221 protein-coding genes, 4 tRNA genes and 1 other RNA gene (2 of these 226 only partly in view) are annotated in these 230686 nt (G+C 57.2%); 73 read left to right on the top strand and 153 right to left on the bottom strand.

Annotated elements, in window-relative coordinates; genetic code table 11:
• From EDC23_RS05015 to mtnA, 4 genes are all read right to left on the bottom strand, one after another.
• On the bottom strand, positions 1 to 1044 hold the 5' portion of the coding sequence (locus EDC23_RS05015; protein WP_134081797.1) for a phosphoglycerate dehydrogenase. Its footprint begins 123 nt before the window's first position; 1044 of the gene's 1167 nt are visible here — the first part of the coding sequence; the start codon lies at positions 1042 to 1044; its stop codon lies beyond the left edge, outside the window.
• Between the two features lie 551 nt (positions 1045 to 1595).
• On the bottom strand, positions 1596 to 2678 hold the full coding sequence (gene serC, locus EDC23_RS05010) for a 3-phosphoserine/phosphohydroxythreonine transaminase (RefSeq protein ID WP_134081795.1): 1083 nt from the start codon (positions 2676 to 2678) through the stop codon (positions 1596 to 1598).
• A 166-nt stretch (positions 2679 to 2844) separates the two neighbouring features.
• Positions 2845 to 5394: a DNA gyrase subunit A gene (gene gyrA, locus EDC23_RS05005; RefSeq protein WP_134081793.1), complete on the bottom strand. Its 2550-nt coding sequence runs from the start codon at positions 5392 to 5394 to the stop codon at positions 2845 to 2847.
• A 186-nt stretch (positions 5395 to 5580) separates the two neighbouring features.
• Positions 5581 to 6630 carry an S-methyl-5-thioribose-1-phosphate isomerase gene (gene mtnA, locus EDC23_RS05000; RefSeq protein WP_134082526.1) on the bottom strand — a complete coding sequence of 350 codons (1050 nt, stop codon included), beginning with the start codon at positions 6628 to 6630 and terminating at the stop codon, positions 5581 to 5583.
• A gap of 608 nt (positions 6631 to 7238) precedes the next feature.
• Between mtnA and EDC23_RS04995 the strand changes: the two genes are divergently transcribed.
• The 4 genes from EDC23_RS04995 (at position 7239) to rmuC (ending at position 11818) form a co-directional block, all read left to right on the top strand.
• Positions 7239 to 8555, top strand: a complete 1317-nt coding sequence (locus EDC23_RS04995) for a TRZ/ATZ family hydrolase (RefSeq protein WP_134081791.1) — start codon at positions 7239 to 7241, stop codon at positions 8553 to 8555.
• 224 nt (positions 8556 to 8779) lie between these two features.
• Positions 8780 to 9487, top strand: coding sequence for a bifunctional 2-polyprenyl-6-hydroxyphenol methylase/3-demethylubiquinol 3-O-methyltransferase UbiG (gene ubiG / locus EDC23_RS04990; protein ID WP_134081789.1), 708 nt, complete (start codon positions 8780 to 8782; stop codon positions 9485 to 9487).
• Positions 9484 to 10134 carry an HAD family hydrolase gene (locus EDC23_RS04985; protein ID WP_208321284.1) on the top strand — a complete coding sequence of 217 codons (651 nt, stop codon included), beginning with the start codon at positions 9484 to 9486 and terminating at the stop codon, positions 10132 to 10134. Before ubiG ends, EDC23_RS04985 begins: the two co-directional genes overlap by 4 nt.
• A gap of 415 nt (positions 10135 to 10549) precedes the next feature.
• The gene (rmuC, locus tag EDC23_RS04980; RefSeq protein ID WP_134081787.1) at positions 10550 to 11818 is read left to right on the top strand and encodes a DNA recombination protein RmuC; all 1269 of its coding nucleotides are present in this window, start codon (positions 10550 to 10552) and stop codon (positions 11816 to 11818) included.
• On the opposite strand, the gene EDC23_RS04975 is transcribed toward rmuC, so the two are convergent.
• Positions 11815 to 12039, bottom strand: coding sequence for a hypothetical protein (locus EDC23_RS04975; protein ID WP_134081785.1), 225 nt, complete (start codon positions 12037 to 12039; stop codon positions 11815 to 11817). The two genes, rmuC and EDC23_RS04975, sit on opposite strands and share 4 nt — an antisense overlap.
• A gap of 50 nt (positions 12040 to 12089) precedes the next feature.
• Here EDC23_RS04975 and hpnC point away from each other — a divergent pair, with 50 nt between their 5' ends.
• The 5 genes from hpnC (at position 12090) to EDC23_RS14085 (ending at position 16488) form a co-directional block, all read left to right on the top strand.
• Positions 12090 to 12989 carry a squalene synthase HpnC gene (hpnC, locus tag EDC23_RS04970; protein WP_134081783.1) on the top strand — a complete coding sequence of 300 codons (900 nt, stop codon included), beginning with the start codon at positions 12090 to 12092 and terminating at the stop codon, positions 12987 to 12989.
• Positions 12990 to 13004: 15 nt separating this feature from the next.
• On the top strand, positions 13005 to 13877 hold the full coding sequence (gene hpnD, locus EDC23_RS04965; RefSeq protein WP_134081781.1) for a presqualene diphosphate synthase HpnD: 873 nt from the start codon (positions 13005 to 13007) through the stop codon (positions 13875 to 13877).
• Positions 13877 to 15217 (top strand): hydroxysqualene dehydroxylase HpnE, encoded by a 1341-nt coding sequence (hpnE, locus tag EDC23_RS04960; RefSeq protein WP_166668772.1) that lies wholly within the window; start codon positions 13877 to 13879, stop codon positions 15215 to 15217. The genes hpnD and hpnE overlap by 1 nt, the downstream gene beginning before the upstream one ends.
• On the top strand, positions 15214 to 15981 hold the full coding sequence (locus EDC23_RS04955) for a YciK family oxidoreductase (RefSeq protein WP_134081777.1): 768 nt from the start codon (positions 15214 to 15216) through the stop codon (positions 15979 to 15981). Before hpnE ends, EDC23_RS04955 begins: the two co-directional genes overlap by 4 nt.
• Positions 15982 to 16341: 360 nt before the next feature.
• Positions 16342 to 16488, top strand: coding sequence for a hypothetical protein (locus tag EDC23_RS14085; RefSeq protein WP_166668771.1), 147 nt, complete (start codon positions 16342 to 16344; stop codon positions 16486 to 16488).
• Between the two features lie 174 nt (positions 16489 to 16662).
• On the opposite strand, the gene EDC23_RS04950 is transcribed toward EDC23_RS14085, so the two are convergent.
• Positions 16663 to 17709, bottom strand: coding sequence for a thioredoxin family protein (locus EDC23_RS04950; protein ID WP_134081775.1), 1047 nt, complete (start codon positions 17707 to 17709; stop codon positions 16663 to 16665).
• A gap of 362 nt (positions 17710 to 18071) precedes the next feature.
• Between EDC23_RS04950 and EDC23_RS04945 the strand changes: the two genes are divergently transcribed.
• Positions 18072 to 18500, top strand: coding sequence for a hypothetical protein (locus tag EDC23_RS04945; RefSeq protein WP_134081773.1), 429 nt, complete (start codon positions 18072 to 18074; stop codon positions 18498 to 18500).
• 345 nt (positions 18501 to 18845) lie between these two features.
• Here the strand turns inward: EDC23_RS04945 and rluB are convergent, their stop codons facing one another.
• The 6 genes from rluB to EDC23_RS04915 form a co-directional block, all read right to left on the bottom strand.
• Complete coding sequence (rluB, locus tag EDC23_RS04940) at positions 18846 to 19682, bottom strand: 23S rRNA pseudouridine(2605) synthase RluB (RefSeq protein ID WP_134081771.1); 837 nt, start codon at positions 19680 to 19682, stop codon at positions 18846 to 18848.
• A 6-nt stretch (positions 19683 to 19688) separates the two neighbouring features.
• A complete protein-coding gene (gene scpB, locus EDC23_RS14360; RefSeq protein ID WP_134081769.1) occupies positions 19689 to 20528 on the bottom strand; it encodes an SMC-Scp complex subunit ScpB in 840 nt (279 codons plus the stop codon).
• Positions 20529 to 20546: 18 nt separating this feature from the next.
• On the bottom strand, positions 20547 to 21389 hold the full coding sequence (locus tag EDC23_RS04930) for a segregation and condensation protein A (protein ID WP_134081767.1): 843 nt from the start codon (positions 21387 to 21389) through the stop codon (positions 20547 to 20549).
• A gap of 3 nt (positions 21390 to 21392) precedes the next feature.
• Positions 21393 to 22610, bottom strand: a complete 1218-nt coding sequence (locus EDC23_RS04925; protein WP_208321283.1) for a tryptophan--tRNA ligase — start codon at positions 22608 to 22610, stop codon at positions 21393 to 21395.
• Positions 22611 to 22789: 179 nt separating this feature from the next.
• Positions 22790 to 23419 (bottom strand): L-threonylcarbamoyladenylate synthase, encoded by a 630-nt coding sequence (locus EDC23_RS04920; RefSeq protein WP_134081765.1) that lies wholly within the window; start codon positions 23417 to 23419, stop codon positions 22790 to 22792.
• Positions 23416 to 24276 carry a PHP domain-containing protein gene (locus EDC23_RS04915; RefSeq protein WP_134081763.1) on the bottom strand — a complete coding sequence of 287 codons (861 nt, stop codon included), beginning with the start codon at positions 24274 to 24276 and terminating at the stop codon, positions 23416 to 23418. The genes EDC23_RS04920 and EDC23_RS04915 overlap by 4 nt, the downstream gene beginning before the upstream one ends.
• A gap of 194 nt (positions 24277 to 24470) precedes the next feature.
• On the opposite strand from EDC23_RS04915, the gene EDC23_RS04910 reads away from it, so the two are divergent.
• The 5 genes from EDC23_RS04910 (at position 24471) to EDC23_RS04890 (ending at position 27642) form a co-directional block, all read left to right on the top strand.
• The gene (locus EDC23_RS04910; protein ID WP_134081761.1) at positions 24471 to 25232 is read left to right on the top strand and encodes a hypothetical protein; all 762 of its coding nucleotides are present in this window, start codon (positions 24471 to 24473) and stop codon (positions 25230 to 25232) included.
• 36 nt (positions 25233 to 25268) lie between these two features.
• On the top strand, positions 25269 to 25952 hold the full coding sequence (locus EDC23_RS04905; protein ID WP_134081759.1) for an inner membrane-spanning protein YciB: 684 nt from the start codon (positions 25269 to 25271) through the stop codon (positions 25950 to 25952).
• A complete protein-coding gene (locus EDC23_RS04900; protein ID WP_134081757.1) occupies positions 25953 to 26252 on the top strand; it encodes a YciI family protein in 300 nt (99 codons plus the stop codon).
• Between the two features lie 32 nt (positions 26253 to 26284).
• The gene (locus tag EDC23_RS04895; protein ID WP_134081755.1) at positions 26285 to 27085 is read left to right on the top strand and encodes a peptidylprolyl isomerase; all 801 of its coding nucleotides are present in this window, start codon (positions 26285 to 26287) and stop codon (positions 27083 to 27085) included.
• Positions 27086 to 27258: 173 nt separating this feature from the next.
• A complete protein-coding gene (locus EDC23_RS04890) occupies positions 27259 to 27642 on the top strand; it encodes a DUF6746 family protein (RefSeq protein WP_208321282.1) in 384 nt (127 codons plus the stop codon).
• A 188-nt stretch (positions 27643 to 27830) separates the two neighbouring features.
• Here the strand turns inward: EDC23_RS04890 and EDC23_RS04885 are convergent, their stop codons facing one another.
• From EDC23_RS04885 to smc, 5 genes are all read right to left on the bottom strand, one after another.
• Positions 27831 to 28382, bottom strand: a complete 552-nt coding sequence (locus EDC23_RS04885) for a c-type cytochrome (RefSeq protein ID WP_134081753.1) — start codon at positions 28380 to 28382, stop codon at positions 27831 to 27833.
• Between the two features lie 103 nt (positions 28383 to 28485).
• Positions 28486 to 28980 (bottom strand): hypothetical protein, encoded by a 495-nt coding sequence (locus EDC23_RS04880; protein ID WP_134081751.1) that lies wholly within the window; start codon positions 28978 to 28980, stop codon positions 28486 to 28488.
• 1554 nt (positions 28981 to 30534) lie between these two features.
• Positions 30535 to 32550, bottom strand: a complete 2016-nt coding sequence (gene ligA, locus EDC23_RS04875; RefSeq protein ID WP_399359076.1) for an NAD-dependent DNA ligase LigA — start codon at positions 32548 to 32550, stop codon at positions 30535 to 30537.
• 120 nt (positions 32551 to 32670) lie between these two features.
• The gene (gene zipA, locus EDC23_RS04870) at positions 32671 to 33480 is read right to left on the bottom strand and encodes a cell division protein ZipA (protein ID WP_134081747.1); all 810 of its coding nucleotides are present in this window, start codon (positions 33478 to 33480) and stop codon (positions 32671 to 32673) included.
• Between the two features lie 203 nt (positions 33481 to 33683).
• Positions 33684 to 37199: a chromosome segregation protein SMC gene (gene smc / locus EDC23_RS04865; RefSeq protein WP_134081745.1), complete on the bottom strand. Its 3516-nt coding sequence runs from the start codon at positions 37197 to 37199 to the stop codon at positions 33684 to 33686.
• Between the two features lie 324 nt (positions 37200 to 37523).
• Between smc and queF the strand changes: the two genes are divergently transcribed.
• The 3 genes from queF (at position 37524) to cysZ (ending at position 40294) form a co-directional block, all read left to right on the top strand.
• Positions 37524 to 37913 carry a preQ(1) synthase gene (queF, locus tag EDC23_RS04860; protein ID WP_134081743.1) on the top strand — a complete coding sequence of 130 codons (390 nt, stop codon included), beginning with the start codon at positions 37524 to 37526 and terminating at the stop codon, positions 37911 to 37913.
• 130 nt (positions 37914 to 38043) lie between these two features.
• Positions 38044 to 39333 (top strand): FGGY-family carbohydrate kinase, encoded by a 1290-nt coding sequence (locus tag EDC23_RS04855; protein WP_134081741.1) that lies wholly within the window; start codon positions 38044 to 38046, stop codon positions 39331 to 39333.
• 226 nt (positions 39334 to 39559) lie between these two features.
• The gene (gene cysZ, locus EDC23_RS04850) at positions 39560 to 40294 is read left to right on the top strand and encodes a sulfate transporter CysZ (protein WP_134081739.1); all 735 of its coding nucleotides are present in this window, start codon (positions 39560 to 39562) and stop codon (positions 40292 to 40294) included.
• Positions 40295 to 40412: 118 nt separating this feature from the next.
• Here the strand turns inward: cysZ and EDC23_RS04845 are convergent, their stop codons facing one another.
• Together EDC23_RS04845 and EDC23_RS04840 are read right to left on the bottom strand one after the other, a co-directional pair.
• Positions 40413 to 40733, bottom strand: a complete 321-nt coding sequence (locus EDC23_RS04845; protein ID WP_134081737.1) for a hypothetical protein — start codon at positions 40731 to 40733, stop codon at positions 40413 to 40415.
• A 255-nt stretch (positions 40734 to 40988) separates the two neighbouring features.
• Complete coding sequence (locus EDC23_RS04840; RefSeq protein WP_134081735.1) at positions 40989 to 41360, bottom strand: hypothetical protein; 372 nt, start codon at positions 41358 to 41360, stop codon at positions 40989 to 40991.
• Positions 41361 to 41657: 297 nt separating this feature from the next.
• Here EDC23_RS04840 and EDC23_RS04835 point away from each other — a divergent pair, with 297 nt between their 5' ends.
• The 3 genes from EDC23_RS04835 to EDC23_RS04825 all read left to right on the top strand — a co-directional run bounded on the left by EDC23_RS04835 (position 41658) and on the right by EDC23_RS04825 (position 45169).
• Positions 41658 to 43124, top strand: a complete 1467-nt coding sequence (locus EDC23_RS04835) for a sensor histidine kinase (RefSeq protein WP_134081733.1) — start codon at positions 41658 to 41660, stop codon at positions 43122 to 43124.
• Positions 43117 to 44502 carry a sigma-54-dependent transcriptional regulator gene (locus EDC23_RS04830; protein WP_134081731.1) on the top strand — a complete coding sequence of 462 codons (1386 nt, stop codon included), beginning with the start codon at positions 43117 to 43119 and terminating at the stop codon, positions 44500 to 44502. The genes EDC23_RS04835 and EDC23_RS04830 overlap by 8 nt, the downstream gene beginning before the upstream one ends.
• A 277-nt stretch (positions 44503 to 44779) precedes the next feature.
• The gene (locus tag EDC23_RS04825; RefSeq protein WP_134081729.1) at positions 44780 to 45169 is read left to right on the top strand and encodes a DUF4168 domain-containing protein; all 390 of its coding nucleotides are present in this window, start codon (positions 44780 to 44782) and stop codon (positions 45167 to 45169) included.
• A gap of 54 nt (positions 45170 to 45223) precedes the next feature.
• Here the strand turns inward: EDC23_RS04825 and EDC23_RS04820 are convergent, their stop codons facing one another.
• From EDC23_RS04820 to EDC23_RS04765, 12 genes are all read right to left on the bottom strand, one after another.
• Entirely contained in the window at positions 45224 to 46855 is a 1632-nt protein-coding gene (locus EDC23_RS04820; protein WP_134081727.1) for a hypothetical protein, read from the bottom strand.
• A 2-nt stretch (positions 46856 to 46857) separates the two neighbouring features.
• Positions 46858 to 48360, bottom strand: coding sequence for a complex I subunit 5 family protein (locus EDC23_RS04815; protein ID WP_134081725.1), 1503 nt, complete (start codon positions 48358 to 48360; stop codon positions 46858 to 46860).
• Positions 48357 to 49811, bottom strand: coding sequence for a complex I subunit 5 family protein (locus EDC23_RS04810; protein ID WP_134081723.1), 1455 nt, complete (start codon positions 49809 to 49811; stop codon positions 48357 to 48359). The genes EDC23_RS04815 and EDC23_RS04810 overlap by 4 nt, the downstream gene beginning before the upstream one ends.
• A gap of 6 nt (positions 49812 to 49817) precedes the next feature.
• Entirely contained in the window at positions 49818 to 50126 is a 309-nt protein-coding gene (locus EDC23_RS04805) for an NADH-quinone oxidoreductase subunit K (RefSeq protein WP_134081721.1), read from the bottom strand.
• Positions 50123 to 50797, bottom strand: coding sequence for an MnhB domain-containing protein (locus tag EDC23_RS04800; protein WP_166668770.1), 675 nt, complete (start codon positions 50795 to 50797; stop codon positions 50123 to 50125). The genes EDC23_RS04805 and EDC23_RS04800 overlap by 4 nt, the downstream gene beginning before the upstream one ends.
• Complete coding sequence (locus EDC23_RS04795; RefSeq protein WP_243830717.1) at positions 50794 to 51078, bottom strand: Na(+)/H(+) antiporter subunit B; 285 nt, start codon at positions 51076 to 51078, stop codon at positions 50794 to 50796. The genes EDC23_RS04800 and EDC23_RS04795 overlap by 4 nt, the downstream gene beginning before the upstream one ends.
• Positions 51069 to 51362, bottom strand: coding sequence for a monovalent cation/H(+) antiporter subunit G (gene mnhG / locus EDC23_RS04790; RefSeq protein WP_208321281.1), 294 nt, complete (start codon positions 51360 to 51362; stop codon positions 51069 to 51071). Before mnhG ends, EDC23_RS04795 begins: the two co-directional genes overlap by 10 nt.
• Positions 51352 to 51630, bottom strand: a complete 279-nt coding sequence (locus tag EDC23_RS04785; RefSeq protein WP_134081717.1) for a monovalent cation/H+ antiporter complex subunit F — start codon at positions 51628 to 51630, stop codon at positions 51352 to 51354. The genes mnhG and EDC23_RS04785 overlap by 11 nt, the downstream gene beginning before the upstream one ends.
• Before the next feature lie 3 nt (positions 51631 to 51633).
• Positions 51634 to 52149, bottom strand: a complete 516-nt coding sequence (locus EDC23_RS04780) for a Na+/H+ antiporter subunit E (protein WP_134081715.1) — start codon at positions 52147 to 52149, stop codon at positions 51634 to 51636.
• An 84-nt stretch (positions 52150 to 52233) separates the two neighbouring features.
• Positions 52234 to 52938, bottom strand: coding sequence for a hypothetical protein (locus EDC23_RS04775; protein ID WP_134081713.1), 705 nt, complete (start codon positions 52936 to 52938; stop codon positions 52234 to 52236).
• Positions 52931 to 54100, bottom strand: a complete 1170-nt coding sequence (locus tag EDC23_RS04770; protein ID WP_134081711.1) for a pyridoxal phosphate-dependent aminotransferase — start codon at positions 54098 to 54100, stop codon at positions 52931 to 52933. The genes EDC23_RS04775 and EDC23_RS04770 overlap by 8 nt, the downstream gene beginning before the upstream one ends.
• Positions 54101 to 54270: 170 nt before the next feature.
• Positions 54271 to 55041: an HAD family hydrolase gene (locus EDC23_RS04765; protein WP_134081709.1), complete on the bottom strand. Its 771-nt coding sequence runs from the start codon at positions 55039 to 55041 to the stop codon at positions 54271 to 54273.
• Between the two features lie 234 nt (positions 55042 to 55275).
• Between EDC23_RS04765 and dksA the strand changes: the two genes are divergently transcribed.
• The 6 genes from dksA to EDC23_RS04730 all read left to right on the top strand — a co-directional run bounded on the left by dksA (position 55276) and on the right by EDC23_RS04730 (position 60902).
• Complete coding sequence (gene dksA, locus EDC23_RS14355) at positions 55276 to 55941, top strand: RNA polymerase-binding protein DksA (RefSeq protein WP_317622974.1); 666 nt, start codon at positions 55276 to 55278, stop codon at positions 55939 to 55941.
• A gap of 261 nt (positions 55942 to 56202) precedes the next feature.
• Positions 56203 to 56874 (top strand): nitroreductase, encoded by a 672-nt coding sequence (locus EDC23_RS04750; RefSeq protein ID WP_208321280.1) that lies wholly within the window; start codon positions 56203 to 56205, stop codon positions 56872 to 56874.
• A gap of 127 nt (positions 56875 to 57001) precedes the next feature.
• Positions 57002 to 57457, top strand: coding sequence for a hypothetical protein (locus tag EDC23_RS04745; protein WP_208321308.1), 456 nt, complete (start codon positions 57002 to 57004; stop codon positions 57455 to 57457).
• Positions 57458 to 58137: 680 nt separating this feature from the next.
• On the top strand, positions 58138 to 60012 hold the full coding sequence (locus EDC23_RS04740; RefSeq protein WP_243830716.1) for a sodium:solute symporter family protein: 1875 nt from the start codon (positions 58138 to 58140) through the stop codon (positions 60010 to 60012).
• Positions 60013 to 60097: 85 nt separating this feature from the next.
• A complete protein-coding gene (locus tag EDC23_RS04735; RefSeq protein WP_134081699.1) occupies positions 60098 to 60331 on the top strand; it encodes a hypothetical protein in 234 nt (77 codons plus the stop codon).
• Entirely contained in the window at positions 60324 to 60902 is a 579-nt protein-coding gene (locus EDC23_RS04730; protein ID WP_134081697.1) for a tetratricopeptide repeat protein, read from the top strand. Before EDC23_RS04735 ends, EDC23_RS04730 begins: the two co-directional genes overlap by 8 nt.
• A gap of 3 nt (positions 60903 to 60905) precedes the next feature.
• On the opposite strand, the gene EDC23_RS14080 is transcribed toward EDC23_RS04730, so the two are convergent.
• Together EDC23_RS14080 and EDC23_RS04725 are read right to left on the bottom strand one after the other, a co-directional pair.
• Positions 60906 to 61070: a hypothetical protein gene (locus EDC23_RS14080; RefSeq protein ID WP_166668769.1), complete on the bottom strand. Its 165-nt coding sequence runs from the start codon at positions 61068 to 61070 to the stop codon at positions 60906 to 60908.
• Positions 61071 to 61322: 252 nt separating this feature from the next.
• A complete protein-coding gene (locus EDC23_RS04725) occupies positions 61323 to 61739 on the bottom strand; it encodes a hypothetical protein (RefSeq protein WP_134081695.1) in 417 nt (138 codons plus the stop codon).
• A gap of 68 nt (positions 61740 to 61807) precedes the next feature.
• Here EDC23_RS04725 and EDC23_RS04720 point away from each other — a divergent pair, with 68 nt between their 5' ends.
• The 6 genes from EDC23_RS04720 to EDC23_RS04695 all read left to right on the top strand — a co-directional run bounded on the left by EDC23_RS04720 (position 61808) and on the right by EDC23_RS04695 (position 69219).
• Complete coding sequence (locus EDC23_RS04720; RefSeq protein WP_134081693.1) at positions 61808 to 63682, top strand: DUF294 nucleotidyltransferase-like domain-containing protein; 1875 nt, start codon at positions 61808 to 61810, stop codon at positions 63680 to 63682.
• Between the two features lie 2 nt (positions 63683 to 63684).
• Positions 63685 to 64389 carry a 3'-5' exonuclease gene (locus tag EDC23_RS04715; protein WP_134081691.1) on the top strand — a complete coding sequence of 235 codons (705 nt, stop codon included), beginning with the start codon at positions 63685 to 63687 and terminating at the stop codon, positions 64387 to 64389.
• 60 nt (positions 64390 to 64449) lie between these two features.
• Positions 64450 to 64746, top strand: coding sequence for a hypothetical protein (locus EDC23_RS04710; RefSeq protein WP_134081689.1), 297 nt, complete (start codon positions 64450 to 64452; stop codon positions 64744 to 64746).
• Between the two features lie 44 nt (positions 64747 to 64790).
• Entirely contained in the window at positions 64791 to 66743 is a 1953-nt protein-coding gene (acs, locus tag EDC23_RS04705) for an acetate--CoA ligase (RefSeq protein ID WP_134081687.1), read from the top strand.
• Between the two features lie 116 nt (positions 66744 to 66859).
• The gene (locus EDC23_RS04700) at positions 66860 to 67876 is read left to right on the top strand and encodes a Vgb family protein (RefSeq protein WP_134081685.1); all 1017 of its coding nucleotides are present in this window, start codon (positions 66860 to 66862) and stop codon (positions 67874 to 67876) included.
• On the top strand, positions 67873 to 69219 hold the full coding sequence (locus EDC23_RS04695; RefSeq protein ID WP_134081683.1) for a YihY/virulence factor BrkB family protein: 1347 nt from the start codon (positions 67873 to 67875) through the stop codon (positions 69217 to 69219). Before EDC23_RS04700 ends, EDC23_RS04695 begins: the two co-directional genes overlap by 4 nt.
• A 194-nt stretch (positions 69220 to 69413) precedes the next feature.
• Here EDC23_RS04695 and pnp read toward each other — a convergent pair whose 3' ends face one another.
• The 8 genes from pnp to EDC23_RS04655 form a co-directional block, all read right to left on the bottom strand.
• Positions 69414 to 71498: a polyribonucleotide nucleotidyltransferase gene (pnp, locus tag EDC23_RS04690; RefSeq protein WP_134081681.1), complete on the bottom strand. Its 2085-nt coding sequence runs from the start codon at positions 71496 to 71498 to the stop codon at positions 69414 to 69416.
• A gap of 23 nt (positions 71499 to 71521) precedes the next feature.
• Entirely contained in the window at positions 71522 to 71791 is a 270-nt protein-coding gene (rpsO, locus tag EDC23_RS04685; protein WP_134081679.1) for a 30S ribosomal protein S15, read from the bottom strand.
• 144 nt (positions 71792 to 71935) lie between these two features.
• Positions 71936 to 72859, bottom strand: a complete 924-nt coding sequence (gene truB, locus EDC23_RS04680) for a tRNA pseudouridine(55) synthase TruB (protein ID WP_134081677.1) — start codon at positions 72857 to 72859, stop codon at positions 71936 to 71938.
• A gap of 8 nt (positions 72860 to 72867) precedes the next feature.
• A complete protein-coding gene (gene rbfA / locus EDC23_RS04675; protein ID WP_134081675.1) occupies positions 72868 to 73233 on the bottom strand; it encodes a 30S ribosome-binding factor RbfA in 366 nt (121 codons plus the stop codon).
• Between the two features lie 36 nt (positions 73234 to 73269).
• Complete coding sequence (gene infB / locus EDC23_RS04670) at positions 73270 to 75792, bottom strand: translation initiation factor IF-2 (protein ID WP_134081673.1); 2523 nt, start codon at positions 75790 to 75792, stop codon at positions 73270 to 73272.
• A 37-nt stretch (positions 75793 to 75829) separates the two neighbouring features.
• Positions 75830 to 77326, bottom strand: coding sequence for a transcription termination factor NusA (gene nusA, locus EDC23_RS04665; protein ID WP_134081671.1), 1497 nt, complete (start codon positions 77324 to 77326; stop codon positions 75830 to 75832).
• A gap of 75 nt (positions 77327 to 77401) precedes the next feature.
• Positions 77402 to 77881, bottom strand: a complete 480-nt coding sequence (rimP, locus tag EDC23_RS04660) for a ribosome maturation factor RimP (protein ID WP_134081669.1) — start codon at positions 77879 to 77881, stop codon at positions 77402 to 77404.
• Positions 77882 to 78106: 225 nt separating this feature from the next.
• Positions 78107 to 78619: a DUF1269 domain-containing protein gene (locus tag EDC23_RS04655; RefSeq protein ID WP_134081667.1), complete on the bottom strand. Its 513-nt coding sequence runs from the start codon at positions 78617 to 78619 to the stop codon at positions 78107 to 78109.
• 169 nt (positions 78620 to 78788) lie between these two features.
• Here EDC23_RS04655 and EDC23_RS04650 point away from each other — a divergent pair, with 169 nt between their 5' ends.
• The 3 genes from EDC23_RS04650 to zwf all read left to right on the top strand — a co-directional run bounded on the left by EDC23_RS04650 (position 78789) and on the right by zwf (position 82980).
• A complete protein-coding gene (locus EDC23_RS04650) occupies positions 78789 to 80186 on the top strand; it encodes an MBL fold metallo-hydrolase RNA specificity domain-containing protein (protein ID WP_134081665.1) in 1398 nt (465 codons plus the stop codon).
• A 404-nt stretch (positions 80187 to 80590) separates the two neighbouring features.
• Positions 80591 to 81499 (top strand): phosphogluconate dehydrogenase (NAD(+)-dependent, decarboxylating), encoded by a 909-nt coding sequence (gene gnd, locus EDC23_RS04645; protein ID WP_134081663.1) that lies wholly within the window; start codon positions 80591 to 80593, stop codon positions 81497 to 81499.
• Positions 81496 to 82980, top strand: coding sequence for a glucose-6-phosphate dehydrogenase (gene zwf / locus EDC23_RS04640; RefSeq protein ID WP_134081661.1), 1485 nt, complete (start codon positions 81496 to 81498; stop codon positions 82978 to 82980). Before gnd ends, zwf begins: the two co-directional genes overlap by 4 nt.
• 336 nt (positions 82981 to 83316) lie before the next feature.
• Here the strand turns inward: zwf and glk are convergent, their stop codons facing one another.
• Positions 83317 to 84288, bottom strand: coding sequence for a glucokinase (glk, locus tag EDC23_RS04635; protein WP_134081659.1), 972 nt, complete (start codon positions 84286 to 84288; stop codon positions 83317 to 83319).
• Complete coding sequence (pgl, locus tag EDC23_RS04630; RefSeq protein ID WP_208321279.1) at positions 84285 to 85016, bottom strand: 6-phosphogluconolactonase; 732 nt, start codon at positions 85014 to 85016, stop codon at positions 84285 to 84287. Before pgl ends, glk begins: the two co-directional genes overlap by 4 nt.
• A gap of 90 nt (positions 85017 to 85106) precedes the next feature.
• Here pgl and EDC23_RS04625 point away from each other — a divergent pair, with 90 nt between their 5' ends.
• Positions 85107 to 86369, top strand: a complete 1263-nt coding sequence (locus EDC23_RS04625; RefSeq protein ID WP_134081657.1) for an amylo-alpha-1,6-glucosidase — start codon at positions 85107 to 85109, stop codon at positions 86367 to 86369.
• The gene (locus EDC23_RS04620; protein ID WP_134081655.1) at positions 86362 to 87228 is read left to right on the top strand and encodes an HAD-IIB family hydrolase; all 867 of its coding nucleotides are present in this window, start codon (positions 86362 to 86364) and stop codon (positions 87226 to 87228) included. Before EDC23_RS04625 ends, EDC23_RS04620 begins: the two co-directional genes overlap by 8 nt.
• Before the next feature lie 175 nt (positions 87229 to 87403).
• Here the strand turns inward: EDC23_RS04620 and EDC23_RS04615 are convergent, their stop codons facing one another.
• Both EDC23_RS04615 and EDC23_RS04610 read right to left on the bottom strand, forming a co-directional pair.
• Entirely contained in the window at positions 87404 to 89569 is a 2166-nt protein-coding gene (locus EDC23_RS04615) for an HAD-IIB family hydrolase (RefSeq protein ID WP_134081653.1), read from the bottom strand.
• A complete protein-coding gene (locus EDC23_RS04610) occupies positions 89566 to 90456 on the bottom strand; it encodes a carbohydrate kinase family protein (protein WP_243830715.1) in 891 nt (296 codons plus the stop codon). Before EDC23_RS04610 ends, EDC23_RS04615 begins: the two co-directional genes overlap by 4 nt.
• Before the next feature lie 202 nt (positions 90457 to 90658).
• Here EDC23_RS04610 and EDC23_RS04605 point away from each other — a divergent pair, with 202 nt between their 5' ends.
• Together EDC23_RS04605 and EDC23_RS04600 are read left to right on the top strand one after the other, a co-directional pair.
• Positions 90659 to 92026, top strand: a complete 1368-nt coding sequence (locus EDC23_RS04605) for a glycoside hydrolase 100 family protein (protein ID WP_134081649.1) — start codon at positions 90659 to 90661, stop codon at positions 92024 to 92026.
• Between the two features lie 133 nt (positions 92027 to 92159).
• A complete protein-coding gene (locus tag EDC23_RS04600) occupies positions 92160 to 92480 on the top strand; it encodes a DUF2288 domain-containing protein (protein ID WP_134081648.1) in 321 nt (106 codons plus the stop codon).
• 22 nt (positions 92481 to 92502) lie between these two features.
• On the opposite strand, the gene EDC23_RS04595 is transcribed toward EDC23_RS04600, so the two are convergent.
• From EDC23_RS04595 to EDC23_RS04565, 7 genes are all read right to left on the bottom strand, one after another.
• Positions 92503 to 92925, bottom strand: a complete 423-nt coding sequence (locus EDC23_RS04595) for an HIT domain-containing protein (protein WP_134081645.1) — start codon at positions 92923 to 92925, stop codon at positions 92503 to 92505.
• On the bottom strand, positions 92918 to 93229 hold the full coding sequence (locus EDC23_RS04590) for a GIY-YIG nuclease family protein (RefSeq protein ID WP_134081643.1): 312 nt from the start codon (positions 93227 to 93229) through the stop codon (positions 92918 to 92920). Before EDC23_RS04590 ends, EDC23_RS04595 begins: the two co-directional genes overlap by 8 nt.
• A gap of 110 nt (positions 93230 to 93339) precedes the next feature.
• Positions 93340 to 93993 carry a hypothetical protein gene (locus tag EDC23_RS04585; RefSeq protein ID WP_134081641.1) on the bottom strand — a complete coding sequence of 218 codons (654 nt, stop codon included), beginning with the start codon at positions 93991 to 93993 and terminating at the stop codon, positions 93340 to 93342.
• A 354-nt stretch (positions 93994 to 94347) separates the two neighbouring features.
• Positions 94348 to 95532 (bottom strand): DesA family fatty acid desaturase, encoded by a 1185-nt coding sequence (locus tag EDC23_RS04580; protein ID WP_134081639.1) that lies wholly within the window; start codon positions 95530 to 95532, stop codon positions 94348 to 94350.
• Between the two features lie 287 nt (positions 95533 to 95819).
• Positions 95820 to 97409 carry a bifunctional GNAT family N-acetyltransferase/carbon-nitrogen hydrolase family protein gene (locus EDC23_RS04575; protein ID WP_134081637.1) on the bottom strand — a complete coding sequence of 530 codons (1590 nt, stop codon included), beginning with the start codon at positions 97407 to 97409 and terminating at the stop codon, positions 95820 to 95822.
• A gap of 59 nt (positions 97410 to 97468) precedes the next feature.
• Positions 97469 to 97942, bottom strand: coding sequence for a DsrE family protein (locus EDC23_RS04570; RefSeq protein ID WP_134081635.1), 474 nt, complete (start codon positions 97940 to 97942; stop codon positions 97469 to 97471).
• 173 nt (positions 97943 to 98115) lie between these two features.
• Positions 98116 to 98547, bottom strand: a complete 432-nt coding sequence (locus EDC23_RS04565; RefSeq protein WP_208321278.1) for a hypothetical protein — start codon at positions 98545 to 98547, stop codon at positions 98116 to 98118.
• A gap of 229 nt (positions 98548 to 98776) precedes the next feature.
• On the opposite strand from EDC23_RS04565, the gene rlmKL reads away from it, so the two are divergent.
• On the top strand, positions 98777 to 100975 hold the full coding sequence (gene rlmKL / locus EDC23_RS04560; protein ID WP_134081633.1) for a bifunctional 23S rRNA (guanine(2069)-N(7))-methyltransferase RlmK/23S rRNA (guanine(2445)-N(2))-methyltransferase RlmL: 2199 nt from the start codon (positions 98777 to 98779) through the stop codon (positions 100973 to 100975).
• A gap of 87 nt (positions 100976 to 101062) precedes the next feature.
• On the opposite strand, the gene EDC23_RS04555 is transcribed toward rlmKL, so the two are convergent.
• The gene (locus EDC23_RS04555) at positions 101063 to 101629 is read right to left on the bottom strand and encodes a hypothetical protein (RefSeq protein ID WP_134081631.1); all 567 of its coding nucleotides are present in this window, start codon (positions 101627 to 101629) and stop codon (positions 101063 to 101065) included.
• 92 nt (positions 101630 to 101721) lie between these two features.
• On the opposite strand from EDC23_RS04555, the gene EDC23_RS04550 reads away from it, so the two are divergent.
• Positions 101722 to 103083 carry an NfeD family protein gene (locus EDC23_RS04550; RefSeq protein WP_134081629.1) on the top strand — a complete coding sequence of 454 codons (1362 nt, stop codon included), beginning with the start codon at positions 101722 to 101724 and terminating at the stop codon, positions 103081 to 103083.
• Between the two features lie 10 nt (positions 103084 to 103093).
• Complete coding sequence (locus tag EDC23_RS04545) at positions 103094 to 103846, top strand: slipin family protein (protein ID WP_134081628.1); 753 nt, start codon at positions 103094 to 103096, stop codon at positions 103844 to 103846.
• A 225-nt stretch (positions 103847 to 104071) separates the two neighbouring features.
• On the opposite strand, the gene EDC23_RS04540 is transcribed toward EDC23_RS04545, so the two are convergent.
• The 6 genes from EDC23_RS04540 to EDC23_RS04515 form a co-directional block, all read right to left on the bottom strand.
• Positions 104072 to 104674 (bottom strand): DNA-J related domain-containing protein, encoded by a 603-nt coding sequence (locus tag EDC23_RS04540; protein WP_134081627.1) that lies wholly within the window; start codon positions 104672 to 104674, stop codon positions 104072 to 104074.
• A gap of 15 nt (positions 104675 to 104689) precedes the next feature.
• Positions 104690 to 105028 carry a hypothetical protein gene (locus tag EDC23_RS04535; protein ID WP_134081626.1) on the bottom strand — a complete coding sequence of 113 codons (339 nt, stop codon included), beginning with the start codon at positions 105026 to 105028 and terminating at the stop codon, positions 104690 to 104692.
• 59 nt (positions 105029 to 105087) lie between these two features.
• On the bottom strand, positions 105088 to 106050 hold the full coding sequence (locus EDC23_RS04530) for a PDC sensor domain-containing protein (protein ID WP_243830714.1): 963 nt from the start codon (positions 106048 to 106050) through the stop codon (positions 105088 to 105090).
• A gap of 20 nt (positions 106051 to 106070) precedes the next feature.
• Positions 106071 to 106388 carry a chaperone modulator CbpM gene (locus EDC23_RS04525; RefSeq protein ID WP_134081624.1) on the bottom strand — a complete coding sequence of 106 codons (318 nt, stop codon included), beginning with the start codon at positions 106386 to 106388 and terminating at the stop codon, positions 106071 to 106073.
• A gap of 3 nt (positions 106389 to 106391) precedes the next feature.
• Positions 106392 to 107336 (bottom strand): DnaJ C-terminal domain-containing protein, encoded by a 945-nt coding sequence (locus tag EDC23_RS04520; RefSeq protein ID WP_134081622.1) that lies wholly within the window; start codon positions 107334 to 107336, stop codon positions 106392 to 106394.
• Positions 107337 to 107603: 267 nt separating this feature from the next.
• Complete coding sequence (locus EDC23_RS04515; RefSeq protein ID WP_134081620.1) at positions 107604 to 109931, bottom strand: Tex family protein; 2328 nt, start codon at positions 109929 to 109931, stop codon at positions 107604 to 107606.
• A gap of 263 nt (positions 109932 to 110194) precedes the next feature.
• Here EDC23_RS04515 and EDC23_RS04510 point away from each other — a divergent pair, with 263 nt between their 5' ends.
• The gene (locus EDC23_RS04510) at positions 110195 to 110404 is read left to right on the top strand and encodes a hypothetical protein (RefSeq protein WP_134081618.1); all 210 of its coding nucleotides are present in this window, start codon (positions 110195 to 110197) and stop codon (positions 110402 to 110404) included.
• A 45-nt stretch (positions 110405 to 110449) separates the two neighbouring features.
• Here EDC23_RS04510 and EDC23_RS04505 read toward each other — a convergent pair whose 3' ends face one another.
• From EDC23_RS04505 to EDC23_RS04490, 4 genes are all read right to left on the bottom strand, one after another.
• Complete coding sequence (locus EDC23_RS04505; RefSeq protein WP_134082500.1) at positions 110450 to 111385, bottom strand: aldo/keto reductase; 936 nt, start codon at positions 111383 to 111385, stop codon at positions 110450 to 110452.
• A 118-nt stretch (positions 111386 to 111503) separates the two neighbouring features.
• Entirely contained in the window at positions 111504 to 112709 is a 1206-nt protein-coding gene (locus EDC23_RS04500; RefSeq protein ID WP_134081616.1) for a methionine adenosyltransferase, read from the bottom strand.
• 61 nt (positions 112710 to 112770) lie between these two features.
• Positions 112771 to 113724 carry a DHH family phosphoesterase gene (locus EDC23_RS04495; protein ID WP_134081614.1) on the bottom strand — a complete coding sequence of 318 codons (954 nt, stop codon included), beginning with the start codon at positions 113722 to 113724 and terminating at the stop codon, positions 112771 to 112773.
• Between the two features lie 46 nt (positions 113725 to 113770).
• The gene (locus tag EDC23_RS04490) at positions 113771 to 114865 is read right to left on the bottom strand and encodes an MBL fold metallo-hydrolase (RefSeq protein ID WP_134081612.1); all 1095 of its coding nucleotides are present in this window, start codon (positions 114863 to 114865) and stop codon (positions 113771 to 113773) included.
• A gap of 200 nt (positions 114866 to 115065) precedes the next feature.
• Here EDC23_RS04490 and EDC23_RS04485 point away from each other — a divergent pair, with 200 nt between their 5' ends.
• The 5 genes from EDC23_RS04485 (at position 115066) to EDC23_RS04465 (ending at position 117669) form a co-directional block, all read left to right on the top strand.
• Entirely contained in the window at positions 115066 to 115416 is a 351-nt protein-coding gene (locus EDC23_RS04485; RefSeq protein ID WP_134081610.1) for a hypothetical protein, read from the top strand.
• A 151-nt stretch (positions 115417 to 115567) separates the two neighbouring features.
• Positions 115568 to 116227, top strand: coding sequence for a site-2 protease family protein (locus EDC23_RS04480; protein WP_134081608.1), 660 nt, complete (start codon positions 115568 to 115570; stop codon positions 116225 to 116227).
• A gap of 106 nt (positions 116228 to 116333) precedes the next feature.
• Positions 116334 to 116648, top strand: a complete 315-nt coding sequence (hspQ, locus tag EDC23_RS04475) for a heat shock protein HspQ (protein ID WP_134081606.1) — start codon at positions 116334 to 116336, stop codon at positions 116646 to 116648.
• 19 nt (positions 116649 to 116667) lie between these two features.
• Positions 116668 to 117159 carry a GNAT family N-acetyltransferase gene (locus EDC23_RS04470; RefSeq protein WP_243830713.1) on the top strand — a complete coding sequence of 164 codons (492 nt, stop codon included), beginning with the start codon at positions 116668 to 116670 and terminating at the stop codon, positions 117157 to 117159.
• A 120-nt stretch (positions 117160 to 117279) separates the two neighbouring features.
• Positions 117280 to 117669, top strand: a complete 390-nt coding sequence (locus EDC23_RS04465; protein ID WP_134081604.1) for a glutaredoxin family protein — start codon at positions 117280 to 117282, stop codon at positions 117667 to 117669.
• A 17-nt stretch (positions 117670 to 117686) separates the two neighbouring features.
• Here EDC23_RS04465 and EDC23_RS04460 read toward each other — a convergent pair whose 3' ends face one another.
• On the bottom strand, positions 117687 to 118379 hold the full coding sequence (locus EDC23_RS04460) for a protein-L-isoaspartate(D-aspartate) O-methyltransferase (RefSeq protein ID WP_134081602.1): 693 nt from the start codon (positions 118377 to 118379) through the stop codon (positions 117687 to 117689).
• 11 nt (positions 118380 to 118390) lie between these two features.
• Entirely contained in the window at positions 118391 to 119644 is a 1254-nt protein-coding gene (locus EDC23_RS04455; protein ID WP_134081600.1) for an adenosylhomocysteinase, read from the bottom strand.
• Between the two features lie 301 nt (positions 119645 to 119945).
• Between EDC23_RS04455 and relA the strand changes: the two genes are divergently transcribed.
• Positions 119946 to 122159, top strand: a complete 2214-nt coding sequence (relA, locus tag EDC23_RS04450) for a GTP diphosphokinase (protein WP_134081598.1) — start codon at positions 119946 to 119948, stop codon at positions 122157 to 122159.
• A 190-nt stretch (positions 122160 to 122349) separates the two neighbouring features.
• Here the strand turns inward: relA and EDC23_RS04445 are convergent, their stop codons facing one another.
• From EDC23_RS04445 to EDC23_RS04435, 3 genes are read right to left on the bottom strand one after another with little or no spacing between them, the layout of a single operon-like run.
• Complete coding sequence (locus EDC23_RS04445) at positions 122350 to 123420, bottom strand: PA0069 family radical SAM protein (protein ID WP_134081596.1); 1071 nt, start codon at positions 123418 to 123420, stop codon at positions 122350 to 122352.
• A 36-nt stretch (positions 123421 to 123456) separates the two neighbouring features.
• Positions 123457 to 123957 (bottom strand): GNAT family N-acetyltransferase, encoded by a 501-nt coding sequence (locus tag EDC23_RS04440; RefSeq protein ID WP_134081594.1) that lies wholly within the window; start codon positions 123955 to 123957, stop codon positions 123457 to 123459.
• Between the two features lie 37 nt (positions 123958 to 123994).
• The gene (locus EDC23_RS04435; protein WP_134081592.1) at positions 123995 to 124450 is read right to left on the bottom strand and encodes a tellurite resistance TerB family protein; all 456 of its coding nucleotides are present in this window, start codon (positions 124448 to 124450) and stop codon (positions 123995 to 123997) included.
• A gap of 178 nt (positions 124451 to 124628) precedes the next feature.
• Here EDC23_RS04435 and EDC23_RS04430 point away from each other — a divergent pair, with 178 nt between their 5' ends.
• Positions 124629 to 125090, top strand: a complete 462-nt coding sequence (locus EDC23_RS04430) for an aminoacyl-tRNA deacylase (protein ID WP_134081590.1) — start codon at positions 124629 to 124631, stop codon at positions 125088 to 125090.
• Between the two features lie 430 nt (positions 125091 to 125520).
• On the top strand, positions 125521 to 125724 hold the full coding sequence (locus EDC23_RS04425; protein ID WP_134081588.1) for a YgaP family membrane protein: 204 nt from the start codon (positions 125521 to 125523) through the stop codon (positions 125722 to 125724).
• A gap of 73 nt (positions 125725 to 125797) precedes the next feature.
• On the opposite strand, the gene EDC23_RS04420 is transcribed toward EDC23_RS04425, so the two are convergent.
• Positions 125798 to 126499: an SIMPL domain-containing protein gene (locus tag EDC23_RS04420; RefSeq protein WP_134081586.1), complete on the bottom strand. Its 702-nt coding sequence runs from the start codon at positions 126497 to 126499 to the stop codon at positions 125798 to 125800.
• Positions 126500 to 126604: 105 nt separating this feature from the next.
• Here EDC23_RS04420 and EDC23_RS04415 point away from each other — a divergent pair, with 105 nt between their 5' ends.
• The gene (locus tag EDC23_RS04415; RefSeq protein WP_243830712.1) at positions 126605 to 127183 is read left to right on the top strand and encodes an NAD(P)H-dependent oxidoreductase; all 579 of its coding nucleotides are present in this window, start codon (positions 126605 to 126607) and stop codon (positions 127181 to 127183) included.
• A 181-nt stretch (positions 127184 to 127364) separates the two neighbouring features.
• Positions 127365 to 128987 (top strand): ABC-F family ATPase, encoded by a 1623-nt coding sequence (locus tag EDC23_RS04410; protein ID WP_134081582.1) that lies wholly within the window; start codon positions 127365 to 127367, stop codon positions 128985 to 128987.
• 73 nt (positions 128988 to 129060) lie between these two features.
• Here the strand turns inward: EDC23_RS04410 and EDC23_RS04405 are convergent, their stop codons facing one another.
• The 8 genes from EDC23_RS04405 to EDC23_RS04370 form a co-directional block, all read right to left on the bottom strand.
• Positions 129061 to 129372, bottom strand: coding sequence for a hypothetical protein (locus tag EDC23_RS04405; RefSeq protein WP_134081580.1), 312 nt, complete (start codon positions 129370 to 129372; stop codon positions 129061 to 129063).
• A gap of 100 nt (positions 129373 to 129472) precedes the next feature.
• Positions 129473 to 129847, bottom strand: a complete 375-nt coding sequence (locus tag EDC23_RS04400) for a hypothetical protein (RefSeq protein ID WP_134081578.1) — start codon at positions 129845 to 129847, stop codon at positions 129473 to 129475.
• A gap of 899 nt (positions 129848 to 130746) precedes the next feature.
• Positions 130747 to 131088: a hypothetical protein gene (locus EDC23_RS04395; protein WP_134081577.1), complete on the bottom strand. Its 342-nt coding sequence runs from the start codon at positions 131086 to 131088 to the stop codon at positions 130747 to 130749.
• Between the two features lie 43 nt (positions 131089 to 131131).
• Entirely contained in the window at positions 131132 to 131524 is a 393-nt protein-coding gene (locus EDC23_RS04390) for a hypothetical protein (RefSeq protein ID WP_134081575.1), read from the bottom strand.
• A 966-nt stretch (positions 131525 to 132490) separates the two neighbouring features.
• Positions 132491 to 133159 (bottom strand): spermine/spermidine synthase domain-containing protein, encoded by a 669-nt coding sequence (locus EDC23_RS04385; protein WP_134081573.1) that lies wholly within the window; start codon positions 133157 to 133159, stop codon positions 132491 to 132493.
• 43 nt (positions 133160 to 133202) lie between these two features.
• Entirely contained in the window at positions 133203 to 133571 is a 369-nt protein-coding gene (locus tag EDC23_RS04380) for a YajD family HNH nuclease (RefSeq protein ID WP_134081571.1), read from the bottom strand.
• Positions 133572 to 133614: 43 nt separating this feature from the next.
• Positions 133615 to 134664 carry a mechanosensitive ion channel family protein gene (locus tag EDC23_RS04375; protein WP_134081569.1) on the bottom strand — a complete coding sequence of 350 codons (1050 nt, stop codon included), beginning with the start codon at positions 134662 to 134664 and terminating at the stop codon, positions 133615 to 133617.
• 90 nt (positions 134665 to 134754) lie between these two features.
• A complete protein-coding gene (locus EDC23_RS04370) occupies positions 134755 to 135789 on the bottom strand; it encodes a metal-dependent hydrolase (RefSeq protein WP_134081567.1) in 1035 nt (344 codons plus the stop codon).
• Positions 135790 to 135946: 157 nt separating this feature from the next.
• Here EDC23_RS04370 and EDC23_RS04365 point away from each other — a divergent pair, with 157 nt between their 5' ends.
• The gene (locus tag EDC23_RS04365; RefSeq protein WP_134081565.1) at positions 135947 to 136921 is read left to right on the top strand and encodes a calcium/sodium antiporter; all 975 of its coding nucleotides are present in this window, start codon (positions 135947 to 135949) and stop codon (positions 136919 to 136921) included.
• Positions 136922 to 136936: 15 nt separating this feature from the next.
• Here EDC23_RS04365 and EDC23_RS04360 read toward each other — a convergent pair whose 3' ends face one another.
• From EDC23_RS04360 to glgB, 3 genes are all read right to left on the bottom strand, one after another.
• Positions 136937 to 138082, bottom strand: a complete 1146-nt coding sequence (locus tag EDC23_RS04360; RefSeq protein WP_134081563.1) for a GGDEF domain-containing protein — start codon at positions 138080 to 138082, stop codon at positions 136937 to 136939.
• A 1286-nt stretch (positions 138083 to 139368) separates the two neighbouring features.
• Positions 139369 to 140835, bottom strand: a complete 1467-nt coding sequence (gene glgA, locus EDC23_RS04350) for a glycogen synthase GlgA (RefSeq protein ID WP_134081561.1) — start codon at positions 140833 to 140835, stop codon at positions 139369 to 139371.
• Positions 140835 to 143021, bottom strand: coding sequence for a 1,4-alpha-glucan branching protein GlgB (glgB, locus tag EDC23_RS04345; protein ID WP_134081559.1), 2187 nt, complete (start codon positions 143019 to 143021; stop codon positions 140835 to 140837). Before glgB ends, glgA begins: the two co-directional genes overlap by 1 nt.
• Positions 143022 to 143448: 427 nt before the next feature.
• Here glgB and glgC point away from each other — a divergent pair, with 427 nt between their 5' ends.
• The 3 genes from glgC to malQ are packed head-to-tail and all read left to right on the top strand — an operon-like array spanning position 143449 to position 147871.
• Positions 143449 to 144717 (top strand): glucose-1-phosphate adenylyltransferase, encoded by a 1269-nt coding sequence (gene glgC, locus EDC23_RS04340; protein WP_134081557.1) that lies wholly within the window; start codon positions 143449 to 143451, stop codon positions 144715 to 144717.
• Positions 144707 to 146407, top strand: coding sequence for a glycoside hydrolase family 57 protein (locus EDC23_RS04335; RefSeq protein ID WP_134081555.1), 1701 nt, complete (start codon positions 144707 to 144709; stop codon positions 146405 to 146407). The genes glgC and EDC23_RS04335 overlap by 11 nt, the downstream gene beginning before the upstream one ends.
• The gene (malQ, locus tag EDC23_RS04330) at positions 146408 to 147871 is read left to right on the top strand and encodes a 4-alpha-glucanotransferase (protein WP_134081553.1); all 1464 of its coding nucleotides are present in this window, start codon (positions 146408 to 146410) and stop codon (positions 147869 to 147871) included. It abuts the gene before it with no gap.
• 294 nt (positions 147872 to 148165) lie between these two features.
• Here the strand turns inward: malQ and glgP are convergent, their stop codons facing one another.
• A complete protein-coding gene (gene glgP / locus EDC23_RS04325) occupies positions 148166 to 150718 on the bottom strand; it encodes an alpha-glucan family phosphorylase (protein ID WP_134081551.1) in 2553 nt (850 codons plus the stop codon).
• Positions 150719 to 150772: 54 nt separating this feature from the next.
• Positions 150773 to 152410, bottom strand: coding sequence for an alpha-D-glucose phosphate-specific phosphoglucomutase (locus EDC23_RS04320; RefSeq protein ID WP_134081549.1), 1638 nt, complete (start codon positions 152408 to 152410; stop codon positions 150773 to 150775).
• A 345-nt stretch (positions 152411 to 152755) separates the two neighbouring features.
• Between EDC23_RS04320 and EDC23_RS04315 the strand changes: the two genes are divergently transcribed.
• Entirely contained in the window at positions 152756 to 153241 is a 486-nt protein-coding gene (locus EDC23_RS04315; RefSeq protein ID WP_134081547.1) for an FKBP-type peptidyl-prolyl cis-trans isomerase, read from the top strand.
• Positions 153242 to 153352: 111 nt separating this feature from the next.
• On the opposite strand, the gene EDC23_RS04310 is transcribed toward EDC23_RS04315, so the two are convergent.
• The 7 genes from EDC23_RS04310 to EDC23_RS04280 all read right to left on the bottom strand — a co-directional run bounded on the left by EDC23_RS04310 (position 153353) and on the right by EDC23_RS04280 (position 158958).
• Positions 153353 to 153787, bottom strand: coding sequence for a SufE family protein (locus EDC23_RS04310; protein WP_134081545.1), 435 nt, complete (start codon positions 153785 to 153787; stop codon positions 153353 to 153355).
• A gap of 21 nt (positions 153788 to 153808) precedes the next feature.
• Positions 153809 to 154135: a HesB/IscA family protein gene (locus tag EDC23_RS04305; protein WP_134081543.1), complete on the bottom strand. Its 327-nt coding sequence runs from the start codon at positions 154133 to 154135 to the stop codon at positions 153809 to 153811.
• Positions 154136 to 154148: 13 nt separating this feature from the next.
• Positions 154149 to 154529: an SUF system Fe-S cluster assembly protein gene (locus EDC23_RS04300; protein ID WP_134081541.1), complete on the bottom strand. Its 381-nt coding sequence runs from the start codon at positions 154527 to 154529 to the stop codon at positions 154149 to 154151.
• Complete coding sequence (gene sufD / locus EDC23_RS04295) at positions 154529 to 155887, bottom strand: Fe-S cluster assembly protein SufD (RefSeq protein WP_134081539.1); 1359 nt, start codon at positions 155885 to 155887, stop codon at positions 154529 to 154531. The genes EDC23_RS04300 and sufD overlap by 1 nt, the downstream gene beginning before the upstream one ends.
• Positions 155884 to 156636, bottom strand: coding sequence for a Fe-S cluster assembly ATPase SufC (gene sufC / locus EDC23_RS04290; protein ID WP_134081537.1), 753 nt, complete (start codon positions 156634 to 156636; stop codon positions 155884 to 155886). The genes sufD and sufC overlap by 4 nt, the downstream gene beginning before the upstream one ends.
• Positions 156637 to 156663: 27 nt before the next feature.
• Positions 156664 to 158112 (bottom strand): Fe-S cluster assembly protein SufB, encoded by a 1449-nt coding sequence (gene sufB / locus EDC23_RS04285; RefSeq protein ID WP_134081535.1) that lies wholly within the window; start codon positions 158110 to 158112, stop codon positions 156664 to 156666.
• A gap of 769 nt (positions 158113 to 158881) precedes the next feature.
• A tRNA-Met gene (locus EDC23_RS04280) sits at positions 158882 to 158958 on the bottom strand.
• 48 nt (positions 158959 to 159006) lie between these two features.
• Here EDC23_RS04280 and EDC23_RS04275 point away from each other — a divergent pair.
• The 3 genes from EDC23_RS04275 to soxZ are packed head-to-tail and all read left to right on the top strand — an operon-like array spanning position 159007 to position 160110.
• Complete coding sequence (locus tag EDC23_RS04275) at positions 159007 to 159243, top strand: hypothetical protein (protein ID WP_134081533.1); 237 nt, start codon at positions 159007 to 159009, stop codon at positions 159241 to 159243.
• A gap of 40 nt (positions 159244 to 159283) precedes the next feature.
• The gene (gene soxY, locus EDC23_RS04270; RefSeq protein WP_134081531.1) at positions 159284 to 159754 is read left to right on the top strand and encodes a thiosulfate oxidation carrier protein SoxY; all 471 of its coding nucleotides are present in this window, start codon (positions 159284 to 159286) and stop codon (positions 159752 to 159754) included.
• A 41-nt stretch (positions 159755 to 159795) separates the two neighbouring features.
• A complete protein-coding gene (soxZ, locus tag EDC23_RS04265; RefSeq protein ID WP_134081529.1) occupies positions 159796 to 160110 on the top strand; it encodes a thiosulfate oxidation carrier complex protein SoxZ in 315 nt (104 codons plus the stop codon).
• 288 nt (positions 160111 to 160398) lie between these two features.
• On the opposite strand, the gene EDC23_RS04260 is transcribed toward soxZ, so the two are convergent.
• The 25 genes from EDC23_RS04260 to rlmE form a co-directional block, all read right to left on the bottom strand.
• Complete coding sequence (locus EDC23_RS04260; protein ID WP_166668768.1) at positions 160399 to 160866, bottom strand: DsrE family protein; 468 nt, start codon at positions 160864 to 160866, stop codon at positions 160399 to 160401.
• Between the two features lie 193 nt (positions 160867 to 161059).
• Complete coding sequence (locus EDC23_RS04255; RefSeq protein WP_166668767.1) at positions 161060 to 162427, bottom strand: sigma-54-dependent transcriptional regulator; 1368 nt, start codon at positions 162425 to 162427, stop codon at positions 161060 to 161062.
• A complete protein-coding gene (locus EDC23_RS04250) occupies positions 162417 to 164381 on the bottom strand; it encodes a sensor histidine kinase (RefSeq protein ID WP_134081523.1) in 1965 nt (654 codons plus the stop codon). The genes EDC23_RS04255 and EDC23_RS04250 overlap by 11 nt, the downstream gene beginning before the upstream one ends.
• A gap of 142 nt (positions 164382 to 164523) precedes the next feature.
• The gene (locus EDC23_RS04245) at positions 164524 to 164847 is read right to left on the bottom strand and encodes a DUF2818 family protein (RefSeq protein WP_134081521.1); all 324 of its coding nucleotides are present in this window, start codon (positions 164845 to 164847) and stop codon (positions 164524 to 164526) included.
• A 27-nt stretch (positions 164848 to 164874) separates the two neighbouring features.
• Positions 164875 to 166314: an NADH-quinone oxidoreductase subunit NuoN gene (gene nuoN / locus EDC23_RS04240; RefSeq protein ID WP_134082494.1), complete on the bottom strand. Its 1440-nt coding sequence runs from the start codon at positions 166312 to 166314 to the stop codon at positions 164875 to 164877.
• Between the two features lie 17 nt (positions 166315 to 166331).
• Positions 166332 to 167855: an NADH-quinone oxidoreductase subunit M gene (locus EDC23_RS04235; protein ID WP_134081519.1), complete on the bottom strand. Its 1524-nt coding sequence runs from the start codon at positions 167853 to 167855 to the stop codon at positions 166332 to 166334.
• 25 nt (positions 167856 to 167880) lie between these two features.
• Positions 167881 to 169848, bottom strand: coding sequence for an NADH-quinone oxidoreductase subunit L (gene nuoL / locus EDC23_RS04230; protein ID WP_134081517.1), 1968 nt, complete (start codon positions 169846 to 169848; stop codon positions 167881 to 167883).
• A 4-nt stretch (positions 169849 to 169852) separates the two neighbouring features.
• Positions 169853 to 170158 carry an NADH-quinone oxidoreductase subunit NuoK gene (gene nuoK, locus EDC23_RS04225; RefSeq protein WP_134081515.1) on the bottom strand — a complete coding sequence of 102 codons (306 nt, stop codon included), beginning with the start codon at positions 170156 to 170158 and terminating at the stop codon, positions 169853 to 169855.
• A gap of 11 nt (positions 170159 to 170169) precedes the next feature.
• The gene (locus EDC23_RS04220) at positions 170170 to 170772 is read right to left on the bottom strand and encodes an NADH-quinone oxidoreductase subunit J (RefSeq protein ID WP_208321277.1); all 603 of its coding nucleotides are present in this window, start codon (positions 170770 to 170772) and stop codon (positions 170170 to 170172) included.
• Positions 170773 to 170813: 41 nt separating this feature from the next.
• Complete coding sequence (nuoI, locus tag EDC23_RS04215) at positions 170814 to 171302, bottom strand: NADH-quinone oxidoreductase subunit NuoI (protein WP_134082488.1); 489 nt, start codon at positions 171300 to 171302, stop codon at positions 170814 to 170816.
• Between the two features lie 17 nt (positions 171303 to 171319).
• A complete protein-coding gene (gene nuoH, locus EDC23_RS04210) occupies positions 171320 to 172408 on the bottom strand; it encodes an NADH-quinone oxidoreductase subunit NuoH (protein ID WP_134081513.1) in 1089 nt (362 codons plus the stop codon).
• A 10-nt stretch (positions 172409 to 172418) separates the two neighbouring features.
• The gene (gene nuoG, locus EDC23_RS04205; protein WP_134081511.1) at positions 172419 to 174794 is read right to left on the bottom strand and encodes an NADH-quinone oxidoreductase subunit NuoG; all 2376 of its coding nucleotides are present in this window, start codon (positions 174792 to 174794) and stop codon (positions 172419 to 172421) included.
• Between the two features lie 20 nt (positions 174795 to 174814).
• The gene (nuoF, locus tag EDC23_RS04200) at positions 174815 to 176092 is read right to left on the bottom strand and encodes an NADH-quinone oxidoreductase subunit NuoF (RefSeq protein ID WP_134081509.1); all 1278 of its coding nucleotides are present in this window, start codon (positions 176090 to 176092) and stop codon (positions 174815 to 174817) included.
• Between the two features lie 51 nt (positions 176093 to 176143).
• Positions 176144 to 176674, bottom strand: a complete 531-nt coding sequence (locus EDC23_RS04195; RefSeq protein WP_166668794.1) for an NADH-quinone oxidoreductase subunit NuoE family protein — start codon at positions 176672 to 176674, stop codon at positions 176144 to 176146.
• Positions 176653 to 177906 carry an NADH-quinone oxidoreductase subunit D gene (locus EDC23_RS04190; protein WP_134081507.1) on the bottom strand — a complete coding sequence of 418 codons (1254 nt, stop codon included), beginning with the start codon at positions 177904 to 177906 and terminating at the stop codon, positions 176653 to 176655. Before EDC23_RS04190 ends, EDC23_RS04195 begins: the two co-directional genes overlap by 22 nt.
• 3 nt (positions 177907 to 177909) lie before the next feature.
• Positions 177910 to 178530, bottom strand: coding sequence for an NADH-quinone oxidoreductase subunit C (locus tag EDC23_RS04185; RefSeq protein WP_134081505.1), 621 nt, complete (start codon positions 178528 to 178530; stop codon positions 177910 to 177912).
• A 10-nt stretch (positions 178531 to 178540) separates the two neighbouring features.
• The gene (locus EDC23_RS04180) at positions 178541 to 179017 is read right to left on the bottom strand and encodes a NuoB/complex I 20 kDa subunit family protein (protein ID WP_134081503.1); all 477 of its coding nucleotides are present in this window, start codon (positions 179015 to 179017) and stop codon (positions 178541 to 178543) included.
• A complete protein-coding gene (locus EDC23_RS04175; protein WP_134081501.1) occupies positions 179008 to 179364 on the bottom strand; it encodes an NADH-quinone oxidoreductase subunit A in 357 nt (118 codons plus the stop codon). Before EDC23_RS04175 ends, EDC23_RS04180 begins: the two co-directional genes overlap by 10 nt.
• A gap of 390 nt (positions 179365 to 179754) precedes the next feature.
• A tRNA-Leu gene (locus EDC23_RS04170) sits at positions 179755 to 179839 on the bottom strand.
• A gap of 14 nt (positions 179840 to 179853) precedes the next feature.
• Positions 179854 to 180222, bottom strand: a complete 369-nt coding sequence (gene secG, locus EDC23_RS04165; protein WP_134081498.1) for a preprotein translocase subunit SecG — start codon at positions 180220 to 180222, stop codon at positions 179854 to 179856.
• 24 nt (positions 180223 to 180246) lie between these two features.
• Positions 180247 to 180999: a triose-phosphate isomerase gene (gene tpiA, locus EDC23_RS04160; protein ID WP_134081496.1), complete on the bottom strand. Its 753-nt coding sequence runs from the start codon at positions 180997 to 180999 to the stop codon at positions 180247 to 180249.
• A gap of 157 nt (positions 181000 to 181156) precedes the next feature.
• Entirely contained in the window at positions 181157 to 182497 is a 1341-nt protein-coding gene (glmM, locus tag EDC23_RS04155; protein WP_134081494.1) for a phosphoglucosamine mutase, read from the bottom strand.
• Between the two features lie 79 nt (positions 182498 to 182576).
• Positions 182577 to 183395, bottom strand: a complete 819-nt coding sequence (gene folP / locus EDC23_RS04150) for a dihydropteroate synthase (protein WP_243830711.1) — start codon at positions 183393 to 183395, stop codon at positions 182577 to 182579.
• A 162-nt stretch (positions 183396 to 183557) separates the two neighbouring features.
• Positions 183558 to 185486: an ATP-dependent zinc metalloprotease FtsH gene (gene ftsH / locus EDC23_RS04145; protein WP_134081492.1), complete on the bottom strand. Its 1929-nt coding sequence runs from the start codon at positions 185484 to 185486 to the stop codon at positions 183558 to 183560.
• Between the two features lie 55 nt (positions 185487 to 185541).
• Entirely contained in the window at positions 185542 to 186162 is a 621-nt protein-coding gene (rlmE, locus tag EDC23_RS04140) for a 23S rRNA (uridine(2552)-2'-O)-methyltransferase RlmE (protein ID WP_134081490.1), read from the bottom strand.
• A gap of 94 nt (positions 186163 to 186256) precedes the next feature.
• Here rlmE and yhbY point away from each other — a divergent pair, with 94 nt between their 5' ends.
• Positions 186257 to 186550, top strand: a complete 294-nt coding sequence (yhbY, locus tag EDC23_RS04135) for a ribosome assembly RNA-binding protein YhbY (RefSeq protein WP_134081488.1) — start codon at positions 186257 to 186259, stop codon at positions 186548 to 186550.
• On the opposite strand, the gene EDC23_RS04130 is transcribed toward yhbY, so the two are convergent.
• The 10 genes from EDC23_RS04130 to hrcA all read right to left on the bottom strand — a co-directional run bounded on the left by EDC23_RS04130 (position 186535) and on the right by hrcA (position 199389).
• Positions 186535 to 186993: a DUF4149 domain-containing protein gene (locus tag EDC23_RS04130; protein ID WP_208321275.1), complete on the bottom strand. Its 459-nt coding sequence runs from the start codon at positions 186991 to 186993 to the stop codon at positions 186535 to 186537. The two genes, yhbY and EDC23_RS04130, sit on opposite strands and share 16 nt — an antisense overlap.
• 203 nt (positions 186994 to 187196) lie before the next feature.
• Complete coding sequence (greA, locus tag EDC23_RS04125) at positions 187197 to 187679, bottom strand: transcription elongation factor GreA (protein WP_134081486.1); 483 nt, start codon at positions 187677 to 187679, stop codon at positions 187197 to 187199.
• On the bottom strand, positions 187676 to 190897 hold the full coding sequence (gene carB / locus EDC23_RS04120; RefSeq protein WP_134081484.1) for a carbamoyl-phosphate synthase large subunit: 3222 nt from the start codon (positions 190895 to 190897) through the stop codon (positions 187676 to 187678). The genes greA and carB overlap by 4 nt, the downstream gene beginning before the upstream one ends.
• A 109-nt stretch (positions 190898 to 191006) precedes the next feature.
• Positions 191007 to 192158, bottom strand: coding sequence for a glutamine-hydrolyzing carbamoyl-phosphate synthase small subunit (gene carA / locus EDC23_RS04115; protein WP_134081482.1), 1152 nt, complete (start codon positions 192156 to 192158; stop codon positions 191007 to 191009).
• A 290-nt stretch (positions 192159 to 192448) separates the two neighbouring features.
• Positions 192449 to 193261, bottom strand: a complete 813-nt coding sequence (dapB, locus tag EDC23_RS04110) for a 4-hydroxy-tetrahydrodipicolinate reductase (RefSeq protein ID WP_134081480.1) — start codon at positions 193259 to 193261, stop codon at positions 192449 to 192451.
• A gap of 79 nt (positions 193262 to 193340) precedes the next feature.
• Positions 193341 to 194138 (bottom strand): hypothetical protein, encoded by a 798-nt coding sequence (locus EDC23_RS04105; protein WP_134081478.1) that lies wholly within the window; start codon positions 194136 to 194138, stop codon positions 193341 to 193343.
• Between the two features lie 71 nt (positions 194139 to 194209).
• Positions 194210 to 195355, bottom strand: coding sequence for a molecular chaperone DnaJ (gene dnaJ, locus EDC23_RS04100; protein ID WP_279585916.1), 1146 nt, complete (start codon positions 195353 to 195355; stop codon positions 194210 to 194212).
• Positions 195356 to 195649: 294 nt separating this feature from the next.
• Positions 195650 to 197581: a molecular chaperone DnaK gene (gene dnaK / locus EDC23_RS04095; RefSeq protein WP_134081473.1), complete on the bottom strand. Its 1932-nt coding sequence runs from the start codon at positions 197579 to 197581 to the stop codon at positions 195650 to 195652.
• Between the two features lie 110 nt (positions 197582 to 197691).
• On the bottom strand, positions 197692 to 198276 hold the full coding sequence (gene grpE / locus EDC23_RS04090; RefSeq protein WP_134081471.1) for a nucleotide exchange factor GrpE: 585 nt from the start codon (positions 198274 to 198276) through the stop codon (positions 197692 to 197694).
• A 75-nt stretch (positions 198277 to 198351) separates the two neighbouring features.
• Positions 198352 to 199389 carry a heat-inducible transcriptional repressor HrcA gene (gene hrcA / locus EDC23_RS04085; RefSeq protein WP_134081469.1) on the bottom strand — a complete coding sequence of 346 codons (1038 nt, stop codon included), beginning with the start codon at positions 199387 to 199389 and terminating at the stop codon, positions 198352 to 198354.
• Positions 199390 to 199517: 128 nt separating this feature from the next.
• Here hrcA and EDC23_RS04080 point away from each other — a divergent pair, with 128 nt between their 5' ends.
• Together EDC23_RS04080 and recN are read left to right on the top strand one after the other, a co-directional pair.
• Entirely contained in the window at positions 199518 to 200396 is an 879-nt protein-coding gene (locus EDC23_RS04080; RefSeq protein ID WP_134081467.1) for an NAD(+) kinase, read from the top strand.
• 219 nt (positions 200397 to 200615) lie between these two features.
• Positions 200616 to 202289, top strand: coding sequence for a DNA repair protein RecN (gene recN / locus EDC23_RS04075; protein WP_134081465.1), 1674 nt, complete (start codon positions 200616 to 200618; stop codon positions 202287 to 202289).
• A 173-nt stretch (positions 202290 to 202462) separates the two neighbouring features.
• Here the strand turns inward: recN and fur are convergent, their stop codons facing one another.
• Positions 202463 to 202882 (bottom strand): ferric iron uptake transcriptional regulator, encoded by a 420-nt coding sequence (gene fur, locus EDC23_RS04070; RefSeq protein ID WP_134082476.1) that lies wholly within the window; start codon positions 202880 to 202882, stop codon positions 202463 to 202465.
• 72 nt (positions 202883 to 202954) lie between these two features.
• Between fur and EDC23_RS04065 the strand changes: the two genes are divergently transcribed.
• A complete protein-coding gene (locus EDC23_RS04065; RefSeq protein WP_134081463.1) occupies positions 202955 to 203389 on the top strand; it encodes an outer membrane protein assembly factor BamE in 435 nt (144 codons plus the stop codon).
• A gap of 21 nt (positions 203390 to 203410) precedes the next feature.
• On the opposite strand, the gene EDC23_RS04060 is transcribed toward EDC23_RS04065, so the two are convergent.
• Genes EDC23_RS04060 through EDC23_RS04050 form a run of 3 tightly spaced genes read right to left on the bottom strand, consistent with a single transcriptional unit; the run spans position 203411 to position 205576 of the window.
• Positions 203411 to 203740 carry an RnfH family protein gene (locus EDC23_RS04060; RefSeq protein ID WP_134081461.1) on the bottom strand — a complete coding sequence of 110 codons (330 nt, stop codon included), beginning with the start codon at positions 203738 to 203740 and terminating at the stop codon, positions 203411 to 203413.
• Entirely contained in the window at positions 203733 to 204164 is a 432-nt protein-coding gene (locus EDC23_RS04055) for a type II toxin-antitoxin system RatA family toxin (protein ID WP_134081459.1), read from the bottom strand. Before EDC23_RS04055 ends, EDC23_RS04060 begins: the two co-directional genes overlap by 8 nt.
• A 35-nt stretch (positions 204165 to 204199) precedes the next feature.
• Positions 204200 to 205576, bottom strand: coding sequence for a sodium-dependent transporter (locus EDC23_RS04050; RefSeq protein ID WP_134081457.1), 1377 nt, complete (start codon positions 205574 to 205576; stop codon positions 204200 to 204202).
• A 131-nt stretch (positions 205577 to 205707) separates the two neighbouring features.
• Here EDC23_RS04050 and smpB point away from each other — a divergent pair, with 131 nt between their 5' ends.
• Both smpB and ssrA read left to right on the top strand, forming a co-directional pair.
• The gene (gene smpB, locus EDC23_RS04045) at positions 205708 to 206193 is read left to right on the top strand and encodes an SsrA-binding protein SmpB (protein ID WP_134081455.1); all 486 of its coding nucleotides are present in this window, start codon (positions 205708 to 205710) and stop codon (positions 206191 to 206193) included.
• 126 nt (positions 206194 to 206319) lie between these two features.
• Positions 206320 to 206683: a transfer-messenger RNA gene (gene ssrA, locus EDC23_RS04040) on the top strand.
• A gap of 317 nt (positions 206684 to 207000) precedes the next feature.
• On the opposite strand, the gene EDC23_RS04035 is transcribed toward ssrA, so the two are convergent.
• The 8 genes from EDC23_RS04035 to EDC23_RS04000 form a co-directional block, all read right to left on the bottom strand.
• Positions 207001 to 208725 (bottom strand): putative bifunctional diguanylate cyclase/phosphodiesterase, encoded by a 1725-nt coding sequence (locus EDC23_RS04035; protein WP_134081453.1) that lies wholly within the window; start codon positions 208723 to 208725, stop codon positions 207001 to 207003.
• Between the two features lie 10 nt (positions 208726 to 208735).
• Complete coding sequence (locus EDC23_RS04030; RefSeq protein WP_134081451.1) at positions 208736 to 209227, bottom strand: PAS domain-containing protein; 492 nt, start codon at positions 209225 to 209227, stop codon at positions 208736 to 208738.
• A 290-nt stretch (positions 209228 to 209517) separates the two neighbouring features.
• Positions 209518 to 209946, bottom strand: coding sequence for a YeeE/YedE thiosulfate transporter family protein (locus tag EDC23_RS04025; RefSeq protein WP_134081449.1), 429 nt, complete (start codon positions 209944 to 209946; stop codon positions 209518 to 209520).
• Positions 209943 to 210575 carry a YeeE/YedE family protein gene (locus tag EDC23_RS04020; RefSeq protein ID WP_134081447.1) on the bottom strand — a complete coding sequence of 211 codons (633 nt, stop codon included), beginning with the start codon at positions 210573 to 210575 and terminating at the stop codon, positions 209943 to 209945. Before EDC23_RS04020 ends, EDC23_RS04025 begins: the two co-directional genes overlap by 4 nt.
• A gap of 3 nt (positions 210576 to 210578) precedes the next feature.
• Complete coding sequence (locus EDC23_RS04015; RefSeq protein WP_166668766.1) at positions 210579 to 211181, bottom strand: ankyrin repeat domain-containing protein; 603 nt, start codon at positions 211179 to 211181, stop codon at positions 210579 to 210581.
• Between the two features lie 398 nt (positions 211182 to 211579).
• Entirely contained in the window at positions 211580 to 212023 is a 444-nt protein-coding gene (locus EDC23_RS04010; protein ID WP_134081445.1) for a DUF1249 domain-containing protein, read from the bottom strand.
• A 233-nt stretch (positions 212024 to 212256) separates the two neighbouring features.
• Positions 212257 to 212919 carry a VWA domain-containing protein gene (locus EDC23_RS04005; protein ID WP_166668765.1) on the bottom strand — a complete coding sequence of 221 codons (663 nt, stop codon included), beginning with the start codon at positions 212917 to 212919 and terminating at the stop codon, positions 212257 to 212259.
• 11 nt (positions 212920 to 212930) lie between these two features.
• Positions 212931 to 214367, bottom strand: coding sequence for a hypothetical protein (locus tag EDC23_RS04000; RefSeq protein WP_208321274.1), 1437 nt, complete (start codon positions 214365 to 214367; stop codon positions 212931 to 212933).
• A gap of 439 nt (positions 214368 to 214806) precedes the next feature.
• Here EDC23_RS04000 and EDC23_RS03995 point away from each other — a divergent pair.
• A tRNA-Arg gene (locus tag EDC23_RS03995) sits at positions 214807 to 214883 on the top strand.
• Between the two features lie 132 nt (positions 214884 to 215015).
• On the opposite strand, the gene EDC23_RS03990 is transcribed toward EDC23_RS03995, so the two are convergent.
• A complete protein-coding gene (locus tag EDC23_RS03990) occupies positions 215016 to 215348 on the bottom strand; it encodes a TusE/DsrC/DsvC family sulfur relay protein (RefSeq protein ID WP_134081443.1) in 333 nt (110 codons plus the stop codon).
• A 123-nt stretch (positions 215349 to 215471) separates the two neighbouring features.
• Between EDC23_RS03990 and EDC23_RS03985 the strand changes: the two genes are divergently transcribed.
• Entirely contained in the window at positions 215472 to 216326 is an 855-nt protein-coding gene (locus EDC23_RS03985) for a LysR family transcriptional regulator (RefSeq protein WP_134081441.1), read from the top strand.
• Between the two features lie 267 nt (positions 216327 to 216593).
• Positions 216594 to 217772: a cation:proton antiporter gene (locus EDC23_RS03980; RefSeq protein WP_134081439.1), complete on the top strand. Its 1179-nt coding sequence runs from the start codon at positions 216594 to 216596 to the stop codon at positions 217770 to 217772.
• A gap of 89 nt (positions 217773 to 217861) precedes the next feature.
• Here EDC23_RS03980 and EDC23_RS03975 read toward each other — a convergent pair whose 3' ends face one another.
• From EDC23_RS03975 to EDC23_RS03915, 13 genes are all read right to left on the bottom strand, one after another.
• Positions 217862 to 218284: a MerR family transcriptional regulator gene (locus EDC23_RS03975; protein ID WP_134081437.1), complete on the bottom strand. Its 423-nt coding sequence runs from the start codon at positions 218282 to 218284 to the stop codon at positions 217862 to 217864.
• Positions 218285 to 218442: 158 nt separating this feature from the next.
• Positions 218443 to 218889 carry a hypothetical protein gene (locus EDC23_RS03970; protein ID WP_134081435.1) on the bottom strand — a complete coding sequence of 149 codons (447 nt, stop codon included), beginning with the start codon at positions 218887 to 218889 and terminating at the stop codon, positions 218443 to 218445.
• A 127-nt stretch (positions 218890 to 219016) separates the two neighbouring features.
• A complete protein-coding gene (locus EDC23_RS03965) occupies positions 219017 to 221026 on the bottom strand; it encodes a copper-translocating P-type ATPase (RefSeq protein WP_208321273.1) in 2010 nt (669 codons plus the stop codon).
• Between the two features lie 2 nt (positions 221027 to 221028).
• Complete coding sequence (locus EDC23_RS03960; RefSeq protein ID WP_134081433.1) at positions 221029 to 221271, bottom strand: SHOCT domain-containing protein; 243 nt, start codon at positions 221269 to 221271, stop codon at positions 221029 to 221031.
• 34 nt (positions 221272 to 221305) lie between these two features.
• Positions 221306 to 221791 carry a hypothetical protein gene (locus tag EDC23_RS03955; protein ID WP_134081431.1) on the bottom strand — a complete coding sequence of 162 codons (486 nt, stop codon included), beginning with the start codon at positions 221789 to 221791 and terminating at the stop codon, positions 221306 to 221308.
• 26 nt (positions 221792 to 221817) lie between these two features.
• A complete protein-coding gene (locus tag EDC23_RS03950; RefSeq protein WP_134081430.1) occupies positions 221818 to 222054 on the bottom strand; it encodes a hypothetical protein in 237 nt (78 codons plus the stop codon).
• Between the two features lie 226 nt (positions 222055 to 222280).
• Positions 222281 to 223273 (bottom strand): YncE family protein, encoded by a 993-nt coding sequence (locus EDC23_RS03945; protein WP_243830709.1) that lies wholly within the window; start codon positions 223271 to 223273, stop codon positions 222281 to 222283.
• Positions 223274 to 223291: 18 nt separating this feature from the next.
• Complete coding sequence (locus EDC23_RS03940) at positions 223292 to 223609, bottom strand: c-type cytochrome (RefSeq protein ID WP_166668764.1); 318 nt, start codon at positions 223607 to 223609, stop codon at positions 223292 to 223294.
• A gap of 58 nt (positions 223610 to 223667) precedes the next feature.
• Positions 223668 to 224150: a MerR family transcriptional regulator gene (locus EDC23_RS03935; RefSeq protein ID WP_134081426.1), complete on the bottom strand. Its 483-nt coding sequence runs from the start codon at positions 224148 to 224150 to the stop codon at positions 223668 to 223670.
• Positions 224151 to 224391: 241 nt separating this feature from the next.
• A complete protein-coding gene (locus EDC23_RS03930) occupies positions 224392 to 224781 on the bottom strand; it encodes a DUF3775 domain-containing protein (protein ID WP_243830708.1) in 390 nt (129 codons plus the stop codon).
• 59 nt (positions 224782 to 224840) lie between these two features.
• Positions 224841 to 225590: a sulfur oxidation c-type cytochrome SoxA gene (gene soxA, locus EDC23_RS03925; protein WP_166668763.1), complete on the bottom strand. Its 750-nt coding sequence runs from the start codon at positions 225588 to 225590 to the stop codon at positions 224841 to 224843.
• A 23-nt stretch (positions 225591 to 225613) separates the two neighbouring features.
• Entirely contained in the window at positions 225614 to 226081 is a 468-nt protein-coding gene (gene soxX, locus EDC23_RS03920) for a sulfur oxidation c-type cytochrome SoxX (RefSeq protein ID WP_208321272.1), read from the bottom strand.
• A gap of 223 nt (positions 226082 to 226304) precedes the next feature.
• A complete protein-coding gene (locus EDC23_RS03915; protein WP_134081420.1) occupies positions 226305 to 226727 on the bottom strand; it encodes a hypothetical protein in 423 nt (140 codons plus the stop codon).
• A 469-nt stretch (positions 226728 to 227196) separates the two neighbouring features.
• Between EDC23_RS03915 and EDC23_RS03910 the strand changes: the two genes are divergently transcribed.
• Positions 227197 to 227742 (top strand): porin family protein, encoded by a 546-nt coding sequence (locus EDC23_RS03910; RefSeq protein ID WP_134081418.1) that lies wholly within the window; start codon positions 227197 to 227199, stop codon positions 227740 to 227742.
• Between the two features lie 651 nt (positions 227743 to 228393).
• On the opposite strand, the gene EDC23_RS03905 is transcribed toward EDC23_RS03910, so the two are convergent.
• Positions 228394 to 228470 (bottom strand) — tRNA-Arg (locus EDC23_RS03905).
• Positions 228471 to 228819: 349 nt separating this feature from the next.
• On the opposite strand from EDC23_RS03905, the gene EDC23_RS03900 reads away from it, so the two are divergent.
• Complete coding sequence (locus tag EDC23_RS03900) at positions 228820 to 230043, top strand: tyrosine-type recombinase/integrase (RefSeq protein WP_134081416.1); 1224 nt, start codon at positions 228820 to 228822, stop codon at positions 230041 to 230043.
• Between the two features lie 23 nt (positions 230044 to 230066).
• Here the strand turns inward: EDC23_RS03900 and EDC23_RS03895 are convergent, their stop codons facing one another.
• Positions 230067 to 230339, bottom strand: coding sequence for a hypothetical protein (locus EDC23_RS03895; RefSeq protein ID WP_134081414.1), 273 nt, complete (start codon positions 230337 to 230339; stop codon positions 230067 to 230069).
• 17 nt (positions 230340 to 230356) lie between these two features.
• On the bottom strand, positions 230357 to 230686 hold the final stretch of the coding sequence (hsdR, locus tag EDC23_RS03890) for an EcoAI/FtnUII family type I restriction enzme subunit R (RefSeq protein ID WP_134081412.1). Its footprint extends 2064 nt past the window's final position; 330 of the gene's 2394 nt are visible here — the last part of the coding sequence; the start codon falls outside the window, past its right edge; the stop codon is at positions 230357 to 230359.

Below are 230686 nucleotides of genomic sequence, written 5' to 3'. Positions count from 1 at the left end.
CATATCCACGATATTCAGATTCTGATTGGCAAGCACCGAGGTGATCTGTCCAACCATGTTCGGTTCATTGCGGTTGACGATCGCGATACGCTGGCCTTCGGTGCGTTCCATATAGACTTCCGGAAAGTTGACCGAATTGCGGATGTTGCCATGCTCCAGATAATCACGAACCTGTTCGGCGACCATAATCGCGCAGTTCTCTTCCGCCTCGACGGTGGAGGCACCCAGATGCGGCAGGGCGACAACCCGCTCGTGATCTTTTAGCAGATTGCTCGGGAAGTCACACACATAGGCGTAAACCTTGCCGGCCTTGATCGCGGCACTGACCGCCTCATCATCGATAATGCCGTTACGCGCGAAATTGAGAATCACCACGCCGTCGCGCATCATCTTGAGCCGTTCGGCATTGATCAAATTCCGTGTTGCATCGACCAGCGGCACATGGAAGGTAATGAAATCCACCTTGGAGACCAGCTCGTCCATGCTGCCGGCTTTTTCCACTTCCGAGGACAACTGCCAGGCGCCTTCCACGGTAATACCCGGATCGAAACCGACCACGCGCATGCCCAGTTGCAATGCCATGTTGGCCACGTTACGCCCGATGGCGCCCAGGCCGATCACGCCCAGGGTGCGCCCCGGCAACTCGAAACCGCCGAAGTTCTTCTTGCCGGCTTCCACCGCCTTGTTGATTTCCGCGTCGGTGCCTTCAACGGAACGGGCAAAATCCCAGGCCGGTCCGATGTTACGACAACCCATCAGCATACCGGCCAGCACCAGCTCTTTGACCGCGTTGGCGTTGGCGCCGGGGGCGTTGAATACCGCGATACCCTGATCCGACATCTTGTCGACCGGAATGTTGTTCACCCCGGCGCCGGCACGACCGATCGCCTTGAGGCTGTCGGGAATCTCCATCTCGTGCATCTTGGTCGAGCGCACCAGGACCGCATCGGGATGGCCGATTTCGGAGGCGATTTCATACTTGTCCCGCGGCAGCCGTTCCAGGCCGGCGAGAGAGATATTATTCAATGTCAGAACTTTATACATAGGACGGATTGATTACCTTTGGTTATCTGTTTCTGTGTGTCTTGAATACTAGCAGCTTACCCTGGACTTATATCTCAGGGCCGAGTTACGAGTTACGAGGGACCTGGATTTTTATCCCCTCCCATGCCCTTCGGGCAGGTACTAGGTACGAGGGACGAGGGGCTAGTTTTTGTATCCCCTCCCCCTAACCCCCTCCCTGTGGGAGGGGGAACTGCTCTTCGCTATTAGCAAGATCATCCCCTCCCCCTGGCCTTCCGGGCTGGTACCAGGTACGAGGGACGAGGGGCTAGTTTTTGTATCCCCTCCCCCTAACCCCTCCCTATGGGAGGGGGACTGATCTTTGCTATTAGCAAGATCATCCCCTCCCCTTCCAGGGGAGCACCCGAGGGCATAAAGGTTAGGGTGGGGTGATATAAAATCAGCCCCGGCAAACCCTCCTCGTCACTCGTACCTGGTACCTCGTCACTGCCCGAAGGGCCAGGGTGGGGTGATATAAAATCAGCCCGGGCAAACTCGCCTCGTACCTCGTTACTCGTCCCTCGTCACTATTCTTACCCGTTGCGTTTTTCAAAGTCGGCCATAAACTCAACCAGCGTGTCGACACCGGCTTCGGGCATGGCGTTGTAGATGCTGGCGCGCATGCCGCCGACGGAGCGGTGGCCTTTCAGGGTGGTCAGCCCCTGTTTGGCGGCCTCTTCCAGGAACGTCTTGTCCAGATCCGGGTTGGCCAGGGTAAACGGTACGTTCATCCACGAACGGCAATCGGGGCGGACCGGGTTGGCGTAGAAGTCAGAGGTGTCGATCGCCTGATACAGCTTATCCGCCTTGCGCTTGTTGATCTCGGCCATGCCCTGCAGACCGCCCTTCTCTTTCAGCCATTCGAAGACCAGGCCGGCCAGGTACCAGCCGTAGGTGGGCGGCGTGTTGGCCATGGAGCCGGCTTCGGCATGGACCTGATAATCGAACATGGCCGGGGTCTTGTCGAGGGTCTGGCCGATCAGATCCTTGCGCACGATGACCACGGTCAGGCCGGCCGGACCGATGTTCTTCTGCGCGCCGGCATAGATCACGCCGTACTTCGAGACATCGATGGGGCGCGACAGGATGGTGGAGGACATGTCCGCCACCAGCGGCACATCGCCTGTTTCGGGAATATAGTTGAATTCGACACCGCCGATGGTTTCATTCGGCGTGTAATGCACATAGGCGGCATCGGCACTGATCTGCCACTCATCCTGTGCCGGGGCGCTGCTGAAGCCGTCGGCCTCGGTGGTCGCCGCGACATTCACGTCACAGAACTTTTTCGCCTCACCGATCGCCTTTTTCGACCAGGCACCGGTGTTGAGGTAATCGGCTTTGGTTTTGTCGCGCAGCAGATTCATCGGCACCATGGCGAACTGGCTGCTGGCGCCGCCCTGCAAAAACAGAATCTCGTAATCGTCCGGCACCGCCATCAACTCGCGCAGATCCGCGGTGGCCTTCTCGGCGATGGACATGAATTCCTTGCCGCGATGGCTCATTTCCATCACTGACATCCCGGTACCATGCCAGTCAAGCATCTCCTCGCGAGCGCGCTCCAGGACTTCCTGGGGCAGCATCGCCGGACCGGCGCTAAAATTAAATACACGTGACATACACAACTCCTGATTTGCCTGATTTTCTAAAAAAACAATTTAACGCAGAGGCGCAGAGGCGTAACGATATAATTTTGAATGTTGAATTTTAAATTTTGAATTGCGAATTTGTATTTAATTCAACATTCAACATTCAGAATTCAAAATTGCATTTCTGCGTTGGGTTTTATTCTTCAATAACATCCTCTTCATCGCTGATCTTCGCGATCCGTTCGATGCCGGAGAGTTTTTCGCCTTCGCCGAGGCTGATCAGTTTTACGCCCTGGGTGTTGCGGCCCATGATCGAGACTTCGTCGACTTTGGTGCGCACCAGGGTGCCGCGGCTGGTAATCAGCATCATTTCGTCTTCTTCACCTACCAGTTCGGCGCCGATGACTTCGCCGTTACGCTCCGAGGTCTGGATCGACTTGACGCCCTGGCCGCCGCGACCGTGGCGGGGATAGTCATCCACGGGCGTGCGCTTGCCGTAACCGTTTTCGGTGGCGGTAAGGATGTGGCCTTCGCTGGCGATGATCAGCGAGATGACGTGCTGATCGGATTGCAGCTTCATGCCGCGTACCCCGACCGAGCTGCGGCCCATGGCCCGCACATCCTGCTCGTTGAAACAGATCGACTTGCCGGCGGTGCTGAACAGCAACACATCCTGATCGCCGCGGGTCAGTTCCACGCCAATCAGATGATCGTTATCGCGCAGTTCGATGGCGATGATGCCCGAGGCGCGCGGGCGTGAGAAATCGGTCAGCGGGGTTTTCTTCACCGTGCCGTTGCTGGTGGCAAAGAAGATGAACTGTCCTTCCAGGTATTCGCGAATCGGCAAAATCGCATTAATGCGTTCGTCTTCTTCCAACGGCAACAGGTTGACGATGGGACGCCCGCGTGCGGTGCGTCCGGCCTGCGGCAACTCGTAGACCTTGAGCCAGTAGACCTTGCCGCGGCTGGAGAAGCAGAGAATGGTGTCGTGGGTACTGGCGACGAACAGCTTGTCGACAAAGTCCTCGTCCTTGACCGAGGTCGCCGCCTTGCCCTTGCCGCCACGGCGCTGCGAGGTGTAGGCGGAGATCGGCTGGGCCTTGACGTAACCCTCGTGCGACAGGGTCACGACCACGTTCTCCTCGGTGATCAGATCCTCGATGGTCAGATCTTCCTGACTGGCGATGATCTCGGTGCGTCGCTCGTCGCCGTATTGATCGCGCATCTCGGTCAGTTCATCGCGGATGACCTGCATCAGCTTCTCGCTGCTGGCCAGAATCGCCAGCAACTCCTCGATCTGTTTGAGCAGCTCTTCATATTCGTTGAGGATCTTGTCCTGCTCCAGGCCGGTCAGGCGATGCAGGCGCATATCGAGAATTGCCTGGGCCTGAGCATCGGACAGCCGATAGCGGCCGTCGACCAGACCGAATTCGGGTGCCAGCCCTTCCGGCCGCGAGGCTGCGGCGCCGGTGCGCTCCAGCATCTGGTTGACCACGCCGGGTTCCCAGAGGGTGGCCATCAACTGTTCCTTGGCTTCGGCCGGATTTTTGGCGGCCTTGATCAGGGCGATGATCTGATCGATGTTGGCCAGCGCAATAGCCAGCCCTTCGCGCACATGCGCCTTCTCCCGCGCCTTGCGCAGATCGAACACGGTGCGCCGGGTGACCACTTCGCGACGATGACGAATGAAGGCGGCCAGAATCTGGTGCAGATTCAGCAGCTGCGGCTGCCCTTCGACCAGCGCCACCATGTTGATGCCGAATACAGTCTGCATCTGGGTGTGCTGATAGAGATTGTTGAGCATCACTTCGGTGACTTCGCCGCGACGCAGTTCAATGACCACGCGCATGCCTTCCTTGTCCGATTCATCGCGCAGTTCGCTGATGCCCTCGATTTTTCGTTCCTTGACCAGTTCGGCAATACGTTCCAGCAGGCGGGCCTTGTTGACCTGATAGGGCAACTCGGTGACCACGATCCGTTCGCGTCCGTTGGCCATCTCCTCGACCTTGGTCCGCGCCCGCACATAGATGCGGCCGCGACCGGTGGCATAGGCTTCGGCAATGCCGCGCGCGCCGTTGATAATACCGGCGGTGGGAAAATCCGGTCCCGGAATGAAATTCATCAGTTCCTGGATGGTGATATCCGGGTTGTCGATCATCGCCAGCGTGGCGTTGATCACTTCGTTGAGATTATGCGGCGGAATATTGGTCGCCATGCCCACCGCGATCCCGGCGGAGCCGTTGACCAGCAGATTGGGGATGCGCGCCGGGAGGATCTCCGGCTCGTATTCGGACTCGTCGTAGTTCAGGGTGTAATCGACGGTCTCTTTTTCGATGTCGGCCAGCAACTCATGGGCGATTCTGGCCATGCGCACTTCGGTATACCGCATGGCTGCCGGCGCATCGCCGTCCACCGAGCCGAAGTTGCCCTGGCCGTCGACCAGCATGTAGCGCAGCGAGAAGGGCTGGGCCATGCGCACGATGGTGTCGTAGACGGCGCTGTCGCCGTGGGGATGGTATTTACCGATGACGTCACCGACCACGCGGGCCGATTTCTTGTAGGGCTTGTTCCAGTCATTGCCCAGCTCACGCATGGCATACAGCACGCGGCGGTGAACCGGCTTGAGGCCGTCCCGCACATCGGGCAGGGCGCGCCCGACGATGACACTCATGGCATAGTCCAGATAGGACTGCTTCATCTCCTCCTCGATGTTGATCGGGAGGACTTCCTTGGCAAATTCGCTCATGCGTCGCTTTCGGTCAGGTTAAAAGTGGCTCGATTGATTTTTGAAGCGTTTCTGAGCGATTACTATACCATAGCAGGGTCACCCACTGCATCTTTGTAAAAGCGCGTGAGAAACCGGGTGTGGCCGTATCGTGGAAAACCGCCTTGCAAAAGGCCTGTTTTTAGGGCTTGGCCAGAGGGGAAATAATCAGCGGTGTTGGCCCATGTGGCGGGCCAGTTTGGCGCTATCGGGACGTTCGATGATACCCCGCTCGGTCACGATGGCGTCCACCAGCTGTGCCGGCGTCACATCGAACACCGGATTCCAGGCCGTGGCGCCCTCCGCCGCCACCCGCTGTCCGCCACAGGCGAGCAATTCGGCGGGATCCCGCTGTTCAATGGGAATCGCTCCGCCCTCGGCGACGGCCATGTCGATGGTGGAGGTCGGCGCCGCCACCATGAATTTGACCCCGTGCTGGCGCGCCAGCACCGCCAGCGAATAGGTACCGATCTTGTTGGCCACATCGCCGTTGGCGACGATCCGATCGGAGCCGACGATCACCCACTGCACCTTGCCCTGTTGCATCAGCCAGGCCGCCGCGCCCTCGGCCACCAGGGTTACCGGAATCTGATCCTGCAGCAGCTCCCAGGCGGTCAGTCGGGCGCCCTGCAACCAGGGCCGGGTCTCGTCGGCGTAGACCGTCGCCAGTTTGCCGTCGGCCCGGGCGCTGCGAATCACCCCCAGCGCCGTGCCGTGACCGCCGGTGGCCAGCGCCCCGGCATTGCAGTGGGTCAACACGCTGCTGCCCGGTACGATCAGCGAGGCACCGAACTTGCCCATTTTCAGATTGGCGGCGATATCCTCTTCATGAATGGCGCGCGCTTCCTGCAGCAACACCTCGAACGGATCGCCGTCCAGCCCGGCCAGCCTGTCCCGCATGCGGGCGATGGCCCAGTGGAGGTTGATGGCCGTGGGGCGGGCCCCTTCCAGTTGCTGCAAATCTGCTTCGATGTTGTCACGCCAGTTTGTCGCTGACTCGGCATAGCGCTGCCGCGCCGCCAGCGCCACGCCGTAAGCGGCGGTGATGCCGATGGCCGGCGCCCCGCGCACCACCATATCCCGGATCGCCTGCGCCACCTCGGCCACGCTACGGCAGTACAGATACTGGTGTTGTTGCGGCAGCAGACGCTGATCCAGCAGACAGACCGCCTCGTCGTCCCACAGTACCGGTTTGAAGGTGTCGTATTGTTCCAGCATAAAAACGTCGGGGTTATTCCAGGGCAACCATTGTAATCCGTCAAGCTACCTGAAGACACGGCAAAATGTTTCAGGAATAGACAAAACTCGACAATAGTCCTTTTACCCTCTCGGTCCTCTCGCCGAGCCGCAAAGACGCAGAGAAACAAATAACCCCATTACAAACTCTGCGCCTCCGCACCCAGACAACGGGCATAAACGTCTCTGCGAGAGATTATTTTTTTCAGTGAGCCCGGCGCGTGGAATGTGCATCCCGTTCGACTGTTCTCTCGCCGAGCCGCAAAGGCGTAAAGAAAAACAAATATTTCCATGGCGGACTCTGCACCCAGACAACGGGCATAAACGTCTCTGCGAGAGATTATTTTTTTCAGTGAGCCCGGCGCGTGGAATGTGCATCCCGTTCGACTGTTCTCTCGCCGAGCCGCAAAGGCGTAAAGAAAAACAAATATTTCCATGGCGGACTCTGCACCCAAACAACGGGCATAAACGTCTCTGCGAGAGTTCATTTTCAGATGCGCAGGGCGGGCACTCTGCCGGGTTCAGCTTGTTCTCTCGCCGAGGCGCAAAAAACTTGCAGCCGCGAATCCAATGCCTGTATCTTTCCCGGCATGAAAATTGACACGCTGTTATATGCACGCTGGATTCTGCCGATCGAACCGCAGGGCGTCTTGCTGGAAAACCACGCCATTGCCATTGATAACGGACGCATCGAGGCCATCCTGCCCGCCGAAGAAGCCGCGCAACGCTATAGCGCCGACACGATCCGCCATCTGGATCAACACATTCTGTTACCGGGGCTGATCAATCTGCACGGTCATGCCGCCATGACCCTGATGCGTGGCCTAGCCGATGATCTTCCGCTGATGGAGTGGCTGCAACAGCACATCTGGCCGGCGGAGCAACAATGGATCGGCAAGGAGTTTGTGCACGACGGCAGCCTGCTGGCCTGCGCCGAAATGCTGCGCGGCGGCACCACCTGCTTCAACGACATGTACTTTTTCCCCGAGGAGACGGTGCGCGCGGTGGAACAGGCCGGGATGCGCGCCTGTGTGGGGCTGATTATGATCGACTTCCCCACGCCCTGGGCGCAAAACCCCGATGAGTACCTGAGCAAGGGCATCGCCCTGCACGATCAACTGCGCGGCAACAGCCTGATCACCACCGCCTTTGCACCGCATGCACCCTATACGGTCTCCGACGAAACCCTGCAACGCATTCGCACCTACGCCGAAGAGCTGGATATTCCCATCCACATGCACGTGCATGAGACCGCCCACGAGGTTGCGGAAAGTCAGGACCGGGATGGCAAACGCCCGCTGCAACGCCTCGACGAGCTGGGTCTGCTCAATCCGCATCTGCTGGCGGTGCACATGACCCAGGTAAATCCGGACGAGATCCCGCGCCTGGCCGAAGCCGGGGTGCATGTGGTGCACTGCCCCGAATCCAATCTGAAACTGGCCAGCGGTTTCTGCCCGGTGCACCAGTTGCAGCAGGCCGGGATCAACCTCTGCCTGGGGACCGATGGCGCCGCCAGTAACAACGATCTGGACATGTTCAGCGAAATGCACAGCGCCGCGCTGCTGGCCAAGGCCGTGGCCGGCGACGCCAGCGCCCTGCCCGCCGAGGCGGTGCTGCGCATGGCCACCCTCAACGGCGCCCGGGCGCTGGGCCTGGAGCAGGAGATCGGCTCCCTGGAAGTCGGTAAATCGGCCGACCTCATCGCCGTGGATCTCGGCGCCCTGGAGACTCAACCGATCTACCACCCGGTCTCCCAGCTGGTCTACGCCGCCGGCCGCGAACAGGTCACCGACGTCTGGGTCGCCGGCCGCCAGCTGCTCAACCAGCGCGAACTGACGACCCTCGACCCGAATGCCGTGCTGGAGCGGGCTGCCGAGTGGCAGCAGCGTCTGGCTCCTCTGGACTGACAAAAAGTGCCGAGGGACGAGGGACGAGGCTTGGATTTGATCCCCTCCCCCTAACCCCCTCCCTGTGGGAGGGGGAATTGATCGTGCTGATAGCAGGATTATTCCCTCCCCTTCAAGGGGAGGGCCAGGGAGGGGTGATGTAAATTCAGTCCTGACAAAATTGCCTCGTCACTCGTCACTCGTCCCTCGTACCTCGGCCCTGCGAATTTCTGTATACTATTTATATGAGCCAAATACACACCAACGTCGATCACCAGGAAATCGCCAAGTTCGAGGATCTGGCCTCGCGCTGGTGGGATCCCCATGGCGAGTTCAAACCGCTGCATGAAATCAATCCCTTGCGTCTGGAGTACATCGACCGGCGCGTGAGCCTTGCCGGCAAACGGGTCGTGGACGTCGGTTGCGGCGGCGGGATTCTCTCCGAGTCCATGGCGCAGCGCGGTGCGACGGTCACCGGGATTGATATGGGGGAAGCGCCGTTGAGCGTGGCCCGACTGCATCAGCATGAGTCCGGCGTGGAAGTCGACTATCAACAGATCACCGCCGAGGAACTGGCCGATCGGGAAGCCGGCGAATACGATGTGGTTACCTGCCTGGAGATGCTGGAACACGTGCCCGATCCCGCCGCGATCGTTCGCGCCTGCGCGCAACTGGTCAAACCCGACGGCCATGTGTTTCTCTCCACTATCAACCGCAATCCCAAGTCCTATCTGTTTGCGATCATCGGTGCCGAATATGTGCTCAAGCTGTTGCCCAAAGGCACGCATGATTACGCCAAATTCATTCAACCGGCGGAACTGGAAAGCTGGGTGCGTGAAGCCGGGCTGGTGACTCGCGAGTTGACCGGCATGAGTTACAACCCGCTGACCCGAACCTATTCCCTGGGACACGATGTCAGCGTCAATTACCTGCTGCACTCCCAGAAGTCGTGATCAAAACGGTCCTGTTTGACCTGGACGGCACGCTGGCCGACACCGCGCCGGATCTGGCCCATGCCCTGAATGCCGTGCGTCTGAGCCACGATCTGCCCGCCCTGCCCTATGAGGTGATCCGCCCGGTCGTGTCGCACGGCGGCAAGGCGCTGATCGAGCTGGGCTTTGGGGAATCGGCGCCGCACGTCGACTTCGAGGCCCTGCGCCAGCAACTGCTGCAGATTTATCGTACCAACCTCGCCACGCACACGGTCCTGTTTCCCGGTATGGCCGGGCTGCTCGACAACCTCGAGAGCCGCGGCCATAACTGGGGCGTGGTCACCAACAAGCCCGGCTGGCTGACCGATCCCCTGCTGCAGGCGCTGGGCCTGGCCGAACGGGCGGGTTGTATTGTCAGCGGCGATACCCTGCCCCAGCGCAAACCCGATCCCGCACCACTGTTGCATGCCTGTAAACAGTGCGCCAGCGAGGCCCATGAATGCCTGTATGTCGGCGATGCCCGGCGGGACATCGAGGCCGGGCGCCGCGCCGGAATGCAGACACTGGTTGCCCTGTTCGGCTATATTGGCGAGGATGAACAACCCGATACTTGGGGCGCCGACGGGCTGGTGGAATCGCCTGAAGCAATCCTGCAATGGGTGAGTTAGACAATTTTGAATGTTGAATTTTGAGTTTTGAATTAAATGCGATGTCCTCAATTCAACATCCAAAATTCAAAACTCAAAATTGAAACATAAGTGGGCAGGTCACGTTGGCGACAGCCTGCGTGACAACTTTTCAAAAAGAGAACGTCAGGTAACGCTGCGCGCAACCTGACCTACGACGGGATTAAACAATTTTGAATGTTGAGTTTTGAATTAAATGCGATGTCCGCAATTCAACATTCAAAATTCAAAACTCAAAATTGAAACATAAGTGGGCAGGTCACGTTGGCGATAGCCTACGTGACAATTCCCCATGAAGAGAACTGGAGTGAACAATGTTGAATTTTGAATGTTAAATTTTAAATTTAAGCGCAAGTCATCAATTCAGCATTCAAAATTCAACATTTAAAATTCAAATATGAGTCAGGAACTGATTTACGCCTCGATTGCTGTTGGCTCCCTGCTGGTCGGGGCGCTGGGGGTCTATCTGTGGTTGCAGGGACGGATCAATTCGCTGCAGCGGGAAAACAGTGAACTGAGCACCACGCTGGAGCTGGAGCGCCGGCATGCCGAGGAGAAGATCAAGGCGCTGAAAGAGGCCCGGGAACAGCTCAGCGATACCTTCTCGGCCCTCTCCAGTCAGGCGCTCAAACATAATAACGAGGAGTTCCTGAAGCTGGCGCAGCAAAAGCTGGAGAAGTTTCAAAGCGAGGCCAAGGGCGATCTGGCGCAGAAGGAAAAAGCCATCGAGGAGCTGGTCAAACCGATCCGCGAATCACTGAACAAAACCGAACAGCAGATCCAGAATATCGAAAAAGAGCGCAAGGAGGCCTACGGCGCCCTGCACAAGCATATCGAAACCATGAATCTCACCCAGCAGGCGCTGCGCGATCAGACCCATAACCTGGTCCAGGCGTTGCGCCGACCGGAGGTGCGCGGTCAGTGGGGCGAGCTCACCCTGAAACGGCTGGCCGAGCTGGCCGGCATGGTCGAGCATTGCGATTTTTATCAGCAGGAAAACGTCAAAACCGACGAAGGCCGCCAGCGCCCGGATATGATCGTGCGCATGCCCGACGGGCGCGAGATCGTGGTGGATGTCAAAACGCCGCTGGACGCCTATCTCAGCGCCATCGAAAGCAGTACTGACGAAGAGCGCCAGCAGCACATGCAGCGTCATGCCAAAAACGTTCGCCAGCGTATCAACGAACTGCACAGCAAGGCGTACTGGAGCCAGTTCAGCCAGTCACCGGAGTTTGTGGTGCTGTTTATCCCCGGCGATCAGTTTCTCAGCGCGGCGCTGGAAACCGACTATCAATTGATGGAAGATGCGTTGAGCAAGAATGTGATTCTGGCCACCCCCACCAGCTTTGTCGCCCTGCTGCGCGCGGTGGCCTACGGCTGGCGCCAGGAGCAGCTGGCCAAGAATGCCGAACATATCAAGAAGATTGGTGAAGAGTTGTACCAGCGCCTGGCGACCTTCACCGGCCACTTGCAAAAGATGGGGCGCAGCCTGGATACGACCGTCAAGCATTTCAACAGCACGGTGGGATCGTTTGACAGCCGCATCCTGCCCAGCGTACAGAAGTTTCGCGAGATGGGCATCAGTTCGAACAAGGAGATCGAGGCACAGGAACAGGTCGAAAGCGGGGTGCGTCAGATCGAAACCAACCCCGACGAAGAAACCTAGTCCTTCTCGAGGTTACCCTTGATACCCGAACCGAGTTCTTCCATTTCTCTGCCGGCCCGTTCCACGGCATCGCCGGTTGTATCTTTAAGCCGCTGCTTGAGCGTCGGCCCATCAAAGGGGTTACTCAATATCGGATTCCCTTTGCCAATATTGACGCCGAACCACAGCCCCAAGGCCAGTCCGATGATGATCCCCGAGAGGATCAGCTTCAGCTTTTTCATGTTGTTATCCCCGATTTGCCAATAAAACAACCATACCACAGACTATTATCATGACAAGTGACCGACTGCCCGATGCTTACGCGCACTGCGCGGCAATGGCCCGTGATCATTACGAGAATTTTCCCGTCGCCAGCCGGCTGTTGCCGGGGCGTATTCGCCCGGCCGTTACGGTCATTTACGCTTTTGCCCGCACCGCGGATGATTTTGCCGATGAAGGGGATCTCAGCGCCGAACAACGTCTGGCAAAACTCGATGATTATCAGGCACGCCTGCAACAGCTGCAGCAGGGCCGGGTAGCCGATGACCCGGTGTTCATCGCCCTGCAGGATGTTATCCGGCAACATCAACTTCCCGTGCAACCCTTTGAGCGCCTGTTGCAGGCCTTTCGCCAGGATGTGCAGAAAACCCGTTATGCCGATTTCGGGGAAGTGATGGACTATTGTCGCCTGTCGGCCAACCCGGTGGGCGAACTGCTGCTGCATCTCAATCGCGCCGCCACCGAGCTCAATCTCGGTTATTCCAACGCCATCTGCACCGCCCTGCAGTTGATCAATTTTCTGCAGGACATGCATCAGGACTACACGGAGAACAACCGGATCTATCTGCCGCAGGATGAGATGCAACGTCATGGCGTGACCGAGGCCCACCTGGCCAATCGCACCACCGATTTTGCCATGCAGGCGTTGATGCGGGGACAGATCGAGCGGGCGCGGCGCCTGCTCGAATCCGGCGCGCCCCTGGGGCTGCGGCTTTCCGGACGCTTCGCGTTTGAACTGCGGCTGATCATCGCCGGCGGCGCCCGCATTCTCAAACATTTGCACGAGAGTCCGAACGATGCGTTTGCCCGCCCGCGACTGACGCCCCGTGACGGATTCGCCATGTTCGTTCAGGCCGCCTTCCCGCGTCTGGGCCGACGCCAGCGGCCGGGCAAACCCGGCTGCGGAATCTGATAAACTGAGCCCATCATGACGCCCGAACAGTATTGCCAGGAAAAGACCGCGACCAGCGGCTCCAGTTTTTATTACAGTTTCCTGTTTCTGCCCCGCCATCGCCGGCGCGCCATCACCGCGCTGTACGCCTTTTGCCGGGAAGTGGATGATGTGGTGGATGCCGACAGCATGCCGGAGATCCGGCGGGTCAAGTTGCAGTGGTGGCGCTCGGAAATCGAGCGTCTCTACAGCGGCCAACCGCAGCATCCGGTCACCCGGGCGCTGCAAGCGGCCGTCCGCGATTTTGATCTGCCACAGGAATATTTTCTGGAGATCATCGACGGCATGGAGATGGATCTCGATCAGCAGCGCTATGACACCTTCAAGGAACTCTCACTTTACTGTTACCGGGTCGCCAGCGTGGTCGGCCTGTTGTCGGCGGAGATTTTCGGTTATCGCGATCGGCGCACGCTCAAATATGCACGGGACCTCGGCATGGCCTTCCAGCTGACCAACATCCTGCGGGATGTCGGCGAGGATGCCCGCCGCGGCCGCATCTATCTGCCCCGGGAAGATTTACAGCAGTTCGGTGTGAGCGAGGACGATCTGCTGCAAGGCCGGGAGAGCCCCGACTTTTATCAATTGATGGCGTTCGAGGCCCGGCGGGCCCGCGACTACTATCAACGCGCCCATGATCATTTACCGGCGATCGATCGCCGGGCCCAGCGCGCCGGACTGGTCATGAGCGCCATCTATGAAGGCCTGCTCGATGAACTGGAAAAAGACGGCTTTCATGTGCTGACCCAGCGCCTGAGCCTGACCGCGCTCGCCAAGCTGTGGCTGGCCGGGAAGACCGTCTGGCGGGAAACATGGCGTCGCCGGCAGCCGCCCGTGGCGGACACGGATTAATGAGGCGCGGCGAATCGGTGATCATCGTCGGGGCCGGCTGGGCCGGCCTGGCGGCGGCGGTCCGCCTGGCCGGTCTCGGTCATCGGCCGCTGCTGCTGGAATCGGCGCGTCAGCCGGGCGGACGGGCGCGCAAAGTCGCCTTCGCGGACCACGCGGTGGACAACGGTCAGCATCTGTTCCTCGGGGCGTACCACCGCACCCTGGCCCTGTTACAACAGATCGGTGTGCCGGAATCGGCTTTCGAGCGCCGGCATCTGCATCTGCTGGTCTGCAACAGCCACGGGACGGGACTGGAACTGCGCGCGCCGCGCCTGCCCGCACCGCTGCATCTGCTCGGGGCCCTGCTCGGCGCCCGCGGCCTCAGCTACGCCAGTCGCCGGCAAGCCCTCAAATTCGGCTGGCGGTTGTGGCGCAACCGGCTGGGAGGCGACACCGATCAATCCCTGCTTGCCCTGTTGCAGCAGACCGGTCAGCCCCCCGAGTTGATCCACAAGTTCTGGAACCCGCTGTGTCTGGCGGTAATGAACACGCCGCTGGCGGAGAGTTCCGCCGCGTTGTTCGTGAATGTGCTGCGCGATGCCTTTTTGCATCAGCGCCGGGATTCGGATCTGCTCTACGCCCGGCGCGATCTCGGCACGCTGTTTAACGAACCGGCCATGCAATATATCGAACAGCAAGGCGGTGAAGTCCGTCTGGGTCAACGCGTGAGCCAGTTGCTGATCGACGATCAACAGATCAAGGGGGTTCGCACGGCCGCTGGCGAGCTGCACGCCGATCAGATCATACTCGCCGTGCCGCCCCACGCGGTCAGCGCCCTGAGTCAAGCGCAGCCGGCACTGGCGAGTTTACAGCAACAGTGTGAGGCGTTTACCTATGAGCCGATCTGTACCGTCTATTTGCAATACCCCGCCCGGGTGCAACTGCCGCAGCCCATGCTGGGGCTGCTCGGCGGGCTGGGCCAGTGGGTTTTCGATCGCGGCATCTATGATCAGCCGGGTCTGCTGGCAGTGGTGCTGAGCAGTCAGGGCGAGCATCTGCAGCTGGACAATCCGCAGCTGATCGAACGGCTGGCGCAGGAGCTGGCCGCCCTGTTTCCCGACTGGCCCGCCCATGAGCAGGCGTATGTGCTGCGCGAGAAACGCGCCACCTTTGCCAGCCGGGTCGGGATCAATGCACAGCGTCCCGATCATCGCACCGCGGTCAGCGGTTTATGGCTGGCCGGGGACTACACCCGCACCGGGTACCCCGCCACACTCGAAGGGGCGGTACGAAGTGGGGTACAATGCGCGGCTCTGGCCCATCAGGCCCTCCCGAACCCGGAACAAGACACTTCTCCATGACAACCGCACTTTCAGATTATCAACCCGCCCCGGACCTGCTGCAGGATCGGATCATTCTTGTCACCGGTGCCGGCAGCGGTATCGGCGCCGAACTGGCCGCCTCGCTTGCCGCGCACGGTGCCACAGTCATTCTGCTGGGACGAACCATTAAAAAGCTGGAACAGGTCTATGACCGCATCGTCGGCACCGGTCACCCGGAGCCGGCGATCGTGCCGCTGGATCTGGAAGGGGCCACGCCCGATCATTATCAACAGCTGGCCGAGACCCTCGACCAGGAGTTCGGCCGCCTGGACGGTCTGGTCCATAACGCGGCGCAACTCGGCGCACTTGCGCCGGTGGAACATTATGATGTGACCTTGTGGGCCCGGGTGCTGCAGGTCAATCTGAACGCGCCCTTCTTACTGACCCGGGCCCTGCTGCCGCTGCTGAAAAAATCGCCCGCCGCCTCGCTGATCTTCACCTCCGCCAGCGAAATCCAGGGCGGCCGCGCCTACTGGGGCGCCTACAGCGTGAGCAAGGCCGGCGCAGACAACCTGATGCAGATCCTGGCCAGCGAGCTGGAGACCAACACCCCGATCCGGGTCAACAGCCTGATCCCCGGCCCGGTACAAACCCAGACCCGACGCACGGCCTTCCCCGGCGAAGATCCCAACCAGCATCCCGAGATCGAGACCCTGCTCCCCGCCTACCTCTACCTCCTCGGCCCCGACAGCCAGACCGTCAACGGCCAGATCCTGTACGCGCAAAAAGATGCCATTTCTTGATGCCTTGATAACAAAACGCGGAGTTCGCGGAGGCGCGGAGAAATAATTTTGAATGTTGAATTTTAGGTTTTGAATAGCGGACAGTTCCATAGATCAGGTTGCGCATAGCACTACCTGATATTCATGCCTCAATACTGATCCCTGTAAGCACCGGGGGCGACGTAATCCATCACTGATTGGACATGGAACGCACGCAGTCGTAGGCCCGATAAAGCGAAGCGGTATCGGGCATTCCGCAAATTGCCGGACACCGCGGAGTTTATGCCCGCAGGGTGCTATGTCCGGCCTACCACTAGATCATTTTTACTCCGCGTCTCTGCGCCTCCGCGCCCTCCGCGTTAATTCCCAGAGCATCGAAAAATGAGTGAGCAGGTCACATTGGCGGTAGCCTACGTGACAATCCCACAAGAAAAAGCGTCAGGTAACACTACGCGCTACCTCCTCGGCCCGGACAGCCAGAACGTCAACGGCCAGATCCTGTACGCGCAAAAAGATGCCATTTCTTGATGCCTTGATAACAAAACGCGGAGTTCGCGGAGGCGCGGAGAAAAAGCATTTTGTGAAGACCTTTCTTGTGAGTCGCACTCAATCTCACAACGATATTTCAAGTCAGACGGAGTCACAGAAAACTCTGCGACTCCGCGTCCTCTGCGTTATTTCCCAGAGCGCTGAAAAGTGGCGTTACTCCCACAAGTCAACGTGCACACCCTGTTCTTCGAGTTTGTCGGCGCGGGCGGAGATGTAGCGCTGGAAGTTGGGCTGTTCCTTGTAGGCGCCGGACGCTACGTAGTCCATGACTGACTGCACATGGAAGGCTTTCAGATAGGCTTCGGCACGGAATACTTCCTTGCCGTCGGTATCAAAGAACACCAGCGTCGGGGCGTATTTAATGTCCAGTTCGCCAGCCAGTTCTTTGGCCGTTTTGGTCTCGCCGTTGGGCCCGACGACTTCTTCCTCACTCCACATATCCAGCCGTACCACATCAAAACGATCCAGCTGCTCGCGGGTCGCTTCGCGGGGATAGATGTCGCCGTGTAACTCATCACACGCCTTGCAGGCTTTTTGCTCGAACATTAGCAGCAGGGGTTTGTCTTGACTGGACAGTTTTTGCAGATTGTAGGGTGGATCCTGCAGGAATTCGGCCTGATGTAACTCGCCGCTGGCCTTCTCGCCGCCCTGTTCCTTGTAGTATTCGCGAAAGCTCAGCTGGTTTTCTTTCTTCTCACTGATATATTCCAGCGCGGCCATGAACTTGTCAGGCGCATAATAGCCGTTGACGCGCAGTGCAACCTTGCCGTTTTCATCCATCATCAGCAATGTCGGCGTGAACATTACCTCGAGGTTCTCGGCGAACTTTTTCTCGGTGAGCATGTTGCCGTTCAGATCGGTCACTTCCCGATCGCCCCACATGTTAATGGCGATCACATCGAAGTTTTCCCGGGTCATCTCGGCAATCTCCTTCTGACCGAAATTGTCCTGCAGCAATTTCGCGCAGTAAGGACAGCCGTCCTGATAGAAATAGAGCATCACGCGCTTGTCTTCCTGCGCGGCCTCGTCGATGTCCTCACGAATATCCAGGAATGAATTTTTGAACCAGGCCGGTTTCTCGTGATAGCCCGGATTGTTCATCCCTTCATCCAGCCCCTCGCCTTCGGCGGCCTGGCCGGGTTGTCCGGCGAGTAGCAACACTACCACCGGAACAAGGCTCCAGAATCGGTTCAACAGCATGTTACCCCCCTTTTTGAATCGCAATGCTGATTATTTATAGACCGCACTGTTACCCAGCCGTTCCGTAAAATCAAGCAACCACCGTCGGGAACCGCCCTGTTATCAGCTTGCCACCCGAATAACGCTTCAAGCTATTGTTTTAATTGTATTTATTATTCCGATCCGCAACGCGATATCCGGCCCGTCGGGGAGCCCGTTCGCGTTCTGGCCGGCGCTGCCGGGACAGGGCCTGGCGGTCGAACCGGTTATCCCGCCGGCCATGACAAAACGGTCGGAATTTGAACACGGTCACGCGCCGGCACTGTGAAGCCGCGGGAAAGGGATTATACTAGTCCATAAGTTCGCATACGGGAATCAACTGGATGAACTACCTGCAACAACTGGAAAAGGTGCTCGAAACCCGCTTCAAGCTGGCCACGATGGAAACCTATGACACGGATCGGGTCATTGATCTGTTTAACCAGGTAAACCGTTTCAGCAACAAGGCGATCTATATATACCAGGCCGGAGAGAGCATGCATCGCGTCGGTGCCGCGCACATCTCGCTCCCCCATACCCGAACGCCGCTGGAAGTGCTGGAACACATCGATACCACGCCCCATTACGGCATCTACATCCTGCGCGACTTCAACAGTCCGCTCGAGGACAAGAAAGCGGTCGACAAACTCAAACAGATCGGCACCAGCAACACACGTCGGCTGGTAATCCTGCTGAGCGAATACATCGATCTGCCCATGGAACTCAAACCCTATACCCTGCGCGCCAAACACCGTATCAAGCAGGCCAGCTGATAGCCCGCGTCCCGCGGGCGAGTTCCGAGGGACGAGTCACGAGTGCCGAGGAAATCATCCCGATCCGCCAGACCGCAGGAGCCGATGAACCTGTCGAGATGGTATGGTTTGTCGTGCCAGAGGGGCTCCTACCGGGATTCATGTAACCTGTACCACTTTTCAAATATGCCCTGAGAATAACGCGGAGCTCGCGGAGGCGCAGAGTCGCGGAGAAAAGCATGTCAAAAACACATCTTTGACATTGTTAGCTTGTATATCACTGCTTGCACCCGGCCGTCGCGTGACAATTCAAACTCTGCGACTCCGCGGGCTCCGCGTTGATTCCCAGTGAGTAAGAAAAAGGAATTACTGGCTGGTTCGTCTCCAGGTCTTTTTACGAGTTTGTTTTTTGCTGGCGGTTTTCTTGCGGGTTTGTTTTTTTGCCGGGCGTGATGGTTTGGGCAGGGCTTCGTCCATGCCGACCAGCTTCAGGACATTGTTGAGGTCTTTTTCGCCCAGCTCCTGCCACTTGCCCTGCGGTACCCGACGCGGCAGAAACAGGTTGCCGAAGCGGGTGCGAATCAGCCGGTTGACAGTGACGCCCACCTGTTCGAACAGGCGCCGGACTTCCCGGTTGCGCCCTTCGTGCAGCAGTACGTAATACCAGTGATTGACGCCCTGCCCGCCGCCGTCGACGATGTCGTCGAAACGGGCCGGGCCGTCGTCCAGCTGGACGCCCGTGCGTAACCGGCGACGCGTCTCGTCGGAGAATTCGCCCAGCACGCGCACCGCATACTCGCGTTCGATCTCATAGGAGGGGTGCATCAGGCGATTGGCCAGCTCCCCGTCTGTGGTAAACAGGATCAGGCCGGAGGAGTTGATGTCCAGGCGACCGACGACGATCCAGCGGCCGTTTTTCACCGGCGGCAGTTTGTCGAACACCGTGGGGCGGCCTTCGGGATCGTTGCGGCTGCAGATTTCGCCTTCGGGTTTGTTGTAGAGCAGGATGCGGCGCGGCGCGAGATCGAGGGTACGGCGCACCGGTTTGCCGTTGAGCCGGATCTCGTCCTCCGCTTCGACCCGGTCGCCGAGTTTGGCCGGCTGGCCATTGATTTCAATGCGGCCCTGCTCGATCCAGGATTCGATTTCCCGGCGTGAGCCGTAGCCGGCCTGGGCCAGGACTTTCTGTACGCGTTCGGCCATGGGACGTCAGTGCTCGGCACTCAATACCCGTTCAGATCGGGTCGCTTCTTCCTGTCCAGTTTCCTCTTCGCTGTCGACATCGGCTTCACGGTCGGTATCGGCCTCTTCATCCTGCAATGCCGCTTCCGCCGGCTGTTCGGCTTCGACTTCGGCTTCGGCTTCGGCTTCGGCTTCGGTATCGGTATCGGTGTCGGTATCGACGTCAGCCTCGCTGTCCGTCCCGGCGAGGTCATTCATTGTCGAGGCTTCTTCCGACTCGCTGTCAGCGGCGGCGTCCTGTTGCCCCTCATCACCCCAGTCAAGTTCGGCGTTGATCGAGTCAATATCCCGCAGCTCGGCCAGCGGCGGCAGATCCTGCAGGCTCTTGAGATTGAAGTAATCGAGAAACTCGTGGGTGGTGGCATACAGGGCCGGCTTGCCCGGCACATCCCGATGGCCCACCACCTTGACCCATTCGCGCTCCTGCAGGGTCTTGATGATCTGGGTGCTGACACTGACACCGCGTACTTCCTCGATCTCCCCGCGGGTGATCGGCTGGCGATAGGCGATCAGCGCCAGGGTCTCGAGTACAGCGCGCGAATAGCGGCTCGGCTTCTCTTCCCAGAGTTTGGCAACCCAGTTGGCGTAATCCTGTTTGACCTGAAAGCGATAGCCGGAGTTAATCTCACGCAGCTCCAGACTGTGTTCGGCGTAATCCTCCTGCAGGGCGGCGATGGCCGCCTTGATCGCGTCGGCGTCCGGCCCGTCATCCTCGGCGAAGACCGCCTGCAACTGGCTCAGGTTCACCGGATCGTCAGCGGCAAACAGTATGGCTTCGATAATGCGTTTGAGTTCCTGTTCAGTCATGGATCGTTTCGGCCCCGGTTATTCCTGGTTATTCACGGCTTGTTTGGCTTTGACATGAATCGGTCCGTAGGCTTCGGTCTGGACCATTTCGATCAAGTGTTGTTTGAGCAGTTCGAGGATCGCCAGCAGGGTGACGACCACGCCGCTGCGCCCCTCTTCGATGGTAAACAGCGCGTTGAAATCGGTAAAGCTGTCGGACCTGACCGCCCCCAGCACCCGTGACATGCGTTCACGCACCGACAACGGTTCCATCCTGATATGGTGATGCTCGTACATGGAGGCGCGGCGCATGACGTCGGTAAACGCGGCCAGCACATCCTTGATGTCGACCTCCGGCGGCGTGCGCACCACCTTGAGATCGGGCGCCCTGACCTCGGCGGGGAATACATCGCGCCCCACCCGGGGCAGCTCGTCGATATCCTCGGCGGCCTTTTTAAAGCGTTCGTACTCCTGCAAGCGGCGCACCAGCTCGGCGCGCGGATCGCCCTCTTCCTCTTCCTCGCTGACCGGCCGCGGCAGCAGCATGCGCGATTTGATCTCGGCCAGCATGGCCGCCATCACCAGGTAGTCCGCCGCCAGCTCCAGGCGCAGCTCGGTCATCAGACCCACATACTCCATGTACTGGGCGGTGATGGTGGCGATGGGCAGATCGAGAATCTCCAGGTTCTGGCGCTTGATCAGATAGAGCAGCAGATCCAGCGGCCCGGCGAAGGTTTCCGCCAGAAATACTTCCAGCGCATCGGGCGGAATATAGAGATCCTTGGGCAGCGCGGTCATCGGCATGCCCTGCACCACGGCAAACGGCATCTCCTGCTGTTCCGGCGTCTCGGGGTTGTCGTGGTGCTCGATGGTCTCGGTCATGAATCAGCGATACTCCAGGCCCATGGCCTGCCGGACTTCCTGTAATGTCTGGCGCGCGGTATCCCGGGCCTTGTCGCAGCCCTCGGTGATAATCTTGCGCACCAGCCCCGTATCCTCTTGATATTCCATGGCACGTTCGTGGATTGGCGCCAGCTCCGTCCGGATCGCGTCGATCACCGGTCCCTTGCACTCCAGGCAGCCGATGCCGGCGCTGGTGCAACCCTGCTGCACCCACTCGCGTACCTCGTCGTCGGAGTATACCTGATGGAGTTTCCACACCGGGCATTTTTCTGGATCGCCGGGATCGGTGCGCCGCACCCGGGCCGGATCGGTCGGCATGGTGCGCAGTTTTTTCTCGACTTCGTCGGGATCTTCGCGCAACGAGATCGTATTGTGATAGGACTTGGACATTTTCTGCCCGTCCAGGCCGGGCATCTTCGGCGCCGGGGTCAGCAGGCTGTCGGGCTCGGGCAGGATGATCCGGCCGCCGCCTTCCAGATAGCCGAACAGCCGCTCCCGATCGCCCAGGGAGATGTTCTGCTGATCGTCCAGCAGTGCCCGGGCGGTGTGCAGCGCCTCGTCATCGCCCTGCTCCTGAAAGCGGCGACGCAGCTCCTGGTAGAGTTTGGCGTTCTTCTTGCCCATTTTCTTGATCGCCGCCTCGACCTTCGCCTCGAAACCGGGCTCGCGGCCATATAAATAGTTAAAGCGGCGCGCCACCTCGCGGGTCAGCTCCACATGGCTCACCTGGTCCTCGCCCACCGGCACCAGGCCGGCCTTGTACGTCAGGATATCGGCGCTTTGCAGCAGCGGATAGCCCAGAAAGCCGTAGGTGGCCAGATCCTTCTCCCGGAGCTTTTCCTGCTGATCCTTGAAGCTGGGTACCCGCTCCAGCCAGCCCAGCGGGGTAATCATCGACAACAGCAGATGCAGTTCCGCGTGCTCCGGCACCCGCGACTGGATAAACAGCGTGGCCGAGCCCGGATTGACCCCCACCGAGAGCCAGTCGATGACCATCTCCCAGACGCTCTGCTCGATGATCCGCGGATCCTCGTACTCCGTAGTCAGGGCGTGCCAGTCGGCGACAAAGAAAAAGCATTCGTACTCGTGCTGCAGCTTGATCCAGTTTTTCAGCACACCGTGGTAATGGCCCAGATGCAGGGCGCCGGTCGGCCGCATGCCGGACAGCACACGTTGTTTCTGATTGGGCAAGGCAGTCAATTCAGGCTCCAGAATAGAAATCGAAGATCAGTAATATGGCACATTCGGGCAACGGTCTCGCCGCCGGCGATCATGGGGATTGTCATCATTCTTGTTATTTTCCGGCGCTGCCGATCCCGGTTGCCGGCAGGGCGGGCATTATACCCTGTTGGCCCCGCCGGCAGGCAAATCGGCTTGCTTCAGTCCGTCTCGAAGGGGGCGCTTTCGCCCTTGCCGCGACGCACCACCTTCGGGACCTCGTCGGTCATGTCGACCACCGTACTGGGCTCGAAACCGCAGTGGCCACCATCGATGACCAGATCCACCTGGTGCTCCAGCTGCTCGCGAATATCTTCGGGATCGGTCAGGGGGAGCGTCTGATCAGGCAGGATCAGGGTCGAACTCATGATCGGCTCGCCCAGCTCCGCCACCAACGCCTGGGCGATAGCGTTGTCGGGAATCCGGATACCGATGGTACGCCGTTTGGGGTGCAGCAGCCGGCGCGGCACCTCGCTGGTGGCGTTCAGAATAAAGGTGTACGGGCCCGGGGTGTAGCTGTTGAGGATCCGGAACAGGGTGTTGTTGGTCAGCTTGGCATAGGTGCTGATCTGGGAGAGTTCGCCGCATACCAGGGTGAAGTTGTGCTTGTCGTCCACCTGGCGAATGCGCCGGATCCGATCCATCGCCTTCTTGTCCTCCAGGTGGCAGCCCAGGGCGTAGGCCGAGTCGGTGGGATAGACGATCACCGCCCCCTGGCGCAGCAGCTCCACCGCCTGGCGAATCAGCCGCGGCTGGGGATCGACCGGATGAATCTGGAAAAACTGGCTCATGCCGCCTCCCCGATGCAACGGGCCCAGGCCTCGCTGTCCCAGACTGGCCGGCAGCCGGGTGGCAGCTCGGGCAGGCGACCGATATCCCGGTAGGGGTTCTCCGGGCCGTGGTAGTCGGAGCCGCTGGAGGCGGCCAGGTTCCAGGTCTGGCTCAACTGGCCAAAGCGCAGCATGTCGTCCCGGCTGTGGCTGCCCGAGACCACCTCCAGTGCCGCCCCGCCCAGCCCGGCAAACTCGCCCAGCAACTGGCGCAGCCGGGTGGCACTCAGTTTGTAACGCGCCGGATGGGCGATCACCGCCAGCCCGCCGGCTTGCTGAATCCACTCCAGCGCCTGCTCCAGCGTCGCCCACTCGCCCGGCACGTGGCCCGGCTTGCCCTTGACCAGATAGCGCTTGAACACCTGCTTGAGGTCCCGGGCATGGCCCTGTTCCACCAGATAGCGGGCAAAGTGGGTGCGCCCCACCAGCTCGCCGCTGGCGTACTGGCAGGCCCCGGCATAAGCCCCGGCGATACCGGCCTTCTCCAGCCGCCGGCCGATCTCCTCGGCCCGCCAGCGGCGGAAGCCCAGCTGGGTCTCAATGCCCCCGCGCATCGCCGGATGGGTCGGATCGATATGCAGCCCGACCACATGCAGGGTCTGGTGCGCCCAGCTCACCGACAGTTCGATGCCGGGGATCAGGCCGATCCCCTGCGCGCGCGCCGCCGTCAGCGCCTCGTCGAGACCGGCGGTGGTGTCGTGATCGGTCAGCGCCAGCTGATCGACGCCCTTCTCCACCGCTGTGGCCACCAGCTCGGTGGGACTCAGCGTGCCGTCGGAGGCGGTCGAATGGGTATGCAGATCGAAACGGTATGTCATGATGGCCTGTCGCAAAAGTCTGATCAGAATCGGGACAATCGCGCCCGACACCGGTGTTCAACAAGCCCTAGTGTAACGCGTCCGCCCCCAAAGCGAGACCCCCATCGCGCCGGGCCCGCCGGACGTCGGCTGCCGGGATCTTGTGCCTGTGTTAAAATAACTGACCTGATGACCAAGCGAAACACGAACACCGGATGAGTATTGTCGAGATCGATCTGAATGCCCTGAGCGACGTGGTGGATGAAGTCACCGCGGCGCTGGAGCAGGCCTATGCCGAAAACCCGATTCGACCCAGCGATCTGGCAGATCCCCACCAGATTGGCGAGAACCTCAAGCAGTTCGCGCGAACCGTCCAGCAGGTCGATGCCGAGTATCACGGCAACAGCGACGGCAAGTCCCGCGAAGCCCTGACGGAGAAGCTCGACGATCTCAGCCAGCTCGGCGATTACGGCCTTGCCCAGCTCAATGCCCTGAGCCAGTGGGCGGGACTGCTCGAACTGGAGGAACTACAGGTGACCCTGGACGAACTGGCGATTCCCATCGCCCTGTGGACCGCGCGCAACATCGGCAGCCTGCAGGAGTTGCGCAATGTGGTCGACGCGCTGTCACGCATCGCCAACCAGACCCAGGATTCCGATTTTCTCGCCGAACTGAGCGGTATCATGGATGAGATCGCCAATGCCGCCGCCCCGCAGGTCAAGGCCGACGAGGACAAAAGCCATGCCGGGCGACCCTGGCGCGTGCTCAATCTCAATCACGGCGTCGTCGCCACCCGGACCCACGATCCGGCGATCATGGAATCGGTGTTCGAACAGATCCTGTTGCGTCTGCCCGAGGACGCCCCGACCTTTTTCCGCGAGGGTATGGAACAGATGGATGTGATCGACTATCCGGGACATGTGCGGGAAGTCATGGAAAAATATTACAAAATGACCAATAATCCGACGCTGCACTGATACCGTCAGACCATATTCATCCACAGCTGGATCGCCATGAAGTTTCTGTTTGATTTTTTCCCCATACTGCTGTTTTTCATCATCTATAAGCTGTATGGCATTTACCCGGCTACCGCCGTAGCGATTGCCGGTTCCATCGTGCAGAACGCCTTCTACTGGTATCGGCATCGCAAATTCGAGAACATGCATCTGGTCACCCTGGCGCTGATCATTATTCTCGGCGGCGCCACCCTGCTGTTTCAGAACAAGGCGTTTATCATGTGGAAGCCCACCGCGGTCTACTGGGCTTTTGCCGTGGCCTTTTTCGCCAGCCAGTTCATCGGGGAAAAACCGTTGATCCAGCGCATGATGGGCCACGCCATCGAGGTGCCGGCGCGGATCTGGCGTAACGCCAACCTCAGCATGGCGCTGTTTTCGGTGCTGCTGGGGGTGGCCAATCTGTATGTCGCCAACTTCTATTTTGTCGCCGAACAGGCGCTGCTGGCGGCCAGCGATCAGGCCGTCAATCTGGAAAACTGCGCCGCCACCTATAGCGGCGCGGCAGTGGAACTGTGCCAGCAAGCCAAATCCATGGAATCGATCTGGGTGAACTTCAAACTTTTTGGTATGCTGGTACTCAGTGTCGTTTTTCTCATCGGACTCGGTGTCTACCTCTCCCTGCATGTTACGGAACAGGAAGAGACCACCACTCCGTCAGTCGAACCTGGCAAGGACAGCTGAATGTTATACGCCATCATCGCCCAGGATAATGCCGACAGTCTGGAACCGCGTCAGGCCGCACGCCCGGCGCATCTGGAACGTCTGCAACAACTCAAGGATCAGGGACGCCTGATCCTGGCCGGCCCGCATCCGGCCATCGACAGCGAAGACCCCGGTCCGGCCGGCTTCAGCGGTTCATTAATCGTCGCTGAATTCGCCTCGCAGGCCGACGCCCAGCAGTGGGCCGACGCCGATCCCTATGTCGCCGCCGGCGTCTATCAATCGGTTACCGTCAAACCTTTCAAGAAGGTGTTTCCGTAACTCCCGTTCTCATCAAGAAAGGAAGATTTATTATGTCTAAACGCAACATCTTGTCATTATCCGCCGCCATCCTGGCATCCGGATTGCTGCTGAGCACCGGCGCCCGAGCCGCCGATCCCGTTGCCGTTGTCAACGGCGAGCCGATCTCCCAGCAAACCTACGAACGCTACCTCAAATACCGCTCCCAGCAGCAACAAGGTCAATCCGGCGAGATTGATCGTGAAGCACTGATCAACGAACTGGTTAACCGCCAGCTACTGTTGCAGGAAGCCAAAAAACAGAACCTGGACCAGAATCCGGATGTCGCCTTCCGCATCCAGCAACTGCAAGCCGATGCCCTGATTCAGGCGCTGATCCAAAAAGAGGCGCAAAACAAGCCGATTAGCGACAGCGAACTGAAAAAAGAGTATGACCAGCGCGTGTCCTCCAGCGATGCCCGGGAATTCAAGGCCAGTCACATCCTGCTTGAAAGCGAAGACGAAGCCCGGGCCGTCATCAAGGAACTGGACAGCGGCGCCGACTTTGCCGACCTGGCCAAAAACAAATCCACCGGCCCCACCGCCGACAAAGGCGGCGACCTCGGCTGGTTCAACGCCAATCAGATGGTTCCGCCCTTCTCGCAGGCTGTAGCCAAGATGGACAAAGGCACCTACAGCAAAACACCGGTCAAAACCCAGTTCGGCTGGCACGTTATCAAGCTGGAGGATGAACGCGCGGTCAATCCCCCGGACTTCGAAGAGGTTAAGGATCAACTGCGCAGCATGAAATCCAGCCAGCTCATCCAGCAATACGTGATTCAACTTCGGGAAAACGCCGACGTCGAAATCAAGTAAGCCAAAAAGCCCCGCAATGCGGGGCTTTTTTCTATCCGGAACCATTTAACCCGAAAAACAACATCCGGGCTGTAACAACGCATCCGTATTTACCCGGTTGTGTTGTTGTGGTTAACTTATATCATATTTAAAACCACCGGCCTCTCACTACACGGCTATCGGAGACCCTGATTATGTTATCGAACAAGCGTCCGTTACTATTCGCCGCCGCCTTTGCCCTGGTCATGCCCACATTCAGCGCGCAGGCCGACGATGAGCCTGAACATTTTGAAGGCGAACCGTCGAGAACACTGGAAGAAGCACTCAACAACCTGAGTGTCTATAACAAAAAACTGGAAAAACTGCTCGACAGTGGAATGACCCCTGAGAAAATGGGCGAGGTTCACCAGCTGACCTATACCCTGGAAAATGCCCTGAAACGCATCGAAGATGAAGTCGATGATCTGGCCGAGACCCTGGAAGAGGTCCACCTGGCCTCGGAGCGGGCCGAGGATGATACCGTTATGGAAAAAGGCAAGATCTATCTGGACGGGTCCGGCAAACTCATCAGGGAGTAGGGAAAGTGCTGAGTGCTGAGTGCTGAGTTCTTAGTTCTTAGTTCTTAGTTCTTAGTTCTTAGTTCTTAGTTCTTAGTTCTTAGTTCTTAGTTCTTAGTTCTTAGTTCTTAGCAGTGTAGGTCAGGTTGCGCAGAGCGCTACCTGACAATCGACTGTCCGCGGATTCCCGACTCCTTTATTAAATCAGCTTAATGCGCATGGCCTTCGTGCTGGTGGCCGGCATTGTCGGCCTGCTCACGCATGGCCGCGTATTCCTGTGCACTGAGCTTTGGCAGATGTTTGACAAAGGCAACGACCGCCCAGAGCTCTTCGTCGGAATGTGTTTCACCCCAGGCCGGCATCCCGGTCATCCTGATCCCGTGTTTGCTCACCCAGAACAACTCGGCCAGGCTTCGCTTACTGGCCCGCCTGGCCAGTCGCGGCGGTTTTGGATTCAATCCGGCCCGGATCTCACCGGGGTCCACACCCGGCGCCGCATGACATGTGACACACATGTCGTCGTAGTGCACAAAACCCCTGCGTAATAACGCCTGATCCGGTTGATGCACAGACTCCGGCACCTCGATCCCCTGCGCCTCGCGCTTCACGGCATTCTCGCGCGTGGTTGTCAGTGCCCAGCGTACCAGTGGCGAATCCGAAGTACTGGCCGCCACGTCATACGCTCCTCCGTAAATTACGCCCAGCGCCGCAGCCGCCATAACCACAACCATCACGATAATCGTCACAAGTACTTTTTTCATGGCAATCCTTTCCCGGTTTTGGATTTCGCGTTAAACCATATCAAAGAGAGAGGAAAAGCAGAAAGACCGGTTTTATACGAAAAAGGCTTTACTCCGGTAAATTTCAGAGTAAAGGCTCTGTCGCATCCGACCTGCCGGTTTTGAGCTGCCGGAACATAAACAACAGTGCTCCCATCAGCAATACCGCAGCCAGCACATGGAAAAATGTGCCGATCGCTTCGGCCCGGTACAGCACACCCCATTTCGCAAACAGGAAATTCCAGTCATGCACGCCCCCGCCGACCAGCGGCATCCGCATGTCGCGCGCATCGCTCATGTAGTGTGCAGCATACATGAGGCTCTCCGCGAACCACACGCCCCCGACACCCGCCTCGAAGGCCTTGTCCTGTCGCCAGAAGTAGACCGCAATCGCCACCGGGAAAAAAAGCTGCCCTATGGTGCCACCAAGAAAATGCCCGGTCTGCCCGAACGGCGTGAAGATCAGATGCCCCGCCTCGTGGAACGCCAGATTGACGTGATCGATAAAATGGTACTCATAAGAGAATATCAGCCAGGCCGAATACGGCAACAATGCGATAAAAATAATCCAGCGAAACATGGCTTACCCTTTACGTGTTTGTAAAAAGCGCATCAAATCCGGGAGTAGCACACCTGCATCTGACAGGTACAGATTCGCGCCAGGGAATAAGTATACTGTCCCCCGACTTCTGTCCCCCGACTTCCCCCGATCAACGTCGATTAATATTTTAGGCATAACGTTTATAAAATAAGCCAGTCCCGCTTGACCGCAAAGTTAGAGGGCATGTTTCCTCCGAGATAGATAATTGTGCAAATACGGGACTAGAAGCTTGAGTCCAACCAAGGAAAAAATAACGAAGGTTGTAAGCCGAAAACCATGGCGACTAAAGATGGAAATATTTGGGTGGTTTGTAGAGAAGTCGCATACAGAATTCACATAATCAAAGCTACCACCACGATCAAGACAACTGTCAATTGCCAGAAGGTCGTAAATTACCGGAATAACAAACCAAATAGAAAACGCGAAAAGCACTAAACCGGTAGCTGAGCTTAACCGTGAAGGGGTTGATTCTTGAGTGCGGAATGCGGCCACAAAGCAGGCTACAGAGACAACTAGGCTAACAAGAAAAACCGAGCCCCAAAGGTTTGCATTTAAGAGGGCGCGTACACCGACAAACAACGAGGCGGCCTGCAAGACACCCATAAGGCCATAGATAGATGCGAGCAAAAACACTACGCCCAATACAGTACATAATGTCGCGCGCATGACCATAAGTTGGGATGCCCTCTAACAGTTAGTTATGCAGACGTCTGTCTTTTACGGGGTTAGACAGATGTCTGTCTATTCCAGCCCCGGATCCTGATATTATAGAAATTAGCCATAATCGTAGCAGGGAGAAAAATATATTTCGAGCTTGGCAGGGTATTGTCTGGTCGAGATATCAGGGTTTTCTCAGCTCCGTCTAGTCGTTTCCCATCCCGTCATACGCCGCCGAGCATCGCAGTGGAAGGAGGATTAGCCCGTCAGGGTGGCGGCAAGGATGCCGCCACTCGCCAGTCGGCACACGGACGTGCCGTCTGGCGAGCCCGACTGGAATGAGAAGCGCAGGGAACCGGTTCAGCCATTGGAAATGGCTGGAGCGGCGGCGTTTTCGGGGGAGCTTCTTTGGGTACTTTCTAGTCGGTACAAGAAAGTACCTCGCCGCGCGGGCGCGAGAGCCCGCTTTCAAGATTCAGCTCGCCCGGAGGGCGAACACATTTTGATAGACGCTGGATGCTTGATCACCCCTCCCTACCCCTCCCCTTGGAGGGGAGGGAATAAAGTCTGAGGTGCGAGAGCCCGCTTTCAAGATTCGGCTCGTCCGGAGGGCGATCATTTTGATAGACGCTGGATGCTTGATCACCCCTCCCTACCCCTCCCCTTGGAGGGGAGGGAATAAAGTCTGAGTCGCGAGAACCCGCTTTCAAAATCCAGCTCGCCCGCAGGACGATCATTTAGGTAGAAACTGGATGCTTGATCACCCCACCCTACTTTATGCCTTCGGTGTTCCCCTTGGTGGGGAGGGAGTAAGATGAAAGCCCGATACCGCTTCGCTATATCGGGCCTACAACTCGCACAAAAACATCCATTCCCCTATTTAATCAAATCCAGAAACGCCGCTTCATTCAGAATCGCTACGCCCAATGATTCCGCCTTGTCCGCCTTGGAACCGGGATCCGCCCCGACTACCACGTAGTCGGTCTTCTTGGAGACACTGCCGGTGACCTTGGCGCCCAGCGCCTGCAGCGCGGCCTTGGCCTCATCACGGCTCATCGATTCCATCGTCCCGGTCAGAACAAACGTCTTGCCGTTGAGCGGCAGCTCTTCGGCCGGTTTGACTTCGATGTTTTGCCAGGTCACACCGGTCCGGATCAGTTTGTCGATGACTTGCTGATTATGTTGCTGTTTGAAGAAGGTCAGAATACTCTCGGCGACGATCGGCCCGATATCCGGCACTGCCATCAGTGCCTCCTTGTCGGCCTGCATCAGGGCAGCCAGCGAACCGAAGTGGTTGGCCAGCGAGCGCGCGGTCGCCTCGCCCACGTCGTGAATCCCCAGCGCATAGATAAATCGTTCCAGGGTTGTGTTGCGACTCTTGTCGAGCGCATCGATCAGATTTTGCGCCGATTTGTCGGCCATGCGTTCCAGCTGGACCAGTTGCTCTTTTTCCAGGGCAAACAGATCGGCAGGATCATGCACGTGATCTTCATCCACCAGTTGTTCCACCAGCTTATCCCCCAGCCCTTCGATATCCAGCGCGCGACGCGAGGCAAAATGTTTCAATGCCTGCTTGCGCTGGGCGGCACAGAACAGGCCGCCGGTACAATAGGTGACCACTTCGCCTTCATGACGCACGGTTTGCGAGCCGCAGACCGGACAGGTTTTTGGCAGGTGGTATTTTTTCAGTTTGCCTTCGCGTTTCGATGTGACCACGCTGACCACCTGCGGGATCACATCGCCGGCGCGACGAATGATCACCGTATCGCCGACGCGCACATCCAGCCGTTCGATCTCGTCCTGGTTATGCAAGGTGGCGTTGCTGACGGTCACGCCGCCGACCTGCACCGGTTCGAGACGCGCCACCGGGGTCAATGCCCCGGTGCGCCCGACCTGTACGTCAATATCGATCAGTCGGGTCATCTCCTCCTGCGCAGGAAACTTGTGCGCGATGGCCCAGCGCGGCGCGCGCGAGACAAACCCCAGCTGCTCCTGTTGATCGCGACGATTGACCTTGTAGACCAGCCCGTCGATCTCGTAATCAAGGCTGTCGCGCTTTTCCTGCATCGTCCGGTAGTAATCCAGACAGCCCTGGATGCCCTCGACTACCCGGGTCTCGGGGTTGGTACGCATGCCCCATTCGCGCAGCTGATCCAGAATGGCGCTGTGGCGATCCGACAGTTCGGCGCCCTCCACCAGCCCGGCGCCGTAACAATAAAACGACAACGGCCGTTTGGCAGTGAGTCGCGCATCGAGTTGACGCAGGCTGCCGGCGGCGGCGTTGCGCGGATTGGCGAAGGTCTTCTCCCCGGCTTCCTCGCGCGCTTTGTTGAGCCGCTCAAAATCCTGTTTGGCGATGATCACCTCACCGCGCACTTCCAGACGTGCCGGGTAATCAGAACCACGCAGCTTTAACGGAATGGTCTCGATGGTGCGTACGTTCTGGGTGACGTCCTCGCCGGTGGCGCCGTCGCCGCGGGTCGCACCGCGCACCAGTTTGCCGTCCTCGTACAGCAAACTGATGGCCAGCCCGTCGAGTTTGGGCTCCACCGCGTATTCGACGCTCTCCACCCCAAGCTTGTCGCGGGCACGGCGATCGAAGGCGATCACCTCGTCCTCGTCAAAGGCGTTGCCCAGCGACAGCATCGGCAGTTCGTGTTTGACCTCCGCAAAGGCGGACAGGGGCGTGGCCCCGACCCGCTGGGTGGGCGAGTCAGAGGTAATCAGATCGGGGTGTTCGGCTTCCAGCCCCTCCAGCTCGCGCATCAGGCGATCGTATTCCGCGTCGGGGACCTCGGGGTCATCCAGCACGTAATAACGGTAATTGTGATAATCGATCTGCTCGCGCAGCTCGTTGACGCGTTGCCGGACTTTGTCGCTGGCATTCATTATGCGTGACACTCTGTATTTGACATTATTCTGTAGAACAAACCACGAAGTCTCGAAGACACGAAAGAAGCAAACCTTCGTGGCTTCGTGTCTTCGTGGTTAAGCTCTTTTTCTCGCCCCTAACTAGCTCGTCCCTCGGCCCTTGCCCTTGCCCTTGCCCTTGCCCTTGGGGTGTTGCTTTTGCAGCCCGGCCATTTTGCGGCGGAACAGATACGCCTCGATCTGTTCCTTGAGGTGGCCGGTAGTTTGCAGGGTCAGGACATTGCGTCGTTCGTCGCACAGATCGCCGCCGAGCTGTTCGGCCAGCTGGCGGCCGGTATTGAGCATCAGTTCGAACGACTTGCGCGCATCCATCGGTCCGGGCAGTTGCATGAACAGCGACAGACCCGGGGTTTGTAACGCTTCCATGGTATTCAGATCGAATGTTCCCGGCTCAACGGTGTTGGCCAGGCTGAAAACGGGCCGCCCATTCGCGGCGCCATCGGGATAGCGGTGGAAAATCTGCATCTCGCCGTGTTCCAGATCATTATCCTGCAGGGCGGCGAGCACTTCCTCCCCGGGGAAATAATGACCGGCTTTGGCCATGACGTTGAGGGCGATTACCAGCGACTCACCCTCTTCCTCCACGGCATCGACGGTATTCAGGTTACCCAGGTTGGCCACGTCGACATCGTCGTCGCGCCGGGCTTGCCAGGACACCTCTGACAGGGCCTGCAGCTCCGCGTCATCCAGTTCCTCGTAATACGGATCCCGTTCAGGAAATGGGTTCTCTTCCTCGATGGCGGAACGTCGTAGTGAGGGGAAACGCAGGGCGGGAAATCGCAGAAAACCGGGCCAGTGCAAACCCTGACCGGAGCGAATACGCGTCACCAGATAGACAATCACGATAAACGCGATGCCGATTGCAAGAAGTGTCAGCCGTAGCGGGTCCATATCAGCACGACCTTGTCATAAATATGCGATGAATACACCAGTACCGCCAATTAACTCTGGCAGTCACAGAACAACGTATCAGAAATCAATCCGCCAATGAACGCAAATAAACGCAAAATACTCCTGTACTGCCAAATGTTTCAAAGATTCGCGTTCATTGGTGTTCATTCGCGGATTGCATTCATTCTATGTTTTGGCGAGGGTCACGCCGAGGCCAGCTTGGCCGCCTCGTCCACGTCCACCGCAACCATCCGCGAGACACCCGGTTCGTGCATGGTCACGCCGGTCAGGTGGTTGGCGACTTCCATGGTGACTTTATTGTGGGTAATGAAAATAAACTGTGTCCTGTCCGACATATGCTGCAAGAGATCGCAATAGCGGGTGACGTTGGCGTCATCCAGCGGCGCGTCGACCTCGTCGAGCATGCAGAACGGCGCCGGATTCAGCTCGAAAATGGCAAACACCAGCGCGACCGCGGTCAGCGCCTTCTCGCCGCCGGAGAGCAGGTGGATGGTACTGTTGCGCTTGCCGGGGGGACGCGCCATGACGGTGACGCCGGTCTCGAGCAGATCCTCGCCGGTCATCTCCAGGTAGGCGTGACCGCCGCCGAACAGGCGCGGGAAGAGATCCTTGAGCCCGCTGTTGACCTTGTCGTAGGTCTCCTTGAAGCGGGTCCGGGTCTCCTTGTCGATCTTGTGGATCGCCTCTTCCAGGGTCTTCAGCGCCTGTACCAGATCCTCGTTCTGCGCATCCAGGTACGCCTTGCGCTCGGACTGCTGCTCGAACTCCTCGATGGCGGCCAGGTTGATGGGGCCCAGACGCTGAATCTTCGCTTCCAGTTGTTCGACGTGCTCCTGCCACTGGCTCACTTCGGCTTCCCCGGGCAGCTCTTCAAGCAGCTGGGCCAGGGTAAAGCCTGATTCGTTGATCTGCTCTTCCAGGGTCTGGCGGCGAACCGTGAACTCCTGCTGACTGATACGGATCTGTTCCAGCTCGCCGCGCAGGGTTTGCGCCGTCTGTTCGGCGGCGACCCGCTGCTCTTCGAGCTCGCGCAGCTGGTGTTCGATCGCTTCCATCGCCTGGCGGGCTTCACCCAGTTCGGTCTCCACCGCCACGCGCTTGTCGAGTTTGTCCGCCAGCTCCTGCTCCATCTCCTTGAGCGGTGCCTCGCTTTCGGCCAGGGCCTTTTGCAACTCTTCACGGCGCCCGGAGAGCTGGGTCAGCTGGTTATTCAGCCGCTCCAGCGCCTGACGGGTCGAGTTGAGTTCGGTGCGCTCTTTTTCCGCGCGCAGTTTGATCTCGTGCGCTTCGCTGCGCATCTGCTGGGCCTGGGTGCGGGCCTCTTCCAGGGCTTGGCGCAGTTCATCACGCCGGCTGTTGAGCTGCTCGCGCTGCTGTTCCAGGCCGGACATGGTATCCAGGTGCTCCTGCAGCCGGCCGCGGCTGGCCTGCAGTTCCTGTTGATCCCGCTCCATCTCCGCGCGCAGTTCCTGCTGCTCTGTCTGCAGGGCCTGCTGGCGGGCCTGGACCTGTTCCATCTGCCCCTGGCGCGCCTTGAGATCGGTCTGTTGCTCCGCCTGGCGACGGCTGGCCTGATTCAGTTGCGCCTGGGCCTCGTCACGTTCCTGCTCCAGCTCGCGCAAGCGTTCGCGCTCCTGCTCCATCTGCTCCTGCAGCGCCTGGACCCGGGCGTTCTCTTCCTGGATCTGGCTGTCCAGGCTCTTGAGTTCCTGTTCGCGCTTGAGAATGCCGGTTTTTTGATCCTGTTCCTGATCCTTGACCACCCGCAGCCAGTTGGCGCCCAGCCAGATCCCCTCGCGGGTCACCACCGATTCATGCGCCGCCAGCTGCGCGCGCAGGGCCAGCGCCTCGGCCAGGGACTCGGCGGCATAGATGCCGCCCAGCAGGGCATCGAGTTGCCACGGGGCGCGGACCTTCTCCAGCAGCGGCGTGCCGTGTTGGGCGGCGCCGGCCGGGCCGGGGGCGTTGGTGTCGAACAGGGTCAGGGTGCCTTCCTGGAGGCTGCCGAGCATGTCGGCCAGCGGATCGACCCCGGCCACGCAGACCGCTTCCAGATGCGCGCCCAGCACACATTCGACCGCCCGCTCCCAGCCGGTATCCACCTCCATCTCTTCGGCCAGACGCGGCGCATCCTGCAGTTGCTGGCCGCTCAGCCAGTCATTGACCGCGCCCTCGTCCTTGCCCAGCGCCGCCTGTTGCAGCGCCTCGAGCGAGGCACTGCGACCGCGCAGATCCTGCAAGCGGCTGCGGGCCTGATCCAGATCGGTATTCACCTGATGACTGGACTCGCGCAGCGTGGTGATCTGTTCCTGTTTGTCCGTCAGCGCCTGCTGGGCCTGGCTGACCGTCTCGCCGGTCTGTTCCAGCTGCTGTTGCAGCTGCTCGACTTCCTGCTGCAGTCGTTCGGGAGACTGCTGTTGCAGACTCTCTTCGGCCTTTTCCAGCCGCTGCTGCAGCTGGGTCAGTTTCTGTTCCAGATGCTGGATGCGGGTGCGCTCCACGTCCGCCTGGCGGGCCGGCTCGGCGGATTGCTGGTTGAAGTCGTCCCACGCCTGTTGCCACTCCTGCATCGCCTGTTCGGCCCGTTGCAAGGCTTCGTTGGCGCTCTGTTCGCGCTGCTCGGCGTTTTGCAGATCGGGCTCAATGGTCTTGAGGCCGGCCTCCAACTCGTCGATCCGTTTGCGATCCGCCTCAACGTGGACCTGGGCGTCGTTCCAGTCCTTTTCGATCTGTTGCAGATCCTGGTCCTGCTGGGTGCGACGCTCCCTGGCATGCTGGATGGACTGTTCCAGCCGGGCGATGTCGGCGCCGATGCTGTAAAACCGGCTCTGCACCTCGTTGAACGTGTCGCTGGCCTCGGTATGCTGGCCGCGCTGCTGCTCGATCTCGGTTTCGATATGCCGCTGTTTGGCCACCGCCCCTTCCAGCGCGGTCTCCTGTTCGCGGATTTTGTTGTCGCTCTGCTTGGCCTGCTCGTCGACCCCCTTCCAGCGCAGGGCCTGTAGCTGGGCGCGCAGCAGACGCTCTTCCTCTTTCAGGACCTTGTAGCGCTCGGCAGTTTTGGCCTGGCGTTGCAGTTTGGCGAGCTGCTTGTCGAGCTCCTCACGCAGATCGTTGAGCCGATCCAGATTCTCGCGGGTGTGACGAATGCGGTTCTCGGTCTCGCGGCGGCGCTCTTTATATTTGGAGATGCCGGCGGCCTCCTCCAGGAATACGCGCAGCTCCTCGGGCTTGGCCTCGATGATGCGCGAAATGGTGCCCTGCTCGATAATGGCGTAGCTGCGAGGCCCCAGCCCGGTACCCAGGAAGATGTCGGTGATGTCCCGGCGACGGCAGCGGGTGCCGTTGAGATGGTAAATGGACTGCCCGTCGCGGGTGACCGTGCGCTTGATGGCAATTTCACTGTAATTGGCGTACTGCCCGCCCAGGCTGCCGTCGCTGTTGTCGAATACCAGCTCCACCGTGGCCTGGCCGACCGGCTTGCGCGAGGTGGAACCGTTGAAAATGACGTCGGCCATGGAATCACCACGCAGATGCTTGGCGGAGGACTCGCCCATCACCCAGCGCACCGCGTCGATGATGTTGGATTTACCACAACCGTTGGGCCCCACCACCCCGACCAGCGAGCTGGGCAGGGGGACGGTAGTCGGGTCGACGAAAGATTTGAAGCCGGAGAGTTTGAGTTTGGTCAGTCGCATCGGGGAAAGATACAGTACCCTCATATAAGGAGGCAAGATTGACAAACTGGCAAAACCGCCTTCTGAATTTCGCCGTGGTGCCATCGACAACAAACAGCTTCAACGCAGAGGCGCCAAGGCGCAGAGGACCGCAAAGGATTTCAATACGTTAACTGAACAGAGCCGAGAGCCAGGGGCTGTTTTTTTATCCCCTCCCCTTCAAGGGGAGGGTCAGGGTGGGGTGATATATATCAGCTCATTCAAAATTACCTCGTCACTCGTACCTCGTTCCTCGTCCCTGCCCAAGCTTGCCAGCCAGGCAAGCTTGGGGTATGGTTTCGCGCCATGCCCAGCCAGCCCAGCAAAACCCTCGAAACCTTCGACAATCCGATGCCGGAGCGGGATTATACCATCCGCATCGAGGTACCGGAGTTTACCTGTCTGTGTCCCAAGACCGGGCAACCGGACTTCGCCACGCTCTATCTGGAGTACGTGCCCGAAGCCAAATGCGTCGAGCTCAAGTCGTTGAAGATGTATGTCTGGGCCTATCGCGACGAGGGCGCCTTCCACGAGAAGGTCACCAACACCATTCTCGATGATCTGGTGAAGGCTACCGAGCCGCGCTTCATGCGCCTGACCGCCAAATTCAATGTGCGCGGCGGGATCTATACCTCCGTCGTCGCCGAACACCGCCAGAGCGGCTGGCAAGCGCCCGAGGCCGTCACGTTACCGTGACAGCAGGGCCGAGAGCGCAAAAGCATTCACCACCAAGACGCCAAGACACCAAGTTTCAAATTGATAAATAACGCGACCCAAACACTTCGCGGCGATCAATTGGACAACGGCCGGAAAAAAAGTGAACACCATGACTGCCTCTTCAGCATTGTATGTCGGGATTGATCTGGGGACGTCCGGTTGCCGGGCAACGGCGATCAATCGTGATGCGACGATTCTCTACACGGCCAGCACCGATCTGCCGCCAGCCCGGGCCGAGGGCAATGCCCGCTATCAAGATCCCGGGCTCTGGTGGCAGGCGGTGGAGCGAGTGCTGGACGAACTGTTTGAACAGATCGATCCCGCCCGGGTAAAACGGATCGCCGTGGACGGCACCTCGGGCTCGGTGCTGGTGACCAATGCCGCCGGCGAGCCGTTGCACGAGGCGTTGCTGTACAACGATCAACGCGATCCGGTTTACGTGGAACATCTCAAGGCGATGGCGCCGCCGGATAATCCGGTACTCAGCCCCAACGCCGGACTGGTCAAGCTGTTATGGCTCAGTATGCACGTCGATAAAAGCGCCCTCGCCCACTGCCTGCACCAGGCTGACTGGATTGCCGGCAAACTCACCGACCGTTACGGCATCAGCGATCTCAACAACTGCCTCAAAACCGGGTTTAACGCCGAGCACCACACCTGGCCGCGCTGGATGGATACTCTGCCGCTGGACAACGCCTGGTTGCCCGACGTGCAGCAACCCGGCGAACCCATCGGTCCGATCAGCGCCCACATGGCCAGACGCTTCAACCTCTCGCCGGAAACACTGATCGTCAGCGGCACCACCGACAGCACCGCCTCGTTTATCGCCACCGGTGCCAGTGAACCAGGCGACGCGGTCACCGTACTGGGCTCGACCCTGGTGCTGAAGGTTCTGGGTCCCTCGCCGATTCTCTCCGCCCAGTATGGCGTCTACAGTCAACCCCTCGGCGATCTGTGGCTGGTGGGCGGCGCTTCCAGCAGCGGCGGCGCGGTATTGAAGCAGTATTTCTCCGACGAGCAGCTGCAGGCAATGACGACGCAACTGGATCCGCAACAGCACACCGGACTCGATTACTATCCCCTGCCGGCTCCGGGAGAGCGTTTTCCCATCAACGATCCACATCTGAGCCCACAGCTGGAGCCGCGACCCGACGACGATGTCACGTTTTTTCAGGGCCTGCTCGAAGGCATCGCGCGGATCGAAAAACAGGGCTACGAACGCCTGGCCGAACTGGGCGCCCCCTTTCCCAAACGCATCCTCACCTCCGGCGGCGGCAGCGTCAACGACGCTTGGACGCAGATCCGCCAGAGCCTGCTGGGTCTCCCGGTGGAAACCGCCCCCAACACCGAAGCGGCCTACGGCAGCGCGCTGATCGCCCTGCGCAGTGACAAGAACTGATAACCACCAAGACACGAAGACACCAAGTTAACCCTGTTTGTTTGTCACGTCGCTTGCAGTACGATGCGCATAAATCAAAACAGGCCGAAATTACAATAAGCGTCTCTCTATCTGATTCAATACGCCAGAGAATTGCTTGCCGGTCTATTATCAAAATATATTAAAAAATCATTTACTTCGTGTCTTGGAGTCTTCGTGGTAAATCTTTTCTCTCCCAGGAGGCCAAATGATCAGTAATCCGTTTACCGGCGCAAGCTATCTGCTGCGTGGTTTGAGCCTGATTGGCAAGCCCGGCGTGAAACGCCATGTTGTGATTCCCCTGATTATTAATATCCTGATCTTTGCCGGTCTGATCTGGCTGCTGGCCGCGCAGTTCGAAGTACTGCTGGCGTGGCTGATGCCGACGTTGCCTGACTGGCTGGCCTGGCTGGACAGTCTGCTCTGGTTTATTTTTGTCATCACCACCGGCATCGCGGTGTTCTTCAGTTTTACCGTGCTGGCCAATCTGGTCGGCTCGCCGTTTAACAGTTTTTTATCCGCCGCGGTGGAGAAGAACCTGACCGGGCGCTCGCCGATCAGCGAGGCGGGGGTCTTCGAGGAGACCGTCAAGGCTTTGACCGGTGAAGTTAAAAAAATGCTGCTTTTCGCCGGGATCGCCATCGTTTTGGTGGTCATCACCCTGATTCCGGTGATCAATCTGGTCGCGCCGGTACTGTGGGTCATCTTCAGCGCCTGGATGCTGAGCATCGAGTATCTCGATTACCCGCTGGGCAATCAGGGACTGAGTTTTCCGGATATCCGCCGGGTAATCCGGCAAAAACGGTTCTTATCCCTGGGCTTCGGGGGCGCGGTCATGCTGGCGACATTGATTCCGGTCTTGAACTTTCTGGTGATGCCGGTTGCGGTCGCCGGAGCGACGGCTTTGCGCATCGAGCAATTCAATCGTCACCCCGTGGAATAGCGGCAACCCGGTTGGTATTGACCAGGCCGGGTTTTCGGGCAACACACAACACCTTATCCCTGCCCGGGTATGACAAACCCAGCAAAAAAAGCCGGACAGTTGTCCGGCTTTTATCCAATCACCGGATACTGTCTTCTCCGGCGTTCTTTTCATTCTGGTACTGATTATAGGCCAGTTCGCTCTGTTTTCTGGCTTCCACGGCCAGATCGGTCGCTTTCTCCAGCTCGCCTTCCGACGCCACTTTTTCAGCCTCTTTCATCAGATCGGCTGTATCACGCCAGGCGTATCCCACCCCGAGAACTTTCTCATACGCCTGTTTGGCCCCGGCGATCGCCTGCTGATACGTCTGTTGCTTTTCCTCAGAGGACATACCGCCGGCACAGCCCACGAGCAGCGATGCCGTTGCAACAACAACAATCCAGGTTTTGATAGTGCTCATCGGTCTTCTCCTTTTCTCTCCTGCTGACGGTACTGCTAATCTCAACATCAGTTTTAACAGACCCAACCCATTTTTGGGTTGCGCTGTATTGAAGTTAGACTATAGCGGGAGAAGGAAGATTCATCCGAAGCGCATTGCACGGGTTAATTTTTTATTTGTGACAATCGAATTTCGTGATTAATAAAAAAGATTTATTCCACATCATAAACTGATTGTTGGCGGATAATTGTCGGCCAGAAACCGGGCGATAGTTTACTACTGCACTTCGTTGGGTAATTTTTCGGGCTTCAGACTGATCCCGGTATCCTCAATACGTTCATAAATATCTTCTTCCACCAGCGAGCGTTTATTCACCGTCACCGTATCCCCCTCTTTGACCATGGTGCTGGTCAGGGATTCGTGAATCTGCTCGCCGTCGGCATCGTTGAAGTTAATCGTCACCATCGTGTAGTAGGACTCCTCGCAATCATTATGGATGCGCGCTTCCCACTCCACCCAGATATGGCCGTAACTGGGTTCATCAGAAACGATCTCATGCTCCACGGCTTCCAGACACTCGGCGGCAAGCGCCGGCTGCCCGCCAACAGCGATCAGCATTAAAACACCAACAATCTGTCCAATTTTCATTTCAACTCCGTTCTGTCGGCAAATCTTTTGCATTCAAAAATAAACGAATTAATCATGGTAACTTTTTTTATAGAGCAATTCCTATGCCACTACGGGGTACAGAACCGGAATCCGGTATTAATAACCGGCTGGCCGGCTCAACCCGCCGGTTGTCGGGATTCCGGCTCGGGTCCGGGTGCCGTGCGTGATAAACTGGCCCGACCCGGACAGACTGAAGGCACAGCATATGAGCGGGCTTTGACCCCCTGTCCGCGCTCATGTGTCAGAACGACTCACTCATAACCCGCGAGGCATTGCGTGTCACCACGACATTACAACCTGCGTACCGCCCTGTTGATTTTTGTCCTGCTGCCCCTGCTGACATTCAGCGCCCTGGCCGGCTGGTATTCCTTCCGCGTTCTGGAATCCCAGACCCAGGCGCGCATGGAGGAAGAAATCGAACTCGTGGCCCGGGCGATTCGCCAGCCGCTGATCTATGCCATTGAGCAGGGCCGCGAAGGTGCGCTGGTCCAGGCGCTGGAGTCGACTCTGCGTATCAGCCGGGTCTATGGCGCCTATGTCTACGATGCCGACGGCAACCGCCTCGGCACCAGCGGCCCGACCGAACCGGCCGCCGCCAGCGGCCGGGTCGCACAGATGGTCACCGAAGGCGATCGGCGCGAAGAGTACAATCGCGTGACCGGCGGCGAGGATGTCTATTCCTATTTTTTACCCCTGTCCAACGATGCCGGGCAGATCACCGGCATGTTGCAGGTCACCCGCCGGGCCAGCGAATTCGAATCCTATATTACCCGTCTGCGTTATCAGGGGCTGGCCGTTTTGATCATTACCGCAATGCTGTTGACCGTGGTGATCTATTACGGCCATTACAAGGCCTTCGGTTCTCACATCAGCGCCATGCTCACGAGCATCGGTCGGATCGGCGCCGGCAAGCGGGAGCAACGGGTTCCCACCGACGGCCCGCGCGAGCTGCATGAACTGGCCGTCGGTCTGAACCAGATGCTGGAGAGTCTGATCAGCCAGGAAGCCGTCGTGGTCCGTCAGAAACAGGAACAGGCGGTACTCGAAGATCGGTTGCAACGCTCGGAGCGCATGGCGGCCATCGGCCAGCTGGCCGCCGGGGTGGCCCACGAACTGGGCACACCGCTGAATGTGGTCGACGGCAAGGCCCAGCGTGCGCTGCGCCTTGCCAATCTGGATCCGGCAGTCAACGAGTCACTGCAAGAGATCCGTCATGAAGTGCGCCGCATGAACTTTATTGTGCGCCAGCTGATGGACTTCGGACGCAGCAATCCCTTGCAGTGTCAGCCCGAACGCGCCGACCGGGTAATTCGGGCCGTGCTCACCCAGGTGGCCAGCGATGCCCGTTACCGGCATATCGATGTCAGTATGACCGAACACGCTCCCGTCCCGACACTGAGGATTGACCGCCTGCGGATGGAACAGGCACTCTCCAATCTGCTCCACAATGCCGTACAGTCAGCGGCACAACGGGTACAGATCGGCTGGTTTGCCAATGAACAACAGGTCGGTTTTGTTATCGATGATGACGGACCGGGTATTGCCGACGCGGATCGGGAGCGTATCTTCGAACCGTTTTATACCACCAAGAGTGTCGACGAAGGCACGGGACTGGGACTGGCCGTCGCCCATGCCGCGGTCAGCGACCATGACGGCCGGATCGAAATCGAGACCAGTCCGCTCGGGGGCGCCCGTTTTCGCATTGTGCTGCCCCGGCCACAAACCGGAGATAACAATGACTGACACGACTAATTCGCCTGACATCCTGGTCGTGGAAGATGATGCTTCGTTGCGCAAATTGCTGATCGAGGAGTTGCAGGATGCCGGCTACCAAACAGCGGGCGCCCCCGATGCCGAGCAGGCCTGGCAATGGCTCAGGGACAAACCGGTGGATCTGGTTATCAGTGATCTCCGCCTGCCCGGCGCCGACGCCATGGCCTTGCTGCAGCAGACCCGACAACTACCAGTTGCACCGGGATTTATTATTATCACCGGCTTTGGCACCGTCTCCCAGGCCGTCGATGCCCTCAAGGAAGGCGCCGATGACTTTCTGACCAAGCCGGTGGATTTGCAACATCTGCTAATGAGTGTGCAACGGGTCAACGAAACCCGGCGCCTGCGCCTGGAGCTGACCCGCTACCGTGAACTGCTGGGCAGCGGGGACTTTCACGGCCTCATCGGTCGCAGTGCCCCGATGCAACGCCTGTATACCCAGATCACGCAAATCGCCCGGGCCGCCGGCCCGGTGTTGATCGAAGGTGAAAGCGGCGTTGGCAAGGAGCTGGTGGCGCGCGCCCTGCACGCCGAAAGCGAGTCTGCCGACGGTCCGTTTATCGCGGTCAATTGCGCCGCCATTCCCGCCGAACTGCTCGAAAGTGAACTGTTCGGTCATGCGGCGGGCGCCTTTTCCGGCGCCCAGAAGGCACGTCGTGGCCTGTTTCTGGAAGCCAGCGGCGGCAGCCTGTTGCTGGACGAGATCGGTGAGTTGCCGATCGGCATGCAGGCCAAACTGTTGCGCGTCCTGCAGGAACAGCGCCTGCGGCCGGTGGGCGCCGATCGCGAAGAACATGTCGAGGTGCGGATTCTGGCCGCCACCAACAGCGATCTGGAACGCGAAGTCAGCGAGGGCAACTTCCGCGAGGATCTGTTTTATCGGTTGAATACCTTTGCCCTGCAAGTCCCGCCGTTGCGTGAACGCGGCGAGGATCTGGAGCTGCTGACCGCCCGCTTTATCGACGAGTTCGGTGCCCGCCTGGATCACCCGATTCAGGGGATTACCGATCGCGCCCTGCAACAGCTCAAGGCGTATCCGTTTCCCGGGAATGTGCGCGAGCTGTCCAACATTATCGAGTGGGCCGTTACGTTCTGTCACGCCAGTCAGATCGATATCGAACATTTACCCGACCGTCTGCTCAAAAGCGCCGAGATTAAAATCGACGCCCAGCTGCCCGATCTGCTGGCGAGCAATGAGACGGAGCTGTTGCCACTGCAGGAACTCGAACGTCGCTATATTGAACACGTTATCGAGCAAGTTGACGGCAACAAGCGGCGGGCCGCGGAAATTCTCGGTATCGGCCGACGCACCCTTTATCGCCGTCTTGGCGAAAATGACGAGAGCTGAGTTCACCCCTGGCGCCCGAGCCGGCACATGTGTCAAATCGCCACACTTGACCCGCCCCGGGGGACCGATACAGGCCTGCCGGCCTGATCGATCTTTATCCATCCCGCCCCGCAACAGGGGCCGAATCAATTTTATGCCTTCACCAGGCAGTTGATCCGCCGGGATTTTTATTCCTGTCGCCCGATTTTTCACAGTTTTGCCAGACATTTCGCACTCACCCGGCACAGTGCTTGCAACCTGTTCGGGTGAGTGCAAAATAAACCGAGGAGTTTAAATTATGTTGATTAACAGAAAATCACTGCTGGTGGCCCTGTTCGGTATGGGGCTGACACTGGGCATGAGCGCCAACACCTACGCCCAGGCCCAGGGTGGAGCCCAGCAGCAACAGCAGCAAGGGGGTCAGCCGGCCGCCAAGGATATTGACGAGGCCTCCCTGAACAAGTTCAAGGACGCTTTTGCCGAAGTCAACTCGATTCGTGAATCGTTCGCCGGCAAACTGGAAAATGTTGAAGATTCGAAGAAGGCCCAGGAACTGCAGCAGGAAGCCCAGGAAAACATGGTCAGCGCTGTTGAAGACGCCGGTCTGTCTGTTCAGGAATACAACCAGATCTTCGCCGCGGTTCAGCAGAACCCGGAACTGCAAGAGAAGGTGCTTGGCGATCAGTAATTTTCCTCGCCTGACCTGAAGCGTATAAAACGCCCCGCACCGCGGGGCGTTTTTTTATCCGCTGAACACACTCATCACCAGGGCCACGATCAGCAACAACAGTATGGCCGTCTCCCAACGAGCCAGACGTATCTCCAGCACCTGCCAGATCGCTAATTGAGCCAGTTGCTGCCACCCCTGTTGCACCCGTTGCATCAGCACGCTGCGCCAGCGTGGCAACACAACCTCGCCCAACCAGTAACCGCCGCCCACGAACCCGTTCAGAACGGGGCGTATGATCACCAGAATGTCGCCCGGCGGCAGTTTCGCCCGGCCACGCCCGAGCTTGCCGAACAGCCAACCCGCCAGCGCCGCGCCGAGCAGCCAGCCGATCGCCGGCCACAAGGTTTCAACTGAAAGGCGCAGCCCGCCGGCAAGCCAGCTTAGCGCGGCCGCATTCAGCAGGATCAATACAGCAATCCGGGTACCGCGGGACATTGCGTTGCTCATCACGCGCTGCCGGGTGAGGGCCTGCATAGCGAGTACCACCACCGCCATCCCGCCGGCGTAAAGGGCCATGCCGGATAGACCACCGTTTGCCGGAACAACCGCCAGCAGCATCAACACGGCCATGACCAGATTCACCACCGCGAAGCCAGATAGAGTGGCCGGCGCGCGGTATTGACCGATCAGCGCCAGCGCTCCCAGCGCCGGCACACAGGCGAACAGGACAAAATGCCAGATCGGCGCGAAGGCCGTGATCGACTCGGGCCGAATCAACAACATTGCCAGCACGGCAAGCCACAGGCCGAAGAATAACAGCACAACATGGGCCCAGCGGGCCGCCTGACGCGATTGCAACAACCCCGTGATGAGGGCATAACCGCTCATCGCCAGCGCAAGCCACTGCACGACCTGACCGACAGCCGGCCAGTGCAACTGCCCCAGCGGCAGCAGTCGCAACCACGCCAGCAACCCGGCACAGAGCATGAATGCCAGCACCGCCAGGCGCAGCAAGGGCCTGGCAGTCACCCAGACCGGGGCCAGCCAGAGATGCAGTCCGATCAGTCCCGCCTTGATACCAAAGCCCGTCAACATCAGGGTGAACAGGAAGATCTGATCGGGCATGCCGGCCAGCGTTTGACGCAGCGGGGCAAAACCCAGATCGACATCGAATTTCGCCAGCAGCAACAACAGCTCGAAGATCACCAGATCACTGATCACCAGCAACACGACCAGCACATGCCCGGCCCGTCGTCCCGCCGTCGACGCGCCACACATCAACATGCCGTAGAGGGCATAACCGGCCAGCGTTGCCGCACTGAAAAACAGCAACACACCGGCGGATAACACCAGCACCAGTAACGCCGTGATGAACAACAGCAATAACAGTTCAAACAACAAACGCCGGCCACCCGAACCGTGCATCGCGGGCGCCTGAAACATCACCGGCCCCAACAGCAACACGATCAGTAACAAAAACAGCCGCGTCGTGGTATCGCGCGCGAGCACACTGTCCAGCAACACCCCGGGCAATGGCAGGACCGCCTCGACGCCGGGCAACACGACCAGCAGCAAGGGGAGAAACAGCGTCAGCGGTAACAGGCGACGGGCGACATACGCGGTTGGCGGGTAAACCCGCAATAATCCCAGGATGATCGGCCACAACAAGGTCAGTGCCAGCAACACATTGAGCAACAGAGCCATGGCTAATAGAACTCCCGCTCGATAATCAGTTTGGCCCACGCCAGCGGACTGAACGGTGTGGCCGCCAGAATCCCCACCAGCAGCGCGCTGGCGCCCGTCACCAGGGTGGGAAACAACAATGCCCGGGCGGTTTCACGGCGCCCGAAATCACGTGCCTGCGGCCATCGCTCGGGGGGAGTACCGAACCAGGCGGTATACAGCACCGGCAGAAAATAGGCCGCGTTGAGCAGGCTGCTGATCACCAGCACCCCGATCACCCAATCCTGGCCGGCCTCGATCGCCCCCAGGCTCAGATACCATTTACTGATAAACCCGGCCACCGGCGGCAGGCCGATCATGCCGAAGGCGCCAATGGTGAAAGCCGCCATAGTCCAGGGCATGCGCCGGCCCACGCCCGACATCTCGCTGATCTTGTGAATGCCCAGGGTTTCGGCCAGATTGCCCGCGCAGAAAAACAGCGTGATTTTCATCAACCCCTGGTGGACCAGATGGACGATGCCGCCGATCGCCGCGACGGGGCCGGCCAGCGCCACGCCGATCACGATATAGGAGACCTGGCTGACCGTCGAAAACGCCAGACGTCGTTTAAGATCGTCCTGGTACAGCGCGCGGATCGATCCATAAATAATGGTGATCGCCGCGACGATCGCCAGCGGTACCGCCACCCCCAGTGACGCAGCGAACTGCACGCCAAACACCTCATAGACCACGCGCACGATCCCGAACGCCCCGGCCTTGACCACCGCCACCGCATGCAACAGGGCGCTGACCGGCGCTGCCGCCACCATCGCCTGCGGCAGCCAGCCGTGTAACGGCACCAGTGCCGCCTTCACACCCAGTCCGGCGATTAACAGAATAAAGATCAGGATCAGCGCCGGATGATGACGTTGTTCCAGATCGGCCACAAAGCCGCGTGGCGTGAATTCCAGACTCCCGGTCAGGGTGTACAACCAGACCGTGCCCAGCAACAACAACACACCACCGACGATGGTGTAGATCAAATAACTTTGTCCCGCTCGGCGTGCTTTGTCGCTGCCGCGGTGTACGACCAGAGGATAAGTGGACAGGGTCAGCAGTTCATAAAACAGCAGGAAGGTAAACAGATTGGCCGCCAGCGCCACCCCGACAGTGGCGGTAACACACAGGCTGAAGAAGCCGAAGAAGCGGCTGCGATGCGGCGCGCCTTCCAGATAGCCGATGGCATAGATCGTGGTCAGCAGCCACAATACGCTGGAGAGTGTGACAAACAGCATGGCCAGCGGGTCGATGCGTAACGCCAGATCGAGTTGCGGTATCAGGGTCAGCCGGGTTTCAAAAAGTACGGCGTAATCAAAATAGATATGGCGCAGAATCCAGCCCACCAGGAGCAGTTTGACGACAGCCCCGCTCAAATTGAGCACGGTACGCAGGCGCACGCTGCGTTCGGGCAAGGCGAAGATCACCAGTCCGGGCAGCAGCGAACTGCCCAGCAACATCAGCGGCACCCAGTCATACCAGTGATTCATGGCCCCACCCCGAACGGATTCCCCGTTGCCAGCCAGGCCAGTAGCGGGCTGACCCACAGCCCCAGCAACACCGTCCCCACGGCCAGTACCAGTGCGGTCCACTCCATCACCGGCGGCACCGCGTTGGCCTCGTGCGACACCGGCGCGCGGGTAAAGGCAAAGCCGATCACCTTGAACAGATAGGCCGCCGCCAGCATGCCGCCGATTAAAATGATCACCACCCACCACCACTGGCCGGCTTCAATGGCCGCCTCCAGCAACAGCCACTTGCCGATAAAGCCGCCGCTGGGCGGCAGTCCCATGAGGCTGATCCCGGCAATCGCAAACGCCGCCAGACTCAGCGGCAGGCGCTGCACCACCCGATCCAGATCGGCGATGCGATCATGGCCGCCGAACAGCACAATATTGCCGGCCGCCATGAACAGGGCCGCCTTGGCCAGGGCATGGGAGAGCGCCAGATAGATCACCGCCTGCCACGCCGCGGGGCCGACCGCCGCCGCCAGTGGAAAACCAAGAAACAGATAGCCCAGTTGCGCCACCGTCGAATAGGCGATCAGTAATTTGAGCCGGGTCTGACGCAGCGCCTGCAGCGAACCCCACAACACCGCCAGGGCCCCCAGCAGCCCCAGCAGTTCCGTCACGCCCCGGCCCGGATTCAGGGGTTCGAAAATTTCCAGCCAGAGACGCAGCAATATATAAAAAGACGCCTTGACCACCAGCGCCGACAACAGGGCGCTGACCGGCGAGCTGGCGCTGGCGTGCGCCGGTGGCAACCAGAAATGAAACGGAAACAGCGCCGTCTTGAGTATCAGGCCAACGGTCATGAGCACCAGCGCGGCCAGCGTAACCGGCTGCGCGCTCGCCCGTTCGCCAAGCAAGGCGATATCGACACTGCCAAAGGCGTGATACAGCAACGCCACCCCCAGCAGATAGAGCAGCGATCCCAGCAGGCTGACCAGCAGATAGCGCATCGCCCCGCCCAGGGCCGCGGCACTGCCGCCCAGCGCCGCCAGCGCCACCGCCGACAGGCCGAGCAGCTCCAGGGTGACATACAGATTGAAAATGTCCGCGGCGAGAAACAGCCCGTTGAGCGCGGTCCACAAGCCCAGCCACAACGGCCAGAATGCGCGGGCGAGTTGCGGCCTGGCGTGAAAATAGCCACCGGCGTACAGGCTCACCCCCAACCCGACCGTGGCGCTCATCAGCAGCATGATCAGGCTCAGCCCGTCCACTACCAGATCGATCCCCAGCGGCGCACCCCAGCCGCCGACGGGATAGCGTTGCGGCCGGGTCAAACTGAATGCCAGCGCGATGGCAATAACAAACACGGCGACGGCGGTGGCAATCCCGAGCCCGGCGGCCCGGCGACGAAAAACAAAGCTCAGCAGCGCGCCGATGAGCGGCAAAAAAATCAGCAGCACAGGCAACAGACTGACATGCTCGGCAGCCATGCGCGGTTACTCGCTGTCGGGATCCGGCAGACGGGGCTGCCCGGTGGTTTCGACAACCCGACGCAGCAACACCAGCGCCAGCGCGGTCGCCGCCACCGCCACCACGATACCGGTGATCACCATGGCGTGGGGCACCGGGTCGGGCGGCCCGTCCGGCGCCCGGCGGGCCAGTGCGGTCAGCACCAGAAATACCCCGCTGCCCATGATATTCAGCGCCAGAATTTTGCGCAGCAGATGGGCCCGCACGATCAGGGCGTAGAGTCCCAGGCTGAACAGCCCGAGGCCGGTCACCGCATAGAGCACGGCGACGCTCATCGGGACGCTCCAGGTTCACCGCCGAGAAACAGCGCCATTAGGGTGACCCCGATGCTCAGGCCGGCCAGCGCCTCGATCAACAGGATCAGCGTGCCCGCGACCGGCAGCGGGTAGCCAAGCAGCACGCCGCTGGCGGGTACCACCGCCAGCGCCACCAGCACGAACATCCCCACCCCGGCGATCAGCAGCAGGCGCAGGCGCCATCCCTGCCAGCGCACCGGCAGGCGCCAGCCAGTCAGCAACAGCAACACCCCGGCGGCGCCCAGCACCGCCCCGGCCTGAAAGGCGCCGCCGGGGCCGGTCGCCCCGCGCCACAACAGATAACCGGCCATCAATACCATCAGCGGCACCAGCTGTCGCGGCAACGCCGCCAGCATGGCGCCCGGCGTCTCGTCGGTGGGGGGCACGGCCGGGGAGAGTGACCAGACACCCAGGCAGGCCAGCAGCAGCACCGCCATTTCCAGCAAGGTGTCATAACCGCGGAAATTCAACAGCACGGCGGTAACCGGATGGTCCACACCGCTGACCGCCATTTGCGCCGCCACCTGCGGCTGCAGCCCGGCGCTGCGGGGCGGCAGGCCGAGCAGCACCCAGGCCAGGGCCGCGAACATCCCCACCAGCAACAGTGCGACACTGAACCGCAACCACGGTGCTGCACCGCGCGGTGTCATGACGACGCATCCTCGTCCTGTTTCGCATCGAGGGCGTCGAGCCGCGCCAGGGTCGAGAGCAGTAACGCGCCGGTCAGGCCCGCCCCGATCGCCGCCTCCGCCAGGGCCACATCCGGCGCATCCAGCCGCACCCAGACCAGCGACAGTACCAGCCCGAAGGCGATGAACAGCACCACCGCCCTGAACAACCCCTTGCAGGCCAGCACTCGCCAGGCCAGCCACAGCAGCACCAGCATCAGCAGCCCGTCCAGCGCCCAGCCCAGCAGGGTTGCTATTGCCACGGCGTCACTCCCCGGCGTTGGGCGGTGCGCGCGACCAGATGACAGGACAGCGTGGAGGCTACCAGCACCAGCAGCCAGACCAGTATCAGTTTGCCGACCACCGCCCAGGCGGGGGCTTGCAGCGCGAGGGCCGCCACGATCAACCCAAGGCCGACATTGTCGGCCTTGGTCAGGGCGTGCAATCGGGTATACACATCGGGAAAGCGCAACACACCGAGTGTCCCGGCCAGAAAAAAGATCATCCCGGCGATCAGCAAGAGCAGGCTCAGCCCGTCAATCAGCATCAAGATCCTCCCCGGCGGCGCGCCAGTTACGGCGCACAAAGGTGACCACCGCCACCACCGCCAGCAGCGCAAAGACCAGGGCCACATCGCGCAACGCCGGCGCACGGTCCGCCTCGGCCAGCAGCAACAGACAGGCCACCGCCGTGGTGCCGAACAGTTGCGCCGCCAGCATGCGATCCGCGGCAGTCGGCCCGCGCAATACCCGCCACAGCCCCGCCACCAGTGTCAGTAGCAAAAACAGCGCGCCGCCAAGATAGACCAGGGTCATCGGCTAACCCTCTTCAGGTCGGTTTTCATCACGGAACAACCCCGCCACTTTCTGTTCCAGAATCCCCAGATCGCGTTGAAAATCGCCGCGTCGATCCAGCAGATGCACCCACAGCTTGTCGTCCACGATCTCCGTGCACAGGGTCCCCGGCAGCAGACTGATCACCCCGGCCATGAACAACCGGGATCGGGGCAACGCCAAACGCAGGGGGTATTCAATGACAGCGGGTTGCAACGGCCGGGCGGGCGACAGGGCACGCCGTGCGACATCGACGCCGCCGACCAGGGAGCGCCAGATAAAATAGGGAACAAAACGCAACGCGCCCGGCAAGGACCAGGCCACCGGGGGCGCCAGTGACACGCTGAGCAACGCCGCCGCCACCACCAGTACCGCCCCCATGCCCCAGGCCTCCGCCCTGCCCTCGGTGAGCAGCCACCACAGCAGGGCAAACAGCAGCACGCGTTTGACCCGGGTCATCACCCGGGCGCGGGGTTGTTCATAAACCGCCGATTGGCGCATCGACCTCTCCCATACAGACCTGCCTTCCCGGTTACCGGATCGGGGTGAGACTCGCCGGCTGCTTCGCGCCTGACTTTCGGCAGGTCAGTTTTGCCGGAACAGCCGCGGATTACGTTCGGTGAATTTGCCGATCCAGTCGACAATAAAGGAGCGTTCCCCCCGCTTCATATACCACCAGCCGAACACACTAATCAACAACGCCCCGAGGGTATCCACGATCAAATCCCACATGGTGTCGGTCAGCCCCGTATCATCACCAAGCATCGGCTTTTGCATATTGGTGCCGACAAAGTGATCCATGGAAAATTCAAAAATTTCCCAGAGGGCCCCGACGGTCACGGCGAACAGAAAGGCAAACAGTGCCATAAACCCCGGACGCAGATGCAGATCGATGCGTCGGTTCTGGTTCAGCACATAGATCAACAAAAAGCCGAGCAGTCCCAGCAACAGTCCCGAACTGGTGTGCAGGGCAATATCCCACCACCAGAGGCGATCGTAATAACGGCGTATCTCCCCCAGAAACAGGGAAGCGAACACAAACAGGACCGCCAGCAACTGGAATTCCGCCGGTACCGTGACACGGAAATGACGCCCGAGCATCGCCGGCGACAGGGTGATGCCGATAATCGCCGCCACCAGAAACGCATTGATCCACAAACCGTTATACAGGGTCAGCACCAGTTCCACGGCCATGATCAACTGCAAAACGATCACCGTGCGCCGGTAAATCCGCGTCGCGCGCTGACTGCCCAGAGGTTGCACGGGATCTGTCCGGGGCGATTCAGCCATCGGGAGCCAGCCGTTGTTGCAAGCGGCGCACACCCTCTTGCAGTCGCGCCAGCGAGGTCGTGTAGGCAAAACGGACATGCCGTTGCGGCTGGTTATCGCCAAAATCGTTGCCCGGCGTGATCGCCACGCCGATCTCCTGCAACAGAGCTTGTGCGAAGGCGAAGCTGTCGTCGGTAAACCGGCGGCAATCGGCATACAGATAAAACGCGCCCTGCGGCTCGACCTTGATATCGAAACCGATCTCGCGCAGTGCAGGCAGTAGAAAATCACGGCGCTGTTCGAACGCCTCGCGTCGCTGCTCGAGAATATCGAGCGTCTGCGGCTCGAACGCCGCCAGCGCCGCATGCTGGGCCGGGGTCGAGGCGGAGAGAAACAGATTCTGCGCCAGTTTGTCGATTCCCGGAATCAGTTCGCCCGGGGCTACCAGCCAGCCGATGCGCCACCCGGTCATGCCAAAATATTTGGAGAAGCTGTTGATCACAATCACCCGCTCACTGCAACCCAGCGCGGTCGGCGGGCTCTCGCCATAGATCAGACCGTGATAGATCTCATCGACGATGACCGTGCCCCCCTGGCGCTCGACCCAGTCGATGATTGCCTCAAGCTCGGCGGACGGAATCAGGGTCCCGGTGGGGTTGGCCGGCGAGGCGAGCATCACCACCCGGGTGTCGGCCTGCCAGTGCTGTTGTACCAGTGCCAGGCTCAGCTGATAGCCGGTGTCGGCCTGCACCGGCACCGGCTGCACGCGGGCATCGAGAAAATGGGCAAAGTTGCGGTTGCAGGGATAACCGGGATCGGCCAGCATCACGCCCTGCCCCGGTTCCAGCAACACCCCGAGGGCCAGCAGCAGCGCCCCGGATGCCCCCGGTGTGACCACGATCCGCTGTGCCGGCACCGACACGCCATAGCGGTCCTGATAAAACCCGGCGATCGCCTCGCGCAGGGCCGACAGCCCCACCGCTGGCGTATAATGCACCTTACCGTCGGCGATCGCCCGGGTAGCCGCCTCGACCACCGGCGGCGGGGTGGGAAAGTCGGGCTCGCCGATCTCCATGTGCACGATATCCCGGCCCTGTTGCTCCAGCTCGCGGGCCTCGGCCAGCAGAGCCATCACCCGAAAAGGCTGGATACGATCGATTCGACGGGATGGCGTCTCAGACATACCTGAACTGTAACCCTGTCACCGGGACAGAGAAACCCTGTGCGCGCTATCGAAGGCTACCGGCGGTGAAAAAGCCACCACCGAAGAGACCGGAGACACTGAACCGGTAGCGAACCGGTCGCGACACAACACCTGAACCCGGGGAGTCCGGTGGTTATCGCATTACCGCGTTAGCCGGCATGCACCCGTTTGACCAGCGCCATATCCAGATACCGGGCCCCATCGATGACCGACGACGATCCGGACAGCACCCGAAACGGCTGCTGCGGCTCGCCGAAACTGTCCAGCACCAGCTCCGCATTGTCGAAGTCGTGGTCCCGGGTATAGTCGTTGACCGTAATGATCGTCTTGAGCCCGGCGCCCTTGCTCGCCAGGATACCGTTGTGCGAGTCCTCGAAGGCGATGCACCGGGCGGGCTCGAGCCCCATTTTCGCCATGGCGTACTCATAAATATCGGGCGCCGGTTTTTTTGCCGGCACCACGTCGCCGGCGGCGATCACCTCGAACCACTGCAGCGCATCGGGCCCCACGGCGTTCTCCAGCAGGGCCGTCACATTGGCCGGGGTGGTGGTGGTGGCGATGGCCAGCCGGTAACCGGCCTCGCGCGCCTCGCGCAATAACCGCTCGACCCCCGGGCGCAGCGGAATGCCGCCCTCGCCCAGCAAGGTCTCGTAGTGCCGGGTCTTGGCCTGGTGCAGCTCGGCAATCCACTCGGTGGGATCGCCGGGCAACGTTGCCGCCGGCTGATACTGCTCAAGATAATGGCGCATCCGCTCCTTGCCGCCGGTGATGCTCAAAAGCGCCCCGTAGGTGGCCACATCCCATTCCCAGTCGAGCCCGGCCTCGGCGAAGGCCCGGTTGAAGGCCACCCGGTGGCCGTCCCGCTCGGTGTTCGACAGGGTGCCGTCCACATCAAATAACAGTGCTGCCAGTTCCGCCATCGTTTTTCACTCTTTGCGCTGCCTCAAAAGCGCGCCAGCTTACCTGAAAGCGGCGCGTTTGCCACCTGTCAGGACCGGCATATTTCCATGAATTTCATGCGGTTAAATACCCCCTGAGCGCCCCCTCAAAAAAAACAGCGCCAGGGGACGCCGCTTTTATTGCACCCCCGGACGGATTCTGGTAGAAAAGCGCGTTATTTTTACGCAAGAGTGTCGCCAGGGAGACAATTGCACATGGCCGCAAAGAAAAAGACCGCGAAGAAGAAAACCGCCAAGAAAGCGACGGCGAAGAAGAAGACCACCAAGAAAAAGCCCGCCGCGAAAAAATCCACGGCGAAAAAGAAACCCGCGGCCAAAAAGAAGACCGCGGCGAAGAAGTCAACGACCAGTAAAAAGGCGGTAGCCAAGAAAAAGCCCACTGCCAAAAAGACTGCGAAGAAAACCGCGAAGAAAACCGCGAAAAAGAAGGCTGCGCGCAAATCGGTCACTGAACACGCCGGTGAAATCACGCCCTATCAAATGAAGAAGGGCGAGGAGTACATGAACGAGCCGATGTCGCAGCACTTCCGTGAAATCTTGCAAAACTGGAAGCGCGAGCTGATGGAAGAGGTGGATCGCACCGTCCATCACATGCAGGACGAGGCCGCCAACTTCCCGGATCCCAACGATCGCGCCAGCCAGGAATCGGATTTCACCATGGAACTGCGCACCCGGGACCGTGAACGCAAGCTGATCAAGAAAATCGACGAGTCGCTGGTCAACCTGGAAAACGGTGAATACGGTTACTGTGAAGAGTGCGGTATCGAAATCGGCGTGCGCCGCCTCGAAGCCCGCCCCACCGCCACACTCTGCATCGACTGCAAGAGCCTGGACGAAATCCGCGAACGGACCCGCGCATAACCAGCAAAGGGGGGCCGCCGGCCCCTTTTTTGCCTCTCTTTCCACCGTGTTGATCACACACGCGGAGTTCGCGGAGGCGCAGAGACGCAGAGATTTAAAATCTGTTTCTTGTGTGTCAGCGCAGGAGTGCGAAATCCTGGAGTACACAATTTCAATACTCGCGACGAACAGAAAATTTTATCTTCTCCGCGCCTTTGCGCCTCCGCGTCCTCTGCGTTAATTTACCGATAATCATTTTTACTCGAATCTGGTATCTGTGACATGTCTGTGACCGTTTATGAAGCCATTCACCAAAGGCGCTCGACCCGTGCCTTTGTTGATAAACCGGTGGCACGCGAAACGCTCGAGGCGATTCTGGAAACGGCGCGCTGGGCACCTTCCGGCGTCAATACCCAGCCCTGGCAGGTCTGCGTGTTACAGGGTAAAACCAAACAGCGCCTGGGCCGGGCTATCATCGATGCTCGCGAACGTGGTCAGGAAGCGACCCCCGATTACCAGTATTACCCGCGCGAATGGGTCTCGCCTTACAAGGAACGGCGTAAAGCCTGCGGGCTGGCGCTGTATCAGGCACTGGAAATTGGCCGCGAGGATCACGACAAACAGAAAGCCGCCTGGTATCGCAACTACCGTTTTTTCGATGCCCCCGTCGGCCTGCTGTTTCTGATCGATGCCCGGCTGGAAAAGGGATCCTGGCTGGATATGGGAATGTTCATCCAGAACGTGATGATCGCCGCCAAAGGTTTGGGCCTGGACACCTGTCCCCAGGCCTCGCTGGCCGAATACCCGGACATCGTCCGCCAGCAGCTCGATCTCCCGGCCGGTTTACAGGTCGTCTGCGGCATGGCCCTGGGCTACGCCGATCCGGATCATCCGATCAATCAGTACCGGCTGGAACGTCTCGAGGTCGATGAGTTTACGCGCTGGTATGAGTGAATCGCTTCCCGGGACCGGTAAGCGGAACTAAAGACCGTTGTTCCACCCTGCCCCGTTATCAACAGTTGGCATAAAAAAAATTCAAGATGTTAAACTCCGTGTTCAATCTGCCGCTAAGTTCAAGATGATGTCTCAACAGTCCCCCACTTACCTGGAAGAATTTCGTGGCAGCTTCACCAGCATGCTGCGCTGGCCGCAACTGGAGCAGCTCTGGCAAACACTGCGTGAGCAGGAGAAGGCCTGGTATATCTATGCCGTCGGCGAACCCCCGCCGGAGCAACCCGCCAATGCCCGCGAGCTCGATACTTTCATCACGGAAATCGACAAATTGTTACGCACCGAACATGACGAGGATTACTGCGGTATCGTCTATGCCGACAAGCGGGACGATCCGAGCTTCATTAAAATCTACGATCCCAACAACCTCGGCGTTTCCTGCGGCTTCAGTACCAATCCGCCTCTGCCCGGCTGGGTGCTGTCGCTGAGCAAACCGGTTGATCTCAAGGCCGCCATGCCACCGCCGGGTAATCGGCGCCGCTGGTGGCAAACCCTGTTCAAACCCCGTCAGAACCCGGCCAGCTGAACCGGCAATCCGGCTACCGGACTGATAGAGCAGGCCCTGGCCCTGAACCGGTGTCACGAACCCCGATCACCTGAACCTTCTTTCATCAGATCGGTTCCGGGCCTTCCCCGGACACACGCCCGCGAAGACCGCCCTGTCGGTTCGACAGTGACCTTGCGACGAAACTCATCGACAACGTGTTCCCGAGATTGTCGAGCGACGTCATCCATATGGCGTCGTACACCACTCAACCCCTTCCGCTTCTCTGGCTGACGCGCGCGGAAGGCCCGCCGGCATCACGCTGCCTGAATCGTTATTCAATACTTGTTCCGCGAAACTTCAGGACGTCAAGCCGGCTTCCGCGACAGTGCCGTACACAGCGATGCCCCGACCCGTTCAACGCCACATACAATAAATCAGAATTTTATAATTTTATAAATTACCATCCATTCTGCGAATTGCACTTGGGGATTGCGAAATAACTGCTAATGTTGAATCATGCAATATGGCTTTTACTTTTGCCCCAGGGAAGTGCATAGTTAAAGCGCAAAATTCTGGACTGCAACGGTCCTTCAACAACAACAATCCACTATACCTAACACTCAAGGGGGTAACGTAATATGGAGGCGAAAACTATTTGGCTATTCATATTCGTTGCACTGTACTGGGGTTACTGCATTTTCTGGGGTATCAGAGGTGCAATGACCGCCAAAACCGCGTCGGACTACTTCATCGCAGGACGAAGTATTTCGTTGTGGGTTTTTGTACTGGCTGCAACGGCAACATCCTTCTCCGGCTGGACATTCATGGGCCACCCCGGACTGTTGTATCGCGACGGGTTCCAGTATGCCTATGCTTCGTTCTATGCCATCACCATTCCCTTCACCGGTGTGCTGTTCCTCAAGCGGCAATGGATCCTGGGCAAGCGCTTTGGCTTCGTTACGCCGGGTGAGATGTTCGCCAACTATTTCAAGACCGATTCAATCCGGCTGCTTGTCGTCCTGGTCGCACTGATCTTCTCGGTCCCCTACCTGGGGCTGCAGCTGCGTGCGTCCGGCTTCCTGTTCAACGTGCTGACTGACGGCATGCTCGGGGTTGAGGTCGGCATGTGGCTGTTGTCCGCGGTGGTACTGATTTACGTCGCCTCCGGCGGGCTGCGCGCGGTAGCCTATGTGGATACCCTGCAGGCCATCATGCTGGCAGTGGGGATCGTCGCCATTGGTATTATTGCGCTCAATTATGTCGGCGGCTGGGATCGGCTCAACGATGGTATCGCGGCCCTGTCGCAGTTCGACGAGAACCGGACACCGGCCGGCTACAGTCACTACATTGCGATTCCCGGCGTGATCCAGTTTGTCTCCGGACTCGGAGTGGAAAATCCGGTCGGCGGCGCCTGGACCGCGATTATGGTGCTGACCTACATGTTCGCCCTGATGGGGATCCAGTCCTCGCCGGCGTTCTCCATGTGGGCCTTCTCCAACCACAATCCGAAACCGTTCGCCCCGCAACAGGTGTGGGCCTCGGCCTTCGGGATCGGGATCATCCTGATGGTCTTCACCGCCATTCAGGGGCTGGGGGGCCACTTCCTGGGGGCCGACACGGCCTTCCTGGCGGCCCATCCGGAGCTGGTCAATAACGCCATGGCCGAAGGCCTGCACGGCGTGGACCTGATGGAATCGGAAGGCAAACAGGGCATGCTGGTACCCCAGTATATTTACCTGCTGGGTGAAGCGACGCCCTGGTTTGCCGGTCTGCTGGCGGTCTGTGCCCTGGCGGCCATGCAGTCCACCGGCGCGGCCTATATGTCCACCGCCGGCGGCATGCTGACCCGGGATCTGCTCAAGCGTTATGTGCTGCCCCGGGCCACTCACGTCCAGCAGAAACTGTGGGGCCGGATCGGCGTCGCCATCATCGTGTTTGCCGCACTGATGGTCGCCACCACCGCGACCGACGCCCTGGTGTTACTGGGCGGCCTGGCGGTGGCCTACGGCTTCCAGATGTGGCCGGCGCTGATGGCGGTTTGCTACTTCCCGTGGCTGACCCGCCAGGGTATCGTGCTGGGCCTGATTGCCGGTCTCATCGCCGTGACCCTGACCGAGAAAATCGGCGCGGATCTGATGCCCTGGGGCCGCTGGCCGTGGACCATCCACTCCGCCGGCTGGGGAATCATCTTCAACCTGGGCATTGCCGTCATCGTCTCCTTCTTCACCCAGAACAAGGCGGACCATGACCACAAGATGACCTACCACAGCTTCTTGCGAAGCCATGCCAGTGTACCGGCCGCGAAGAAGAAACTGGTCCCGACCGCCTGGATCATCACCCTGGTGTGGTTCTTCTTCGGTATCGGTCCGGGTGCGGTCATCGGCAACACCCTCTTCGGCAACCCGAATGACCCCAGCACCTGGCTGTTTGGCATGCCCTCTATCTGGACCTGGCAACTGCTGTGGTGGGCACTGGGTGTGTTCATGATGTGGTTCCTGGCCTACAAGATGGAAATGTCGACGGTCCCCGAACGGGAAGTCGAAGTCCTGCATGAAGACATCGGCGATGTTCACCTGGATGTGGATAAACCGTAAACTTCATAACAGGTAAAGGATAAAGGGAGGGCTTTCTAGCCCTCCCTTTTCTTTCCCCTTCCCGATTTTTATAATACGATACCGTATGCTTTATTTTATTATTTCAGTACTGGTACTTGCCGGGCTGCTGTTTATCCCCGTCAGCAAACTGATCTGGGTGTTCAGCGTACGACGCCTGCAACGCAAGACCAAAACCGAATTAACCCAGGCGGAGATCGACGGGCAGCTCAATCGCGCCCGCTTTCTCAGCATTTTTCTCTGCCTGATATTTTCTTTCCTGTTTAATCTGCAAATCACGGGGCTGCCTGCCAATGGATGATCCGGTCTATCGAACACTCAAGGCACTCGCCATCGGCCTGGGACTGCTCTGGCTGGGCTGGATGGTCTATGAAGGTCTGGCACGGGAACATGTTCCCGGCCAGAAAGCCTACGAGGCGGCCAACCGCCACTTCGAGGATGGTCGCTTTGAGGAAGCCATTAAAGTGTATGATCAGGCCCTGGAGGAAAACAGCGAGTTGCTGCCGGCCCTGCGCGGCAAGGCGCGCAGTCTGATGCAGATCGAACGCTACGATAGAGCACTTTCGCTGTTCAATCAGGCAATTGAAGGCGATCCCGAGTTTGCCCCGACCTACGCCAACCGCGGCATTCTCAATGACCGGATGGGACGCTTCGAAGAGGCGATCAAGGATTATGAAAAGGCCCTTGAACTGATGCCGGAACTGGCGGAAGGGCCAAACTGGATCACCCGTTTTTTAAGGCTGCAGCCGGAGAAACCACCGACCATCGATGATCGGGTCCGCTATCTGAAAGAACAGCTGGCACTACCGGAAGAAGAGCGCAAGTTGCGTGATCCCGAAAAGGATGAACAGCAGCGCAGTTACAAGATGTAAGGCTCAGACAACGCCGATAATATCGACCAGTAATACCCGGATGCAGAACAGCAGGGCGATGGAGCCGAACAGCAGATGGCCGATCTCCGTCTCCCCGCTTTCATCCCGGTAAGTCAGGCCGTGATAGGCAATCAATCCGGTAATCAGGACAAAGAACCAGTCAAGCATAAACACTTCTCCGAACACTTATTATTATCAGTCTGCAGATACAACAATACACCGTTCCCGCCCGTGATGATAGCGTTTGCTGTCCAGTGGTGCTGTGAGCTCAGCCGTCTCGCCCTGCCCTTTCTTTCGGGCTCCGACCAGAAGCAGGACCACCGAACACGCCGAACAACTCAGTCACGGGAAAGTTTTTTTCGCCGCATTCAGTCTCTCACCGGGGATATCAACACCTGTCACACACGACAGGCACAGGCCTTAATAACAGGGCGGGAAGTAGCACTGCGCGCCGAACAGCATCCATTCAGGGGAGTGACTGGCGAGGACGATGAGAAACAACAGCAGCAAAACCAGGCCTGAAAACAGACGCAGGCCGCGGCGCAAGCCGGATCGAGCGGTCGGCGACAACATCGTCTCCGTCGTGGTCTCATCAGGTGTTTGCTGCTGCGCCTTTTTTAACACATCCCGTGCGTAATGCCGAACCCAGAATGGTACTTCCTCGCGGAACATATAACGGGCAAAGTCCTCGTCCAGCTTTTCGGGGCGGGCATGTTCGCCATACCAGGCATAATAGGCCAGTTCAAACAGCCTGAATTCACTGATATCCAGCATCCCGACGGCGTCCAGCAGCACCTGCCGATCCGGTGGAAGCGGTTTGTCGGGGAAAAGAAACATGCGGGTACCTGTGGCGCAGGTTTGGTCATGTCCCGTGAGTATAGTATATTCGGTTAAAATGATCGGTGATGGACTGCATGGGCGATCCGGCAAAAACACAACTGAGTACATTGCCATTGCTGCGCGATTTGCCCGACGCGGACCGGGCCGCCCTGCAAGCCATTGGCAACCGGTACCGGCTCGAGGGTGACACAACCCTGTTCCGGGAAGGCGATAACTATCCGGGCAGACTCTATTTGCTGATCGAGGGGCAGATCGAAATTCGTCGTCAGGATGGCCTGCAATTTGAAGCCGCCCCCGGCGAATTGCTCGGTCTTTCCAACTACCTCGACAAAAGCCCCTATCACTCCACCGCCACCGCTCTCACCCCGGTGGAATTGCTGGAGATTCCGGATGCGGCTCTGAAGCAACTGGAAAGCAGCCACCCGGCCATTGCCGATCTGATCAGCCGGACTATTGCCGAGCGCATTCGGACGCGTTCCTGGCGTACTCAGGTCGAACAGGGGCCGCTCGCCCAACCGGTGCGAACCATCATGAAATCTCCGCTGTCGACCTGTCACACCGGCCTGAGCCTGCGCGAAGCCTTTCTCGTCATGCAGGAGCGCAAAATCGGCAGTCTGGGCGTGCTGGACAACAATGACGAGCTGTTCGGTGTACTGACCTATGCCGGCCTGGCCGAGGCCCTCGCGCTGAAAGGCGCCGGTCCCGGGCACCCGCTGGACAAGGCCGCCTGCGATACCCCGCGCACCATTGCCGCCACGGCACCTGTCTGGCAGGCCCATGATCTGCTCTCGAGTTACAACACCAAGTATTTGATCGTGACCGAAGAGACGCGCCCGGTCGGTCTGGTCTCCCAGACCGATCTGCTGCGTTCGCTGATCAACGCAGACAACAGTCTGCTCGAGCGCATTGATCAATCCCGGACACTGGATGAATGCCGCCAGCACTATGACAATCTGTATCAATACGCCAGCCAGTGTCAGCAGACCAACCGTTACGCCAGCCAGGCCGTGCGCCTGTTAAGTCATGCCCATCTACGCCTGCAACGGCGGGTCGTGGAACTGACCCTGGACGAGATGGCGAGCGAACACGGTCCACCGCCGTGTCGGTATGCCCTGCTGATTATGGGTTCCGGCGGCCGGCAGGAGATGCTGCTCAATCCGGATCAGGACAATGGCCTGATCATCGACGATCGGGATGGGACACCCGATGCCGCGACGCTCAAATGGTTTGAACACTTCGCCGAAAAGCTCAATCCCAACCTGGATCAGGCCGGCTACATTCTCTGTCCCGGCGATATCATGGCGCGCAACCCGATGTTTCGCAAAACGCTTTCCCAGTGGCAACAGCAATTCACCCATCTGGTTAACAAACCCAATCTCAAGGGCGCCGTCTGGTCCAATATCGTATTTGATTTTGACACCCTGTACGGCGATGACAGCCTCACCTATACCCTGCGCAGTCATCTGTTAAATGCGCTACAGGACAATACCCGATTGCTGGATTACATGGTCGAACACGATGCCGAAGGCAAGCCCGCCATCGGACTGTTCAACCGCCTGGTAACCTCGGACACGGAGCAGGACAGGGGCAGTATCGATATCAAACGCAACGGCCTGCGGATCATCGCCGATGCCGCCCGGGTCTATGCCCTGGCCAACGGGATCACGCAATGCAATACCCTCGATCGGCTCAAGGCGCTGGTACACCGCGGCGTGCTCAGTGCCGATCTGGTGGATGCCGTCAGCTTCGCTTACGAGGAGCTGCTGGACATGATTCTGCAAAACCAGATCCGGCAGAAACGAACGCAGCAGCCGCTGGATAAACGCATTTACCCCGAGCAACTCACCGACCAGGTGCGCTCCATGCTGCGCATGTCCATGCGCGCCATCAAACGCCTGCAGGACCGCCTGCAGGGTCAGTTCGGGCGTGCCGCGTTCTAGACATGGCCACGCCCTCGCTACTGCAGAGCCTGTATCGCAAACTCTTCGACCAGCGTGGCCCGCCGGCCGATCCCCGTTTGCGTCGACTGTGGGACGCCTGTCGTCTCACCACCCGCCGTTCGCTGCTGAATACCCCCGTCAACCAGTGCCGGTTTATAGTGATGGATACGGAAACCACCGGCTTTCATGCCTATGCCGGGGATGAAATTGTCTCCATCGCCCTGCTCGAATATGACGGCTTGCGGCCCACCGGCCGGGAGTATTATCAGCTGATCAATCCGCAACGTCCGATTCCGGATGAATCGCAGCGGATTCACGGTATCAGTGACACGGATGTCAAAAATGCCCCCACTCTCCGGCAGGCCCTGCCCGAGATTATCGAGTTCCTGCAGGACAGTGTGCTGGTGGGACATCATTTGCAATTCGACCTGCGCTTTCTCAACCGCACGCTGCACGCATGGCTGGGGTGCAAGCTCCGCCACCCCACCCTGGATACCATGCTGATGTTCCAGGCCTGGAGCGGGCGCCTGGGCCACTACGAACTGGAACAGGTGGCGCGGGCCTGCCATATCGAGGTCCGGCAACGGCATACGGCCCGGGGCGACGCGCGTACCGCCGCCGGCATTTTCGAGGTGCTGGCCGGGCGCCTGGTCGATCCCAAATCGCCGGTAAAATCGCTTATCAATCAGCAGGTTAACGACGAGTGATCGGCCCGGTGCGGAACCGAAATGCTTGAAGCGCCGCATCAGTCCTGTTAAAAAGAGTGCATGACAACGTCACTTGCCGAGACCCTGTTACACCATCCCCTGAGCCGTCGTATCGGCTGGGTGCTGTACGCCATCGTGTTCTATATGGCTGGCGAGAATTTCGTCATCTGGCTGCTGGAGCCGCACAATTTCACCGGCGGCGCCCGCTGGCTGGGCGTGGCGGCTTTCCCGGTATTGTTGATTGGCTTCTTTTTCATTCAGCGCCATCTGGGCTGCGCCAGCGGCCACTGCCCGGTGGACGGAACCAGCACCAGGCGGTCGAAAGACAATACCTACCAGCCACCCCCGGGAATATAAGACAACCGACTTTAGTTCGAATAACAATTATCAGGAGTCACGCCATGTCCCAAGAGAAGATATATGACATTCCCGCTGATTTCGCCGCTCGGGCCAACATCAGCGAGGCCGATTACCAGGCCATGTATCAACGTTCCATTGACGATCCGGAAGGCTTTTGGGCGGAACAGGCGGAAAAGTTTCTCAGCTGGTACAAACCCTGGGACAGGGTACTGGACTGGAGTTATGACGCCGACAACCTGTATATCAAATGGTTTGAAGGCGGCAAACTGAACGTCGCCTACAACTGTATCGATCGGCATCTTGAGCAACGTGGTGATCAGACCGCAATCATCTGGGAAGGCGACGATCCGAATGATGCCAAACACATCACCTATCGGGAACTGCACGAACAGGTCTCAAAACTCGCCAACGTACTGAAAGAGCGCGGTATCAACAAAGGCGATCGGGTTTGTATCTACATGCCCATGATTCCCGAGGCCTGCTATGCGATGCTGGCCTGTGCCCGTATCGGTGCAGTCCACTCTGTCGTGTTCGGCGGCTTCTCCCCCGAATCGCTCAAGGATCGGATTCTGGACTCGGACTGCCGGGTGGTGATTACGGCCGACGAAGGCGTGCGCGGCGGCAAGCATGTGCCGCTCAAGGCGAATACCGACAAGGCGCTGGAAGCGTGCCCCAACGTGCACACGGTACTGACTGTACAGCGTACCGGCGGCAAGACACAGTGGCACGAGAAGCGGGACATCTGGTACCACGAAGCGGTGGCCAACGCCTCCGCCGACTGCCCGCCCGAGGAGATGGATGCCGAGGATCCGCTGTTCATTCTCTATACCTCCGGCTCCACCGGCAAACCCAAGGGGGTGTTGCACACCACCGGCGGCTATCTGCTGTATGCCGCCATCACCACCCAATACACCTTCGATCTGCACGAAGGCGATATCTACTGGTGCTCGGCCGATGTCGGCTGGGTCACCGGCCACAGTTACCTTGTATACGGCCCGCTGGCCAACGGCACCACCACCCTCTCTTTCGAGGGCGTGCCCACCTATCCCGATGCCTCCCGCTTCTGGCAGGTGATCGACAAACACAAGGTGAGCGTGTTTTATACCGCTCCGACCGCCATCCGCGCCCTGATGCGCGAAGGCGACGAACCGGTCAAAAAGACCTCTCGTGACTCCCTGCGCCTACTGGGCACCGTGGGCGAACCCATCAACCCGGAAGCCTGGGAGTGGTACTACAACGTCGTCGGCGATGGCCGCTGCCCGATCGTCGATACCTGGTGGCAAACGGAAACCGGGGGGCACATGATTACCCCGCTGCCCGGAGCCACCCCGCTCAAACCCGGCTCCGCCACCCGCCCCTTCTTCGGCGTCAAACCCGGCATCATCGATACCGAGACCAACAAACTGGTCGAGGGCGACGGCGAAGCTACAGGGGCCCTGGTGATCACCCGACCGTGGCCCGGACAGATGCGCACGGTCTACGGCGATCATCAACGTTTCGTGGAGACCTATTTCAAGACTTATCCCGGTTACTACTTCAGCGGTGACGGCGCCCGGCGCGATGCCGACGGCTATTACTGGATCACCGGGCGCATGGACGATGTACTCAATATCTCCGGCCATCGCATGGGAACCGCCGAAGTGGAATCGGCGCTGGTCTTGCACGAGAAAGTCGCCGAGGCCGCGGTCGTCGGCTATCCCCATGACATCAAGGGCCAGGGGATCTATGCCTATGTCACTACCGTCAAGGGCGTGGAACCCAGCGATGAACTGAAGGCCGAACTGCTGGATCTGGTACGCCAGGAGATCGGCCCCATTGCCAAACCCGACATCATCCAGTGGGCACCGGGACTGCCCAAGACCCGCTCCGGCAAAATCATGCGCCGGATTCTGCGCAAGATTGCCGAAAACGATCTGGATAACCTGGGCGATACGTCCACCCTGGCCGATCCAGCCGTGGTGGACGATCTGATCGAGAATCGCGCGAATAAATAGCGACTCAAACTGCCCGGAAGGCAATGTGCCGATCCGGGCAGTCTCCGGGAAGATGCGTTCATGACAAAGCTTGTCGAATAGACTAGCCTTAGATCATCCAGTTCATGGGGTACCCGATGCACGCACGGCGATCGATTCTATTAACCTGTCTCTCGTTTCTGCTCCTGATCAGCCCGCCCGCGACAGCGGATACCGCCCTGCCGGATAAACTGAGCCTCAGTGAATGGGAAGTCCCCTGGGGCGGAAGGCCTCGGGATCCCTACGTGGCCCCGAACGGCCAGGTCTGGTTCTGCGGTCAGGATGGCAATTACATCGGACGCTTTGATCCCGAAACGGAAAGCTTCGAGCGTTTCGAGATCCATGACGGGACCCACCCCCACAATCTGATCGTCGATAGCGACGGCTTTATCTGGTATGCCGGTAACCGTAACGCCATGATCGGCAAACTCGATCCCGACAGCGGCGATATCACCCGCTTTCCCATGCCTGAAGCGATTGATGATCCGCATACACTGGTATTCAACAAGCAGGGCAATATCTGGTTTACCGCGCAGCACAGTAACATCATCGGCCATCTCAATACCCGCAGCGGCAAGGTACGATACATCAAGGTCGACACCCCGCGTGCCCGCCCTTATGGGATCAAGGTCGATCAGCATAATCGTCCCTGGATTGTGCTGCTGGGAACCAACAAGCTGGCCACGGTCGAGCCGGATGACTTTACCCTGAAGGAGATCACGATCCCCCGTGAAAGTGTTCGCCCCCGGCGCCTTGAAATCACCAGCGATGGCGCTATCTGGTTTGCCGATTATCGCAGCGGCTACCTCGGCCGCTATCAGCCCGAACAACAGGCATTTGACGAGTGGCTGATGCCGGGCGAGGAAGCAAGCCAGCCTTACGGTACGGCACTCGATGCGCAGGGGCGGATCTGGATCGCGTTAACCGGTGAGTACCCCAACCGGATAGTCGGTTTCGACACCCGCAAAGAAAAACCGGTCAGTGCCAGTACTGTACCCAGCGGTGGCTCGATCCGGCACATGTATTATCACCCCGACGGGGATGTCTTCTGGTTTGGCGTGGACAGCGGCTATCTGGTCAGAGCCCGTTATCAGGCTACAAGCGGGCTTCAATGAAATTACTCAATCAGGTACAGGAATATCTGTTCAATACGCTCTGGGAGATTGATCCGCAAAGCCTCTCCCCCTGGCCTCGACGCGGTATCGGCGCACTGCGGATCACCTATCTGATTGTCCGGGATCTGCTCGCCGGTGAACTCAATCTGCGCGCCATGAGCCTGGTCTACACAACCTTGCTGGCCCTGGTCCCGCTGCTGGCGGTCAGTTTTTCGGTGCTCAAGGGCTTCGGCGTTCATAATCAACTCGAACCCATTCTTCTGAACATGCTCTCGCCGCTGGGTGAGCGCGGCGCTGAAGTAACGGACCAGATTATCGGCTTTGTGGAGAACGTCAAGGCAGGCGTGCTGGGCTCGGTCGGGCTGGTCCTGCTGCTATATACTGTCATTTCACTAACCCAGAAAGTTGAACGCTCCTTTAACTACACCTGGCAGGTGAGTGAAAGTCGTTCCATGGCCCGACGTTTCAGTGATTACTTCAGTGTCATTCTGATCGGACCATTACTGATGTTCGCCGCCATCACCCTGACCGCTACCGTTAGCAGTAGCACGTTATACACCAACCTCGAACAAGCGGCATTTATCGGCTGGTTGTTAAAAAGCTTCAATCAGCTATTGCCCTACCTGCTGGTCATTCTCGCCTTTACCTTTATCTATGTTCTGGTACCCAACACCCGGGTGCGAGTCCGCTCGGCACTGGTCGGAGCCAGCGTGGCAGGTTTTCTGTGGCAGACGGTCGGCTGGGGCTTCGCCGAACTGGTCTCTTCCTCTCCCAGCGCCATTGCCATTTACTCCGCGTTCGCCACGCTGTTTTTATTTATTATCTGGCTGTATATCAGTTGGTTGATACTTTTGGTCGGTGCCAGTATCGCCTTTTACTACCAATACCCGGAACGTCGTTGGCGGGAATCCGTTCAATTGCGACTGAGTAACCGCCTCAAGGAGAAGCTGGCCCTGACCACCATGGTCGCAATTGGCCGCCGCTATTACCAGCAACAACTGGAGTGGACGTTGCCGGAGCTGGCAAAAAGCCTGAATATCGTTGAACAAAGTCTGCAGCCGATTATGGACAGACTGGTGGAGTCACAGCTCCTGATTCGTACCGAACACGATCCGCCCCGGTACGTGCCTGGACGGCCACCGAAGCAGATCGATCTGCAGGCCATCATCGGGTCGATCCGTGAGGCGGATGAGAACTTGATAATCAATCTCGGTCGTTTACCGCCGGATCCCCAGGTTGACCGCGTGTTTGACGATTATCAACAGGCTGCCGAGCAACAACTGTCACAGACCACTTTGCACAGTTTAATCAGCCAGGATAAAGCCGAACCGCCGGCCGTTTAACCCGAAAGCTACGGGCCCGACAGCGACAGGAAAGACGCAGAGAAAGATAAGTATATTATCGGGCCCGGGTGTTTGATTGTTTAATTATTCTCCGGCCTCTGTGACGCCGCGACCTCCGCGTTTACTCCAGTGCAACAGAGTATTGGCACAAAAAAAGGGCCCGAAGGCCCTTTTTTCGCAAGTGCCGGTCGCCCTTACTGGCCGACGGCTTTCATGCTCAGGCGGATGCGGCCCTGTTTGTCGATTTCCAGGACCTTGACCTTGACCAGCTCGCCTTCCTTGAGCTTGTCGCTGACGTTCTCGACCCGTTCCTCGCAGATCTGCGAGACGTGGACCAGACCGTCCTTGCCGGGCAGGATGGTGACGAAGGCGCCGAAGTCCATCAGCTTGGCTACCTTGCCTTCGTAGACCTTGCCCACTTCGACATCGGCGGTCAGCTGCTCGACCTGGCGGCGGGCCTCTTCGGCGGCCACCTGGTCGTTGGAGGCGATTTTGACCACCCCGTCATCGGTGATGTCGATGCTGGTGCCGGTCTCCTCGGTAATCGCCCGAATGGTCGCGCCGCCCTTGCCGATCACGTCGCGGATCTTGTCCGGGTTGATCTTCATGGTGATAAAGCGCGGCGCATAGCTGGAGAGCTCCTCACGCGGCTTGTCGAGCACGGCATTCATCTTGCCCAGGATGTGCAGACGGCCTTCTTTGGCCTGCTCCAGCGCGGCTTCCATGATTTCACGGGTGATGCCGTCGATCTTGATGTCCATCTGCAGGGCAGTGACACCGCCTTCGCTGCCGGCGACCTTGAAGTCCATGTCACCCAGGTGATCCTCGTCACCCAGAATATCGGTCAGCACGGCGAATTTGTTCTCTTCCTTGATCAGGCCCATGGCGATACCGGCCACCGGCGCCTTGAGCGGCACGCCGGCATCCATCATGGAGAGGCTGGACCCGCACACGGAGGCCATGGAGCTGGAACCGTTGGATTCAGTAATTTCGGAGACCACGCGCAGGGAATAGGGATACTCTTCCATATCCGGCATGACCCCAATAACCCCCCGCTTGGCGAGGCGGCCGTGGCCGACTTCGCGCCGTCCCGGGTTCCCGGTACGGCCGGTTTCACCCACGCAATAAGGCGGGAAGTTGTATTGCAACATGAACGGCTCGCGGTAGGTGCCTTCCAGCGCGTCGACGACCTGGGAGTCGCGATCGGTCCCCAGCGTGGTCACTACCAGTGCCTGGGTCTCGCCGCGGGTAAACAGGGCCGAACCGTGGGTGCGCGGCAACACGCCGGTTTTCACGGTGATATCGCGCACGGTACGGGTATCGCGCCCGTCGATCCGCGGCTCGCCATTGATAATCCGGCTGCGGACGACTTTCTTCTCCAGCTTGCCGATGGCGCCCTGGACGTCCGATTCGCTGTAACCGCCCTCTTCGTCGGAGACCAGTTTTTCGAGAATTTCGTTACGAATCTCGCCCAGCCGGGTGTAACGCGGCATCTTTTCCTTGATGGTATAGGCTTCGTTGAATTGGGCTTCGCCCGCGTCGGCGACCGCTTTGTGCAGTGCTTCATCCACGGCCGGCGGCTGCCAGTCCCAGGCGGGGGTGCCCACTTCAGCGGCAAATTCCTTGATCGCCTGGATTGCGGTCTGCATCTGTTCATGACCGTACATCACGGCCCCCAGCATCACCTCTTCGCTGAGCAGTTTGGCTTCGGATTCGACCATCAGCACGGCGTTTTCAGTGCCGGCGACAACCAGATCCAGCTCGGACGTTTCCAGCGCCTCGCTGCCCGGATTCAGCAAGTAGTTGCCGTCCTGGTAACCCACCCGGGCGGCGCCGATCGGACCATTGAACGGGACGCCGGAGATGGCCAGCGCGGCCGAGGTGCCCAGCAGGGAGACGATATCGGGAGCGGCATCCGGATCCAGGGAGAGGACCGTGGCAATAACCTGGACTTCGTTGGCAAAACCTTTGGGAAAGAGAGGGCGAATGGGGCGATCGATGAGGCGGCAGGTGAGGGTCTCGGCTTCCGACGGTCGTCCCTCTCGTTTGAGGAAGCCGCCCGGTATTCTGCCCACGGCGTAGGTCTTTTCCTGATAATTGACCGTGAGAGGGAAGAAGTCCCGCCCTTCAACGGCCTCTTTTTCGGCCACCACGGTCACCAGGACCACGGTCTCGCCCATACTGATCTTGACGGCACCGGTCGCCTGGCGGGCAATCTCGCCGGTTTCCAGGATTACGCTGTGATCACCGTATTTGAATTCTTTTTTAATAACTGCCATGAATAGTCCTTCTACCGGCGTGATTACTTGCGCAGACCCAGATTCGAAATCAGCTGACGATAACGTTCCAGATCCTTGTTCTTCAGATAGTCCAGCAGCTTGCGCCGCTTGCTGACCATGCGCAGCAGCCCCTGACGGGAATGGTGATCCTGCTTGTGGGTCTTGAAGTGGTCGGACAGCTCGGTAATCCGCGCCGTCAGCAAGGCAACCTGGACTTCCGCAGAACCGGTATCACCGGTAGAACGGGCATATTCGTTCACAATCGTGGACTTATGTTCGGCACTTAAGGCCATTCGCAAGCTCCTGTTATACAATCATTTTGCCTAAAAATCAGAGCGCGTATTCTACCCGCGCCCCGGTCAGTTGTACAAGTATTCGCGGACAAAAATGCCCGCTTTTTTAATTTAGCGCACTTTTAAAAAAAACCGTTAAACAGCTCAACCGCCATGGCTGACCAGCCGCTGCGGTGCAACCCGGCCATCGGCCAGAATCCGGCCGACACCGATAAACCGGGAACCATCCCCGACGACCAGCCGCACCAGGCCGCTGGTTGGCGCCTGGGGAATCTGGACCGCCTGCCCCTGACGCAGGTAATAAGCGGTATTGTCGGTCAACACCAGTTCCGGCCACTCGCCCAGCGCCGCCTCGACCGGCAACAGCGCCTGATCGAGCGCCGCCAGGCCGGACTCCGCCCGGTGTTCCAGCTCGCTCAGCGGCACCGCCTGGTCGATGGAAAACGGCCCGGCCCCGGTACGTCGCAGTGCGCAGAGATGGGCCCCGCAGCCCAGTTGACGGCCGATATCCTCAACCAGAGTACGGATATAGGTTCCCTTGGAACAGCGCACATCCAGGATCAGCTCATCGCCGTCCTGACTCACCAGCTCCAGCGCGTAAATGGTGATTTGCCGCGGTTCCCGGGCAATTTCCTTGCCCTGATGCGCCAGTTTATACAACGGCTCGCCATTGACCTTGATCGCCGAGTGCATGGGCGGTATCTGTTCGATTTCCCCCACAAACCCGGCCAGGACCGCCTCGACCTCGGCCCGGCTGTAATTCCCGACCGGGTTGCGCTCCAGTACTTCGCCTTCGGCGTCGGCACTGGTGGTGGTCACCCCCAGTTTGCAGGTCCCGATATAATGTTTGTCGGAATCCAGCAAAAAGGCGGAAAACTTGGTTGCCTCGCCGAAACAGAGCGGCAGCAGGCCACTGGCCAGCGGATCCAGGTTGCCGGTGTGACCGGCCTTGGCGGCCTTGAACAGCCGCTTGACCTGTTGCAGCGCGGCGTTGGAGGTCAGGCCGACCGGCTTATCAAGTAACAAAATGCCGTTGACGGAACGGCCCTGGGGACGACGTCTTGCCACGTACTACCTCACTCGTCGCGTTGTTTGTCGGATTTGACGGCTTCATCGATCAAGCGCGACAGCTCATTGCCCCGTGCCATGGATTCGTCATACACAAAACGCAACACCGGTACCGTACGCAGGGTCATGGAGCGGGCCAGTTCGTGACGCAAGAAACCGCTGGCCCGGTTGAGAATCTCCAGGCTGGCGGCAATATCCTGTTTATCGTCAAAGACGGTAATAAAGACCTTGGCGTGCGACAGATCCCGGGCGACCTCGACCGCCGAGACGGTCACCATGCCGAGGCGCGGATCCTTGATCTGATGCTGGATCAAGGTTGCCAGCTCGCGCTGCATCTGTTCACCGATGCGCCGGGTACGGCTGAAGTCTGCCATGAAGCGTTTATCTCCGGGTATCGGGTTGGCGGCTGATTAAAGCTTGCGGGCGACCTGGGTCCGTTCGTAGACCTCGATCTGATCGCCGGTTTTGACGTCGTTATAGTTCTTGACGCCGATACCGCACTCCATACCCTGTTTCACTTCGTTAACGTCATCCTTGTAACGTCGCAGCGACTCAAGCTCACCTTCATAAATCACCACGTTGTCACGCAGGACACGGATCGGACTGTGTCGCTTGACCACACCCTCGGTCACCATACAGCCGGCGATGGCGCCAAGCTTGGGCGAACGGAACACATCGCGCACTTCGGCCAGCCCGATGATCTCTTCTTTGGTTTCGGGCGAGAGCATACCGCTCATGGCCGCCTTGACCTCGTCGATGAGATCATAAATGACACTGTAGTAGTGCAGATCGACATCTTCTTCATCGATCAAGCGCTTGGCAACCGCGTCGGCACGGACATTAAAGCCGATCAGGATGGCGCTGGAAGCCACTGCCAGATTGACATCGGACTCGGTGATACCACCCACGCCGCTGGCGACGATCTTGACCTTGACCTCCTCGGTGGACAGTTTTTCCAGCGCGTCGGTAATGGCTTCGACCGAACCCTGCACATCGCCCTTGAGCACGACGTTGACAACGCCAACCTCGCCCTCTTCCATCTGCGAGAACATGTTTTCCAGCTTGGCCGCCTGTTGACGGGCCAGTTTGACATCCCGGAACTTGCCCTGGCGATACATGGCCACTTCACGCGCCTTGCGTTCATTGGGCACCACAACCGCTTCATCGCCGGCATTGGGCGTACCGGAGAGACCGAGAACCTCGACCGGAATCGAGGGACCCGCCTCTTCCACCTGTTCGGCCTTTTCGTTGAGCATCGCCCGCACACGGCCGTATTCCAGACCGGCCAGCAGGATATCGCCTTTACGCAGCGTTCCCTTTTGTACCAGTACGGTGGCAATGGGACCCCGCCCCTTGTCGAGGCGGGACTCAACGATCACCCCTTGCGCATTCCCCTCGCGGGTTGATTTGAGTTCCAATACTTCGGAGACCAGCAGAATCGCTTCCAGCAGGCTTTCGATACCCTCGCCGGTTTGCGCCGACACATGTACAAACATGGTGTCGCCACCCCAATCCTCGGGGATCACGTCCAGCTGAGCCAGTTCATTCTTGACCTGGTCGGGATTGGCCTCGGGTTTGTCCATCTTGTTAACCGCCACGATCAACGGCACCCCGGCCGCCTTGGCATGCTGCACTGCTTCTTTGGTCTGCGGCATCACGCCGTCATCGGCGGCAACCACCAGAATAACGATGTCCGTCGCCTGGGCACCACGGGCGCGCATGGCGGTAAACGCCGCATGGCCCGGGGTATCAAGAAAGGTGATATCGCCGTTGTCCTGTTCCACATGGTAGGCGCCGATATGCTGGGTAATCCCGCCCGCTTCGCCGGAGACCACCTTGCTGCGCCGAATGTAATCCAGCAGCGAGGTTTTACCATGGTCGACATGGCCCATGATGGTCACCACCGGCGCGCGATGAACGGCTTCGCCGACTTCGTCCTCGACCACCAGATCCTCTTCGATCGCATCGGCCTTGAGCAGTTTGGCAGTGTGACCCATCTCCTCGACCACGAGGGCCGCGGTATCCTGGTCCAGGACCTGGTTGATCGTGACCATGGTCCCCATATTCATGATGACCTTGATCACTTCAGCCGCCTTGACCGACATTTTCTGGGCCAGCTCGGAAACCGTAATGGTTTCCGGCACGGCTACCTCATACACGATCGGGGCATTGGGGCGTTGAAAACCGTGCTCCCCGGACGGCGTCGCCGAAGGCCGGGATTTGCCGCCGGAGCGCTTTTTACGCTTGCCTGATTTGTCGGCCGTGACATGCAATTCCTGACGACCGTAGCGGGTGGCCCGATCTTCTTCCTCGCGGGTGCGCTCCTTGCCTTTTTTGGCCTTGGCCGGACGCGCGCCCGGTTTGGATTCCTTGTTTTCTTCCGCCTGTTTGCGGGCAATTTCTTCCTGCTGCAGACGTGCGGCCTCTTCATCCGCCTTGCGCCTGGCTTCCGCTTCAGCCTCGGCTTCACGAGCCTTGCGCTCTTCTTCCTCGGCACTGCGTTTGGCCTGCAACTCCGCTTCACGTTGTTTTTCGGCCTCTTCGGCCTCACGCCGTTCATCTTCCAGCTTGGCTCTTTCCGCAAGAACCTGTTCGGCCTTTTCCTGCTCCTGCTCAAGCACAGTGCTGCGCTTGACATAAGTGCGCTTCTTGCGCACTTCGACAGTGACTGATTTGCCCTTGCTATGTCCGCCGGTTTGGCGAAGTTCGCTGGTGGATTTGCGATTTAAAGTAACTTTTTTCGGCTCTTTCAGGCCATCGCCTTCGGCGCCGTGTTTATTACGCAAAAAGGACAACAGTTCCATTTTTTCGGCATCCGTAATCGTCGCATCAGCATCGGATACCGGAAGGCCTGCCTCTTTAAATTGATCCAGCAGCCGATCTACCGATATGCCTACTACTTCTGCGAACTGTCGGACGGTTACATCTGCCATATACTCTCTCTCCTGCTCCTCAGCGTTCCGGTTTGTCTCAGTTACTTTGTTCTTCAGCAAACCAGGGTTCGCGCGCTTTCATAATTAACTGCGCTGCTTTTTCTTCGTCCATCTCATCAACTTCCATCAGTTCATCCACTGACTGCTCGGCCAGGTCTTCCATGCTGCAGATCCCCTTGCCGGCCAGCTTGTAGGCCAGACTCTGATCCATGCCTTCCATATTCAGCAAATCTTCGGCCGGTTCCGTGCTATCAACGGTTTCCTCACTGCTGATGGCGCGGGTCAACAATACATCCTTGGCACGGCCGCGCAGCTCTTCGACGATTGAATCGTCGAACTCCTCGATTGCCAGTAATTCATCCATGGGCACGTAGGCGACTTCATCAATGGTGGTAAAGCCTTCCTGTACCAGAATGGAAGCCACTTCTTCATCCACATCCAGCAGTTCCATGAACTGTTTCTGAACGCGTACCGACTCCTCTTCGCTTTTGGATTCCATATCGGCGACGGACATGACATTCAATGTCCAGCGCGTCAATTCACTGGCAAGTTTGACGTTCTGACCGCCCCGGCCGATTGCCTGGGACAGCTGCTCCTCGGCAACGGCGATATCCATGGTATTGGTATCTTCGTCCACCACAATGGATTCCACATCGGCCGGCGACATGGCGTTAATAACAAATTGCGCGGGATTCTCGTTCCACAAGACGATATCGATACGTTCGCCGGCCAGTTCGTTGGAAACGGCCTGAACCCGCGAGCCACGCATACCGACACACGCGCCAACCGGATCGATTCGTGAATCATTGCTGCGTACCGCAATCTTGGCCCGCGAACCGGGATCGCGCGAGGCACCCAGGATGTCTATCAGTCCTTCACCGACCTCCGGGACTTCAATCTTGAACAGCTCAATCAAAAACTCAGGAGCGGTACGACTGACGAACAGCTGCGGTCCGCGCGCATCGGGGCGAATCTCCTTGAGATAGCCCCGAACACGATCGCCCGGACGGACGGATTCACGCGGGATCATGTCTTCGCGCGGGATAATGGCATCGGCATTGCCACCCAGATCGAGATAAACATTTCCTCTTTCGACCCGTTTGACGACCCCCATCACCAGCTGGCCGATTTTGTCTTCGTATTCCTCAAGGACCTGCGCCCGTTCGGCTTCACGGACTTTCTGCACGATAACCTGCTTGGCGGTCTGGGCGGCGATACGACCGAATTCGATTGACTCGACCTGCTCCTCGATAAATTCACCGGTCTGGATATCCGGATTCTCATACTGGGCGGCGCTCAATGTCGTCTCGCGCTCCGGATGCTCCATGGCATCGTCTTCCACCACCTCCCAACGCCGGAATGTTTCATAATCACCGTTGGTTTTATTGATACTGACGCGCAAATCAACGTCGGTGTTGTAACGCTTCTTGGTGGCAGTCGCCAGCGCGCCCTCGATGGCTTCAAAGATGACGTCTTTGTCCACACCTTTTTCGTTGGACACTGCATCAACTACCATCAGAATTTCTTTGTTCATAACCCAGCCTCTAGAAGCAAATCAAAATGCATGCTTAACTGTTCAAATTCATTGTCAATCTTTTGTGCCCGGCGATTAATGACTGTGAATAATCGCATCGTAATCCGGTACCAGATTGGCCTTTTCAATTTCATCCATTGTCAGCTCATATGTCTGACCGGCGTCGTCCGTAATATGGACAACCTCGCCTTCCACCTTATCGATACGCCCGGCCAGCTTGCGTCGCCCTTCAACCGCGTGACGCAACCGCAGCTTCACCTTCTCACCGAGAAACCGGGTGTAATGTTCCGGCGTGAACAGGGGGCGATCCAGTCCCGGTGAGGAAACCTCGAGATTATACCGGCCGCGGATCGGGTCCTCGACATCCAGCACCCCGCTGATCTGGTGACTGACCTGTTCGCAGTCGGCCAGGGTAACGCCCTCTTCCGAGTCGATGAAAACCCGGACCACGGAATGTTTTCCCTGCGTCTGATGCTCAACCCCCACCAGCTCGTAATCCAGCGCCTGCACGGCGGAGGCGATCAGCGTGGTCAGCTTGTCTGTTGCCTGTCCCATTTTCGTTACACCCGTAAACAAAAAGTGGGCGCGAGGCCCACTTCCTGAATAACACCAAATTCGTGCCGGATTGTAACACCTTATATATAGGCCAGGCAATCCTGCGCAGAGAAATTTACCGCGTCACGGCGCGCCCTGCAAGGGTTCAGGGCAGATAACCGCATCCCGATTACGTACAGACCGTCGGGAGCCGGATCGACCCCCGACGAAAACCGGGCCCCCACTTCAGGGAAACGCCGGGATGGTCGGTTCCACGTCGCGGACCTGGGCTTCAGGATGGTGTTCCTTGACCCGCGCCGAAATGGCATCCACCTGTTCCACCGGCACATCCACCATCATCAGCAAGTGACCCTGCTCAAGCTGGCTGGAAAACGCCTTCAGCCGGGTGTTGGGGATATTCACGGCCACCATGGTGGAGGCAAACAGACCAATCAGCGCGCCGCCAACAGTAATCGAGCCGACCGACCAGACCTCCAGACCGGAGACGATATAGCCCAGCATCACCGCCAGTGTGCCGAGCAGCACGCCGGCAAAGGCACCGATAATCGCCCCCAACTGGGCACCGTGGACCAGATCGCTCTTTTGCAACAGGGAGGCCTCGGGCAAATCGGCCAGATCCACATCCTCGCGCGCCAGCACATGAATATGGCGTTCCTCGATTTTCGACAACAACAACTCGTTATGGACCGTCTGGGCCGACTTGACGTCGGGGAGAATGAAATATAACCGCCTTCTCATTGCGCACCTCCTTCCTCGGGATTCGAGGGTTGGCCGGGCATCAACCCGAGCAGGGAGAAGAACCTGTCTATTACAATCAAGTATAGTTGACCCAGGCGCTGTGAACAGTGTCGGCAGATCACTGATTATTATTTTTTATCTTTTTTAATCAATATGATAGGCTGTTTTTATGGCAAGTTTGCAATTTCTCGGTGCCATCGGCGAAGTCACCGGCTCGGCCTATCTGCTGCGCAGCGCGAAAAGCACCATCCTGCTGGAGTGTGGCCTGCATCAGGGCCGGGGGGCCGACGAAGCCAATCAGGCGCCCTTTGAATTCCGCGTGGAGGCGATCGATGCGGTGGTGCTCTCCCATGCCCATCTGGATCACAGCGGGTTGTTGCCCCGGCTGGTCAGAGAAGGGTATCGGGGACCCATTTATATGACCCGCGCGACCCACGATCTCATTGACATCATGCTCCACGATGCCGCCTTTTTGCAGATGAAGGACACCGAGTGGGAGAACAAACAGCGCCACAAGGCGGGCAAGGCACCGCTTGAGCCGCTGTATACCGAGCAGGACGTCGAAGCTACCCTGCAACTGCGCCAGACCCTCGACTACCGGCAACGCATCCCGATCAGCCCGGATGTCCAGCTCCAGTATCATGACGCCGGCCATATCCTCGGCTCGGCTATTGTGGAGCTCACTGTCGAGGATGCGGGCACCACCCGGCGACTGGTCTTCTCCGGCGATCTGGGTAATATCCATCATCCGTTGCTGCAGGATCCCGAATATCTGCAGCAGGCCGACACCCTGCTGCTTGAATCGACTTACGGGGATCGCAACCACCGCAGTTACGAGGAAACAGTGGAGGAATTTCAGCAGGCTCTGCAGGCCGCCGCCGAAGCCGGCGGCAATGTCCTGATCCCCGCTTTCGCCGTGGGACGGACCCAGGAGATCCTGTTCTGGCTGGGCAAGTTTTATCGCCAGGGACGCCTGCCCCAGCAACAGATTTTTCTCGACAGCCCGATGGCCATTGCCGCCAGCGAACTCTATTTTCGTTATTTGCACCTGTTCAACGACGATGACGCGCAGGCCTTGGTCGATACCGCCCACCATCGCTGGGAGGAGTGGCTACCCAATCTGCGCTGTACCCGCACGGTCGAGGAGTCGATGCAGATCAATACCATCCACGGCGGCGCGATCATCATCGCCGGCAGCGGCATGTGTACCGGCGGGCGCATCAGCCATCACCTGAAAAACAACCTCTGGAAAAACAATACGCATCTGATCATCGTCGGCTTTCAGGCCGCCGGAACGCCCGGCCGCGCCCTGGTCGACGGCACAGAACGGCTCAAATTGTTCGGTCGCGAAGTCAATGTAAAAGCCCCTGTCCATACCCTCGGCGGGTTCAGCGCCCACGCCGACCAGCAACAACTGCTCGAATGGGCCGGCCACTTCAAACCCCGGCCCAGGCTCTATCTGGTGCACGGCGAGCAGGACAAACGCGAAATCCTGCAGGAGCAGTTCCGGCAACACTACGACTGGAACGCCCGCCTGCCCGCTTACAAGGAGAAAATCGAGCTGTAAGTAATCCCTCTTTTTTAATCTCTGGAAAGTAACGCGGAGGTCGCGGAGCCGCAGAGGCGCGGAGAATGCAAATAAATAATTTGTTGCTTGCTTGATGTCATTATCTGCCGGAATAACAATGTCTATCCGCATGTCTTGTTATTCCTTCCTCGTTACTGCGCGGGTTGATCGTACCCAGCATGCACCTTACCCGGTCTATTAAATCGCGGGACAACTTTCCTTCCGCTGTTGACTGCCATCTGCTATCTGCCTGCTGCCAATTTTTAAAAATTTTCTCTGCGGCTCTGCGACCTCCGCGTTTTATTCCAGAACCCAGGACAAGTGACCCGCCGCAGGGAGATTCTCACTCTCGACCCAGCTGTGCTAAGTTAGGTAGTACCTATTGAACAAGGACGGGAATCCTCATGCGTATTGCACTGATTGGTCTGGGCAAGATGGGGGCCAACATGGCCCGGCGGCTGTTGCGTCAGGATATCGAGGTGGTCGGGTATAACCGCTCGCCCGATATCGTCAACCAGCTGGCGGAGGAGGAGAACCTGATCCCCGCCGAAAGTCTGGAAGCGGCCATCGCCCAGCTGCCGGCACCGCGTATCGTCTGGCTGATGCTGCCGGCCGGCGAGATCACCGAGCAGACCCTGCAAACCCTGCCCGGCCTGTTGCAACCGGGCGATATTGTCGTCGATGGCGGCAATGCCAACTACCACGACAGCCAGCGCCGCGCTGCGGCACTGGCCGAACAGCAGATCGGCTATGTGGATGCCGGCACCTCGGGCGGCGTCTGGGGGCTGGACGAAGGCTATTGCATGATGGTCGGTGGCGAGCGCGCCCATGTCGAGCCGTTGATCCCGGTATTACAGGCCCTGGCACCGGCCCGCGATGCCGGCTGGGCCCATGTCGGCCCCCCCGGAGCGGGCCATTTTACCAAGATGATTCACAACGGGATCGAATACGGCATGATGCAGGCCTATGCCGAGGGCTTTGCCCTGCTGCAGGGCAAAAGCGAGTTCGAACTGGATCTGGGCCAGATCAGCGAGCTGTGGCGTCACGGCTCGGTGGTGCGCAGCTGGCTGCTGGATCTGAGTGCCGGTTTCCTGCAACAGGATCAACAGCTGGCGAATATCAGCCCCTATGTCGCCGATTCTGGCGAAGGGCGCTGGACCGTCATGGAGAGCATCGATCAGGGCACCGCCGCCCCGGTACTGGCTCTGGCGTTGCAGATGCGTTTTGCCAGTCAGGACGATACCGCCTATGCCAACCGGATTCTGGCCAAGATGCGTGAGGCCTTTGGCGGTCATGCGGTGAAATCAGAATGATCGATCTAGAGCCCTGTACTTTTATCGTCTTCGGCGCCACCGGCAATCTGGCGCGCACCAAATTGCTGCCCGCGCTCTATCACCTGGAAGAGGCCAACCGCCTGCCCAACGACATGTGTATTGTCGGCTTTACCCGCCAGGCAATAACCGAAGCGCAATGGCATGACGAGGTTACCGAGCTGCTGCGCGAGCGGGCCCGGGACGGGCTCAACAACGAGGTACTGCAACGGCTGATCGAGCGGCTGCATGTTTTCAGTGGCGACATGACCAGCAGCGAGTCATTACAGGATCTCAAAGCGTATCTTGAATCCAGTCCGCAAATTCCGGCCAATCTGGTCTTTTACATGGCGATCCCGCCCTCCTACTACTCCCGGGTCAGCCAGGCGATCGCCGGAGCCGGGCTGAATAACGAGGATCAGGGCTGGCGCCGGCTGGTGATCGAAAAACCCTTCGGTTATGACGTGCAAAGTGCGACCGTGCTGGATGAGAACCTGCAAAAGTGCTTTCACGAAAAACAGATCTTTCGTATCGACCATTACCTCGGCAAGGGCATGGTACAGAATGTCCTGGTGTTCCGCTTTGCCAATCTGCTGCTGGAGCCGTTATGGAACCGCAATTATATCGATCATGTGCAGATCACTCACTCGGAAACCCAGGGCATTGCCGGACGTGCGGCGTTTTATGATCAGGTCGGTGCCATGCGCGACATGATCCAGAGCCATCTGTTGCAAATGCTCACCCTGGTGGCCATGGAGCCGCCCGCCAACCTGGATGCCGAGTCCCTGCGTGATGAAAAGGCCAAGGTACTCAAATCCATTCGCCCGATCCCCAAACGGGCCATCAATGCCCACGCCTATCGCGCGCAATATACTGGGGGCATGCTGGACAATGAGAGCGTGGCCGGTTATGTGGAGGAAGACGGGGTACCGCCCAACAGCACGACCGAAACCTATGCCTCACTCAAACTCTATATCGACAACTGGCGCTGGCGTGGTGTGCCGTTCTATCTGCGCACTGGCAAGCGGCTGGCCCAGAACAGTTCCATGATCAGTATTCGTTTCAAGCATCCGCCGCAACAGTTGTTTCGCAAAACCCAGATCGAAAAACTCAAGCCCAACTGGATCCTGCTGGGCATCCAGCCCCAGGAGTGCCTGCGCATGGAAATGCAGGTCAAGGAACCGGGGCTGGAGATGCAGACCCATACAACCCGTCTGGATGCCAGCTACTGTGGCGTCAACAGTTATTCACTGGATGCCTACGAAACCCTGCTGCTGGATGTCATCGAAAACGACCGTTCCCTGTTTTTGCGTTACGACGAGATTCAACTGGCCTGGGAAATCGTCGATCCCGTCGTCAAGGCCTGGGACAGTGAAAGCGAATACATTCAGACCTACCCCGCCGGCAGCTGGGGCCCGCCCGAAGACACCCGCCTGTTCGACCACGAAGACCACTACTGGCGCAACTCGCTGGATGAAGAGTAAATCGGCAGTGTAGAGATACTTACAGTTCAGGAATTGTTCCTGGACGGCGGAATATAACGCAGAGGACGCGGAGGCGCAGAGGCGCGGAGAAATGATTTTTTTAAATAATCCTTATTCTTTGCTGTATAGCTTCTCCTTCACACGAAGCCATATCAGAAACAAACTACTTCTTATGCACCCTGTATCCGTTTCGAACACGTTAAGTAGCTCATAAAATGCATTTAATCTGCTGATATAAAAACCAATAAAACTCTGCGTCTCCGCGTCTCTGCGTCCTCCGCGTTGGTTACCAGGACACTGAAAAAAGAATAATCCCTGAGTGTATACGGAGGGTATTTATCGATTACCCGCGTACCACGCCGCGCCGAGCAGGCCGGCGCGGGGGTTGGTGATTACCCTGACCGGCATACGTTGTAATAATTCGCTCATCGGTGGCTTGTTGTTAAAGGCGGCGATAAATCCGCTCTGGCTAAGCGGTTCAACCAGGCGGGCGGCCATTCCGCCGGCCAGATAGACACCGCCGGTTGCCAAACCGACCAGTGCCAGGTTGGCGGCGCAACTGCCGTAGAGGCGAAAAAACAGTTCCAGTGCCTGCACGGCGGCCGGATCCTCACCGCTTAGCGCGCGACGACTGATCGCTGCCGCCGGATCCGTGGCCTCGCAAACCATGCCGGTATCGACCTGCCGGCGACGGGCAACATAACGATAGATCCGCAACAGCCCGGGACCGGACAACAGATGCTCATAACTGACCCGCGAAAGCTCCTGGCGCAAAAAGTGCAACAGCCCGTCCTGCTCCTCGTCAACGGGGGCGAAGTCCATATGCCCGCCCTCGGACGCCCGGACCTGAACTTGCCCCTGAACATCCCCCAGCAATGCCATGCCCAGACCGGTCCCCGCCCCCAGGATGACCCGATTGCCTGACAGGGACTCGCCTGTCTGCAACACGTGATAATCCCCCTCACTCAGCACCGCCAGCGCGTGGCCGTTGGCGGCAAAGTCATTGATCAGGTGCACCTGGAGGATGCCAAATCGCTGTTGCAGTTGCTGACTGTCCAGGGTCCAGGGCAGATTGGTCAATCTTGCCCGGTGCGAGTGGATCGGACCGGCGATGGCAAAACAGGCTGCTTCAATGGCCTCACCGGACGCATGCTCGTGAATGAATTGCGCCAGTGCCGCTTCAAAGTCCGGAAAATCCTGCGCGAGATAGTCAACCTGCTGCCGCAGAGTCACACTACGGACATCGACTTGCGCCAGGGCCAGACGACAATGGGTCCCGCCAATGTCACCGGCGATAACCTGTTTCATAGCGCTTCGGGCAGCTGGCTCGCTGCCGCCTGATCCAGGTACCACTCGACCCGGCCTTGTGGCGCCAGTTTCTGGACCGGGTAGCGCTCATCGCCATCGCCGCCGAGCACCTGTGCCACAACCGGCGCCTTGCTCTCGCCGCTCACCAGCAACATCAGATTGCGGGCCGCGTTCAGCACCGGATAGGTCAGGGTGACCCGCCAGCTGTTGAGCTTCTCTACATAGACACTGACTGCCGGGGTATTGGCAACGGTCAATGCCGAACTGTCGGGAAACAGCGAAGCAATATGCCCATCATCTCCCATGCCGAGCATGACAAGATCAAAACAGGGAAACCCGTCGGGGCTGCGGTGCACCCTCTCCAGAACCCGACGGTATTCCTCAACGGATTTTTCGATATCCGCCTCGACCCGGATCGGGTGGACATTATCGTTCGGAATGGGAACATGATCGATCAATGCCTCTTTTACCATCAAATAGTTACTCTCCGGGTGATCTGCGGGCACATCCCGTTCGTCTCCCCAGTAAAGATGGATCTTGTCCCACTCAAGCTCCTCCTGCTGTAACAACTGATAAACCGGCTTCGGCGTCGAGCCGCCGGCCAGCGCCACATGAAAACTGTTCCGCGCACGAATTGATTCCCGGGCCAATTCAACCCAACGTCGTGCGGCGGCACGAGCGAGCTCTCCCGGTTCGAGGTAAATCTGATACGGCTGTTGTGATTTCAAAACACCCTCTTGTGCGCGTTGCTTCGTTGTTCAAATCGACATAAACTGTTGTGTAACTCCATAGCTATAACTTGGCGAGTTCCCTCTACGATGTCAAGACAGCAGCCCCGGAATCAAAGCCAGGAGCAGGGTTACCAAAAGGCCTGCGAACTGCTACATCAATGCCGAACCCGGGTCGGCTTTCTTGCCAGCCCCAGCAATAATGACAATTACCGGCGTATCTGGTCCCGTGACGGCGTGATTCTCTCCCTCGCCGCCCTGCTCACCGACGAACCGGAATTGGTCGAATCCGCCCGGGAAACGCTGGAAACCCTGGCACGCCACCAGGGACCTCATGGCGAAATCCCCAGTAATGTCGATCCGGCGGCAAACCGGATCAGTTATGGCGGCACCACCGGCCGGGTCGATGCCAGCCTGTGGTTTGTCATCGGTTGCGGGGAATACTGGAAAGCGACAGGAGACAGGCCGTTTATCGAAAAGATGGTGCCGGTACTGGAGAAAATCCGTTTCTTACTGGGCGCCTGGGAATTCAACAATCGCGGATTGCTTTACGTCCCGCAGGCCGGAGACTGGGCCGATGAATATCTGCATTCAGGCTACGTATTATATGATCAACTACTCTACCTGCAGGCCCTGAGGACACTGCGAACCGTACATCAGGATCTGCAAAAGACTGTTGATCATGCATTGCAGGATCGCCTCGCCCGTCTCAAGCACCTTATTCAGGCCAATTACTGGCTGCATGACGGGGACGGCATTCCCGACGACGTCTATCATGAAATCCTGTACAAAAAGGGCCGCGAGGCCGCGCCCGGCTGTGCCGGACGTTACTGGATGCCTTTTTTCTCCCCTACGGGCTACGGTTACCGGTTTGACAGTTTTGCCAATATTCTGGTCTCGCTACTCGATGTCGCGGATCCGGCCCAGTCCGAGGCCGTCGATCAGTTCATCGAAGACATTACCCCGCAAGAGCTGGCCCTGCTGCCGGCATTTCATCCGGTCATTCACCCGCCAGACAGGGACTGGAAGGAGTTGCAAATGACCTTCTCCTATACGTTCAAGAACAAACCTTACGAATACCATAATGGCGGACTATGGTCGATGCTGACCGGCTTTTATGTCGCCGACCTCGCCCGGCGCGACAAACAGCCCCTGGCGGAAAAGTACCTGCACGGTATTAACCAGGCCAATGCGCTGGTCTGTGACGGGCAGAAATGGTGCTTCCCGGAATTTGTTCACGGCAAGAAACTGATAGCCGGAGGTACACATCGACAAGGCTGGAGTGCCGCCGCGGCAATTATCGGCAGCCAGGCACTGCAGGGAAAAAACCTGTTCCGTATAGACCATGACTGAGCCCATTCTGATTTGTACTGATCTGGATCGCACCCTGATTCCCAACGGCCAGTATCCGGAATCTGACAGCGCACGGCCCTTGTTTGGCAGCATCGTGACAAGGGAAGATGTCTTTCTGGCGTATGTCTCGGGCCGAGACCGGGTTCTGCTTGAGGAGGCCATAAGCGAGTGGGAACTGCCCCTGCCTGATTATGCCATTGGCGATGTCGGCACCTCCATATACACGGTTCACGACAACAGCTGGGCACTGCTGGAGAGCTGGCGGGAGGAAATCAGCCGGGACTGGGGAGGTTACCAGCGGGAGGATATTGGACAGTGGCTGGCTGAAATCGATGTTCTGACACTCCAGGAGCAGAGCAAACAGAATGATTACAAGCTCAGTTATTATGTGCCTGTCGATGTAACGATTTCAGCACTGCTGGAGGAGATCCACCAGTGCCTGGATAAGCACCCGATCCGCTATAACGTCATCTGGAGCATCGATGATGCCAAACAAATCGGCCTGCTCGATATTCTCCCGCAACGCGCCAATAAATTACAGGCCATCCATTTCCTGATGCAACAATACGGCTTTGATTCCACCCGGACCGTGTTCTCCGGGGATAGCGGTAATGATCTGGAAGTCCTCTGCAGTGATATCCGGGCCACACTGGTCCATAACGCAAGTTATGAAATCAAGCAACAGGCCCGCAAAATGGCCGATGAGAATGGCTATGCCGATCGTCTGTATATCGCCCAGGGTGGCTTTCTGGGTATGAACGGCAATTACGCCGCCGGCATCCTCGAAGGCCTGGCCCACTATATACCTTATACATTAACCTGGATGATTGACGGTTCTCCCAACGATACCGACAATTAACGCGGAGCACGCAGAGCCGCGGAGGCGCAGAGTTAAGAACCAATATCGTCGTGCCACAAAAAATTCATGAAGAGAATCCCAAACAAGAGAAACATTAAATTCTCTTCTCCGCGCCTTTGCACCCAAACAACGGGCATAAACGGCTCTGCGTGCTCCGCGTTATTTCAAATCCTTCCTAATCATTTGGAATCCGGACTTTGTCGAGAAAGTTGTAGTATTCGATCCCTTCAATAATTCCGTCTGCATAACTGTTTTCAGTGAAATAGATTCGCGGCTTGTCGCGTAGTTTATCCAGCTCGGGGCTGTGGTTGGCAACAACCACACCAAGAGTACTGCCCTGCAGCATTTCTTCGTCATTGCCGGAATCGCCCACCACCAGGATCCGATCCAGCGGGATCCCCCATTTTATAGACAGATAGCGTATCGCCAGACCCTTGGAGGCGCGAATGGGTAATAAATCCAGATGGGTTTTTTCCGACAGGATTGCCTTGGCATGCAGATCGTGACGACGTAAATGACGCTTGATTTCCCGGACGCCCGGCGCTTTTTCGGGATCCAGCTTATAGCTTATCTTGTGCTCGCGTTGTTCGCTTTCCGCTGCCAATTCAACGCCAGGGCATTTTTCCATAGCCTTGCGCAGGACGCGGGGTTCCCAGCGATAATCCAGATTCCTCCGCCAGGCATTATCCTCCACAATACGTTCACCCTGGTGTGCGTAATGAATTTCCGTGCCGACCGAGGTCACCAGAATGTCCGGTGTCGGCAGGTTATAACGCTTGATAAAATTCAAAGTCGAGTCCAGGGTTCGTCCGGTAGCCAGCCCCATTCCGATATATTTTCCGCTCTCTGCCAGATAAGTTAACAGGCGTTTAAGTGCTTCTTTATCGCCAAACAGGGCATTATCAATGGCAGTGAAGCCAATGCGATCCAGCGACACAAGACGGGTTTTTCCCGTTGGTACAAAATTCGCGCGATAGTGATGTTCACGAAAGCCGCTGATTTTCTCCAGGTAGGTCTTGGCATGTCCTTTCCAGCTGTAATGCCGATGAGATCCTTCATAACCCTCTCTGGACCAGATCCGCCATTGTTTCCGATCTGCCAGAACGGTTAGTAAAGCATTAGCTATATCTTCACTGTCATAGGGATCGATCAAAACCCCATTCTGACAATTGGAGACAATCTCGCTCGGTCCGCCATCATTGGTTGCCACAATTGGCAAACCACTGGCCGCCGCTTCTATCAGGGTCAGTCCAAACGGCTCTGTTAACGCGGGATTAACAAACACACCATAAGTCTGAGCGGCCAGCCGATAGAGTTCCGGAACATCATCCGACTTGTGATGTTTAGGATAGGCGACCTTGCCATACAGATCATACCTGTCAAACAGCAACAGCAATTCTTTGAGAACTTCTCTGGGACCTTTTTCCATCTGGCTAATGTCATCCCGATTTCCGGCAATGATGACCAGATTGGCTTTTTTTTGCAGTTCGGGTGATTCGCCATAGGCCTTGACCAGGGTGGTGATATTCTTGCGCTCATCCGCACGGGAAAGAGCCAGAATCATGGGCTTGTCGGGCTTGAGCAGAAAGCGTTCAAGTTGCTGAAAAATTTTCGGTCGTGCTTCACCTTTCTCTGGCGGTCGGTACCGGCTGATATCCACGCCGGGGGGGATTACTTCCATGCGCGAGGGGTGGTAATTGTCGTATTTGGCGTACTGCTCCTCGATCTCCTGATGGGTACTGGCCACAATCATTGCCGCCGTGCCCAGGGCAATTTCCTCGGCTTCAATCCGTTGACTGAGGTTGTACTGGGATTCGAGTTTTTCCCGTTTAATCCCCTTGTTCAACAGTTGTCGATGCTTTTCACGCCCCAGAGAGTGGCCAGTGAAGATCATTGGCGATCCAAGCAGACCGGCCACCCGGGCAGCAACCAACCCGGCATCGGCATAGTGTCCGTGGATAAACTCCGGTACCTGACCTACCGAACGAATATGTTGCAAGGCATGGTCGATAAACTCATCCAGATGGGACCACAAAACTTCCTTGCGCAGATAACGCCGGGGGCCACAACGCAAACGGATCAAATTGGCCTTGTCCGATAATTTCTCTTCCGGCCGACTGTAATCAGAAGAGACTTTCGGGTCTTCGACCAGCCGGGTGAGCAGATCAACCCGAGCAACATCATCACGCTCTGCCAGCGCCCTGGCCAATTCCACCACGTACAGAGTCTGGCCACCGGTATCCGCATCCCGTCCAAGCTCAAGGTTTTTGGCCCTGATCAGACCATGCACACTGATCAAAACAATGTAGAGTGGTTCTGAACTATCGGTATTATTATTCATAACATCCAGTGATAGTGGTAATAATGATAGAACTCTTTATCCTGACTGACAGCGCCACGCAATCGGCAGATTGCTGCCGCGAACTCGACTGCCCGCTCCAATGTAAGGACATAGGGCCAACCCCGGAGCAGGCCCACCAGCCATACGGCACTGAACCCGTCACCCGCGCCGACCGTATCAACCATCCGGTTCACCTCGATCGGGGCGATATTATTGGTCTTCTCGGAGGTGATTAACATGGCGCCCGCCGCGCCCCGGGTAACAATCAGTGCCTGCAAGCCGTAGTTTTCCAGCATTGCACGTGCGTTCTCTTCGATCTGTTTTTTTTCGTCAATCGCACAGCCGGTCAAGGCCTGCAGTTCCGTGTCGTTGAGCTTGAGCCAGTTTATGCCCTGCAGGAGGGCATCAATCTGTTCTTTGTTCCACCAGGGTGCACGCAAGTTGATGTCGACGAAGATCGATGGCGCCATCTGGCGCAACAGGAAGAGGCTTTCTGCCGAGGTGGGCATGCGATTTATCAGCGAGCCATGATACAGGATGCCATAGGACGTATTCGCATACAGATTCCTGACCATCGACGGTTCGATATGGTCGTAGGCGACATCCTGCACAATGTCAAAGGCAGGCTGTCCCTTTTGCAGGCTCACCTGCACACGGCCGGTGGGATGATCCGGGTCCTGGTAGACCGCCGAGCTATCCATTGACCACTCATCCATGGCGCGCAGGATCCGGTCACCGAGTTTGTCCTGACCGACTCGACTGATAAACAGGGGCGACAGCCCCAGTCCTTGGAGATGCCAGGCTACATTGAACGGTGCCCCGCCGAGCGCGGCAGTGCCATCCGGAAACATGTCAAACAATACTTCGCCGAAAATGACAGGTCGCACCGGGCCTGATAACCTTGTCATTGTCATTGGCCGCGCCAGCCGTGAGTCAGACAATCATAACCGGCACGCGGAATATCTGCGAGGCGGTTCCCCTGGATGCCGCCATGCTGGCATAATAATTGTAGGGTATTTGCGAGAATCGACGACATCGCTATAATCATCAGCCACTCAATTCCTGACCATTCGGATTAAGAATCCATTTATGTCCATAGAACATATCATAGAACGCGCTTACGAGATTCTCAATCAGTCGATCGTCCAGTATCAGGGCAAACCGATCGGCACAGTGGCGGCACTGAAACATACCCACCTGGCCGCCGCCAACTACGAAGAGTGCTTCATTCGCGACTTTGTCCCCTCCGCGCTGGTGTTCCTGGCCGACGGCAAGCCCGAGATCGTCAAAAATTTTCTGGAAGCGGTACTGGAGCTGCGAACCAGCGAGCGCACCGTCGCGGGGCATGAAATCCAGCCCGGTGTCATGCCGGCCAGCTTCACCGTCGCCACCGATTTCGATGGCAATGAACACCTGCAGGCCGATTTCGGTGAAAAGGCCATCGGGCGGGTTGCTCCGGTGGATTCCATGATGTGGTGGCTGATCCTGCTGTTTATCTACACCCGCAGCACCGGGGATGACTCACTGGCCAAGCGGCCCGATTTCCAGCAGGCCATGCGACAGATTCTCCATCTGTGCCTGAAGGATTCCTTTGAAGTCACCCCCGCACTGCTGGTACCGGACGCCTGCAGCATGATCGATCGGCGCATGGGAATCTATGGCCACCCGCTCGAGATTCAGTCGCTGTTTTATGGTGTACTGCGCATTATTCATTCCCTGCTCGAGGAAAAGGATCCGGAGAGCGATTCCTCGCTGGTCAACACAGCGTTGACCCGCGAGCACGCCCTGCAAAGTTATGTCCGCCTGTTTTACTGGCTGGACCTGCAACGCCTGAACGAAATTCACCGCTATACCACCGAAGAATTCGGACACGATAGCGTCAATGTACTGAATGTCTATCCCGAATCCATCCCGGACTGGGTCATTGAATGGATGCCCAATGACTGCGGCTATCTGGTCGGCAATATCGGCGTCGGGCGTATTGATTTTCGTTATTTTTCCCTGGGCAACCTGCTGGCCATTATGTTTGGCCTGGCTTCCGAGGAACAATCCGAGCGGATTATCCGCCTGTATGAACAGCGCTGGCCGGATCTGGTCGGCGCGATGCCACTCAAAATCATCTACCCCGCCATGGAGGGGCTGGAGTGGCAGGTACGAACCGGCAGCGACCCCAAAAACGCCCCATGGTCCTATCAAAACGGCGGAAACTGGCCGGTGCTGTTGTGGCCGTTTATTGCCTCCGCACTGAAGACCGGACGCGGCGACCTGGCTGAACGCGCCTTCCAGGTTGCCCTGAACAAACTGCCGCTGGATGAATGGCCGGAATACTATGACGGACGTACCGGGCGGCTCATCGGACGACGCTCCAACAAACACCAGGTCTGGACGGCGGCCTCGCTGATCGTCTCCTACAAAATGCTGGAGAACCCGAAAATGCTGGATCTGTTCCCGCACTGATCCGGGTTTGGAAGAATTGCGCCGGGCCGTAATCCACTATCTTTAAAATGTGGGATTTCAATGCCGGGCGTGGCGGGACAGCTCCAGCCCCATCCGGTATAATCCACATTTTTGCAAACAAGTACTGAATGCCATGTCAGACGAACCGGTTGAACTTAATGCCGCTGAACTGCGACAGAAACTGAACCTGGAAACCGGGCAGTTACCCTGGTCCGAACTGCAGCGTCATTTCGCCCGTGGCGTGGTGGTGGTTGCCGATTCGCAACTGGATCTGATCGAGGTCGCCGCGGCATTCGCCGAAGATGACAAGACGCGCATCGAGCAATGGATTCAGCACAAGCAACTTGCTCGCGCCAATGACGAGCACGCGCTGAACTGGAGTGAACAGCAACCGGACTTCTGGAGCGTGGTCGTCGCACCCTGGGTCATCGTCCAGGAAATCACACGACACTGAAAGTGCCGCTGTCCCGGACAGTCTACACCCGATACGTAATGTCCTCGCGCAATACCTGTTTAAGTACCCCGATCACATGCTCGAGCAAATCAGCATCGTAGGGACGGGCGGGAACTTTTCCCCATATCGGCGCCGGCCAGGCCGGATCCGACTGATGACGCACAATGTGATGCAAATGCAGTTGCGGAACAACATTACCCAGCGCCGCGACGTTGAGCTTGTCCCCTTTAAAACCTGTCATCAGCGCCTCGCCCAGGCGCGAGGACTCATGCAGCAATTGCTGCTGATCCCCGGGGGATAATTGGTAGATCTCCCGAATATTCATCCGATCCGGCACCAGAATAAACCAGGGATAGTTGGCATCCTGCATCAACAGCAGATAGGAGAGCGGGAATTTACCCAGTATCAGACAATCAGCTGTCAGTCTCGGATCGATATCAGTCATAGGCAGTATCAGACGGCGGGTTTGCGCACTGCGCGATCAGGGCCAGTTTCTGCGTCCGGCTGAGTTTTTTGATGGCGGCCTCGCGACTGGCGGCCGTTGCACGGCTGGGGCAATACTCCTGATATACCAGGGTAACGGGCCGTCGTCCACGGGTATACCGGGCCGCCAGCTTGTCTCCCCGGTTATGTTCTTCTACTCGTCGCAGTGGTTCGACAGTAATGCCGGTATACAGACTCTTGTCATTACACTGCAGGATATAGACGCACCACCGCTGCGCTCTATCATCATGATTATTTTGCTGCATAAATAAAGCGACTCACTCATGCATTGTTTCGACACGAGTACGATTATGCCTGATCACCCCGGTTTTCGCGACTCACTTCGAAGTCGGGCGCCCCTGTCGGTCAACTGTTATCAGGCATCGGCCATATCCGGTAACGGGACATCCGGGGCGGGCGACTCTTCAAAACGACCGAAGAGTTCTTCCTTCGCCTGGGCGTATTGAGCGTGAGTGATGACCTGGTTTTTGCTCAGACGCCTTAACATGCGCAGTTCGCCGGATAATTGCTGTTGTGTGGACAGTTCGAAATTTTCATCCAGTTCAGTGATACGTTGCACCAGACGCTGGACGAACTGTTCAAATTCGTTGCGCGAAGGCTGGTTTATCTGAAGCTTTAGCAGCGGGATATTGGCATGTCGGGAGAGAAAAACCTGTTGCCGACTGCTGTATTTCCAGAACAGATAGAGTTGCCCGATAGTCAGCAAACTACCCAGTACCAGTGTCAGAAGTAAATAGCCGTCGGCGGCGCCGGGCAGATAGTACTGTAATAACCAGAACAGGACGAGTACACCAGACAGGGTTAACCCACTGCCAGTCAGCCAGGACCAGCACCAGGCAAATCTGCGCTGACTGTTTGGATCCAGTGCCAGCAGGTCAATACTGTATTCACGCTGTCGCTTGTTGCGTTTTTCGCGGATCCGCAGCGCTCGGTCGTCCAGTAGTTGAATCGTCTGTTGCCGGCCTAACAGACCGGTCTGCGCAAACTTCATCGTAATCTGATGCGCCATAAGGCCCTCTCAATCGAAGGTTTTGCAGTACCCAGCCCCTGGATAACCCTCACCCTGCGGCCAGAACCAGCAGGTGGATTCCGGATCAGCGTCCAGGTCGGACGATCACGGTATCGGCCAACAAGTATGGCAGGCGATTAAGATAATTCCAGAAAAATAAAGTGATTAAGTCGACAGTTTTGTCTGCCGCCGCCTGACTCTGCGTTGCGAGTACCACTTGGGTACTGCCGTGTTGCCGCGTCGGCCACAGGATGTGGTCATCACGCTCACAGGGCGGGGATTGACGGGATCGCCGGGAGGGCCGCCGCAGTGATTAAAGTCAAAGTACCGGCCATGCACAACGCCTGTTGCAGTTCAGGCGTTGTAGACGCGATACCCCTTCAGATAGTCGGAAAATTCCGCCAGTACGGCGATGCCGGTACGCTCGGCTTCGGCGCACCACTGCTGCAGCCAGTGCAGGCGCAGGGCCGGATTCTCCGCTGAACGGGCCCACAGCTCCTTGAGCCGTTGTTTGAAGCGATAGACCGTCGCCAGGGTCTGGTTTTGTTCCAGAGCCGCTGCCAATACCCGGTTGTCATGAGCGTCCAGCTGCACATCCTCACGGGTCATCCAGCGGCGCAGACGCCGATACAGTTTACGATAGGAGTGGTCCAGGCTACTGCGTTCGGCCCGCAACACCGGCTTGATGACCTGGCAACCGTAGATCTTGAGAATATGAAAACGGTTACGTACGACCGCGCGCACGGTCTCCCTATCCGGGTACTGCTGGTCCGTCCGGCTCATGGCCCGGGGCGCCACACTTCGTACCCGGGCGAGCCCGAGCCTGCTCAGCAGGCGAATGTAGACCCAGCCGATATCCACTTCCCAGGGTTTGTTCGCCAGTTTGGCCGAAGCGGCATAGGCATGATGATTATTATGCAATTCCTCCCCACCGATAAACACGCCCCACGGAATGATGTTACGCGACGCATCACCGGTTTCGAAGTTGCGATAGCCCCAGAAATGACCAATCCCGTTAATTACCCCGGCGGCCCAGATTGGATTCCAGAGCATTTGCACGGCGAAAACAGTGATCCCGATGGGACCGAACAAACTGAAGTTGATTAACAACAGGAATATGATCCCGGCATACGGATAAGCTGTATAAACATGCCGTTCAAGCCAGTCATTCGGGGTCCCCTTGCCATACTGTTCCAGAGTTTGCTGATTGGCCGCCTCGGCGCGATACAACTCGCTGCCCTGCAGCAACACCTTACGAATCCCTTTGACCTGGGGACTGTGCGGATCTTCGTCTGTTTCACATTTGGCATGGTGTTTGCGATGAATTGCCACCCATTGGCGGGTCACCATCCCGGTGGTCAACCATAACCAGAAACGGAAAAAATGGCTGATAAGCGGATGCAGCTTCACACTGTTATGCGCCTGGGCACGATGCAGAAAGATTGTCACACTGGCGATGGTGATATGGGTGACAATCAGGGTCCACAACACCAGCTGCCAGGGTTGCAGCGACCAGATTCCTTCAAAAAAATTTGTCATAACACACTCATATTAGACGAGACCGAATGGTTTCCCTTGTACAGGGCAACAACATTCCGCTCATCCTGTTCGAAACGGGACTCGGGAAAGGCTTTATTAACAGGCAGATAAACAGGTATGCGCGCATCAGACCGGAAAGCGGATCGATAAAAGGCGGTGAAATAATGTAACTTCAAGACTGTAAACTCTGAACTGTGGATATCATATTACCTGACGCACTTACAATATAGCCTTATGTACCCCAAAAACAACCGTTCGTACAGAGAATTTATGCCCGAGTAAAACGGTTATTTACCACGCCACTGGACATTGTAAAGGTCATGGCGACGATCATGCAGATTCTGGACCGTGCCGCTATTGCGTGCCACTTGCAGGGTTTCCGGGCGCAGATCGGCGATCGCCACTGTCTCGACATTGGGCGTGGTGTCCGCGGCAATGCCGTCGCGGGCAAAGGGAAAATCGCAAGGGGTCAGGATACAGCTCTGGGCATACTGAATATCCATGTTATGGACATTCGGTAGGTTACCCACATTGCCGGACATCACCACATAACACTGGTTTTCCACCGCCCGGGCCTGACAACAGTAGCGCACCCGCAGATAACTCTGGCGCTCGTCGGTACAAAACGGCACAAACAGGATCTGCACACCCTGATCGGCGAGATGGCGACCCAGTTCCGGAAACTCCGAGTCATAACAAATCAGTACGCCAATCGGCCCGCAATCTGTCTCGATGGCATTGACCGCCCGGCCACCCTCAATATTCCACCAGTAGACCTCGTTTGGTGTCGGGTGGATCTTGGGCTGTTCATGCACCCGACCGTCACGCAGGAAGACATAGGAGATGTTCTCCACTTGCCCGTCCTCGACCCGGGTCGGGTGGGATCCGCCGATAATATTGATATTGTAACGCAGCGCCATATCACGTAATGCCTGGACAAAGTGCGGCGTATATTTGGTCAACGCCTCGATCGATTCGGAGGGGCGCAGCTGCTGATCTTCGATGGAGAGCAATTGCAGGGTGAACATTTCCGGAAATACCACGAAATCTCCCTGGTAATCCGCCACCACATCAACGAAGTATTCGACAATCCCGAGAAACTCCTCGAATGAACGGACTCGCCGCTGCATGTATTGCACAGTACCGATACGTATTGTATCGGGCAGGCGCTCACCATAGCGCTTGCTACGTTCATGCTCTTCTTCCTGTTGAACCTTGGGATTGTGCCAGACCAGATGAACCGCATACCCCAATGAATCGCGATCCGAATCCAGGTAATTTTGGATAATATCGATAATTTCAAAGCCGTTGCGCAGTTGAAAAGAGAGCACCGGATCACGGACTTTCTTCTGCTTGACCTGCTCAACGTATTCTTCGACCGAGTTGAAACGCTTGATGCGCCTGGCCAGCGTTGGCAGACGCCCGGCGAATACAATTCCTTTCAGCCCCAGTGATTCACAAAGTTTTTTTCGTTCGTTATAAAGACGATTGCCGATTCGATAACCGCGATAATCGGGATCGACCACAACTTCCATGCCATAGAGCCATTCCCCCCTCGGATCATGTCGCGAGGCATAGCCATTGCCGGTAATTTCCGCCCAGGTATGCGGACGCAACGCCACCTTGCCGGAAATCCGGAATGTGGCACAATAGCCGACCACCTTGTCGTCCACCAGCACCACAAACTGTCCGTCCGGATAGTTGTTAATCTGGCCCCGGATCGAGCCTTCCGAATAGCCGGACTGACCGGTGCTGCTGTTATAGACCCGATCCGTCAATGCGGCAATCGCCTGCACATCCTGATTGGTTGCGTTGCGCACCGTCAGGTGACTGCGGGGATTTTTAAACGGGGTCGAGCCGCCTTTTTTATTTGCCATAAATCGAATACCTGTCAATGTCGTTCCGGGATAGCATGCCCCCGATATCACTCACGGGATTATTGCATATAGGCATAGTTCTCTTCCCGTTGCAGGCGAATAATTTCGGCATCGGCCATCGGTACCATTTGAACAAATCCGTGAATATCTTCCGGTGCATAGCCATGGCCCCGGGCGGCAATCTGGCACATACGGATATCGATCACATCGCCCACTGTCAGGCTCCGGGCACGGGTGACCAGTTCCTTGTACTTGAGATAGTTTTTAACTGCAAAAAACGGAATTTCATCCCCATGCAGGACCAGGACGATCGAGGCGGAAAAGGGATCGGCCTCATAAACCTGGCTGAGATAACTGGCCCGATCAAAAACCTGTTCCAGCTCTTTGCGAGACGAGACCGCCACATCGTACACGACTTTTTGCGGTTGATAGTCCTGCTTCACCGCCTCGGATGTCCCCCAGGGCGCACGCTCGTCCGCTGTTGCTATCAGGCTGGTCAATAACATCACGATTAACAATAGCATTCTGTTCATAACAGACTCCTGTTCGTCAGCATGCAGTGAATGATTTCGGCATTATGCCGGATACCGGGGGGCGTCGAACAGCACGATGCGTCTCTACCCCCCCCCTCGGGGACGGGATCCATCATGATTCGTCAGAACCACAGGAACAGCGACAGGAACAGTCAGCCTCACGCCGAGACCGATCAACCATACCAGGGCGCGCACTCGGGAATGTCGCGATCATCGGCCAGCTCCTGCAAACGGGCTTGCCAGGCTTGCAGTCCGGCTTGCCAGTCACTCATAAACTGTTCCAGTGACTCGATAAAATCAGCATCTGCCCGGAGCTGGTTAATCGTGCAATGCACCAGGACCTGACCGCTCTGTTTATCGCCATCGGCGGTGACGGTCCACTGCAGGGCATTGGGACAACCCGGCAATGTAAAGCGTACGCCGTCACGCAGGATCTCCTGATGAATCGCAAATTCACCCCAGAGGCAATAAATCCGGCCCCGCTCGCCCTGATGCGACAGAACACGATCGATCGACGCACACCATAACGGCAGGGTCTCTATGCGCAGGTAACGTTGTAACTCATTGGCCGTGAACGGCATGTTGGCGGTGGTCAGAAATTCCATCACACAAACTCACAAACGCAGGGGCATGTTGAATTAATTCGTAAACCGTTTTTTATCAAAACCGCGGCCCTCTCGCCGGGCCTTCATCATAGCAAAGCGGTGATTGAATGCCAGCACCGGATAATCTGCCTCCACGCAGGAGGAAATAAACCGGTGATCTCCCCCTTCAGGCTGCCCTCTGCGGCCATTAGAAGGTAAACTAGCCGTTTTTTCAGCGGTTTAACCCATCATGTCCGATTACGCCCTGTTTGCCACCGCCCCCCTGCACCTGGAATCGCTCCTGGCCGAGGAGCTGCACGCGCTGGGGATCGAGCAGGCGCAGGAAACCCGGGGCGGAGTCCGTTTCCGCGGCACCCTCGAAGAGGCCTACCGGGTCTGTCTCTGGAGCCGGGTGGCCAACCGTGTCCTGCTGGAACTGGACAGCTTCACGGCCGACTCGCCCGAGGCCCTTTACCGGGGCGTGCAACAGATCGACTGGCGCGAGCATTTCGGGATCGCCGATACCTTTGCTGTCCAGTTTCAGAGCAATCAGTCGACCATCACACACAGTCAGTATGGTGCGCTCAAAGCCAAGGATGCCGTGGTCGATCAATTCCGGGAGCGGGACGGTGAGCGGCCGTCCGTCGACACCGGCTGGCCCGATGTGCGGATCAATGTCTATGTGCAGCGCAACCGGGCCAGCGTCAGCCTGGATCTCTCAGGCGATTCCCTGCACCGGCGCGGCTATCGGCGAGCCGGGGGGGCGGCACCGCTCAAGGAGAACCTGGCGGCGGCGATTCTGCTGCGCGCCGGCTGGCCGGCGATCGCCCGGGAACAGGGCTCGCTGCTCGATCCCATGTGTGGATCCGGCACCTTGCTGATCGAGGGGGCCTGGATCGCCGCCGATATCGCCCCGGGGCTACTGCGTGAGTACTGGGGGTTCAGCGGCTGGCGCCAGCATGATCCGACGCTGTGGCAGAAGCTGTATGCCGAGGCGCAACAGCGCCGCGAGCAGGGCCTGGCCCGACTGCCGGCGATCCAGGGCTATGATATTGATGCGCGGGCCATCGACGGCGCCCGGCAAAATGTCCAGGCCGCCGGACTGGACGCTGCCATCGACCTGCATTGCCAGTCGCTGCAGCAGCTGCACCCCGCCGCCGATCTGAAACCCGGCCTGGTGATCGTCAATCCCCCTTACGGCGAGCGATTGGGCAGCGATTCCGATCTGCCCCGGGTGTATCAACAACTCGGCCAGACGCTCAAACAGCAGTTTGCCGGCTGGCAGGTTGCCCTGTTCACCGGCAACCCGGAACTGACCGGCCAGTTACAACTACGCAGTCTGCGTCGCCACAGCCTGTATAACGGCCCCATCGAATGCAAACTGTTCCACTACCAGGTGGATAAGCAACACGACATCAGCCCGCGCGGTTATCCCCGGCCGTTAACGCCAGCCGAGTTCACCGATAATGCCCGGATGCTGGCCAACCGGCTGCAGAAAAACCGCAAACAGCTGTCACGCTGGCTGGCACGTGAGAATATTCACTGTTATCGACTGTATGACGCGGATATGCCCGAATACGCGCTGGCCATCGATGTTTTCGAAGGCGACCAGCGCCGGGTCCATGTACAGGAATACGCGCCGCCGCGCAGCGTGGATAGCGCCAAAGCCCGGCAACGGCTGCGTGAAGCCCTCGGGGTGATTCTCGATAGCCTGCAGATCGACGAACAGCAGCTCTTTTTCAAGGTACGCCAGCGTCAGAAAGGCACGGCCCAGTACGAAAAACTGGCCGAGCAACGCCACTTTTATCCGGTGACGGAAAACGGGTGTCGTTTCTGGGTGAATTTCGAGGATTATCTCGACACCGGCCTGTTCCTGGATCACCGCCTGGTGCGCGCCCGCCTCGGCGAGCTGGCCGCGGGCGGCGATTTTCTGAATCTGTTTGCCTATACCGGCACCGCCACGGTCTATGCCGCCCATGGCGGCGCCCGCAGCACCACCACGATCGACATGTCAAAGACCTATCTCGACTGGGCGCGGCGCAATCTGGAACTCAACGACCTGAACGGCAGCGAGCATCGCTTTATCCAGCGCGACTGTCTGGAATGGCTGCAACAGGCGGTCACGGCCCCGCAATACGATCTAATCTTTCTCGATCCGCCCAGCTTCTCCACTTCCAAGCGGATGCAGACGAATCTGGATATTCAGCGTGATCATATCTGGCTCATCCGCCAGTGCATGAAGCGGTTACGTAAAGGGGGTGTACTGCTGTTTTCCACCAACCTGCGCAATTTCAAGCTGGATGAAACCGCCCTTGGCGCGCTGGAAATCACCGATATCCATCGCCAGACGCTGCCGCGCGATTTCGAGCGCAATCCGAAGATTCATCACTGCTGGGAGTTTCGCCACCGCCATAAGTCAGTGTTATCACTGAAGCAGGTCGATAACTGAAAAAGTGCTCCGAATACGCGCCCGCTTTGACATCCCGTAAAGCATCCCGCAAGGCGCGGGAAGTGTAATGCTGTTCGAAGCCGCTGTTTAGCGCATCCCTGCTTCGTTTTCACATTGACCGATCTCCTCGGTGCTTTTGTCGAATGCCGCTTGTAGCCCGTCAAACACACATCCGGCATACCCCACGGCGGAATCATTAAAATTCTCTGCCGTGAGGTTGGCCGGCAGCGCCTCACTGCAGGTTTCGACCAACCGATTGACCTGTTGGATACATTGCGCTTCGGTGGTCTCAAGGCAACTGACGAAGGCCTCGCTCCGACAAGGGGCCAACAGATCGTCGTGTGATTGCGCCACATATTGCTCACGACTGAGCTGCTCCTCGGCAAACACAGGCCCGGAGAGCCCGGCCAATACCAGGTACAGCATTGTCCCGGCTGCTGAACAAGCGTTCCGAATCCCCACGCAGGTACGCGCTGCCGACATGACTCCCCGGATCGTCGAGTCTGCCTGGAGGTATTTACGGCGTACCCCGAAAAACGCGGCAGTACCGATCAAGGGCCATGTGGTCGGCCATTCGCCACGCCTGTTTAGCGGGAATCCCGGGGGAAAACGGTCGCTGGATAACCCGCTGTCGATCGCCTTTTCTTGTCTCATTGTTTTTCCCTGTTTTTCTGCCCGTGCCTTCGGTCGAAAATAACTGTCGGAGCAGCTATGCTGGGTAAAGGATTATGCGAGTAACATTCAACATGTGGAAAGCCGCTCAACGATTAATGTCTCTGCTGTTGCTGGTCATTATTACCGCTCCGGCAGCGGCCGAGGAGACATCGACCCGAAGCGTACTCCAGCTCAGCATCGAGGATGTGATCGGCCCCGCCACGGAAGATTATATCACCCGGGCCATCGAGAGTGCGCCCGGCGAACAGGCCGGGCTGATTCTGATTCGCATGGACACGCCGGGCGGGCTGGATAGCGCCATGCGCGGCATAATCAAAAGTATCACCAGCTCGCCGATCCCGGTTGTGACCTATGTCGCACCCACCGGTTCGCGCGCCGCCAGCGCGGGAACCTATATTCTCTATGCCAGCCACATCGCCGCCATGGCGCCGGGCACCAACCTGGGCGCGGCCACACCGGTAAAACTCGGCGGTTCCGGCCAACCGGGTGACGAGAAACCGGCATCGGAACAGGAGTCGGATAAACCGGACCCGGGAAAATCCGCCAGCGAACGCAAGGCGATCAATGACGCCGTCGCCTATATCCGGGGTCTGGCCGAATTGCGCGGTCGTAACGCCGAGTGGGCGGAACAGGCGGTGCGTCAGGCCGCCAGCCTCTCCGCCGGGGAAGCCCTGGAGAAAAACGTCATCGATCTGGTGGCGCGCAGCAACACGGATCTGCTCCAGCAACTGGACGGCCGCAAACTCGATGTTCTGGATCAGGAACAGGTACTCAATACCCGGAATATGCCCGTCAAAACCCGCAATCCGGACTGGCGCAGCCGTTTACTCAGCGTCATCACCAACCCCAACATCGCCTATATATTGATGCTCATCGGAATTTACGGGCTGATTTTCGAATTCTCGAACCCCGGCGCCATTGTCCCGGGCACGGTCGGCGCCATCGCCCTGTTGCTGGGTTTGTATTCCCTGCAATTACTGCCCGTCAACTATGCCGGTATGGCGCTGATAATACTCGGTATCGCATTAATGATTGGCGAGGCCTATCAGCCCAGCTTCGGCATCCTTGGTATTGGCGGGGTAATCGCGTTCGTATTCGGCTCAATCATCCTGATTGACACCACTGCGCCCGGTTACGGGATCAACCCGGGGGTCATCGCCGCATTTGCCCTGAGCAGTGTCTTGATGTTCGTCGTCGTGGTCGGTCTGGCAATGCGCTCCCGACGACGACCGGTTGTCAGCGGCATGGAACAGCTTCTCGGCGGGACCGGCAAGGTCATCACTGTCGACGATCACCGGGCGACGATTCTGATCCACAGCGAACATTGGCAAGCAGTAAGCGATCAACCGTTACAACCCGGCCAGCGAGTCCGGGTCACTGCTGCCGAGGGGCTGACGTTGACCGTCGAGCCTCTGAACGAGTCTACCCACTAGGAGAAATAACATGACGGATTACACGCTCTATATCATTATCGCACTGGTCGTCATCTTCCTGTTCAGTGCAATCCGTATCCTGCGCGAATACGAGCGGGGGGTTATTTTCACCCTGGGACGTTTCTGGAAAGTCAAGGGACCCGGTTTCATCATCGTCGTGCCGTTAATCCAGCAAATGGTCAGAGTGGACCTGCGGATTATCGTCATGGATGTCCCCAGCCAGGACGTCATTTCCCAGGATAACGTTTCGGTGCATGTCAATGCGGTGGTTTACTTCCGGGTTGTCGATCCGGAGAAAGCTATCATTCAGGTCGAGGACTATTATTCGGCCACCAGCCAGCTGGCCCAGACCACCCTGCGCTCCGTTCTGGGACAGCATGAACTGGATGAGATGCTCTCCGAACGCGACAAACTTAATGCCGACATCCAGAGAATCCTGGACGAGCAAACCGACGCCTGGGGCATCAAGGTTAATAACGTGGAGATCAAACATGTCGATCTGGATGACAGTATGATCCGTGCTATTGCCAAACAGGCCGAGGCGGAACGGGTACGCCGCGCCAAGATCATTCATGCCGAAGGCGAGCGTCAGGCCGCGAATGAACTCGCCAACGCCTCCGAGATACTGGCCAAACAGCCCTCGGCCCTGCAGTTACGGTATATGCAGACCCTGACCGAGATTGCCGGCGACAAGACCAACACGATTGTCTTCCCCCTGCCGATGGATATGCTGGAAACACTGACCAACGCGATTAAAAAATAGGCGCCGGGTATCCCGCAATCTTTCCAGATCGGGATGAGACTCGCACACCTCAGGGATGACAGGCAGGTTATTGAAAGGCCCGGTACACACTGAAGCAGCACTGAACACGAGAACCGGAAACTCCCACTGTATCTGTTCAGCTGCTTTCAGTGTCATTGAGTGCTTTGCGTTCCCTTGCCGGTATCTCCCCGGGACTCCAGACACGGAATCATGAAAGTCATATCATCAGAAACGTGATTTGCACAGGGTCTCGTACGCCGCATTGATAGTCTGCAGACGCCGCGCCTCCCCGCCCCTGTCAGGATGGTGCAGCATGGCCAGGCGCCGATAAGCCTGTTTGATTGCTGTTTCATCCACCGGATCTGCCAGGCCCAGCTCGGCCAGCGCCGCCGCCCGGTTATCAAAACGGGTGTATTCACGCCAGAAGGTGGCGAGCAATGCTTCAATATCCTCTGTGGAGGTGTTATCCAGGTTCGCCAGATCCAGATAATAGGTGGCGAGATTATCCGGTGTAGCCAGTGCGGCCTCACCGGCCTGATAATCCCGCAGGCAGATATTCAGTGGTCCGATATCAAGAAAAGCCTTTTTCTCGGAATAACAGGATTTCTGCAAATGATAGAGCGCATGAAACAGCAAAAAGTGCGCCTTGAACAACGCCTCCGGCGGCGCCGGCCTGTCTGATAAAAAAGTAAAATAGCCCCGGGCTTTCAGCTCTTTTAACAGGGCATATTCACTGATTCCGTCGGGATGGTGTTCGAGCAGTACTTCCAAATCGATATAAAAGGTGTCTGGAAGGCGATCCTCGGCACGGGAGTGATGAGCAGGCATGTGATCGGTACGCAGTTATTCTTGATCCAGCTTCAATTGCAAGTTAACCCCCTGCGAATCGTGGTCAATCTGAACAGTGTTAAGCGCAGGCATGCGTTGTGCCAGATAGGCAAAGGCCGCGGTAATCATGCCCTGATCCTCCTTCTCGAACGCCTGCAAAAGATGCATGGCAACATAACGGGCGCGTTGCAGGTTGTCCGGTTCCGGAACATATTTTTCCGCCAGTCGGATACCCCGGCTCATATCCTCGTCCATTTTATCCAGAAAGTCCCGCTGCCTGCCCGGCAGACGGGTATTGCGATCAAATTCCTGCACGATCTTGCCGTCGATTTTCAGAGTCAGTAATGATTGCATCGCTTTATCTTGTCTGCACAATACGACGGTACCGGTAAGTTCCGCCGTTGCATGGCCGCTCAGGCGTCGACATTCATATCCCAGAAGGCATGTTGTTTATCCAGGAACTCATCATAGGGAATATAGTGCGAACCATCACAGGAGAAAGTCAGACCGACCAGGCCATTGAAAATATTCAGCGTGCCTGAACGTAAATACAATGTTTCATCCATAAAGCGCAATTGTTTGAACGCCTTCAACACTTCACTGATCTGGGAGGACGGCACGGCGGCCTCGGTCGAATAGGTCTGATGCGGGTAGGCCAGACAAATGTCCGGATCGATCAACGAATCAATATCAAGCAGGCGATAGCGATAGGGATCCTCCATTTGCCAGATAATGGCCCGACTGCTGGAAAAATGCAGAATCACGTGAAATACGCCGTGCCCGGTCATCAACTCCTCGACCACTGATAAAATCGTGTCGAACTGCTTGTCCATTTCGCTATCGACCCGTGACTGATGAAATACCGTGCCACGAATCGAAGGATCACCCTTGATCTGTTGCCAATAGCGCGGTTCCTCGTACAGCTCCCGGGTCAGAGGCAGATCACGCAGATCGAAGTCGGCACCAAGGAATCCCAGTACCTTGCCGTCACTGTTTCGCACCAGCTGAATCGCCGTCAGCGAGGGCCGCATGGCGCGCAGACTGATATAGGCATCGGACAACAGAAAACCGGAGCTGGGGACCGCTTCACACATATAGGGGCGCGAGGAGCGATCCCGGCCGTAATCATTTTCAACAACCCCGTCAGGCGAGACATTATCGCTGATCTGGATAGCATCAGTGTCCAGGACATACAGGAATTTGCAGTGGGGCACCGTCTCCAGTTTTTCCTGCAAGACCGCATCCAGTGCCCGCCGATCCCCCCAGACACGGCTGCAGGCCTCGGCGATGGCATACAAGGGAGATTGCAGCAGTTTTGTCAGCGATTCACGCTGACGAACAATGCTCTCTTTCAGAGCGGCTTTGGGATCAGTCACAACACTATCCGGTCAGGTTATTAAAATGATGATTCAAGCTGGCGCAGGCGTGAACGCAATTCGCTGACCTCGTCCAGCAATTCCAGGGCCAGGGCGACACCGGCAAGATTAAGCTCCAGATCATGATACAGATGCATGGCCTTGCGCGCACGAGGCAGCTGGGTCGCCGGAAATTGCCATTCGACCGAACGGCTTTCCAGCGGTTCGATAATCCCCTCTTCGACCAGCGCCACGATCAGCTCGACCTGTACCTCGCAGGCACCACTGAGTTCATCCAGACTGAAGGTGGTGCTCTCGTCAAGAATAATACCGGATACGGATTCCTGATGTTCCGTCATGATTCACACTCCCAGACCTGCCCGCGGGTTGAAATCAAATTCCTCGGCCATTTTCTGATAGAACGCCTTCGCCTTGTCGCTGTCGGCCGCCGGTTGAACAATATTCAGTGTGACATAGAGATCCCCGGGTGTTTTGCCCGGAATACCCCGGCCCTTGAGCCGCAACTTGCGCCCGCTTTGCGAATCGGGCGGAATCCGCATATCCACCTCGCCGTCGGGTGTCGGTACCTTGACCCGGGCACCCAGCGCCGCTTCCCAGGGCGCCAGGGGCAGATCCAGATAGAGATCCCGCCCCTCGACGCGGTACAGGGGATGCGGCTTGAAGTCGACTTCCAGATAGAGATCCCCCGCCTGGCCACCTCCCATGCCGGGATGGCCCTGCCCGCTCAGCCGGATATGCTGGCCCTGGCGGACCCCCTTGGGAATCCGCACATTCAAACTGCGCTCGCGGGTACGCACATGCCCCTGATTATCCACTTCCGGCGCATGCAGGGTCAGATTGCGCACGGTGCCGTGAAAGGCGTCCTCCACATCGATCAAGACCCGGGCATGATGATCCTCGCCGCGACTGCGAAAGCCGGCGCCACCCATACCCCCCATGCCGCCGCGCTGGCCGAACAGGGTTTCGAAAAAGTCACTGAAAGAGTCGGCGCCGGCGCCGCCACCGAAGCCGCCGCTGAATTCAAACCCGGCATCCCAGTCCGGCGGCGGCCGAAAATCCTGGCCGCCCTGCCAGTTGGCGCCCAGCTGGTCGTAGGCGGCCCGCTTTTCCGGATCCTTGAGTACCTCATAGGCTTCCGCCATCTCCTTGAAACGATCCTCGGCATCCGCTTCCTTGCTGACATCGGGATGATACTTGCGCGCCAGTTTACGATAGGCACGCTTGATCTCGTCCTGTGTCGCATTACGCTCGACGCCCAGTATCTGATAATAATCCTTATATTCCACCTTCGGCTCCCGTTAAATTAAGCGTTCCGAATACCGGTACAGGTATGAATGAAGTATTGTCACGCCTTCCCGGGCCGTCGACCACAAGGACCGTGGCCAACGAGCCTGCAAGGATGTATTCACGGCAGGCGCGGCAGTACCGATTAATGCCAGGTTGATCGGGCAATCGGAACACCTGGTTTCACTACAGCTTCCTTATGACTAGGGGGTGCCAAGTGAAATTTCAAGCAACCTCGCTATCAATTCTTTGCCGTCAGCTTTGTCCCTTCAGGAGGAGTCCTTCAGTTTGGCGAATGCGGCGGCCATGGTGGTATTGGCCTGCTTGCCGGCCGGCTGCTTCTCCGTTTTGCCGGGCTTTTTACTGGCCGCTGGCTTGCTGCGGGAATTGCTATCACGTTGCCCGGCCGCCGGCTTGCCGGGCTCATCGGCCAGGCGCATCGACAGGCCCACCCGATTGCGCGCAATGTCCACCTCCATCACCTTGACCTTGACCACCTGGCCGGCCCGGACCACCTCGCGGGGATCGCGCACGAAACGATCGGCCAGGGCCGAGATGTGGACCAGCCCATCCTGGTGGACACCGATATCGACAAAAGCCCCGAAGTTGGTCACGTTGCTGATCACCCCTTCGAGCAGCATACCCGGTTGCAGATCCTTGAGCGTCTCCACGCCCTCCTTGAAGCTGGCGGTTTTGAACTCGGGCCGCGGATCCCGTCCCGGCTTGTCCAGCTCGGCAATAATATCGCGCACCGTCGGTTCGCCAAACTGCGCATCGATATAGTCATTGGCCGCCAGGCTGTTGAGAAAACGGCTGTCGCCGATCAGCGAATGAATATCCCGGCCGTGATGTTGCAGGATACGTTCGACCAGCGGATAGGCTTCGGGATGCACCGCCGAGGCGTCCAGCGGATTGCGGCCCTCGCGAATCCGCAAAAACCCGGCGGCCTGCTCAAACGCCCGCGGCCCCAGACGTGGGACCTCGAGTAACTGCTGGCGATCGACGAACGCCCCGTGTTGTTCCCGATGCGTGACGATATTGGCCGCCAGCGAGTCACTCAATCCGGCCACCTGCGCCAGCAGCGGCGCCGAAGCGGTATTGATCTCCACCCCCACGGCGTTGACACAATCCTCCACCACCGCATCGAGCTGGCGGGCCAGCTTGCTCTGATTGACATCATGCTGATACTGGCCCACGCCGATCGACTTGGCGTCGATCTTGACCAGCTCCGCCAGCGGATCCTGCAGGCGCCGGGCAATGGAGACCGCGCCGCGATAGGCCACATCGAGGTCGGGAAATTCCCTGGCCGCCAGCTCCGAGGCCGAGTAGACCGAGGCACCGGCTTCGCTGACCATCAACGAATGGACGGCCGGTTGCGGATACTGACGCCTCAGATCTTGCACCAGTTTGTCGGTCTCCCGCGAGGCAGTGCCGTTGCCGATGCTGATCAGTTCCACCTGATGTTCGCGGATCAAGCCGGCCAGGGTCTCGATCGAAGCCTGCCACTGCTTCTTCGGTGGATGCGGAAAAATCGTGGTCGAGGCGACCAGTTTGCCGGTCCGGTCCACCACCACGACCTTGACGCCGGTGCGCAGGCCGGGATCCAGTCCCATGGTGGCACGCGTGCCGGCCGGCGCGGCCAGCAGCAGATCGCGCAGGTTTTCGCCGAAAACGCGAATCGCCTCTTCCTCGGCGCTCTCGCGCAGGCGCATGAACAGTTCACTTTCCATCTGCAACGCCAGCTTGACCCGCCAGGCCCAGCGGGCCGATTCCAGCAACCAGCCGTCGGCGGCGCGGCCCCCATCGCGCAGCCCGAAGTGGCTCGCTACCATCGCATCGCACAGTCCCATGGCGCTGACGTCCTCCAGATCATCCTGGCCGGGGACCCTTAACTTCAGGCGCAACACGCCTTCGCTGCGACCGCGAAACAGCGCCAGCGCCCGGTGCGAGGGGATCGTCTGCAGCGCTTCGCTGTACTCAAAATAGTCGGCGAACTTGGCCCCTTTTTGTTCCTCGCCGGGCACGACACTCGCCACCAGCTGGCCCTTGTCCCGAAGCACGTCGCGCAGTTGCCCGAGCAGATCCGCCTGCTCGGCGGCGCGCTCCATGAAGATCTGCCGGGCCCCTTCCAGCGCCGCGTCGGCCTCTTCCACCCCGGCCTCGGAATTGCGATAGGCGTCGGCCAGCGTGGCCGGATCCCGGGTGGGATCCTCGAGCAGCGCATCGAGCAAGGGCTCCAGCCCGGCTTCGCGCGCGATCTGCGCGCGGGTCCGGCGTTTGGGTTTGTAGGGAGCGTAGAGATCTTCGAGCCGGGTCTTGGTCTCGGCCGCCGTCAGTGCCGCCTGCAGCTCATCGGTCAACTTACCCTGCTCGCGAATCGATTCGATCACGGTGGCCCGGCGATCCTCGAGTTCCCGCAAATAGCCCAGCCGTTCGTCGAGCTGGCGCAGCTGGGTATCGTCGAGTCCGGCGGTGGCCTCCTTGCGATAGCGGGCAATGAACGGCACGGTGGCGCCGTCGTCCAGCAAGCGCACCGTGGCCTCGATCTGGGCCGACCTGACGCCGAGCTCGTCGGCAAGTCGTTGGATAATGTTCATGCAGCAGACAACCTGTGAATTCGGTTAACAACAGAACCCGGATCTTAACAAAGCCACCGCAAGTGCAGGTTTTTAAATCGGCTTGATCTGATTACCCAAACACGCTAGCTAAATTAAGCGTTCAAAATACCAGCACCGATTAAAAGTCAAAGTGATCCGGCATTCGGAATACCGCTATTGCCGCAACACGGCTTGAAAGCGGCCCGACACTGATCTAGATCCGCAGTACTGGAGATAAACCAATCCCGGAAAGGAGGTACACCATGGCAGAAGAAACAACCAATACCCTCACACTGCGTCCCGGAAAACATGACAAACTGGGCCTGTATCATTGTGGCGTGACTTATGAGGGTTTTGTTGTTGCCGGTGGCGAGCCGCGTAACATCAAGGATGGCGAGGAGATCACTATTCAGCGTGTCCCGCTCAAGGTGAAACGCGACGGCAGCGACTACACCTTCATGCGCGCGGCCTGATCGGGTCCGCCGCGCCGCCGGCGGCGAAGTTGCCAATATCACGGATTACAGGCCGCGAACATACTCGATCATTCGCCGGCGCAGCTTCGCATCCGGCAGGCGCCCGTAACCGGCCCCCATGTTCTCGCGCATATGGGCCACCTGCGAAGTGGCCGGAATCGCGCAGGTCACGGCCGGGTGCGAAATAATGAATTTGAGAAAGAACTGGGCCCAGTTCTCGCAATCGATTTGTGCTGCCCACTCCGGCAAGGGTTGCGAAGCAAAACGATCGAACAACCCGCCGCCCTGAAACGGCCGATTAACGAGCACGGCAATCCCCCGCTCCTTTGCCAGCGGCAACAGCCGTTGCTCCGCCTCCCGGTCCAGCAGGTTGTAAGTCAGCTGCACAAAATCCAGCAGCTCTTTTTCCATGACTTTCGCCAGTTCCGCATGGCGCCGTCCGTGCGAGGTGGTCACGCCGATGTAACGAATCCGTCCCGCCGCTTTCCACTCCTTGAGTGTGGCCAGGTGCGTCTCCCAATCGAGCAGGTTATGCACCTGCATCAGATCGAATCGTTCCACGTCCCATAACAGTTTTGAACGTTCCATCTGCCGCACGCCGGCACGCCAGCCACGGGTCCAGACTTTGGTGGCGGCAAACAGATCGGGATCATCGTCAAGACGTTCCAGACATTTACCGACGACCTCTTCCGCCGTACCGTACATGGGCGAGGAGTCGATCAACGTCCCGCCCCGCTCGAAAAACATGCGCAGGATCCTCTCCCGCACCCGCATTTGCGCGGTGTTATCCGGATCGATCCCAAAGGTCAGCCAGGTTCCCATGCCAATCGCCGGAATCATTTCCTCACTGGCGGGAATGGGGCGCAGGATTTTATCCGCTCCGACAGCCCGGCCCAGCTTCGGCCACAGCAAAGGCAGGGCCAGGGCGGTACCGGCCCGTAACAAACGTCGACGCGCCGGCGAGAATATCCGCTTTTTCATCTTCATCGTCATACCCTAAATAAACCAGCAGGATGAACAACGGCGACAGAACCAGGAACATACTCCGTCGTATGACGAAGCCGGATTCGTTCACCGGCTCACTTTGACCCGGGCCGGCTCAGTAAACCGGCACCACCGAGTCGAGCAACTGATCCTGCAACTGATCGATTTTCTCCAGCCGCTCACGGGCAATCGCCTCCACCGCCGAACGAATGGACGTCAGTTCACTCCCCGCCATCAATTGCAGTCGCACTTCCAGCAACCAGGGCTCACGGATCGGCTGACCAATCCGACTGACCAGAAAACACTCCGCCGCCGCCACCTCCGGCAACGCATCCACCAGATCACGGGCCATCGCCTGAGCGGTCAGGTTATACAGCTTGCCAACATGAGTGACCGGATTTTTCCCGGCTGCCGCCTCCATGTTCATGGGTCGGCCCGGCGTAATCAGGCCGTTGGTGCGATTACCCCGACCGACCTCACCGTCATCCCCGGCCTCGGCGGAAGTCCCGGTCACGGTCAGATAGAAACGCTCCTGCTCCGGCGCATCGGCCGTATTGACGTTAACCTGCAACGGCAGAGCGGTGATCCCGGCCGCCTTGTTGCTGACCAGCTCCACGATCGTTTGTTTGTAGGCCAGGTACTCGTCGGCATCACGGACATGGCGGTCCACGAGTGCGCAGGCTATCGTTAACTCGATGCCCGCTTGCTGTCGAACCCCCATTATCTTGATATCCTCGCCCAATGCAGGATAACGGTGTTTGATTTGCGGGCTGTTGAGGTGCCGCTCGGTGGCGTAAACCAGCTGTTCGAGTTCATCCAGCGGCGCATAACCGACCCCGCAGGAGGTGTCATTCGCCAGGGCCACACCGGTGCGCTGCTGGCGTTCATACAGTTCCACCAGTTCCACCGAACCATGACGTATCAGAGGATGAATCACCGGTGCCGGTTCATGTTGCAGGGCATGCAGATTCTCCTGCAGCCAGCGATGCACCGTCTCCTCGACCAGCTCGCCGATCGGCACACGGTGGCCTTTGTAACTCGAGGTGGCCCGACCGGCGAGGAAAATTTCCATCGGCACGACAATCTCACCGCCACCGAAAGCGGGATGGGATTCACCGCCCCATAACAGCGCCTTGTCCACGTTATGATGCAGCATCAGGCCGAAATGGTCGCGATAATAACGACACAGGGCCAGGCTGAGCGCCTCGGCCAGCGCATCGCAGATGGTATCGGGATGGCCCAGCCCCTTGCGTTCAACCATCTCCACGGCAAACCCGGCCGGGCTCAGATCCTCCCGGGTTGTTATCACTGTCTCAACCATCCTTGCCTCCTGTTATCCGCTTCGGGGCAGCGCCAGCATGGATGGATGGTCGCCATATCAATTAAAACGCCGTCTTGAAGGACTGAACAAATGCGTCGTAGAGCTCTTGCGGCAGATGATTAATTCCAGCCGCCGCTTTGCGTCCGCCCCCGGTGTCAAACTGCCGGCACAATTCATCCGCGCCACACTTGTTGTTCAACGGTGCGCGCACACTGACCAGAAACCCGCCCTCGGGCCGCACGGTCAGCATGGCGTGCGCACGATCCGGATACTGTTGTGCCAGATCATTGGCATAGATCCCGCTTACCCGGCGCGCCCAGGGAGCATCCGGCAGGACGTAGAGCGCATGATGCGCATCGACATAGTCGGGCCTTAGCGCCTGCACGCGCTCAAAATCCGAGTAATAGGCCTCCTGCAAACGGGCATAGCCGGGCTCATCGTGAATAAAGGCGAACGGATCGACGTAGCCGGCGACAAGCCGATACAGCTCATCCGGCGTATAAACCAGATCCGCCAGACTGGCGCCGTAACCGTTATAGTTGAGACAGGTTCCGAGTAACTTGAGTTCTTCCAGCTGTTCCTCGCTCAGATTCAACGGCGACGCCGCCTGTCGGGCCGCAGTGAACAGGTTGTCACCAAAGGCGGCGGCAACCGCCCAGGGCAGATAGGCGTTTTCCAGATAACGGTTCACCAGCAAGCCGCTGCATATATTGGCCTCGGTATCGATATGGGTCTCGAGATCGGAATGTTGCGGTATCTCGCCGGCATAGTGGTGATCAAAATAGAGAACCCCGGCGCCTGCCTCGAGAAGCCGAATCAGATCGTCCCGGTTCTTGTCCAGCGAGATATCCAGTACCGTTACCTGATCGCCGGCAGCGGCTTCAACTTTTTTCAACAGTTCAATATCCCGCTTGACGCCGGTCACCAGCTGACTTTCCAGCGGGTTAGCCAGGCGCAATTGATGCAGGGCGCAGATACCATCGGCATCGCCGTTAAAGACGTCGATATACGCCATAATGTTCCTTTTTTGTTATTAGCAGAAAAAATCAGTCGACAGGCAACTATTCAAAAAATTCTTTTTCCATTTCCCGATAAATATAATTGGCGTTGGCGCGATGATTTTCTTCATACAATTGGGTGCCCTCCCAATCCTCGAAATGACTGTTGTTGACCGCATCCTGCAGGGACACACCCTGCTCCACCGCTTCGCGCATCTCCTTGCGTAACTGTTGTACGTAATTACGGGTTTTGCTCACCATCGGAAACGGTTCGGTCTGCGGTCCGCCATGACCGGGAATCATCAGCCGCACATCGGGGAAGTTATCCAGCAACCATTTTTGACCTTCCAGAATCTGCTCGCTGTCCCCGTCACCCATGTAGGTCGTACGTTGATTAAATGCCAGATCGGAAATCCAGACAAGCTCCTCGGCCGGCTGGTAAACCACCAGGTCGCCGTACGAGTGATGTCGGCCGGTATTATAGATCTCGAATCGTTGTTCGCCCAGCTCGATAACTTCTTTGTCAAACCGCGACTGCTCGATATACTGGTCTGCCCCGGGCGGGGAAAAACCCCGCATATCCTCAGCCAGCTGATCACGCCGATAGGCTACCGACTCTTCCAGAGTCGAGGACTTGTTGTATTCACGGGTACCCGGATGGGCGATGATCGTTACCTCTTCCAGCGCCTGGAAAGCCGCGGCGCCGTACGCGTGATCGGGATGATTATGGGTAATGATCAGATACCGGATCGGCTTGTCCGTCACACTGCGCACGGTGGCGATAAGCCGCTGTCCCAGCAATGGCGTTCCCAGGGTGTCGATGACAACCACACCCTCGTCGGTAACGACAAAACCGGCGTTACCATTCCAGCCCCGGTTGTCCTCATTCAGAGTCGAAATTGTCCCGAACAGAAAATAGGTCTGCCCGGTCAACTGATACACCGGCAGCGGGGTATCGGCATCATGGTTCTTCTTCAATGAGAACTGCGGCAGTTGCCGGGTATCAATCACATTCTCCGGCAGACGCCATTCACTGGCTACCGCCTCGGGATTGACCAGTTCCCCGTTGAGTGTTGCGGCGCCGACGGTTCCCGGCAGAAACAGCACCAGAAACAGTGCGCCGGTCCATTGCCGTACTTTCCATACCCTTTTACACATAGTGCTTCTCTGGTTTGTGTGATCCTGCTTACAGGGTCGCTTCGCGGGCGGATAATTTCAAGTATCGCCCGCCCCAATCACCCCATTGCCAGCATGATGATTCTTGTTACACTGAGGTGAAACGGTCCAGGGCGAGCAGCCCGGGCAGGACAAATAGCCTATATTTTCAGAGTCGATACAGGATACGGGCAGGAGAGAGCATGCATATCAAACAACTGTTGAATGAATGGGCCGGCAGCGCACGCCCTGAAGAACCGGTAATCCGCAGTACGATCGAACTGCCACTGGAACAGGGTGCCCGTCTGCTGGCCCTGCAGGAGATGTATCCGGGCCGCACGCAGGAACAACTGTTGCTCGATCTTATCACCACCGCACTGGATGAGCTGGAAGCCGCCCTGCCCTATGTTCCCGGTGACAAAATCATCAGCGAGGACGACCACGGTGATCCGATATACGAGGATGTCGGGCCGACGCCCCGTTTCCTGGCGCTGACCCGCAAATATCGGGAGCAGCTGCAAAACCGCGAGGCGGAGCCGTCAGCCCGTAACTGAGGCCCCGCTTTGCCCTTCTGCGCCGTTGTCGCCCTGTCTATCCGACAATGGCGTCATTCTCGCCGCTATTTAAATAGTATAGTACGTCTTGCGCCATGCCACGGCGGTTCATGCTGCCGCTACCGCCCTGTAACGCCCGGTCCCGATAACCATGTTTGCCAACGAACTTAGCACCACACAGTTTATCGCCATTGCCATTGTGCCGACCCTGTTCGGTATCGTGGTGCACGAGGTCGCCCACGGCTGGATGGCCAACCGGCTCGGCGATCCGACGGCTGCCATGCTGGGTCGACTCACATTGAATCCCATCAAGCATATTGATCCTGTCGGCACCATCCTGGTCCCGCTGATACTGATCTTCACCGTCGGCTTCGCCTTCGGCTGGGCCAAACCGGTACCCATCGACTGGCGTAATTTGCGTCACCCCCGGCGGGACAGCGCCTGGGTCGCCGCCGCCGGCCCCGGCGCCAACTTCCTGATGGCCATCGGCTGGGGCATGATCGGCAAACTGGCCACGCTGTTACCTGCCGGCGGGGAGAACATTGCCCTGCCGCTGGTCTATATGAGCATGTTCGGCATGTTCATTAATATTCTGCTGATGGTGTTTAACCTGATCCCGTTACCCCCCACCGACGGGGGGCGCATTGCGACCAGTCTGCTGCCGCCGCCGCTGGGCAGGGCCCTGAGCCGGGTGGAACCTTTCGGTATTGCGATCCTGCTGGTCCTGCTGCTGACCGGCGTGTTGTGGCGGGTCATCACCCCGTTTATCAGTGCCATACTGCAACTGATTCAACGCCTGCTCGGCGGTTGAGCGGCAGACCGGGCCTGAGCCCCGGTCGTTCAATCGTGTTTGCCCCCTTGTTTTCAATCACGGCGTCCCGATATTGATCACACGAACATTAATCAGGAGAGTACTCATGGCAACGCAGGCACATTTCACCCTCGGCCAGGTCGTTCATCACCTTAAATTCGACTATCGCGGCGTCATTGTGGACGTGGATCCGGTATTCGAGGGCAGCGACGAATGGTACGAACAGGTCGCCCGCAGCCAACCGCCCAGGGATCAACCCTGGTATCACGTGCTGGTCGACAACGGTGACCACATGACCTATGTGGCCGAACGCCATCTGGAAGCCGATGACAGCGGGGATCCGATCCGTCATCCGGCGCTGGAGAGTTACTTTACCGATTTCAACGGCAGCAGCTACCAGCCCCGTCAGTCGCTGAACTGAGTACCGCCAGCGCGTCGCCGTGAACGATTCCAGTACGCTCACTCTGCGTCGCGCCACGGCGGCGGATCTGCCCGCAGTCAACAGGGTGATCGAGGCGGCCGTAATGGGCTGGGCATTGCCCGACCGGGTCAAGCGTCTGGCAATGCCCAGTTATCGCTATGCTCCCGATGATCTGGCCCATCTGCAGTTATGGGTTGCCGAGACACCCCGGGGGATTGTCGGCGTGGCGGCACTGGATACCCCGCAGGCGCGTGAACTGCCCGCCGGCGCCGACTCCGGATTACTGTTGCACGGTCTCTATGTGCACCCCGATCACCAGCAACAGGGCATCGGCACACAGTTGTTACAAATGGCCGAACAACAGGTCCAGACGCGCCGGCTCGGCGGCCTGCTGGTGCGTGCACAACGCGAGGCCGGCGACTTTTTCATGCATCAGGGCCTGCAGGCGCTGGATAGCGACGATCGCGAACAGGCGTATCAGCACCGCTACTGGAAACCGCATCCTGCCTGAGCGTCTATATCCACTTCGGCGCCAGGGACAAAGAATTTGCCCGAATCGTGCGCACGGCGCCCCCTGCGACGGGCGGATTTGTTATGCTGAGCGCCGTTTAAAACCCCGGTATCTGTAATAATGAAGTGGTTGATCCGTTACTTTTTCAAGACCCTGCGCCTGGTGCTTTCCCCCATTATCCTGCTGCTCAATAAACTGACCACCCCGCGGGGTATCACCCGCGATCCCGAACAGCAGCAACAGATCGACGCGGCAACCCGGCAGCTGGCGCTTTATCAGTTTCGCAGCTGTCCGTTTTGCATCAAGGTGCGCCGCGCCGCCAGGCGCCTGTCGCTGAACATTGAACAGCGGGACGCCCTGCACGATCCGACCCATCGCACTGCCCTGCTCGAAGGCGGCGGCGAGGTCAAGGTTCCCTGCCTGCGCATCACCGAACACGATGGCCAGGTGCGCTGGCTGTACGAGTCGAACGAGATCATCGCCTATCTGCAGAGCCGCTTCGCCGCCTGAGTCTGAACAACCTTCCACTACTGTTTCGAACGCCCGGCCTCGTCGCCATTGTCGATCCCGTCATCAATGAGCGGCACAAAGGCGACCCCGAGCACCTTGCGCTGCTCGATTTTGCCGGCCGCATCGCGAGTCACGACCATTAAGACCTGATAACCGTAGGGCGGGCCGACCGGGATCACCAGCCGGCCGCCCGGTTTGAGCTGTGCCACCAGCGCCGGTGGAATGTCCGGGGCCGCGGCGGTGACAATGATCCCGTCGAACGGCGCTTTCTCCCGCCAGCCGTTATAGCCGTTGGCACAACGCACTTCGATATTGGTGTAACCCAGCCGGGTAAATCGCTCCCGCGCCGTCTCGGCCAGTCCACAGAACCGCTCCAGGCTGTAAACCTGCCGGGCCAGTTGCGCCAGCACCGCCGCCTGATAGCCCGAGCCGGTGCCAATCTCCAGCACCACGCTGTCGGGCGTCAGATCCAGCAGCTCGGTCATCAGCGCCACGATATAGGGCTGGGAGATGGTCTGGCCGTCGCCAATCGGCAGCGGGCCGTTGTCATAGGCGCGATCCCGGTAGGCGGGCGAAACAAACGCCGCCCGATCCACCTCGCCCAGCGCCTGCATCACCGCGGGGCTGAACCGGCTGCGGCCGGTATAGTCGGCGGTATAGCGCGCCTCGGCCGCGATGGTATCGAGCATCTGTTGTTGGGCTTCCTGCATGGTGAGCTTGCTCAGGTGCCTTCCTGCCAACTGGCCAGATAGGCCTGCTGGCTCGGTGTCAGGGTATCGATTTCAATCTGCATGGCGGCCAGTTTGCGCCGGGCGACCTGCTGATCGATCGCCGTCGGCACCGCATGGACGCCCGGAGTCAGTTTGCCCCGCTGCCGGACCAGATGCAGCACGCCCAGCACCTGATTGGCAAAACTCATGTCCATCACCGCCGAGGGATGACCTTCGGCCGCGGCCAGATTGACCAGCCGTCCTTCGGCCAGCAGGCGAATCCGGCGTCCATCTTCCAGCGTATACTCCTGCACATGTTCCCGCGGTCGACTTGTCCCGCGGCTCAGCGCTTCCAGGGCCTCCAGATTGATCTCGACATTGAAGTGGCCGGCATTGGCCAGCACGCAACCGTCTTTCATCACCTCGAAATGGGCTGTGTCGATGACCTGTTTATCACCGGTCACCGTCAGCATAAAGTCCGCCTGTGCGGCCGCCTCCAGCAGGGGCATCACCCGGTAGCCGTCCATCGCCGCCTCCAGCGCGCGCAGCGGCTCGACCTCGCACACGATCACCTTCGCCCCATGGCCGGCGGCACGCCGGGCCACGCCCCGCCCGCACCAGCCATAACCGGCCACGCAAAAGGTCTTGCCCGCCAGCAGGATATTCGTGGCGCGGATGATCCCGTCCAGGGCGCTCTGGCCCGTGCCGTAGCGGTTGTCGAACAGATGCTTGGTCATGGCATCGTTCACCGCCAGCACCGGCACCTGCAACGCCCCGTCGGCCGCCATGGCCCGCAGACGAATGACGCCGGTGGTGGTCTCCTCGGTCCCCCCGATCATCGTGGCCAACAGCTCCGGGCGCGAACGGTGCAGCTCGCTGATCAGATCGGCGCCATCATCCAGCGTCACCTGCGGCCGGTGATCCAGAACGGCATGAATATGCTGGTAATAGACCTCGTGCGATTCCCCGCGCCGGGCGAAGACCGGAATATCGTCATGCTGCACCAGCGAGGCAGCCACATCATCCTGGGTGCTCAATGGATTACTGGCGCACAACACCAGTTCGGCGCCGGCCGCCTTGAGCGTGCGGGCCAGGTTGGCGGTTTCGGTGGTGATATGCAGGCAGCCGCCAAGACGCAAACCCTGCAAGGGTTTTTCCCGCGCCAGCTCCTGCATCAGATCCCGGATGACCGGCATTTCGGTCAATGCCCAGTCGATACGCGCGCGCCCGGCGTCGGCCCGATCCGGATTGGCAATGTCCGCCATGGATGATCCCCTCGCCTGTGTGTCCCCAATCTTTTTCAGTATAGCGGCTCGAACAAACCGTGCCCAAGCGGCTGTCGGTCTGACCTTCACTGCGTTGCGAGGACCACGTGACGCTTCACCCGATCCTCGACAATCCTCGTCTGGAGGCGAACAGTCCGCAGCGGGCGTATTATTATCCGGGCCGGCTCCCGGTATCGATACTTGAGATACACCGCTTTATCCCACAGATAAATGTAGATAAAACGGTCAAATTAGCTTTAATGTAGATAACAGGATTAAACTTTAACAGCCTGGATTAAATATGGTCAGTGTCACGCGCAAACATCCCGAAATCGCCGCCGGCAGTCCGGTGGATATCGACGCGTGGCTGGACAGTTTACAGGCCAACTACAGCGCCGCGGAGCTGGAACAGATCCGGCAGGCGGCCGCCCTGTCACGCCATGCTCATGAAGGCCAGAGCCGGGCGTCGGGGGAACCCTATTTCATGCACACTCTGGCGGTCGCCCAGATCCTGACCGAGCTGAATCTCGACGCCAGCAGCATCAGCGCCGCCATGCTGCACGATGTGGTGGAAGATACCTCTTTCACCCTGGAAGAGCTGCAAACCCGATTCGGCGAGGATGTAGCGCACCTGGTCGACGGTGTCACCAAAATGGACATCATTGCCACGCTGCGTGGCGGCGATCTCCAGGAGCAAAAAGAACACCTGCAAGCGGAGAATCTGCGCAAGATGCTGCTGGCCATGGCCGAGGATGTGCGCGTGGTATTGATCAAACTGGCCGACCGCCTGCACAACATGCGCACCCTCTCGGCCCTGCCCGGCGACAAACAACGCCGGATCGCCCGCGAGACCATGGATATTTTTGCTCCGCTGGCCAATCGCCTCGGTATCTGGCAACTCAAGTGGGAACTGGAGGATCTCGCCTTCCGCTATCTGCGTCCGGCCGACTATAAACAGATCGCCGAACAACTGGCCGAGCGGCGCAATGAACGTGAACAGTATCTGACACAATTTGTGGATCAGCTGCAGAAAGAGCTGGACAAGGCCGGGATAGACGCCGAGGTCAAGGGCCGGATCAAACATATCTACGGCATCTGGAAAAAAATGCAGCGCAAGCAACAGGCCTTTCACCAGATTTACGATGTGCGAGCGGTACGCATTTATGTGGAGACGATTCCCGCCTGTTATGCGGCGCTGGGGATTGTCCATACATTGTGGAATTATCTACCCGGTGAATTTGACGATTACATCGCCACGCCCAAGGAAAACAACTACCGCTCGATCCACACGGCCGTAATCGGACCGGAAGGCAAAACCGTGGAAGTACAGATCCGTACCCGGGATATGCATCAGGAATCGGAATACGGCGTTGCCGCCCACTGGCGCTACAAGGAGGGCATCAAGAGCAATCAGGCGTTCGATGAAAAAATCGCCTGGCTGCGCCAGTTGCTGGAGTGGAAGGAAGATATCGTCGAGGCCGGTGAATTTGTCGATCAATTCAAGTCCGAGGTATTCGCCGATCGGGTCTATGTGTTTACCCCCAGGGGCAATATCATCGATCTGCCCGCCGGCGCCACACCGCTGGACTTTGCCTACCGGATTCATACCGAAGTCGGGCATCGCTGCCGGGGCGCCAAGATCAACGGTCGCATGGTTTCCCTGACCCAGCCGTTGCATACCGGCGATCAGGTGGAAATACTCAGCGTCAAAAAAGGCGGGCCGAGCCGCGACTGGATGAATCCCCAACTGGGGTATCTGGTAACCAGCAAGGCGCGCCAGCAGGTGCAGCGCTGGTTTCGGCTACAGAATCTGGACCAGAATATTGCCGACGGACGCAGTATTGTCGAGCGGGAACTCAAACGGCTCGGATTCAGCGATATAGGCTATGAGAAACTGGCCAACCAGATGGGTTACAAACAGGTGGATGAGTTTCTCGCCGCACTGGGACGGGGGGATATCAAACCCGGACGCATCGCCACCGCGGCACACCATCTCAGCGAGCCGGCGCCGAAAAGTGAGAGCGACGCACCCTTGCTACGCAAGCCGCGCGCCCGTCCCGCCACCTCGGACATTGAAGTCCACGGTGTCGGCGATTTGCTGACCAAGTTCGCCGGTTGCTGCAAACCGGTACCCGGCGACGCCATTGTCGGCTTTATCACCCAGGGAGAGGGTGTCTCTATTCACCGGCGCGATTGTCACAATGTGCTGCGCGCCATCGCCGAGCATCCCGAACGATTCGTGGAGGTTGACTGGGGCCGGCGCGCCAGCGGCAGCTATCCGGTCGACATCGAAATCCAGGCCTATGACCGCCAGGGGCTGCTACGTGATATCACGACGCTGCTGGCCAACGCCGGGGTTAACGTCACCGCGACCAATACCACGACGCACAAGCAGAGTCACACCGCAACACTGACCATCACCGCCGAAGTCCCCGACATCGATGCCCTGAGCACCGTGCTGGCGCGCATCAACCAGCTCAACAACGTCACCGAGGTCCGGCGCAAGACCAAGTAAAATTATTCACCGCAGAGACGCAGAGAAAAGCTTAACCACGAAGACACGAAGACACGAAGACACGAAGACACGAAGACACGAAGAAAAGATTGTTAGAGTCAAAATCCGTTTCAAATTTTTGATATAAATCTATTATCACTTCATATAAATCAACTCTGTGTTCCTCTGCGTCTCTGCGGTGATATCGTCTTTAGAATAACCCCATCTGGTCCCCGCTTTTGGGCGGCACCCGGAATTTGGAGCAGTCCAGTTCCAGGGTGCGCCGGTTCAGGCCCTGTTTTTTACAGGCCAGGGCAAAGCGGTGCGCAATCAGATCGGCATACTGGCCGCTGCCGCGCATGCGTTCGCCGAATTCGCTTTGATAGTCACGTCCGTCCCGCAGGTCGCGGATACGGTTCATCACATGCCCGGCCTTGAGGGGATAATGTTCCTGCAACCACCGGACGAACAGATCCTTGAGCTCATGCGGTAAGCGCAGAATGACATAACCGGCCGATTCAGCACCGGCCCCGGCACATTGTTCGAGAAGCCGTTCGATCTCGTTGTCATTGAGCACCGGAATAATTGGTGCCATTAATACTCCGACGGGAATCCCGGCCTGCTGCAGGCGCTGTACCGTCTCCAGACGACGTTGCGGCGCGGCCGCACGGGGCTCCAGTTGACGGCTCAGTGTCCTATCCAGAGTGGTGATGGAGACAAAAACCTTGACCAGCCCCGTTTCGGCCATCGGGGCAAGCAGATCGATATCCCGCTCGATCAGTGCCGATTTGGTAATAATCGACACGGGATGACGATATGCTTTCAACGCCTGGATAATCTCACGGGTGATGCCCAGTTGCCTTTCCACCGGCTGGTAGGCATCGGTATTGGCCCCCAGGGCTATCACTTTGGGCACATACTTGCGCTTGCCAAGTTCGTTTTTCAGAAGATTGGCCGCATCGGGCTTGGCGAAGATCTTACTCTCAAAGTCCAGTCCCGGCGACAGATCCAGGTAGGCGTGGGTGGGCCGGGCAAAGCAGTAACAACAACCGTGTTCACAGCCCTTGTAGGGATTGATCGAATAGGTAAAAGGGACATCCGGCGAGTTGTTCGAATTGATGATGGTCCGGCTGGTGTCGGTGAACAGCTCGGTGCGCAGCGGCGTACTCTCCTCCGGAGCCCAGCCGTCATCGACGACTTCGCGCTTGAGTTCAACAAAGCGTGAAACAGTGTTGCTGCCGGCGCCGCGCCCCTTGATATGTGAGGAGGTGTTCGATGACATTGTTAACCGGTTTCTGCTTCAAGGGTGTAACGTGATTCAGTGCAGCGACGTATCCGCCAGAGCCTGTAGCGGTTCTCCGCGCAGTCGAAAGATCTGCCACTCCTCCTTGGCAGTGGCACCAAGCGCCTCATAAAAGGCAATCGCTTTTTCATCCTCCCCCAGCACCCACCACTCCAGGCGACTGCACCCCCGCTGCAAGGTCAACCAGGCAAGATGCGAAAGCAGGCGCTTGCCGATGCCATGCGCGCGCCAGGTTGGCTCAACATACAAATCTTCCAGATGCAGGCCACACCGCCCCCGGAAAGTGGAGTAGTTGTTGTAAAACAGGGCAAATCCGGTTGCGGCCTCATCGACATAGGCCAGGATAACTTCCGCCTGTGGCTGTGGACCAAACAGTGCATTATGCAGATCCTGCTCGGTGGCCACTCGCTCGTGGCCCAGTTGCAGATGTGCCGCAAGGGCATCGATCATGGCATGGATGACAGGAATGTGTTGGGGCCCGGCTTCAATAATCTGTATGTCTGAGCTGTGGCGCATAACCGCATCCTGCTGGCAGGTGAAGGGACATTCGCCGTCAGTTTTCCTGAGCGGCCTGGACCTTGTGCTTGGTTTTCATCATATCCTTGTGCGAAACATATAACAGATCAGAAATTTTTCGAATCATATGCTCTTCGTGGGCATCCAGCTCATTATCCGCATAGGCAATCGTCCAGAGATACTCCACAACCTTGATCTTCTTTTCTTCCGGAAAATGGCCGTGTATCAGGCGGGTAAACTGATGAAAATCCGTCGCCTGCTTCGCCTCTTCCCTGGCCAGTTCGAACAGGGTCCGGGTTTCCGACTCGGTCAGCTCGAATTTGGTCCGCAGCGCGTCCTTGACCGCCTGGATCTCATCATCGGTGGTTTTGCCGTCCTGCTGCATCATCTCGATCAACAGTGCCGCGGTGGCCAGTTTCAGCTGGTGTTCAGTATCTTCCGGTTGTTCCGGTGAAATATTCTGTTCAAAGAACTGTTTTATCGCATTGAGCATGGCATATCGACTTTATTAATAACCTGAATAAATTTTGACCTTTCCTGGGGTCTTTGCTCAGTCTATCAAAGCTCTTACAACAGAAAAAGTACTCCGCCCAACTCTGTTTCTCTTTTGCCACGCCTGCATGAGCTATACTTGGTATCTCAACTATTTGTCGTATACACGGAGGTGTATCATGACTATGGCACGCACGCTGCAGGAGTATCTCGCCCACAAAGGTATCGCGTATGATCTGTTGCCGCACAGACGCACGGATACAAGTATCAACAGCGCCCACAGTGCGCATATCCCGGCGGATCGACTGGCCAAACCGGTAATTCTGGAGGACGAAGACGGCTATGTCATGGTGGTGATTCCGGCTGATCGGCATCTGCGAATCGGGCGGCTTAATCAACTGCTTGACCGGCGAATGGGGCTCGCGACCGAAGCCGAATTAACCCCATTATTCGGTGATTGTGATCCCGGCGCAGTGCCACCACTGGGTGATGCCTATGGGTTGCCCACAATTGTGGACGAAAGTCTGGATCTGTGCCCGGATGTGTATCTGGAAGCCGGCGATCACGAGGATCTGATTCATTTGAAAGGTGCGGCCTTTCGCCGACTCATGCGCGGGTCCCAACATGCGCGTCTTTGTTAGGTATGAGAGACCGATAGAAAGTAAGGAAAAGATCCCATTCAGTCAAAAGGCTGACTGGCAGCCAACGCTGCCAGTCTGTTTACGCTTTAGTAAACAATGCTACGCGCCAGGACAATCATCAACACGAAAAAGCCGAACAGGCCGGCAAACAGATAGGTCAGGGTACGCTTAACGGCTTTATCTTCCATTTGCAAATCCTCATTATTAGAATGTTTTGCGGTTATCCGACACGCCTGTTAACAAGCTGCCGGTACCATTTTAAAACCGCCCTCAGTTTAGTGATTACACTCCGGCACGGACACTTCATATATTTAATTCATGGATAAGCCAATTTTTGAGCAAAATACTAGGGTATTTTACAGGGAATTGCATCTTCCCGGGAAAACACTACACTGGGAGTAATCAATCAAAAATCCCAACAGGAGGAAACATGAATCCAAACATGGGGACTGCCGACCGGACCATCCGGATCATCATTGCCATTATCATTGCCGCGTTGTATCTGACCGATGTCATCTCCGGCGTGCTGGCGATCGTCCTGGGTATTATTGCCCTGGTGTTCCTGCTCACCAGTATTGTCGGCTTCTGCCCCGTTTACGCGCCGCTGAAGATCTCGACCAAAGGCAAGGGTTAGGAGCCCGGCGCAAACCCGTCTCGACCAGAGACTGTTCTGCTGACGCGGGGCACAACCTGCTCCGCGCGGTGGATTACTTCACCACCAGTTCGATAGTGGCATCGACTGTCACTCGCAATATCTGTCTTCCCGGCTCTACCTCGGGGGCAGACCTCTTCTCCTGCATTGCCGATTGAGTGCGCATTTGCATCGGGCGCACGGTTTGATCATCCCTGTTGATAGCCATTTTCACCAGACGGTACTTCTCGCGACCAAATTGACGGGTGATGTTCTCAGCGCGCTGCTTGAAGCGTTCAATCGCCTGTTCAATCAGGGCTTGCTCCGCCTTTTCACGCTGCGGCCGCGAGATGTCATAGTTCAGCGAGTCAATGCTCAGATTAGCTTGCAATTCTCCGAGAAGCTGACTTAGCGCCTCGATATCCTCGCTTTTGAGCTGCATCGCCTGATGGACCCGCCAGCCGATCAAGCGCTGCTTTTGATAGCGGGGATGGGTCTGATAGGTCAGCGTGCGTACCTCGATACCCGATACCTGTTTGCTTCGTTCGACCGCCTGCTTGATTTTACGATTCACGGTACTGGCGAGTGCCGCCTGATCCTCACCCTCTTCCCGCGCCGACAGCTCGACGATCAGCGTATCGTTATCAATCTCTTTTTCGGCGGTGACGGCAAGATGAATCCGATCGTAATGCGTCTCCTGATCCGCGCTGGCCGACGCACTGAGCAGCATCAACAGCACGGCCAGGCTGTAGATGATGATGTTCTGTCGTCCCGGCATCGTATTCTCCTGTTCTATATTGTTTCACGGATAGCGGTGGTATTTTTAAACCGTATAACTATAGTCAGTAACATACCACAGGCACAGATAAAAACAGGAGTCACCGTGCGGATTGTTATTATTCAGGGCAACCCCGATCACTGTGCCCGGCACTACGGTCACGCGCTGGCCGAAGCCTATGCCGACGGCGCCAGAGAAGCCGGGCATGAGGTGACGACCATCGAGGTGGCTGCCCTGACGTTCCCCTTGCTGCACAATTTCAATGAGTTTCACCAGGGCGAAACACCCGCGGCGATTGTCGAGTGCCAGGAACTGGTGCGCCGTGCCGAACACCTGGTCATCATCTATCCCCTGTGGCTGGGCAGCATGCCGGCGTTACTCAAAGGCTTTTTCGAGCAGCTGTTTCGCCCCGGCTTTGCCGTACAACCGCTGGATGGCGGCCAAAGCTGGAAGAAACTGCTCACGGGCCGATCCGCGCGGGTGATCGTGACCATGGGCATGCCGGCACTGGCCTATCGCTGGTTTTTCCGCGCGCACAGTCTCAAAAGCCTGGAACGCAATATCCTCAAATTTACCGGGATTAATCCGGTGCGCGAGAGCCTCATCGGGATGATCGAGGGCCGTCCCGCCCACCGCCAGCGCTGGCTGCGGAAAATGGCCCGGCTTGGGCGGGCCGCTCGCTAAATCAGTATTCTGAAGAACCATCCAGGCAAACGAGCAGCAGCGCCGACTAACTCCGACAAAGTGATCGGCATACAAAACGTCTATTCAGCCAGGCCAAATATTACCCGCCCCCTCTTTTCAGGCAGCGGGGTGTGTTATCATCGCGCCCTTCTTTGCACACTCCTGACCCCGGAAGTCTCCCTTGATTACAACCGCCAATATCACCATGCAATTTGGGGCCAAGCCCCTGTTTGAAAACATCTCCGTCAAATTCGGCAACGGCAATCGCTACGGCCTGATTGGCGCCAACGGCTGCGGCAAATCCACGCTGATGAAAATACTCGGCGGCGATCTGGCCCCCTCTTCCGGCAATGTCTCGGTGGACGAGAATGAGCGGGTCGGCAAACTGCGCCAGGACCAGTTCGCCTTTGAAGAACATACCGTGCTGGATACGGTCATCATGGGCCATGACCGGCTGTGGCAGGTGAAGCAGGAACGGGATCGTATCTATTCCCAGGCCGAAATGAGCGAAGAGGACGGCATGCAGGTCGCCGAGCTGGAAGTCGAATTCGCTGAACTGGACGGCTATACCGCCGAGGCCCGCGCCGGCGAGTTGCTGCTGGGTCTGGAAATTCCCGAACAACAGCACAGCGGCCTGATGAGCGCCGTCGCCCCCGGCTGGAAACTGCGGGTGCTGCTGGCCCAGGCGCTGTTCGCCGAGCCGGATATCATGCTGCTGGACGAGCCGACCAATAACCTGGATATCAACACCATTCGCTGGCTGGAGCGCGTGCTGAATGAACGTAACAGCACCATGGTGATCATCTCCCATGATCGCCACTTTCTTAACAGCGTCTGCACCCACATGGCCGATCTGGACTACGGCGAACTGCGCGTCTATCCCGGCAATTATGATGAGTACATGACCGCCGCTACCCAGGCCCGCGAGCGGCTGTTGAACGAAAATGCCAAGAAGAAGGCGCAGATCGCCGAACTGCAGACCTTCGTCAGCCGCTTCTCGGCCAACGCGTCCAAGGCCAAGCAGGCCACCTCGCGCGCCAGACAAATCGAGAAAATCGAATTGGAAGAGGTCAAACCTTCCAGTCGACAAAGTCCCTTCATCCGTTTCGATCAGGCCAAGAAACTCTATCGCAACGCGCTGGAGGTCAATGACCTGAGCAAAGGTTTCGACGGCGAGACCCTGTTCGACAATCTGAACCTGCTGATCGAAGTGGGCGAGCGCCTCGCCATCATCGGCCCCAACGGTATCGGCAAGACCACCCTGCTGCGTACCCTGGTCAATGACCTGGAACCGGACAGCGGCACGGTCAAATGGTCGGAGAACATCAACATCGGTTACTACGCCCAGGATCATGCCAGTGACTTCAGTCACGATCTGTCGGTATTTGACTGGATGAGTCAGTGGAAACAACCCGGCGATGACGAACAGGCCGTGCGCGCGGTGCTGGGGCGGATGCTCTTCTCCCAGGACGAAATCAAAAAATCGGTCAAGGCCCTCTCAGGCGGTGAACAGGGTCGCATGCTGTTCGGCAAGTTGATCATGCAAAAACCCAATGTGCTGGTCATGGACGAGCCGACCAATCACCTGGACATGGAGTCCATCGAAGCGCTGAACCTGGCCCTGGAAAACTACCCCGGCACGCTGATCTACGTCAGCCACGACACCGAGTTCGTCTCCTCGCTGGCAACCCGGATCATCGAACTGTCCGCCAGGGGCATTACCAACTTCAGTGGGACTTACGATGAATATCTGCGTGATCAGGCCACCGCCGGGGTGGCGCCCCGGCTAGGGGCCAGGGGCTAGAAACCAGGAACCAGGGCTATTTCAGTGGCGTAGGTCAGGTTGCGCGCAGCGCTACCTGACATCCCAAGTCATGTCACACCTGATTCATAGGTTTTGTGCGTTCTTTGAGTTCCTCGGATAACCCCTGGATATCCGCCTCATCAACCAATCCTGCCTCGCGCAGCATCATAAGCTGCATTGCCGCTTTTGCGCGACTGTGGTCATCAAAAAGCAAAGCAATCTGCTTATCGTAGTTCTCAATTAATTTATACAAATAATGATATCTTCCATGGTTTGTTGGAATATCACTACACGTCAACCCCTCCGAAATATCTTGCAATATACTCCCGCAGAAGCGTTCCAAAGCCGCTTTCTTGAATTTCTTCCAGTCCGATTCAGAGATCATTTTTTATTTTTATGCGTAACGATTTGGGTAAGGGGCTGAGCGAGTAGCGAGGTCCCGACGACCGAAGGGAGCGTTTTTGACCCGCTTGTTAGGCGATACCTCACACACTATAAGCATCTCCGTAGGTTAGTATAACTGCGGCGGCACCTATGAAGGCACTAGTTAGATAAAAACTAGGCTTTAAATTAGAGAACCTAAATTCTTCATATTTTTTGGCCATGGTCACTAGAACGCTAATAATGAATACCACTAACGCAGTCCATGCTAATACTCCCGAAATAGCGGGGAAATAGAACACAGAAAAACCGACGACTATTAAAAGTATGTTCCTTAAAGCACCGCCAGAGACGCTGACTATATAATCAAACTTAGTTAGTTCCTGAAACGGCCGCGTTAGTAACACGGCAGCTACAATTAGCAATGATACGAACCCAAAAATCGCAAGAAGTAATCCTGTCACGACATAAAATTGCATGTTAATACCAGTTATTCATATTTTCGACTAACAGTGGTTTATACAGACGTCTGTCTTTTACGATAAAAGACAGACGTCTGTAATATCAGGTCCCGGTCCAGAAAAGACAGATACCCCTGATTCTAGCAGCACTCCCCTGTTTTTCGACTTACAACCCCATGATTTACAAAGATATCAGGGTTTCCCTGACCCTGGCCAGACGATTTTGGATTCCCGTCAGACGCCGCCGAGCATCGCAGTGGAAGGAGGAATAGCCCGAAGGGTGCGCGCATGGTGCCCTGACCCATCGGAGATGGGTAGGGTACTCATAATGAAACCCGAAGGGGTTCTATGAGACAGGCGCGCACTCGCCAGTCGGCACAGGGATGACGTCCATGGATGGACTAATGTCGCGGGAGGCAGGGATGCCGTGAGCGACCGTGGCCGTCTGGCGAGCCCGACTGGAGCGAGAAGCGCAGGGAACCGGTATAGCAATTGATAAATTGCTATACCGGCGGCGTCTTTCGGGAGCGGTTTTTGGTGACTTTTTGCCGCTTCAAAAAGTCACTCGCCGCGCGGGCGCGAGAGCCCGCTTTCAAGATTCAGCTCGCCCGGAGGGCGGACATTTAAAAAGAACCTGGATTTAGATCACCCCTCCCTAGCCCTCCCCTTCAAGGGGAGGGTATAAAAACAAGAGACGCGAGAGCCCGCTTTCAAGATTCAGCCGCCCGGAGGGCGAACATTTTTAAGGAATAGATTCCGGGTCGCGCCTCCGGCTTGCCCGGAATGACGAGAGTGCCGGAGGGCGGACCTTTTTTACCTTGCGGGGTCAGGTCTTGTTTTTTGCTTCTTGAAAGTCAAAACGCAAGGCCTGACCCCGAACCCACAATCGACAGAAGAGAGCGAATTTTACCCACTTGTTAAATTGCATGTGGCTTGAACCTTTGAAAAATTAAAGCACCAATTGCTATCACACCGACAATAAGACTATAGCCACCAAAGAGCGCCGTTACTAACGAAAGAGGCAGTGTATACCTGAGCTTAAGTAGTTTAGTTCGCAGGAAATAAACCCCTAGAATGATTGCTGCTAAAACCATAAGAAAATTCAGGCCAAAAAAGCCCCAAAAAATCCAAAATGGATCACCTGGCGCAGCATACGCTTCAGATGTTTGCCTGAGCGAATCAAGGTTGCTGATGATCTTAAAGGCAACATACACAGCATGTGCCAATAAAATTACCCCGATCATCTTCTTGATTAGCACAACCTCTCCCTTGCAATTTAACGTCTTAACCCAGCCGCGCAGTTTACTGCGTCGGCTGGGTTGATTTGTTAGGGGGCCTACACTTACGACACCAGAACATCGAGATGCAGCCAGTGGCCCCTCCAACCCAATAGGGGAGCTGCATTGCAGCAATCAACAACCACTGCAAGCCAGGTTTTGCTGGATCACCTTCCTGCCCGAGGACAAGGCAAGGAACAATTGGCATTGCCACAAAGAACAAAAGCTTTCCAAATAATTCGCCGCGAAGCCCTAGATATGCCACAAAACCAAATAACGCTGGCGCCACAACAAAATTGACTATCAGTGGGTCTACACTCTCTTTTCCAAGCCAATAACCACCCAACTGGCTGTAGTAAAGGAAAAACAGGATAGCTAGAAACCCTACCCACATCAGATTTCTGTATCCAGGATTCATGGCCAACCCCTTTTGAGTCCTAACACCTACCGACGACTGAAAATACAGATACCCCTAATCCTAGCAAGCATTCAACTTTTTTTCGACGCAGGAAACATGAATTTTTCTGCAATATCAGGGTTTTCCCCTACTATCGCTAGCCGGTTTTAGTCCCGTCAGACGCCGCCGAGCATCGCAGAGGAAGGAGGATTAGCCCGAAGGGTGCGCTCATGGACGAGCGCACTCGCCAGTCGGCACACGGAGGTGCCGTCTGGCGAGCCCGACTGGAGCGAGAAGCGCAGGGAACCGGTGTAGCAATTGATAAATTGCTACACCGGCGGCGTTTTCGGGAGCGGTTTTTGGTGACTTTTTGCCGCTTCAAAAAGTCACTCGCCGCGCGGGCGCGAGAGCCCGCTTTCAAGATTCAGCTCGCCCGGAGGGCGGACATTTAAAAAGAACCTGGATTTAGATCACCCCTCCCTAGCCCTCCCCTTGAAGGGGAGGGTATAAAACAAGAGGCGCGAGAGCCCGCTTTCAAGATCACAGTTCGCCCGGAGGGCAAACATTTTGATGGGACTGGATTCTGATCACCCCTCCCTATCCCTACCCTTGAAGGGGAGGATATAAAACAAGAGGCGCGAGAGCCCGCTTTCAGGATCGCAGCTCGCCCGGAGGGCGGACATTTTGATGGGACTGGATTCTGATCACCCCTCCCTATCCCTCCCCTTGAAGGGGAGGATATAAAACAAGAGGCGCGAGAGCCCGCTTTCAGGATCGCAGCTCGCCCGGAGGGCAAACATTTTGATGGGACTGGATTCTGATCACCCCTCCCTATCCCTACCCTTGAAGGGGAGGGTATAAAACAAGAGGCGCGAGAGCCCGCTTTCAAGATTCAGCTCGCCCGGAGGGCGAACATTTTTAAGGAATAGATTCCGGGTCGCGCCTCCGGCTTGCCCGGAATGACGAAAGTGCCGAAGGGTGATCATTTTACCGCCGCGCGAACCAGATGATATGCCGCGCACCCTTCTTGCCATGAGCGCGCACGGTCACTTCCTCAACCTCGAAACCAACCTTTTGCAACCGCTGCATAAACTCCGGCGCCGGTCCGGCTGACCAGATGGCGAGAATCCCCGCCGGAGCCAATGCCGCATACGCCGCATTCAACCCGTCCATACTGTATAACCAGTTATTGTTCTGGTGGGTCAGACCTTCCGGACCATTGTCCACGTCCAGCAATATTGCGTCATAGACCTGCGGGCTGCGTTTGAGAAGGTGCGCCACGTCCCCGGCATAGATACTGACTCTTGGATCTTCCAGGGGGTGACCGGCACAGGCGCCGAGCGGCCCCCGGTTCCAGGTCACCACCGCCGGCACCAGTTCGGCGACCGTAATTTGTGCCTGTTGGCCAACATGGCGCAGTGCAGCCGCCAGGGTAAACCCCATGCCCAGGCCGCCGATCAGCAAACGGGGGTGTTCCACGCCCAGACGGATGCAGCTTTGTTCGGCCAGCACCTCTTCGGAGCCATGAACCCGACTGCTCATCAGCTCACCGCGACCGGCAAGCTTGATCGAGAATTCATCGCCGCGTTGATACAACTGCAATTCGCCCCCGTTGCCCGGCACCGCCGAGGTATCCAGCCGCTGCCAGGGCCTCACAGTACGCGCTTCAGGTCAAAGGCACAGGATCGAACCCAGCCACTCACTTTTCATCATCCAGCAGGGACTTGAGATCGGCGAAGGGATTGAATGTGGCACCGGTCGGTTTGTTACTCGAAGCCGAACTACTACCCTGTTGCGCTTCGAGCTGGCGTTGGTGTTCGTTGTCATGGCAATACAGGCACAACAGTTCCCAGTTGCTGCCATCAGGCGGATTATTGTCATGGTTATGGTCCCGGTGATGGACTGTCAATTCACGCAGATTCTTGCCGCTGAATTCACGCCCGCAACGTCCGCATACATGCGGATACATCTTCAATGCCTGCTCGCGATAGCCCTGCTCCCGCAATTCGCTGGCGCGGCGGGCGTCGGCAACCACTTTATCCAGTTTACTGCTGTCTGATTTTGCCATACTGTTCTCCACATACCGGGCAGCCTCACCCGGCTTGTCTTTGTCATGTTTGTTGCACAAACAGGGTCCGGGTCGGGTAGGCAAACTCTATCCCTTCCTCCGCGAATCGTTCGAAAATCGCCAGATTGATCGCCTGCTGAATGTCCATGTACTCATTATATACTGAACTGTTCACATAATAGACGCTTTCAAACAGCAGGGCCGAGTCACCATACTCCTTGAAGTGCGAACGATCGAAACGGGTATTCTCCCGCTGTTCGATCACTTCCTGGATAATTTGCGGAATTCTGGCCAGCTTGTCGCGCGGGGTCTGGTAGGTGACACCCAGGGTAAACAGACTGCGACGCTCATACATACGGCCGTAGTTGCGGATCCGGCTGCCGAGCAAATCAGAGTTGGAAAAGACCAGTTGTTCGCCACTAAGGCTGTGCAGCCGGGTGGTCTTCAAACCGACGTGCTCGACCGTGCCGGCCATATCTCCGACAACCAGAAAGTCTCCCACGTAAAACGGCTTGTCCAGTACGATAGACAGGGAGGCAAACAAATCACCCAGGACGTTCTGTAACGCCAGGGCCACGGCGATACCCCCGATCCCGAGCCCCGCCACCAGCGCGGTGACATTCACACCCAGGTTGTCGAGCACCAGCAGCAACACGACCACCCAGATAACGACTGTTGCGATGAAACTGAGAAAGCCCAGCGTCGTCGCGGCAGCCGGATCACGACTCACCTGTTTCTGCTGGTATCGATCGAGCAGTACTTTGACCGCCGCCACAACCCATATCCCGCCCTGGATCAGCAGGGCCACGGTCATTACCCTGTTACTGAGATGGCGTGAGGCATCCGGTATGTCGAGAGCGTAAAGCCCGGCAAACAGCCCCAGGATCAGGATAAACAGCAAGTGGGTTCGTGCGGTTATGGCCTGCATTGCAACCCAGATGGGCCGACCGGTCCGGGTTGTCCGGCGTTCGAACTGGGCACGCAACAGAGCACGGGCAATAGTGGCGACAAGAATCGTCGTCCCGCTAATAATCCCGGCGATCAGCCAGCTGAGCAGGCTGTTGTCAGCGAATTCGACCTGCAAAAATTCCATTAGACCATTGTCCCGTTATTATTATAGTTACGGTTGACTATAATCAGTGCCCCCGTGCGTAATCAACCGCAGTCGTCACTAAATACACGTTTATTTATCAGGGGAAAGCTGACAATCGGCGACATCACAACGTCCAAGCAGCATGGCCATAAATGTTTCGCGCAACTGCGGGCTGCTGTCCCGGAAAAAGCGATATTCCACGTGGCTGTGCGGTTCCCCGGCATCGAACTCGATTCCCCATAGCGGTCTCACCCCGGCCGGCAACATACTGTAACGCATATCCCCGAGGACATTTTCCTGTCCCGGATCAAGGGCGACAAAACAGTCCGAGAAGCGCTCAAAACGTTGTATATCCCGCGCCAGGGCAGTCTCCGCATCAAGCTTTGGCAGATCAACACGCCGGTTAAAACGGACTACCGAGTCGCCGGGATAGATCCGGTTTTCGGCCAGCAAACCGACTCTTACCGCGTCCACGTAGATGCGCTCCTCGTGCCTGTACACCGAACGCCATAACAAGAGATTCCCCAGCGTCGGTTTAACCACATGGCGCCGCGGTTCATGAGAGCGTTCCGCGGTCAGCTCCGCCATTACCTCCTGGGCGCGTTGTTGTTGTATGCCGGCAAAGCCCAGATAACCGGCACACAAGGGCAATACAACCAGCGCCACTCGCCGCCCCGGGAGCCAGAGCCCCAGCAACAGTCCGATCAGCAGAATCAATGTAAAAACCGGATCAACGATAGCAATGAGGTTCAAGGCGATCCGCTGTTCGGAAAAGGGCCAGAACAACAGCGTCCCATAGCTGGTCAGCGCATCCAGAACGCCACTGAGGCTGAATCCCGCCAGACAAAAGAGATAGAGCCGCTTGAATGATAGATGGTGACGCAGTAATGGCCACAGGATCAGGGCGGCGACAGCCGCTCCAAGGGGAATAAACAGCAGTGAATGGGTAAAATGGCGATGATACTCGATACTCAACAGCGGATCTTCCGCCGAGCGGATTAAAATATCCGCATCCGCCAACAAGCCGGCAAACAGGCCGGCCAGTGTCGCCACTTTCTTTTCGGTTTTACGGGCAACTGATTGGGCCAGCACCCCGCCAAGCAAACTCTGGGTCAGAATATCCATGGCGGAAACTATACCTGAAAGTCTTAATGTCGTTAATGAAAGACACGGAATAAACAGCTGATAACCGATCTTTTCATGCGTCAATATCGAAATTGGTACTTGCAGTCAGGATTGGCACTGTTGAGAATAGCGACAGGTAGCTTTGAAGAGGCGTGTGATGGTTCTGGCAACAAGCGTGGTAATAGTCAGTCTGTTATTACTGATCTGGAGTGCCGATCGGTTTGTGGACGGCGCGGCGGCAGTGGCACGCCACCACGGGATGCCACCGCTGCTGATTGGCATGGTCATCGTCGGGTTTGGCACCTCGGCACCGGAGATGATGGTCTCTGCGGTGGCGGCCTGGCAGGGAAACCCGGGGCTCGCGCTGGGTAATGCCTATGGGTCCAATATTGCCAATATCGCCTTGATTCTGGGGCTGACAGCCCTGCTCAGCCCGATCGTCGTGCATTCTCAGGTAGTACGCAAGGAACTGCCGGTTCTTACCCTGGTCACGCTTCTGGCCGCATGGCAATTGTGGGACGGCGCACTGAGCCGCCTCGATGCAATAGGGCTGTTACTGGTGTTTGCCGGGCTGATAGGCTGGGCGATACGTGCGGGGCTGCGCGAACGGGATGATACGCTCGCCCGGGAAATGGACTCGGAACTGGCCACCCATCCGCTACCGCTGAAACGGGCGTGGATCGCGCTGGGCCTGGGTCTGCTACTGCTGATTGTCAGCTCGCGCGGACTGGTATGGGGTGCGGTGAGCATCGCCCAGGGTTTCGGGGTCAGCGATCTGATTATCGGTTTGACCGTTGTCGCGTTGGGCACCTCGTTACCGGAACTCGCGGCCTCGCTGAGCGCCATCCGCAAAGGGGAGCATGATCTGGCGCTGGGGAATGTCATCGGCTCCAATCTGTTCAATACCCTGGCGGTAGTCGGGATTGCCGGAATGATCCAACCGATGGCGATCCCGAATGAGCTTCTGATCCGTGACATGTTCGTAATGGGGGTATTAACTCTGTCGTTGTTTGTATTCGGTTTCCGGTTAAAGGGTGCGGGGCGCATTAATCGGTTTGAAGGAGGCCTGCTGCTCGTCGTGTTTATCGGCTATACGGGCTATCTTGTCATGCAAGTGGCAGGGGGAGGTTAACCAGGCGATTGACGGTTATTCCTGCACGCCTTTTGCCAATACCACCCGGTTTTTACCGTCATGTTTTCCCTGATACATGGCGTTATCGGCAAACTGAATGGTTTTATCAACACCCAGTTCATCACTGTACTGACAGGCCCCGAAAGTAATCGTTACCTGATGAACAAGACTGTTTATTCTCATCGGCTCGGCCAGACAATCACGCAAATCGCTCAAAACGGCCTCGGCCTCCTCCAACGTCACATTGGCCAACATAATCAAAAACTCCTCGCCACCCCAGCGGCTGACCACGTCGTGTCGCCGCAATCGTTGTTGCATACGTGACGCGAACTCCTTCAATAAAACATCACCGGCATGATGACCGAAACGATCATTAATGTTCTTGAAATCATCAATATCACCCAATGCCAGAACAAAAGGCTTTTTATCACGTTGAAACCGACTGACCTCCTCCTTTATCGCCTGAATCATTGCATGACGATTAAGAAGTCGTGTCAGAGAATCATACGTGGCAAGCTCCTCATAGGCTTCTGTTAGCCTTTGAAGCTGTCTTTCCGAGTCATTGACGCCCTTGGAATAATAATGCGCCAGGTAGGCAACCAGCGCCACGGTGGCAACCAGGTTGCCGATATGCAACAAGCGAGTAACATGAACATCCAAATGATATACGGGAAACATGTTAAGCGGATCGACGTAAAATACAATCATCAACCCAACAGGGACAGCAGACAACAGAATTTTTTCAGCAAGGGGGCGAGTCGGCTTGATGAATAGCAATGGGGAAATAGCAAACATGTAGTAATAAAAACCACTGCTCCACCCGACAAGAAATATAGCCAAACTGGCGTGGGAAACCACCTCGATATAGGTCAACCACAAAGCCAGATAATAATGGTCATTGCGATTGAGATAAAGCGCCAGCAAAAATACTACCAGACTGAACACATTGAACAGGTAAAGTTCATGGATATTCAGCCAGAAGAAGACAAACAGAAACAATCCATGCAAAAAAAGTCCTGCCACATAGACATGCTCGGCGGCGTACAGGAAGCGGAATTCCTCATGACTAACCCGGGATATACCAAAGGTCCGGTGATGCGAGGACTCCTTTCCGTGCGGCAAACTTCCCGATTCTGTGGCCCTGTTATCATCTGGCTGCATGCAAATATCTTTATCTTTCCTGAACGGCGTTCTAAATGCCCGAACACCTTGACTTTATCGACGCTGTCATTTGGAATACTTATTTAGATTAGAACACTTCACTCTCTTGCGACAGGTATTGACCGAAATTCCTCTCGGAAAAACTTACTTGATTGCCGAAAAGAAGAACACAGAGGGAGCTGTCTGTCTCCTGTGCGGCGTCAATCAGCTGCGCCTGTTCTAATCGGGGTTGTTGTATACACCCGGAAACGGAACTGGGCCACTTCCCTGCTCCCGACACGTCCCTCAATCGACCGAACGGCGGCGCGAATCACATAATTCGTCGCCGACTTTCGCGATTCAGTGGTAACTGTGGGACATAACACACACTGGTCTTCGGGGTGGCACACAAATATTCTTTTGCATTACAGGTGCGGGAAGCAGGGCAAAGCGTCGCTCCTCGAAACCAACTCTGACACAATATTAAAGTGGCTTTGTCTTGCGCGCCAACCGCGTGCGCCAAGCGTCTCAAGTGTTCCAGGCTGGTGCAAAACCTGAGACCGGGGGCGAATCAATTTAAATACGACAACCCCGGACCAACGAGATATTCCATTAAAATACAGTTATTTGGCTAATGAAGCGACACAATCACTCATCTGGCATGATTGTTGAAACAGGTTTGCTGTAGCACAGGTTCAACAGACTTGATCACACCCTGGAGGTGAGCGCCATGAACAGTCAGTTTAATTACGCCACGTTCGTTGAGTTGTTTCTGAAATCCGACCAGACCGCTGAGTCATACGTTGTTAACCAATTCGAGCCGCCGGCGACTACAGAGCCGGTTGCCACCGATAACGTGGTATCTCCTCCCGCCTGATGGCGAAAACCTCAATGCGGATTCAACTCCGCCTTTGGCGCAGCCTTCCCCGGGCTGTGCCTTTTCTTTTTTCTGGATCCTTTTTCTTTAACCCTTTTAACATGAGGCGCAAATCGGGACTATACTTCGCCCACCCCATTACGGGTTTGCCACAGTCATGTCATAACCCGGTTCCAGACTTACCCGCTTACGAGTCGCTCAGGAGATCAGCCATGCAAATGCAGGATATCCGGCAAATCGCTAAACAGCACGGCCTGAAAACTCGCGCCGGAACAAGGTCGAGCTGGTGCGGCAGATCCAGGCTGCCGAGGGCAACTTCAACTGCTTTGCCACCGCTGTCAACGGGCTCTGCGACCAGCAGAATTGCCTGTGGCAAGAGGACTGTTTTGCCGCAGCAAAAAAACGTCTGAATTGAAAACGCCCGACGACGTCAGACCATGCGACTATCCTGCAGAGCCTGTTCATACAGTGCAGCGTAGGCCGACGCGCTGTGTTTCCAGGAAAAATCCTGTTGCATGGCAAACTGTTGCAGCTGTCGCCAGCTCAGCGGTGTCTGATAGCCCCTCACAGCCCGCTGCAGGCTTTCCTGCAGCGCCGGCACGCTAATCTCCCGCATGACAAATCCGCTGCCCTCACCCCGTTGCAGCGCCTCACCGCTGGCATCAATGACGGTATCCGCCAACCCGCCGACCGGGGTAACCAACGGCAGGGTGCCATAACGCTGACTGTACATCTGGTTAAGCCCGCAGGGCTCAAAGCGCGAGGGCATTAAAAACAGGTCTGCCCCCGCCTCAATGCGGTGGGCCAGCTGTTCATCGTAACCAATTGTTACCGCCAACTGCCGGGGATATTGTTTTACCGCCTGTTGTAACGCCTGTTCATAGCGTTTGTCGCCACTGCCGAGTATCACCAGTTGCACGGGCAGGTTGAATAGCCATGGCAGGCTGTCGAGAACAAGATCAATCCCCTTCTGTTCCACCAGGCGGGTCACCATCCCGATCAGCATGGACTCGCCGGTTTGCGGCAGACCGAAGTGCGCCTGCAGAGCTCTCTTATTGGCCTGTTTATCCAGCAGATGCCGCCGGTTATAGCGTTTGACAATCAGGCGATCCGTACCCGGGTTCCAGGTACGGGTATCGATTCCGTTGAGAATGCCGCTGAGTCGATCCGCCCGGTGTGCCAGAACGTCTTCCATACCATGGCCGAACACCGGGGTCTGGATCTCCCGGGCATAGGTCGGGCTGACGGTGGTAATCCGATCGGCATAGATCAGTCCTCCTTTGAGGAAGGAAAACCGACCGTGATATTCGAGGCGGGTAAAATGCCACAGGGACTCGAGCAACCCGAGTTCGTCAAAGGTTGGGCGATCGAACAGCCCCTGATAAGCCAGATTATGCAGGCTAAACACACTGGCAGGGCGGTCGGTCTGCGATTCAAGATAGACCGGAATCAGACCACATTGCCAGTCGTTGCCGTGGACAATATCCGGCTGCCAGTCGAGACCGGTCTGGTCGCCAGCCAGACGCGCCGCCACTTGATCAAACAGTGCAAACCGTTGTGCATTATCCGGCCAGGGTTCGCCGTCATCATCAAGGTAAGGATTGCCGGGGCGATCGAACAGCGGCGGACAGTCCACCAGCCAGGTAACCACACGACTGCCCGGCAGGGTGGTCTGCCACAGGGTTACCGGGTAGTGATCGATAGTCAATTCAATCAGGCGACGTGGCCGCTGAGAAAGATTCTGCAACAGATCACGATAGGCCGGTAACAACAGACGCATATCGTGCCCCAGTTGTTGCAGCGCGCGCGGCAAACTGCCGGCCACATCGCCCAGACCGCCGGTTTTGATCAGCGGGTAGGCCTCACTGCTGCAATACAGAATACGTCGTGAAACCATTAGTCGGCGATATATTCAAGTATAATCCCGGCCAGCGGCGGCAGGGTCAGTGACAATGAATCGGGGCGCCCCATCCAGCTGACACCGGTGGTATACAACTCGCCCAGATTACCGACATTGCTGCCGGCATAAAATGCCGAGTCGGAATTGTGAATTTCACGATAGCGCCCAGCCTTCGGCACACCTATACGATAACCCTCGCGCGGCAACGGGGTAAAATTCAGTATCACGATCACAAAACGCTTATCGCTTTTTCGAATAAAGCTGATAACCGATTGCATCGAGTCATGACAATCGATCCATTCAAATCCCTGATAATCAAAATCGTAAGCGTGCAGAGCCGGTTCCCGCCGATACAGGCTGTTGAGATCACCAACCAGTTTTTGCAGACCGTGGTGCACGGCATATTCAAGCACCTGCCACTGCAGTTGTTCCTTGGCATTCCATTCGGGTCCCTGGCCGAACTCGCAACCCATAAACAGCAGCTTCTTTCCCGGATAGGCATACATAAAAGTATAGAGCAGCCGCAAATTGGCAAACTTCTGCCATTCATCGCCCGGCATTTTATACAGTAACGAAGATTTTCCGTGTACCACCTCGTCATGGGAGAAAGGCAGAATAAAGTTCTCGGTAAACAGGTAAATCAGCCCAAAAGTCAATTTATCGTGATGATAACGTCGATGAATCGGATCCTGGGAAAAGTATTCCAGAACATCATGCATCCATCCCATATTCCATTTCATGGAAAACCCCAACCCGCCCAACTCAACAGGTCGAGTTACCTGCGGCCAGGCGGTGGACTCTTCGGCCATGATCAGGGTGCCGGGGACTTCACGATGGGTTGCCGTATTCATTTCACGCAAAAATTCGATGGCCTCGAGATTTTCGTTTCCGCCGTGGATGTTGGGCAACCATTCATCCTGCTTGTCTTTGGAGTAATCGAGATACAGCATTGAGGCAACAGCATCGACCCGCAGTCCGTCGAGATGATATTCATGAAGCCAGAAAATGGCACTGCTGATCAGAAAATTACGCACCTCATTGCGTCCGTAGTTGTAAATCAGCGTACCCCAATCCGGATGTTCACCACGCCGGGGATCTTCATGTTCGTACAGGGCACTGCCATCGTACTTTGCCAGGGCAAAGGCATCACGCGGGAAATGGGCCGGCACCCAGTCAAGCAGCACACCAATATCATGTTGATGACAATAGTCGACAAAATAACGAAAGTCATCGGGGCTACCAAAACGGACGGTCGGTGCGAAATAGCCGGTGGTCTGATAACCCCAGGAGTCGTCAAAAGGATGCTCAGTCACCGGCAGTAATTCAATATGGGTAAAGCCCAGGTCGTTGATATAAGGCACAATCCGGTGCGCCAGTTCCCGGTAATCCAGATAGCCGCCCTGATCATCCCGCTGCCAGGATGCGAGGTGAATTTCGTAGATACTCATCGGTTGATGCAGCCAGTCATATTCCTGGCGCTGTGTCAGCCATGCGTCGTCCTGCCAGTCATACCGGCTTTCGAATACTACTGAAGCGGTATTGGGCCGCAACTCGGTTTGTTGCGCATAGGGATCGAACTTCTGCTGCACCTCACCACTGTCGCGATTGCGGATCTCATACTTGTACAGCTCACCAACCGTCAACTCCGGAATAAACAGCTCCCATACCCCGCTACTGTTTCGCGAGCGCATTGGATGACAGCGACCATCCCAGCGGTTGAAGCTGCCAATCACACTGACCCGCTCGGCATTGGGCGCCCAGGTGGCGAAGCGGATGCCGTCAATGCCGTCGATAGTACAGGGATGGGCACCCAGGATACGATAGACATGCAGGTGCTTACCGGCAGAAAACAGGTCAAGATCATAATCGGACAATAATTGACCAAAAGCATAAGGATCATGCATCAGGCGGGTGATTCCGTCGCTGTCGATCTGTCGCAGGCGGTAATAACGGGGCAGCTGGGCGGCATCGCCCCGCCACTCAAAAATATCACTGTTACCCACCCGTTGGAAAAGCGCGTCATTATCATCCAGTCTGAGCTCCCGGGTATGTGGCAACAGAACACGAATAAACGTCTTTCCGTCCTGTTCATGGCGTCCCAGCACGGCAAAGGGATCGTGATGACGGGCCTGCAGAAGACGCTGCAGATCGGCTGTGACGCCTGGCTGGTTGTCGGTTCGCATACCCGTATTCGATGTGCTTGATATCATCCAATTTCCATATTTGCTCACTGCCCTGACACAGTGACACCGTCATTAAAGCATAGGTGATTCAATGGCGATACGAAATCCGCTCCCTCCTGACGGATTGCCAGATCTCTGTCATTGTACTCGCTGGAATATGCCTTCCCGGTCCTCCACCCGGGTTAACTGGCAAAAACCCGGATAATCTGCTTTTCAAGCCGGACAATGGCGATTATGCTTGATTTGTATGTCACTGTAGTCGGGTCAACCGCAGACCATCAGGCTATCCCGGCTGAGCGACTCTGCCTCCGCTGTCTTCGAACTGGCTCAGAAATTGCTATAGTGAATCACTGGCATACAACTGGACGCGCGCTGCCGGACCCCGAAACCGGCTTTATAGGGTCAATTACCAAATAAGGAAGCTGTTATGCGTCATGGCCGTTCACCCCGTTTTGTCAGTCGTCTCACCCGTGACACCCTGGCCTTGATTATGGCCGGAGGACGCGGCAGCCGGCTCAAGCAATTGACCCTGTGGCGCGCCAAGCCGTCGGTCCCTTTCGGGGGCAAGTTCCGGATTATCGATTTCCCGCTCTCCAATTGCATCAACTCCGGTATCCGGCGTATCGGGGTGTTGACCCAGTACAAGGCCCATTCGCTGATTGTCCATATCCAGCAGGGCTGGGGAATGCTGCGCGGCGAGTTTGGCGAGTTCGTCGAGCTGCTGCCCGCCCAGCAACGCATCGAAACCTCCTGGTACGCCGGCACTGCCGACGCCATCTACCAGAATATCGACATCATCCGCAATCATAACCCCGAATATGTGCTCGTTCTGGCCGGCGACCATGTATACAAGATGGACTACGGCGCCATGCTCGCTTTTCATGTGGAACAGCAGGCCGACATTACCGTCGGCTGCCTTGAGGTACCGTTCGAAGATGCCTCGGGTTTCGGGGTCATGGATATTGACGAGACACAGCGTATCCGCCACTTTCTGGAAAAGCCGGAACATCCCCCCACCCTGCCCGACGACCCGGGAAAATCGCTCTGCTCCATGGGCATTTATGTCTTTAACAAGGATTTTTTGATCGAGCGCCTGCTGGAAGATGCCGACGATGTCCAGTCCAGTCACGACTTTGGCAAGGATGTGATTCCCGGCCTGATTGACAACTACCGGGCCTATGCCTACTCCTTTCGTGATCCGGTCAGTGGCAACAAAGGCTACTGGCGGGATGTCGGGACCGTGGACGCCTTCTGGGAGGCCAACATGGAGTTGATCGGCATTACTCCCGAGCTCAACCTGTATGATCTGGACTGGCCTATCTGGACCTATCAGGAACAATTACCCCCAGCCAAGTTCGTGTTCGACGAGGACGGGCGCCGCGGTGAGGCGATCGACTCGATGGTTTCGGGCGGCTGCATTATATCCGGGTCGACCGTACGCCACTCGCTGTTATTCTCCAGCGTGCGGGTGGAGTCCTACTCTCTGATCGAGGACTCACTGATTCTGCCCGAGGTCGGGATCGGCCAGCATTGCAAGATTCGCCACGCGATCATTGAAAAAGGCTGTGTCATACCCGATCACACCCAGATCGGAGTCAACCCGGAGGAAGACGCCAAACACTATTATATTACCCCAAAAGGCGTGGTACTGGTCACACCGGAAATGCTGGGACAGCAGATTCATCATGTCCGCTAAGCCCCTCAATGTCGTCATCTACTGGCATATGCATCAGCCGGAATACCGTGATCTTCGCACCGGTCACTATCACCTGCCCTGGACCTATCTGCACACCATCAAGGATTATGTCGATATGGCGGCACACCTGGAAGTCAACCAGGCAGCACGGGCGGTGGTCAACTTCACTCCGACCTTGCTGGAGCAGATCGACGACTATGCCAAACAGATAGAGAGCTTCTTCCTGCATGGAACACAAATCCGGGATCCGTTGCTCGACGCACTCGCCCAGCCGATCATGCCCAGTGACCGGGAGCAACGTCTATCGCTGATCAAACAGTGTCTGCGAGCCAATGAAACCCGGCTTATCAATCGTTATCCCAACTATCAACGTCTGGCCGAGTTCGCCAGCTGGCTGGATGAACACCCCGATGCCATTGTTTATCTGCATGACTATTTTTTGACGGATATTCTCACCTGGTTTCATATCGCCTGGCTGGGCGAGACCGTGCGCCGCAACAACCCGCAGGTACAGGCCCTGATCGACAAAGGGGCCAGCTTCAACCAACATGACCGTCGGACCCTGTTGCAACTTATCGGCGATCTCTGCCGGGATGTGATCGGACGTTATCGCCGTCTTGTCGAGCAGGGTCAGGTGGAGCTGTCGATGACGCCCTACGCCCATCCGATTGTCCCCCTGCTGCTGGATATCCATTCCGCCCGCGATGCCCTGCCGGAAGTTGAACTTCCGGCAGTGGAACAGTACCCCGGCGGCAAGGAGCGGGTTGACTGGCACATTGACAGGGGGCTGGCGGTATTCGAGCAACACTTTGGTTTTCGCCCCACCGGCTGCTGGCCGTCGGAAGGCAGTATCAGTGAGGCGACCATTCGCACTCTCAGTGACAAGGGATTTGCCTGGCTGGCCAGCGGCGATACAGTCCTGCATAACAGTCTACAGGCATCCGATGCGCCGATAGATACACAATGTCTGCATACCGGTTACCGCTATAACGACACCTCAACCTGTTGTTTCTTCCGCGATGACGGCCTGTCCGATCTGATCGGATTTGATTACGCTACCTGGCATGCCGATGATGCGGTAGCCAACCTGATTCACCACCTGGAAAATATTGCCGGGGCCTGCCAGCAACACCCCAATCCGATCGTCTCGATCATTCTGGACGGGGAAAACGCCTGGGAGTTCTATCCGGAAAATGGCTATTATTTTCTGGATGCCCTGTATGCCGGCCTGGCTGAAAATCCGGCAATACATCTGACCACCTACAGTGCCTATCTGGCGGATCAACCCGAGATCACATCCCTGGATCGCGTGATCGCTGGCAGCTGGGTGTATGGCACTTTCTCCACTTGGATTGGCGACGCCGGAAAAAACCGCGCCTGGGAGCTGTTGGTCGACGCCAAACGGGCCTGTGATCAGCAACTGGCCGCCCGTGAGTTCACGCCCGAAGTACGGGAAAAGATTGCGGTGCAGCTGGCGATTTGTGAAGGCTCCGACTGGTTCTGGTGGTTCGGTGATTACAACCCGGCCGAATCGGTACGCGACTTTGATCACCTGTACCGCATCCAGCTGTCCAATCTGTACAGCTTGCTGGATCTGGAACCGCCGGAGAGTTTGGGCGAGCCGATCTCCCTTGGCGGCGGCCAGCCCGCCGCCGGTGGTGCCATGCGACGCGGCCAGGAAGAAGACTGAGTGCATCCGTTGTACCGACAACGTCGGGGCGGTGTTTTGCTGCATCCGACTTCCCTGCCCGGACCGTTGCCCCGCGGTCAGATCTGTCATGATGCCTATCGCTTTATCGATTTTCTGCAGCAGACCGGTGTCACCATCTGGCAAATGCTGCCGCTCGGCCCTACCCATACCGACGGCTCGCCCTATCTGGCACTCTCGGCACATGCCGGAAACCCCGAGCTGATCAGTCTTGACTGGTTGAAGGATCGCAAGCTGCTGGACAACCCGGCGCAGGTCACGGACTTCGTGCAACACCGCCAGCAACTCGAACAGGCCTGGGAGCAATTCAACAAGCGAAAACCCCGAGCACTGTTCGCGGCCTATGAAGCATTTGTTGCCCGCCAGTCCCACTGGCTGGATGATTACAGCCTGTTCATGTCGATTCGTGAATCGCAACAGCACCGCTCCTGGACCGAGTGGCCGGCCCCGCTGCGTGACCGCCAGACTGCCGCCCTGCAGCAAAGCCGGACCGAGCTGGCAGAGAGGATCGATTTCCAGTGCTTTTGCCAGTTTGTTGTCTCTCAACAGTGGCACGATCTGAAACAGTACGCCAACGCGCATGATGTAAAACTATTGGGTGATATACCAATTTATGTCTCCCTCGACAGCGCCGATATCTGGGCACAGCGAGGGTTGTTCACCCTGGATGCCGAAGGTCATCCGCAACAGATCGCCGGTGTACCACCCGATTATTTTTCCAAGACCGGGCAACTCTGGGGCAACCCACTCTATCGCTGGGATATCATGCGACAGGATAACTTTCTCTGGTGGCGGCAACGCATGCAGACCCAGTTGGCGCTGTTCGATGTCGTGCGGATTGATCATTTTCGGGGCTTACGTGCATTCTGGGCTGTACCCGCCAACGCAGAAACCGCGATGGAAGGGCACTGGGTGGAGGCCCCCGGGGATGAATTGTTGGAGGCGCTGCATGAAAACTTCCCCGAGCTCCCGCTGGTGGCCGAGGATCTGGGGATGATTACCGAGGATGTCCATGCGCTGCGTAAAAAGTTCGGCCTGCCCGGCATGAAAATTCTGCAATTTGCCTTCGATGGCGCTCCCAACAATCACTACCTTCCCCATCAGCACGAATTCGAGTCACTGGTCTATACCGGAACTCACGATAATGACACCACCCTCTCCTGGTATAGACAGCTGGATGAAAAGAGCCGCCGTTATGTCCGGGAATATCTGGGGTTAAATGCCGATACGACTATGCCCTGGCCGTTGATCCGCAGCGCCCTGGCCTCGGTCAGTTGCCTGGCAGTCATACCGATGCAGGATTTCCTGGAGTTGGGCAGCGAAAATCGAATGAACACCCCCGGTACCCTGGAAGGTAACTGGCAATGGCGCTTCGACTGGGAACAACTGCCCGCCGATCTCACCGCAAAACTCCACCACCTGCTACATCTGTACGGACGACTGTAAATTATAGAAAAAAATAACGCAGAGGCGTTTATGCCCGTTGTTTGGGTGCAAAGACGCAAAGTTCGCCAAGATATCCTCAAAAATAAACTGCAGGTCACACTGGCGAGAGACTGCTTGATACCCTCCGAACGGAGAGAATGTCAGGTAGCACTGCGCGCAACCTGACCTACATTGCTGCGACGTCGAATATTAAATGTCAAATATTGAACTTCAAGTCATCACTTTACACGTAATTCAACATTCAAGACTTAACATTAAAAATTATTTTATCTTTGCGCTTCTGCGTTAATACTCTCAGATCCAGAGCATATACCCCATTTCAAATGGATGGCTTAACAGCTCATGCCAGGGATATATTCGCAGTTTATAGTGATTCAGACCGGAATTATTCGGTTTGAGATACAATTCGAAAACATGCTCATCGTCCTGTAGCCCGGTATGCCTGAACTGGTGTTGTTCGGACGAGACGAACTCCCCACCGTCGTTTCTGCCTCCCACAACACATTCGACCACGACATCCTCCGGAACCAGGCCATTCAGTCCGGCATGCACCACGATGGGTAATGAATCGCCATCATGTATCTGTTGGCGAATATCATCGACACGTCGAATACTGACATCACCCCACTGTTCACGTACTTTTGTTTTCCAGTCAGAGAGCTTCCGGGCTGGCGCACAATCCTTCGCGGATAAACGTGAATACTGGTAACGTGCCGGGGCGTAAAAATTCTTCACATAGTCCACTACCATTCGCTGCGCATTGAAGCGTGGCAAGCAGCTTTTCATGGAGGCTTTCGACAGCTTCACCCAGCTGGACGAGTAGCCCTGACTTCCGTAGTCGTAATACAAGGGAATCACCTCGTTTTCCAGAATATCCAGCAAATCCGCGGACTCTTCCTGATCGCGTAGAGTGTCATCAGCATTACTGGCATGAGGATGAATCGCCCAGCCGTTTTCGCCATCGAAACCTTCGCCCCACCAGCCGTCCAGCACGCTCAGATTAATCACACCATTGATTGCGGCCTTTTGACCGGAAGTCCCACTGGCTTCGAGAGGATATTCCGGCGTATTGAGCCAGACATCGACTCCGGTAACCAGCTTGCGCGCCAGCGCCATATCATAACCTTCGAGCATGATAATCTTGCCAATAAACTCGGGGCGCAGGGAGTATTCATGTATCGTCCGGATCAGTTCCTGTCCGGGCTTGTCCCGGGGATGCGCCTTGCCGGCGAATACAATCATTACCGGACGTTTTGGATTGTTCAGCAATCGCGCCAGGCGTTGTAAATCGGAAAATAACAGGGCGGCACGTTTATAGGTCGCAAAACGCCGGGCAAACCCTATAACCAGAACATTTTGTTCCGGTTCACCGGTATAACTTGTCAGGCGTTTTAATTGTGCCTCACTGAACCCCGCGCGTTGAAAACGCCGACGAGTGCGTTTATTAACATCCTCCAGCATTTGTGCTTTCAATTCCTGGCGCAGACTCCAGTAACGATGATTGGGAATGGTATCGATACAATCCCAGAACGTCGGATTGTTCAGTTCACTGTGCCATTCCCGAAAACGCATATCAAAAAGGTTAACCCATTCACGGGCCAGAAAGGTGGGCACATGTACTCCGTTTGTCACATAGGAAATCGGATTTTCGTCAGGCGGTATCTGCGGCCAGACATAACCTTCCATACTTGAAGCCACACCACCGTGAATCCGGCTAACCCCGTTATGAAAACGTGATCCGCGTAACGCCAGAGCGGTCATATTGAAACTGGTGTTATTATTCGGTGACTGACCCAGCGCGAGAAATGTTTCCGGGTCAATGTTCAATGATTTTATGTAGTCCTTGAAGTAACGGGTCATTTGATCGGCTTCAAAGATATCATGGCCTGCCGATACCGGCGTATGCGTCGTAAAGACCGTCCCGGCCGCAACCAGCTCCAATGCACTATTGAAGTCCATGCCTTGATCAATGTATTCCCGACAGCGTTCCGGTATCTGAAATGCGGCATGCCCTTCATTGATATGCCAGATTGTCGGTTCAATGCCCAGTGCGCGCAATGCACGAACGCCGCCAATGCCGAGGACGATTTCCTGCTGAATACGCGTCGTGCTGTCGCCGCCATACAGCTGGAAGGTAATACTGCGATCCTCACTACTGTTCTCTTCCAGATCGCTGTCAAGAAGATACAGCAGGATATGACCGGCACGCGCCATCCACACCTTGAGCTTGACAGGTCGCGCCTCTATCTCCACCTGTACGTAAAATGCGTTACCGTCACTGTCGCAGGCCGGCTGAACGACCAGTTCGTCAAAATTGGTCGGCGTATACTGCGCCTGCTGACTGCCATTGCCATCGATAAACTGGGTAAAATAACCCTGTCTATAAAGAAGACCGACGCCGACAAATGGCACACCCAGATCGCTGGCGGCTTTACAGTGATCACCGGCGAGTATACCCAGCCCTCCGGAATAGATCGGGAAACTCTCATGCAGTCCGAACTCGGCACAGAAATAGGCAACCTGATCCGACTCCGGGTCAAGATGGGCAGTGATTGCCGGACTAACCCCTTTTTCATGGTAGGTGCGAAAGGAAGACATCACTCTCGAGTACTCTTCCATGAAAAGATGGTCCTTGATGGCTTCATCCAGTTTGTTCTGTGCAACGCGCCGCAAAAAGACCTTCAGGTTATGATTACAGGTCTCCCAGAGCTCATCATCCAGACGGTAAAACAGGCCGCGCACGTCGCGATCCCAGCTATACAAAAGGTCATTTGCCAGTTCCTCCAGGCCACGGAGTTTCTCCGGAATATTGGGTCGGACTTCCAGCTGGAATAGCGTCTCACTCATAAAGGGTTCCTTACCTTTTATCGTAAAGGTGAATTGTCGAACAAGTATAGAACATCATGTAATCACATTCGGGCCGCTTCGACCGGTTTTTTGGCAGACAGGAAGCAGGTTTTCTCCCACCTCCACCAGAGGTTGTAAAAATTCTTCCGTGGGCAGTTCCAGTTGACCGGTAGGCGGCTCATACTGTTCGAAATAGAGCCGCAGGGTGGCTCCATCGGTACCTGTACCCGACAGGCGCACCACTATCCGCGCCTGTTCACCAAAGAGAATGCGAATCCCCTGGTGCTCGCTGAGACTGCCGTCCACTGGATCCTTATAACAGAAATCGTCCGCCCGGGTGATGACAAAATCAGCAATTCGCTGTCCGGGTAATTCCGTCAGCTGTCCACGCAAATCGCTAACCAGCTGTTCGGCAATACTGCTGTCGATATTTTCATAATCATACCGGGCATAATAGTCCCGGCCATACTCTTGCCAGTGTGAGGCGACGATCGCCGCCACTGATTGCCTGCGCACCGCCAGCAGATTTAGCCAGAACAGAATCGCCCAGAGCCCGTCCTTTTCACGAATATGCCCGGAGCCCGTGCCGAAGCTCTCCTCCCCACAAAAAGTAATGCGTCCGTCATCCAGCAGGTTGCCGAAAAACTTCCAGCCGGTGGGCGTCTCGTAGCTGGTTACCTCCAGCCGTTCGGCAACCCGGTCAACCGCCCGGCTGGTCGGCATGGAGCGGGCCACGCCGAGGAGACCTTCACGGTAGCCGGGGATCCGATGCGCGTTGGCCACCATCACCGCGAGACTGTCGCTGGGGGTGACAAAAAACCGGCGGCCCAGAATCATGTTCCGATCACCGTCTCCGTCCGAGGCAGCACCCAGATCCGGCGCGCCGTTCTCCTGATTCATGATGGCCAGCAGCTGTTCGGCATGGGCCAGGTTGGGATCCGGATGCGCGCCACCAAAATCGGACAAAGGCTCGGCGTTAAGCAGACTGCTTTGCGGTGCGCCCAGGCGCTGTTGAAAAATCTCGCGGGCATAGGGGCCGGTTATGGCATGCATGGCATCATAGGCGATGTGCAGTTCACCGGCGGCAAACTGCTCGCGAATAAGTTCAAAATCAAACAATTGCTCCATCAGATCAGAGTAATCCCCGACCGGGTCGATAATCTCGATGCGACTGTCGCCAAACTGATAGGTTGCGCATTCATGAAGCGGTACGGGATCCAGTTCGGCAATATGGTATTGCTCGAGGCTGGACGCCAGCTGGTAAATCCGGTTGGTAAGCCTCTCCGGCGCCGGACCACCGTTACGGGTATTGAACTTGATACCGAAATCACCCTGCGGTCCGCCCGGATTGTGACTGGCCGAGAGAATAATGCCGCCATCGAGCTGATACTTGCGTATCAGCAGTGACGCCGCCGGCGTGGACAAATAACCGTGCTGTCCCACCACTATCCGGCGAAAACCGTTGCCCAGCGCCATGCGCAAGATGGTCTGAATCGCCGTGTCGTTGTAGTAGCGCCCGTCGCCGCCGATCAGCAGGCTGTGGCGCTGATCCGCAGCCAGACTGTCAAAAATCGACTGGGTAAAGTTCTCCAGGTAATGGGGCTGTTGAAAATGGCCCACCCGCTTGCGCAATCCCGAGGTGCCTGGCGCCTGATCCTTGTAGGGTGAGGTACTTACTGTTCTGGTCTGCATACAATCATCTCTGGCCGGGTGAATTTCAGAACCGGATCCGTACCGAATCCGAGAGCGCTTTATAGCACGATTCGGCCACAGGCAGTCTACCCGTACAGCCGCCAACAGGCTGTCTGAGCCCCGTGCCGGCCCTGCTCCGCGGGACCCGGGGGGTTCTTAACCCCGGAGACGGTTTTGCGCCGCTCCCAGGCCGCTCCCCCCCTGAAATCCGCTTCAGTCTGTGCTAGGATCACGCATTATTAACGCAATCGGGCTTCTTTCATTCCCACTTATCAGGCTCCCTGACCGTATTGGTGTTTGATCGACAGTACCTCCAAAAATCAACAGCATTTCCAAGGAATACCTATGCAAATCTCCGAAAACAAGGTCGTCACTATCGACTATACCCTCAAAGATGACACCGGCAACGTGCTGGATTCCTCTCAGGGCGGCCCGGGCCTGGCCTATCTGCATGGCGCCAGCAATATTATTCCCGGCCTGGAAAACGCCCTGGCAGGCAAGGCAGAAGGCGATTCACTCAACGTCAGTGTACAGCCGGAAGAAGCCTATGGTCAGCGCGATGACAGCATGATCCAGACCGTGCCGAATGACATGTTCGAAGGCACCGAAGTCCAGGTTGGCGCGCAGTATCAGGCCATGACCCCGGAAGGCCAGCCGCTCACCATCACCGTGATGGACATCAAGGATGACGGAGTGGTCATCGACGGCAACCATCCTCTGGCGGGCCAGAACCTGCACTTTGACGTGACCATCACCGAAGTTCGTGATGCCACCCAGGAAGAGCTGGACCATGGCCACGTCCACGGCCCCGAAGGCCATGACCACGGCTGACAGATCGACCATGACCATAAAAAAAGCCGGGCATTGCCCGGCTTTTTTTTCGGCTGTCGATTAATTCAGCAAGCACAAAAAGTGTAGTCTTCCGCCTTCGGAATGAGCTTCTCAGGCGGAGACTTGCTGGCTGGCCTTGAGTTCCCGAACCTGCTGTTTCATCAGGTCGACGATGGCATAGATACCGACATGGCGATTGGGTGACAGGTGTTCATCGAGCTTGAGCCTTTCAAAAAATTCGTCCACATCCAGCGCCTCGATCTCATCCGCCGTGCGATCCTCGACAAGCTGGATCAACAGGGCCAGTACGCCCTTGATAATGCTGGTATCGCAATCACCATGGAAACGAATCAGTTCCGGGTTATCCGGATTCAGATAGGCATGAACCCAGACCTGGCTCATGCAACCCTTGACCTTGTTGTCCTCAATACGGGCTTCTTCCGGCAGGGGCGGCAATTTTTCACCCAGCTCGGTCAGATATTGATAACGTTGATCCCAGTCACCCAGTATTTCAAATGTGTCGACGATATCGTCAAGTGACGTCATGCCTGCTCCTGTCGGTCGAAATCAGACGCTGAAGGACTCGCCGCAACCGCACATATCCTTAATATTCGGGTTACGAAACTCAAAACCTTCGTTAATGGCATTGGTTTTCATGTAGTCGATTTCAGTCCCGTCAATATTATCCAGGCTCTGCTTATCCACAACAACCTTCACACCATGACTTTCGAAGACAACATCGTCATCACTGACTTCATCGGCATAATCGACAACGTAGGCAAAGCCGGTACAACCCGATTTTCGGGTACCCAGACGCAGTCCGATTCCACTGCCACGCTTGCCGAGCATGGATTCGACGTGTTTGGCGGCACTTTCGGTTAATGCAACAGCCATAATTACCTCCTGTTTACAACAAGCCCAGGGTTAAACGTGCTTCTTCAGTCATGCGATCGATGGTCCACGGTGGATCCCAGACCAGCTCAACCTCGGCATCGTTAACACCTTCAACATTCTTGATGGTTTGTTCCACCTGTCCCGGCATGGAGCCGGCAACCGGACAACCCGGTGTGGTCAGGGTCATGGTGACAAAAACCTTGTTATCCTGGTCGATATTCACTTCGTAAATCAACCCCAGTTCATAAATATTCACCGGGATTTCCGGGTCGTAAATCGTCTTCAGCGCTTCGACGATTCGCTCTTCCAGGGGTGCGTCACTGTCTGCAACGGATGCACCGCCCCCGCTGCCTGTTTCAATTTGTGGCTGAAACAAAACTCGTCTGGCGCTCATTATGCCACCTCTTCAGCTTGCAACTGTTCACTGACTACCCGATCCAGCGCATTATGCAGTCTTTCATGTACATGCTGTCGCAAAGGCTCGATTTCAATGGTATCGATAATTTCATCGGCAAAACCGAGGCACAGCATTTTCTGGGCCATGGCGGTCTCAATGCCGCGTGCGCGCATGTAGTAGATCTGCTCCGGCTCAAGCTGGCCAACGCTGGTACCGTGACTGCATTTGACATCATCGGCATAAATCTCAAGCTGCGGCTTGGTGTCCACTTCAGCGTTTCGGGTCAGCATGAGATTGGCATTGTGCAGATGGGCATCACTCTTCTGGGCGTCTTTGGCAACCAGAATACGACCATCGAAAACGGCCCGGCCTTTGCCATACAAAATGCCGCGGAAATTCTCCTCACTGGCACAATGTGGTTTGGCATGATCGATATCCAGATGGAAATCGGTCAGCTGTTTTTCCCCCACTGTGTACAGTCCGTTGAGGCGGCACTCCGCTTCCTCATCGAGAAACTTGACCTTGTATTCGGTACGGGCCCAGGCACCACCCAGTGCCAGGGCCGTGCCACGATAGCGGCTCTGCTTCTGTTGAGAAAGAAACAGGTTACTCAGATGGTAAGCCTGACTGCTTTCATCCTGAACCCGATGATGTATCAGGGTCGCCGATTCATTGAGAATAATCTCGCTCAGATTATTGTTGAAATAAACGGACTGGCCGGTGCTGACAAAACGCTCGATCAGGGTCGCCTCACTGCCAGGCTCCATCACCACCAGATTACGCGGATGGGCAACCACGGCATCTTCCAGGGCCAGGCTCAGATACAGAACTTCGATGGGCTTGTCCAGCTTCACATTTGAATCAACATGAATAAAGACCCCATCGTTGATCAGAACGGTATTCAGGGCTGTAAACAGATGTTGAGAGTGGTTGGCCGTTTGCCCGAACCAGGTCGCCAGCAGATCCGGATCGGTCGTCAACGCCGCGCGCAGACTGCCGACGCGAACGCCGTCGGGTAATTCGCTGGTCTCGGAAAGATGCGGGACGCAACGGCCGTTGGCAAAGACCAGCCGGTAACAATCCATCTCCGGCAACAACCAGTCCTCCAGGTCCACCGATTGCAGTGCGGTGAACGGGTCGTTTACGGGCTGAAAATTCTGCTTCAACAGGCCATCAATGCTGGTATAGCGCCACTCTTCCTGCTTGCGATACGGTACCGGCAGGGTATTGATGGCCTGACGTGCCTGTTGCCGGGCATCGTCGAGCCAGCCGAGTTTTTCGCTCGGCAGATCGACCTGGCCGGAGTGCGCCAGATCTTCAAACCATTGACGGGACTGTTCGTTACCTGCACTCATGCGGCTGCTCCCTCTTTGAGCCAGCTGTAACCTTTCTCTTCGAGCTCATGCGCCAGTTCCTTGCCGCCGGAACGCACGATACGTCCTTCGGACAACACGTGCACATGATCCGGCTGGATGTAATCCAGCAGGCGCTGGTAATGGGTGACCAGGACCACGGAGCGTTCCGGGCTGCGCAAGGCGTTGACGCCCTCGGCAACAATGCGCAGTGCATCGATATCCAGACCGGAGTCGGTTTCATCCAGCAGTGCCAGTTTCGGCTCCAGCAGGGCCATTTGCAGAATTTCGTTACGCTTTTTCTCACCACCGGAGAAGCCGGCGTTGACACTGCGCTTGAGCAGTTTTTCATCCAGCTTGACCATTTTGGCTTTTTCCTTGACCAGCTGCATGAACTTGACTGAATCCAGCTCTTCTTCGCCGCGCGCACGGCGGATAGCGTTTAACGACTCTTTGAGAAACACCATGTTATTCACGCCGGGCAGTTCGACCGGATACTGCATAGCCAGGAATATGCCCTTGTGGGCACGCTCTTCGGTTTCCAGCTCCAGCAGGTCTTCACCCTCATACAGGATTTGTCCCTCGGTGACTTCATAGCCTTCGCGCCCGGAAAGGACGTAGGACAGGGTACTTTTACCGGAGCCGTTGGGACCCATGATGGCATGGACTTCGCCAGTACCGATTTCCAGGTTCAGACCGTTGAGTATCGGCTTGTCTTCGATACTGACGTGCAAATTCTTAATCGACAACATTTCGTTATCCTCCAAAACTTGACTGGGTTAACCGACGGCACCTTCCAGGGTGACGTTAAGGAGCTTCTGTGCCTCGACAGCAAACTCCATGGGCAATTCGTTGAATACTTCCTTACAGAAGCCGTTGACGATCATCGACACGGCGTCTTCTTCAGTCAGGCCGCGTTGCCGACAATAGAACAACTGGTCTTCACTGATTTTCGAGGTGGTCGCTTCATGTTCCATCTTGGCAGTGGGATTGCGCACCTCGATATACGGATAGGTGTGCGCGCCGCTGGTGTCGCCGATCAGCAACGAATCACACTGGGTGTGATTGCGGGCGTTTTCCGCCTTGGGCGTCATACGCACCAGCCCCCGGTAAGCGTTCTGACCATGGCCGGCGGAGATGCCTTTGGAAACGATGGTGCTCTTGGTGTTACGTCCCAGGTGAATCATCTTGGTGCCGGTATCGGCCTGTTGCCGACCCCGGGCCACAGCCACGGAATAAAACTCGCCGGTGGAGTCGTCGCCGCGCAGAATACAGCTGGGGTACTTCCAGGTGATGGCCGAGCCGGTCTCAACCTGGGTCCAGGAGATGTGTGAGCGTTCGCCGCGGCAATCACCGCGCTTGGTCACAAAGTTGTAGATCCCGCCCTTGCCTTCGGCATTGCCGGGATACCAGTTCTGGACCGTGGAATATTTGATCTTGGCATCGTCCATGGCGACCAGCTCGACCACCGCGGCATGCAGCTGGTTTTCATCGCGCATCGGCGCGGTGCAGCCTTCCAGATAACTGACGTAGCTGGCCTCCTCGGCCACAACCAGGGTGCGTTCGAACTGCCCGGTGTTGGCCTCGTTGATCCGGAAATAAGTGGACAGCTCCATCGGACACCGCACGCCCTTGGGAATGTAGACGAACGTACCGTCGGAGAAAACCGCGGCATTCATGCAGGCGAAGAAATTGTCCGTATGCGGTACCACGCTGCCCAGATACTGTCTGACCAGTTCCGGATAGTCCTGCACGGCTTCGGACATGGAGCAGAAAATGACGCCGGCCTCGGACAGTTTCTCACGGAAGGTGGTCGCGACCGAAACACTGTCGAATACCGCATCGACGGCGACCCCGGCCAGGGCCATCTGCTCTTCCAGCGGAATCCCCAGCTTGTTGTAGGTATCGATCAGCTCGGGATCGACCTCGTCCAGACTCTGCGGGCCGTCGCCAGCTTTTTTCGGCGCGGAATAGTAGGAGATGGACTGATAGTCGATCGGCGGATAGTTCAGATGGGCCCAGCTGGGCTGCTCCAGGGTCAGCCAGTGCCGATAGGCCTTGAGGCGCCACTCCAACATCCACTCGGGCTCATTTTTCTTGGCCGACAGGGCCCGAATGACGTCTTCATTGAGACCCGGGGGAAATGTATCGGACTCGATATCGGTAATAAAACCGTGTTCGTAGCCACGATCAATCAATTCATCCACTGTGTTGGGTGTCGCCGTCATCCTCGATAACCTCCGGACTATTTCCGAGTAATTTACTAGGTTTTATACTAACCTGATGATGAAATTTCAACGCCTTATCTTGTAAGGTTATATGTTGAGTATTTTACTTGGTTTTTCACCGGAAAGCAGCCTCACCAGGACAATTAATGCGATTTGTGGGCAACAGGCACCAATTTAAAGGCGAAGCTACCCTGCAAAAATCGAGGCATTGATCCGATTACAACAGAAAGCCCGACTCGACACAGGCACCGGCCCATGGAGATCGGCACTCCCGTCGCGAAATGGACGGACTATTTTACCTTGGGAACAGCATTATTGCGAACATACAGGCGGCTTTCATGCGCTTCGCACTGGCGCCAGCCCAGGCCGCGGCGCCCTCTTTAGTTTTCGCCCCGCCCTTTCAGGAATAACACACTAAAAATGCGAGATAAGGGAACAAACCCGACAGCCCGACAGCGAAAAGGCCGGAGAACCCGCCTTTTTCGATTGTTGGGTAGCGGGGAGAGGATTTGAACCGCTGACCTTCGGCCCTTATTCGATCCAGCGAGCCCGACGGCAGCGCAGCGTGTCGGGCTCGCTGGTTTTCTATCGGGCCGAAGGCATAAAAAAAGGCCGGGTCTCCGGCCTTTTTCGATTGTTTGGTAGCGGGGAGAGGATTTGAATCGCTGACCTTCGGCCCTTATTCGATCCAGCCGAGCCCGACGCGCCGGCGGGCTCATAACCCGAAGGCATAAAAAAAGGCCGGGTCTCCGGCCTTTTTTCGATTGTTTGGTAGCGGGGAGAGGATTTGAACCTCTGACCTTCGGGTTATGAGCCCGACGAGCTACCAGACTGCTCCACCCCGCAATCGATGGCGCGTAGTCTAACGACTACCCATATCCTTTTCAAGGAAAGATGCAAAAGTCACTGAATAAAAAAGAAATTTCCGCATTGCGCAGCGTCGCCGGCAGGACCGGGTCGCAAACCCTCAATGGGATCGATCGGTTCCCGGCCACACGGCGGATTCTGCAACCGGGCCGGGTGCACTTTGCAGCCTCCCTGCCCGGCCCGGTTAGCGGGGTCAAGCTATCTTGTTGTTTTTACTGGAATAAAAAAAATGGCACGAAAGCTGCTAAAGATAATTATCAATGATAAGCGCAGACTCGATTCACCATTTATGAGGATTAACTTTATGCAGCATACACGTCGTCTCTTCCTCAAGGGCACGATGGCAGCCGGCACCCTGGCAATCGCTGCGGGGGCCAATCTGTTGACGCCGGGCAAGGTCCTGGCGGCCTGGCCGGAAAAAGCCTTCACTGCCGAGAAAATGGACACCGCTCTGTCCGAACTGGTCGGGGGTACAGAACTGATCGAGAGTGACAAGATCACCCTCAAAACCCCGGATATTGCCGAAAACGGCGCGGTGGTCTCGGTGACAGTCCGGACCGAACTGCCCGATGCGGAAAGTATCTCGATTTATGTCCCGGTTAACACCTCCCCGTTGACGGCCAGTTATGAGCTGACTGACAAATTTGACGGGGAGATCAGCGGCCGTATCAAGATGGCCGAGACCTCCGATGTGATTGCCGTGGTCCAGGCCGGCGGTAAACTCTATTCCGCCAAAAGAGAGGTCAAGGTCACTCTCGGTGGTTGTGGCGGTTAAACGCCCCGTCAGTCAAAACAGATTTCAAGGAGTTCGTACTAATGGCAAACGACATCAAAATCCGCGCCTGGACCGAGGGCGACAAGGCCAATGTCAAGGCAATCGTCTTTCATCCCATGGAAACCGGTCTGCGCAAGGACAAGAAAACCGGCAAAAAAATCCCGGCGCATTACATTACCGAGGTTGTGTGTGAACACAATGGGAACACCGTCCTCAAATGCAACTGGGGGCCTGGCGTCTCCAAAAACCCATTCATCTCCTTTGGCTTCAAGGGCGCCAAAAGCGGGGACACTTTCACCCTCTCCTGGAAAGATAACCAGGGTAAATCCGCCAGTCAGGAAACCAAAATCAGTTAATCACAACCGTCTCTTCTTCAGGTGAAGTCAGGCGCACCTTCGGGTGCGCTTTTTTTCAGGTGCCAAGTTCTAAGTTCTAAGTTCTAAGTCCTAAGCCCTAAGGCTGGAGACTAAAAGCTGGATAACTGATCCAAAAATCAGCGTCATTTTCATTTCCGCACTAATCAAAGCGGTAGTGGAATTTGGATGGCTAGATAGAGGGGTAGATCACTGTTTCAGGTTTTTTTTCACCAGGACCTGGCACCTGGTACCTGAAAAACGGGCGCCATTGGCGCCCGTTTTTTTTATTTACGGCTTGACGTACAGATAGCCCTTCTGCTGCAGGTGAGCAACATGTGCAACACCTGAGGGAATAACTTCCGCATAAGTGTTGATCTTGTTTTTGTCGATCTTCTTGCCACGGATGGTGTTGGCGCAGATCTGGAATTTCACACCACGGTTGGCCAGACCGGCGACGGTATCTTCAAAGTTGTAAACGTTGCCGTTTTTATCTTTTTTACCCATGGCGCCGTCTACCAGAGAAAACGCGCCGCTGCTGTGAGTGACCACAATAACTTCGACGTTTTCATCTCCAGTCGCGTTCAAATGGTTCTTGACGTTACGCAGAGCACCGGTCGCCGTATGAATATTGTTCACATGGTAGACGACCTTTTGCTTGTCATAGCCGTTTTTGGCGCTGCCGGCCTGGGCGGTAAAGGCCAGACCCAGCAGGGAAACGCCCAGTACCAGGCTCGTTGAGAGATTCGATTTCATCATACTCATTCTCCTCATGATTTTAGAATCGTTATGTTGGTGTTCTCTGGATGTTGCAAGTATTATTCCAACTATCCGGAAAACATATTACTACCCGATTTTCAATAACTTGCATGAGGAATATAGTACTATATACTGATTTTCTTATCCTGATCCGTTGCAGAATGCAGAATATGACAGGGCGGAAGAGTGTAATTTACACCGCTTCCTCCTCGGTCTCGAGACGGCGTAACTTCCGCCAGAGGGTTGTTTTATCGATACCCAGTACCTCGGCGGCCCGGGTCTTTTTACCATTGAAACAGCGCAACACATGATGAATGTATTCCTCTTCCAGTTCAGTGAGGGTACAGAATGCCTCCTCGGAAAAGTGAACCGGCAATTGCGAACCCGTCTTCGGCACGTTCGTGCCTTCCCAGTGCAGAACCGGACCCTCGGCAAGAATCACGCTGCGCTCAATGGTATTGCGCAATTCACGCACGTTGCCCGGCCAATCGGCATCACACATCTTTTGCAGTGAAGCCTTGTCGAAACCCTGAACCTGACGGGAGTAGCGATCGGCAAACTCCTGGACAAAGGCGTCGACCAGGGCAGGAATATCCTGACGCCGTTCTGAAAGAGAAGGAACGTGAATATTGACCACATTCAGACGATGATAAAAATCATGTCGTAAATGCCCTTCTTCCACCATTTGTTCCAGATTCCGGTTACTGGCGGCAATCACACGGACATCCACCGGTACCGCTGTATTGGCGCCGACACGCGTCACTTTGCTGCTTTCCAGTGCTCGCATCAGCTTGATCTGCATAGTATCCGAGATATTACATATCTCATCGAGAAACAGGGTCCCTCCATCGGCCTGTTCCATCAGGCCGTATTTTCGTTGCGTGGCACCCGTGAACGCGCCTTTTTCGTGTCCGAACAGTTCACTTTCCAGCAAGGTGGTAGTCAACGCGCCACAGTCGACCGCAACAAACGGCGCATCCTTGCGCGGGCTGAAGTCATGCAGAGCCCGGGCAACCAGCTCCTTTCCCGTGCCGGAATCCCCGGTGATAAGAGCGCTACAGCTGACTTCAGCGACTTTTTCGACGGTATTAAACAGAGTCTGCATCGCCGGTGTATCACCAATCATACCAAAACGATGACGCTCTTCACCCAGTCGTTTTTTCAACAGTCGATTTTCATTACGCAGACGCACCGACTTCAGAGCACGCTCAACCAGGAGTTTCAACTCGGTAAAATCAAACGGTTTTTTGATAAAATCGGAAGCGCCGCGCTTCATGGCCTCGACGGCATTCTCCACAGAAGAATAGCCGGTCATAACCAGTACGGGAACCTCGCTGTCTATCTTGCGAATTTCACTTAACAGCTCAAAACCATTCATCCCCGGCATACGCAGATCGGTAATAACAACATCCGCGCCCTGCTTATTGAACAGGGCGAGACAATCCGCCCCATTTTGAAAAGCGTCACAGGCATAACCCGCGTTATCGCAATTACGTTGCATGACCCGGCAAGTCACTATGTCATCGTCAACAAACAGAATACGTGGCGTCTCAGCCGACATTTCTTGCCTCCAGTATTTCAAAGGTATCGAGTTCCTGCAGCTCACTGCGTCGGGGTAACCTGATATGCACCCGCACACCGGCATGCCGTGAGTTTTCAAGAGTAATACTTCCGCCATGGCGTTTTATGATGCCGTAACTGACAGACAGGCCGAGCCCCGTCCCTTCACCTTCCGGTTTGGTACTGAAGAACGGGTCGAAGATCTTGGAGAAGTTCCCGGCCTGGATACCCTCCCCTTCATCGACGATCTCGACATCAATATACTCCTCGCTCGAGCGCCCCGAAATATGTAACCGGCATTTAGGCGGTGTCGCCTGAATCGCATTGAGAATAATATTGACCAGCACCTGCTGCAGCTGACGCGCATCACCTTCCATTGTCAGGGGTGTCTCTATCAGACTTTGTAACTCGATCTCCTCGGATTCGATGCGGTGGCGCAAGAGTTCCAGCGTCTCGTTCAATAATGCCGCCATATCAAACTCTTCAAATTTCGGTTCGCTCTGTCGCGCAAAATTCAGAATTCCCTGGACAATACGGGCGCAACGCTCGCCCTCCTTCTGCAGCAGCTGTAAATCGTTGCGTTTTTCGGCATCTTTCTCGGGCAGTGACTCTTCAACCAGGGAGGCGAGCGACATCATATTCATCAAGGGATTATTGATTTCATGACCGATCCCGGCCGCAAGCTGCCCGAGTGACGCCAGGCGTTCTGACTGGCAGGCGGCACGGACAGCGGTTTCGCGTTCCTTTTCAGTACGATCCAGGCTCTCGGCGAGATAGTTGAAGGCCTTGCCGGCCTGACCTATCTCGTCGCTGCGACCGGATTTGACTTGAACCCGGGCATCGCGCTGGCCGTCGGCAAAGCGCCGGATAATCTCGGCCAGCTGATGTACCGGCGCCGTCAGACGACCGGAAGCCCAGACTGCCACCAGCAGGCTGATAAACAGCAGGGCACCAAGCAGCATCCAGATCGACTTGCGCATATTGTTAATTGGCGCATAGACCACCTGGGGATCGGCCTCGATAACCAGTAACCACTGGGTTGGCCTGTCCGGATAAGGGGCGAGTTTCTGATAAAACAGCATCCGCTCTCGGTTACGTAACAGGGATCCGTTTGTATCGCCTTCCTTGATAGCCCGCCAGTCCGCCGGATCCAGCTCAGAGGTCAGGCGATGTTCGGAACCGAGTTGATCAGCGAAACGTTTATCATCATTCGGATGATAGAGATAGATGCCATCCCGCCGTTCATCGGGGGATAATTCCACGATATAGGATTTACCCGGAAAGCCCCCGAGTGAGGACGTCATGGTGGAGTCCAGGCGCGACCCCCACATATTGACCACCAGCACCCCCTCGAAATCCCCGAGTTCATCCAGGATCGGAACCGAATAGCGGACCATGGCGGGACAAAAATCTTCATCCCTGGCGACCTGGCCAAGTTCAAAATCGGACATAATCACCCGATTACCGGCGGTTTTCGCTTCCCGGAAAAACGGTCGATTAGCCTGATCGGCAATAAACATTCGGCCGCTCTGTTCGTCGGTATAGACCGGTTCGACCGGCTTGCCCTCCTTGATCTTGACCAGGGTCTTGCCTTCGGCACTGATAAAGCGCACGGCCTGGATACTGGAAACCGATTTCTGATAGTTAAGCAGAAATTGTTCCAGGGCTTCGGCTCGCTGTTGATAGACCCCTTCGGAATACCGCTGGGGGGACTGTGCCACGGCCGCAAACTGCCGAACCGATGGCACGCGACCCAGACCACTGGCAATGGATTTTTGATTATCCAGAATCAGTTGCAGTTCGCTTGCCATTTTGTCGAGCGAGCCGTGCAGCTGGGTTTCGGTGCGGATGGTCACTTCCCGTTCCATGCGTTCGACGACGCCAAACAGCAGTATCAGCAAGGGAATGCTGGTCAACAGGGAGAGAACAATGAAGAACTTGTGTCGCAGATGCATGGCTGCAAATTACCAAATCAGGTGCAAGATGCAGCAATTATGACAGAAGCCTGAGCGACGGCAAGCTCAAATTGGTGAAAGTTTGTACATTAACCCGCGCTAATATAGTAGGCGGATCTTATTGTATTGCAGATTGCACCTGTTAAGCGCGGTGGCGATGTAACAGCGGGCGCAGCTGATAACGATAGACAAAGCCGGGGATCGCGAAGACCACGAACATACAGAAGGTTACCGCATAGAATTCCCAGTCCTGGGGATAACGTTCGCCTGTGGCTTTCTGTTCCAGACCGACCGCGATCAGGCCGACCAGGCCATAGAGCACCAACCATTCAACAAGCCGCATCCAGGCCCGTTTGAGCCCGCCTCCCGGTGGGGTGAACAGGAAAAAGAAACGTTCGCTCGCCCAGGGCAGATTGGCCGCAATGATAGCGCTGACAAGTAAAACCCAGATAGATACTGCTGACATAAGACCGCCTACGTAAGTGAGGTACCATTATGAACCAGACAGCGCGGCCAGGCAAAGTGCCAGCAGGCCGCCCGGGAAGAGTCCCAGCAACAGGACACCCAGGCCATTGGCACTGAGCAGCAGGCGCATATCCAGAGCGACTTCCAGCCTGGCGGTATCCACGGGCTTGTCGAAATACATCAGCCGAATCACGCGCAAATAATAAAAAGCCCCGATGATCGAGAAGATCACCGCCACCACGGCCAGCCACACCATGTCCGCCGCGATCACTTCCTTGAGTACCGACAGTTTCGCCCAGAAGCCGATAAACGGCGGGACCCCGGCCATGGAGAACATGACGATCAACATCATGAAAGCAAACCAGGGACTGCGCTCATTGAGCCCCTTGAAATCATCCAGTTTGTCGGCCTCGAAGCCTTCCCGGCTCAGCAGGATAACCATGCCAAACCCGCCCAGGGTCATCAGCACATAGGCCAGGGTATAGAACATCGCCGCGGCATAGCCCTCGGCCGTGCCGGTCAGCACCCCCAGCATCAAAAACCCGACATGCGAGATGGTGGAATAGGCGAGCATGCGTTTGATGTTGCTCTGGGCAATGGCGACGATATTCCCCACGCCCATGGAGAGCACCGCCAGAATGATGAGGATGTCCTGCCATTGGGCATGCAAGCCGCCCAGTCCGTCCACCAGCAGGCGCATCAGCATCGCAAATGCGGCGATCTTGGGCGCGCTGCCGATAAACAGGGTCGTGGGGGTGGCCGCGCCGTGATAGACATCCGGCACCCACATATGAAACGGCACCGCGCCCAGCTTGAACGCCACCCCGACGATGAGAAAGACCAGGCCGAAAGTCAGCAGCAGTTGCTTTTCCGTCTCGGGAACCTGCCGGGCGACTTCGGCCAGATCGAGGGTACCGGTCACGCCGTAGATCATGGAAATGCCGTACAACAGCATGCCCGAGGCGATGGCGCCGAGAATGAAATACTTCATCGCCGCCTCGGAGGCGGTAACCGAGTCGCGTTGCATCGCCACCATGGCGTACAGCGACAGCGACAGCAGCTCCAGGCCCAGGTAGATGGTCAGGAAGTTGTGCGCCGAGGTCAGGATCATCATCCCCAGAATCGCAAACAGACCCAGGACAAAGAATTCACCTTTGAATATCTGGCGTGTTTGCAGATAATCGCGGGAATAAGTAAATGTCACCAGTCCGGCGATGAAGATACAGGCCTTGAGCACATCGGCCATGGGATCGCGGACAAAGGTATCACTGAAGGTCAGCACCCTGCCCTGAGTGAAATCGGTCACAATCAGAATGAACGCCACCACCAGGGTCGCCTGGGTCAGCAGATAGGTCACGAAGCGCTGGCGATCCGTCAAAAACAGATCAATTACCAGAATCAGGCACGCCATCGAGAGTATGAATATCTCGGGCAGTGCCGGGGCAATATTGGGCATGGTAAAAGTCATCATCACTCTTGCCGTTATTATTGAATGACCTTGGACTGGGTCATATGCAGTAACAGGTTCTCGACACTGGCATCCATCACTTCGAGCAATGGCGCCGGCCAGATCCCCAGGGTCAGGACCGCCACGGCCAGGATCGCCAGGATCAGGAACTCGCGTCGGCCGATATCCTGCAGCGCCGCCACATTGTCATTGGCCACGGTGCCGAAGATCACCCGCTTGACCATCCACAGAGTATAGGCGGCGCCCAGGATCAGGGTCAGAGCGGCCAGGAAGGCGTACCAGAAATTGGCCTTGAAACTGCTGAGGATCACCATGAACTCGCCGACGAAGCCGGAGGTGCCCGGCAGCCCGGCGTTGGCCATGGCAAACAGCACCATAAAGGCGGCGAAGACCGGCATGGTGTTGACCACCCCGCCGTAATCGCTGATCTGCCGCGAATGCATCCGGTCATACATCACGCCGACACAGAGGAACAGCGCCCCCGAAACAAAACCGTGGGAAATCATCTGCACAATCCCGCCGGAGATCCCCATCGCCGCGCCGCTGTAGCTGCCGGTATTGTCGTAAATCTGCCAGGCAATAAAGAAACCGAGCGTCACGAACCCCATGTGCGAGATGGACGAATAGGCGATGAGTTTTTTCATATCCTGCTGCACCAGCGCCACAAAGCCGATGTAGACCACCGCGATCAGCGACAGGGTAATCATCAGCCAGGCCAGCTCCTGGCTGGCGTCCGGGGTAATCGGCAGCGAGAAGCGCAGAAAACCGTAGGCACCGAGTTTGAGCATGATCGCCGCCAGGATCACCGAGCCGCCGGTGGGCGCCTCCACGTGCGCGTCCGGCAGCCAGGTATGCACCGGCCACATGGGCACCTTGACCGCAAAGGCGATCAAAAACGCCAGGAAGATCAGGATCTGCGGTGTCATACCCAGCGGCTGCTGATGGAAATCGAGAATCGCGAAGCTGCCGGTCTGGAAATAGAGATACAGCAGCGCAACCAGCATGAAGACCGAGCCGAAAAAGGTATAGAGGAAAAACTTGATCGTCGCATAGATGCGGTTCTGCCCGCCCCAGACGCCGATGATAATGAACATCGGAATCAGCATCGCTTCCCAGAAGACATAGAACAGCGCCGAGTCGAGGGAGGCGAAGACCCCGTTCATCAACCCTTCCATGATTAAAAAGGCCGACATGTACTGGGCGACGCGCTCCTTGATCACTTCCCAGCCGGCGATCACCACCAGCACGGTGATAAAGGTGGTCAGCAGGATCAGCGGCATGGAGATACCGTCCACACCCAGGTGATAGAAGATATCCCAGGATCCAATCCACTCATGCCGTTCGGTAAACTGCATCGCGGCCGTATCGGTGTCGAATCCGGTATACAGCGGGATCGAGATCAGGAAGGTCACCACCGACCAGAACAGCGCCGTCAGTCGGGCCAGTGGCGCCTGCTTGTCACTGCCCGTAACCAGCACCAGGATCCCGCCCAGAATGGGGATCCAGATCACAAGGCTTAACAATGGCCAGTCTGAGAACATGCGTACGACCCTTTTTATTTATTCTTTATTGGTTAAGAAACACAAACAATCCGAGCAGCACGACCACCCCGATGATCATGGCAAAGGCATAGTGGAACAGATAGCCGGTCTGGATATGGCGTATGCGCCCGGCAAACCAGCCCACCAGCGCGGCCGAACCGTTAACCGCCAGGCCATCGATCAGTTTGACATCACCGATGCGCCACAGCTTCTGGCCCAACTGGCGCCCGCCGCCGGCAAACACGATCTCGTTGAAACGATCCGCGTAGTATTTGTTATCCAGCAGAGTATGCAGCCACTGGAAACGGGCCTGAATCCGGCCGGGAATCTCCGGGCGTTTCATATACAGGAACCAGGCGGTGAACACGCCGGCGGCCGCCAGCCAGAACGGCCAGGTCACAAAGGCGTGCAGCGCCATGGCCCACCAACCGTGGAAATCGGCGGCCCACTCGCCCAGCGCATCGTGCTCGGGCAACACGAAGATTGCCTCGCGGAAGAAATCCCCGGCGATCATGTCACCCATGAAAATGGCACCGATGATCACCGAGGGGATCGCCAGCAGAATCAGCGGAATAGTTACCACGGGCGGGGTTTCATGCAGATGCGAACGGGTATGCTCGTCCATGCGCTCCTTGCCGTGGAACACCAGAAAATACATGCGGAAGCTGTATAGCGCGGTCACAAATACCCCGGTCAACACCGCAAAATAGGCAAAGCCGGATCCGGCGATTTGTGAGTGGGCCACCGCCTCGATGATCGAGTCCTTGGAATAGAAGCCGGCGAACAGCGGCGTACCGATTAGCGCCAGCGAGCCGATCAGCGAGGTAATCCAGGTAATGGGCATGTATTTGCGCAGCCCGCCCATCTTGCGCATGTCCTGCTCGTGATGCATGGCGATGATCACCGAACCGGCGGCCAGGAACAGCAGCGCCTTGAAAAAGGCATGGGTCATCAGATGGAAGATCCCCGCAGCATAGGCCGAGGCGCCCAGGGCCACGGTCATGTAACCCAGCTGCGAGAGGGTCGAATAGGCCACCACCCGTTTGATGTCGTTCTGCACCAGGCCCAGGAAGCCCATGAACAGCGCGGTAATGGCACCGATCACCAGCACCACGGTCAGCGCGGTCTCGGAAAACTCGAACAGCGGCGACATGCGCGCCACCATGAAGATCCCGGCGGTGACCATGGTCGCGGCATGGATCAATGCCGAGATCGGCGTCGGGCCCTCCATGGAATCGGGCAGCCAGACATGCAGCGGCACCTGGGCCGACTTGCCCATGGCGCCGATGAACAACAGGATGCAGATGACGGTAATCACCGACCAGGCATTGTCGCCGAACAGGGTGATGGTCTGGCCGTCAACCTGCTCCACCTGGCCGAACACGGTGGCGTAATCCAGGGAGCCGAAGTACATCAGCACCGCGGCGATCCCCAGCAAAAAGCCGAAGTCCCCCACCCGGTTGACCAGAAAGGCCTTGAGGTTGGCGTAAATCGCCGTATCGCGGGTATACCAGAAACCGATCAACAGGTAGGAAACCAGGCCCACTGCTTCCCAGCCGAAGAACAGCTGCAAAAAGTTATTGGCCATCACCAGCATCAGCATCGAGAAGGTGAACAGGGAGATATAGCTGAAAAAACGCTGGTAACCGGGATCCTCGTGCATGTAACCGACGGTATAGATATGCACCATCAGGGAGACGAAGGTGACCACCACCATCATCATGGCGGTCAGGTTATCGATCAAAAACCCGATCTCGAAGCGGATACCCTCGCTGACCATCCAGGTATAGACCGACGCGTTGTAGACCTCGGCCCCGTCGATCACCATGTGTTTAAACGTGATCGCGGAGAGCACAAAGGCGACGGCGACGCCGATGATGGTCACCCAGTGGGCGCCGGCACGACCGACTCTTTTGCCGAACAGACCGGCGATGATTGCCCCGATCAACGGTGCCAGCACGGTCCAGAGATAGACATTTTCCATATTATTCATCAGCCTAGCCTTTCATGCTGTCCAGTTCGGTGACGTTGATGGTGCGCTTGTTGCGGAACAGCACCACCAGGATCGCCAGCCCGATGGCCGCCTCGGCCGCCGCCACCGTCAGAATAAAGAACACGAACACCTGACCCGCGGTATCGCCCAGAAAATGGGAAAAAGCGATGAAATTCATATTCACCGCCAGCAGCATCAGCTCGATGGCCATCAGCAGGATAATGATGTTTTTCCGGTTGATGAAAATTCCGGCGATACTCAAACCGAACATCACGGCACCCAGAATCAAAAAGTCGGATAACGCTAGCATCGCACTCTCACCTATTTTTTCTCTTCGGACTTCATTTTAACCATTCGTACCCGGTCATCGCGCTTGACCGAAACCTGGCTGTCCGGATTCTGGTACTTGGTTGTGGGCCGTTTGCGTAGCGTCAGGGTAATCGCCGCGATAATCGCGACCAGCAGAATGACTGCGGCAATCTCGAACGGATAGACGTAGACGGTATACAGGACACTACCCAGCTCCCGTGTATTGCTGTAATCGGCGCCATGGCGCTCCGGCGCGGCCATTTCGTCCAGACTGAAGTTCTCCGGTCCGACCACGCCGACCAGCATCACCACCAGCAGAATAGCGACGCCGATTCCCACCGGCAGATAGCGGATGAAGCCTTCCTTGAGCAGGGCCGTGTTGATATCCAGCATCATCACCACGAACAGGAACAACACCATGACCGCCCCGACGTAGACCAGCACCAGGGTAATGGCGAGAAACTCCGCCTCCAGGAGCATCCAGATGGCGGCGCTGGCGAAAAAGGTCAACACCAGAAACAGCGCGGCCCGCACCGGGTTGCGCACGGTGATCACCATGGTCGCGCCAAAGACCATGATGATAGCAAATATGTAAAAGATTAATTTTTCAATCATATCGTTATTATCTTTTAATTGTCTTCTGTCGTTAGCAGAGCTTAACGGTAAGGCGCATCCTCGGCCCGGGCCGCGGCAATTTCTTTTTCGTACTTGTCACCGACCGCCAGCAGGCGATCCTTGGTCATATTCAGGTCACCGCGTTTTTCACCGTGATATTCAAAAATATGCGTTTCGACGATTGAGTCCACCGGACAGGACTCCTCGCAATAGCCGCAAAAAATGCACTTGGTCAGATCGATGTCATAGCGCGTGGTGCGGCGTGTGCCATCATCCCGTTCTTCGGACTCGATGGTAATCGCCAGCGCCGGGCAAACAACTTCACACAGTTTGCAGGCGATACAACGCTCTTCCCCGTTGGGATAACGACGCAGGGCATGCAAGCCCCGAAAACGCGGCGACAGCGGAGTGTGCTCTTCCGGATATTGCAGAGTGACCTTGCGTACAAACAAGTGCCGCCCGGTCAGTCGCATGCCCCGGAACAATTCCAGCAGGAACAGACTCTTGAGAAACCGTACTGCGGTATTCATCATAATCCCTCCTGCTCCTAGTCAAACCACCAACCGAAGCCGGTCAGTATCATCAGCCCGACCACCATCAACCAGACGATGGTGATGGGGATAAAGACCTTCCAGCCCAGGCGCATGATCTGATCATAGCGATATCGCGGGAAGGTGGCGCGGAGCCATAAGTAAAAGAACAAGAAAATGGCCGTTTTGATCAACAACCAGTGGACGCCGTGCCCCAGTAACAGGCCCAGTCCGGTGATCTCGAACCAGGCCTCGGGCAGCCAGCCTTCAAAGGGCGACAACCAGCCGCCCAGGAACAGCACCGCGGCCAGTACCGAGATCAGAATCATGTTGGCGTATTCGGCCAGGAAAAAGACCGCGAACACCATGCCGGAGTATTCCACATGGAAACCGGCTACGATTTCCGATTCCCCCTCGGCCACGTCAAACGGGGCGCGGTTGGTCTCGGCCACCCCGGAGATAAAATAGATCACGAACATCGGCAGCAGCGGCAGCCAGAACCAGTGCAGCGGACTGCCAGACTGGGCCTCGATGATGGTACCGATATTCAGACTGCCGGCGGCCATGATTACCGTGACCAGGGCGAAACCCATGGCGATTTCATAGGCGACGATCTGCGCGGCGGAGCGCATGGCGCCCAGCAAGGCGTATTTGGAGTTGGAGGCCCAGCCGGCGATGATTACGCCATAGACCCCGACCGAGGTGATCGCCAACACATACAACAACCCGGCATTGATATCCGCCAGCACATATTCGGCATTAAAGGGAATCACCGCCCAGGCGGCCAGGGCCGGGCCGATGGAGAGAATCGGCGCGATCACGAACAGCACCTTGTTGGCGCCGGTGGGAATGATGATCTCCTTGAAGATCAGCTTGAGCGCATCGGCGATGGGCTGCAGCCAGCCACGCGGTCCGACCCGGGTCGGGCCCATACGCACCTGCATGGCACCGATAATCTTGCGCTCGGCAAAGGTCAGATAGGCTACCGCCAGCATCAGCGGGGTAACGATCATGACGATTTGCAACATGATCAGTACCGCCGGCTGGGAAAACCACCAGACCGAGAAATCGGCAACTGACTGATACGCTGAATTAAGCCATTCCATTTGTTTCGTCTTAACCCCGTTGCAATTCAATCGGCCCGTAGGCGCGGGTCAATGTTTCGCTGCCGGTGACACCGTAGGGAATCAGCACGCATTGCGCGGGCACCGCCTCGTCGATTACCAGTGGCAAGCGCACTTCACTGTTGTCCTGTTGTACGAGGACATACGCCGCATCACCGACGCCGGCCGCATCGGCGGTTTGTTCATTCATATAGGCCGCCGCGGCGATAGCGTCGGTCGTCTCCTGAAGCGGTTGCGCCCGGCGTACCAGCGAATCGACCGCATAGATGGGCAGGTGCCCGATGCGCTGCAAACCGGAACCGGCCGGCGCCAGTTGCGGGCATTGCCAGGCACTTTGATTGTCCATCGGCGGCTCACCGCTGATAGCCCGCAGCTCGTCCCGCACCTCCTCGGAGGTCACCTGGTCGAAGCCGTCAAACTCAAACAGATTGCCCAGCACGCGCAGCACCTTCCAGGCGGGCTTGGCTTCCTCCAGGGGATCGACCGCGGCGCCGAAACTCTGCCAGTGACCCTCGGTATTAATAAAGGTGCCGGACATCTCGATAAACGGGGTTACCGGCAGGATGACATCGGCGCAGGCTTTGAGACTGTCACTGATGTAGGGTGACAGCGCGACTACAAAGTCACTTTCCTGCATGCTCCTGAGCGCCTGACTGCCGTAAGCCGAATCGAGCTCGGGCTCGACGTTCAGCAAGACCATGGCGCCCTGGGGTTGTGACAACATCTCACCGGCGTGGCGTCCCGGTGACGCGATCGTTTCGCCGCCGGCCTGACGATGGGGCACGGCGCCGGCCAGCCAGGCGCCGGCACTGTTGGCCCCCTCGGTCAGATAACCGAACTTCGCCCCGGCAAGCCGTCCGATCAGTTCGGCCAGACTCTGCAGTTCGCCAAACTCGTTCTGCCCCATGGCCTGCGTCCCGAGCAGCACGACCGCGTTGTCGGCGCTATGCAGGTGTTTGGCGATCGCCAGATGATCATCGTGGCTGGTGATATTTTCCAGCCTGGTCGCCAGATCCGCCGGGGCCGGTTCGCCACTGAGGGTCAGCAGTGCCCTGGCGATCCCGGCCAGGGTCTGTGGCATGTTATCCGGTGCAGTGACGATGGATTCGGCCAGCGGAAAGTTGACGTCATAGTCGATCGCATTGACCGACATGATGTTGGCCCCATTGAGGGCCGCCTTGCGCAGCCGATGGGCGATGATCGGCTGGTCCTTGCGCACACAGGAACCGATCAACAATCCCGCCTCGACCTGTTCCAGTTCGGCGATCGTACAACCCAGGGAGGGATAACGCGGTGCTATATCACTCCGGGAGAAATCGAGCTGACGCAGCCGATGATCAATATTGTGGCTCCCCAGGCTGCGCAGCAGTTTTTGCAGCAGATACATCTCTTCCAGGGTCGCGCTGGGTGAGGTCAGTGCACCGATCTGTTCACTGCCCCGACCCTGTTGTACCGTTTTGATGCCCTCGACCGCGTAATTGAGCGCAATCTGCCAGTCCACCTGCTTCCATTGATCGCCCTGTTTGATCAGGGCATGGCGCGCCCGTTGCTCGTGATACAGACCGGTATAACTGAACCGATCCCGATCCGAGAGCCAGGTCTCATTGATGGCTTCATTCTCGCGTGGCAGGACACGCATCACCGTATTGCGGCGAAGTTCCACCTCCAGGTTGGAACCGACACAATCGTGCGCGGCAATCGTCTCGCGTTGCTGGTTCTCCCAGGGGCGGCCGCGATAACGATACGGCTTGGAGGTCAGCGCCCCGACCGGACAGAGATCGATCACATTGCCGGACATCTCCGAAGAAACAGCGCTCTCCATATAGGTCCCGATCCGGGTATCCTCGCCCCGCCCGTAGGCGCCCAGCTCCATGATGCCGCCGATCTCCTGACCGAACCGGACGCAGCGGGTACAATGAATACAGCGGGTCATGTCGGTGGCGATCAACGGACCGATGTTCTTGCTCGGCACCACGCGCTTTTTCTCGGCAAAACGTGACACATCCTTGCCGTAGCCCATGGCGATGTCCTGCAGATCGCACTCCCCGCCCTGATCGCAAATCGGGCAATCCAGCGGGTGATTGATCAACAGGAACTCCATGACGCTCTTTTGCGCCTCAATCGCGAATTCCGACCTGGTGAAGACTTTCATGCCCTCGGTGACCGGCGTGGCACAGGCCGGCAGCGGCTTGGGCGCCTTTTCCACCTCCACCAGACACATGCGGCAGTTGGCCGCCACGGACAGTTTCTTGTGATAACAGAAACGCGGAATGGTAATCCCGGCCTCATCGGCCACCTGGATCACCATCGTGCCCGGCGCCGCCTGAAGCGGCATTCCGTTGATTTCAATGTTGATATCGTCTGACATTCAACCGTTGCCTGTTAACGTTATGAGCGTCCACCGACCAGGCATTTGCCATGATCGATGTGATACTGAAATTCATCCCGGTAATGCTTGAGAAAACTCTGTACCGGCATTGCCGCCGCGTCTCCCAATGCACAGATAGTGCGCCCGGCAATGCGCGAGGCGACATCATCCAGCATATCCATGTCTTCCTGGCGGCCCTGCCCGTGTTCGATGCGGTGTATCACGCGTGACAACCAGCCGGTACCTTCGCGACAGGGCGTACACTGGCCGCAGGACTCTTCGAAATAGAAGTGCGAGAGCCGCGCCAGCGCATCCACCATGCAGGTGGTCTCATCCATCACGATCACCGAACCGGCACCGAGCATGCTGCCCGCCTGGGCCAGCGAGTCGTAGTCCATGTCGGTATCCATAATAATGTCCGCGGGCAAGACCGGCACCGACGAACCGCCAGGAATGACCCCCTTGAGCTTGCGTCCGTCACGCATGCCCCCGGCCAGCTCCAGCAGTTCGGCAAACGGTATCCCCAGCGGCACTTCGAAGTTGCCGGGGTTGTTGACATGGCCGGAGACGCTGAACAGCTTGGTGCCGCCGTTGTTGGGCTTGCCCAGCTCCAGAAACCACTGGCCGCCATGCTCCAGGATCACCGGGACCGAGGCCAGGGTCTCGGTATTATTAATGGTGGTCGGTTTGCCATACAGCCCGTAGCCGGCCGGAAACGGCGGCTTGAAGCGCGGCATGCCCTTCTTGCCTTCCAGGGACTCCAGCAGCGCGGTCTCCTCGCCACAGATATAGGCACCGGCTCCCAGGTGATTGTGCAGTTCAAAATCAAAGCCGCTGCCCAGAATATTCTTGCCCAGCAGGCCGGCGGCGCGGGCCTCTTCCAGTGCCGCCTCGACCCGTTCATAAGGCTCCCAGAATTCGCCACGAATGTAGTTGTAACCAACCGAGGCGCCGATGGTATAGCCGGCGATAATCATGCCCTCGATGAGCTGATGCGGGTTATAGCGCATGATATCCCGGTCCTTGCAGGTCCCCGGCTCGCCTTCGTCGGAATTGCAGACGATATATTTCTGACCGGGCGCATTGCGCGGCATGAAGCTCCACTTGAGTCCGGTGGGAAAGCCCGCCCCGCCGCGGCCACGCAATGAGGAGGTTTTCAGCTCCTCGATAATCTGTTCCTGCGGCGTCTGCTCGGCGAGGATTTTTTTCAGCACCTCATAACCGCCGACACTGCGATAGTTCTCCAGTGTCCAGGGCTTGTCGAGATGCAACGTGCGGAAGCAAACTTCATTTGCCATGTATTACTCCCCCACCCGGCTGGTTGTTATTGTTGTCATCATGTTCCGGTTTCAATCGAGGCCGTCGAGAATTTCATCAATGCGTTGCGGCGTCAGTTTGCCGTGGTAGCTGTCTCCGAGCTGGAACATCGGTGCATCGACACAGGCACCGAGGCACTCCACTTCCTTGACGGTGAAACGCCCGTCATCGGAGGTTTCACCCGGACCGATACCCAGTCGTTGCTGCAGATGTTTGAGCACATCGTCCGAGCCGCACAATTTGCAGGAGATATTGGTACAAACACAGATTTTATGCCGTCCGACCTGCTCCAGTTCATACATGGAGTAGAAGGTTGCCACTTCATAAACGGCAATGGGCGGCATCTTCAGATATTCGGCGGTCGCCTCGATCAGGTCTTCGCTCAGGTAACCACCGTTTTGATCCTGCAAAATGCGCAGTGCCGCCATTACCGCCGATTGCTTCTGATCCGGCGGGTACTTGGCGATCCACTGATCGATCTCGGCACGTGATTCGTCATTAATCAGGGGCAGCTTGCTCGCGGACTTTTTATGTTGCGCCATCATCGATCGATCTCTCCGAATACAATATCCATGGTGCCGATAATCGCCACCACATCCGCCAGCATATGCCCCTCGCTCATTTCATCCATGGCGGCCAGATGGGAAAAGCCGGGGGCACGGACTTTCAGTCGATAGGGTTTGTTAGCACCATCGGAGACCAGATAAATACCAAACTCGCCCTTGGGATGCTCAATGGCGGTATAAACCTCGCCGGCCGGCAGCGTGTAGCCCTCGGTAAACAGTTTGAAATGATGGATCAACGCTTCCATGTCATCCTTCATTTCCTCCCGCCTGGGCGGAGCGAACTTGTGATCGTCGAGTATCACCGGGCCGGGATTGTTGCGCAGCCACTCAATGCATTGCTTGATGATCCGGGTCGACTGGCGCATCTCCTCGATCCGCACCAGATAACGATCATAGCAATCGCCATTGACGCCGACCGGAATATCGAAATCCATCCTGTCATAAACTTCATAAGGCTGCTTCTTGCGCAGATCCCATTCAATCCCGGAACCCCGCAACATCGGGCCGGTAAAGCCCAGCTGCAGGGCGCGCTCGGGCGACACCACACCAATACCGACGGTACGCTGCTTCCAGATGCGGTTGTCGGTCAACAGCGTTTCGTATTCGTCAATGTTGGTGGGAAAACGCTGGACAAACTCCTCGATAAAATCCAGTAACGAGCCGCTACGTGCTTCATTGATACGCCTGGTCTCGGCTTCGTCCTTGTACTTGCTGCTCTGGTACTGCGCCATCTTGCCGGGCAAGTCACGATACACACCGCCGGGACGGTAATAGGCGGCATGCATACGCGCGCCTGAGACCGCTTCGTACATATCCATCAAATCTTCGCGTTCGCGGAAGCAATACAGGAACATGGTCATGGCGCCGACGTCGAGCGCATGGGTACCCAGCCACATCAGATGGTTCAGGATCCGGGTCAGCTCGTCAAACATGACCCGGATATACTGCGCACGCAGCGGCGGTGTAATATCCAGCAGTTTTTCCAGCGCCAGCACATAACCGTGTTCATTACACATCATGGAGACATAGTCGAGCCGATCCATGTAGGGAATGGTCTGGTTATAGGGCTTGCTTTCCGCCAGCTTTTCGGTCGCACGATGCAGCAGACCGACATGCGGATCGGCGCGTTGAATTACCTCGCCATCCATCTCCAGTACCAGGCGCAATACCCCGTGCGCGGCCGGATGCTGGGGCCCGAAATTCAGCGTATAGTTTCGGATCTCGGGCATGGATTACTCCTCTTCTTCCTGCTGCAGCCGATCGGCATAGCGGTGATCGTCACGGATCACCCGTTGTTGGACAACCCGAGGCTCGATACTGACCGGCTGATAGACCACACGCTGTTTTTCCGGGTCGTAGCGCATTTCCACGTTCCCAATCAACGGGAAGTCCTTGCGGAACGGATGCCCGATAAAGCCGTAGTCGGTCAGAATACGGCGCAGATCGGGATGCCCTTCGTAAACAATACCGTACAGATCAAACGCCTCGCGCTCGAACCAGTTGGCCGCGGCCCAGATATCCACCACCGACGGGACCACCGGTGGTTCGTTATCCAGCATGACTTTCAAACGCAGGCGATGATTATGTTCAATCGATAACAGGTGGTAGACCGAGGCAAAACGCGCTCCCTGCCACTGACCTTCGCCGCCATACTCGCTGTAATCCACCCCGCAGACATCGAGCAACTCGGCAAATGCGAATTGCGGATCATCACGCAAGGTTACGGCCACATCCAACAGCTCATGCCGGTCGGCAACGATCGTCAGCTCGCCCCACTCCACATCACAGGACTGGATACGATTGCCAAATTTATTCCGGGCCTGTTCGGCCAGTTGTCTGTAGTATCTGGACATATATAAGGGATCAGCGCGCTATGGTGTTGGTTCTTTTTATTTTGTTTTGCAACTGCATGACGCCATACAGCAACGCTTCGGCCGTGGGCGGACAGCCCGGCACATAAATATCCACCGGAACAATGCGATCACAACCGCGCACCACCGAATAGGAATAGTGGTAATACCCGCCGCCGTTGGCGCAGGACCCCATGGAGATCACCCAGCGCGGCTCGGCCATCTGGTCATAGACCTTGCGCAGGGCCGGTGCCATCTTGTTCACCAGGGTGCCGGCGACGATCATCACATCCGATTGCCGCGGGCTGGGCCGGAAAATCAGACCCATGCGATCCATATCGTAACGGGACGCTGCGGCATGCATCATCTCCACGGCGCAGCAGGCCAGACCGAAGGTCATGGGCCACATCGAGCCGGTGCGCGCCCAGTTGATCAGCCGATCCGCCGTGGTCGTAACGTAACCTTCTTTGAGTAACCCTTCTATTCCCATTCCAGGGCTCCTTTTTTCCATTCATAGATGAAGCCGATAACCAGAATCCCCAGAAAAATCGCCATGGCCATGTAGCCGAAGAGACCGATCTCCTCCAGCACCACACCCCATGGGAAGAGAAATGCAATTTCCAGATCGAAAATAATAAACAGAATCGCCACGAGGTAATAACGCACATCAAACTTCATGCGCGAATCCTCGAATGCCTCGAAGCCGCATTCATAGGGGGAGAGTTTTTCACTGTCAGGACGGCTCGGCGCCAGGACAAAGCCCAGCACAATCATCACAACGCCGATGGTTAAACCGACAATCATGAAAAGGAGAACCGGCAGATAGTTCTCTAACATTGGATATGTTCCTCCGCCGAATCCCGCAGTGACTGCGGATGCATTTTAAGCCGTCTCACCGGACGACTTTGTTTATTATTTTTCTATCGAATTATTTGCCCGATCATCAATGATCCGAAGCCGAGCCAGTCTAGGCTAGCCACAAACTTTGTGTCAAGTTTGCATAAAGCACGAAAAACCTTGTACATCAAAAAGTTAGCTTATTTTTAGGGGTCTATAAAAATTATCAGTGGCTAGGTACTAGGGGCTAGGTCCTAGAAAAGCGCTGTGAACTCTTTCTCGCGGCATTGGTATGAATAAAAGGTTGTGCTTTTCCTAGCCCCTAGAACCTAGAGTCTCACAAACAAAAAGGCCTCCAGAGCGCTGCTCTGGAGGCCTTTTTGTTTGTGTTGGTGCCGAAGGCCGGACTCGAACCGGCACGGCTTACGCCACTACCCCCTCAAGATAGCGTGTCTACCAATTCCACCACTTCGGCAAGGATTTACGGGCTTAGTCCGATTTCGGTACATCCGCCGGGGCCCCGTTGTCTTGCTCCGGCTCATCTTCTTGCGGAGCAGCCGGCACGCGGCTTTCCTGTTCCTGCGACTGCTGCTCGCTCTGATCCACGATACTTTCACTTTTGCCGACATCGCCGGCCAGGGTGAACAGCGCCAGGGACAGGGCGAAAAACAGAAATGCCAGCACCCCCGTGGTGCGGGTCAGGAAGTTCGCCGCCCCGCGCGAGCCGAACACGGTACCGGAGGCACCGCTGCCAAAGGCGGCGCCGGCATCGGCGCCCTTGCCCTGTTGCAGCAGCACCAGCACGACCAGTGCCACGGCCACAATGACATGCAGTACCAGAATAATGTTATACAACATACCTTCAGAGTCTCCCGGATTTGCCTAACCGGCTGCCTTGCAGATGGTCAGAAAATCCTCCGCTTTAAGTGAGGCGCCGCCGATCAGGCCGCCGTCGATATCCGGCTTGGCCAGCAGTTCGGCCGCGTTGGCGGCGTTCATGCTGCCGCCGTATTGAATGCGCAGCCCGTCCGCGACGCCAGCATCGTGTTTGGCAACCTGCCCGCGAATGAAGGCATGGACCTCCTGGGCCTGTTCCGGGCTCGCGGTCTTGCCGGTCCCGATGGCCCAGACCGGCTCATAGGCGATCACGCCGTCGGCCAGCGCCGCCACCCCGGCGTGCTGGATTACCGCGTCGATCTGGCGGGCGACGACCTGCTCGGTGATGCCCTGCTCCCGTTCTTCGAGGGTCTCACCGATGCACAGGATTGGCCTCAGGCCCGCCTGACGGGCCACCTCGAATTTTCCGGCCACCAGCTGATCGTCTTCGCCGTAGAGGCTGCGACGCTCCGAGTGGCCGACAATGACGTACTTGCAACCGAAATCGAGCAGCATGGCCGCGGAAATCTCACCGGTAAACGCGCCCTTGGCCTCGGTGCTCAAATTCTGAGCGCCCCAGGCGACGGGGGTCCCCTCCAATTGCAGCTGGACATCGGCCAGATAGACAAACGGCACGCAGACGGCCACTTCCGCACTCTTAACGTCACCAATTCCCGCCTTGATCCCGTCCAGCAGGACCCGGTTATCGGTACGCGAACCGTTCATTTTCCAGTTGCCGGCGATCAGTGGCTGACGCATGCCCTCTCCTTTCTTCTCGTTCGGTTGACCATATAAAAGAGCGCGAAAGCTTACCGTTCAGGCCGCAATAAATCAATGAAAAACCGGGTTATTTGGCGGATGAAAAGGGGTTCGCGCCTCGTTCCGGGCGGTTCGCGGCGCTCAGCCCGGGGCGCACTCAGCCGGGGCCGAGTGCCTGTTCCACGACCCCCGCCAGCTCGCGGGCCACTCGCGTCACCTGGGCGGCATCCTGGCCCTCGACCATCACCCGCAGCAGCGGTTCGGTCCCCGAGGCGCGCAACAATACCCGGCCATGGGCAGCCAGTTCCGACTCGGCGGCGGCCACCGCCGCCTGCACCTCGGGGGTACCCAGCACGTCGACTTTGCGGGCCAGGCGCACGTTGATCAGCTGCTGGGGGTACTTGTGCATGCCGGCCACCAGATCGGTCAGGCTCCGCCCCGACTCCACCACCGCCGCCAGTACCTGCAGGGCGGCCACGATCCCGTCGCCGGTAGTGGTTTTGTCCAGGCAGATGAGGTGGCCGGAGCCCTCCCCGCCCAGTTGCCAGCCCTGCGCCTGCAGCTGCTCCATCACATAGCGGTCCCCGACCCGGGCCCGGGCAAACGGGATGCCGGCGGCCTGCAGGGCATGCTCCATGCCCAGGTTGGTCATCAGGGTCCCCACCACCCCGCCCTCCAGGCGTTGCATGCGCTGGCGGTGGGCGGTGATCACGTACAGCAGCTCGTCGCCGTCGATGATCGCGCCCTGGCTGTCGATCATCAGCACCCGATCCCCGTCGCCGTCGAAGGCGATACCGAGATCGGCGCCCTGCAACTGGACATTTTTCTGCAGCCAATCCAGGTGGGTGGAGCCGCAGCCGTCGTTGATATTCAGTCCGTCGGGATTGTTGCCGATCACCGTCAATTTGGCACCCAGTTCGGTGAACACCTTGGGGGCAATCTGGTAGGTGGCGCCGTTGGCGCAATCGAGCACAATGTGCAGGCCGTTGAGATCGAGCTGCTCGGGAAAGGTGCTTTTGCAAAACTCGATATAGCGCCCGGCGGCATCGTCGACCCGGGCCGCCCGACCGAGCTGGTCCGGCGCGCGGGTGACCAGTTCCTGGTCGATCATCGCCTCGATGGCCAGTTCCACCTCGTCGGGCAGCTTGCTTCCTTCGGCGGAGAAGAACTTGATGCCGTTATCCGGATAGGCGTTATGCGAGGCACTGATGACGATCCCGGCACGGGCATGCAGGGTGCGGGTCAGATGGGCGATGCCCGGCGTCGGCATCGGGCCCAGCAGACAGACATTCATGCCGGCGGCGGACAGCCCCGCTTCCAGGGCCGATTCGAACAGATAACCGGAGATGCGGGTATCCTTGCCAATCAGCACCTTGCCGCCGCCATTGCCCAGCACCCGGCCGGCCGCCCAGCCCAGTTTGAGGATGAATTCCGGCGTGATCGGAAACTCGCCGACCCGACCACGCACCCCGTCGGTACCAAAATATTTACGTGACATCGCACTCCATTCCTTTTGTCGCCGGAGTGATCGCCCGGCCCCTGTTTTCAGCGATTATAAAGCAACAACGTTGCCATACTCAGGCCTGTTGCACAGCGCGGCACATCGCCCGGGCATCGGCGGTCTCGCGCACATCGTGTACCCGCAGAACCGCCGCCCCCAGCCAGCCGGCCAGCGTTGCCAGGGCGAGACTGCCCGCGAGGCGCTCTTCCACCGGGCGCTCGTCCAGCAGTTTGCCGATCAGCGATTTGCGCGAGACGCCCACCAGCAGCGGATAACCGGTATCGACAAAACGCCCCAGATGGTGAAACAGCGTCAGGTTATGTGCCACGGTTTTACCGAACCCGAAACCGGGATCCAGAATCAGCTTGTCCTGCCCGATCCCCGCACGCTGGCAGGCGTCGATCCGCTGCAGCAAAAACGCCAGAACCTCCTCCACCACATCCTCATACTGCGGACGGCTCTGCATGGTCCGCGGCTGCCCCTGCATATGCATCAGGCAGACGGGCACCCCCAGTTCCGCCACGGTCTCCAGCGCGCCGGGGTCCTGCAGCGCCCGCACATCGTTGATCAGGCTGGCGCCGGCCGCCACCGCCGCGCGCATCACCGCCGGCTTGCTGGTGTCCACCGAGATCGGGATATCACTGTCGCGGCGGATCGCCTCGATCACCGGAATCACCCGCGCCAGCTCTGTCTCCTGCGAAACGGCCGGCGCGCCCGGGCGGGTCGATTCGCCGCCGATATCGATCATGTCGGCGCCTTCGCCGATCATCTGTCGCACCCGCTCGATTGCCGCCCGGGGCCGGTTGAAGCGGCCGCCGTCGGAGAAAGAATCGGGGGTCACATTGAGAATCCCCATGATCAGGGGCCACTGTTCGGGACTGAGATCTAACGACATGCTGATGGATTCACCCTGACCCGTCGCGACGGGTCATTTGTTTTGCTTATCTTCTGGCGTAGTTTACCAGCATTCACCGACCGGGATCGGCCACATGCAAACCATGGAACGAAAAACGCCCCGTGAGAACGGGGCGTTGATCGCGCTTGACGGCGGTATGCTTCAGTGTTCGCCGGCCGGACCACCGATCTGGCCCTCCCCTTTGTCGGTGCGGGAGGTTTTCTTGTCCTCGTCACCGGAGGGGCTGTGCGGCGGTTCATGATCATCATCCCAGTCGGCAGGCGGCGGTGGCTCATTGCCGGCCATAATGGCGTCGATCTGCCGCTTGTCGATGGTTTCATACTTGATCAGGGCCTGCGCCATCAGGTGCAGCTTGTCCATATTGTTGGTCAGTACCGTCTTGGCCCGCTGGTAGTTGTGATCGATGACGGAGCGGATCTCCTCATCGATAATATGCGCGGTCTCATCGGAGAGATTCTTGTGCTGGGTCACCGAATGACCGAGGAACACCTCCCCTTCATCCTCGCCATAGGTCATCGGCCCGAGGCGATCGGAGAGTCCCCACTTGGTCACCATGTTGCGGGCGATCTCGGTGGTACGCTGGATATCGTTGGAGGCGCCGGTGGTGACGTGCTCGTGGCCGAAGATCAGCTCCTCGGCCAGGCGTCCGCCGAACAGCGAGGCAATCTGGCTCTGCAGCCGCTCCTTGGTGTAACTGTAGCGATCCTCTTCGGGCAGGAACATGGTCACGCCCAGCGCCCGGCCACGGGGAATAATACTGACCTTGTAGACCGGATCATGCGACGGCACACTCAGCCCCACGATGGCGTGACCGGCCTCGTGATAGGCGGTGAGCTTTTTCTCTTCCTCGTTCATCACCATGGACTTGCGCTCGGCGCCCATCATGATCTTGTCCTTGGCTTTCTCGAACTCTTCCATGCTGACCAGGCGCTTGTTGCCGCGCGCGGCAAACAGGGCCGCCTCGTTAACCAGGTTGGCCAGATCGGCCCCGGAGAAGCCGGGTGTGCCGCGGGCAATCACCATGGGCTCGACATCATCGCCCACCGGTACCTTGCGCATGTGGACCTTGAGGATATGTTCGCGGCCACGCATGTCGGGCAGCGGCACCACCACCTGGCGATCGAAACGACCGGGACGCAGCAATGCCGGATCCAGCACGTCAGGACGGTTGGTGGCAGCGATGACGATCACGCCCTCGTTGCCTTCAAAACCGTCCATTTCCACCAGCAACTGGTTAAGCGTCTGTTCGCGCTCGTCATGCCCGCCGCCCAGACCGGCACCGCGATGACGGCCGACCGCATCGATTTCGTCGATGAAGATGATGCACGGCGCCTGCTTCTTGGCCTGCTCGAACATGTCACGTACACGCGAGGCACCGACGCCGACGAACATTTCCACAAAGTCGGAACCGGAGATGGTAAAGAACGGCACCTTGGCCTCGCCGGCGATCGCCTTGGCGAGCAGCGTCTTACCAGTCCCCGGCGGACCGACCATCAGGACACCGCGCGGGATCATCCCGCCCAGCTTCTGGAACTTGCCCGGATCGCGCAGGAATTCGACCAGCTCCTGCACTTCATCCTTGGCCTCGTCACAGCCGGCCACATCGTTGAAGCGGATATTGACCTGATCGTCACCCAGCATGCGGGCCTTGCTCTTGCCGAACGACATGGCCCCCCGGCCACCGCCGCCACCCTGCATCTGGCGCATGAAGAAGATCCACAGGCCGATGATCAGCAGGAACGGGAACCAGGAGATGAAGATCTGGGTCCAGATGGACTGCTCGGGCGGCTTGGCCTTGATTTGCACGTTGTGCTTCATCAAATCGCCAATCATCGCGCCATTGTCCGTTTCAGGACTGTAGGTTTTGAACTTCTCCCCACCCTGAGTACGGCCGGTAATGTCCCGTCCCTGAATGGTGACCTCCATCACCTGACCGCTTTTCACATCCTCCATGAATTGCGAATAGGGCTTTTCAGTCGCCGGGGTTGTCGTGCTCATATTCTGAAACACCGACATCAGGATAATCGCCACGATCACCCACAACAAAATATTCTTGGTCAAGTCGTTCAATGGTCTACCTCATGGCCTGCCATCACAGGCGTTTGCTGTCATGCAAAATACACTACTACACATTATAGCCCCTCGCCAGCAGATAAATCTCGGGAGATCGGGCCCGTGAAGCCTTCGGTTTTCGGACAATCAGTTTTGCGAAATGTTGCCGGATTTCGCGTTTAAATTCATCCAGGCCTTCGCCAGTGAACGCCTTGATCAGCATATCCCCGCCCGGCTTGAGGACTTTTTGCGCCAGCTCCAGACTCAATTCGGCCAGGTACATGGCCCGCGGCTGATCGACGGCTTTCATACCACTCATATTGGGGGCCATGTCGGACATTACAAGGTCCACCGGGCGCGCGTCGAGTGCCGCGAGCAGGCGCTCATAGACCGGCTCTTCGTGAAAATCCCCTTCAATAAATTCGGCCCCGGCGATCGGATCCATGGGCAGCAGATCCAGCGCAATCACCCGCCCCTTGTCGCCGACTTGTCGCGCGGCATATTCCGACCAGCCGCCGGGGGCCGCGCCCAGGTCCACCACCGTCATGCCGGGCTTGAGCAGTTTGTCCCGCTCGTCGATTTCGATCAGCTTGTAGATGGCACGACTGCGCCAGCCCTCCTGCTGCGCCTTTTTCACATAGGGATCGTCAAAATGCTCATTGAGCCATTTTTTACTGGTTTTGGAACGAGCCATGGGAATTCCAGTCGTCAGTTAGCAGTTGGCAGTCGTCAGTGGGGGTATGAATTGGTACAATTTACGGTCTTCACCATCTGGATTCTCAATTTTCATGTCCCTGACCAGCAACCAGAAAAAATTCCTGCGCCAGCGCGCCCATCACCTCAAGCCGGTCGTCATTGTCGGCCAGCACGGCCTGGGCGAGAACATCCTCGCCGAGGTCGACAATGCCCTGGCCCATCATGAGCTGATCAAGGTACGGGTCAATGCGGCCGATCGCGAAGAGCGTCAGCAACTCATTGAACAAATCAGCGCACAGAGCCAGGCCGAGCAGGTGCAACTGATCGGCCATGTCGCCGTTTTCTACCGGCCGGCCGAAGAGCCCAAAATTCAGCTGCCGCGCTGAGTATCCGGCTCCAGCCCGAAGATCACCAGTACCAGCCCCGCCAGACTGTTGAACAGAAACAGGCTCGAGGAGATGCCGTGCAGCATCCCGAAGCGTTGCTGCGCCGCGCTGCCTGCTTCCAGTCCCGCCGCCTTGAGCTCGGCCATCATCGGCTGCAAGACAAACTCGCCAATCACGATCACCAGCAACATCACCAGCAGCAAACCGCGGCGCCATTCGCGCCAGCCCTTCGGCGTCGGCTTGCGGGTCTGAATCAACAGCAACAACACCGCGCACACCAGGCCCACATAACTCATGGCGGTAAACAGCTTGCCCGCCAGCATCCCGGCCAGCGCCCGATCCTCCAGCACCGAGAACAACATCGGCGCCACCAGATAACCGGCAATCCACATCCCCCCGACCCACAGGGTCAGGGCAATGCGTTCAGGAATCGCGTAATTCATCGACATCATCCTGTAGAGAGTTCACTGGAAAATAACGCGGAGGACGCGGAGGCGCAAAGACGCAGAGGAAATAAAACCATTTTGAGTTTTAAATGTTGAGTGCTGAATTCAATACCAAACCTAATTCATAATTTAAAATTCAACGTTCAAAATTATTTCTCTCCGCGCCTCCGCGCCCTCTGCGTTTATTCCCAGTGCCCCGGCTAAATGTACTTGACCGACACGATTTCGTAGTCGCGGTCGCCGCCCGGTGCCTGGACGGTGACTTCGTCGCCTTCGATCTTGCCGATCAGGGCGCGGGCGATGGGGGAGGTGATGGAGATCAGGTTCTGTTTGATATCCGCTTCCTGCTCGCCGACGATCTGGTAGGTCACTTCCTTGTCGTTCTCGATATCGTACAACTCGACGGTGGCGCCGAACACGACCTTGCCGCCGGCGTTCTTGCCCACCGCCTGCACGTCGATGATTTCGGAGTTGGACAGGGCCGCCTCGATCTCCTTGATCCGGCCTTCGATGAAACTCTGCTGTTCACGCGCGGCATGGTACTCGGCGTTTTCCTTCAGATCGCCGTGCTCGCGCGCGGTAGCGATCGCCTCGATCACCTTCGGGCGCTGGACGCTTTTGAGATCCTTGAGCTCGGCGCGCAGTTTGTCGGCGCCGGCGGCGGTCATCGGTTGACGACTCATGCATTCATCTCCTGATGCAGATCCTGCAAACAATGTACCTTGATATTTTCCAGATGACGCAGCGCCTCGCAGGTTGCTCGCGCGCCGGCCACGGTCGTAGTGTAGCCCACCTTGTGGTTCAACGCCTGGCGGCGGATTTCGTAGGAGTCCGCAATCGCCTGCTTGCCTTCGGTGGTATTCACGATGAAATTGATTTCATCATTCTTGATCATATCGACGATATCGGGACGGCCCTCATTGACCTTGTTGACCCGTTGATTGGTCACACCGGCTTCACTCAACACGTCCGAGGTGCCGCGGGTGGCCACCAGGTTGAAACCGAGCTCGACCAGATCCCGGGCCACGTCAACCACCGCGCTCTTGTCCACATCGCGGACGCTGACAAAGGCAGTCCCGGCGGCCGGCAGGGCCACGCCGGCGCCCAGTTGGGCCCGCCCGAAGGCTTCCCCGAAACTGCGCCCCACACCCATCACCTCGCCGGTGGATTTCATCTCGGGACCCAGCAGGGGATCCACGCCCGGGAATTTGATAAACGGGAACACCGCTTCCTTGACCGAATAATAGGGCGGAATCCGCTCGGCCGTTATACCCTGCTCCGCCAGGGTCGTGCCAGCCATGCAGCGCGCGGCGATCTTGGCCAGCGGCAATCCCACCGTCTTGGAGACAAACGGGACCGTGCGCGAGGCGCGCGGATTGACCTCGATGACGAAGATCTTGTCACCCTGCACGGCGAGCTGGGCGTTCATCAGGCCGACCACCTTCAGCTCGATAGCCATGGCCTTGACCTGTTCGCGAATCCGATCCTGAACCGCCGCACTCAGACTGTAAGGCGGCAGGGAACAGGCCGAGTCACCGGAGTGAACGCCGGCCTGCTCAATATGCTGCATGATGCCCCCGATCACCACGGTCTCGCCATCACAGACCGCATCCACATCCACTTCGATGGCATCGTCCAGGAAACGGTCCAGCAATACCGGGGCATCGGGATAGACTTCGACCGCCGTGCGCATATAGCGATCCAGATCCTCGGGCTGGTAGACGATCTCCATCGCCCGGCCACCGAGCACATAGGAGGGCCGGACCACCAGCGGGTAACCGATCTCCTCGGCCAGTTTCATGGCCTCCTCTTCACTGCGCGCCGTGCGATTGGGCGGTTGTTGCAGGTTAAGCTTGTCGATCATCGCCTGGAAGCGTTCCCGGTCCTCGGCCAGATCGATGGAGTCAGGCGAGGTGCCGATGATCGGCGCGCCGGCCTCTTCCAGATCCCGAGCCAGCTTGAGCGGTGTCTGGCCGCCGTATTGCACGATGATGCCGGTGGGCTTTTCAATTTCGATCAACCCCAGCACATCTTCCAGGGTCAGCGGCTCAAAATAGAGCCGGTCCGACGTATCATAGTCGGTGGAGACGGTTTCGGGATTGCAGTTGACCATAATGGTCTCGTAACCGTCATCGCGCATGGCCAGCGCGGCATGCACGCAGCAGTAGTCGAATTCGATGCCCTGACCGATGCGGTTGGGCCCGCCGCCGAGCACCATGATCTTTTTGCGATCGGAGACATCGGCCTCGCACTCTTCCTCATAGGTGGAGTACATGTAGGCGGTATTGGTCGCAAACTCGGCGGCGCAGGTATCGACCCGTTTGTAGACCGGGCGCACATCCAGCTCGTAGCGATGCTGGCGCAGCACCTTCTCGCTGACCCCGACCAGTTTGGCCAGGCGGGTGTCGGCAAAGCCCTTGCGTTTGAGTTCGCGCATGCGTTCGGCGCTCAGTCCCTTCATGCCGCCCTCGCGAACCTGTGCTTCGAGCTGAATGAGCTCTTCGATCTGGACCAGGAACCAGGGATCGATCGCCGTCATCTCGTGCACGTCTTCGACGCTGAAACCGGCCCGGAAGGCATCGCCCACATACCATATACGCTCGGGTCCGGTATTCTTTAACTGGGCACGGATCTTCTCCAGCGCATCGTCGTCGTTGAGATCCACCATTTCATTAAAGCCGTCGGCGCCGGTCTCCAGACCGCGCAGGGCTTTTTGCAGCGACTCCTGCTGGGTACGACCGATGGCCATCACCTCGCCCACCGATTTCATCTGGGTGGTGAGACGGGCTTCGGCCTGAGGGAATTTCTCGAAGGTAAACCGCGGTATCTTGGTCACCACGTAGTCGATACTCGGCTCGAAGGAGGCCGGTGTGGCGCCGCCGGTAATCTCGTTCTGCAACTCGTCCAGGGTATAGCCGACCGCCAGCTTGGCGGCCACCTTGGCAATCGGAAAACCGGTGGCCTTGGAGGCCAGCGCCGAGGAGCGGGAGACCCGGGGGTTCATCTCAATGATGATCATGCGACCATCGTCGGGGTTGATGGCAAACTGTACATTGGAGCCGCCGGTATCCACCCCGATCTCGCGCAGCACCGCCAGCGAGGCGTCGCGCATGATCTGGTATTCCTTGTCGGTCAGGGTCTGGGCCGGGGCCACGGTGATCGAGTCACCGGTATGCACGCCCATCGGGTCGAGGTTCTCGATGGAGCAGATGATGATGCAGTTATCCTTGTGATCCCGCACCACCTCCATTTCGTATTCCTTCCAGCCCAGTGCCGACTCCTCGATCAACAGTTCGTTGGTCGGCGACAGCTCCAGACCGCGCTCGCAGATCTCGACAAACTCCTCCTTGTTGTAGGCGATGCCGCCACCGCTGCCGCCCATAGTAAAGGAGGGACGGATAATTGCCGGAAAACCGATCTTCTTCTGCACCTCGTTGGCTTCGTCCATGTTGTAGGCCACTTCCGAATGGGGCAACTCGAGTCCGATCTTGCGCATCGCCTTGCGGAAACGATCCCGATCCTCGGCCTTGTCGATGGCATCCATGGAGGCACCGATCAGTTCCACGCCGTACTCCTCCAGCACCCCTTCGCGATCCAGATCCAGGGCACAGTTCAGTGCGGTCTGGCCGCCCATGGTGGGTAACAGGGCATCGGGACGTTCGCTGGCGATGATGTTGCGCACGGTGGTCCACTCCACCGGTTCAATATAGGTACGGTCGGCCATCTCCGGATCGGTCATGATCGTGGCCGGATTGGAATTGACCAGAATGACGCGGTAACCCTCTTCCTTCAGCGCCTTGCACGCCTGCGCGCCGGAGTAGTCAAACTCACAGGCCTGACCGATAACAATCGGCCCGGCGCCGACGATGAGGATGCTTTTGATGTCGGTACGTTTTGGCATTTTTTTACTCTATATTCGGTCCGCGAATTAACGCAAATGGACGCAAATGAATGTTATTAAATTGGTTCTGTTTACCTGCAAAATCCATTTTGTAGTATTGAATTAACGTTTATTTGCGTTCATTGGCGGACTCAATCAGTTCGATGAACTTGTCGAACAATGGCGAAAGATCATGCGGCCCCGGACTGGCTTCGGGGTGCCCCTGAAAACTGAACGCCGGGCGGTCGGTGCAGGCCACGCCCTGTAGCGTGCCGTCGAACAACGAGCGGTGCGTCGCCACAACATTCTTTGGCAGGGATTCCTCGTCGATGGCAAAGCCATGGTTCTGGCTGGTGATCATCACCTGCTTGCTTTGCAGGTCCTGGACCGGATGGTTGGCGCCATGGTGACCAAACTTCATTTTGACGCTTTTGGCGCCACTGGCCAGCCCCAGCAACTGATGGCCGAGACAGATGCCGAATAGCGGCACGCCCTTGTCGAGGATCTGCCGGATCGCCTCGATGGCATAGTCGCAGGGCTCGGGATCGCCCGGTCCGTTGGAGAGGAAGATCCCGTCCGGGTCCATGGCCAGCACGTCCTCGGCCGGGGTTGTCGCCGGCACCACCGTCACCCGGCAGCCGCGATTGACCAGCAGGCGCAGGATGTTGCGCTTGACGCCAAAATCATAGGCGACCACCCGGTAGGGGAGCGCCTCTTCAACCATGGCGGGGACATTGGGATACCCCTCGCCGGGGTTCCACACCCCTTCCAGCCAGTCATAGGCCGTGCCGGTGGTGACCTCTTTGGCCAGGTCCATCCCCTTGAGGCCGGGAAATTCCCGCGCGGCCTGCAGCGCCTGTTTCTCGTCAATGCTGTTGCCGGCCATGATGCAGCCGTTCTGGGCGCCCTTTTCGCGCAGGATGCGGGTCAGCTTGCGGGTATCGATGTTGGCAATCCCGACCACGTTGTTGCGCTGCAGATAATTGTCGAGGGTTTCCTGGCTGCGCCAGTTACTGGCGACCAGCGGCAGATCGCGAATGATCAGGCCCTCGGCGAATACGGCGCGGGATTCTTCGTCCTCATGATTGGCACCGACGTTGCCAATGTGGGGATAGGTCAGGGTAACGAGCTGTTTGGCGTAGGAGGGATCGGTCAGAATCTCCTGATAACCGGTCATCGCGGTGTTGAACACCACCTCGCCCACGGTCTGACCGTCTATGCCGATCGAATCCCCGTGAAAAATGGTACCGTCTTCCAACGCCAGCAGTGCCGGTTTTTTCAAGAATCCTCCCTTGCGCGTGGCGCCTGCAAAAAGCGGGAGATACCAATCTGGAGTCTCCCGCTATGCAAAATTTCGATTCAATTTGTCGATCTGACCTTAAATTCAGACCCTTTCTATTCTAACCAACTGGTCTTGTAACCACAAGTAACGAGGGACGAGGGACGAGGAACGAGGAATAAAAACGGAAACACAACCACTTGATTTTGAAAAGAAAAACTGACCCAACGGGCAACCCGGTCTGCCCGGAGCACAACGAATAGGGGGATTGTCGCCTCGTCCCTCGTACCCCGTCACTGGATATGGCGTAAGCCCAGCACATCCTGCATATCGAACAGGCCGTGCTCATGTTGCATGATCCAGTTGGCCGCGCGCACGGCACCGTGGGCAAAGGTCATCCGGCTGGAGGCCTTGTGGGTGAGTTCGATCCGTTCCCCCTCCCCGGCAAACATCACGGTATGCTCACCGACGATGTCGCCGGCGCGGATCGTTTCGAAACCGATCGTCTGCCGCTCCCGTTCGCCGGTATTGCCTTCGCGACCAAATACAGCACACTCGCCCAGATCCCGGCCCAGGGCATCGGCCACCACCTCGCCCATACGCAGGGCGGTACCGGAAGGGGCATCCACTTTATGCCGGTGGTGCGCCTCAATGATCTCGACATCCACACTGTCACCCAGCACCCGGGCGGCGATATCCAGTAATTTGAAAGAGAGATTGACCCCGACACTCATATTGGGGGCAAAAACGATGCCGATATGCTCGGCGGTATGGGCAATCTGCTCTTTTTGCTCCTCGGTAAAACCGGTCGTACCAATGACCATGCGCTTGCCGGCGGCACGGCAGATATCCAGATGTAACATGCTCGCTTCGGGACGGGTAAAGTCGATCAGTACGTCAAACTGATCCACTATCCGGCTCAGGCTGTCATCGACCTTGATCCCGAGCTTACCGAGACCCGCCAGCTCACCGGCATCCACGCCGACCATGCTGCTGCCCGGCCGATCCACAGCCGCGCTGACTTGCGCATCAGCATTTTGATGCGTTGCCTCCAACAAGGTCCGGCCCATGCGGCCGGACGCCCCGGTGATTGCCACCCTGGTCATATGTGACTCCGTTTATCGACATCGAAAAGACTGAAGCAGTGAATATTAGGGGGTTAGCCGTCCGGTTTCAAACCGGACGTTATTTGTCTTTATTGAAGAATCCCATAAGACGACGGGATGGCTTGCCGGCATCCTGTTCGTCTCTGGCCTGGCGCTCCATTTCCGCGATCTCCTGCTCGCGCCGCAGCCGCTCCTGTTCCAGCATCTGCCGAATCGTCTGCTTGTGGTCATCGCTGATATCCAGGTTGAGGAACTGATCGTCCTTGCGCAACAGGTAGCTGCCCAGTTTGTCGAGAAATTCCTGGTTCAGGTGGCGGGCCTTGAGCACATGCTTGATCACCCCCGGCTGCTCAAAATTGCTCATCAACAGGTTGACCGACGAGGTCTCGATGTCACCAACAAAATAGATACTGATGTTCATTGGCCCCTCGAGCTTGAAATCCGCGCCCAGCAGTTCGTAGTTGTCGTCCTTGTACTCCTTGCGATCGTGGCGCAGTTTAAAGCTGTCGAGAACTTCCTGCTGACGCAGGACCTTCTCCTTACCCTCGAGATAAAAGCGTACCGGTTCGGGCAGCTCGGCCTTGCAGGTGAGGGTAATTTTCCTGGTCTGGCGCGTACTGTCGATGGTGATTTTGTAGTCGCGCTGAAACAACGTACAGAAGTTGCCCTGGGGCAGAAGCGGGTAGCGGGCCCGGGTTTCAGGCTGCAGATAATTGAGATGTTTTACCAGCTCATTCAGGTACTGGTAGATCTCGGCCATCCGCGGATGGATCTCGTCCTGATAGGACTGTTCCAGCTGTTCCCAACGTTCCTTTTCGCGTGCTTCCCGGGCACGCTGGTCGTTGGCCTGGTTCTTCAGATCGTCGAGCAGCCCCATTTCGACTCCAGAATTTATTGTTATACCTGAGGGTATCGACCCGCAGGCTTCTTCCTTGAAGACCGATAATATCAGGATTTCATGTCTTCAAAGAATTTTTTCACCCCATCCAGCCAGGAGGCGGCACGCGGGCTGTGCTTGATCCCGTCTTCCTGCATGGACTCGTCGAGCTGCTGCAGCAGCTCTTTTTGCCGGTTGGTAAGGTTGACCGGCGTCTCCACCGCGATGCGGCACAGCAGATCGCCGACGGGACCGCCGCGGACCGATTTGACCCCCTTACCGCGCATGCGAAACTGTTTGCCGTTCTGGCTTTCCGGCGGCACCTTGAGCTTGACCCGCCCCTCCAGGGTCGGGACTTCCAGCTCGCCGCCCAGGGCGGCGACACCGATGCTGACCGGAACTTCACAATGCAGATCGCTGCCATCGCGCTGGAAGATGGGATGTTCCTTGACGTGAATGTGCACATAGAGATCGCCGGGCGGGCCGCCGTTCTCGCCGGCTTCACCTTCCCCGGCCAGACGGATACGATCGCCGTTGTCCACCCCGGCCGGGACCTTGACCGACAGCGTGCGGGTTTTCTCGACCCGGCCCTGACCATGGCAAACAGTACAGGGATCGGTGATGATCTCGCCCGTACCCTGACAGTGCGGACAGGCCTGTTGCAACGAGAAAAAGCCCTGCTGCATCCGCACCTGGCCCAGCCCCCCGCAGGTCGAGCAGCTGGTCGGTGAACTGCCCTTCTTCGCGCCGCTGCCGTCACACTCCTCGCAAGCGACATGCGTGGGAAGCCGGACGCTGACCTCGGTGCCCTTGGCGGCTTCTTCCAGGGTCAATTCCAGGTTGTAACGCAGATCGGCGCCGCGATAGACCCGCTGGCCGCCACCGCCGCCACCAAAAATATCGCCAAACACGTCGCCGAAGATGTCACTGAAGCTGGCACCCCCGAAACCACCGCCGCCAAAGCCGGCGCCGCCGCCGGCCGAGCCATCCACGCCGGCATGACCGAATTGATCATAAGCCGCCCGCTTTTGCGGATCGCTCAGCACGTCATAGGCTTCGCGGGCCTCCTTGAATTTTTCCAGGGACTCTTCGTCATCCGGATTACGATCCGGATGATATTTCATTGCCATCCGTTTGAATGCCTTTTTGATTTCATCATCGCTGGCATTCTTGGAGACGCCCAGTGCTTCGTAATAGTCGCGTTTAGCCATAATCATTATTACTTTGTAGTGAATGAACGCAGTCCACATTCAATGTGTCACTGCATGTATCCTGAAACCAGTTCATCAAACGCAGTGCCGCGCCTGATAAATCGCAAAATATCCGTCTACGAGAGTTGTCGCCACCGAAAACACCGGATCAACTAAATAGCTAACGCTATTTTACAGTGTCTTTCAGTGTATTCAGTAGTGATATTCCCGTCATCCTGTAACACCGAAACTTAAACAGCAATTGGCTGGATACAGTTTCCTGCATCCAGCCAGTGGATCGTCTGCCGGGAAAGAGGCGACTTATTTCTTGTTGTCGTCCACTTCCTCGAATTCGGCATCGACCACGTCTTCCTCGGCCTGTTCACCGCTGGCTTCGGAGCCGGCTTCCGCGCCGCCCTGCGCACCGGCAGCACCCTGTTCGGCATAGAGCCGTTCGGCCATCTTGGCCGAGGCATCGGTCAGCGCCTTGGTCTTGGCCTCAATCTCGTCCTTGTCGTTGCCGTTCATGGCTTCTTCCAGATCCTTGATGGCCGCCTCGATCTTCTCCTTCTCGTCGGCTTCCAGCTTGTCACCCAGCTCTTCCATGGACTTGCGGGTGGAATGGATCAGGTTATCGGCCTGATTGCGGGCATCGACCGTTTCGTGGAATTTCTGATCCTCGGCCGCGTGAGCCTCGGCATCCTTGACCATCTGTTCGACTTCCTCGTCGGTCAGGCCGCTGGAGGCCTTGATCACGATCTTGTTTTCCTTGCCGGTCGCCTTGTCCTTGGCAGAGACATTCAGGATACCGTTGGCATCGATATCGAAGGTGACCTCGATCTGCGGCATACCGCGCGGCGCCGGCGGAATATCCTGCAGATCAAACCGTCCCAGCGACTTGTTGGCGTCGGCCCGTTCGCGTTCACCCTGCAACACGTGCACGGTCACCGCGGTCTGGTTGTCGTCGGCAGTCGAGAACACCTGGTTCGCCTTGGTCGGGATCGTGGTGTTCTTTTCGATCAGCTTGGTCATCACGCCGCCCAGGGTTTCGATCCCCAGCGACAGCGGGGTGACGTCGAGCAGCAGCACGTCCTTGACGTCGCCGCCCAGTACACCGGCCTGAATGGCGGCGCCCAGGGCCACGGCTTCGTCCGGATTCACGTCCTTGCGCGGATCCTTGCCGAAGAACTCCTTGACCGCTTCCTGCACCTTGGGCATGCGGGTCTGACCACCGACCAGAATGACATCATCCACATCAGAGGCGGACAGGCCGGCATCCTTGAGCGCGGTCTTGCACGGCTCCGTGGAGCGGGTGATCAGCTCCTCGACCAGTGATTCGAGCTTGGCCCGGGTCACCTTGACATTCATGTGTTTCGGACCGCTGGCATCGGCCGTGATATACGGCAAATTGACTTCGGTCTGTTGCGAGGAAGAGAGCTCGATCTTGGCCTTTTCCGCACCTTCCTTGAGACGCTGCATGGCCAGCGGATCGCCCTTGAGATCGATCCCCTGATCCTTCTTGAACTGTTCGGCCAGATAATCGATCAGGCGCTTGTCGAAGTCCTCGCCGCCGAGGAAGGTATCCCCGTTGGTCGAGAGCACCTCGATCTGGTGCTCGCCGTCGATGTCGGCGATTTCGATAATGGAAATATCGAAGGTCCCGCCACCCAGGTCATAGACCGCGATTTTCTGATCGCCACGCTGCTTGTCCATGCCGTAGGCCAGGGCCGCGGCGGTCGGCTCATTGATAATCCGCTTGACGTCCAGCCCGGCGATCTTGCCGGCGTCCTTGGTGGCCTGACGCTGGGAGTCGTTGAAATAGGCCGGCACGGTAATCACCGCTTCGGTCACTTCCTCGCCGAGGTAGTCCTCGGCCGATTTTTTCATCTTCTGCAAGACCTTGGCGGAGACTTCCGGCGGCGCCATTTTCTTGCCATGGGCTTCCACCCAGGCGTCACCGTTGTCGGCCTTGATGATGTTGTAGGGCACCATGTTGATGTCTTTCTGGACTTCATCATCCTCGAATTTGCGGCCGATCAGGCGCTTGATGGCGAAGAGTGTATTTTCCGGGTTGGTGACGGCCTGACGCTTGGCAGACTGGCCCACCAGGATTTCATCGTCCTTGGTATAGGCCACGATGGAGGGCGTGGTGCGGTCACCTTCTGCGTTTTCGATTACCTTGGCCTTGCCGCTTTCCATGATAGCGACGCAGGAGTTGGTGGTGCCAAGGTCAATTCCGATTATCTTACCCATTGTTCGGTTCTCCACATTTTGCGAGTTGTTCGGGTTCTAAAATTCTGTTGTTGCTTTGTAAATGGGGGCTCTGGCGTCAACTTCAAGCCTGCTCATCGACCTTTGTGCCCCTAGTTGTTCGCCTCGGGAGCCCGGGAGACAATCACCATGGCCGGGCGGATCAACCGGTCGTTGAGCATATAGCCCTTTTGCATCACATTGATTACCGTATTGGGGGCCTTGTCCGGCGTTTCAACCGTCGACATGGCCTGGTGGCGCTCCGGATCGAAGGGCTCGTCCTGGGGATCGATGGGCTGGATATTGAATTTATCCATCGCCCCCTCGAGCATGCGCAGGGTCAGCTCGGTCCCCTCCTTGATCTTCTCCACGCTGGCCTCTTCCTGCTCGGCCGCGGCCACGCCCATCTCCAGGCTGTCGCGCACCGCCAGCAGTTCCTGGGCGAAGCGCTCCACGGCGTACTTGTGGGCGTTTTCCAGCTCCCGCTCGGTGCGCCGGCGCAGGTTGTCCATCTCCGCATTGGCGCGCAGCAGGTTCTCCCAGTTCTCCTGGGCGCGGTTTTCGGCCTCGGTCAGCTTGGCCTGCAATTCCTCGACGCTGTCGGCCTCCAGGGGCGCGCGGGAGTCGCTCTCAAGCTGCGCCTCCGCCTCGTCGGGGTTGTCCTGGGGCTGTTTATCGGTCACGTCTGTGTCACTCATGCTCTACTCCGAAGCGTTGCAATTACCTGAAAATTGTTCGAATCTGTTTTGAATTATGGGGGAATATGGGGATGATTATTCCGAGGTCAAGAGTGATCCCAGTAATTTGGCGGTCACATCCACCACCGGAATCACCTGATCATAGGCCATGCGGGTCGGCCCGATGACCCCCAGTACCCCCACCACCTCGTCCTGCATCTTGTAGGGCGAGGTCACCACCGAGCACTCGCCGAAGGCGGCATAGCCGGACTCCTCGCCGATAAAGATCTGCATCCCCTCGGCGTGAATGGATTTGTCCAGAATGTGCAAAATATCCTGTTTGGTCTTGAGCGCCTCGAACAGCTGGCGCATCCGATCCATGTCGCCCATTTCGGCGTAACTCATCAGATTGGTCTCGCCGTGTACCACGTAATCGGCACTCTGGCTGGTCTGGATCACCTCGTCGGCCATCTGCACCGCCAGCTGCATGATCTGGTGCATGTCGTCGCGGATCTCTTCCATATGCTTGAGCACCTGCGAGCGAATGCCCTCGAGATCGTGCCCGGCGAATTCGCTGTTGAGATAGTTGGCCGCCTGCTGCAGTTCCGAGCTCGTATAGCTGCGCTCCGTATGGATAATCCGGTTCTGTACCTGTTGATCATTGACCACCAGGATCACCAGCACCCGATTGTCCGAGAGCGGCAGAAATTCGATATGCCGTAACTGCACCGCGCCGGGACGCGGCAACATGACCAGCCCGGCCATGCGGGTCATGCTGGAGAGCAGATTGGAGGCGCGATCGATCAACGCCTCGGGATCATCGATACGATACAGCTCGTCCCGAAACCGCTCGATCAGGCTGCCGCGCAGCGGGCGCACGGTCAGCAGATTATCGACAAACAGCCGGTATCCGCGTACTGTAGGAACGCGACCGGCGGAAGTATGCGGCGCCTTGACCAGTCCCATATCTTCCAGATCCGCCATCACATTGCGCACGGTCGCCGGGCTGAGGTTCATCCCCGACTCACGGGACAAAATCCGCGAGCCGACCGGCTGACCGTCCTGGATATAACGTTCTATCAGCGTTTTTAGCAGCAACTGGGCGCGATCATTTATAATCGGATCGTTCGTCACGGTACATCCCGGTCTGGTTTAAAAGGGGTTTGGTTAGCACTCGTCAGCATAGAGTGCCAAGCTTGAATTTGCAACTTGTCAGGGCGGCTGTCAATGCCGCCGAAAGACCGAAAACTGGAATAAAAAGAATGGGTAACGCCTTCAATACCATCGGACTGATTGGCAAGTATGCCGACCCTGCGGTGGCCGCCGCGATCGTGAAACTGGGCCGGTTGCTGGAACAACACCAGTGCGAGATCCTGATTGAGGAAAGCACCGCCCGGCACATCAGCGAATGCGATTATCCCCGGGTCACGCTGGAAGAACTGGGGCAACGTTGCGATCTGGCCATGACCATCGGCGGTGACGGCACCCTGCTCAACGCCGCCCGCTCGCTGGTGGAAAGCAATGTGCCGCTGCTGGGCATCAACCTCGGCCGGCTCGGCTTTCTGGTGGATGTCTCGCCCGACGAGATGGCGCATCAGATCAGCGAAATCCTCGCTGGCAAATACGAGGAAGAACGGCGGATTATGCTGACCACGGTGATCCACCATCACGAAGGCCCGCCCAGCCAGAGCGACGCGTTCAATGATGTGGCGCTGCATAAATGGGAAGTGGCCCGCATGGTCGAGACCGAGACCTATATCAACGGCCGCCTGCTCAACAGCATGCGCTCCGACGGGCTGATCATCTCCACCCCCACCGGCTCCACCGCCTACGCCCTGTCGGCCGGCGGCCCGATCCTGGAGCCGGCCATGGACGCCATGATCATCGTGCCGATCTGTCCGCACACCATGAGCTACCGGCCCATCGTGGTCGACGGCGACAGCGAGATCGAGGTGGTGGTCAAAGACGATCCCCACTCCCACGCCCAGGTCACCTGCGACGGCCAGATCAACCTGGGGGTCGTCTCGGGCGAGCGGATCCTGATTCGCAAAAAGGAGACGGTGGTTCGTCTGATCCATCCCTGTGAGCACAATCATTATGAGATACTGCGCCGCAAGCTGCACTGGGGCGAACATTTCTGAGCGTGTGATAAGGATGGGTTCGGCGGTATGTTGACACATATTCATATCTGGAACGACGTACAGGGACGTACTAATACCCACGGCATTCGCTGCGCTCATGGGGCAGGCCCTGTCGCGGGAGGCATGGGCAAGGAATTGCTCCCGGCAATTCCCTGCATTTCCTCCATCCCTGGAGGTCATGCCGGGAGCGACCTTACAATTATTCAGTAACTGTCTGATATGCTTACACACATTCACATATGGAATTTCGCTATAGTCGAAAAACTCGACCTGGCCATGGACAGCGGTCTGACGGTCTTCACCGGCGAGACCGGGGCCGGCAAGTCGATCCTGCTCGACGCCCTCGGCCTGGCGCTGGGGGATCGGGCGGACAGCGCGGTGATTCGCCACGGCGCCGAGAAGGCCGAGATCAGCGTCACCTTCAGCACCGTCGATGCCCCCGACGCCGAAGCCTGGCTGGCCGAACGCGAGCTGGCCAGCGAAAACGAGTGCATCATTCGCCGTACCATCAGCAACAGCGGCCCTTCCAAAGCCTTTATCAACGGCAAGCCGACGCCGATCCAGAGCCTGCGGGAGCTGGGCGAGATGCTGGTGGATCTGCACGGCCAGCACGAACACCAGTCGCTGCTCAAACGCGACATCCAGCGCCAGCTACTGGACGACTACGCCGGTCATCAGGGACTGTTGCAACAACTGCGCGAGGTCTATCAACGCTGGCAACAACACAAAAGCGAGCTGGACAATCTTCTGAAGGCCAGCGACGAGCGTGACAGCCGGCTGGAGCTGCTGCGTTTTCAGGTCAACGAACTGGAAGTCCTGGCGCTGGGCGAGCAGGAGCCGGCGGAACTGGAGCAGGAACACAAGCGCCTGGCCAATGCCAGTCGCCTGCTGGAGACCAGCGAACGGGTCAGCCAGCTGCTGCAGGACAATGAGGAGACCAACGCCAGTCAACTGCTCAGCCAGTGCAGCAGCGAACTGCAACAGCTGGCCGACACCGATTCCCAACTCCAGGCGATCGCCGAACTGCTCGACAGCGCGCTGATCCAGGTCCGCGAGGCCGGCAGCGAGCTGCGCCATTACCTCGATGCGCTGGAGCTGGATCCCGGTCGTCTCGAGTGGGTAGAGCAGCGCCTGGCCGACATGCATGCCCTGGCGCGCAAACACCATGTGGCCGTCGAGGAACTGCCCGGGGTCCTGCCTCAACTGCAACAGCAGCTCGACGCCCTGGAACAGGCCGACGTGCAACTGGATCAGCTGCAAAAGGCGCTGCAAGAAGCCGAAAACGAATACCGCCAGCTGGCCCGGCAGTTAAGCGACGGTCGCCAGCAGGCCGCCGGGCGCCTGGCCGAACAGGTCAGCCAGAGCATGCAGACCCTGGGCATGGAAGGGGGGCGCTTCGATGTGCAGCTGGAACCCCGTGAAGACGGCTTCTCACCCAACGGCCTGGAGCGGGTGGAATTCGTGGTCAGTGCCAACCCCGGCCAGCCGCTGCGCCCGTTAAGCCGGGTCGCTTCCGGCGGCGAGCTGTCGCGCATCAGTCTGGCGATTCAGGTCATTACCGCCCAGGACACCCGGATACCGACCCTGATCTTCGACGAGGTGGATGTCGGTATCGGCGGCCGGGTGGCGGAGATCGTCGGGCTGCAACTGCGCGAACTGGCCGGCCATCGTCAGGTGCTCTGCGTCACCCACCTGCCGCAGGTCGCGGCACTGGGCGAACACCACTTCCAGGTCAGCAAACGGGCCGCCTCCGACGTCACCATCAGCGAAATCGCTGAACTGACCCCCGAACAACGGGTCGACGAAGTGGCGCGCATGCTCGGCGGCATCGAAATCACCGACCAGACCCTCTCCCACGCCAAGGAAATGATCGACCGCGCCCAGGCGGGGTAAAAGAATTTTACCGCAGAGACGCAGAGGACACAGAGGACACAGAGATATAATTTTTAATGTTGAACTTTAAATTACGGATACGCATTTAATTCAGAATTCAACATTAAAAATTCAAAATTACTTTGCACCCACACAACGGGCATAAACGTCCTCTGCGTCTCTGCGGTGAGTAATTATTTCGCTTTTTTCTGACACTCGGGGCAGATGCCGTATATATATAAAGAATGGTCGGTCATGGCGTAGCCGAGTTTGTCGGCGATGGCGTGCTGGCGCTCTTCGATGGTCTCGTCCATGAATTCGTCGACGCGGCCGCATTTGACGCACAGGATGTGGTCGTGATGGGTGCCTTCGTTGAGCTCGAACACGGACTGGCCGCCCTCGAAGTGGTGGCGGGTCACCAGCCCGGCGGTCTCGAACTGGGTGAGCACGCGGTAGACAGTGGCCAGGCCGATCTCCTCCCCACTCTCCAGCAGCGCCTTGTAGACCTCCTCGGCCGTCATGTGGCGCACCTCGCTGTCTTCAAGGAAATTCAATATCTTGAGTCGCGGCAGGGTCGCCTTGAGGCCCGCTTTTTTCAGATCCTGGCTTTCCATATCACTCTCGCTACAACGTGGCTGGCGCATGATGTATCATGCGGGCCAAGTATAACCGTATCCGGGATAGAAATGCGAAGCCTTCTCATTATGATTTTGCCGGCCCTGCTCCTCGCGAGCGGCTGCTCGGTCTACAAGATTGACATCCAGCAGGGCAATACCCTGGAAGCGGAACAGGTCGAGGAACTCCAAACCGGCATGAGCCGCGAACAGGTGGCCTACCTGCTGGGAACCCCGCTGATTCAGGATCCGTTCCATGCCAATCGCTGGGACTATGTCTACAGCTTCAAGCCCGGCGGCGGCGAGCCCAAGAGCCAGCATCTGACGCTCCACTTCGACAACGGAACCCTGAGCAAAATCGACCGGGACCAGTTCCGGGACTATAAAGAGCTCTACAGCCCGACCAACGAGGGCCTGCCCGATACCGCCAGCCAGAGTAGCGGGGGCGGCAACACGGGGCCGGCGCCACCGCGCACGCCGCCCGGCGGCGGCCTGCCGACACCCTGAGGACGCACAGGTCCGAAAAGCTCAGTCGGTGGACTCCTGGCCCGGGTCCGTCTCCCCCGGCTCTTTTTTGGCCGCGCGTCGCCGACGGGACTCCTTGGGATCGGCGATCAGCGGCCGGTAGATCTCGACCCGATCCCGCTCGCGCAGCTCGGTATCACCGCGAGTGATCTTGCCGAAAATACCGACCTTGTTTTGCGCCAGATCGATTTCGGGAAACTGCTCGAGAATCCCTGACAGCTCAATCGCCTGCTGCACGGTTGTCCCCGGCGCCACGTCCAGCGGGATAATCTCCTGCATATCCGGCCTGGCGTAGGCTACCTCCACCGGCAGTTTCCTCTCCTGCTCAGCCATAGACCACTTTTGCCCGTTCAATAAACGAGTCCACCAGGGTTCCCGCAATTTTGTTGAACAGCGGACCGAAGGTCATACTCATTAACTTGTTGGAAAATTCAAACTCCATGTCCAGCGACACCTTGCAGCCAGCGTCACCCAGCGGCTCAAAACGCCATACGCCCTTGAGGCTTTTGAACGGTCCTTTCACCAGACTCATTTCGATACGTTCGTGAGGCTGCAGCTCATTGCGGGTCGTAAACGATTTATGCAACCCGCTGTGAGCGATTTCCAGACTCGCTTCCACGTGTGCCTCGGTACGGTGATGCTCCTCGGCATGGTGGCACCAGGGCAGAAATTCCGGGTAGGTGACAATATCATCGACCAGGGCGTACATCTGATCCGGGCTGTAAGGCACCAGCGCGCTTTTATTGATGGTCTGCATGAGACTTTGATTTATCTCCGGTTTGCTATCGGATCTTAAATAACGCCGATCAAGTTGAGGAAGACCAGCAGAATCGCCGCCGGAGTAACAAATTTGACCAGGACACGCCACAGATTATAGCGCACCCCGTCGCCCAGTCCGAGCTCATCCCGGCTGGCCTCCCGGCTCATGAACCAGGCTGCGAAGAGAGCGATAAACAGTCCGCCCAGTGGCAACATGATGTTCGTGGTCAGAATATCCAGGATATCGAAAACCCCGTTCTCCTTGAGCTGGCCGGCAAACTCAAACTCGAAGGCCCAATCACTGAAGGAGAAGACGCTGACCACCCCCAGTAACCAGGTGAGAATCCCGGCGTACAGGGTTGCCGTGACCCGGCGCCAATGGAACGTCTCCACCAGCCAGGTGACCACCGGCTCCAGGAGGGAGATGCTCGAGGTCCAGGCAGCAAAACTCAGCAACACGAAAAACAGCGTCCCGAACAGGACGCCGGCGGGCATGTGGCCAAAGGCCAGCGGCAGACTGATGAAAATCAGCCCCGGCCCGGCGCCCGGCTCCATCTGGTTGGCGAAAATAATCGGGAAGATCGCCACCCCGGCCAGCAACGCCACCCCGGTGTCGGCAATCGCGATCATGAAAGTGGTGCGGGTAATCGATGCCGAACTCGATAGATAGGAGCCGTAGACCATGATCGCCCCCATGCCGAGACTCAGGGTAAAAAAGGCCTGTCCCATGGCGGTCAGCACCCCGCCCCAGCTCAGGGCGGAAAAGTTTGGTCGGAACATGAAATTCAGACCCTGCATGAACGCCTCGCCCTGACTCATGGCATAACCCACCATCAGCAGCAACAACAGGAACAGCGCCGGCATCAAAAGCTTGACCGCCGACTCCAGGCCGCTTTTGACCCCGCGGGCGACGATCAGCATGGTCATGACCATAAACAGGGTGTGCCAGAACAGCAGGGTTTCCGGATGGGACAAAAATCCATCCAGAAACAGGCTTTCGACGCCGTCAGCGGTTGCCCCCGTAAAGGTACCACTGGCCGAGCGGAATACGTAGGCCAGCGACCAGCCGGCCACCACGCTGTAATAGGAGAGGATCAGGAAGCCGGCCAGCACCCCCAGCCAGCCCAGCCATTTCCAGTTGGGATTGTGCCCCGACTCAATGGCCAGATCGTACATAGTATTGATGGGACTCTTGCGGCCGCGCCGACCCAGCATGATTTCCGCCATCATCACCGGCACCCCGATCAGCACGATGCAGGCCAGATAAACCAGCACAAAGGCCCCGCCGCCGTTCTCGCCGGTGATATAGGGAAACTTCCAGATATTACCCAGACCAACGGCCGACCCGGTTGCCGCCAGGATAAACGCCCAGCGCGACGACCACTGACCATGCATTGATGTCCGTGCCATAAGCTACGCCCCGTTATTCTCGTTGTTGTGCCCGGATTTTCGGTGAATTCGCCCCCCGGCTCAAGCTTGACGCCGGCTTTTATGCCCGCGCGGCTATCTGCCCCGCTCCCCCTCCGCTATAATGCGCGGCCATGGCCAAACAGCAGAAAAAATCCGCCCGCCCCAGCAGCACCATCGCGCTGAACAAAAAGTCCCGCCACGACTATACCCTGGAGGATCGCTTCGAAGCCGGCCTGGAACTGCAGGGCTGGGAAGTCAAGAGCCTCCGCGAGGGCCGGATTCAGCTGCGCGACAGCTACGTGATCCTCAAGGGCGGCGAGGCCTGGCTGCTCGGGGCCGTGATCAGCCCCCTGCAGACCGTCTCCACCCATATCCAGCCCGAACCGCAACGCACCCGCAAGTTGCTGCTGCATCGCGAGGAGCTGAACAAGCTGATCGGTGCCGTCGAACGCAAGGGCTACTCCCTGATACCGACCGCCATGTACTGGAAAAAAGGCCGCGCCAAGCTGGAAATCGCCCTGGCCAAGGGCAAGCAGAGCCACGACAAACGCGCCGCCATCAAGGAACGGGACTGGCAACGGGACAAACAACGGATTATCAAAGGCGTCAAATCCTGAGTTATTGACCCCACTCGTTTCTCCTCGCCCCTAGTCCCTCGTCCCTCGTCCCTTGTTAATCCCCGCAGAGCCCCTATATATGTACGGAACTATCGGCTAGAATAACAGTCGAAAGGACACTCCAACGGGGGCGACCTGGATTCGACGTGGGTTGCGAAACCGGAGGTGCATGCCGAGGATGCAGGTTTCCTCGTAAATCCATCTGCAAAAATATAGTTGCCAACGACGACAACTACGCACTCGCCGCTTAAAACCCGGTAGGGTGCCCTCTGACTGAAGCCGTGCCTGTGCGTTCAGATTCCAGGGGTCATATCTCACAGGATCGCGTCAAAGCTCGTCCGGGGCCGCGACGTTAAAACCTAACCGGAATCGCCGTCAGTTGGCCCTGCCCGTCGGGTTGCTGCCGGTTAAAACAATAGACGCGGATAAGCATGTAGAGCCGATGGCAGAGGACTTGCGGACGCGGGTTCGATTCCCGCCGCCTCCACCAAATAAATAAGGGTTGCCGACAGGCAGCCCTTTTTTATTTGTAGCGGCGGTGTGGATGAGGCCCGCGTTTCGGGTTGCCTCGAACCACTGGGAGTGGTTGAGGTACACATGAGGAACCAACAGCGTTCTATGTGTGCCGTAGCGAAGCGTCGGTATACTTGATGGAACTCCGTCAGAAGGTTCCAGGTATCGATTCCCGCCGTACCCGGAATCTCCTTCGAAGCTTCATCGGCATACCAACGTTTCGCTACGGCACCTCCACCGACAAAAGAAAAAGCCACCGCAAGGGTGGCTTTTTCTTTTGTCGGGAAAGTGGCACTAAGGATCCGACCGACGATTTACCCGCTCCCAATCCAGCAGATCCTGAAACTCCCTGGCAGAGACGGCTCGACTGAAATAGTGGCCCTGGGCGATCTTGCAGTTTTGCTCACTTAACAACCGGCAATGAGCTTCTCCTTCCACGCCTTCGGCTATAACAGTAAGCTGAAGCTTTTCCGCCATGGCCAGAATCGCCTTGACGATAGCCGTATCATCGGCGTCGTTGACAATATCGCGAATGAAGTTTCTATCAATTTTAAGTTTATTGACCGGCAGCCGCTTGAGATAGCCGAGCGATGAATAGCCGGTACCAAAATCGTCGATCGTGATCGAGGCGCCATATTCCTGCAATTCTGTGAGAATACGTATGCTCTGCTCGGCATCGTCCATAAGAACCGACTCGGTAATCTCCAGCTCCAGATCCGATACGGCTAACTGGTAAAATTCACAACTCATGAGCACATGATTCACCAAATCACCACGCTGTAACTGAATACCCGATACATTGATCGCAATTTGCGGAATAACATACCCTTGATCACGCCAAAGTCGTAATTGCCGGCAGGCCTCGGTGATCACCCATTCTCCAATCGAGACAATCAGGCCAGTCTCTTCGGCAACAGGAATAAAATTTTCAGGGGGGATTTTTCCCAGCTCGGGATGTTGCCAGCGCAGTAATGCCTCCGCGGCGATTATTTTTCCGTCTTCAAGCAGATTCTGAGGCTGATAATAGAGTTCCAGTTGTTCCTTTTTCAGGGCATCGCGCAGGTTGGTTTCCAGTGTCAACCTTTCATACGCTCTGAGCGAAATATCCCTGGTGAAAAACTGAAACCCGTTACGTCCCTGCTCCTTGGCACGGTACATGGCCGCGTCGGCATTTTTAAGCAACGTCTCGACATCCGTACCATCGGCGGGGCTGATACAAATTCCCATGCTCAGAGTCAGATGCAGATGATTATCATTGACGATAAACGGCTCAACAAAAGCCCTGTTAAGTTTCCCGGCAAAATAGGCTACATGCTCTTCGGATTCGACATCCTCCAGCAACACAATAAACTCATCGCCGCCCAAGCGGGCGACCGTGTCGACCTTGCGAACATTGTTCAGCAGGCGCAATCCGGCATCAACCAGCAACTGATCACCAAATGCGTGACCGAGAGTGTCGTTAATATTCTTGAATCGATCCAGATCGATAAAAATGATCGCCAGGCGATTATTTTCACGCCGGGATCTCTCCAGTGCCTGCGTGAGACGATCCGTGAACAATACCCGATTGGGCAGTGTGGTCAGCGGATCATGGTAGGCCAGAAAATCGAGTTTCTCCTGCGATTGTTTAATGGCGCTGATATCGGAAAAAATCGAGACATAATTGACAACCTCTCCCGCCTCGTTACAGATGGTATTAATCGTCTGCCAGGCGGGAAATACCTCCCCGTTCTTACGCCGATCCCAGACTTCACCCCGCCATACACCTCTTTGTTCGAGGCTGGTCCAAAGCTCGGCATAAAACGCACTGTTGTGAATCCCGGAACTGAATATCCGGGTATTACAGCCCAATAGCTCCTCTTTTTGGTACCCCGTGATGTGGGTCAGGGCGTCATTGATTTCAACAATGCGGTTGTCCTTGTCCGTGATCACGACACCTTCACTGGTACTCTCGAACACCACCGCGGAAAGTCTTTGCCGGTTGTATTCCTCACGCCGTTGGGTGACGTTAAAAAACATGAAAATAATTTTACCGGCATGCCCACTCTGGTCTGCGATGGGGGGTGACCGTTACATCGTAATAGTCATCCTCGATAACAAATTCTGTATGGGTCGCACGTTGCCCTTGTTTGATCAGCTTTTTCAGTTTGTCTTGGCTGGCTTTATAGGGGCAGCCTTTTATCCATGTAAAGAAATTATTTCCAATCACCTGACTGCCATCACCCAGTAGCAGCCTTTTCGCCTGTTCGTTATACATATCGATCCGCATGGTGTCATCGGTTACGATAATGGCGGCGTCAACGGTATTCAGCACTTCGCTGATTTCCGCATAGGCAATATGTAACGCTTCGGCGTTTGCCCGCTGATGCTCCAACATAGCCTGAAAGGCGTCCGCCACCCTACCGAGCGGATCCTGGCTGATCAGAGTATCATCATCGAGTTCGGCGGGATTGGGGGAAGTTGCACCCACCAATGGCAGCAGCCGCTGCAATCTGTCACGCAAGTAGCCGATGGCATTCATCGATCAGAACTCCAATCGCCACGTTTCTGCTCATTATTATCGGCAACCCGACGGGTCTGGATTGGCTGACAGAATCTCAGATTAAACATTATCATTTGCTAAACAGCCTAGCTTAAAGCCCACATAAACTCAAAGGAATATAATCGACCCGCTGGAAAACAGCCGATACCAATCAAATACCTGATGAATCAACTCGGACACAACACGACACAAACGTTCGCGTCACTTATGACGTCCAAATCACAGGCGGCTCAAGCAACTTCGAGGTTGGATAGGGAAAGGAACTCGCGTTAATCACTGACACAAGTGCCAGTATCCCAGCGGAAGTAACGGGCGTGCGCCTTCTTGTGCAAATAGACGCCAAGGAGGATACCTACCATGGTCATCACCGCGGGAATCTTGCCGGCACCCAGCTGAACGAAAACCATGCTCGGGCAGGCGCCGCAGACGGCCCAGCCAAAACCGAAAAGCATGCTTCCGGGGACCGTGCCGGGCTGAAAGAATTTTTCCGGTTTGGGGATTCGCCGGGCCAGCAGGATAAACGCCAGCATCGACAATGCCACGGCACCGGCAAAGGCATACAGCATACGCAGGTCATCCAACACGAACATCTGGTGTAACTCGTCATAGTCGCCGAAGCCGATACGCGCAACGACGTAGCCCATCAAACCGCCAATCAGCCCATACGACAGATACATTTTTAATCGGGATTGCTTCATGCGATCGACGCCTCCATCAATAACGACAGGCCGATAGCGCTGAGCATAAAGACCACGGTGGATAACAGACTGGCGGGAATCAGGCGGGAGCAGCCGCTCAAGCCATGCCCGGAGGTACAGCCGCCTGCCATCTGAGTCCCAAACCCGACCATCATGCCGCCGAACAACAGTGACAGCCAGATTTCCAGCGGCCCGCCAAAGATCCGGCTGTGGGTATCACTGAGTTGAAACTCGAGTTCAAACTGACCGCTGGTCAATGCGGCGATCAGCCCCCCGCCGAACATGGCGAGCAAAAAGATCAGATGCGCGGTCCAGGGGGTGTAACTGACCGTCGTCGACGCTGTCGGCACATCCTCCTCGGGCTCGCTGGCGTCCTGGCCGGGGGTTTTCTCGTCCATGGCGGAGGCGCCAAACTCGGCCAGTGTCGCCGCCAGCAGCGCGTTTTCGATCTCACCCTCGTCCGCCTGCTCCAGCTCGGCGGCGGAACGCCCCAGCTCGCGATCTTCCTTCCAGCCGACCACCTTGGCCCAGCTGCCGGAGACACCCAGCAGCTTGCCAATCAGCAGAAAATAACCAATGCTGACACCGCCCAATGCCAGCGCACCAAGCCACCAGGGCCAATATGCCATGTCTCAGGTCTCCCTGGATCGAAACGGATTAAACCGACGTAAAAACCCGACGACTTCGTTCATTTCCGGCTCGGCCTCTTCCGGCGGGGGATTACCGGAAGCTGGCGCTGTTTTTTCAGCGGGATGGGTCGCCATGTATTTGTTCAGAATATTGCGGCATTCGCTAAAACCGGCTTCCTGAGCCATATCAATCGCACGCTTCCCTTCCCGGTTTGTGGCATAAGGATCGCAACCGTATTCCAGCATCAGATTGACCAGTTCCGGATTGCCGACCGCCACCGCGGCCATCAGCGGGCTGAGACCTTCCTCGGTCTTGAGTTCGTAGGAGGACATACCGGTCTTGATCAGCGAGCGAACTACGCCGACCCGCTGTTTCTGAATAGCGTTAAACAGCGCCGAGGCGCTGATCTGCTCCTTCGAGCGCCGTTCGACCATCTTGCCGTTGGGTAACAGGGTCAGCGGGACCGGCCTGCCCTCCATCGCAAGCTGATAACGGGCGCACTGATCAAAAACGTTCTCGCAATAGTGCTGTTTCCATAGCTTCAGTGATGCATCAGCGGCAAACTGGGCATAGAGCTGACAGTTGGTAGCGTGTGAACATCCCATGGCATTCCCCCCCCGGAAGCCGGTTAGCGGGTGACGGGCTCGATTGCCGAAACTCCCCGAAATGTGTGCTTCTGGATAAATTGTCGGCGAACAAAATGTGATCTTTAACACATTTTGAAGGGAGATTAATCGAACCGGGCCGGTTCAGGCAACCTATGGGAGGGCGTTTCGGGAGTGCGCGCCGTCCATCCCGGCCCGGGTCCGGCGTAAATTTACCCGTACAGGAGGAGAAACTCCCCGGCCCGGGGATACTCAGAAGGTTACCAGGCGACTACCCCGGCAGCTGACAGGCCACCAGGGCCAACGGGCGGGGGCTTTGGACCTGAACCGGTTTCTCGGTCCCCCGGAACCGGACAGCGGCGGCCCCGATCGGGGCGGACGAAGGCCAGGAGCCCGTTTTATGACACTGTGGCGGTTTTGTCAGTCTGTTTGTCGTGATTAATGAACATGGCCAGCCAGTCGTGCAACAACAGATTTGCCTGACGTTTTTCGTCAGGATATAACATCCCGGCATTGGGCAATTCATAACGTGCCAGCAACCGCTCGACCCCCTGATAGCCGATCACCTCGGCCAGCCTGGCGTCATGATAGACCCGCACACTCATACGCAAATCACATACCAGGGATGAAACGCCTTCAAAGCACTGGGACAACTGCAAAAGCTGGGTATAGGGGCCGAATTCAGCCACCTGGATGTCCAGCCGGTGCTGCGCATGCCGGATCTGATAGTGACCGACATGTTCCTGTGGTAAATCGGGAAGCAACTGGCGCAAAAACCGGTAGTTCTTTTCGTAGAACCACATGGGTTGCTGCCGGCGATGCTGTGCAATGGTATGACTCATCAGGCTATTTCCACTGTCTCTCCAGAGTCTGTCGGCTCCAGGCCTCAGGACTTGACCTGCATTCAGGTTACCATCGAAGACGCTGGATGTGTAGACCGGCCAAAAGATTCCGCGACGCGGGATAATGCGAGTCGCCAATGCAGTGTGAACCGCGAAAGAGCTGTCAAGAGATAAAAAAAGGGCCACCGAAAGAAATCCGATGGCCCGTCAGGAGCTGTTTGCGCAGCGGTGAGTTAATCAAATTCCATCACTGATTCCAGTCTTTCCATGTCATTGACCATTTTCCACTGCCCCCCGCCTGACTCGACGCGCTTTTCCCATTCGGCCAGACGATCCATGTATTTCCGTGGATCCACATTGTCACTGGCCAGTTTTATCACGTTTAACGCAACCACATTAAACCCGTCAAGCTGCAATGCAATATCCCGGACATAACCTTCCTTGATATCTTCTTTCATGTCCGAAAAAATTAAAATGGTTTTACTTCCCGGACCAACTTCGTTGAGGTGTTCAACTGCCTGCAGAATACCCCCGGTGATATCAGTATAGGAACTCGGCTCAACTTCCTTGACAAACTGGTCGATGGTTTCCCGAAAAACACGCCGCTGTGTATTGGCCTGACTTGGGCGTGTATCGAAGGTTTGCCGGTGCACGATATCTTTTTCACTGAAACTGCCCGTATCAATGCGGGCAACCGCAAAGGTATCCCCCGGCTCCAGCTCGCTCAGAACATAATTGATAATTCGCTGCGCTTCTCCCAATTGCTCTGTATAGGTACCTGAGGTATCAAGCAACATATAGACACCGTGATCCCGTTCCTGATTGTGTCTAGAGCAACCTCCGGCGACGACCAGAGTAGCCACCATCATCATTATAAGCAAACGATTATTCTTCATTCCACTCTCCCTTAGTATGCGGATGCAGTGTCAGCTTTTTTGCCTTGACTGTCTTTTTTTTTCGATTCGCGGTCTGTGGCAAGTAGTCGTTCAATCAGCAAAGGCGCGAAAATCAACAGATCGTAGACATTCTCCAGCACTTTTGCGGCATAACGGGCGATATTACCCACAAACCGCAGCAGCCAGGCCAGAGTGCGCAACAACGCGACACCCAGAATCCCCAGGACCGTGCGCAGCGAATGGACAAAGGATTCCAGTGGAATTGCCACAAACACCAACGCAAAAGGCAACATAAACCCCAGCCCCATCTGGGCGGCAGTAGTAATCCACAAGTACCCGTCCTGCACGGCCTCTTCACCGCCTGTCAGCATCGAGGCCTGTTTCATTTCGACCAGCCATTCACGCATATAGGCCAGCCCCGCTTCGACCGAGGCCAGCACAAACAGGATAGTGAAGGTTATCCAGATCATGCGCACACGCATTTTGTCCGGCAATGCACCTATGATCGGAAACAGGCGCGTAATCCGCAATGACTCCATCAGAAATATTCCCATGGCTATCTCAACCAGGATGATCACCAGTGCGGCGACATCCGAAGTTGGCATGCCGATAATCTCGCTTTTGGCGCCGACCATTTCCGACATGGGCAGGGCGATCAGATTAAAGTTAATCATGGCGCCGCCAATGGCAATAACCAGCACAAAAGCCGAGACAAAGAACTGGGTAATAGAGGAGGACGACAACATTTCCAACGCACGGTTACTGCGTTTCTGGATATTTTCATACTCTTCCATATGCCGATCGATTGTGACGGAACGCTGCAACAGACTGTTGACGTTCTTGTCGACCTTGGCAAGTATCTGCTTGACGTTGCGCCAGTGCGGCATCATGTTATTTAACAATTGATGCCGTTTGTGGCTGGCCTTTCGATACTCCTCCAGCGCCCGGGTATTGGCCTTGACCAGCGACTGATGGATGTCCTCGAGCACATTGCCCACCATCGGGTCCCCCTTGGTTGTGGGAATTTTGGCCACCGCTTCTACAGCCTTGACCCAGGCCGGGGGTTCCGGCGGCACTTCCGTGCTCTCCTTGTAATCTTCGTCGATCTTGGTGATCTCTTCACTCAATTGACGATGCAGGGAGGGATACTCGGCCAGGTCTTTGCGTACACTTGCATCAATACGCTCAAACTCTCTTTCAACAATACGCTCGGCGGCTTCCCTCCCCTGATTCAGCAGCACCTCACGATTACGTTCCAGCAGGCGGCTCTCCGCGCGCATAATTGATGCCGAGGTCAGTCTCAGCGCGCCGTGCAGAATCTGGCCGAATGAACGGATAGTACGATGCGCGTGGGTACGTGCGGCCCATAAAACAAAACTCAGAATGATGAACCAGATCAGCGCACTCAGAAGAATACTGGGTACAATCATGAATATCTCGTTTAGCATTATTATCTCCTTGCATCACATCCGAGCAGAACAAGCTCGCTCCAACACGACATGGTAATGGCATTCAGCGGGGCAAAACCGATAAGCGGATCACAGAATGTCCGCGGTTATTTTATTTATCAGTTACTTATTCAACAAAGTATAGAACACCCGCTGAATGTTGCGACATAGAAAAGCGGCAACGTGTCAGTGACTGAATAATTTGTGCGCTGTGCCCGCAAAAACCCCGCGTGCGGCATAAAATTCACTTCCTGGTGGCCGCGGAATCAGGTGCTCTTTTGTCCATCCCGGGGGAAAATTCAATCAGGCGGAATGTGATTCGAGTGAGTGTAAATCTTGCTTGATCCGGACTCGAGGCGAGGAGGTTCTGTCGCAGGCGGGGATCGAACCGGTGCGCGTTGGGTTCCCTTTCCGGCAGTGCTACAATCTGCGGCCATCAGCCCCGATAGCTCAGCTGGATAGAGCGTCCCCCTCCTAAGGGGAAGGTCTCAGGTTCGAATCCTGATCGGGGCGCCAGAAATTCAGCAGCAATGCATGCGCTTCATCACCCGGCATAAGGGACAAGGAAGCCGGCAATTAACGGGGGACGAGACGCAGCTCACCGGCTCCCTTGTGTACTCGTTGAAACAGGCGGCAGGCTGGCTCGATTCAGCCGGTACTCCAGGCCCGTGGCTTGATCATGCCGGCCACCTTGCAGGCCTGCTTGACGTAGCCGTAGGGGAACAACTCAAACAGATGGGCCTTGGCCGTTTTCTTGTCAAAGCCTTCTTCCTTGACCAGATAATCCACCACATGGCGCACATCGGGTGCTGTCTGGTGCTCGGCCCAGTAGCGGCGCATGAACTTGAGTACCGCAAGGTAAGTGTCGTCCAACTCCAGTCCCTCTTCCTCGGCCAGTTCCTGGGCGACCGCTTCGTTCCACTGCTCCGGGTCGATCAAATAACCTTCATTGTCCCGTTCCAGTTCAGTCATGGTCGTCATGGAAGGATCTCCTTTTGCTTTACCGCTATTTAATGTAGTAAAAACGATATAAGTATCATCTAATGCAGTCAAACGATATTATTTGCACTATAATATCGATATTATCGATATAAGAGGCTTGTTATGGACATTGATCAGGCACGCACCTTTCTCGCGATTACCGCCAACGGCAGCTTCCTGGAGGCCGCCAAACAGCTGCATCTGACCCAGTCGACGGTCAGCGCCCGCCTGCAGCGGCTGGAGCAGGAGCTGGGCGCCCGGTTGTTCGTGCGCAACCGGGCCGGCGCCAGCCTGACACCGGCCGGACGACGATTTCTCGACTATGCCAAACGGTTGGTGCTCACGGCCGATCAGGCCCGCGCCGAAGTGGGACTACCGGAACGCTACCGGGCCAGCATCCGGATCAGCGGGCGTATCGCCCTGTGGGAGGGGTATTTGCCCCAATGGGTCGGCTGGATGCGCCGGCAGGCCCCGGATGTGGTGATTCACAGCGATATCGGCTTCGAGGAGGACATCATGCGCGGCCTGATCGAGGGCAGTCTGGATATCGGGCTGATGTATACCCCGACCCACAGCCCCGGCCTGGTGGTCGAGGCGCTGTTCGACGAGACCCTGATTCTGGTCAGTACCCGGCCCGACGATACCGGCCCCGGCGAGGATTACGTCTATATCGAATGGGGACCGGGCTTCTACGCGCGCCATGCACAAAGTTATCCCGAACTGGAAGGGCCCCCGCAGATTGCCAACATCGGCTGGCTCGGTATCCAGCTGATCCTGACCAACGGCGGCAGCTGCTTTTTGCCGGCGCGCATGGCCGCCCCCTTTATTGAAAGCGGTAAACTGCATCACGTCGCCGATTCGCCCGAATTCCGGCATCCGGCTTATATGGTCTACCCGCGCCAGAGTGACCATCCTGTCCTGGAACAGGCCCTGGACGGCCTGCGCGAACTGGCCGCCAGCCAGCATGTGATCGAGTGAGCCCCTCTGTCGCAACGGATAAACGCAGGGCAGCTATAACAGAGATTTGATTGATCCTGTTCTGCCGTGCCGTTTTTTCCATGGAAACACCCGTGTATGCTAAATAGATGTTCCGAATACCAGTACAGAGAGATTGCTTCGTCACGTTGTTCCTCGCAATGACCTCTCTATTTTGGGTCATTGCGAGCGAAGCGAAGCAATCTTTTGAACAAAATGATCTGGTATTCGGAACACTTATTTAGAGGATAAGCAATAACAACGATAAATATGTCTGAACACGCCACGCTATTAATTGCACTCGGCGCGCTGTTGCTGCTGGGCATGGCCACCGACGGGATCGGCAAGCTGACTCGTCTGCCCCGCGTCACCCTGTTGTTGCTATTCGGGTTTGCGGTCGGTCCCGGCGGACTGGATCTGCTGCCCGATCGCAGCGAACAGTGGTTCGAGCTGATTACGACTATCGCCCTGACCATGATCGGTTTCCTGCTCGGTGGCAAACTCAGCCGCCAGGGTATCTTCCGGCACGGCCGCGCGGTGATGGGCTATTCGGTGCTGATTGCCCTGCTCACCAGCGGCGGGGTGATCATCGGCCTGCTGCTGTTGAATACGCCGCCCCCGCTGGCAGTGTTGCTGGGCGCGATCGCCGCCGCTACCGACCCGGCCACCACCATCGAGGTCATTCGCGAGAGCGGCAAGGACAACCGCATCACCCGCACCCTGCTGGGGATCGTGGCGGTGGATGATGCCTGGGGGCTGATTATCTTTTCCGTGGCGCTGGCCGTGGCCGCCGTGTTGACCGGCAACGGTTCACTCTATCAATCGATTCTGCACGGAGTCTGGGATATCGGCGGTGCGTTGCTGCTCGGCCTGGCCATCGGCATCCCGGCCGCGTTGCTGACCGGGCGCCTGCGCCCGGGCGAGCCGACCATTCTCGAAGCGCTGGGGGTCGTGATCCTCTGCGCGGGACTCACCGACTGGCTGGAGGTCTCGCCGTTTCTGGCCGCCATGACCCTGGGCATGGTGATCGTCAATCTCGCCCGGCATCATACCCGCCCCTTTCACGTCATCGATGATTTCGATCGGCCCTTCCTGGTGCTGTTCTTCGTGCTGGCCGGCGCCCAGCTGGAGCTGCTCGGCTTGCTGGAGATCGGTCTGCTGGGAAGCGCCTATGTCCTGTTGCGGGTTGTCTCCCGCTTTGCCGGCGCCTGGAGTGCCGGCGCCTGGCTGCATACACCGGTCAATGAAAGCAACCGACTCGCCCTGTCACTGATGCCCCAGGCGGGCGTGGCCATGGGCATGGGGCTGGTCGCGGCCGAACGCTATCCCGAATTTTCCGAAACTCTGATCAGTGTGGTCATCGGCAGCACCGTCCTGTTTGAAATTCTCGGGCCGATCCTGACGCGGCGGGCACTGCAGGCAGAGACGGGAAAGAGGTCTTCTGAATAACTCAACCCGATATCCCTGTGTAATGACAACATATGCGTTCAGAACGAAAAACCGGTGTGCACCTTGTCCCAATGCGCTATCTCCCCGACTCAATGATTATCAGTGCAGCAGCCATCCAGCTTTACGGCCGGACAGGCCGGGCTGCCGGTACAATCTGGTGCGCCTTTGTTGTTCCAATCAGCGAGAGTGGTTTCCATGCGCGCCTGCAGTTTTTTCAGCTCTTCGATTTTACGCCGGTTCTGTTCAACATGGTTTTCCAGCATCCGGTACAGCAATTGGCAACAATCACATCCCGCCTGTTCATATTGCGTCAGCAGTTCGGAAATTTCGCTCAGGGTTAATCCGATAGATTGAGCCTGACGTATGAATTCAAGCCGCCGGGCATCCTCGGCATTGTACAGCTTGTAACCGTTATGATTATCCCGTACGGGTAGCAGCAGCCCGATACGTGAATAGTAGCGAATTACATGAGGTTCTACCCCAGCCTGCTTGGCCAGTTCGTTAACTTTCATGATCCATCCCCTTGTTGCAGAGTCGAATGCCGAAAAGCATGGGCCTTAAATCGGCCGGTCTATTAGCGGCATTCGGCTGTTTATCCCGTGATATACGTTATTGCGACAAACACAGCCTGGGCGCGCAGAGTGCTGCACGTCAGCCAGGATAGCGGGAATCAAATACGCAGACGTTGTGTGTCCAGATAGACCCGTCTGTTCGGATCGGCGGGAGGTGGATGGTATCTGAAATAGTCATATTCAATTGTTGGCGGAGAAAACCCGGGGTGGTTGCTCAGGACAACCCATTGATCGAATGAGGGCTCGGGGAAATGACGCTGCTCCAGCCCGGCAGGAGGAACTGTCAGATCAATCAGAGTAACCAGCTCGGTTTCACAGTGACGGTGATTCGGCACCGAGCCATGATCATGTTTATGTTTATGGGAAGCATGTCCCGCGTGCGCGGTCTGCTCTGGCGGGTGGCCATGTTCATGCGGCAGGGTTTCCGCCACGGCCTCGCAACAGGGCTGCAACACGGCAAGCATCCAGGATGCCAGCCAGAGAAACAGAATAGGCCGGGTCAATGTTCTGACCATTCCCCGCCAGGGTTGAGTGACTTGATGCATGCCGGTAGTTTTCACACCATCAAGTATAGCCAGTCTCCACCCAAAGTCAGGGTTACCGGCCCGGTTCAATAAATTAAATTCCAGAGGGTCTTTAGCCGGGAGGCGATCGGTACCAACTGTATCCTCCTCACACCACCTGCTGCTTTCGCCCCAGCAACCTGGCATTAATCGCCACGATCACCGTGCTCAGGGACATCAACGCCGCGCCCATGGCCGGGGAGAGCATGATCCCGGCCGAATAGGCGACACCGGCCGCCAACGGGATAGCGATCACGTTGTAGCCGGTCGCCCAGAACAGGTTCTGAACCATCTTGTTGTAGGTGGCACGCGACAACGCCATGATCGCGGCCACATCGCGGGGATCACTGCGCACCAGAACAATATCGGCCGACTCGATCGCCACGTCGGTGCCGGCGCCGATGGCAATCCCCAGATCCGATTCCACCAGTGCCGGGGCATCGTTGACGCCATCGCCCACCATCGCCACCTGCAAGCCGCGCTGTTTCACTTCCCGGATCTTGTCGGCTTTCTCATGGGGCAATACCTCGGCAAAATAATCGTCCAGCTGCAATTCCTCGGCGACAGCACGCGCCACGGCCTGACCATCGCCAGTCAGCATCATGCACTGGATACCGAGCTGTTTGAGCTGCTGTATCGCCTCACGGGATTCGGAACGGACGATATCGGCCAATGCCAGCGCGGCGACGACGTCGCCTTCGACCAGCAGATACACCACCGTTTTACCCGCTGCGGTGACTTTTTCGACCGGGGAGTCGTCGATCTCGATCTGGTTGGCACGTAAATAACCGGGGCTGACGATCAACGTCTCCCGACCGTCCACACTGGCCCGCACCCCCTGCCCGGTAATGTTCTGGACATCCGAGGCCCGGGCGCCGGATACGCCCTTCTCTTTGGCCGATGCGACCACACCACGCGCAATCGGATGCTCGGAGTGACTCTCCAGTGCCGCGGCAACGCGCAATATCGCGTCTTCCGGCCAGTCATCGTTCAGCGGGATGATATCGGTAACCCCGAATCGTCCTTCGGTCAGGGTCCCGGTCTTGTCGAAAACAATCGCGTCCAGATCCCGCGCCCGTTCAAAACTCGCCCGGTCGCGGATTAACAGACCGTGACCGGCGGCCATGCTGGTACTGACCGCCACGACCAGCGGAACAGCCAGCCCGAGTGCGTGCGGACAGGTGATGACCATCACGGTGACCATGCGTTCCAGGGAAAATTCAAAATCCCGGCCCAGCCCCAGCCAGGTCAGCAAGGTGAGAAGCCCGGCGGAGAGTGCGATATAGGTCAGCCACTGGGCGGCGTGATTGGCCAGGTCCTGGGTCCGTGAACGGGAACCCTGCGCCTGGCGGACCATCTCGATCACCTGGGAGAGATAGGTCTCCTCGCCGGTCTTGCGAATTTCCAGGGTGATCGCCCCCTCGCCGTTGATCGAACCACCGATGACCTCTTCACCCGGGCCTTTGCTCACGGGTTTCGATTCACCGGTGAGCATCGATTCGTTGAGACTGGTTTTGCCCTCGACAATTGCCCCGTCGGTAGGCACCTTCTCGCCGGGTTTTACCACGACGCGATCCCCCTGCCGGAGTTCGGTGACCGGCACGTCATCCAGGTTGCCGGCCTCGTCAAGCCGATGCGCCTCGGTCGGCATGAGTTTGACCAGCGCTTCCAGCGCGCCGGAGGCCCCCATCACCGACCTCATCTCGATCCAGTGACCCAGCAGCATGACGTCGATCAGGGTCGCCAGTTCCCAGAAAAAAACCTTCCCGGCCAGCCCGAACACCACGGCACTGGAATAAAGATAGGCGACAACAATCGCCAGCCCGATCAGGGTCATCATGCCCGGCGCACGTTTGCCGATCTCCGAGAGGGCTCCGCTTAAAAACGGCCAGCCACCGTAAAAAAAGACTCCGCTGGAGAGGATGAACAGCAGGTAGCTGTCCCCGGGAAAGGCCAGGGTCGCGCGCAAGCCCAGAAATTGCTGGATAAGCGGAGACAGTGCCAGTATCGGCAGCGTCAGCCCCAGCGATACCCAGAACCGGCGCCGAAAATCCGCCACCATCGCGCCATGATGATCGTGCCCCGACGAGGAGTGTGAATGCCCGCTATGGTTAGGCATAATCAGTCGCTATTGCCGCTAATCTCACGACGCTTTTGTTCGTATTCCTGCAGATCGATCTCGCCTCTGGCATAGCGTTGTTTGAGGATATCCAGGGCTTTATCGGACTGACCCGCGGTGGAAGATTTATTATCCATCAACCAGCGAACGGCAACAATGATCGCTACAATCAGTATAATCCAGAAAAAGATACCGATAAAACCGCCTCCATGACCGAATCCGAAACCCAATCCGCCGTCCATCATAACTGTCCCCGTAATACTGAATTAGATTACCCGCTCAAAACGGCTTGAAGGTAAACTCGACTTCTTCATAACCATTGCTTCTCGGGCGATAAATCTCAACCGTCATATTGTAGGTTGAATCACTTTTCAAGTTGAAAAAATTGCCATAACTCACCGTTCCACTGGTAATCATCTTCTCCATCGGCATGGTGATATTTTCACCTGACATAAACCCTTTTTTGTCAATTTTGGCAATAACGGTTGCATCCTTGATGCGGCTATTGTTCTCCTTGTCAAAGATGGCAACCATAACATGGTAATCATTACTGCCCAGTGAATCGATGCCACCATGCAGACTCTTATCCCTGTCAACAAGATACGGCTCTTTGGTTATCCGGGCTCCAGGAACAATACCAAGATAGACCTGATAAGTCTCGGACGTGGTATGCAGGTCGGTGTTTTCCGCCATCGCGTTCAATGAGAAGACCAGAAACAGCGCTAATATTCCTGTCAGGGTATTTATACGAAAATAATTTTTCACGTCACTCTCCCGTAATTCAAGTCTGATTATTCTTCCATCATATCGAGCTGCATATGATGCATTTCAATGGTATTGATTAGATGATCCTGGTGATGATCCATGTGCCCGCTTTCATTGTCGTGCATCATACCCATCCCCATGTGGAAGCGGTCAACACCGGACTCTTCCAGGGCTTCATCCATCATTTCCCGGTGCTCCCGGATGAGCTGTCTGCGCTTTTCCGCGTCCTGTTCGTGCATCAACCGGTCCCAGTGCTGCTGCATACTTTGCGCCTCTTGCCGGGCATCAAAATTCTTATCCGATTCAGCTGCGACGCCGACTCCGCTTCCCGCAAGCAGGAAAGAAACCATTAATATCCTTAACACAGATTGTTTTATCACTTTATCCTCCTGTTACTTTTCAACATAACCCTGAAACACCACATCGACCTGCAGACTTCGCCTGTCGTTTAAATGTCTCACTCCTGACGGTGTGATAATCAATTTTCTGTCACTCAACAATGGCCATTTGATGGCCTTCGCCCGCCGGAAGTTCGATTTCGTTCGTCACCTTCAGGCTTGCCTGATCGACCACCCAGATAATCGGCTTTTTTCTGCTGGACACATAGACTTTACCCGTACCGGTGATCGTGTTCAGATGATAGGGAGCTGGCGACAGCGTAATCGATTGTTTACTACCGTCCCGGATATCCACGGCAAACAGCTTGTTGTCCTTTTTGCTGCTGACAAACAGAATGTTTCCGTCATCGCCGATATCCAGCCCGTGCACATCGCCGCCGAGACTGTATTCATTCACAACCTCTCCGGATTGGATTGACACCACCGACACCTTTCCAGCGCGGGGATTCGTCACATACAGTGTTTTTTGATCCCCTGAGAACACCAGATGTTCCGGACCCGGCCCCGATTCCAGGGTACGCAGTACCTTCCATGATCCCAGATCGATTTCAACAATATTATTGGATGCCGTATTGCTGACATAGGCACGATGGCCCTCTGTTGTCACGACGGCATAATTCGGGACATTACCGGTTTCAATGGTTTTGATAACCTTGTTCTCCTGCAAATCCACCACGCTGACATACCCCCGCATCCCGTGCGTTGACAGTACATAACGCCCGTCAGGCGTGATGGCCTGATGATGGGTCCAGCCTGCCACCGGAATGGTCGACATCACATGACCGTGTACAGGGTGTATCAGATAAAGCTGACTGTTAGGCGCATCTTCAGGCTGATCGGGTTTTAGCGCCGTCTCATTCAGGCTTCCGGCGATCAGATACTCGCCATCGGGGGTGGCCACCAGGCCGTGCGCATTTTCCACGCCGCTATAGGAAGCGGTAATCCGGTCTGTTTTGGCATCAACCTGGATAACCTGGTTGCCGGTGCCCAGCGGAATATAGACCTGCGGTGCTGCCAGCAACCAACCACTATATACCGTTAACAGCGCCGCAATAGCGATACGATCGATTCTGTTTCTCATCATTTTGCTCCTGTCCATGACCTAGTTATTGTCGACCAGGATTCGCAAATAGTTCACAATCGAATGGATCTGTTCTTCAGTCAACGCCGGATTCCCGCCCTTTGGCGGCATTGAGACCGGACCGTCCGTGCTTTCGACACCGTTGATGATCATCGCTACCAGTTCCTGATCCGACTGTTTTGTCCACAAGCGGTTTGAAATCATGCTCCTGACGCCCGGCATGGCCCCTTCGCCATCGTGGCCATGGCAGACGACGCAATTGTTCTCGTAGAGCGACTTGCCGGCTGGCATTTCCGCCCTGACCACGGTATAAGCGTCAACCAGCAGAAGAGCGACCACCAGGACCCCTCCACTGATAAACGTGCAAATCATTTGCCTGTCACAACAGAGGCTGTCATTAACGACCATAACCCGCCCCGCCCGAGAACGCCTCAACCAGCTGATGTACACTGTTTTCACTGGGCACGCCGTTCTCGAGTTCGTCCCAGCGTTGTATGACGCTCTCCATACACGCCTGCCAGTTCATCAGCTCTTCCAGTCGCGCCCGGTTTCTATGCAGCCGGCTTTGGATAATACTTCGCACCGTCGGGCAGGGTGTCCGGCTTTGCCTGGCGTGTGCCAGAATCGCGCTGATCTCCTTTAAGGTATAACCCAGCGATTTTGCCTTGCGGATAAATATCAGCCGGGCGATATCCTCCGAACTGTATACCTTGTACCCGTTATGCCGATTGCGCCGCGGCTGGATCAAGCCTATCCGGGTGTAATAACGGACCACCTCCGGCTCGAGCCCCGCTTCACCGGCCGCCGCCTTGACCGTCATCTGTGCCTGTTGCTCCGGATTGGAAATTTGCTCTCTCCCCGCATCTGCAGAGTCACTCACAGGTTTGAGTCTAGAAGGTGTGAGCCGCACACAGGTCAAGCTGCCCGCTACATATCAGAGAATGCTTATCCGGGAAATAGCCGATCCGACTGTGAGGCGTATCAAAAGAAATTACATTTTGTGTCGGATTATTCGCTGCGTCGAACCTGTCAGGCCCCTGAACGACCCCGAACAACTCATCGGGCGTGACAAGACGCTAGCTGTTTTGGTAGCGGGCTGCCGCGAAGGAGTTGCCGGGCGATCACGCCTGGCAGCTATAACCGTGAAGACGCAGCCCTTCTTCGAGATAGTCGGCGATATAGGGGATCGCAATGATCTGCTCGGGAGAACTGGAGGCCAGATTCTCCACCGCCGTCTGTAGCGCGGCGTCCCACTCCGCCAGGGCGTAATCATCCCGGCCCAGCCAGGCGAGCGCCAGCAACTGGGCCTGCTGGTCCGGCTCCATATCCGCGAGGGCGTATTGCAGTTCCCGGTAAACAGGATCCGCCCGGTGATCGGCCAATACCTGCAGGGCCCAGTCATCACCGGGATTATTCGGCATCTCGGGGATCACCACCGATTCCTTGGCGTGAAACTCGCGGGCCAGCTGGATAATGTTGCAAATCCGTTCAGGATTGAGTTCAAACATCATCGCACCTCCTTCTGGTCACAACCCGAGTCTGGCACAAAACAACGATGATTATGCGGCGATCATTGGCGCACGCCCGGCGTCTCGATAGGCAAACCGTTGCCGCGTGCACTCATATACACTTCCAGATCGATATACTCCTGTGAACCCGGCTCGTAAGGCATCGCCCGCAGCGTGCCATAACAGCCGATAAACTTTTCGTGCAGGCTCATAATATTACCGTCGGTAACGCGGTAAATGGGAAAGCCGTTGATCTGGGCCTGATTGAGTATCTGCCCGCGCAATCGCTGTCCGGCATAGGTCTCGTGACAATGCACGCAGGCCATGTCACGCTGTCCGATACGGGTATGGAAAATCTCTTTCCCCGCCTCATAGTGTTCACGCATCGGCCCGCTCACATCCACATTCATCTTTTCGCCCCGGGCGCGATGGCGCACGAAGGTCTCCAGGGCGATCAATTCGTCGGCATCATAAAGCAACGGAAACTCTTCCTGATGATAGGCATAACACTGGTTGATCCGGCTTTGTAATGTGACCGGGCCATGCTCTTCATCATAAATCGGATAGGCGGCGATGCGTTCGGGGTCCAGCTTCTCGCCATCATCGCCGTGGCAGCTGGCGCAGGATTTGCCGTTAAAGCCCGGTTTCTGAAACAGCTCCCGTCCTCGATCCACTGTTGCCATGCCCGGGTTGGCGAAGTCATCATCCTGCATCTGTTTGAGTTCCTCACTCAACAGTTCGTAACTGGACTGCGGCTCCAGCGCAAACAGCGATCCCGGGATCATCAACAGGGCAAAAGGTACAATTTGCATATACCACTTTGTCATCATACCCCTCATTTTAGCGTCATAAGATAGGCAACCACGTCTTCCACTTCCTGGGCGGTAAGCACCGTGGTCTTGTAGGCTGGATGGGGACGGTGATATTTGTCGGGTCGCTTGTAGAAAGCCGGCATGATGGTATTGGGATTGACCCGTTGCTCGTTCACGATCCGCAGACGCAACTGACCTTCGCTCAACCGGGAGCCGACCCCGTTGAGTGGTGGCGCGACGGTACCGTGCATGGGCTCCTCGGGAATCGGCATCAGGTGACAGGCCAGACAATTACCGCGATCGCGATCGATCACCACCGCCTTGCCCCGCTGTGGGTCACCCTGCAGGCCACCGAGCGGTTCGGGTATAGCCAGGCCCTCCGCTTCCCACTCAACATACTCCTCGCCGTGTATCGGTCCCGACAGGGAGAAACCGACAATGCCAACAAGCGCCGTCAATACCGGCCTGAAATTGAAAAGTTTCGCTATCACACTAACTATCATGGCAGTTTAAAATTATAGTCGCGTACGAACGCTAAAGAGTTGATCTGTATCAACATTGAGGCATTGCTGCTTCGGATAAGCATTACGCCATCAAGCTCTCGAATCCGCTTGTCATGCCGAAAGACCAGTGCCCCACCAGACCAACTCATTAAACCATCATTTCAACAGATCGATGACTGATGCATTTATCGGGTTACGACTTGTTCGCCAATTACAACGTTTTGAGATCCGCCGAATCCTGCAACCACCCGTCCAGCCAGCTCACCAGCAAGTGCCGGGCAATATCCGGATCACGTATCTGCCCGAGCACAGCACCGGCCGGCGCATCCAGGAGCTGGCCTCCCTCGTCGAGAAATACGCGCCCTACACGCTGTATTGCCTCATCCCCCACATGATCCAGGTAAATCTCCCCGAGCGGATTTCCGCCGTCGATCACCAGCCGCAAACCAATATAAAACAGCTCACCAACATAAGTGATCTCGGCCATAGCCTGTCGCTCATGATCCGGGCCCGTGATCCCCAGATGCCGTCCCGCGTGATGAAGCTGCGATACAAATGCCCAGTATTCGTTATCGAACTGCCTGTAGAGCTGTGCCACCCGATGGATGCGCTCTGATACTTCGTCATGCTCCATTCTCTGCCTCCGATTGTTATCTGTTCAGTCTCAGCATAGACCGGGATGAGCCACCTGTCCTGTAATCACTCCGTAAAGATTAGGACTCTAACAGTGACGATCCTGAAAACAAAACAGACTCCCATGCAAGAGAGAGCCGATTTTATTTTATAACCCAATCCTAACAGGCAAAACGCATTGGGAAGGTCCGATGAACCCGCAGGGATTCAGGCGTCGCAGCCGCGGGCGCGCCGACATTCCGCGCAGGATCCGCCTGCGTGTCGAACCGGCCATTCGACGTCGGCGGTTCGAATTCAGCTGGTACAACGGCTAAAATCATCAACTTGGCACTCATAAAACACGCTTTTTGTATCGGTGTAGCCCGGTTTTCTGCTATTTTCACCGGCAGAATCATACATCGCTCGGCGCTGGTTGCGGTTCGCTCCCTGCCCGCGGTTTGGGTGGAGAATTTTTGACCAAGGAGAGAAACATGCTTAAAAAACTTGCTGTCGCTGTGCCGTTCCTGTTGCTTGCCTTCCCGGGTGCCTCGCTGGCTGATACCTATATCGGGATTGGTCACCACTGGGGAGACTATAAAAACGAAAACGAGGTCAAGTCAGATCCCACTGGTCTGAAACTCACGATAGGCAAATATCTGCTGCCGGTGATCGCCATCGAAGCGCACTTTCTCAAAGGTATCGGCTCGGATGCTATTAAAGTCTCCGGTCTGGATAATGGGTCCCAAATGGAGCTCGATCGAGCAGAGTCGTTATTTCTGCGAGGTGACTTGCCTCTGGCCGAGCGGGTGAACCTGTACGGCCTGGCCGGTTACTCAACAGGCCGGCTTGATGCCGCCGGTGGCGGGTATGACGTCACCGACAAAGCAGACGGGGTCTCGTATGGCGTCGGCCTTGAGATTGTCGGGCAAAATAACAGCTATATTTCCGCTGAATACATCCAATACCTTGACGAGAGTGATAACGGCGTTGATTTTGAATACAAGGGCGTCAACGTCAATCTCGGTATGCGGTTCTGATACCTGTCTGTCATTCTTCGGCTGCGCCGACAGGCACAGGGAGACGAAAAAACCCATTCCAGTAAGGAATGGGCTTTTTGAGTGGCGCGACGCGAACGAGCAGCGCGAGTTGCGAAGGCCCGATGAAACCCGAGGGGGTTCCGGGGCCGCCCGGAAGGATTGACGCGAGGCCTTCCCTGGCCTCACGCCCTGCGGGCGACACTTTGTGTCGTCCACAAAATTGCCGGGAGCAATTTTGAACAACTGTGCGGAGCACCGTTGGCCCGAAGGGCGAGCCCCAGGGATGGGGCGAGTAAATCGGCTGGTCGCTCCCGGCTTCCTGCCTCCCGCGACATTAGTACATCCCTGTACGTCATCCTGCCGATTTGTCGAACCAACCAATTTGTAGTCGGAGGTTCAAATCCTGCTGGTACAGCGGATAAAACAAAAAGGGCCACCCGAAGGTGGCCCTTTTCGTTTTATATGGCGCGCCCGGAAGGATTGATGGCGCACATCCCTGTGCGCCACCCCTTCGGGGCGGCCTGCGGCCGTCCAAATTCGCTCCCGGCGAATTTGTCGAACACTATTTATAATTTCGCGGTCGGAGGTTCGAATCTCCATACCAGGCCGATAACGACAAAAGCCCGCATAAAGCGGGCTTTTGTCGTTATATGGCGCGCCCGGAAGGATTCGAACCTCCGACCGCCTGGTTCGTAGCCAGGTACTCTATCCAGCTGAGCTACGGGCGCTTTAGAACAGGGGCTAGGTGCTAGATACTAGTTGCTAGGAAAACCACCCAAACCTTGGAGAAGGCGCAATATACTGATTATCGGGGCCGGTTTCAAGCCGGATAACTTCTAGCCCCTAGCAACTAGCGCCTAGAAACTGAATAAAAAGGCCGCCCGTCAGGGCGGCCTTTTTATTCGATATGGCGGAGAGAGAGTCCGCCGTGTTTGTCTACAATAGCGTCCATAGAAATCAACCTTAGCATTACTTAACAAGCACTTACTGTTCGACAGTGTCCGAACATATCCGGTAAAATCCAGTTAGATTGGGGGACCTGGTGGGGGACCCACGGAACACTGGATTGGGATATATATGGCCATTCACAAACTAACCCCTCGCAAGGTCGCAACCGCCGGCCCAGGCAAATACGAGGACGGCGGCGGTCTGCGTCTGGTGGTATCGAAGTCAGGCGCCAAGAAGTGGGTTCTGCGGTTCACCCTCAACGGCAGGCGTCGCGAGATGGGCCTGGGTAGCTACCCGGATGTTTCCCTCGCTGATGCTCGCCTCAAGGCTTCTGAATGCCGCTTGCAGGCTTCTTCGGGGATCGATCCCATCGAGGTCCGCAGAATCGAGCAAGAGACCGTGCCCACCTTTACCACCTGTGCGGCACGGTACATCCGGGCCCACAGGCGTGGCTGGAAGAATGCCAAGCATGCCCGGCAGTGGGTCAGTACTCTCCAAACCTATGTCCGGCCCGTTATAGGGTCAAAGCCGGTGGATGCCATCACCACCGAGGATATTCTGGCGATTCTTTCCCCGATCTGGACGAACAAGACAGAAACCGCCAAACGAGTTCAGGGTCGCATGGAAAACGTCCTGGACTATGCAGCTGCCCACAAGTACCGGGATTCACTGAATCCCGCCCGCTGGCGCGGCCACCTGAACAAGCTGTTGCCGAAGCCCTCGAGGGTGAGAGAAGTCAATCACCACCCTGCTATGCCGCATGCCGAAGTTCCCGCGTTCATGGCGGAGCTGTCACAGAAGGAGAACGTATCGGCTATGGCGCTACAGTTCCTCATCCTGACTGCCACGCGCACCAACGAGGTATTGAACGCCAATTGGGACGAAATCGACCTGGAAGGGGCCGTCTGGACTATACCTGCTGCCAGGATGAAGGCCCGACGGGAGCACAGAGTCCCGCTCTCAGATGCGGTCATCGAAATTCTCAGCGCTCTGCCCCGCATTGAAGGCAATCCCTATGTCTTCCCGGGGAGCCAACATGGGCGCCCCCTGTCCAACATGTCGCTACTACAACTAATGCGCGGGATGGGATATGGAATCAATGGCGCACGTGGCGACTATGTACCGCACGGTTTTCGGTCCAGTTTCCGGGACTGGTCCGGCGAGGTATCAAGCTTTCCGCGCGATGTGGCGGAAATGGCTCTCGCACATGTTATCGAGAATAAAGTCGAGGCCGCCTATCGACGTGGCGACCTGTTTGCCAAACGCCGGAAGATGATGCAGGAATGGGCGAATTATGTAACCTCACAGCAGGCAGACATAATTCCAATAAACAAACAAGCCAGGACTTCCTGAAAATCAGGGGCTGGGCGCTACATCTAGTTATCATTTTCATTTTTATTATTAAGTCGGCGACGTCGCTCCCTGGCCTTGTAGATTACCCTTAGCGCCATTTTCTCCAGCTTATCCAGTTCATTTGGCGAAATTTCACTTTCATCACAGATATTAGACTCGACAGTCGCCTCAGATGGTTTTTCTTGTCCCTTGTCACTTGAATATTCAAGATGCAAGACTCTCGGGCAACCATCCGATCGTATTATTTTTCCCTCTTCATTCTTAATGTAATTATTGTTTTTATTGTCGCCACTCATATGTTTAGGCTCCTATATCAAGGCTCATAAAGATATGATTGAAACTCAACAAACACCTGCCGGATATTGCTGACGTTGCCCAGCTCGGCGATGGCGTCACCGACACTGTAGTATTTGAGTTCGATCAGCACGGGGAGCTTGTCGGTATCCAGCTCGCCGACGCCGCGTTCAATATAATGATTCAGCACGAATTCCAGGAACTCTTTCTGACGGTAGTCATAGCGGGAGAAAATGAGCTCCTTGTGTGACTCCACCCGCTCGGCTCGGGTCACTGGCGGTTGTGCGTAGGCGATATACGCCAGCACGTCGTACAGGTCGCTGTTCTCGGCTTCGATCATCTTGCCGAT

It is taken from the genome of Thiohalophilus thiocyanatoxydans, from assembly GCF_004366735.1.
GTDB classification, from domain to species: domain Bacteria; phylum Pseudomonadota; class Gammaproteobacteria; order UBA6429; family Thiohalophilaceae; genus Thiohalophilus; species Thiohalophilus thiocyanatoxydans.
Note: the sequence above shows the minus strand (reverse complement) of the source record. Positions and strands in the feature narration are given on the sequence as shown.

Bases quoted from the DNA above. Each gene is read 5' to 3' on its own strand.
- EDC23_RS04335 (WP_134081555.1), top strand. From the start codon at position 144,707: ATGTCCGCTAAGCCCCTCAATGTCGTCATCTACTGGCATATGCATCAG.
- EDC23_RS04060 (WP_134081461.1), bottom strand. From the start codon at position 203,740: ATGGCTGAGCAGGAGAGGAAACTGCCGGTGGAGGTAGCCTACGCCAGG.
- EDC23_RS04255 (WP_166668767.1), bottom strand. From the start codon at position 162,427: ATGTCGGCTGAGACGCCACGTATTCTGTTTGTTGACGATGACATAGTG.
- nuoH (WP_134081513.1), bottom strand. From the start codon at position 172,408: ATGGAATGGCTTAATTCAGCGTATCAGTCAGTTGCCGATTTCTCGGTC.
- EDC23_RS04300 (WP_134081541.1), bottom strand. From the start codon at position 154,529: ATGAGCGCCAGACGAGTTTTGTTTCAGCCACAAATTGAAACAGGCAGC.
- EDC23_RS04565 (WP_208321278.1), bottom strand. From the start codon at position 98,547: ATGGAATTTCTGACCACCGCCAACATGCCGTTCACGGCCAATGAGTTA.
- EDC23_RS04545 (WP_134081628.1), top strand. From the start codon at position 103,094: ATGACGGATTACACGCTCTATATCATTATCGCACTGGTCGTCATCTTC.
- serC (WP_134081795.1), bottom strand. From the start codon at position 2,678: ATGTCACGTGTATTTAATTTTAGCGCCGGTCCGGCGATGCTGCCCCAG.
- EDC23_RS04615 (WP_134081653.1), bottom strand. From the start codon at position 89,569: ATGAATAATAATACCGATAGTTCAGAACCACTCTACATTGTTTTGATC.
- EDC23_RS04000 (WP_208321274.1), bottom strand. From the start codon at position 214,367: ATGCTAAACGAGATATTCATGATTGTACCCAGTATTCTTCTGAGTGCG.
- EDC23_RS04785 (WP_134081717.1), bottom strand. From the start codon at position 51,630: ATGACCCTGGTCTATCTTGGCGGCGCGCTGTTTTTGCTACTGACACTG.
- folP (WP_243830711.1), bottom strand. From the start codon at position 183,395: ATGTCGTTAGATCTCAGTCCCGAACAGTGGCCCCTGATCATGGGGATT.
- EDC23_RS04800 (WP_166668770.1), bottom strand. From the start codon at position 50,797: ATGACACCGCGCGGTGCAGCACCGTGGTTGCGGTTCAGTGTCGCACTG.
- EDC23_RS04005 (WP_166668765.1), bottom strand. From the start codon at position 212,919: ATGAAGAATAATCGTTTGCTTATAATGATGATGGTGGCTACTCTGGTC.
- EDC23_RS04650 (WP_134081665.1), top strand. From the start codon at position 78,789: ATGGCAAGTTTGCAATTTCTCGGTGCCATCGGCGAAGTCACCGGCTCG.
- nuoF (WP_134081509.1), bottom strand. From the start codon at position 176,092: ATGGCAAATGAAGTTTGCTTCCGCACGTTGCATCTCGACAAGCCCTGG.
- zwf (WP_134081661.1), top strand. From the start codon at position 81,496: ATGATCGATCTAGAGCCCTGTACTTTTATCGTCTTCGGCGCCACCGGC.
- EDC23_RS04845 (WP_134081737.1), bottom strand. From the start codon at position 40,733: ATGAGCACTATCAAAACCTGGATTGTTGTTGTTGCAACGGCATCGCTG.
- glgA (WP_134081561.1), bottom strand. From the start codon at position 140,835: ATGGTTTCACGACGTATTCTGTATTGCAGCAGTGAGGCCTACCCGCTG.
- EDC23_RS04055 (WP_134081459.1), bottom strand. From the start codon at position 204,164: ATGCAGACCATCAATAAAAGCGCGCTGGTGCCTTACAGCCCGGATCAG.
- EDC23_RS03915 (WP_134081420.1), bottom strand. From the start codon at position 226,727: ATGGAGCATGACGAAGTATCAGAGCGCATCCATCGGGTGGCACAGCTC.
- EDC23_RS04590 (WP_134081643.1), bottom strand. From the start codon at position 93,229: ATGCAGCAAAATAATCATGATGATAGAGCGCAGCGGTGGTGCGTCTAT.
- EDC23_RS04105 (WP_134081478.1), bottom strand. From the start codon at position 194,138: ATGGGGCTGCTCGACGATCTGAAGAACCAGGCCAACGACCAGCGTGCC.
- EDC23_RS04490 (WP_134081612.1), bottom strand. From the start codon at position 114,865: ATGTGTAAAAGGGTATGGAAAGTACGGCAATGGACCGGCGCACTGTTT.
- EDC23_RS04745 (WP_208321308.1), top strand. From the start codon at position 57,002: ATGTCTCAACAGTCCCCCACTTACCTGGAAGAATTTCGTGGCAGCTTC.
- EDC23_RS04315 (WP_134081547.1), top strand. From the start codon at position 152,756: ATGCAAATCTCCGAAAACAAGGTCGTCACTATCGACTATACCCTCAAA.
- EDC23_RS04820 (WP_134081727.1), bottom strand. From the start codon at position 46,855: ATGGCTCTGTTGCTCAATGTGTTGCTGGCACTGACCTTGTTGTGGCCG.
- sufB (WP_134081535.1), bottom strand. From the start codon at position 158,112: ATGACGGCGACACCCAACACAGTGGATGAATTGATTGATCGTGGCTAC.
- grpE (WP_134081471.1), bottom strand. From the start codon at position 198,276: ATGAGTGACACAGACGTGACCGATAAACAGCCCCAGGACAACCCCGAC.
- EDC23_RS04400 (WP_134081578.1), bottom strand. From the start codon at position 129,847: ATGCAATTTTATGTCGTGACAGGATTACTTCTTGCGATTTTTGGGTTC.
- scpB (WP_134081769.1), bottom strand. From the start codon at position 20,528: ATGACTGAACAGGAACTCAAACGCATTATCGAAGCCATACTGTTTGCC.
- pnp (WP_134081681.1), bottom strand. From the start codon at position 71,498: ATGGCAGTTATTAAAAAAGAATTCAAATACGGTGATCACAGCGTAATC.
- EDC23_RS04715 (WP_134081691.1), top strand. From the start codon at position 63,685: ATGGCCACGCCCTCGCTACTGCAGAGCCTGTATCGCAAACTCTTCGAC.
- EDC23_RS04625 (WP_134081657.1), top strand. From the start codon at position 85,107: ATGTCAAGACAGCAGCCCCGGAATCAAAGCCAGGAGCAGGGTTACCAA.
- EDC23_RS03965 (WP_208321273.1), bottom strand. From the start codon at position 221,026: ATGCCTAACCATAGCGGGCATTCACACTCCTCGTCGGGGCACGATCAT.
- EDC23_RS04375 (WP_134081569.1), bottom strand. From the start codon at position 134,664: ATGGAATTTTTGCAGGTCGAATTCGCTGACAACAGCCTGCTCAGCTGG.
- nusA (WP_134081671.1), bottom strand. From the start codon at position 77,326: ATGAACAAAGAAATTCTGATGGTAGTTGATGCAGTGTCCAACGAAAAA.
- EDC23_RS04510 (WP_134081618.1), top strand. From the start codon at position 110,195: ATGGCAGAAGAAACAACCAATACCCTCACACTGCGTCCCGGAAAACAT.
- EDC23_RS04360 (WP_134081563.1), bottom strand. From the start codon at position 138,082: ATGCAGCCAGATGATAACAGGGCCACAGAATCGGGAAGTTTGCCGCAC.
- EDC23_RS04575 (WP_134081637.1), bottom strand. From the start codon at position 97,409: ATGGCAAATAAAAAAGGCGGCTCGACCCCGTTTAAAAATCCCCGCAGT.
- EDC23_RS04810 (WP_134081723.1), bottom strand. From the start codon at position 49,811: ATGGCTGCCGAGCATGTCAGTCTGTTGCCTGTGCTGCTGATTTTTTTG.
- EDC23_RS04435 (WP_134081592.1), bottom strand. From the start codon at position 124,450: ATGCTCAATGCGATAAAACAGTTCTTTGAACAGAATATTTCACCGGAA.
- EDC23_RS04620 (WP_134081655.1), top strand. From the start codon at position 86,362: ATGACTGAGCCCATTCTGATTTGTACTGATCTGGATCGCACCCTGATT.
- EDC23_RS04910 (WP_134081761.1), top strand. From the start codon at position 24,471: ATGAGTATTGTCGAGATCGATCTGAATGCCCTGAGCGACGTGGTGGAT.
- EDC23_RS04305 (WP_134081543.1), bottom strand. From the start codon at position 154,135: ATGGCTGTTGCATTAACCGAAAGTGCCGCCAAACACGTCGAATCCATG.
- EDC23_RS04515 (WP_134081620.1), bottom strand. From the start codon at position 109,931: ATGAACATTATCCAACGACTTGCCGACGAGCTCGGCGTCAGGTCGGCC.
- queF (WP_134081743.1), top strand. From the start codon at position 37,524: ATGCCCAGCCAGCCCAGCAAAACCCTCGAAACCTTCGACAATCCGATG.
- hpnC (WP_134081783.1), top strand. From the start codon at position 12,090: ATGACAAGTGACCGACTGCCCGATGCTTACGCGCACTGCGCGGCAATG.
- EDC23_RS04320 (WP_134081549.1), bottom strand. From the start codon at position 152,410: ATGCAGACCAGAACAGTAAGTACCTCACCCTACAAGGATCAGGCGCCA.
- rluB (WP_134081771.1), bottom strand. From the start codon at position 19,682: ATGGCCGAACGCGTACAGAAAGTCCTGGCCCAGGCCGGCTACGGCTCA.
- EDC23_RS04880 (WP_134081751.1), bottom strand. From the start codon at position 28,980: ATGTTTCGCTGGATTATTTTTATCGCATTGTTGCCGTATTCGGCCTGG.
- EDC23_RS04245 (WP_134081521.1), bottom strand. From the start codon at position 164,847: ATGTCAGCAGTATCTATCTGGGTTTTACTTGTCAGCGCTATCATTGCG.
- gnd (WP_134081663.1), top strand. From the start codon at position 80,591: ATGCGTATTGCACTGATTGGTCTGGGCAAGATGGGGGCCAACATGGCC.
- EDC23_RS04380 (WP_134081571.1), bottom strand. From the start codon at position 133,571: ATGGCAAAATCAGACAGCAGTAAACTGGATAAAGTGGTTGCCGACGCC.
- EDC23_RS04020 (WP_134081447.1), bottom strand. From the start codon at position 210,575: ATGGCATATTGGCCCTGGTGGCTTGGTGCGCTGGCATTGGGCGGTGTC.
- EDC23_RS04065 (WP_134081463.1), top strand. From the start codon at position 202,955: ATGCGAAGCCTTCTCATTATGATTTTGCCGGCCCTGCTCCTCGCGAGC.
- EDC23_RS04695 (WP_134081683.1), top strand. From the start codon at position 67,873: ATGAAATTACTCAATCAGGTACAGGAATATCTGTTCAATACGCTCTGG.
- soxA (WP_166668763.1), bottom strand. From the start codon at position 225,590: ATGCAAATTGTACCTTTTGCCCTGTTGATGATCCCGGGATCGCTGTTT.
- EDC23_RS04460 (WP_134081602.1), bottom strand. From the start codon at position 118,379: ATGCAGGAAGCCCAACAACAGATGCTCGATACCATCGCGGCCGAGGCG.
- EDC23_RS04260 (WP_166668768.1), bottom strand. From the start codon at position 160,866: ATGATGAAATCGAATCTCTCAACGAGCCTGGTACTGGGCGTTTCCCTG.
- EDC23_RS03980 (WP_134081439.1), top strand. From the start codon at position 216,594: ATGTCTGAACACGCCACGCTATTAATTGCACTCGGCGCGCTGTTGCTG.
- dnaK (WP_134081473.1), bottom strand. From the start codon at position 197,581: ATGGGTAAGATAATCGGAATTGACCTTGGCACCACCAACTCCTGCGTC.
- mtnA (WP_134082526.1), bottom strand. From the start codon at position 6,630: ATGCTGGAACAATACGACACCTTCAAACCGGTACTGTGGGACGACGAG.
- EDC23_RS04370 (WP_134081567.1), bottom strand. From the start codon at position 135,789: ATGGATATTCTGACCCAGAGTTTGCTTGGCGGGGTGCTGGCCCAATCA.
- EDC23_RS04390 (WP_134081575.1), bottom strand. From the start codon at position 131,524: ATGAATCCTGGATACAGAAATCTGATGTGGGTAGGGTTTCTAGCTATC.
- dksA (WP_317622974.1), top strand. From the start codon at position 55,276: ATGGCCGCAAAGAAAAAGACCGCGAAGAAGAAAACCGCCAAGAAAGCG.
- nuoL (WP_134081517.1), bottom strand. From the start codon at position 169,848: ATGAATAATATGGAAAATGTCTATCTCTGGACCGTGCTGGCACCGTTG.
- greA (WP_134081486.1), bottom strand. From the start codon at position 187,679: ATGAGTCGTCAACCGATGACCGCCGCCGGCGCCGACAAACTGCGCGCC.
- EDC23_RS04405 (WP_134081580.1), bottom strand. From the start codon at position 129,372: ATGATCTCTGAATCGGACTGGAAGAAATTCAAGAAAGCGGCTTTGGAA.
- EDC23_RS04180 (WP_134081503.1), bottom strand. From the start codon at position 179,017: ATGGGAATAGAAGGGTTACTCAAAGAAGGTTACGTTACGACCACGGCG.
- EDC23_RS04500 (WP_134081616.1), bottom strand. From the start codon at position 112,709: ATGGTTGAGACAGTGATAACAACCCGGGAGGATCTGAGCCCGGCCGGG.
- soxZ (WP_134081529.1), top strand. From the start codon at position 159,796: ATGGCAAACGACATCAAAATCCGCGCCTGGACCGAGGGCGACAAGGCC.
- EDC23_RS03990 (WP_134081443.1), bottom strand. From the start codon at position 215,348: ATGACGACCATGACTGAACTGGAACGGGACAATGAAGGTTATTTGATC.
- EDC23_RS04815 (WP_134081725.1), bottom strand. From the start codon at position 48,360: ATGAATCACTGGTATGACTGGGTGCCGCTGATGTTGCTGGGCAGTTCG.
- rlmKL (WP_134081633.1), top strand. From the start codon at position 98,777: ATGTCCGATTACGCCCTGTTTGCCACCGCCCCCCTGCACCTGGAATCG.
- rlmE (WP_134081490.1), bottom strand. From the start codon at position 186,162: ATGGCTCGTTCCAAAACCAGTAAAAAATGGCTCAATGAGCATTTTGAC.
- smc (WP_134081745.1), bottom strand. From the start codon at position 37,199: ATGCGACTGACCAAACTCAAACTCTCCGGCTTCAAATCTTTCGTCGAC.
- soxY (WP_134081531.1), top strand. From the start codon at position 159,284: ATGCAGCATACACGTCGTCTCTTCCTCAAGGGCACGATGGCAGCCGGC.
- EDC23_RS04505 (WP_134082500.1), bottom strand. From the start codon at position 111,385: ATGAAAAAGCGGATATTCTCGCCGGCGCGTCGACGTTTGTTACGGGCC.
- EDC23_RS04730 (WP_134081697.1), top strand. From the start codon at position 60,324: ATGGATGATCCGGTCTATCGAACACTCAAGGCACTCGCCATCGGCCTG.
- EDC23_RS04555 (WP_134081631.1), bottom strand. From the start codon at position 101,629: ATGAGACAAGAAAAGGCGATCGACAGCGGGTTATCCAGCGACCGTTTT.
- EDC23_RS04770 (WP_134081711.1), bottom strand. From the start codon at position 54,100: ATGTCTGAGACGCCATCCCGTCGAATCGATCGTATCCAGCCTTTTCGG.
- EDC23_RS04175 (WP_134081501.1), bottom strand. From the start codon at position 179,364: ATGTTAGAGAACTATCTGCCGGTTCTCCTTTTCATGATTGTCGGTTTA.
- EDC23_RS04445 (WP_134081596.1), bottom strand. From the start codon at position 123,420: ATGTCATCGAACACCTCCTCACATATCAAGGGGCGCGGCGCCGGCAGC.
- EDC23_RS04480 (WP_134081608.1), top strand. From the start codon at position 115,568: ATGTTTGCCAACGAACTTAGCACCACACAGTTTATCGCCATTGCCATT.
- EDC23_RS04250 (WP_134081523.1), bottom strand. From the start codon at position 164,381: ATGCATCTGCGACACAAGTTCTTCATTGTTCTCTCCCTGTTGACCAGC.
- EDC23_RS04365 (WP_134081565.1), top strand. From the start codon at position 135,947: ATGGTTCTGGCAACAAGCGTGGTAATAGTCAGTCTGTTATTACTGATC.
- EDC23_RS04025 (WP_134081449.1), bottom strand. From the start codon at position 209,946: ATGAAGCAATCCCGATTAAAAATGTATCTGTCGTATGGGCTGATTGGC.
- relA (WP_134081598.1), top strand. From the start codon at position 119,946: ATGGTCAGTGTCACGCGCAAACATCCCGAAATCGCCGCCGGCAGTCCG.
- EDC23_RS04485 (WP_134081610.1), top strand. From the start codon at position 115,066: ATGCATATCAAACAACTGTTGAATGAATGGGCCGGCAGCGCACGCCCT.
- EDC23_RS04275 (WP_134081533.1), top strand. From the start codon at position 159,007: ATGCAAAAGTCACTGAATAAAAAAGAAATTTCCGCATTGCGCAGCGTC.
- EDC23_RS03970 (WP_134081435.1), bottom strand. From the start codon at position 218,889: ATGCATCAAGTCACTCAACCCTGGCGGGGAATGGTCAGAACATTGACC.
- infB (WP_134081673.1), bottom strand. From the start codon at position 75,792: ATGGCAGATGTAACCGTCCGACAGTTCGCAGAAGTAGTAGGCATATCG.
- gyrA (WP_134081793.1), bottom strand. From the start codon at position 5,394: ATGAGCGAATTTGCCAAGGAAGTCCTCCCGATCAACATCGAGGAGGAG.
- EDC23_RS04220 (WP_208321277.1), bottom strand. From the start codon at position 170,772: ATGATTGAAAAATTAATCTTTTACATATTTGCTATCATCATGGTCTTT.
- EDC23_RS04130 (WP_208321275.1), bottom strand. From the start codon at position 186,993: ATGAATTACGCGATTCCTGAACGCATTGCCCTGACCCTGTGGGTCGGG.
- EDC23_RS04595 (WP_134081645.1), bottom strand. From the start codon at position 92,925: ATGACTGATATCGATCCGAGACTGACAGCTGATTGTCTGATACTGGGT.
- glgB (WP_134081559.1), bottom strand. From the start codon at position 143,021: ATGCGAACCGACAACCAGCCAGGCGTCACAGCCGATCTGCAGCGTCTT.
- EDC23_RS04720 (WP_134081693.1), top strand. From the start codon at position 61,808: ATGGACTGCATGGGCGATCCGGCAAAAACACAACTGAGTACATTGCCA.
- EDC23_RS14085 (WP_166668771.1), top strand. From the start codon at position 16,342: ATGAGTGAGCAGGTCACATTGGCGGTAGCCTACGTGACAATCCCACAA.
- EDC23_RS04765 (WP_134081709.1), bottom strand. From the start codon at position 55,041: ATGGCGGAACTGGCAGCACTGTTATTTGATGTGGACGGCACCCTGTCG.
- EDC23_RS04855 (WP_134081741.1), top strand. From the start codon at position 38,044: ATGACTGCCTCTTCAGCATTGTATGTCGGGATTGATCTGGGGACGTCC.
- EDC23_RS04890 (WP_208321282.1), top strand. From the start codon at position 27,259: ATGTTATCGAACAAGCGTCCGTTACTATTCGCCGCCGCCTTTGCCCTG.
- nuoN (WP_134082494.1), bottom strand. From the start codon at position 166,314: ATGACTTTTACCATGCCCAATATTGCCCCGGCACTGCCCGAGATATTC.
- hspQ (WP_134081606.1), top strand. From the start codon at position 116,334: ATGGCAACGCAGGCACATTTCACCCTCGGCCAGGTCGTTCATCACCTT.
- EDC23_RS03895 (WP_134081414.1), bottom strand. From the start codon at position 230,339: ATGAGTGGCGACAATAAAAACAATAATTACATTAAGAATGAAGAGGGA.
- EDC23_RS04655 (WP_134081667.1), bottom strand. From the start codon at position 78,619: ATGAGAAGGCGGTTATATTTCATTCTCCCCGACGTCAAGTCGGCCCAG.
- EDC23_RS03945 (WP_243830709.1), bottom strand. From the start codon at position 223,273: ATGATGAGAAACAGAATCGATCGTATCGCTATTGCGGCGCTGTTAACG.
- EDC23_RS04535 (WP_134081626.1), bottom strand. From the start codon at position 105,028: ATGCAATCATTACTGACTCTGAAAATCGACGGCAAGATCGTGCAGGAA.
- EDC23_RS04975 (WP_134081785.1), bottom strand. From the start codon at position 12,039: ATGAAAAAGCTGAAGCTGATCCTCTCGGGGATCATCATCGGACTGGCC.
- dnaJ (WP_279585916.1), bottom strand. From the start codon at position 195,355: ATGATTATGGCTAAACGCGACTATTACGAAGCACTGGGCGTCTCCAAG.
- EDC23_RS03975 (WP_134081437.1), bottom strand. From the start codon at position 218,284: ATGAAAGTTAACGAACTGGCCAAGCAGGCTGGGGTAGAACCTCATGTA.
- acs (WP_134081687.1), top strand. From the start codon at position 64,791: ATGTCCCAAGAGAAGATATATGACATTCCCGCTGATTTCGCCGCTCGG.
- EDC23_RS04605 (WP_134081649.1), top strand. From the start codon at position 90,659: ATGTCCATAGAACATATCATAGAACGCGCTTACGAGATTCTCAATCAG.
- EDC23_RS04750 (WP_208321280.1), top strand. From the start codon at position 56,203: ATGTCTGTGACCGTTTATGAAGCCATTCACCAAAGGCGCTCGACCCGT.
- EDC23_RS04900 (WP_134081757.1), top strand. From the start codon at position 25,953: ATGTTATACGCCATCATCGCCCAGGATAATGCCGACAGTCTGGAACCG.
- EDC23_RS04010 (WP_134081445.1), bottom strand. From the start codon at position 212,023: ATGAGTCATACCATTGCACAGCATCGCCGGCAGCAACCCATGTGGTTC.
- EDC23_RS04885 (WP_134081753.1), bottom strand. From the start codon at position 28,382: ATGAAAAAAGTACTTGTGACGATTATCGTGATGGTTGTGGTTATGGCG.
- EDC23_RS04080 (WP_134081467.1), top strand. From the start codon at position 199,518: ATGGGTAACGCCTTCAATACCATCGGACTGATTGGCAAGTATGCCGAC.
- EDC23_RS03910 (WP_134081418.1), top strand. From the start codon at position 227,197: ATGCTTAAAAAACTTGCTGTCGCTGTGCCGTTCCTGTTGCTTGCCTTC.
- EDC23_RS04540 (WP_134081627.1), bottom strand. From the start codon at position 104,674: ATGCCTGCTCATCACTCCCGTGCCGAGGATCGCCTTCCAGACACCTTT.
- rimP (WP_134081669.1), bottom strand. From the start codon at position 77,881: ATGGGACAGGCAACAGACAAGCTGACCACGCTGATCGCCTCCGCCGTG.
- EDC23_RS04825 (WP_134081729.1), top strand. From the start codon at position 44,780: ATGTTGATTAACAGAAAATCACTGCTGGTGGCCCTGTTCGGTATGGGG.
- EDC23_RS04700 (WP_134081685.1), top strand. From the start codon at position 66,860: ATGCACGCACGGCGATCGATTCTATTAACCTGTCTCTCGTTTCTGCTC.
- EDC23_RS03985 (WP_134081441.1), top strand. From the start codon at position 215,472: ATGGACATTGATCAGGCACGCACCTTTCTCGCGATTACCGCCAACGGC.
- smpB (WP_134081455.1), top strand. From the start codon at position 205,708: ATGGCCAAACAGCAGAAAAAATCCGCCCGCCCCAGCAGCACCATCGCG.
- EDC23_RS04740 (WP_243830716.1), top strand. From the start codon at position 58,138: ATGACCGCCAAAACCGCGTCGGACTACTTCATCGCAGGACGAAGTATT.
- EDC23_RS04600 (WP_134081648.1), top strand. From the start codon at position 92,160: ATGTCAGACGAACCGGTTGAACTTAATGCCGCTGAACTGCGACAGAAA.
- tpiA (WP_134081496.1), bottom strand. From the start codon at position 180,999: ATGCGTCAGCCACTGATCGCCGGCAACTGGAAAATGAACGGTTCGCGT.
- EDC23_RS04945 (WP_134081773.1), top strand. From the start codon at position 18,072: ATGAACTACCTGCAACAACTGGAAAAGGTGCTCGAAACCCGCTTCAAG.
- glgP (WP_134081551.1), bottom strand. From the start codon at position 150,718: ATGAGTGAGACGCTATTCCAGCTGGAAGTCCGACCCAATATTCCGGAG.
- EDC23_RS04585 (WP_134081641.1), bottom strand. From the start codon at position 93,993: ATGGCGCATCAGATTACGATGAAGTTTGCGCAGACCGGTCTGTTAGGC.
- EDC23_RS04930 (WP_134081767.1), bottom strand. From the start codon at position 21,389: ATGACCGAGACCATCGAGCACCACGACAACCCCGAGACGCCGGAACAG.
- EDC23_RS03930 (WP_243830708.1), bottom strand. From the start codon at position 224,781: ATGATGTTTGAACTCAATCCTGAACGGATTTGCAACATTATCCAGCTG.
- EDC23_RS04310 (WP_134081545.1), bottom strand. From the start codon at position 153,787: ATGACGTCACTTGACGATATCGTCGACACATTTGAAATACTGGGTGAC.
- rpsO (WP_134081679.1), bottom strand. From the start codon at position 71,791: ATGGCCTTAAGTGCCGAACATAAGTCCACGATTGTGAACGAATATGCC.
- EDC23_RS04580 (WP_134081639.1), bottom strand. From the start codon at position 95,532: ATGACAAATTTTTTTGAAGGAATCTGGTCGCTGCAACCCTGGCAGCTG.
- glmM (WP_134081494.1), bottom strand. From the start codon at position 182,497: ATGTCACGTAAATATTTTGGTACCGACGGGGTGCGTGGTCGGGTCGGC.
- EDC23_RS04570 (WP_134081635.1), bottom strand. From the start codon at position 97,942: ATGAACAGAATGCTATTGTTAATCGTGATGTTATTGACCAGCCTGATA.
- glk (WP_134081659.1), bottom strand. From the start codon at position 84,288: ATGAAACAGGTTATCGCCGGTGACATTGGCGGGACCCATTGTCGTCTG.
- yhbY (WP_134081488.1), top strand. From the start codon at position 186,257: ATGTCCCTGACCAGCAACCAGAAAAAATTCCTGCGCCAGCGCGCCCAT.
- EDC23_RS04190 (WP_134081507.1), bottom strand. From the start codon at position 177,906: ATGCCCGAGATCCGAAACTATACGCTGAATTTCGGGCCCCAGCATCCG.
- hpnE (WP_166668772.1), top strand. From the start codon at position 13,877: ATGAGGCGCGGCGAATCGGTGATCATCGTCGGGGCCGGCTGGGCCGGC.
- EDC23_RS04995 (WP_134081791.1), top strand. From the start codon at position 7,239: ATGAAAATTGACACGCTGTTATATGCACGCTGGATTCTGCCGATCGAA.
- EDC23_RS04525 (WP_134081624.1), bottom strand. From the start codon at position 106,388: ATGACGGAACATCAGGAATCCGTATCCGGTATTATTCTTGACGAGAGC.
- EDC23_RS14080 (WP_166668769.1), bottom strand. From the start codon at position 61,070: ATGCTTGACTGGTTCTTTGTCCTGATTACCGGATTGATTGCCTATCAC.
- carB (WP_134081484.1), bottom strand. From the start codon at position 190,897: ATGCCAAAACGTACCGACATCAAAAGCATCCTCATCGTCGGCGCCGGG.
- EDC23_RS04235 (WP_134081519.1), bottom strand. From the start codon at position 167,855: ATGTTCTCAGACTGGCCATTGTTAAGCCTTGTGATCTGGATCCCCATT.
- EDC23_RS04915 (WP_134081763.1), bottom strand. From the start codon at position 24,276: ATGACATACCGTTTCGATCTGCATACCCATTCGACCGCCTCCGACGGC.
- EDC23_RS04710 (WP_134081689.1), top strand. From the start codon at position 64,450: ATGACAACGTCACTTGCCGAGACCCTGTTACACCATCCCCTGAGCCGT.
- EDC23_RS04425 (WP_134081588.1), top strand. From the start codon at position 125,521: ATGAATCCAAACATGGGGACTGCCGACCGGACCATCCGGATCATCATT.
- glgC (WP_134081557.1), top strand. From the start codon at position 143,449: ATGCGTCATGGCCGTTCACCCCGTTTTGTCAGTCGTCTCACCCGTGAC.
- EDC23_RS04895 (WP_134081755.1), top strand. From the start codon at position 26,285: ATGTCTAAACGCAACATCTTGTCATTATCCGCCGCCATCCTGGCATCC.
- EDC23_RS04050 (WP_134081457.1), bottom strand. From the start codon at position 205,576: ATGGCACGGACATCAATGCATGGTCAGTGGTCGTCGCGCTGGGCGTTT.
- EDC23_RS04185 (WP_134081505.1), bottom strand. From the start codon at position 178,530: ATGTCCAGATACTACAGACAACTGGCCGAACAGGCCCGGAATAAATTT.
- recN (WP_134081465.1), top strand. From the start codon at position 200,616: ATGCTTACACACATTCACATATGGAATTTCGCTATAGTCGAAAAACTC.
- hpnD (WP_134081781.1), top strand. From the start codon at position 13,005: ATGACGCCCGAACAGTATTGCCAGGAAAAGACCGCGACCAGCGGCTCC.
- EDC23_RS03960 (WP_134081433.1), bottom strand. From the start codon at position 221,271: ATGATGGACGGCGGATTGGGTTTCGGATTCGGTCATGGAGGCGGTTTT.
- rbfA (WP_134081675.1), bottom strand. From the start codon at position 73,233: ATGGCAGACTTCAGCCGTACCCGGCGCATCGGTGAACAGATGCAGCGC.
- sufC (WP_134081537.1), bottom strand. From the start codon at position 156,636: ATGTTGTCGATTAAGAATTTGCACGTCAGTATCGAAGACAAGCCGATA.
- dapB (WP_134081480.1), bottom strand. From the start codon at position 193,261: ATGACCAGGGTGGCAATCACCGGGGCGTCCGGCCGCATGGGCCGGACC.
- EDC23_RS04955 (WP_134081777.1), top strand. From the start codon at position 15,214: ATGACAACCGCACTTTCAGATTATCAACCCGCCCCGGACCTGCTGCAG.
- cysZ (WP_134081739.1), top strand. From the start codon at position 39,560: ATGATCAGTAATCCGTTTACCGGCGCAAGCTATCTGCTGCGTGGTTTG.
- nuoG (WP_134081511.1), bottom strand. From the start codon at position 174,794: ATGTCAGACGATATCAACATTGAAATCAACGGAATGCCGCTTCAGGCG.
- EDC23_RS04780 (WP_134081715.1), bottom strand. From the start codon at position 52,149: ATGCGCCAATCGGCGGTTTATGAACAACCCCGCGCCCGGGTGATGACC.
- rmuC (WP_134081787.1), top strand. From the start codon at position 10,550: ATGAGTCAGGAACTGATTTACGCCTCGATTGCTGTTGGCTCCCTGCTG.
- EDC23_RS04735 (WP_134081699.1), top strand. From the start codon at position 60,098: ATGCTTTATTTTATTATTTCAGTACTGGTACTTGCCGGGCTGCTGTTT.
- EDC23_RS04455 (WP_134081600.1), bottom strand. From the start codon at position 119,644: ATGGCGGACATTGCCAATCCGGATCGGGCCGACGCCGGGCGCGCGCGT.
- zipA (WP_134081747.1), bottom strand. From the start codon at position 33,480: ATGGACCCGCTACGGCTGACACTTCTTGCAATCGGCATCGCGTTTATC.
- EDC23_RS04420 (WP_134081586.1), bottom strand. From the start codon at position 126,499: ATGCCGGGACGACAGAACATCATCATCTACAGCCTGGCCGTGCTGTTG.
- EDC23_RS04840 (WP_134081735.1), bottom strand. From the start codon at position 41,360: ATGAAAATTGGACAGATTGTTGGTGTTTTAATGCTGATCGCTGTTGGC.
- secG (WP_134081498.1), bottom strand. From the start codon at position 180,222: ATGTTGTATAACATTATTCTGGTACTGCATGTCATTGTGGCCGTGGCA.
- EDC23_RS04495 (WP_134081614.1), bottom strand. From the start codon at position 113,724: ATGGCGTATATCGACGTCTTTAACGGCGATGCCGATGGTATCTGCGCC.
- sufD (WP_134081539.1), bottom strand. From the start codon at position 155,887: ATGAGTGCAGGTAACGAACAGTCCCGTCAATGGTTTGAAGATCTGGCG.
- EDC23_RS04030 (WP_134081451.1), bottom strand. From the start codon at position 209,227: ATGAATGCCATCGGCTACTTGCGTGACAGATTGCAGCGGCTGCTGCCA.
- nuoI (WP_134082488.1), bottom strand. From the start codon at position 171,302: ATGAATACCGCAGTACGGTTTCTCAAGAGTCTGTTCCTGCTGGAATTG.
- EDC23_RS04805 (WP_134081721.1), bottom strand. From the start codon at position 50,126: ATGAGCGTCGCCGTGCTCTATGCGGTGACCGGCCTCGGGCTGTTCAGC.
- ubiG (WP_134081789.1), top strand. From the start codon at position 8,780: ATGAGCCAAATACACACCAACGTCGATCACCAGGAAATCGCCAAGTTC.
- EDC23_RS04035 (WP_134081453.1), bottom strand. From the start codon at position 208,725: ATGTTTTTTAACGTCACCCAACGGCGTGAGGAATACAACCGGCAAAGA.
- EDC23_RS03950 (WP_134081430.1), bottom strand. From the start codon at position 222,054: ATGCAGCAGCACTGGGACCGGTTGATGCACGAACAGGACGCGGAAAAG.
- EDC23_RS04430 (WP_134081590.1), top strand. From the start codon at position 124,629: ATGACTATGGCACGCACGCTGCAGGAGTATCTCGCCCACAAAGGTATC.
- EDC23_RS04920 (WP_134081765.1), bottom strand. From the start codon at position 23,419: ATGAGCCAGTTTTTCCAGATTCATCCGGTCGATCCCCAGCCGCGGCTG.
- EDC23_RS04950 (WP_134081775.1), bottom strand. From the start codon at position 17,709: ATGCTGTTGAACCGATTCTGGAGCCTTGTTCCGGTGGTAGTGTTGCTA.
- nuoK (WP_134081515.1), bottom strand. From the start codon at position 170,158: ATGCTAGCGTTATCCGACTTTTTGATTCTGGGTGCCGTGATGTTCGGT.
- EDC23_RS04830 (WP_134081731.1), top strand. From the start codon at position 43,117: ATGACTGACACGACTAATTCGCCTGACATCCTGGTCGTGGAAGATGAT.
- mnhG (WP_208321281.1), bottom strand. From the start codon at position 51,362: ATGCTGATTGACGGGCTGAGCCTGCTCTTGCTGATCGCCGGGATGATC.
- EDC23_RS04905 (WP_134081759.1), top strand. From the start codon at position 25,269: ATGAAGTTTCTGTTTGATTTTTTCCCCATACTGCTGTTTTTCATCATC.
- EDC23_RS04015 (WP_166668766.1), bottom strand. From the start codon at position 211,181: ATGGGATGTTCACACGCTACCAACTGTCAGCTCTATGCCCAGTTTGCC.
- EDC23_RS04440 (WP_134081594.1), bottom strand. From the start codon at position 123,957: ATGCGCCACAGCTCAGACATACAGATTATTGAAGCCGGGCCCCAACAC.
- EDC23_RS04725 (WP_134081695.1), bottom strand. From the start codon at position 61,739: ATGTTTCTTTTCCCCGACAAACCGCTTCCACCGGATCGGCAGGTGCTG.
- EDC23_RS04775 (WP_134081713.1), bottom strand. From the start codon at position 52,938: ATGGCTGAATCGCCCCGGACAGATCCCGTGCAACCTCTGGGCAGTCAG.
- EDC23_RS04465 (WP_134081604.1), top strand. From the start codon at position 117,280: ATGAAGTGGTTGATCCGTTACTTTTTCAAGACCCTGCGCCTGGTGCTT.
- EDC23_RS03900 (WP_134081416.1), top strand. From the start codon at position 228,820: ATGGCCATTCACAAACTAACCCCTCGCAAGGTCGCAACCGCCGGCCCA.
- fur (WP_134082476.1), bottom strand. From the start codon at position 202,882: ATGGAAAGCCAGGATCTGAAAAAAGCGGGCCTCAAGGCGACCCTGCCG.
- EDC23_RS04550 (WP_134081629.1), top strand. From the start codon at position 101,722: ATGTGGAAAGCCGCTCAACGATTAATGTCTCTGCTGTTGCTGGTCATT.